Annotated in this window: 197 protein-coding genes, 7 pseudogenes and 1 riboswitch (1 of these 205 cut by a window edge); of the genes and pseudogenes, 111 read left to right on the top strand and 93 right to left on the bottom strand. The window is 68.1% G+C overall.

What is annotated here, in order from left to right; all coding sequences use genetic code 11:
- The first annotated feature begins 202 nt into the window (after positions 1 to 202).
- The gene (locus WT53_RS20630) at positions 203 to 1,138 is read left to right on the top strand and encodes a universal stress protein (RefSeq protein WP_034204849.1); all 936 of its coding nucleotides are present in this window, start codon (positions 203 to 205) and stop codon (positions 1,136 to 1,138) included.
- A gap of 427 nt (positions 1,139 to 1,565) precedes the next feature.
- Here WT53_RS20630 and WT53_RS20625 read toward each other — a convergent pair whose 3' ends face one another.
- Entirely contained in the window at positions 1,566 to 2,003 is a 438-nt protein-coding gene (locus WT53_RS20625) for a hypothetical protein (RefSeq protein ID WP_034204848.1), read from the bottom strand.
- 529 nt (positions 2,004 to 2,532) lie between these two features.
- Here WT53_RS20625 and WT53_RS20620 point away from each other — a divergent pair.
- Both WT53_RS20620 and WT53_RS20615 read left to right on the top strand, forming a co-directional pair.
- Entirely contained in the window at positions 2,533 to 2,787 is a 255-nt protein-coding gene (locus WT53_RS20620; protein WP_034204847.1) for a DUF3562 domain-containing protein, read from the top strand.
- A gap of 202 nt (positions 2,788 to 2,989) precedes the next feature.
- Positions 2,990 to 4,789 (top strand): methyl-accepting chemotaxis protein, encoded by a 1,800-nt coding sequence (locus WT53_RS20615; protein WP_034204846.1) that lies wholly within the window; start codon positions 2,990 to 2,992, stop codon positions 4,787 to 4,789.
- A 36-nt stretch (positions 4,790 to 4,825) separates the two neighbouring features.
- Here WT53_RS20615 and WT53_RS20610 read toward each other — a convergent pair whose 3' ends face one another.
- A complete protein-coding gene (locus tag WT53_RS20610; RefSeq protein ID WP_230624778.1) occupies positions 4,826 to 5,803 on the bottom strand; it encodes a sigma-54-dependent Fis family transcriptional regulator in 978 nt (325 codons plus the stop codon).
- Between the two features lie 461 nt (positions 5,804 to 6,264).
- On the opposite strand from WT53_RS20610, the gene WT53_RS20605 reads away from it, so the two are divergent.
- The 4 genes from WT53_RS20605 to WT53_RS20590 all read left to right on the top strand — a co-directional run bounded on the left by WT53_RS20605 (position 6,265) and on the right by WT53_RS20590 (position 10,012).
- Positions 6,265 to 8,247, top strand: a complete 1,983-nt coding sequence (locus WT53_RS20605; protein WP_034204845.1) for an ATP-binding protein — start codon at positions 6,265 to 6,267, stop codon at positions 8,245 to 8,247.
- A gap of 70 nt (positions 8,248 to 8,317) precedes the next feature.
- Positions 8,318 to 8,728, top strand: a complete 411-nt coding sequence (locus WT53_RS20600) for a BON domain-containing protein (protein WP_034204844.1) — start codon at positions 8,318 to 8,320, stop codon at positions 8,726 to 8,728.
- 79 nt (positions 8,729 to 8,807) lie between these two features.
- Complete coding sequence (locus WT53_RS20595) at positions 8,808 to 9,353, top strand: hypothetical protein (RefSeq protein WP_034204843.1); 546 nt, start codon at positions 8,808 to 8,810, stop codon at positions 9,351 to 9,353.
- A 32-nt stretch (positions 9,354 to 9,385) separates the two neighbouring features.
- Positions 9,386 to 10,012 (top strand): DUF4142 domain-containing protein, encoded by a 627-nt coding sequence (locus WT53_RS20590; RefSeq protein WP_034204842.1) that lies wholly within the window; start codon positions 9,386 to 9,388, stop codon positions 10,010 to 10,012.
- A 22-nt stretch (positions 10,013 to 10,034) separates the two neighbouring features.
- Here WT53_RS20590 and WT53_RS20585 read toward each other — a convergent pair whose 3' ends face one another.
- From WT53_RS20585 to WT53_RS20575, 3 genes are all read right to left on the bottom strand, one after another.
- Positions 10,035 to 10,538, bottom strand: a complete 504-nt coding sequence (locus WT53_RS20585; protein WP_034204841.1) for a PRC-barrel domain-containing protein — start codon at positions 10,536 to 10,538, stop codon at positions 10,035 to 10,037.
- 105 nt (positions 10,539 to 10,643) lie between these two features.
- Entirely contained in the window at positions 10,644 to 11,075 is a 432-nt protein-coding gene (locus WT53_RS20580) for a CBS domain-containing protein (RefSeq protein WP_034204840.1), read from the bottom strand.
- A 369-nt stretch (positions 11,076 to 11,444) separates the two neighbouring features.
- Positions 11,445 to 11,693, bottom strand: coding sequence for a hypothetical protein (locus WT53_RS20575; RefSeq protein WP_034204839.1), 249 nt, complete (start codon positions 11,691 to 11,693; stop codon positions 11,445 to 11,447).
- A gap of 138 nt (positions 11,694 to 11,831) precedes the next feature.
- Between WT53_RS20575 and WT53_RS20570 the strand changes: the two genes are divergently transcribed.
- The 5 genes from WT53_RS20570 (at position 11,832) to WT53_RS20550 (ending at position 17,920) form a co-directional block, all read left to right on the top strand.
- On the top strand, positions 11,832 to 12,131 hold the full coding sequence (locus WT53_RS20570) for a hypothetical protein (protein WP_034204838.1): 300 nt from the start codon (positions 11,832 to 11,834) through the stop codon (positions 12,129 to 12,131).
- Positions 12,132 to 12,438: 307 nt separating this feature from the next.
- On the top strand, positions 12,439 to 12,750 hold the full coding sequence (locus WT53_RS20565; protein ID WP_006479035.1) for a hypothetical protein: 312 nt from the start codon (positions 12,439 to 12,441) through the stop codon (positions 12,748 to 12,750).
- A 203-nt stretch (positions 12,751 to 12,953) separates the two neighbouring features.
- Entirely contained in the window at positions 12,954 to 13,832 is an 879-nt protein-coding gene (locus WT53_RS20560; RefSeq protein WP_034204837.1) for a MipA/OmpV family protein, read from the top strand.
- A gap of 96 nt (positions 13,833 to 13,928) precedes the next feature.
- Positions 13,929 to 15,623, top strand: coding sequence for a VRR-NUC domain-containing protein (locus WT53_RS20555; protein ID WP_034204836.1), 1,695 nt, complete (start codon positions 13,929 to 13,931; stop codon positions 15,621 to 15,623).
- Entirely contained in the window at positions 15,620 to 17,920 is a 2,301-nt protein-coding gene (locus WT53_RS20550) for an ATP-dependent DNA helicase (protein WP_034204835.1), read from the top strand. The genes WT53_RS20555 and WT53_RS20550 overlap by 4 nt, the downstream gene beginning before the upstream one ends.
- Positions 17,921 to 17,938: 18 nt before the next feature.
- On the opposite strand, the gene WT53_RS20545 is transcribed toward WT53_RS20550, so the two are convergent.
- Positions 17,939 to 18,712 (bottom strand): IclR family transcriptional regulator C-terminal domain-containing protein, encoded by a 774-nt coding sequence (locus tag WT53_RS20545; RefSeq protein ID WP_034204834.1) that lies wholly within the window; start codon positions 18,710 to 18,712, stop codon positions 17,939 to 17,941.
- 162 nt (positions 18,713 to 18,874) lie between these two features.
- On the opposite strand from WT53_RS20545, the gene WT53_RS20540 reads away from it, so the two are divergent.
- Together WT53_RS20540 and WT53_RS20535 are read left to right on the top strand one after the other, a co-directional pair.
- Positions 18,875 to 19,108, top strand: coding sequence for an AbrB/MazE/SpoVT family DNA-binding domain-containing protein (locus WT53_RS20540; RefSeq protein WP_027808267.1), 234 nt, complete (start codon positions 18,875 to 18,877; stop codon positions 19,106 to 19,108).
- On the top strand, positions 19,095 to 19,508 hold the full coding sequence (locus tag WT53_RS20535) for a PIN domain-containing protein (protein ID WP_034204833.1): 414 nt from the start codon (positions 19,095 to 19,097) through the stop codon (positions 19,506 to 19,508). The genes WT53_RS20540 and WT53_RS20535 overlap by 14 nt, the downstream gene beginning before the upstream one ends.
- Positions 19,509 to 19,579: 71 nt before the next feature.
- Here the strand turns inward: WT53_RS20535 and WT53_RS20530 are convergent, their stop codons facing one another.
- Positions 19,580 to 20,881 (bottom strand): UDP-N-acetylglucosamine 1-carboxyvinyltransferase, encoded by a 1,302-nt coding sequence (locus WT53_RS20530; protein ID WP_034204832.1) that lies wholly within the window; start codon positions 20,879 to 20,881, stop codon positions 19,580 to 19,582.
- Positions 20,882 to 21,048: 167 nt separating this feature from the next.
- Here WT53_RS20530 and WT53_RS34370 point away from each other — a divergent pair, with 167 nt between their 5' ends.
- On the top strand, positions 21,049 to 21,861 hold the full coding sequence (locus WT53_RS34370; RefSeq protein WP_230624776.1) for an HNH endonuclease: 813 nt from the start codon (positions 21,049 to 21,051) through the stop codon (positions 21,859 to 21,861).
- Between the two features lie 32 nt (positions 21,862 to 21,893).
- On the opposite strand, the gene shiA is transcribed toward WT53_RS34370, so the two are convergent.
- A complete protein-coding gene (gene shiA, locus WT53_RS20520; protein WP_034204830.1) occupies positions 21,894 to 23,201 on the bottom strand; it encodes a shikimate transporter in 1,308 nt (435 codons plus the stop codon).
- Positions 23,202 to 23,559: 358 nt separating this feature from the next.
- On the opposite strand from shiA, the gene WT53_RS20515 reads away from it, so the two are divergent.
- Entirely contained in the window at positions 23,560 to 24,687 is a 1,128-nt protein-coding gene (locus WT53_RS20515) for a 4-hydroxyphenylpyruvate dioxygenase family protein (RefSeq protein ID WP_034204829.1), read from the top strand.
- A 157-nt stretch (positions 24,688 to 24,844) separates the two neighbouring features.
- Here WT53_RS20515 and WT53_RS20510 read toward each other — a convergent pair whose 3' ends face one another.
- From WT53_RS20510 to WT53_RS33595, 4 genes are all read right to left on the bottom strand, one after another.
- Positions 24,845 to 26,185 carry a type II toxin-antitoxin system HipA family toxin gene (locus tag WT53_RS20510; protein WP_034204828.1) on the bottom strand — a complete coding sequence of 447 codons (1,341 nt, stop codon included), beginning with the start codon at positions 26,183 to 26,185 and terminating at the stop codon, positions 24,845 to 24,847.
- A gap of 2 nt (positions 26,186 to 26,187) precedes the next feature.
- On the bottom strand, positions 26,188 to 26,595 hold the full coding sequence (locus tag WT53_RS20505) for a helix-turn-helix transcriptional regulator (protein WP_034204827.1): 408 nt from the start codon (positions 26,593 to 26,595) through the stop codon (positions 26,188 to 26,190).
- Positions 26,596 to 27,069: 474 nt separating this feature from the next.
- Positions 27,070 to 27,735 (bottom strand): cation diffusion facilitator family transporter, encoded by a 666-nt coding sequence (locus tag WT53_RS20500; protein ID WP_034204826.1) that lies wholly within the window; start codon positions 27,733 to 27,735, stop codon positions 27,070 to 27,072.
- 120 nt (positions 27,736 to 27,855) lie between these two features.
- The gene (locus tag WT53_RS33595) at positions 27,856 to 28,068 is read right to left on the bottom strand and encodes a hypothetical protein (RefSeq protein ID WP_156447893.1); all 213 of its coding nucleotides are present in this window, start codon (positions 28,066 to 28,068) and stop codon (positions 27,856 to 27,858) included.
- 69 nt (positions 28,069 to 28,137) lie between these two features.
- On the opposite strand from WT53_RS33595, the gene WT53_RS20495 reads away from it, so the two are divergent.
- From WT53_RS20495 to WT53_RS20450, 10 genes are all read left to right on the top strand, one after another.
- A complete protein-coding gene (locus WT53_RS20495; protein ID WP_034204825.1) occupies positions 28,138 to 28,734 on the top strand; it encodes a membrane protein in 597 nt (198 codons plus the stop codon).
- Between the two features lie 144 nt (positions 28,735 to 28,878).
- Entirely contained in the window at positions 28,879 to 29,661 is a 783-nt protein-coding gene (locus WT53_RS20490) for an alpha/beta fold hydrolase (RefSeq protein WP_230624772.1), read from the top strand.
- 344 nt (positions 29,662 to 30,005) lie between these two features.
- Positions 30,006 to 31,025 carry a DNA-binding protein gene (locus tag WT53_RS20485; protein ID WP_034204823.1) on the top strand — a complete coding sequence of 340 codons (1,020 nt, stop codon included), beginning with the start codon at positions 30,006 to 30,008 and terminating at the stop codon, positions 31,023 to 31,025.
- 169 nt (positions 31,026 to 31,194) lie between these two features.
- Positions 31,195 to 31,812, top strand: a complete 618-nt coding sequence (locus WT53_RS20480; protein WP_034204822.1) for a TetR/AcrR family transcriptional regulator — start codon at positions 31,195 to 31,197, stop codon at positions 31,810 to 31,812.
- Positions 31,813 to 32,051: 239 nt separating this feature from the next.
- Positions 32,052 to 33,110, top strand: a complete 1,059-nt coding sequence (locus WT53_RS20475) for an NADP-dependent oxidoreductase (protein WP_034204821.1) — start codon at positions 32,052 to 32,054, stop codon at positions 33,108 to 33,110.
- A gap of 92 nt (positions 33,111 to 33,202) precedes the next feature.
- A complete protein-coding gene (locus WT53_RS20470; RefSeq protein WP_034204820.1) occupies positions 33,203 to 33,502 on the top strand; it encodes a putative quinol monooxygenase in 300 nt (99 codons plus the stop codon).
- A gap of 148 nt (positions 33,503 to 33,650) precedes the next feature.
- Positions 33,651 to 34,106 carry a (2Fe-2S)-binding protein gene (locus WT53_RS20465; protein WP_059505285.1) on the top strand — a complete coding sequence of 152 codons (456 nt, stop codon included), beginning with the start codon at positions 33,651 to 33,653 and terminating at the stop codon, positions 34,104 to 34,106.
- Between the two features lies 1 nt (position 34,107).
- Positions 34,108 to 36,327: a xanthine dehydrogenase family protein molybdopterin-binding subunit gene (locus tag WT53_RS20460; protein ID WP_060261223.1), complete on the top strand. Its 2,220-nt coding sequence runs from the start codon at positions 34,108 to 34,110 to the stop codon at positions 36,325 to 36,327.
- A gap of 15 nt (positions 36,328 to 36,342) precedes the next feature.
- Positions 36,343 to 37,653 (top strand): cytochrome c, encoded by a 1,311-nt coding sequence (locus WT53_RS20455; protein ID WP_060261219.1) that lies wholly within the window; start codon positions 36,343 to 36,345, stop codon positions 37,651 to 37,653.
- 153 nt (positions 37,654 to 37,806) lie between these two features.
- Positions 37,807 to 39,252 (top strand): NAD-dependent succinate-semialdehyde dehydrogenase, encoded by a 1,446-nt coding sequence (locus WT53_RS20450; RefSeq protein WP_059783503.1) that lies wholly within the window; start codon positions 37,807 to 37,809, stop codon positions 39,250 to 39,252.
- 83 nt (positions 39,253 to 39,335) lie between these two features.
- Here the strand turns inward: WT53_RS20450 and WT53_RS20445 are convergent, their stop codons facing one another.
- Complete coding sequence (locus WT53_RS20445; RefSeq protein ID WP_060261216.1) at positions 39,336 to 40,388, bottom strand: hypothetical protein; 1,053 nt, start codon at positions 40,386 to 40,388, stop codon at positions 39,336 to 39,338.
- Between the two features lie 413 nt (positions 40,389 to 40,801).
- On the opposite strand from WT53_RS20445, the pseudogene WT53_RS32720 reads away from it, so the two are divergent.
- Positions 40,802 to 41,457 (top strand): annotated as a pseudogene (locus WT53_RS32720) (ISNCY family transposase); the annotation flags it as partial.
- A 161-nt stretch (positions 41,458 to 41,618) separates the two neighbouring features.
- On the opposite strand, the gene WT53_RS20440 reads toward WT53_RS32720, so the two are convergent.
- Complete coding sequence (locus WT53_RS20440) at positions 41,619 to 42,461, bottom strand: formate/nitrite transporter family protein (RefSeq protein ID WP_034204814.1); 843 nt, start codon at positions 42,459 to 42,461, stop codon at positions 41,619 to 41,621.
- 326 nt (positions 42,462 to 42,787) lie between these two features.
- Entirely contained in the window at positions 42,788 to 44,143 is a 1,356-nt protein-coding gene (locus tag WT53_RS20435) for a nitrate regulatory protein (RefSeq protein WP_034204813.1), read from the bottom strand.
- Between the two features lie 153 nt (positions 44,144 to 44,296).
- On the opposite strand from WT53_RS20435, the pseudogene WT53_RS34175 reads away from it, so the two are divergent.
- Positions 44,297 to 44,434 (top strand): annotated as a pseudogene (locus tag WT53_RS34175) (ISNCY family transposase); the annotation flags it as partial.
- Positions 44,435 to 44,825: 391 nt separating this feature from the next.
- Positions 44,826 to 46,229, top strand: coding sequence for an MBL fold metallo-hydrolase RNA specificity domain-containing protein (locus tag WT53_RS20430; protein ID WP_034204812.1), 1,404 nt, complete (start codon positions 44,826 to 44,828; stop codon positions 46,227 to 46,229).
- Between the two features lie 79 nt (positions 46,230 to 46,308).
- Here WT53_RS20430 and WT53_RS20425 read toward each other — a convergent pair whose 3' ends face one another.
- Positions 46,309 to 47,349, bottom strand: coding sequence for a zinc-dependent alcohol dehydrogenase family protein (locus tag WT53_RS20425; RefSeq protein WP_034204811.1), 1,041 nt, complete (start codon positions 47,347 to 47,349; stop codon positions 46,309 to 46,311).
- A pseudogene (locus WT53_RS20420) lies at positions 47,346 to 47,531 on the bottom strand (phosphate acetyl/butaryl transferase); the annotation flags it as partial. The pseudogene WT53_RS20420 and the gene WT53_RS20425, both read right to left, overlap by 4 nt.
- A 194-nt stretch (positions 47,532 to 47,725) precedes the next feature.
- Here WT53_RS20420 and WT53_RS20415 point away from each other — a divergent pair.
- From WT53_RS20415 to WT53_RS20400, 4 genes and pseudogenes are all read left to right on the top strand, one after another.
- Positions 47,726 to 48,565, top strand: coding sequence for a universal stress protein (locus WT53_RS20415; RefSeq protein ID WP_034204809.1), 840 nt, complete (start codon positions 47,726 to 47,728; stop codon positions 48,563 to 48,565).
- Positions 48,520 to 48,932 (top strand): annotated as a pseudogene (locus WT53_RS20410) (acetate kinase); the annotation flags it as partial. The gene WT53_RS20415 and the pseudogene WT53_RS20410, both read left to right, overlap by 46 nt.
- A 69-nt stretch (positions 48,933 to 49,001) precedes the next feature.
- The gene (locus tag WT53_RS20405; protein ID WP_034204808.1) at positions 49,002 to 49,505 is read left to right on the top strand and encodes a universal stress protein; all 504 of its coding nucleotides are present in this window, start codon (positions 49,002 to 49,004) and stop codon (positions 49,503 to 49,505) included.
- Entirely contained in the window at positions 49,502 to 50,335 is an 834-nt protein-coding gene (locus tag WT53_RS20400; RefSeq protein ID WP_034204807.1) for a universal stress protein, read from the top strand. The genes WT53_RS20405 and WT53_RS20400 overlap by 4 nt, the downstream gene beginning before the upstream one ends.
- A gap of 176 nt (positions 50,336 to 50,511) precedes the next feature.
- On the opposite strand, the pseudogene WT53_RS34365 reads toward WT53_RS20400, so the two are convergent.
- Positions 50,512 to 50,592, bottom strand: a pseudogene (locus WT53_RS34365) (universal stress protein); the annotation flags it as partial.
- A 235-nt stretch (positions 50,593 to 50,827) separates the two neighbouring features.
- On the opposite strand from WT53_RS34365, the gene WT53_RS20395 reads away from it, so the two are divergent.
- The 3 genes from WT53_RS20395 to fnr all read left to right on the top strand — a co-directional run bounded on the left by WT53_RS20395 (position 50,828) and on the right by fnr (position 52,879).
- Positions 50,828 to 51,142, top strand: coding sequence for a hypothetical protein (locus WT53_RS20395; protein WP_230624770.1), 315 nt, complete (start codon positions 50,828 to 50,830; stop codon positions 51,140 to 51,142).
- The gene (locus tag WT53_RS20390; protein WP_034204805.1) at positions 51,139 to 51,786 is read left to right on the top strand and encodes a response regulator transcription factor; all 648 of its coding nucleotides are present in this window, start codon (positions 51,139 to 51,141) and stop codon (positions 51,784 to 51,786) included. The genes WT53_RS20395 and WT53_RS20390 overlap by 4 nt, the downstream gene beginning before the upstream one ends.
- A 319-nt stretch (positions 51,787 to 52,105) precedes the next feature.
- Positions 52,106 to 52,879: a fumarate/nitrate reduction transcriptional regulator Fnr gene (gene fnr, locus WT53_RS20385; RefSeq protein ID WP_034204804.1), complete on the top strand. Its 774-nt coding sequence runs from the start codon at positions 52,106 to 52,108 to the stop codon at positions 52,877 to 52,879.
- 25 nt (positions 52,880 to 52,904) lie between these two features.
- Here fnr and WT53_RS20380 read toward each other — a convergent pair whose 3' ends face one another.
- Positions 52,905 to 53,894 carry a zinc-dependent alcohol dehydrogenase family protein gene (locus tag WT53_RS20380; protein ID WP_060261213.1) on the bottom strand — a complete coding sequence of 330 codons (990 nt, stop codon included), beginning with the start codon at positions 53,892 to 53,894 and terminating at the stop codon, positions 52,905 to 52,907.
- Positions 53,895 to 54,072: 178 nt separating this feature from the next.
- Here WT53_RS20380 and WT53_RS20375 point away from each other — a divergent pair.
- From WT53_RS20375 to WT53_RS33895, 6 genes and pseudogenes are all read left to right on the top strand, one after another.
- A pseudogene (locus WT53_RS20375) lies at positions 54,073 to 54,546 on the top strand (nitroreductase); the annotation flags it as partial.
- Positions 54,547 to 54,903: 357 nt separating this feature from the next.
- Positions 54,904 to 55,350 (top strand): VOC family protein, encoded by a 447-nt coding sequence (locus tag WT53_RS20370; protein WP_034206188.1) that lies wholly within the window; start codon positions 54,904 to 54,906, stop codon positions 55,348 to 55,350.
- A gap of 43 nt (positions 55,351 to 55,393) precedes the next feature.
- Complete coding sequence (locus WT53_RS20365) at positions 55,394 to 55,972, top strand: hypothetical protein (RefSeq protein ID WP_034204802.1); 579 nt, start codon at positions 55,394 to 55,396, stop codon at positions 55,970 to 55,972.
- A gap of 217 nt (positions 55,973 to 56,189) precedes the next feature.
- Positions 56,190 to 57,401 carry a porin gene (locus tag WT53_RS20360; protein WP_034204801.1) on the top strand — a complete coding sequence of 404 codons (1,212 nt, stop codon included), beginning with the start codon at positions 56,190 to 56,192 and terminating at the stop codon, positions 57,399 to 57,401.
- A 415-nt stretch (positions 57,402 to 57,816) separates the two neighbouring features.
- Positions 57,817 to 58,308: a peptidoglycan-associated lipoprotein Pal gene (gene pal / locus WT53_RS20355; RefSeq protein ID WP_034206187.1), complete on the top strand. Its 492-nt coding sequence runs from the start codon at positions 57,817 to 57,819 to the stop codon at positions 58,306 to 58,308.
- Between the two features lie 133 nt (positions 58,309 to 58,441).
- Positions 58,442 to 58,597 (top strand): hypothetical protein, encoded by a 156-nt coding sequence (locus WT53_RS33895; RefSeq protein ID WP_034204800.1) that lies wholly within the window; start codon positions 58,442 to 58,444, stop codon positions 58,595 to 58,597.
- A 91-nt stretch (positions 58,598 to 58,688) separates the two neighbouring features.
- On the opposite strand, the gene WT53_RS20350 is transcribed toward WT53_RS33895, so the two are convergent.
- From WT53_RS20350 to WT53_RS20340, 3 genes are read right to left on the bottom strand one after another with little or no spacing between them, the layout of a single operon-like run.
- Positions 58,689 to 59,948: a cytochrome c gene (locus WT53_RS20350; protein ID WP_034204799.1), complete on the bottom strand. Its 1,260-nt coding sequence runs from the start codon at positions 59,946 to 59,948 to the stop codon at positions 58,689 to 58,691.
- The gene (locus WT53_RS20345) at positions 59,945 to 60,619 is read right to left on the bottom strand and encodes a (2Fe-2S)-binding protein (protein ID WP_034204798.1); all 675 of its coding nucleotides are present in this window, start codon (positions 60,617 to 60,619) and stop codon (positions 59,945 to 59,947) included. The genes WT53_RS20350 and WT53_RS20345 overlap by 4 nt, the downstream gene beginning before the upstream one ends.
- Complete coding sequence (locus WT53_RS20340; RefSeq protein WP_034204797.1) at positions 60,616 to 63,495, bottom strand: xanthine dehydrogenase family protein molybdopterin-binding subunit; 2,880 nt, start codon at positions 63,493 to 63,495, stop codon at positions 60,616 to 60,618. Before WT53_RS20340 ends, WT53_RS20345 begins: the two co-directional genes overlap by 4 nt.
- Positions 63,496 to 63,955: 460 nt before the next feature.
- On the opposite strand from WT53_RS20340, the gene WT53_RS20335 reads away from it, so the two are divergent.
- The 4 genes from WT53_RS20335 (at position 63,956) to WT53_RS20320 (ending at position 67,483) form a co-directional block, all read left to right on the top strand.
- Entirely contained in the window at positions 63,956 to 65,506 is a 1,551-nt protein-coding gene (locus WT53_RS20335) for a sensor domain-containing diguanylate cyclase (RefSeq protein ID WP_034204796.1), read from the top strand.
- A gap of 256 nt (positions 65,507 to 65,762) precedes the next feature.
- Entirely contained in the window at positions 65,763 to 66,038 is a 276-nt protein-coding gene (locus tag WT53_RS20330) for a hypothetical protein (RefSeq protein ID WP_034204795.1), read from the top strand.
- 161 nt (positions 66,039 to 66,199) lie between these two features.
- A complete protein-coding gene (locus tag WT53_RS20325; RefSeq protein ID WP_034204794.1) occupies positions 66,200 to 66,415 on the top strand; it encodes a hypothetical protein in 216 nt (71 codons plus the stop codon).
- 33 nt (positions 66,416 to 66,448) lie between these two features.
- Entirely contained in the window at positions 66,449 to 67,483 is a 1,035-nt protein-coding gene (locus WT53_RS20320; protein ID WP_034204793.1) for a succinylglutamate desuccinylase/aspartoacylase family protein, read from the top strand.
- Between the two features lie 61 nt (positions 67,484 to 67,544).
- Here WT53_RS20320 and WT53_RS20315 read toward each other — a convergent pair whose 3' ends face one another.
- On the bottom strand, positions 67,545 to 68,615 hold the full coding sequence (locus WT53_RS20315) for a double zinc ribbon family protein (RefSeq protein ID WP_034206186.1): 1,071 nt from the start codon (positions 68,613 to 68,615) through the stop codon (positions 67,545 to 67,547).
- 575 nt (positions 68,616 to 69,190) lie between these two features.
- Here WT53_RS20315 and WT53_RS20310 point away from each other — a divergent pair.
- From WT53_RS20310 to WT53_RS20275, 7 genes are all read left to right on the top strand, one after another.
- On the top strand, positions 69,191 to 70,111 hold the full coding sequence (locus WT53_RS20310) for a recombination-associated protein RdgC (RefSeq protein ID WP_034204792.1): 921 nt from the start codon (positions 69,191 to 69,193) through the stop codon (positions 70,109 to 70,111).
- A 494-nt stretch (positions 70,112 to 70,605) separates the two neighbouring features.
- Entirely contained in the window at positions 70,606 to 71,166 is a 561-nt protein-coding gene (locus WT53_RS20305) for a GNAT family N-acetyltransferase (RefSeq protein WP_034204791.1), read from the top strand.
- 66 nt (positions 71,167 to 71,232) lie between these two features.
- Complete coding sequence (locus WT53_RS20300) at positions 71,233 to 72,186, top strand: ABC transporter substrate-binding protein (RefSeq protein WP_034204790.1); 954 nt, start codon at positions 71,233 to 71,235, stop codon at positions 72,184 to 72,186.
- A gap of 53 nt (positions 72,187 to 72,239) precedes the next feature.
- On the top strand, positions 72,240 to 73,289 hold the full coding sequence (locus WT53_RS20295) for an LLM class flavin-dependent oxidoreductase (protein WP_034204789.1): 1,050 nt from the start codon (positions 72,240 to 72,242) through the stop codon (positions 73,287 to 73,289).
- 10 nt (positions 73,290 to 73,299) lie between these two features.
- On the top strand, positions 73,300 to 74,652 hold the full coding sequence (locus WT53_RS20290) for an LLM class flavin-dependent oxidoreductase (protein ID WP_060261209.1): 1,353 nt from the start codon (positions 73,300 to 73,302) through the stop codon (positions 74,650 to 74,652).
- A 62-nt stretch (positions 74,653 to 74,714) separates the two neighbouring features.
- Complete coding sequence (locus WT53_RS32705; protein WP_082727512.1) at positions 74,715 to 76,514, top strand: amino acid ABC transporter permease/ATP-binding protein; 1,800 nt, start codon at positions 74,715 to 74,717, stop codon at positions 76,512 to 76,514.
- Between the two features lie 34 nt (positions 76,515 to 76,548).
- Complete coding sequence (locus WT53_RS20275) at positions 76,549 to 77,481, top strand: ABC transporter substrate-binding protein (protein WP_034204787.1); 933 nt, start codon at positions 76,549 to 76,551, stop codon at positions 77,479 to 77,481.
- Positions 77,482 to 77,551: 70 nt separating this feature from the next.
- Here WT53_RS20275 and WT53_RS20270 read toward each other — a convergent pair whose 3' ends face one another.
- A complete protein-coding gene (locus WT53_RS20270; protein ID WP_034204786.1) occupies positions 77,552 to 78,646 on the bottom strand; it encodes an LLM class flavin-dependent oxidoreductase in 1,095 nt (364 codons plus the stop codon).
- Between the two features lie 61 nt (positions 78,647 to 78,707).
- Positions 78,708 to 79,676, bottom strand: coding sequence for an ABC transporter substrate-binding protein (locus tag WT53_RS20265; RefSeq protein WP_034204785.1), 969 nt, complete (start codon positions 79,674 to 79,676; stop codon positions 78,708 to 78,710).
- A gap of 296 nt (positions 79,677 to 79,972) precedes the next feature.
- On the opposite strand from WT53_RS20265, the gene WT53_RS20260 reads away from it, so the two are divergent.
- The 3 genes from WT53_RS20260 (at position 79,973) to WT53_RS20250 (ending at position 83,217) form a co-directional block, all read left to right on the top strand.
- Positions 79,973 to 80,890, top strand: a complete 918-nt coding sequence (locus WT53_RS20260; protein WP_034204784.1) for a serine aminopeptidase domain-containing protein — start codon at positions 79,973 to 79,975, stop codon at positions 80,888 to 80,890.
- The gene (locus WT53_RS20255; RefSeq protein WP_034204783.1) at positions 80,887 to 81,318 is read left to right on the top strand and encodes a MarR family winged helix-turn-helix transcriptional regulator; all 432 of its coding nucleotides are present in this window, start codon (positions 80,887 to 80,889) and stop codon (positions 81,316 to 81,318) included. The genes WT53_RS20260 and WT53_RS20255 overlap by 4 nt, the downstream gene beginning before the upstream one ends.
- Before the next feature lie 453 nt (positions 81,319 to 81,771).
- The gene (locus WT53_RS20250; protein WP_060261205.1) at positions 81,772 to 83,217 is read left to right on the top strand and encodes a sialidase family protein; all 1,446 of its coding nucleotides are present in this window, start codon (positions 81,772 to 81,774) and stop codon (positions 83,215 to 83,217) included.
- Between the two features lie 61 nt (positions 83,218 to 83,278).
- On the opposite strand, the pseudogene WT53_RS34170 reads toward WT53_RS20250, so the two are convergent.
- Positions 83,279 to 83,538: pseudogene (locus WT53_RS34170) on the bottom strand (hypothetical protein); the annotation flags it as partial.
- A gap of 331 nt (positions 83,539 to 83,869) precedes the next feature.
- Here WT53_RS34170 and WT53_RS20240 point away from each other — a divergent pair.
- From WT53_RS20240 to otsA, 3 genes are all read left to right on the top strand, one after another.
- On the top strand, positions 83,870 to 85,954 hold the full coding sequence (locus WT53_RS20240; protein ID WP_052100114.1) for a TonB-dependent receptor: 2,085 nt from the start codon (positions 83,870 to 83,872) through the stop codon (positions 85,952 to 85,954).
- A 481-nt stretch (positions 85,955 to 86,435) separates the two neighbouring features.
- Entirely contained in the window at positions 86,436 to 88,055 is a 1,620-nt protein-coding gene (locus tag WT53_RS20235) for a methyl-accepting chemotaxis protein (protein WP_080747655.1), read from the top strand.
- Between the two features lie 360 nt (positions 88,056 to 88,415).
- Complete coding sequence (gene otsA, locus WT53_RS20230) at positions 88,416 to 89,822, top strand: alpha,alpha-trehalose-phosphate synthase (UDP-forming) (protein ID WP_034204779.1); 1,407 nt, start codon at positions 88,416 to 88,418, stop codon at positions 89,820 to 89,822.
- Between the two features lie 141 nt (positions 89,823 to 89,963).
- On the opposite strand, the gene ftsH is transcribed toward otsA, so the two are convergent.
- Positions 89,964 to 91,940 (bottom strand): ATP-dependent zinc metalloprotease FtsH, encoded by a 1,977-nt coding sequence (gene ftsH, locus WT53_RS20225; RefSeq protein ID WP_060261202.1) that lies wholly within the window; start codon positions 91,938 to 91,940, stop codon positions 89,964 to 89,966.
- Positions 91,941 to 92,406: 466 nt separating this feature from the next.
- Here ftsH and WT53_RS20215 point away from each other — a divergent pair, with 466 nt between their 5' ends.
- Positions 92,407 to 94,071, top strand: coding sequence for an acid phosphatase (locus tag WT53_RS20215; RefSeq protein ID WP_034204778.1), 1,665 nt, complete (start codon positions 92,407 to 92,409; stop codon positions 94,069 to 94,071).
- A gap of 140 nt (positions 94,072 to 94,211) precedes the next feature.
- Here WT53_RS20215 and WT53_RS20210 read toward each other — a convergent pair whose 3' ends face one another.
- The gene (locus WT53_RS20210) at positions 94,212 to 96,077 is read right to left on the bottom strand and encodes a phosphoenolpyruvate carboxykinase (GTP) (protein ID WP_034204777.1); all 1,866 of its coding nucleotides are present in this window, start codon (positions 96,075 to 96,077) and stop codon (positions 94,212 to 94,214) included.
- 837 nt (positions 96,078 to 96,914) lie between these two features.
- Entirely contained in the window at positions 96,915 to 98,498 is a 1,584-nt protein-coding gene (locus tag WT53_RS20205; protein WP_034204776.1) for an isocitrate lyase, read from the bottom strand.
- Positions 98,499 to 98,911: 413 nt separating this feature from the next.
- Between WT53_RS20205 and WT53_RS20200 the strand changes: the two genes are divergently transcribed.
- The 5 genes from WT53_RS20200 to WT53_RS20180 all read left to right on the top strand — a co-directional run bounded on the left by WT53_RS20200 (position 98,912) and on the right by WT53_RS20180 (position 104,015).
- The gene (locus WT53_RS20200) at positions 98,912 to 99,433 is read left to right on the top strand and encodes a YbaK/prolyl-tRNA synthetase associated domain-containing protein (RefSeq protein WP_034204775.1); all 522 of its coding nucleotides are present in this window, start codon (positions 98,912 to 98,914) and stop codon (positions 99,431 to 99,433) included.
- Positions 99,430 to 100,068: a transcriptional regulator gene (locus tag WT53_RS20195; RefSeq protein WP_034204774.1), complete on the top strand. Its 639-nt coding sequence runs from the start codon at positions 99,430 to 99,432 to the stop codon at positions 100,066 to 100,068. The genes WT53_RS20200 and WT53_RS20195 overlap by 4 nt, the downstream gene beginning before the upstream one ends.
- Positions 100,069 to 100,134: 66 nt before the next feature.
- Complete coding sequence (locus tag WT53_RS20190; RefSeq protein WP_034204773.1) at positions 100,135 to 101,109, top strand: threo-3-hydroxy-L-aspartate ammonia-lyase; 975 nt, start codon at positions 100,135 to 100,137, stop codon at positions 101,107 to 101,109.
- Between the two features lie 118 nt (positions 101,110 to 101,227).
- Positions 101,228 to 101,476, top strand: coding sequence for a hypothetical protein (locus WT53_RS34165; protein WP_034204772.1), 249 nt, complete (start codon positions 101,228 to 101,230; stop codon positions 101,474 to 101,476).
- Between the two features lie 202 nt (positions 101,477 to 101,678).
- Positions 101,679 to 101,872: riboswitch (cobalamin riboswitch) on the top strand.
- A gap of 214 nt (positions 101,873 to 102,086) precedes the next feature.
- Complete coding sequence (locus WT53_RS20180) at positions 102,087 to 104,015, top strand: TonB-dependent receptor domain-containing protein (RefSeq protein WP_034204771.1); 1,929 nt, start codon at positions 102,087 to 102,089, stop codon at positions 104,013 to 104,015.
- A 144-nt stretch (positions 104,016 to 104,159) separates the two neighbouring features.
- On the opposite strand, the gene WT53_RS20175 is transcribed toward WT53_RS20180, so the two are convergent.
- On the bottom strand, positions 104,160 to 104,792 hold the full coding sequence (locus tag WT53_RS20175; RefSeq protein WP_034204770.1) for a LysE family translocator: 633 nt from the start codon (positions 104,790 to 104,792) through the stop codon (positions 104,160 to 104,162).
- Positions 104,793 to 104,908: 116 nt separating this feature from the next.
- Between WT53_RS20175 and WT53_RS20170 the strand changes: the two genes are divergently transcribed.
- Positions 104,909 to 105,370: an Lrp/AsnC family transcriptional regulator gene (locus WT53_RS20170; RefSeq protein ID WP_034204769.1), complete on the top strand. Its 462-nt coding sequence runs from the start codon at positions 104,909 to 104,911 to the stop codon at positions 105,368 to 105,370.
- Positions 105,371 to 105,491: 121 nt separating this feature from the next.
- On the opposite strand, the gene WT53_RS34440 is transcribed toward WT53_RS20170, so the two are convergent.
- From WT53_RS34440 to WT53_RS34160, 6 genes are all read right to left on the bottom strand, one after another.
- Positions 105,492 to 106,805, bottom strand: coding sequence for a collagen-like triple helix repeat-containing protein (locus WT53_RS34440; protein ID WP_179949038.1), 1,314 nt, complete (start codon positions 106,803 to 106,805; stop codon positions 105,492 to 105,494).
- A 261-nt stretch (positions 106,806 to 107,066) separates the two neighbouring features.
- Positions 107,067 to 107,414 carry a copper-binding protein gene (locus WT53_RS20155; protein WP_034204767.1) on the bottom strand — a complete coding sequence of 116 codons (348 nt, stop codon included), beginning with the start codon at positions 107,412 to 107,414 and terminating at the stop codon, positions 107,067 to 107,069.
- A 60-nt stretch (positions 107,415 to 107,474) separates the two neighbouring features.
- A complete protein-coding gene (locus WT53_RS20150; protein ID WP_060261193.1) occupies positions 107,475 to 108,266 on the bottom strand; it encodes a DUF2182 domain-containing protein in 792 nt (263 codons plus the stop codon).
- On the bottom strand, positions 108,263 to 108,907 hold the full coding sequence (locus WT53_RS20145; RefSeq protein WP_034204765.1) for a DUF1326 domain-containing protein: 645 nt from the start codon (positions 108,905 to 108,907) through the stop codon (positions 108,263 to 108,265). Before WT53_RS20145 ends, WT53_RS20150 begins: the two co-directional genes overlap by 4 nt.
- A gap of 166 nt (positions 108,908 to 109,073) precedes the next feature.
- Positions 109,074 to 109,373: a hypothetical protein gene (locus WT53_RS20140; RefSeq protein WP_034204764.1), complete on the bottom strand. Its 300-nt coding sequence runs from the start codon at positions 109,371 to 109,373 to the stop codon at positions 109,074 to 109,076.
- A gap of 220 nt (positions 109,374 to 109,593) precedes the next feature.
- A complete protein-coding gene (locus tag WT53_RS34160; RefSeq protein ID WP_034204763.1) occupies positions 109,594 to 109,842 on the bottom strand; it encodes a hypothetical protein in 249 nt (82 codons plus the stop codon).
- Between the two features lie 100 nt (positions 109,843 to 109,942).
- Between WT53_RS34160 and WT53_RS20130 the strand changes: the two genes are divergently transcribed.
- Entirely contained in the window at positions 109,943 to 110,386 is a 444-nt protein-coding gene (locus WT53_RS20130; RefSeq protein WP_155294374.1) for a hypothetical protein, read from the top strand.
- 376 nt (positions 110,387 to 110,762) lie between these two features.
- Positions 110,763 to 112,142 (top strand): MFS transporter, encoded by a 1,380-nt coding sequence (locus WT53_RS20125; RefSeq protein ID WP_034204761.1) that lies wholly within the window; start codon positions 110,763 to 110,765, stop codon positions 112,140 to 112,142.
- Positions 112,143 to 112,169: 27 nt separating this feature from the next.
- Here WT53_RS20125 and WT53_RS20120 read toward each other — a convergent pair whose 3' ends face one another.
- From WT53_RS20120 to WT53_RS20110, 3 genes are all read right to left on the bottom strand, one after another.
- Positions 112,170 to 112,418 carry a hypothetical protein gene (locus WT53_RS20120; RefSeq protein ID WP_034206181.1) on the bottom strand — a complete coding sequence of 83 codons (249 nt, stop codon included), beginning with the start codon at positions 112,416 to 112,418 and terminating at the stop codon, positions 112,170 to 112,172.
- Positions 112,415 to 113,680: an alkaline phosphatase family protein gene (locus tag WT53_RS20115; RefSeq protein ID WP_052100112.1), complete on the bottom strand. Its 1,266-nt coding sequence runs from the start codon at positions 113,678 to 113,680 to the stop codon at positions 112,415 to 112,417. Before WT53_RS20115 ends, WT53_RS20120 begins: the two co-directional genes overlap by 4 nt.
- Before the next feature lie 167 nt (positions 113,681 to 113,847).
- Positions 113,848 to 114,747, bottom strand: coding sequence for an AraC family transcriptional regulator (locus WT53_RS20110; RefSeq protein WP_034204760.1), 900 nt, complete (start codon positions 114,745 to 114,747; stop codon positions 113,848 to 113,850).
- Positions 114,748 to 114,913: 166 nt separating this feature from the next.
- On the opposite strand from WT53_RS20110, the gene WT53_RS20105 reads away from it, so the two are divergent.
- Entirely contained in the window at positions 114,914 to 115,693 is a 780-nt protein-coding gene (locus WT53_RS20105; RefSeq protein ID WP_034204759.1) for an SDR family NAD(P)-dependent oxidoreductase, read from the top strand.
- A 505-nt stretch (positions 115,694 to 116,198) separates the two neighbouring features.
- On the opposite strand, the gene infA is transcribed toward WT53_RS20105, so the two are convergent.
- From infA to WT53_RS20085, 4 genes are all read right to left on the bottom strand, one after another.
- Complete coding sequence (infA, locus tag WT53_RS20100; protein WP_027780754.1) at positions 116,199 to 116,462, bottom strand: translation initiation factor IF-1; 264 nt, start codon at positions 116,460 to 116,462, stop codon at positions 116,199 to 116,201.
- 468 nt (positions 116,463 to 116,930) lie between these two features.
- Positions 116,931 to 117,134, bottom strand: a complete 204-nt coding sequence (locus tag WT53_RS20095; protein ID WP_006483056.1) for a cold-shock protein — start codon at positions 117,132 to 117,134, stop codon at positions 116,931 to 116,933.
- Positions 117,135 to 117,577: 443 nt separating this feature from the next.
- A complete protein-coding gene (locus tag WT53_RS20090; protein WP_179949037.1) occupies positions 117,578 to 117,994 on the bottom strand; it encodes a type II toxin-antitoxin system VapC family toxin in 417 nt (138 codons plus the stop codon).
- Positions 117,981 to 118,217, bottom strand: coding sequence for a DNA-binding protein (locus WT53_RS20085; protein ID WP_034204757.1), 237 nt, complete (start codon positions 118,215 to 118,217; stop codon positions 117,981 to 117,983). Before WT53_RS20085 ends, WT53_RS20090 begins: the two co-directional genes overlap by 14 nt.
- Before the next feature lie 485 nt (positions 118,218 to 118,702).
- Between WT53_RS20085 and WT53_RS20080 the strand changes: the two genes are divergently transcribed.
- On the top strand, positions 118,703 to 119,929 hold the full coding sequence (locus WT53_RS20080) for an acyltransferase (RefSeq protein WP_034204756.1): 1,227 nt from the start codon (positions 118,703 to 118,705) through the stop codon (positions 119,927 to 119,929).
- Positions 119,930 to 119,940: 11 nt separating this feature from the next.
- Here the strand turns inward: WT53_RS20080 and WT53_RS20075 are convergent, their stop codons facing one another.
- A complete protein-coding gene (locus tag WT53_RS20075; RefSeq protein WP_082727510.1) occupies positions 119,941 to 120,618 on the bottom strand; it encodes a TonB-dependent receptor in 678 nt (225 codons plus the stop codon).
- Positions 120,619 to 121,449: 831 nt separating this feature from the next.
- Here WT53_RS20075 and WT53_RS20065 point away from each other — a divergent pair.
- Positions 121,450 to 122,835, top strand: a complete 1,386-nt coding sequence (locus WT53_RS20065) for a DHA2 family efflux MFS transporter permease subunit (RefSeq protein ID WP_060261191.1) — start codon at positions 121,450 to 121,452, stop codon at positions 122,833 to 122,835.
- A gap of 17 nt (positions 122,836 to 122,852) precedes the next feature.
- Here WT53_RS20065 and WT53_RS20060 read toward each other — a convergent pair whose 3' ends face one another.
- Positions 122,853 to 123,233, bottom strand: coding sequence for a DUF4377 domain-containing protein (locus WT53_RS20060; RefSeq protein ID WP_059783400.1), 381 nt, complete (start codon positions 123,231 to 123,233; stop codon positions 122,853 to 122,855).
- Between the two features lie 296 nt (positions 123,234 to 123,529).
- Here WT53_RS20060 and WT53_RS20055 point away from each other — a divergent pair, with 296 nt between their 5' ends.
- Positions 123,530 to 124,726 carry a tyrosine-type recombinase/integrase gene (locus tag WT53_RS20055; protein WP_060261188.1) on the top strand — a complete coding sequence of 399 codons (1,197 nt, stop codon included), beginning with the start codon at positions 123,530 to 123,532 and terminating at the stop codon, positions 124,724 to 124,726.
- 135 nt (positions 124,727 to 124,861) lie between these two features.
- Here the strand turns inward: WT53_RS20055 and WT53_RS20050 are convergent, their stop codons facing one another.
- The 7 genes from WT53_RS20050 to WT53_RS20020 form a co-directional block, all read right to left on the bottom strand.
- Positions 124,862 to 125,080 (bottom strand): YXWGXW repeat-containing protein, encoded by a 219-nt coding sequence (locus WT53_RS20050; protein WP_034204751.1) that lies wholly within the window; start codon positions 125,078 to 125,080, stop codon positions 124,862 to 124,864.
- A gap of 58 nt (positions 125,081 to 125,138) precedes the next feature.
- A complete protein-coding gene (locus WT53_RS20045) occupies positions 125,139 to 126,296 on the bottom strand; it encodes a DUF1501 domain-containing protein (protein ID WP_034204750.1) in 1,158 nt (385 codons plus the stop codon).
- A gap of 2 nt (positions 126,297 to 126,298) precedes the next feature.
- On the bottom strand, positions 126,299 to 127,693 hold the full coding sequence (locus WT53_RS20040; protein WP_034204749.1) for a DUF1800 family protein: 1,395 nt from the start codon (positions 127,691 to 127,693) through the stop codon (positions 126,299 to 126,301).
- A 228-nt stretch (positions 127,694 to 127,921) separates the two neighbouring features.
- Positions 127,922 to 128,422: a periplasmic heavy metal sensor gene (locus tag WT53_RS20035; protein WP_034204748.1), complete on the bottom strand. Its 501-nt coding sequence runs from the start codon at positions 128,420 to 128,422 to the stop codon at positions 127,922 to 127,924.
- A complete protein-coding gene (locus WT53_RS20030) occupies positions 128,419 to 128,838 on the bottom strand; it encodes a hypothetical protein (protein ID WP_034204747.1) in 420 nt (139 codons plus the stop codon). Before WT53_RS20030 ends, WT53_RS20035 begins: the two co-directional genes overlap by 4 nt.
- Complete coding sequence (locus WT53_RS20025) at positions 128,835 to 129,620, bottom strand: RNA polymerase sigma factor (protein WP_080747651.1); 786 nt, start codon at positions 129,618 to 129,620, stop codon at positions 128,835 to 128,837. The genes WT53_RS20030 and WT53_RS20025 overlap by 4 nt, the downstream gene beginning before the upstream one ends.
- 226 nt (positions 129,621 to 129,846) lie before the next feature.
- On the bottom strand, positions 129,847 to 130,146 hold the full coding sequence (locus tag WT53_RS20020; RefSeq protein WP_034206178.1) for a YXWGXW repeat-containing protein: 300 nt from the start codon (positions 130,144 to 130,146) through the stop codon (positions 129,847 to 129,849).
- 323 nt (positions 130,147 to 130,469) lie between these two features.
- On the opposite strand from WT53_RS20020, the gene WT53_RS20015 reads away from it, so the two are divergent.
- Positions 130,470 to 132,155 carry a metallophosphoesterase family protein gene (locus WT53_RS20015; RefSeq protein ID WP_034204745.1) on the top strand — a complete coding sequence of 562 codons (1,686 nt, stop codon included), beginning with the start codon at positions 130,470 to 130,472 and terminating at the stop codon, positions 132,153 to 132,155.
- Between the two features lie 579 nt (positions 132,156 to 132,734).
- Entirely contained in the window at positions 132,735 to 133,676 is a 942-nt protein-coding gene (gene yddG / locus WT53_RS20010) for an aromatic amino acid DMT transporter YddG (protein ID WP_155294373.1), read from the top strand.
- A 78-nt stretch (positions 133,677 to 133,754) separates the two neighbouring features.
- Here the strand turns inward: yddG and WT53_RS20005 are convergent, their stop codons facing one another.
- Positions 133,755 to 134,387 carry a LysE family translocator gene (locus WT53_RS20005; protein WP_179949035.1) on the bottom strand — a complete coding sequence of 211 codons (633 nt, stop codon included), beginning with the start codon at positions 134,385 to 134,387 and terminating at the stop codon, positions 133,755 to 133,757.
- A gap of 118 nt (positions 134,388 to 134,505) precedes the next feature.
- Positions 134,506 to 135,402: a LysR family transcriptional regulator gene (locus tag WT53_RS20000; RefSeq protein WP_034204743.1), complete on the bottom strand. Its 897-nt coding sequence runs from the start codon at positions 135,400 to 135,402 to the stop codon at positions 134,506 to 134,508.
- Positions 135,403 to 136,022: 620 nt separating this feature from the next.
- Here WT53_RS20000 and WT53_RS19995 point away from each other — a divergent pair.
- Together WT53_RS19995 and WT53_RS19990 are read left to right on the top strand one after the other, a co-directional pair.
- Positions 136,023 to 136,280, top strand: a complete 258-nt coding sequence (locus WT53_RS19995) for a hypothetical protein (protein WP_006478949.1) — start codon at positions 136,023 to 136,025, stop codon at positions 136,278 to 136,280.
- Positions 136,281 to 136,566: 286 nt separating this feature from the next.
- Positions 136,567 to 136,866, top strand: coding sequence for a DUF4148 domain-containing protein (locus WT53_RS19990; protein WP_034204742.1), 300 nt, complete (start codon positions 136,567 to 136,569; stop codon positions 136,864 to 136,866).
- 87 nt (positions 136,867 to 136,953) lie between these two features.
- Here WT53_RS19990 and WT53_RS19985 read toward each other — a convergent pair whose 3' ends face one another.
- The 3 genes from WT53_RS19985 to WT53_RS19975 all read right to left on the bottom strand — a co-directional run bounded on the left by WT53_RS19985 (position 136,954) and on the right by WT53_RS19975 (position 140,742).
- Positions 136,954 to 138,726 carry a diguanylate cyclase domain-containing protein gene (locus WT53_RS19985; RefSeq protein ID WP_034204741.1) on the bottom strand — a complete coding sequence of 591 codons (1,773 nt, stop codon included), beginning with the start codon at positions 138,724 to 138,726 and terminating at the stop codon, positions 136,954 to 136,956.
- Complete coding sequence (locus WT53_RS19980; protein ID WP_034204740.1) at positions 138,723 to 139,853, bottom strand: PotD/PotF family extracellular solute-binding protein; 1,131 nt, start codon at positions 139,851 to 139,853, stop codon at positions 138,723 to 138,725. Before WT53_RS19980 ends, WT53_RS19985 begins: the two co-directional genes overlap by 4 nt.
- 166 nt (positions 139,854 to 140,019) lie before the next feature.
- On the bottom strand, positions 140,020 to 140,742 hold the full coding sequence (locus WT53_RS19975) for a FadR/GntR family transcriptional regulator (RefSeq protein WP_034206176.1): 723 nt from the start codon (positions 140,740 to 140,742) through the stop codon (positions 140,020 to 140,022).
- Between the two features lie 267 nt (positions 140,743 to 141,009).
- On the opposite strand from WT53_RS19975, the gene uxuA reads away from it, so the two are divergent.
- The 3 genes from uxuA to WT53_RS19960 all read left to right on the top strand — a co-directional run bounded on the left by uxuA (position 141,010) and on the right by WT53_RS19960 (position 144,150).
- Positions 141,010 to 142,071 carry a mannonate dehydratase gene (gene uxuA, locus WT53_RS19970; protein WP_179949034.1) on the top strand — a complete coding sequence of 354 codons (1,062 nt, stop codon included), beginning with the start codon at positions 141,010 to 141,012 and terminating at the stop codon, positions 142,069 to 142,071.
- A gap of 72 nt (positions 142,072 to 142,143) precedes the next feature.
- Positions 142,144 to 143,454 (top strand): MFS transporter, encoded by a 1,311-nt coding sequence (locus WT53_RS19965; protein ID WP_034204739.1) that lies wholly within the window; start codon positions 142,144 to 142,146, stop codon positions 143,452 to 143,454.
- 306 nt (positions 143,455 to 143,760) lie between these two features.
- Entirely contained in the window at positions 143,761 to 144,150 is a 390-nt protein-coding gene (locus tag WT53_RS19960) for a hypothetical protein (protein ID WP_034204738.1), read from the top strand.
- Positions 144,151 to 144,393: 243 nt separating this feature from the next.
- Here the strand turns inward: WT53_RS19960 and WT53_RS19955 are convergent, their stop codons facing one another.
- From WT53_RS19955 to WT53_RS19940, 4 genes are all read right to left on the bottom strand, one after another.
- On the bottom strand, positions 144,394 to 145,674 hold the full coding sequence (locus WT53_RS19955; RefSeq protein ID WP_034204737.1) for a virulence factor family protein: 1,281 nt from the start codon (positions 145,672 to 145,674) through the stop codon (positions 144,394 to 144,396).
- Entirely contained in the window at positions 145,671 to 148,265 is a 2,595-nt protein-coding gene (mprF, locus tag WT53_RS19950) for a bifunctional lysylphosphatidylglycerol flippase/synthetase MprF (protein ID WP_034204736.1), read from the bottom strand. Before mprF ends, WT53_RS19955 begins: the two co-directional genes overlap by 4 nt.
- A 414-nt stretch (positions 148,266 to 148,679) precedes the next feature.
- On the bottom strand, positions 148,680 to 149,114 hold the full coding sequence (locus WT53_RS19945; protein ID WP_034204735.1) for a hypothetical protein: 435 nt from the start codon (positions 149,112 to 149,114) through the stop codon (positions 148,680 to 148,682).
- Between the two features lie 81 nt (positions 149,115 to 149,195).
- Positions 149,196 to 150,110: a LysR family transcriptional regulator gene (locus WT53_RS19940; protein ID WP_034204734.1), complete on the bottom strand. Its 915-nt coding sequence runs from the start codon at positions 150,108 to 150,110 to the stop codon at positions 149,196 to 149,198.
- 107 nt (positions 150,111 to 150,217) lie between these two features.
- Here WT53_RS19940 and WT53_RS19935 point away from each other — a divergent pair, with 107 nt between their 5' ends.
- Both WT53_RS19935 and WT53_RS19930 read left to right on the top strand, forming a co-directional pair.
- Positions 150,218 to 150,658, top strand: coding sequence for a heme-binding protein (locus WT53_RS19935; RefSeq protein ID WP_034204733.1), 441 nt, complete (start codon positions 150,218 to 150,220; stop codon positions 150,656 to 150,658).
- Positions 150,659 to 150,662: 4 nt separating this feature from the next.
- Positions 150,663 to 151,439, top strand: a complete 777-nt coding sequence (locus tag WT53_RS19930; RefSeq protein WP_034204732.1) for an SDR family oxidoreductase — start codon at positions 150,663 to 150,665, stop codon at positions 151,437 to 151,439.
- 183 nt (positions 151,440 to 151,622) lie between these two features.
- On the opposite strand, the gene WT53_RS19925 is transcribed toward WT53_RS19930, so the two are convergent.
- From WT53_RS19925 to WT53_RS19910, 4 genes are read right to left on the bottom strand one after another with little or no spacing between them, the layout of a single operon-like run.
- Positions 151,623 to 155,810, bottom strand: a complete 4,188-nt coding sequence (locus WT53_RS19925; protein ID WP_034204731.1) for a bifunctional nitrate reductase/sulfite reductase flavoprotein subunit alpha — start codon at positions 155,808 to 155,810, stop codon at positions 151,623 to 151,625.
- Positions 155,811 to 155,826: 16 nt separating this feature from the next.
- Positions 155,827 to 156,171 (bottom strand): nitrite reductase small subunit NirD, encoded by a 345-nt coding sequence (nirD, locus tag WT53_RS19920; protein WP_034204730.1) that lies wholly within the window; start codon positions 156,169 to 156,171, stop codon positions 155,827 to 155,829.
- Between the two features lie 38 nt (positions 156,172 to 156,209).
- Positions 156,210 to 158,771 (bottom strand): nitrite reductase large subunit NirB, encoded by a 2,562-nt coding sequence (gene nirB / locus WT53_RS19915; protein WP_060261184.1) that lies wholly within the window; start codon positions 158,769 to 158,771, stop codon positions 156,210 to 156,212.
- A 21-nt stretch (positions 158,772 to 158,792) separates the two neighbouring features.
- Positions 158,793 to 160,118, bottom strand: coding sequence for an MFS transporter (locus WT53_RS19910; protein ID WP_059822302.1), 1,326 nt, complete (start codon positions 160,116 to 160,118; stop codon positions 158,793 to 158,795).
- Positions 160,119 to 160,781: 663 nt separating this feature from the next.
- Between WT53_RS19910 and cobA the strand changes: the two genes are divergently transcribed.
- The 6 genes from cobA (at position 160,782) to WT53_RS19880 (ending at position 165,878) form a co-directional block, all read left to right on the top strand.
- A complete protein-coding gene (gene cobA, locus WT53_RS19905) occupies positions 160,782 to 161,543 on the top strand; it encodes a uroporphyrinogen-III C-methyltransferase (protein WP_059783367.1) in 762 nt (253 codons plus the stop codon).
- Between the two features lie 120 nt (positions 161,544 to 161,663).
- Positions 161,664 to 162,260: an ANTAR domain-containing response regulator gene (locus WT53_RS19900; RefSeq protein WP_034204726.1), complete on the top strand. Its 597-nt coding sequence runs from the start codon at positions 161,664 to 161,666 to the stop codon at positions 162,258 to 162,260.
- 5 nt (positions 162,261 to 162,265) lie between these two features.
- Positions 162,266 to 163,318 carry a CmpA/NrtA family ABC transporter substrate-binding protein gene (locus WT53_RS19895; protein WP_060261182.1) on the top strand — a complete coding sequence of 351 codons (1,053 nt, stop codon included), beginning with the start codon at positions 162,266 to 162,268 and terminating at the stop codon, positions 163,316 to 163,318.
- 121 nt (positions 163,319 to 163,439) lie between these two features.
- Entirely contained in the window at positions 163,440 to 164,039 is a 600-nt protein-coding gene (locus WT53_RS19890) for a uracil-DNA glycosylase family protein (RefSeq protein WP_059783362.1), read from the top strand.
- Between the two features lie 80 nt (positions 164,040 to 164,119).
- Positions 164,120 to 165,061: a helix-turn-helix transcriptional regulator gene (locus WT53_RS19885; protein ID WP_059783360.1), complete on the top strand. Its 942-nt coding sequence runs from the start codon at positions 164,120 to 164,122 to the stop codon at positions 165,059 to 165,061.
- A gap of 118 nt (positions 165,062 to 165,179) precedes the next feature.
- Positions 165,180 to 165,878: a fumarylacetoacetate hydrolase family protein gene (locus WT53_RS19880; RefSeq protein ID WP_034204722.1), complete on the top strand. Its 699-nt coding sequence runs from the start codon at positions 165,180 to 165,182 to the stop codon at positions 165,876 to 165,878.
- Between the two features lie 56 nt (positions 165,879 to 165,934).
- Here WT53_RS19880 and WT53_RS19875 read toward each other — a convergent pair whose 3' ends face one another.
- From WT53_RS19875 to WT53_RS19845, 7 genes are all read right to left on the bottom strand, one after another.
- Complete coding sequence (locus WT53_RS19875; RefSeq protein WP_034206174.1) at positions 165,935 to 166,474, bottom strand: DUF4303 domain-containing protein; 540 nt, start codon at positions 166,472 to 166,474, stop codon at positions 165,935 to 165,937.
- A 126-nt stretch (positions 166,475 to 166,600) separates the two neighbouring features.
- Positions 166,601 to 167,812, bottom strand: coding sequence for an MFS transporter (locus WT53_RS19870; protein ID WP_060261179.1), 1,212 nt, complete (start codon positions 167,810 to 167,812; stop codon positions 166,601 to 166,603).
- A 232-nt stretch (positions 167,813 to 168,044) separates the two neighbouring features.
- Entirely contained in the window at positions 168,045 to 169,619 is a 1,575-nt protein-coding gene (locus WT53_RS19865) for a trypsin-like peptidase domain-containing protein (RefSeq protein WP_060261175.1), read from the bottom strand.
- A gap of 353 nt (positions 169,620 to 169,972) precedes the next feature.
- On the bottom strand, positions 169,973 to 170,884 hold the full coding sequence (locus WT53_RS19860) for a hypothetical protein (RefSeq protein ID WP_060261171.1): 912 nt from the start codon (positions 170,882 to 170,884) through the stop codon (positions 169,973 to 169,975).
- A gap of 50 nt (positions 170,885 to 170,934) precedes the next feature.
- Positions 170,935 to 171,774, bottom strand: a complete 840-nt coding sequence (locus WT53_RS19855; RefSeq protein ID WP_060261167.1) for a CPBP family intramembrane glutamic endopeptidase — start codon at positions 171,772 to 171,774, stop codon at positions 170,935 to 170,937.
- A 425-nt stretch (positions 171,775 to 172,199) separates the two neighbouring features.
- On the bottom strand, positions 172,200 to 172,547 hold the full coding sequence (locus tag WT53_RS34155) for a hypothetical protein (RefSeq protein WP_230624768.1): 348 nt from the start codon (positions 172,545 to 172,547) through the stop codon (positions 172,200 to 172,202).
- A 39-nt stretch (positions 172,548 to 172,586) separates the two neighbouring features.
- Positions 172,587 to 174,065, bottom strand: coding sequence for a PLP-dependent aminotransferase family protein (locus tag WT53_RS19845; protein ID WP_034204717.1), 1,479 nt, complete (start codon positions 174,063 to 174,065; stop codon positions 172,587 to 172,589).
- Between the two features lie 174 nt (positions 174,066 to 174,239).
- Between WT53_RS19845 and WT53_RS19840 the strand changes: the two genes are divergently transcribed.
- Positions 174,240 to 175,442, top strand: coding sequence for a GNAT family N-acetyltransferase (locus WT53_RS19840; protein WP_034204716.1), 1,203 nt, complete (start codon positions 174,240 to 174,242; stop codon positions 175,440 to 175,442).
- A 23-nt stretch (positions 175,443 to 175,465) separates the two neighbouring features.
- Here the strand turns inward: WT53_RS19840 and WT53_RS19835 are convergent, their stop codons facing one another.
- Both WT53_RS19835 and WT53_RS19830 read right to left on the bottom strand, forming a co-directional pair.
- Entirely contained in the window at positions 175,466 to 175,954 is a 489-nt protein-coding gene (locus tag WT53_RS19835) for a DUF3331 domain-containing protein (RefSeq protein WP_034204715.1), read from the bottom strand.
- A 44-nt stretch (positions 175,955 to 175,998) separates the two neighbouring features.
- The gene (locus WT53_RS19830; RefSeq protein ID WP_034206173.1) at positions 175,999 to 177,210 is read right to left on the bottom strand and encodes a CynX/NimT family MFS transporter; all 1,212 of its coding nucleotides are present in this window, start codon (positions 177,208 to 177,210) and stop codon (positions 175,999 to 176,001) included.
- Between the two features lie 207 nt (positions 177,211 to 177,417).
- On the opposite strand from WT53_RS19830, the gene WT53_RS19825 reads away from it, so the two are divergent.
- The 4 genes from WT53_RS19825 to WT53_RS19810 all read left to right on the top strand — a co-directional run bounded on the left by WT53_RS19825 (position 177,418) and on the right by WT53_RS19810 (position 181,484).
- Complete coding sequence (locus tag WT53_RS19825; protein ID WP_034204714.1) at positions 177,418 to 178,158, top strand: GNAT family N-acetyltransferase; 741 nt, start codon at positions 177,418 to 177,420, stop codon at positions 178,156 to 178,158.
- A gap of 357 nt (positions 178,159 to 178,515) precedes the next feature.
- A complete protein-coding gene (locus tag WT53_RS19820; RefSeq protein ID WP_034204713.1) occupies positions 178,516 to 179,580 on the top strand; it encodes a 2,3-butanediol dehydrogenase in 1,065 nt (354 codons plus the stop codon).
- A 295-nt stretch (positions 179,581 to 179,875) separates the two neighbouring features.
- Positions 179,876 to 180,532 (top strand): VC0807 family protein, encoded by a 657-nt coding sequence (locus WT53_RS19815; protein ID WP_034206172.1) that lies wholly within the window; start codon positions 179,876 to 179,878, stop codon positions 180,530 to 180,532.
- Positions 180,533 to 180,617: 85 nt separating this feature from the next.
- Positions 180,618 to 181,484: a CPBP family intramembrane glutamic endopeptidase gene (locus WT53_RS19810; protein ID WP_034206171.1), complete on the top strand. Its 867-nt coding sequence runs from the start codon at positions 180,618 to 180,620 to the stop codon at positions 181,482 to 181,484.
- Between the two features lie 25 nt (positions 181,485 to 181,509).
- Here the strand turns inward: WT53_RS19810 and WT53_RS19805 are convergent, their stop codons facing one another.
- From WT53_RS19805 to WT53_RS19785, 5 genes are all read right to left on the bottom strand, one after another.
- Positions 181,510 to 182,490 (bottom strand): aldo/keto reductase, encoded by a 981-nt coding sequence (locus tag WT53_RS19805; RefSeq protein ID WP_034204712.1) that lies wholly within the window; start codon positions 182,488 to 182,490, stop codon positions 181,510 to 181,512.
- A 164-nt stretch (positions 182,491 to 182,654) separates the two neighbouring features.
- Positions 182,655 to 183,326, bottom strand: a complete 672-nt coding sequence (locus tag WT53_RS19800; RefSeq protein ID WP_034204711.1) for a MarC family protein — start codon at positions 183,324 to 183,326, stop codon at positions 182,655 to 182,657.
- 136 nt (positions 183,327 to 183,462) lie between these two features.
- Positions 183,463 to 184,263, bottom strand: a complete 801-nt coding sequence (locus tag WT53_RS19795; protein ID WP_034204710.1) for an enoyl-CoA hydratase-related protein — start codon at positions 184,261 to 184,263, stop codon at positions 183,463 to 183,465.
- A gap of 40 nt (positions 184,264 to 184,303) precedes the next feature.
- Positions 184,304 to 185,626 (bottom strand): phenylacetate--CoA ligase PaaK, encoded by a 1,323-nt coding sequence (gene paaK, locus WT53_RS19790; protein ID WP_034204709.1) that lies wholly within the window; start codon positions 185,624 to 185,626, stop codon positions 184,304 to 184,306.
- Positions 185,627 to 185,681: 55 nt separating this feature from the next.
- A complete protein-coding gene (locus WT53_RS19785; RefSeq protein WP_060261164.1) occupies positions 185,682 to 187,238 on the bottom strand; it encodes a 3-hydroxyacyl-CoA dehydrogenase in 1,557 nt (518 codons plus the stop codon).
- Between the two features lie 541 nt (positions 187,239 to 187,779).
- Between WT53_RS19785 and WT53_RS19780 the strand changes: the two genes are divergently transcribed.
- Positions 187,780 to 188,868 (top strand): calcium:proton antiporter, encoded by a 1,089-nt coding sequence (locus tag WT53_RS19780; RefSeq protein ID WP_034204707.1) that lies wholly within the window; start codon positions 187,780 to 187,782, stop codon positions 188,866 to 188,868.
- A 161-nt stretch (positions 188,869 to 189,029) separates the two neighbouring features.
- Here WT53_RS19780 and WT53_RS19775 read toward each other — a convergent pair whose 3' ends face one another.
- Positions 189,030 to 189,938: a LysR substrate-binding domain-containing protein gene (locus WT53_RS19775; protein ID WP_060261161.1), complete on the bottom strand. Its 909-nt coding sequence runs from the start codon at positions 189,936 to 189,938 to the stop codon at positions 189,030 to 189,032.
- A gap of 113 nt (positions 189,939 to 190,051) precedes the next feature.
- Between WT53_RS19775 and WT53_RS19770 the strand changes: the two genes are divergently transcribed.
- Complete coding sequence (locus WT53_RS19770) at positions 190,052 to 190,990, top strand: 2-hydroxyacid dehydrogenase (RefSeq protein ID WP_034206170.1); 939 nt, start codon at positions 190,052 to 190,054, stop codon at positions 190,988 to 190,990.
- 64 nt (positions 190,991 to 191,054) lie between these two features.
- Complete coding sequence (locus WT53_RS19765) at positions 191,055 to 192,419, top strand: MFS transporter (RefSeq protein ID WP_034204705.1); 1,365 nt, start codon at positions 191,055 to 191,057, stop codon at positions 192,417 to 192,419.
- Between the two features lie 25 nt (positions 192,420 to 192,444).
- On the opposite strand, the gene WT53_RS19760 is transcribed toward WT53_RS19765, so the two are convergent.
- The gene (locus WT53_RS19760) at positions 192,445 to 193,413 is read right to left on the bottom strand and encodes a LysR family transcriptional regulator (protein WP_060261158.1); all 969 of its coding nucleotides are present in this window, start codon (positions 193,411 to 193,413) and stop codon (positions 192,445 to 192,447) included.
- Positions 193,414 to 193,774: 361 nt separating this feature from the next.
- Between WT53_RS19760 and WT53_RS19755 the strand changes: the two genes are divergently transcribed.
- The 4 genes from WT53_RS19755 to WT53_RS19740 all read left to right on the top strand — a co-directional run bounded on the left by WT53_RS19755 (position 193,775) and on the right by WT53_RS19740 (position 198,106).
- A complete protein-coding gene (locus WT53_RS19755; protein ID WP_034204703.1) occupies positions 193,775 to 194,947 on the top strand; it encodes an HPP family protein in 1,173 nt (390 codons plus the stop codon).
- A 119-nt stretch (positions 194,948 to 195,066) separates the two neighbouring features.
- Positions 195,067 to 195,480: a MarR family winged helix-turn-helix transcriptional regulator gene (locus tag WT53_RS19750; RefSeq protein WP_034204702.1), complete on the top strand. Its 414-nt coding sequence runs from the start codon at positions 195,067 to 195,069 to the stop codon at positions 195,478 to 195,480.
- 20 nt (positions 195,481 to 195,500) lie between these two features.
- Positions 195,501 to 197,288, top strand: a complete 1,788-nt coding sequence (locus WT53_RS19745) for a chloride channel protein (protein ID WP_034204701.1) — start codon at positions 195,501 to 195,503, stop codon at positions 197,286 to 197,288.
- Between the two features lie 485 nt (positions 197,289 to 197,773).
- A complete protein-coding gene (locus tag WT53_RS19740) occupies positions 197,774 to 198,106 on the top strand; it encodes a hypothetical protein (protein ID WP_052100110.1) in 333 nt (110 codons plus the stop codon).
- Positions 198,107 to 198,204: 98 nt separating this feature from the next.
- On the opposite strand, the gene WT53_RS19735 is transcribed toward WT53_RS19740, so the two are convergent.
- Together WT53_RS19735 and WT53_RS19730 are read right to left on the bottom strand one after the other, a co-directional pair.
- Complete coding sequence (locus WT53_RS19735; RefSeq protein WP_006478890.1) at positions 198,205 to 198,525, bottom strand: pyrimidine/purine nucleoside phosphorylase; 321 nt, start codon at positions 198,523 to 198,525, stop codon at positions 198,205 to 198,207.
- 186 nt (positions 198,526 to 198,711) lie between these two features.
- Positions 198,712 to 199,614: a LysR substrate-binding domain-containing protein gene (locus WT53_RS19730; protein ID WP_034204700.1), complete on the bottom strand. Its 903-nt coding sequence runs from the start codon at positions 199,612 to 199,614 to the stop codon at positions 198,712 to 198,714.
- A 182-nt stretch (positions 199,615 to 199,796) separates the two neighbouring features.
- On the opposite strand from WT53_RS19730, the gene WT53_RS19725 reads away from it, so the two are divergent.
- Together WT53_RS19725 and WT53_RS19720 are read left to right on the top strand one after the other, a co-directional pair.
- Complete coding sequence (locus WT53_RS19725) at positions 199,797 to 200,981, top strand: M20 aminoacylase family protein (protein ID WP_060261155.1); 1,185 nt, start codon at positions 199,797 to 199,799, stop codon at positions 200,979 to 200,981.
- 44 nt (positions 200,982 to 201,025) lie between these two features.
- On the top strand, positions 201,026 to 202,345 hold the full coding sequence (locus tag WT53_RS19720) for an MFS transporter (protein ID WP_034204698.1): 1,320 nt from the start codon (positions 201,026 to 201,028) through the stop codon (positions 202,343 to 202,345).
- A 94-nt stretch (positions 202,346 to 202,439) separates the two neighbouring features.
- On the opposite strand, the gene WT53_RS19715 is transcribed toward WT53_RS19720, so the two are convergent.
- The 5 genes from WT53_RS19715 to WT53_RS19695 all read right to left on the bottom strand — a co-directional run bounded on the left by WT53_RS19715 (position 202,440) and on the right by WT53_RS19695 (position 207,609).
- Complete coding sequence (locus WT53_RS19715; protein WP_034204697.1) at positions 202,440 to 203,546, bottom strand: porin; 1,107 nt, start codon at positions 203,544 to 203,546, stop codon at positions 202,440 to 202,442.
- Positions 203,547 to 203,609: 63 nt separating this feature from the next.
- Positions 203,610 to 204,029, bottom strand: a complete 420-nt coding sequence (locus WT53_RS19710; protein ID WP_034204696.1) for a DoxX family protein — start codon at positions 204,027 to 204,029, stop codon at positions 203,610 to 203,612.
- A 174-nt stretch (positions 204,030 to 204,203) separates the two neighbouring features.
- Positions 204,204 to 205,481: a cytochrome c gene (locus WT53_RS19705; RefSeq protein ID WP_034204695.1), complete on the bottom strand. Its 1,278-nt coding sequence runs from the start codon at positions 205,479 to 205,481 to the stop codon at positions 204,204 to 204,206.
- Positions 205,482 to 205,483: 2 nt separating this feature from the next.
- Positions 205,484 to 207,103: a GMC family oxidoreductase gene (locus WT53_RS19700; RefSeq protein WP_034204694.1), complete on the bottom strand. Its 1,620-nt coding sequence runs from the start codon at positions 207,101 to 207,103 to the stop codon at positions 205,484 to 205,486.
- On the bottom strand, positions 207,103 to 207,609 hold the full coding sequence (locus WT53_RS19695; protein WP_034204693.1) for a sugar dehydrogenase complex small subunit: 507 nt from the start codon (positions 207,607 to 207,609) through the stop codon (positions 207,103 to 207,105). The genes WT53_RS19700 and WT53_RS19695 overlap by 1 nt, the downstream gene beginning before the upstream one ends.
- A 303-nt stretch (positions 207,610 to 207,912) precedes the next feature.
- Here WT53_RS19695 and WT53_RS19690 point away from each other — a divergent pair, with 303 nt between their 5' ends.
- The 3 genes from WT53_RS19690 to WT53_RS19680 all read left to right on the top strand — a co-directional run bounded on the left by WT53_RS19690 (position 207,913) and on the right by WT53_RS19680 (position 217,033).
- Positions 207,913 to 213,954, top strand: coding sequence for an alpha-2-macroglobulin (locus WT53_RS19690; protein WP_034204692.1), 6,042 nt, complete (start codon positions 207,913 to 207,915; stop codon positions 213,952 to 213,954).
- 10 nt (positions 213,955 to 213,964) lie between these two features.
- Positions 213,965 to 216,220, top strand: a complete 2,256-nt coding sequence (gene pbpC / locus WT53_RS19685) for a penicillin-binding protein 1C (RefSeq protein ID WP_060261152.1) — start codon at positions 213,965 to 213,967, stop codon at positions 216,218 to 216,220.
- Between the two features lie 123 nt (positions 216,221 to 216,343).
- Complete coding sequence (locus tag WT53_RS19680; RefSeq protein WP_034204690.1) at positions 216,344 to 217,033, top strand: hypothetical protein; 690 nt, start codon at positions 216,344 to 216,346, stop codon at positions 217,031 to 217,033.
- Between the two features lie 44 nt (positions 217,034 to 217,077).
- On the opposite strand, the gene WT53_RS19675 is transcribed toward WT53_RS19680, so the two are convergent.
- The gene (locus tag WT53_RS19675; RefSeq protein ID WP_034204689.1) at positions 217,078 to 217,599 is read right to left on the bottom strand and encodes a GNAT family N-acetyltransferase; all 522 of its coding nucleotides are present in this window, start codon (positions 217,597 to 217,599) and stop codon (positions 217,078 to 217,080) included.
- A gap of 21 nt (positions 217,600 to 217,620) precedes the next feature.
- Entirely contained in the window at positions 217,621 to 218,868 is a 1,248-nt protein-coding gene (locus WT53_RS19670; RefSeq protein WP_034204688.1) for a multidrug effflux MFS transporter, read from the bottom strand.
- Positions 218,869 to 219,164: 296 nt separating this feature from the next.
- Here WT53_RS19670 and WT53_RS19665 point away from each other — a divergent pair, with 296 nt between their 5' ends.
- On the top strand, positions 219,165 to 219,719 hold the full coding sequence (locus WT53_RS19665; RefSeq protein ID WP_034204687.1) for a hypothetical protein: 555 nt from the start codon (positions 219,165 to 219,167) through the stop codon (positions 219,717 to 219,719).
- A 75-nt stretch (positions 219,720 to 219,794) separates the two neighbouring features.
- Here the strand turns inward: WT53_RS19665 and WT53_RS19660 are convergent, their stop codons facing one another.
- Positions 219,795 to 220,691 carry a glutamate/aspartate ABC transporter substrate-binding protein gene (locus tag WT53_RS19660; protein WP_052100108.1) on the bottom strand — a complete coding sequence of 299 codons (897 nt, stop codon included), beginning with the start codon at positions 220,689 to 220,691 and terminating at the stop codon, positions 219,795 to 219,797.
- 421 nt (positions 220,692 to 221,112) lie between these two features.
- On the opposite strand from WT53_RS19660, the gene WT53_RS19655 reads away from it, so the two are divergent.
- The 3 genes from WT53_RS19655 to mgtA all read left to right on the top strand — a co-directional run bounded on the left by WT53_RS19655 (position 221,113) and on the right by mgtA (position 226,273).
- Positions 221,113 to 222,771, top strand: coding sequence for a S8 family peptidase (locus WT53_RS19655; RefSeq protein ID WP_060261149.1), 1,659 nt, complete (start codon positions 221,113 to 221,115; stop codon positions 222,769 to 222,771).
- Positions 222,772 to 223,292: 521 nt separating this feature from the next.
- On the top strand, positions 223,293 to 223,460 hold the full coding sequence (locus WT53_RS33880) for a hypothetical protein (RefSeq protein WP_179949033.1): 168 nt from the start codon (positions 223,293 to 223,295) through the stop codon (positions 223,458 to 223,460).
- A 47-nt stretch (positions 223,461 to 223,507) separates the two neighbouring features.
- Positions 223,508 to 226,273, top strand: a complete 2,766-nt coding sequence (mgtA, locus tag WT53_RS19645) for a magnesium-translocating P-type ATPase (protein WP_060262080.1) — start codon at positions 223,508 to 223,510, stop codon at positions 226,271 to 226,273.
- A gap of 109 nt (positions 226,274 to 226,382) precedes the next feature.
- On the opposite strand, the gene WT53_RS19640 is transcribed toward mgtA, so the two are convergent.
- Both WT53_RS19640 and WT53_RS19635 read right to left on the bottom strand, forming a co-directional pair.
- Positions 226,383 to 226,667, bottom strand: a complete 285-nt coding sequence (locus tag WT53_RS19640; RefSeq protein WP_082727524.1) for a transcriptional regulator — start codon at positions 226,665 to 226,667, stop codon at positions 226,383 to 226,385.
- 72 nt (positions 226,668 to 226,739) lie between these two features.
- Entirely contained in the window at positions 226,740 to 227,615 is an 876-nt protein-coding gene (locus WT53_RS19635) for a LysR family transcriptional regulator (RefSeq protein WP_059822239.1), read from the bottom strand.
- Between the two features lie 51 nt (positions 227,616 to 227,666).
- On the opposite strand from WT53_RS19635, the gene WT53_RS19630 reads away from it, so the two are divergent.
- The 3 genes from WT53_RS19630 to WT53_RS19620 all read left to right on the top strand — a co-directional run.
- Complete coding sequence (locus WT53_RS19630; RefSeq protein WP_060261142.1) at positions 227,667 to 227,945, top strand: hypothetical protein; 279 nt, start codon at positions 227,667 to 227,669, stop codon at positions 227,943 to 227,945.
- A gap of 197 nt (positions 227,946 to 228,142) precedes the next feature.
- Positions 228,143 to 229,225, top strand: a complete 1,083-nt coding sequence (locus WT53_RS19625; protein ID WP_060261137.1) for a serine hydrolase — start codon at positions 228,143 to 228,145, stop codon at positions 229,223 to 229,225.
- Positions 229,226 to 229,269: 44 nt separating this feature from the next.
- Positions 229,270 to 229,499: the 5' portion of a hypothetical protein gene (locus tag WT53_RS19620; protein WP_034204682.1), read on the top strand. Its footprint extends 4 nt past the window's final position; 230 of the gene's 234 nt are visible here — the first part of the coding sequence; the start codon lies at positions 229,270 to 229,272; its stop codon lies off the right edge, out of view.

The raw sequence follows: 229,499 nt of genomic DNA, 5'->3' as shown, positions 1-229,499 counted from the left end.
GCAGGGGCCGCGCGATCGTTGATCGCGATCATGCACGCGCGGGCCGGACGGCCTATGCTGAACGAACGCATTGCTTGTCCGCGCTTCGCGTGACGGCCCGCCGATCCTGCAGCCACGGCAGCGGTTCGACGCGGCAACGCCGCTGCCGCGCGAAGCCCCCGTCGTCGTTCGGCGACGACGTGCACGCACGGAGACCTTCGCCATGCAGCCTGCCCAGTCCATCCCGACGCTCGCGCGGATCGCGCTGGCCGTCGATCCGACGCCCGAATCGCTGACCGCCGCACGTTACGTGCGCACGCTGCTGCGTCCCGGCATGCGATTGCGCATCATGTGCGCGATCGACAATCCGCGCCTCGTGTTGCCCGACATTCCGCGCATCGACGCGCTGCTGACGTCGGCGCGCGAGGACATGATGCGCGAAGCGCACGCCACCTGCGAGCGGATCGCGGCGCTGTTCGCCGACAGCGGCGTCGACGTCGAGCGAACGGTCGTCGATACGTCGGTCACGGGCGGCTCGGTGGCGGACGCACTGGTGAACGATACGTCGACGTGGCGCGCGGACGTGCTGGCGATCGGCGCGAATCCGCACCACGGGCTGTTGCGGCTCATCGAAGGCGCGATGTCGGACACGCTGACGAAACGCGCGCGCTGTGCGCTGCTGATCGTGCCCGGCACGTATGCACGGCCGTCGGACGGCGCGCTGCAGCGGCTGATGTTCGCGGTCGACGGCAGCGAGCCGTCGCTGCACGCGGTAAGCGTCGGGCTCGGCCTCGCGGCGCCGACAACGTTGCTGTATGCGGCATACGTGATCGATCGCGCGGTTCGTCTGACCGACGTCGTGCCGGTGCGCGCGCTCGAGGATGCGTACCGCGCGGAAGGCGAGGATGCGCTCGCGAAGGTCGGCCCGCTGCTCCATGCGACGGGCAATCCGACCAAGCGCGGCATCGTCGAAACGCGTCCGACCAGCGACGACGTGGCCCATGCGCTGATGCGCGATGCCGTGCACTGGCGGGCGGAGCTGCTGGTGGTCGGCACGCATGGCCGTCGCGGCATCGCCGCCTGGCTGATCGGCAGCGTCGCGCGGCGCGTCGCGCATCTCGCACAGGTGCCCGTGCTGCTGGTGCGTAGCGCGGAATGAATTCGGCGCCGTCGCGCTCGAAGCGGGTTTGGATTGACCTGCATCAGAAACGCAGCGCACATCGCGTGAGACAGTGACGAAACGTCCGGCGATGCGGCTGGCCCGTCGTGCACGTGCGATTCCCGACCGCGCCTGCATGCAGGAAGCGAACGCTGCAGCACTCGCCGCCGTCACATCGTTTTCAGGAGCGGCGCCGCGTGTTTGTCCGGCGCGTCATCCGACCCGGAACTCTCTGGCACGAGGGTAGGCAACCGACGGTTGCCTTGGAGGACGGGCGGGGTGCAAGTCACCCCGTCCGCTTTCCGCGTGGCCCCGTCGAATTCACCTCCTCGCAGGAATGATGTCGAAGGCGGCCGCGTCGAGCCGCGCGCCATCGTGCACGCAACCATTGCGCGGCCCCGTGCCGTGCGTCGTTTCCGTGCGCCGGTCAGAGGGTACGAAGAATCGATCGCAGGTCGTGCCGGCGGCCTGTGCCGCGTCGTACCCGCGCATGCGGACGCACGACATGGAGCGGTGCGCATGCGCTGCACGTGCGGTTGCGCAAACGATTCGCATGCGGCCAGCCGGGGCGGGCCTTGCGACGCGGCTCCGAGCCGGCCGGTGCGTCGGCCGCGTGGCGCGCGTGGAGTGCCGCGGCGAACCGCTGCAAAGCGAGGACCGACCCCACGACGCTCTGATACTTTTCGCGGCCGATCTGCCCGTCGAGCGTGACGAGTAATCCGGCCTCGCGTGCGAGCGCGAGCAAGGTGTCGAGGTCGTCGGCCGGCCGGATGCCGGCCGACGCGGTGCGGGCGGAAAGCAGGGCGCGCGCGTTGCCCGACGCGCGCCGCTGGCCGTCCCGGCCCGGTGAGTTGCGATGTGCCATGGTTGGTCTCCTGCGCCGAACCCCGCGCGCCGGCTCGACGGCCGGCTGAGCGATGTCCGGTATGAACGCCTGGTTCATGTGATCAGTATCGTGTGGCGAGGGCGCACTGCCAAGCGGCGCGCGCTGAAGTCGCTGTCAGGAAATTGCGCGACGCGTATCGGAATCCGCTGACACGCGCGGCGTCGGATCGGCCGATCCGACGCGTTCGTCCGACGAATGGCAGCGCGCTTGACGCATGATTTCGGACGGTCTAAGTTTCCCCACTGCATCGGCGTCGTGCGGCGTTCCACCGCTGCCCGTCGCCAGTGCCGCGCCTCGGGGGGCGTGGCAGGGTTTCAGTGACGTTCGCGGGCCACGTGCACCGCGAACACTGCGCGGATGATTCGGAAACGGATCCACACGGCGGCACGCAACGTGCCGTTGATCGTGCGCAAACACGCGCCGGCGCATCGTACGCCGCGCGTCTATCCAGTCTTTAAGCTTCCGGTACCGTCATCTTTTTCGTTCCTCGACCGTCAGGAGTCTGTCGATGTCCAAGGACAATTTGCTCGATTCACTCAAGGAAGCCGCCGAACGGCGCGCGATCGGCGCGGATCAGCTGCGTGCGATGCTCGACGACGAAGTGCGCGCGCTGTCGTCCGATGCGCGCGTGCACGACTACATCCACGTATTCGCGATCCGGCACCTGCGCGAACGGATGCGCCAGAAGGACGATTTCGATCGCGACACCCGGGCCGATGACACGCCCGCGGACGCCGATCCGCGTCCGAGGCATCGGCTGTAGCAGGTAGCGGCCGGGGCGCCGGGACCGGCGCGACGCACGCCGGTCGAACCCGGCCATCCTGACGATCCGCCGACGGTCGCCGGCGCGTTTCGTCATACGTTTCAACGAATTGTCACAACGACCTCAAGTAAGCGGCGCGATTTGCCGTTTACCCGGTGAATTCGTCCACCGGGCGTTCCCGCTCCCTTACCGAGTCGTTGCCATGTTCTCGTCCATTCGCGCCCGCATCCTCGCCGCGTGCGTCGCCATCGTCGTATTCGCGCTCGTCGCCACGACGCTGATCAACTATTTCATCGCGCGCTCGTACAACGACGACGCGATCGACCGCAACCTGACCTCGGTCGCCAGCGGCCACGTGGTCGGAATCGCCGACTGGGTCGCCACCCGCAGCCGGATGATCGCGTCGCTGCAGGATGCCGCGCTAACGCCCGATCCGCTGCCGGTGTTCAAGCAGATGGCCGCGGCCGGCGGCTTCACGAACGTCTATGCCGGCTACGCCGACAAGACGTTCCACTTCTCCGACCCGACCGGCATCCCGCCCGACTACGACCCGACCGGCCGGCCGTGGTACAAGCAGGCCGCGCAGGCCGGCAAGCCGGTCGTCACGCCGCCGTACGTCGATGCCGGCACGGGCAACCTCGTCGTCACGTTCGCGGTGCCGATCCTGCGCGACGGCGCGCTGAAAGGCGTCGTCGCCGCGGACGTGTCGATGGACAGCGTGATCGCCAACGTCAAGTCGATCCGTCCGACGCCGGCCAGCTTCGGGATGCTGATCGACAGCAGCGGCCACGTCGTCGCGCACCCGGACGCGAAGCTCACGCTGAAGCCGGTCGCCGACGTATCGCCCGAACTCGGCGCGCTGGGGGTTGCATCGATCGCGGCGGCGAGCGCGCCGGTCGAGGTCGGCGTCGGCGGCGACGCGAAGCTGGTGCGCGCGAAACCGGTGCCGGGCACCGACTGGTACGCGCTGGTGCTGCTCGACAAGGCCGAAGCGACGGCCGGGATGCGTTCGCTGCTGACCGCGTCGCTGATGACGCTGATCGTGATCGTCGGCGTGGCGTCGCTGATCATCGGCGCGATCACCGCGACTGCGTTCCGCCGCCTGTCGCAGGTGCGTCAGGCGATGGCTGCGATCGGCTCGGGCGCCGGCGACCTCACGCAGCGCCTGCCGGCCGACGGCCGCGACGAAGTCGCCGACATCGCGCGCTCGTTCAACAGTTTCGTCGACAAGCTGAACGACGTGATGCGCCAGATCCGCGATGCGAGCGAATCGGTGCGCACGGCCGCGAACGAGATCGCGGCGGGCAACCAGGACCTGTCGTCGCGTACCGAATCGGCGGCGGCGAGCCTCGAGGAAACCGCGGCGTCGATGGAAGAGATCACCGCGACCGTCGGCCAGTCGGCGGCAGCCGCGAGCCAGGCCGACGAACGTGCGGCGGCCGCGTCGCGGATCGCGTCGCACGGCGGCGTGGTCGTGTCGGACGTCGTCGCGACGATGGGGAAGATCGAGGAAGCGTCGGGTCGGATCGGCGACATCATCGGCGTGATCGACGGGATCGCGTTCCAGACCAACATCCTCGCGCTGAACGCGGCCGTCGAAGCGGCCCGCGCGGGCGAACAGGGCCGCGGCTTCGCGGTCGTCGCACAGGAAGTGCGCAGCCTCGCGCAACGCAGCGCGCAGGCCGCGCGCGAAGTGAAGGTGCTGGTCGAATCGACGGTCGCGAGCGTGTCGGCCGGATCGGGGCAGGTGCGCCAGGCCGGCGACACGATGCGCGAGATCGTGTCGAACGTGTCGAACGTGACGACCATCATCTCCGAGATCACGCACGCGGCGAACGAGCAGACGCGCGGCATCCAGGAAGTGAACCGCGCCGTCAGCCAGCTCGACGAAATGGTGCAGCAGAACGCGGCGCTCGTCGAACAGTCGACCGCGGCGGCCACCGCGCTGCAATCGCAGGCCAACGCGCTGGCCACGACGGTCGGGCAGTTCAAGGTCGCTTGACGCGGCCGGCGGCCCGCGGCATGCGGGCCGCGATGCTCACGAGCCGCCCTGGTCGCGCATCAGCGCGAGCCGGTTGTAGAGCGTCTTCAGGCTGATGCCGAGGGCCTTGGCCGCACGCGGCTTGTTACCGTCGAAGTGACGCAGCGTCGCCACGATGAAGCGCTGCTGCGCATGATGGAGCGTCGCGCCGAGCGGCAGCGCCATCGCGCCTTCCGACGTGCTGTCGACTGCAGGCATCGGCTGCTTCGGCAACGCGATCTCGATGCCTTCGTCGGACAAGAGGTACGCGCGCTCGATCGTGTTGCGCAGTTCGCGCACGTTGCCCGGCCACGAATACGCGCGCAACGCGGCGATCGCGGCATCAGTCAGTCGCTTGTGCGAGCGATGCCGCTCGTTCAGCGTGTCGACGAATTCCTGCGCGATCGTCTCGACGTCGCCGTCGCGCTGACGCAGCGGCGGCACGTAGATCGCGAATGCGGCGAGCCGGTAGAACAGGTCCTCGCGCAGCCGGCCGTCGCGCACGGCGTCGGCCGGATTGTGGCGCGTGGCCGACACGAACCGCACGTCGAGCGGAATCGGTTCGGTGCCGCCCACGCGCACGATCGTATTCGACTCGATCGCCCGCAGCAGCTTCACCTGCAGCGCCGCGGGCATTTCCGCGATTTCATCGAGCAGCAGCGTGCCGCCGCGCGCGGCTTCGAAGAACCCTTCGCGCTGCGTGGTCGCGCCGGTAAAGCTGCCTTTCTCGTGCCCGAACAATTGCGCCTCGGCAAGCTCGGGCGGAATCGCGCCGCAGTTCACGGGCACGAACGGGCCGTCGCGCCGCGCGCTGAGATCGTGCAGCCGCCGCGCGACGATATCCTTGCCGACCCCGCTTTCGCCGGCAATCATCACGCTCGCGCGGGTCGGCGCGATTTTCTCGATACGGCCGAGCAGCGTGCGCATCGCGGCGGACCGGCCGGACAGCCGGCGACTGTCCGCGCGCTGCTTCGTCCGGTTTGCGGATTCACCCATAGGCATTGGCGGCCGTTTTGAAAAACGGCATCGCAGGTTCCGTTGATTGCAATATTTATCATCGACAGCGAAACGACGGCGAAGGTGCCGCGGAATAGAAAATTCCAATGTGCGCGACATGACCGACAGAAACAGGCCATCGGGCCGTTCGCGCGCCGTCGACGCGACGCCGCGTTCGGGTTGCGACCCGCACTTTTTTACAGACATCCGATGAAAAAAAGCGGTCGTCGATACGGTGCGGCGGTGCGCGCGGCGATGCCGCCCCCCGCATCTGTCCGGCCCGTCGCCGATGCAGGCATAGGGCGCGGCCATGCGTTGCCGCGCACGCGCCCCCCGGCCGGCGTCGGGTACGTCGTTTGCTGGCGCGTTCCTGCTCGCCCGGCGCGCTCGACGGGATGCCGGATGGTCGAAACGCGGCATCCCCCCGCACCCCACGGGAGCCGGCGCGATGCAAGGATGCAATGAGGACTATGACCCGTGAGCTGCTCCGGCAGGGTGCATGGATCGTGCTGGCCGTCGGGGTGGCGTCCGCGCTGCAGGCGTGGGCGATTCAGGCTGTCGGCAAGCACGCGCCGTTTGCGCCGCTGCCTTTTTACGCCGGCGTGGCCGCCGCCGCATGGCTGACGTCGCTCGCCGGCGGCCTTGTCGCGACCGCCGCGAGCGTCGGCGTGATCGCCGCATTGTGGTGGCGCGACGCGCCGCTGGCGACGCTGCTCGCGCAAGCCGGCGCGTTCGTCGCGATCGGTTTCGTCGAATGCGTGCTGGTGACGACGGTGAAGCCGCTGCTGGCGAACGATCGTTTGCGCGAGATCGATGACGACGACGGCGGTCCGTACCCGCCGCACCGCGAGCCGTCGTCCGTCGCCGACGGGTCCGACACCGAGCTGCTGCGCCGCGTGGTCGATGCGTCGCCCGATGCGATCGTCGGGACCGACGTGGAGCGCAGGATCACCAGCTGGAACCCGGCCGCGGCAAGAATCTTCGGCATCGATACGGCCCAGGCGAACGGACGCGACCTCGTCACGATGATCGCGCCGCGCTGGCTGCGCCGGCATGCGGTGCCCGCGTCGTTCGCGGACCTGCGCGAGCCGGTCGGGCCGCTCGACGTACTGTGCGTGCGTCGCGACGGCGGCCGTTTTCGCGCCACCTTCGTCGCCTCGCCGATCGTCGACGCGCAGGGCCGCAGCGCGGGCCTGTCGCTGACGCTGCGCGAAGCGGGCGAACGCCGCCGCAACGAACGCCACAACCTTCGCTCGCTGCGCGGCGCACGCGACGCGCGCATGCAGGCCGACACGTCGAACCGGCTGAAGGACGAGCTGCTGGCGACGGTGTCGCACGAACTGCGCACGCCGCTGAACGTGATCTACGGCTGGGTCGAGGTCCTGCGCAACGCCGACGGCCAGGGCTTCGCGCAGCAGGCGGTCGACGCGATCGATCGCAGCGCGCGGTCGCTGTCGCACATGGTCGCCGATCTGCTCGACGCATCGTCCCTCGCGACCGGCCGGCTGCGCCTCGAACGCGTGCCGGTCGATCTCGTGCGGATCGTGCGCGACGCCGCGCGCGAGCTCGACGCGACGGCGCAGGCGAACGGGCTCGTGCTGTCGACGTCGTATGCGATGCCGGCCTGCGTGATCCCGGCGGACGGCGAGCGCCTGCGCCAGGTCCTGTCGAACCTGCTGTCGAATGCGATCAAGTTCACGCCGCCGGGCGGGCGGATCGACGTGTCGCTGACCCGCGCGGGCGAGCGCGTGCGGCTGTCGGTCTCCGACACCGGGCAAGGGATTGCGCCGGAATACCTGCCGCACCTGTTCGATACGTTCAGCCGGCCGGAGGGTGCGTTCACGTCCCCCAGGCGCGGCCTCGGGCTCGGCCTGTCGATCGTGCGCAACATTGTGCAACTGCACGGCGGCGAGGTCGTCGCGACGAGCGCGGGCGCCGGGCGCGGAACGACCGTCACGGTGACGCTGCCCGCGGGCTGGGACACCGACGATCCGGTCGAGCAGCCGTCGCGGGCGAAGGACAAGGCCGATACGGTCGCGCTCGACGGCCAGCGCGTACTGGTGGTCGATGACGACGCGACGTCGCGGACCAGTCTCGCGGCAGCGCTCGAAACCATGGGCGCGCAGGTATCGACCGCCCGGTCGGGGCACGACGCGCTCGACGCGGTGGAGCGGCAGCAGCCGAGCGTCGTGCTGTCGGATCTCGCGATGCCGGACGGCGACGGTTACTGGCTGCTGGACCGGATCCGGCATTTGCCGAACGGCGGCGGACATCTGCCGGTCGTCGCGGTGACCGCGCATGCAGGCAAGGCCGACCGGCGCCGGGTGATGGCCGCCGGGTTCGATGCGTATCTGTGCAAGCCGGTCGACATGCCGACGCTCGCGAGCGTGATCGTCGACGTCGTGCCGGACGACGTGGGCGACGGCAAGCCGCGCGAGCGGTAGCGGCGCATACCCCGACGCATACGCGGCGCGGTCGCGTGGCCGTCCGGCCGCATACGAGAAAGGAGACGCGATGGACCCAACGAAAAGCACGCGGCGCGACGGCACGGGCAACGCGCCGGCACGCACCGGACGCAGGACGCCGGTCGTGCCGATCGCGAGCATACTGATGCTGTCGTGTGCATGGATCGCGACACCCCGCTACGCATCGGCCGAGGAGGGCACCCGTGCGAAGCTTGCGAGCCAGGCGTCGGCCGTCGGCGGGCAGATCCGCGATGCGACGCTCGCGTCCCGCGTCAGGGCCGCGCTCGTCGCCGAACGCGGCCTGGCCTCCGGCGACATCGACGTGCAGGTTCGCGACCGCGTGGTCGAACTGACGGGCAACGTGCCCGACGAGCGACAACGCGCGACCGCGATCCGCGTCGCGCACGACGTCAGCGGCGTGAGCGGCGTGCGCGACAAGCTGCAGATCCGCCGGAAGTAACGTGATGCGCGGGCCAGCGCCGGGCCGATCGGGCGTCGCGCGCCCGCGGTCCTGCGCGTCACCGGGCAGGAGGTTCGACATGGACACCATCATCGCGGGCCGTTTCTCACGGCTCGAGCAAGCGGAACGCTGCGCGGAGCAGTTGCGCGGCCACGCCATGCATCGGGACGACGTGAAGGTCTTCTTTCTCAATCCGCCCGGACAGCACGCGCTGTTCTGGCTCGGCGGCGACGTCTATGCGGACTCCGCCGCGCGGCCGGGCGGCATCGGCGCGCTGGAAGGCGTGGCCATCGGCGCGATCGTCGGGCTCGCCGGGGCCGCGCTGCTCTATCTGGGCGGCCTTCATTCCCCGCTCGCGTGGATCGGCGTGCCGCTCGTCGGCGGGTACGTCGGCGCGTTGTGCGGCGCGCTCGGCCGGATGCGCGGCGATGCGCCGGAGGGGCATGGCGCGCTGAAGCAATGCGAAAACGGCGTCGTGCTGGCCGCGCACGTGACGCGGCGCACGATCGCGTTCGCGGAGCGGACGATGCTCGCCGCCGGCGCGCTATCGGTGGAGCGCACCGAGGGCGCGTGGCACAACGGCGAGTGGACCGATTTCTTCACGTCGGCCCATCGTCCCGCGTGACGGTCCGCCCCGTTGCCCGATACGGAGGCCGGATGACGAAACCGAACCGGATGAAGCAACGCGGGCGCCGCTCGGCGGCAATCGTCCTGACTGCCGCCGTGGGCGCGCTGACGTTCGCGCTCGCGCGTGCGCAGGCGCCGCCTGCTTCGTCCGCGCAGGTCGCGCCGGGCGTCGTGCGCCCCGGTCCGACCGCCGACGAGGCCGGCATGACCCAGCGGCCGATCGGCATCGACGCCGAGTTCGTCGACAAGGCAGGCATGATCGGCAAGGTGGAACGGCAGGCCGGCCAGCTCGCGCTCGATCGCTCGTCGAACGCGCAGGTGAAGGCCTTCGCCCGCCGGATGGTCGACGACCATGCGCGTATCGCGGACGAATTGCGGCACATCGGCGCGCAAAAGGGCGTACCGGTCCAGACGCGAATGCTCGTCGATCCGGCGGTGACGGCATTGCGCGCGAAGAACGGGTCCGCGTTCGATACGGCGTACGTCGCGTTGGCGGGGCCTCGCGCACACGAGGCGGCGGTCCGGCTTTACGAGACCGAAGCGAAAGACGGTCGCGACCCGCAGCTTCGCGCATTCGCGGCCCGCACGCTGCCGACGCTGAACGCGCACCTGGGCGCCGCGCGGCAACTCGCGAAGACGGTAGCCGCCGCGCAGTGAACCGCTTGCCGGCCGGCAGGCTTCAGTGCTGCCGCGTGCCGTCTTCGGGGCCGCCCGGCGACGCCTCGTACGGCGGCGAATCGAGCGCCGTTTCGCCTTCCTCGATCAGCCAGTACGGCGAACGGCCGTAGTACGCATGCAGCGCTTCGGCCCATTCGGGGTCGGCCATCGCCGGCCACCGGCTCTTGTCGAAGCCGGGCGCCTCGCGCACACGCGCCGTGTCGACCGGCAGCACGAAGCATTCGCGCTCGGCATCGAGGACCAGCGCGTTCCACGGCACCGCGAGCAGCTTGTCGCCGATCCCGAGCAGGCCGCCCGACGACACGACCGCGTATGCGATCCGTCCGGCGCGCACGTCGAGCATGATGTGAGCGACCTTGCCGATGTCGGCGCCGTCCAGCGTCAGCACGCGATCGCCTTCGAGCGTGCGGGCGGCCATCACGTCGGGCCCCGGGCCGCCGACGGCCGTATGCGGCTTCGTGCCGACGATGCGCGCGGCGTCGCGCGACGGTTTGTCCGTTGTCATCGAAAACCTCCTGATCGAAGCGGCAACGCGGCCCGCGCGCAAGTTCGTTGCGCAGGCATTGCGCCGGGGCGGCAGGCCGCGCGGGATGATGGATGGGAACGCCGGTCAGCGGCGGCGCGGCAGCGATACGTCCTCGAGCGTGTTGGCCAGCTCGTCGCGCGCCGGGCCGCCCGCGCGCGTCGCGATGTCGCCGAGCGACACCATGCCGACCAGTTTCAGATGGCGGTCGAGCACCGGCAAGCGGTGCAACTGCACGTCGGCCATCCGCTGCTGGACATCGCCGACGCCGTCGTCCTCGACGCACCATTGCACGGGTCTGGACGCAACCGCCTGCACGGGCGTGTCGGGCGAATGACCGCGCGACAGCGCCCGCACCGCCAGGTCGCGATCGGTCACGATCGCGACGAGTTCGGCGCCGTCGCAAACGGGCAGCACGCCGATGTCGAAGCGCTGCATCAATTCGGCGGCATGGCGAATCGTGTCGGTCGGCGCGACGCACACTACGTCGCGCGACATGATCTCGTTGACGCGATACATGGACGTCTCCTTCGTGAGCGGGGACGACGCGGGAGCACCGCGCGTGCCGCGCGACGCGCACACGTGGGGCCCCAAGGCCTCTTCACGCTGATGACGGGCTTGCGCCGGATAGCCGACGACGGAGAAATTTGCCAGCCTGCTTGTACATCTTCCACGGCGACAGCCGCGGCCGTCGGCGCGGGACGTCAGTGGCCGATGCCCGTCATCGTGACGATTGCGAGGACCACCGCGCTTTCGATCGCGGCCAGCGCCGCGACGCCGGCCGCGCCGCTTACTTCATGCCATCTGCGTTCAAGGACTTTCATCGATCGCTCCTGAGTGGGCCGGCGCGCGGGTGCGCTGTCACGCAGCGCGTGCCGGGTGCCGCCGTCAGCCGTGATCGCGGGGCGGGGAAGGGACGTGCGGCGCGCGCCGTTCGCGCTCGCCGGACGGCTTGGCGGGGTCGATACGCGTCGCACCACCGACGGCGGGCGGATCGCTGGCCGGGAACGTCTCCTCGAGCCCTTCGTCGATACGCTCCTCCGTCCTGTCTTCGGACGGCGGACGCGACGTGGCGAGCCGGAGCAGTCCGGCAGCCGGTGACACGGCGTCGCGGCGGCCGGGGTCGTGAACGGTCATGGTCGAACCTCCTTGTCGATGAGAAGGCGCAAGCGCCGTACCCGCGACGGCCGCGGCACGGCGCTTGCAAGCCGCGAGAACCGGCCGGGCATGCGGGTACGACGCGCACGGGGCCGGTATGGACGAGAGGACATCGTGATGAATGCAGCCAAAGAAAGGATACGTTACGACGCGAACGTATGCGGCGGCGATTTCGGCCACGTGCGCGAGCGTTTCGACACGTGGAAGCGCGAATCGCGGGTCTATCGGCCGGAGCGGCGCATGTTCGACGGCAAGGACGAAGTACGCGAGCTGAACGACACCGTCTACGACGGCCCGGAGCGCGCGCAGCAGGCGCTCGTCGCGCAATGCGAACCGTCCGATCCGTTCGCGCTTGCCGTGCAACTGCGTGCCGAGGGGCGCACGATGTGGCTCGTCATGGCCGCCTACGACGACTGAATCCCACGGCCACGGGGCGCGGCGCGACAGCGGGCACGACGCTTGCGGGGGCTCGCTTCGCCATCGACATGCGCGCGCCGTCGCGCAGGAGTGACATGAATACGCCATCCATGCTGCACCGCCCCGAACCGACGACACCCGACGTCGATCCGGATCCGCCGCCGCCCGGGCACGACGACCCGGTCGACCCGCCCGTGCCCGACGGGCTGCCGCAAGGCGATCCGCCGTCGAACCCGCCGCCGATGCGGACGCCGGACGGGGGCAGTGTGCCACCACCGGCCGCGCGAACATTGAAAGGAGGACCGTCATGGACATTCACGTGCAATCGCCGGACAAGCGCGCGATCGCTCAGGTACTGGGCCGCTATTTCGAATCGCGTTCGCTGCACTATCACATCGAGGAATTGCCGGGCGGCGTGCTGCAGATCGGCTTTCGCGCCAGCGGCCGCCCGGTCGCCGTCACCGTTTCGTTCGACGATGCCGCGTACGACACCTATACGCACTGGGACGCGAGCCAGAAACAGCTGGCGCTCGGCCGGCTCGCGGACGGATTCTCGCGAATGATGTCGACGCGCAGCCCGGCCGCGCTCGCCGGCGACTATCACGTCGAGCGTTTCTGATTCCGCAATCATCCGCCGGCGCATGCCGGATCCCGGCAAAGTGCCCGTCCACAACGGGCGCTTTGCGTCCGCACGCGTGTCGCGTAGGATGTCCGTTAATTCAGCGCACACTACGTTCGCGCAGCGGGCTGCCGACTGTTGCAGCCGCTGAAGCGCGACGCGCTTTCCTTCAGGTTCGTTTCGTGCAGCCGACGGAGACCGCCTTGACCACTGTTGCTCGCCTGTTGCTGTCGCCCGGCGCACGCCGGTTCGTATCCGGCCTGTCGGCATGCGCGGCGCTGGCCGCCGGCGCGCGCGACGCGTCGGCCCAGACGCCTTCGCCGCTCGGCGAATGGCAGTACACGGCGGGTGTACCGCTCCAGAAACTCTTCGATCCGAATATTCCCACGTGGCAGGTGAGCGTCGGCGCCGCGATGACGCTGCAGCCGCGCTACGCGGGCTCCGACCGCTACCGCGTGATGGGCGGCCCGAATTTCGACATCCGCTATCGCGACCTGTTCTTCCTGTCGACCGGCGAGGGCCTCGGCGCGAACGTGCTGCGCGGGCCGAACTGGCGCGTGAGCCTGGCGGTCGGCTACGACCTCGGGCGCCGTTCGGCCGACGATCTCGGCCACCTGAACGGCCTCGACAACATCAACGCGGCACCCGTGATGAAGCTCGCCGCCGATTACGTGGTCTCGAAGGATTTCCCGCTCGTGCTGCGCGCGGACGTCCGGCGCAGCATTGGCGGGTCGAACGGCTGGACCGGCGATTTCTCCGCTTACATGCCGATGCCCGGCAGCAACGAACACTTCTTCTGGTTCGCGGGGCCGACCGTGTCGTTCGCCGACTCTCGCTACATGAACAGCTGGTTCGGCGTGAACCAGGGCGCGGCCGCGCGCTCGGGGCTGCCGGCCTACTCGTCGGGGGCCGGGATCAAGTCGGCCGGCCTCGGCGTGACGATGGTGTGGTTCGTGAACAAGCACTGGTTCGTCACGATGGACGGCGCGATCGAGCAGCTCGTCGGCCGCGCGGCGCGCAGCCCGATCACGCAGCAGTCGACCAACGGCGTGTTCGACATGTCGGTGAATTACCAGTTCTGACCGAAGCCGGATAGCGGGAGGGCGGTGCCGGGTGCGGCATCGCCCGTCATATTTGATATGATTGCGACCTGTACAAATGTACAGTGATCGATCCCCGTGACGCCTGCCTCGCCGACGCCTCCGGCGTTTTACTACCTGACCAATTTCGAACGCGCGCTGGCCTGGCTCGGCGAGCGTTACGACGACCTGTTCGACGCGCACGAGCACGCGTTCGTCCGGCAGTTCGCGACGCTGCCGCAGGCGTCGCGGGCGCTGCTCGTGCGGATGCTGATGCGCAACGGGTCCGATTTCCGCGCGAGCAAGCTCGTGTACGACGAGATCGGCTGCACGCTCGACGCCGCCGCGCCGCTCGTCGCCGTCGGCTGGGTCGATCCGGCGCCGCCGCTCACGCTCGACGAGCTGTTCGCGCTGTCGACCAAGGCCGAGCTGATGCGCATCTTTCCGTCGCTCGCCGCGCATGCGGGCGAACGCAAGGCCGACTGGCTCGACCGGCTGCGCCCCGCGCACGACGTCGCGCAACCGCTCGACGCGTGGTGCGCACAGGCCGACGACCGCGTACTGCGCGTGACGGTCGGCGCCCTGTGCGACCGGCTGCGGCTGATGTTCTTCGGCAATCTGCATCAGGACTGGAGCGAATTCGTGCTCGCCGATCTCGGCGTGTTTCAGTACGAAAGCGTGCCGATCGCGCCGTCGTCGCGCGCGTTCCAGCAGCGTGACGACGTCGACGCGTATCTCGCGCTGCAGATGTGCCGCGACGCGCTCGATGCATGGCCCGACGATCTGCCGTTCGACGACCTGATCCGCGCGCTGGACGCCGTCGGCTGTGCGCAGCCGTGGCTCGAGACGCGCCGCGCGAAGCTGCTGTTCGCGCTCGGCCAGGCGTGCGAGCGCCGTGCCGACTGGGGCACCGCCCTCGACGCGTATACCCGCAGCGCGTGGCCCGGCAGCCGCCACCGGCGCATCCGCGTGCTCGAACGCTGCGGACGCGACGACGACGCGCTCGCGCTGGCGCTCGACGCGCGCGGCGGTTTCGAGAGCGACGAGGAACGTCAGCGCGTCGAGCGCATGCTGCCGCGCCTGCAGCGCCGGGCCGGCCAGCGGGTCGAACGCGCGGCCGCCGCCGCCGACGTGCCGCGCGAGACGCTCGTGCTGGCGCGTCCCGACGCATCCGTCAGCGTCGAATTCGCCGTGCGCGATCATCTCGCGCAGCCGGCTTCGCCGGTCCACTACGTCGAAAACACGCTGATCAATTCGCTGTTCGGGCTGCTGTGCTGGGAGCCCGTGTTCGCGGCCGTGCCCGGTGCGTTCTTTCACCCGTTCCAGCGCGGCCCGGCCGATCTGCACGCGCCCGATTTCGCCGTGCGCCGCGCGGCGGCCTTCGATGCATGCTTCGCGCAGCTCGATTCGGGCGCGTACCGCGACACGATCCGCCGGCATTTCGCGACGAAGGCCGGGCTGCAATCGCCGTTCGTGTTCTGGGGCGTGCTGACCGACACGCTGCTCGACGAAGCGCTCGCCTGCCTGCCGCCCGAGCATCTGCGGCTATGGTTCACGCGCCTGCTCGCGGATATCCGCAGCAACCGGTCAGGCCTGCCCGATCTCGTCCGCTTCTGGCCCGACGAACGCCGCTACGAGCTGATCGAGGTGAAGGGCCCCGGCGATCGGCTGCAGGACAACCAGACACGCTGGCTCGCCTACTGCATCGCGCACCGCATGCCGGTGCGCGTCGTCGACGTCGAGTGGGCCGTCGGGGCCGCCGCGCACGCCGAAGCGGCGGGGTTGTCCGCATGAGCTACGTCGTCGCGGTGCGGGCCATGTGCGAATTCACCGCGCGGCGCGGCGATCTCGACCTGCGCTTCACGCCCGCGCCGACCGCGCTCGAAGGCATCGCCGGCCACGGCGCGGTCACGTCGAAGCGCGGCGCGCGCTACGAAACCGAGATCGCGCTGACGGGCACGTGGGGCACGCTCACCGTGCGCGGCCGCGCGGACGGCTACGATCCGGTGGCGAACCGGCTCGAGGAAATCAAGACCTATCGCGGCAGCCTCGACGCGATGCCGGCCAACCATCGTGCGCTGCACTGGGCGCAGGCCAAGGTCTATGCGCACCTGATGTGCGATGCGCGCGATCTGAAGGAAATCGACGTCGCGCTCGTGTATTTCGACATCGTGTCCGAGCGCGAGACCGTGCTGACGGAAACGCTGGATGCCGGCACGCTCGCGACGTTCTTCGCCGAGCAGTGCGCGTGCTTCGTCGGCTGGGCCGAACGCGAGACGGCCCATCGCGCCGCCCGCGACGCGGCGCTGCGCGCGCTCGCGTTTCCGCACGCGCAGTTCCGCAGCGGCCAGCGCGAGCTGGCGGTGGCCGTCTATCGCGCGGCGCGCGACGAACGCTGCCTGATGGCGCAGGCGCCGACCGGCATCGGCAAGACGCTCGGCACCGTGTTCCCGCTGCTGAAGGCCTGCGGCGAGGGCGAGCTCGACCACGTGTTTTTCCTGACCGCGAAAACGCCCGGCCGCGCGCTCGCGCTCGAAGCGGCGACGACGCTCGGCGCCGGCACGCCCGCGCTGCCGCTGCGCGTGCTGGAACTCGTCGCGCGCGACAAGGCGTGCGAGCATCCGGACAACGCGTGTCATGGCGAATCGTGCCCGCTCGCGAAAGGGTTCTACGACCGGCTGCCGGCCGCGCGCGACGCGGCGATCGAGGCCGGGCTGCTCGATCGCGATGCCGTGCGCGCCGCGGCGCTCGCGCACGACGTCTGTCCGTACTACCTGGCGCAGGAGCTCGCGCGCTGGTCGGACATGGTGATCGGCGACTACAACTACTACTACGACGGCAGCGCGATGCTGCACACGCTCGCGCAGCAGAACCAGTGGCGCGTCGGCGTGCTCGTCGACGAAGCGCACAACCTGCTCGACCGCGCCCGCAAGATGTACAGCGCGTCGCTCGATCCGTTCGCGTTCACGGCCGCGCGCGGAGCCGCGCCCGCGGCGCTGCGCAAGGCATTCGACCGGCTCGCCCGTGCGTGGGGTACGCTCAATCGCGCGCAGGCCGAGCGCTATGCGGCCTATCCCGACGTACCGGGCCCGATCGTGTCGGCCGTGCAAAACCTCGTCGCGGCGATCGGCGAACACCTGACCGACGCGCCGCGCGCGAACGGCGACGCGCTGCTGCGCTTTCATTTCGAGGCGATCCAGTTCGGCGTGCTGGCCGAAGCGTTCGACAGCGCATCGATCTTCGACGCGACGCTGCATGGCGAACCGATCCCGCGGCAGCCCGCGCTCGACGGCGTCGCGACGGCCGGCCGCCGGCGCCGCGTCCAGTCGACGCTGTGCGTGCGCAACGTGATCCCGGCCGGTTTCCTGGCGCCGCGCTACGAAGCCGCGCGCGCAACCGTGCTGTTCTCGGGCACGCTGAGCCCGTTCCATTTCTACCGCGACACGCTCGGGCTACCCGGCGATACGGGCTGGCTCGACGTCGATGGGCCGTTCCGCGCCGAGCAACTGACGGTGCGCGTCGCGAGCCACGTATCGACGCGCTGGCGCGACCGCGATCGCTCGCTCGAGCCGATCGCCGACCTGATCGCCGCGCAATACACGGCCCGGCCCGGCAACTATCTCGGCTTCCTGAGCAGCTTCGACTACCTCGGGCGCGTGGTCGCGCTGATGCAGACGCGCCATCCGGACGTCCCCGTGTGGGCGCAAGCGCCCGGTATGGCCGAAAGCGAGCGCGACGCGTTTCTCGCGCGCTTCGACGCGGCCGGCCGCGGCGTCGGTTTCGCGGTGCTGGGCGGGGCTTTCTCGGAAGGCGTCGACCTGGTCGGCGAGCGGCTGATCGGCGCGTTCATCGCGACGCTCGGATTGCCGCAGGTCAACGACGTCAACGAGCAGATGCGGCGCGCGATGGATGCGCGCTTCGGCAACGGTTACGACTACATGTACCTGTACCCGGGGCTGCAGAAGGTCGTGCAGGCAGCCGGGCGCGTGATCCGGACCGAGCATGACGAGGGCGTCGTGCATCTGATCGACGACCGTTACCGGCGGCGCGAAGTGCGCAATCTGTTGCCGCGGTGGTGGCGGATCGGGTGACGGCGGCGACGCCGGTCGCTACAGCACGTTGAGCATCGCGAGCGCCGCTTCCTGCAGATGCGGCAGCACGCGCCTCACGGCCGCGTCGCTCGTCTCCGCGCCGATCGGCATGTTCGTGCTCAGCGCGGCGACGACTTCGCCGTGACGGTTCTTCAGCGGCACCGCGATCCCGCGCACGCCGACCTGCAACTGCTGCTCGATCGCCGCGTAGCCGGCGTCGCGCGCCTGGTCGACCTGTTCGAGCAGCCGCGCCTTGTTGGTGATCGTGTGCGGCGTGAACGGCGGCAACTCGGTCTCGTCGAGCCACGCGCGCACGGCCTCGCGATCGGGATGATGGGCGAGCAGCACGACACCGGGCGACGTCAGCGGCGCCGGCACGCGTGCGCCGAGCACGAAGCCCGTCGTCATCACGCGCGACACGCCGTTGCGGGCGATGAACACGAGTTCCCAGCCGTCGAGCACGCTGACGTACGCCGATTCGTTCAGCGACGCGCTCAGTTGCTGCAGATAAGGCTGGACCGTGCGCGGCAGCCGCGCTGAATCGAAGTACGACCAGCCGACCCGCAGCACGCGCGGCGTGAGGCCGTACAGCTTGCCGTCGGTGTACACGTAGCCGAGCGACTCGAGCGTCAGCAGGTAGCGCCGCGCGGCCGTGCGCGTGAGGCCGGTGCGCGCGGCGGCCTGCGTGGGCGTCATGCGCGCGTGCTGGCTGTCGAACGCCTCCAGGATCATCAGGCCTTTTTCGAGGCCGGCAATCCAGTCGCGTCGGTCGAGATCGGGCTTTTTTGTCATCACGGGCGGGCAGTGGCGCGCGATGTTCGCGCGGGAGTGGGCGATTATCGCGCGAGTGGCGAGGCACTGCGACATGCTTGGTATGCGGACTACATCATTCGGCCAGCTTGCGGACTTGCACCATGGATATACAATCGATCGCGTATATCTATGGGGGCTCATATGCAAGTCGCAAAATGGGGCAATAGCCTGGCAGTTCGCCTTCCGGCCAGTGTGGTTGACGCACTGGAACTCCGCGAAGGCGACGATATCGAGATTGTGGTCGACAGTCCCCGGGTTTTCGCGGTGAGCCGCAAGCCGAGGCCCGACGAGCTTCTGGAGCGGCTGCGGCGCTTCAGGGGCAAATTGCCCGCCGATTTCAAGTTCAGCCGGGACGATGCGAATGAGCAGGATTGAGACGGAGAAGTCGTTCGTCGACAGCAATGTCGTGCTTTATCTGCTGTCCGACGACGAAACCAAGGCAAATCGTGCGGAAGCGCTGTTCCTGCGGCGGCCAACCCTCAGCGTCCAGGTATTGAACGAGGTCGCCAGTGTCTGCAACCGCAAACTGCGGATGCCGTGGCGCGAGGTCGGGGAGTTTCTGGAGCCGATCAGGCGTTTGTGCCATGTCGTGCCGCTCACCGTCGATGCGCACGACCTCGCGCGGCGGCTGGCGGAGTGGCATCGGCTGTCCTTCTACGACGCATGCATCGTGGCCACTGCTTCGATCGAGGGGTGCGAGTATCTGTACACCGAAGACATGCACGACGGCTTGCAAGTGGACGGCGGTCCGGTATTGCGCAATCCGTTTGCTTGAGGACGGACGAACCGGAAAAATGGGGAAGCGGATGCGACACGACCGTTACGCGCGCCGCATCCGTCGTGGCCTTACTCGCTGCTCGTCCACTCGACGTTCGCGCCGACCGAACGCAGGTTCTCGACGAAATGCGGATGCGCGCGGCGGATCGGCAGCGCGTTCATGATTTCCGAGCGGCCTTCGATGCTCGCCGCCACCATCAGCAGCGCGATCGCGACGCGGATGATGTACGGGCTCTCGACGCGCGCCGGCGTCAGTTGCAGTCCGCCGAACGTGATCAGCCGGTGCGGGTCGGACAACAACACGTGCGCGCCGAACTTCGACAGTTCGCCGGACCAGCCGAGCGCGCCGTCGTAGACCTTGTTCCAGAACATCGCGCTGCCTTCCGCGCGCACGCCGAGCGCGATGAAGATCGGCAGCAGGTCGACCGGCAGGTACGGCCACGGCGCGGCCTCGACCTTGGTCAGGATGTTCTGCGTGAACGGCCGGCGCACGCGCAGCGGGCCGTCGCGCTCCGCGCGCGACCAGCCGTCCCGGTGCGTGACGGTGACGCCGAATTTCGCGAAGGTGCGGTCGATCAGCGGGAAATGCTCGGGCGACGAATTGCGCACCGTGATGTCGCCGCCCGTGATCGCGCCGAGCGCAAGGAACGTCGCGATTTCATGGAAGTCCTCGGCGAAGCGGAACTCGCCGCCGCCGAGCTTGCCGCCGCCCGTCACGCAGAGCCGCGACGTGCCGATGCCCTCGATCGCGACGCCGATCATCGCGAGGAACTGGCAGAACTCCTGCACGTGCGGCTCGGAGGCCGCGTTCATCAGCGTCGACGTGCCGTTCGCGGCCGTCGCGCACAGCGCGAAGTTCTCGGTGGTCGTCACCGACGCGTAGTCGAGCCAGTGATCGTTGGCCGTCAGCGGCCCGTCGGTACGGACGATCAGCGAATCGGGCGTGCGCTCGATGTGTGCGCCGAAACGTTCGAACACCTCGACGTGCGGATCGATCTCGCGCACGCCGAGCGTGCAGCCTTTCACGTCGTTCTCGAGGCGTGCGACGCCGAAGCGCGCGAGCAGCGGCGGAATCAGCATGATCGACGAACGCATCGCCTCGGGCAGCCGGTGGATGGCCGGATCGAATTGCGTGTTGCGATGATGAAGCTCGAGCAGGCCCGTCGTGAAATCGACCGACACGTCGCTGCCGAGCGTGCGGAAGATGTCGAGGATCTTGCGCACGTCGGTGATGTCCGGCACGCCGACGAGGCGCAGCGGCTGATCGGTCAACAGGGTGGCGCACAGAATCGGCAGGACGGCGTTCTTGTTCGCGGACGGCTTGATGTCCCCGCGCAGCGGAGTGCCGCCGTGGACGATGAGATTCGACATGATATGGGGGCGTATCGGTGACTGACGTAGGCCCATATGATGCCATTGGTCGGCACGCGGCGTGGAGTGTTCGGAGGGGAAAAGGGGAATCGGGGTGCTCGATTGACCGTGTTTGACGTTGGACGCGGGTGTGATCGGCAATCCAACGGGGCGGTCGGCGCGGGAAAATGAAAACGGCCGGTTTCCATGATGAGGATCGGATCGGCCTCTTATCTCGTAAAATCGAGATCGGACTCCCGAATCCGACCTTCATGTCGACCCCAACACCTAAATCCTCCTTATCTGACGACGTTTCTGCGAATGCAGACGGCCGGCCATGGACGCGCGATGAACTCCGTTCGTCGGTCGACGAATATCTCAAAATGCTCGAGAGCGAGCGCGCGGGTCAGTCGTACGTCAAGAAAGCGGTGTACGAAAAGCTGGCCGCGCGATTCAATCGCACCGCAAAAGCGTTCGAGTATCGAATGCAGAACATTTCGTATGTGCTGGCGCTGATGGGCCGCCAATGGCTTCCCGGTCTCAAGCCAGCAAAGAACGTCGGCTCGAACGGCGCGTTGATCGAACAATTCATCAACGAACTAGAGCAGCGATCAGCCGCGCCGACCGTGAAATTCGAACTCGACGTACGCGACGCGTTGAAAAAGCCGCAGATCGTGCCGCCGCCGGGCAGCGCGAGCCCTGAGGTCACCCATGCAACCGTGACCCAGATTCGCCGCGATCCTTCGGTCAAGGCTTGGGTGTTGGCGCAAGCGAACGGCACCTGCGAATGCTGTCGCGAGCCTGCGCCCTTCAAAGGCGCGGACGGACTGCCGTATTTGGAGGTACATCATGTCCGTAAGCTGGCGGAGCGGGGGCCCGATCTCGTGTCGAACACGGTAGCCGTGTGCCCGAACTGCCACCGCGAACTGCATTACGGCGAGGGCGCCCAACAACTCGTCGAACGCCTCTACGCACGGTTGCCACGCCTCGTTCGCGCGTAACCGGTGCACTTGCCGGCCACGCGCTCATCACGTCATTGCGCCGCCCGCATCCGCGCGGCGACCGCCAGCGAGATCAGGCAGCCGAACGCCAGATAGCCGGCGACGAGGTGCCACGAACCGCCTGCGAGGCTGACGAGGCCGACCGCGATGAACGGCGTGAACCCGCCGCCTACGACGCTCGCGAACTGGTAGCCGACGCCCGCGCCGCTGTAGCGATATTCGGCGCCGAACAGCTCGGTGAACAGCGGCTGCTGGACGCTCACGACCATGTCGTGCGCGGCGTTCGCCAGCAGGATCGAGAAGATCACGATCCATGCGATCGATCGAGCTTCCAGCGCGACGAAGAACGGCACCGCGGATACGAGGCCGATCAGCGCGCCGATCAGGTAGATTCGGCGCAGGCCGTAGCGGTCGGCCAGCCATGCGAAGCAGGGGATCGTCACGCAGCTCACCGCGCCCACCAGCAGGCCGATGTTCAGGAACAGATCGCGCGACATGCCGAGGTTCGTCGTCGAATAGCTGAGCGCGAACGCGGTGACGATATACATCGTGAACAGTTCGGCGAGCCGCAGCGCGACGATCAGCAGGAACGCCTTGGGGTGGCGCGTCAGCGCCTCCAGCACCGGCAGGCGCAGTTTGCGGTTGCCGTGCTCGACCTTCTCGACGAACTCCTGCGATTCGTCCATGTTCTTGCGCACCCAGAGCCCGATCAGCACCAGCACGATGCTGAACACGAACGGCAGGCGCCAGCCCCACGACTTGAACGCGGCCTCGCCGAGCGTATGGCTCAGGATCGACACGATGCCGGTGGCCAGCACGAGACCGACGCCGTAGCCGACCTGCACGCCGCTGCTGTAGAACGCCTTCTTCTGCTTCGGCGCGCTCTCGACGGCCATCAGCGCCGCGCCGCCCCATTCGCCGCCGACCGCGAAACCCTGGATCGCGCGCATCAGCACCAGCAGCACGGGCGCCCACCAGCCGATCGTCGAGAACGTCGGCAGCAGGCCGATCGCGACCGTCGACAGCCCCATCAGCATCACGGTCAGCACGAGCATCCGCTTGCGGCCGAGCCGGTCGCCGTAGTGGCCGAACACGATGCCGCCCAGCGGCCGGAACAGGAAGCCGACGCCGAAGGTGGCGAACGCCGCGAGCGTGCCCATCGTCGGGCTGACTTTCGGGAAAAACTCGGAATTGAACACCAGCGCGGCGACGATCCCGTACAGCAGGAAGTCGTACCAGTCGACGACGGCGCCGACGAAGCTGCCGATCGCGGCCTTGCGGGCCTGGCTGCGCGCACGGGCGCCGGCGGCGGCGTCGAGGGTGTCGAAGGTGGGGGTCATGGCGATGTCTCCTGGCACGGCGCATCGTGGAATCGTGGCGGCGCCGCGTCCGATGCTGCATTGAAGTCGATGAGTGAACGGAGAATAGGGCGCGGGCCGCACGGCGACAATTGGCCAATCGGATAATGTGCGCGATTATCGTTCAATTCCGTGCGATTATCGAACGCTTTTCGGGTTTGCACTAGGCCGCGCGACGATATGCCGTTTGGCCGGGGTGTGCCGCAATGAACGATCTGGTTAAAATCTGCAGCATCGACAACTCGCCCGTTCGGGGCGGAGGCGAGGCCGCCGCATCGGCCGCGCATGCCGCACGCGACGGGCACAATCCCTCATCGACAGCATGCCCCCGGAGACTGGAATGCCCGGCAATTCCCACCCCTTGTCCAGCGATACGCCGCCCGTCGCCGATCCGGCCGCCAATCCGCTCGGGATGGCCGGCCTCGAATTCGTCGAATTCGCGGCGCCCGTGCCGGAAACGCTCGCGCAGCGCTTCGAGCAGTTCGGGTTCAAGGCGATCGCGCGGCACGTCAGCAAGAACGTCACGCTGTACCGGCAGGGGCAGATGCATTTCCTGATCAACGCCGAGCCCGATTCGTTCGCCGCGCGCTATGCGGAGGAATACGGGATGGGTGTCTGCGCGATCGGGTTGCGCGTGGCGAACGCGCGGCGCGCGTTCGAGCGCGCGATCCAGCTCGGGGCGTGGGCGTTCGAAGGCGAAAAGGTGGGCGTCGGCGAGCTGAGGATCCCGGCGATCCAGGGTATCGGCGATTCGCACCTGTATTTCGTCGACCGCTGGCGCGGTCGGGACGGCCAGCGCGGCGGCGTCGGCGACATCTCCATCTTCGACATCGATTTCCGGCCGATCGACATCGCGACCGCGCATACCGATCTCGATTGCGCGGGCGTCGGCCTGCAGCAGGTCGACCACTTCACGCAAACCGTCGGCGCGGGCCGCATGCAGGAGTGGCTGGATTTCTACCACGACCTGCTGCATTTTCGCGAGATCCACCAGATCGACGCGCACTGGCATGTGTCGGAGGAGTCGCGCGTGATGGTGTCGCCGTGCGGCGCGGTGCGGATTCCGGTCTACGAGGAAGGTACGCGGCGCACCGAGCTGATGCATGCGTACCTGCCCGACCATCCGGGCGAAGGCGTGCAGCACGTCGCGCTGGCTACCGACGACATCCTGGCGTGCGTCGATGCGTTGCGTGCGAACGGCGTCGAATTCATCGAGCCGCCCGTACGCTATTACGACGACGTCGACGCGCGGCTGCCTGGGCACGGTGTCGATCTCGACGCGCTGCGCCGTCGCGCGGTGCTGGTCGACGGCGAGATCGGCGACGACGGCGTGCCGAGGCTGTTCTTCCAGACCTTCGTCAAACGCCGCCCGGGCGAGATCTTCTTCGAGATCGTGCAGCGCAAGGGGCACCACGGGTTCGGCGAGGGCAACCTCGCGGCACTCGCCCGCGCGCGCGACGCCGGCTGAACGATCAGCCGCCGGCGGCCGGCAAGCGGTTCGGCGCGGGCGTTCGATGTCCGTATCCGCGGCGGCGTAGCCGCTTCGGTCCTGCCAGGGCCGCCCGTCGACGGAGGGTCGAAGTATTGCGGCGAAGACCGGCAGCCCGTCGCGGCCGGTCGATTTGTCACGCCGCGTCGGCCGCCGCGAATTTACGGCTTTGCCGACGCATGCCCGCGAATATCGCGTCTGCCACGTCCGCCGGAAAATCCGCCGGGATCTGCGCGGCGGCTTCGGCAATCGCGGGCTCCGTCCGTGCTGCGACGGCCGTCATCGCGGTCCGCACGTCGTCTTCGGTCAGGCCGACGCGCCGGCCCTGTGCGATCCAGTGGCGCGGCCGGATTTCCCCGATCACGTAGTGCCGGTTCTTCCCGCAGACGGCCATCGCCAGGCGCGCGCGGCTCGGCGGGATCTGATTGCGGCGCGTACCGATGATCGGATGCGCGGACAGCACGTCGTACAGCGGCGTGCTGCGATACGCATTGCCGGGCAGGTGCGCGATGCTGAAGTTCTTCGCGTGGCCGTCGATCGCCGCCAGCACCCAGAACACGAGCTGTGCGACGAAGAAATTCATCCGGTCGCGGGAAGCGTCGGCCGAATTCGCGAGGATGCCCATGATCGTCTCGATGCCGGGGCCGCCGTCCGTTTCGTATTTCGCTCCCGACGGCGTGCCGGTTGCCTGACACATGTCCTCCTGCGGCAGCCGCAGGATCCACGAGCCGTCGCGCGACGGGCGCCGGTCGAAGCGCTCGACGATCAGCGCCTTCTGATCGTCGAACCGGCCGATCTCGCACGGTGCGACCGGCAAGCCGTACGCGGCGACGATCTTCGAGCACAGCCATTCGTTTTCGACGGACGTGCGCATGTCGGCCTGCATGTTGCCGACGCGCCCGAGCGGCAGCTTGAAGATGTGGGTCGTCGGCGTGCTGCCCGACGGCCGCAGCCAGCGGTTGCGCCGACGCAGCAGCGCGGTCTTTTCCTGCGCGCCGGCAATCGACAGGCGCAGGTCGTCGTGCGGTTCCCCGCGGCCGGGCAGCGGCGCGGCGGTCGCGTGGCGCAGCACATCGGCAACGGCTGCGTCGTCGAGCGGCGTGCCTTCGATTCCGTTGAGATTGACCGGTGTCTCGTCGGGCGGCAGCATCTGGATCGCGCCGACGCAATCGCGGCCGATCGACGCGAGCAAGTCGAACGGCGCTGTCGACCGGAGCCGGTAACGCTGCGCGATGCGGCGGCGGATCGGCTCGCTGTCCGGCAGCAGATTGTCGAAGTAGTCGGCCACGATCGCGCCCTGGTGCGGCTGGTTGCCGGGCGTGAAGGGCAGCGACAACGACAGCGGCCGGCCCTGGGGATCGTCGAGCCAGTCCGGCAGGTAGACGAGACGCTCGACCCCGCGCCGGATTTCCCAGTAGCCGACAGGAATGCCGTTCATCCACAGGTCGAGCCGGTTGCTGCGGGCGCGTGCGACCATCGTCACCAGTCCTCCCGCTCCGACGCGCGTGGCCTGGCCCGAGTCGTCGCTGTCGGGCGCTTCCGCACAGTTCCGACGGCGGCCCCGGTCGGGGTTGTCGCGGCCGTGGTGCCGCGCTTGCTCGCGACCGGCTTGCGGCGCGCCACCGGTTCGGCAGCGGAAGCCGAATCGGCCGCGTCCGCCGGTGCATCCCGCTCGTCGAGGCTGAGCATCATGCGAACGCCAAGCGCGTTCATCACCTTGAAAAGCCGTTCGATGCTGACCGCCGACGGATTGGCTTCGAGCTGAGCATAAGATTGCTGGGTGATGCCGAGGCGGGCGGCCAGTTGCGCCTGCGTGAGCCCCGCGGATTTGCGGAAGCCGACGAGGATCGGGCGCAATTGGGTCAAGGTCTGGACAGGAAAGGCCATCGGGCGCTCCGCGAGATGACAGGCGATCGTTTGTAATCTGAAAATACAGTCTATGGCATGTATCGTCAAAATACAAACCATAGACTGTATTGACAAAAAACAAGCAATAGCCTGTTACGCGGAGCCCGATCGGTCAACCTGCCTGCGGTCGTCGCGCACGACACCCGCGTATCGCCCCATCACGCCGCCCGCGGAGCATACGTGTGCATCGCGGGATGCCGTGCAAGGCATCCCGATACTCCATTACGCGAAACCGTCCCATGCCGTATGCCGCGGCCGTCGCTCGGCGGCGCTCGTGCGGATTTTGCCCGGGAGCGTCGTGCCGCTCGGGTGGGCGGTAGCATCGGTACGCCAAGCACGCCATGCCGATGGCGACATCACGCAAAAGAGGCTCGCGGGGGCGAGCCTCTTCTTCATCCCGAGCACTCGATCGCGCGTATCGAAGGCATCGACGAGCGGCGCGACGACCCGCGTTCACGACCCACGCGTCGAGCGATTCGTCCAATCGGCCAGTGCCGGCCACTGCGCATAGCCGCGCCGGATGAACCCGGCGCCCGTGCGGATCACGAGCGCACCGATCGTGAGCGCCGCCAGATCGTCGAGACGGCCGAAACCGAGCAGCGCCGCACTCATCGCGAGCGCCGCGAGCAACGACGACAGCGCATCGGTCCGCACGTGCCAGCCGCTCGCCTCGAGCAGCGCGGAGCCGGTCTCGCGCGCCTTGCGCAGCATCCAGTACGACAGCACGGCCTTGCCGGCGAGCGTGACGGCAGCCAGCGCGAGCGCGGTCGCGCCCGGCTGCACGACGGGCGGCGTATCGAACCGGGTCAGCGCATGCCAGATCATCTGTGCGCCGGTCGCGGCCAGCAACGCGCCGAGGCCCGCGAGTGCGAGCGGCTCGTAGGTCGGGCGTCGCTCCGGCGGCAGGCGCGCGTCGAACCGGCACGCGACGAGGATCAGCGCATCGGCCGCAAGATCGATCGCGGCGTGCGCGACGTCCGCGAGCAGCCCCGACGAATGCGCGGACCATGCCGCCGCCGTCTCGACGGCGAGCAGCAGCAGGTTGATCGCGAGGCTGACGGCGAGGACGCGGGACGTGGCTGCGTAAACGTGGGGCGTGGCGCGCGACGGGCGCTGCATGTCGGTTCGCTTGTCGGAATCGGGGCGGCTTCGAACGTTACCGGCCGAAGGTGGCACGCGAATGACAGATCAAACGAAGGCCGCGGGCGGCGATCAGGCGCCCGGCGATCCACTTTCCGCTCACCCGTAGCGCTCCACGCTTTCGATCATGCTGAAAAAATTACAGCGCGCGTTCGTTGGGTAGCGAATTCGACGGCATCGCATGAGGCTGCCGCGCCGTCGACGCAGGCCGCTCGAGCGAGCGTCGAAGTGCGACAAGCGACGCTGCCAACGTGCGGACAGGACCGTGATTTGCTCGCGCGACAGCCCGGCATGTTCGCTCGAACGGCGCATGTTTTTTCTCGGGCGCCATCGGGTACCGCCGAGCGACGAAATGCACTGCCCACTCGCTTCAGCATTCAGATGCACGACAGCCCACGCCTTTCCCCGTCCGACACGATCCGCGAATCGAGCACGATCGTCGTCAGCCGCGTCGTTCATCCGGGGCGGGAAAGGCAATTCGATCGATGGGCGCGCGAGATCGACGCGGCAGCGCGGCGCTACCCGGGGCATCTCGGAAACGTTCGCCTGAGCGATTCAAGCGGCATCAACTACCTGGTTTATCGTTTCGACTCGCCGGAGCACCTGCATGCGTGGGAGGACTCCGGGGAGCGGCGAAAGCTGGTTGCGAAGGGCGACGAGATATCGGACGAACATCGCGACGCCGCCGTCGGCATGGATGCGTGGTTCGCGATCGCCGGCAAGCCCGCTACACCGAAGTGGAAGACGTTTCTCGTGACGTGGCTGGCGGTTTATCCGGTCCTGCTGTCGATCACCTACCTTCTGAGCGCGCTCCTTCCCGCCCTGGAGCGTCCTGTCCAACTCGCGCTCAGCTCCGCACTCCTGACTTCGTCGCTGACCTGGATCGTCATGCCGTTCGTCACGAGGCAACTTCGGCCATGGCTGCTCCGGGGCGTGAAGCAGGTCGACAGGCTGAGCGACCGACAAAGTAACGGATGACGACCCATGCAGAATGAACAATCGATGTCAGGGATGCCGACGGCCGGCCTGCCGGCCGGCTTCGATCGACGATTCAGCCGGCGCTACGCGCTGGTCGACGACGTACGCCTCCATTACGTGACCGGCGGGCCGGACGACGGCGAGATGGTGATCCTGCTGCACGGCTGGCCGCAAACCTGGTACACGTGGCGTCACGTGATGCCAGCGCTGGCGGAAGAGGGGTATCGCGTCGTTGCGGTCGATTACCGCGGCGCAGGCGAATCCGACAAGCCGCTCGGTGGCTACGACAAGGCCTCGATGGCCGGCGACATCCGCGCGCTCGTTCGCCAGTTGGGCGCGACGCGCGTTCATCTCGTCGGCCGCGACATCGGCGTGATGGTCGCCTACGCGTACGCCGCGCAATGGCCTGCCGAGATCGCGAAGCTTGCGATGCTCGACGTTCCGATGCCGGGCACGCGAATCTGGGACGAAGCGAAGGCCCGTGCCGATCCTCAGATCTGGCATTTCGGCTTGCATCAGCAGCGCGATATCGCCGAAATGCTGATTGCGGGCAAGGAGCACGCGTACATCCTCGATTTCTACAAGAAGAGAACCCACGTCCCGCTGTCGGACGACGATATCGCCGTCTACGCCGCCGCTTATGCGGCTCCAGGCGCGCTACGCGCCGGATTCGAACTCTATCGCGCGTTTGCGCAGGACGAGATGCAGTTCAAGGCGTTCATGAAGCACAAGCTCCCGATGCCGGTACTGGCGCTCGCCGGCGACAAGAGTAACGGCGCCAAGGAACTCGACATGGCGAAGGAACTGGCGCTGGACGTGCGTGGAGCCGTTGCGCCGAATACCGGCCATTGGCTGCCGGACGAGAATCCGGCCTTCCTGACGCGACAATTGATCGACTTCTTCAGGGAAGTGGCGCCCGGCCGCTGAAGGCCGGCGCGCTTCGTGCCGCCGTCGCACGCATGCGGGTGTTTTGTTGCTGCGCGTGTGGCGTGTGGCGCGATCGTACTTTTCCGGCTGCCGTGCAAAAGGCGGCTGTCCCGATCCAGCGGATGACCCGAGACGCTCGGTGAATTCGTGGCCATGACCCGATAGGGATTCCAGCGTTTCGATGCCGCACCGCGCCACGCCGTAACGAGCGGGGCCGGATTCGTGCGTCTTCCACTGGGTAATGCTCGACATTATAGAAATAATGTCAAAAGCAAACCATTCGATGATTGGATATTTGACGGTTTACGTTATATTATTCATAAAAATTCTCGATAGAACCCGCCATGTCCGATCTCGTCGCCGATGAACCTCGCCTCACCGCCGAAATCGAGCGCCTCAAGGCCGACTTCCCGAAAACGCGCGAGCTGTACCGTGAAGTCTGCGCGCTGCTGTTCTTCCGCTTCGGCGTCACGCCGACGGCGAACCGCCTGTACCAGCTCGTTCGCAAGGGCAGCATGAGCACGCCGACGGCTGTCCTCGGCGAGTTCTGGGCCGAGCTGCGGGAAAAAAGCCGTGTGCGCATCGAGCATCCGGACCTGCCGGCCGATTTGCAGGCAGCAGCGGGCGAACTCGTCGCGGCACTGTGGAACCGCTCGAGCACCGCGGCGGCCGCGGCCCTCGACGCGCTGCGCGCGGAAGTCGAAGCCGAGCGGGCCGCGGCGCACGCGGAAGTCGCGACGTTGCAGGCCGATCTGGCCCGTACCGAAACCGCGCTGGAGCAACGCACGGCGGCGCTGCTGGCCGCGCAGGTCCGCATTCAGGAACTGGAGCAGGCGAGGGCGGCGGACGATGCATCGCGGCAAGCGCTGCAAGCGGATATCGAGCGCCTGAAGGCCGACAACGCGGAGGGCGATCGTGCACTCGCCGAGGCCCGTGCGGATTTCACCACCCAGCTCGACCGGTTGCGCGACGACGCCGGTCGCGCCGAGGAGCGCCTGCGCGCGTCGGAGAAACGGGCGCTTCAGGAGATCGATCGCGAGCGGCTCGCCGCCGCGCGATTGCAAAAGGAGCTCGACGCGGCCGCGTCGCGCGCGGAACAACGCGATGCGCAGCAGCGGAAAGACATGGCCGCGCTGCAGGCGCAACTCGGCGACGCGCTGCATCGCTGCGGCGTGCTTCAGGGGCAGCTCGACGGCGCACTGGCGGCCGAGGCGGCGCGCGGCAACGAGCTCGATGCGGTGAGGCGCGAGATGGCGGCGCTGGTGCGCCGGCCGCCGTTGCGCGGAGTCAAGAGCGCTCCGGCCGCCGAACGCAGCGAGCGTCGGGCGCGCATGAGAAAGCGTGCCGACGAAGCGCCGCGCTGACGGCGCGATCGACTCGCCGTGATGACACGCCGCCCGCGCACGCCCCGGGCAGACGAGAAGCGCGCTGGCAAGGCATTGGGCTCGCGACGGGGATCGGGTAAAGTGCCGCTCAACATGCCGGCTCGACGTTACTAGACGACCGGTCTAATCGTTGCTACCATACGCCATCATGAATGCATCTTCAGGCGCCGAAGTCCGCCAGCACATCCTGAATATCGCGAAGCCGATCATGCTCCACAAGGGGTTTTCGGCGGTCGGTCTGAACGAGATTCTCGCCGCGGCGGGCATCCCGAAGGGCTCGTTCTACCATTACTTCGGCTCGAAAGAGGCATTCGGCGAAGCGCTGCTCGAATCGTATTTCGAAGGCTATCTCGCGCATCTCGACAACCTGCTCGAGCAGCAGGCCGGCACCGGCGCCGAGCGCCTGATGACGTACTGGGGCAACTGGCTGCACACGCAATGCGCGGACGATCCGGAAGGCAAGTGCCTCGCGGTGAAGCTCGGCGCGGAAGTGTCGGATCTGTCGGAAGCGATGCGCACGGTACTGCGGCGCGGCACCAGCCAGATCATCGAGCGGCTCGCGGGCGGCATCGAGGCCGGGCTCGCCGACGGTTCGCTGAGCGGCGTGGACGATCCGTCATACACGGCCGCGATCCTGTACGAGTTGTGGCTGGGCGCGACGCTGCTGGAAAAGATTCACCGCGACCGCAAACCGCTCGAACGGGCGATGGCCGAAACGCGGCGCATGCTGAACCTGCCGCCGGCCGCGCCGCGCGACGGGGCGTAGTCGTAATCCGGGCGTGCATGGGCGCGCCTTTTTTTGCCTTGATTCTAGACGACTGGTCTACTCAATCATTCATGACGAATGCCTCACGCCGCGTTACGCTGTTCCGATCGTTCCAACCGCGTGCCTGCAATCGCACCGGCGCGACCGCCGACGCCGCCGCAGGCGCGCACTTCCCGCTGGTCCATCCCTGATCCGAGCGTGCCCATGAAGCACGTTCATTCCCGTTGACGGAGGCTCACATGCCGCAAAGCAAAACCGCAAACCGCCAGATCGTCCTGAATTCGCGCCCGGTCGGCGCGCCGACGCCGGACAACTTCCGTGCCGAAACCGGCGACGTGCCGGTGCCTGGCGCCGGCCAGGTGCTGCTGCGCACCGTCTGGTTGTCGCTCGACCCGTACATGCGCGGCCGGATGAGCGACGCGCCGTCCTATGCGCCGCCGGCCGAACTGGGCCAGCCGATGGTCGGCGGCACGGTCAGCCGTGTGGTGGCGTCGAACCTGCCCGCGTTTCGCGAAGGCGATCTCGTCGTGGCCGGCGCCGGCTGGCAGGACTATGCGCTGTCCGACGGGCGCGACCTGATCCCGCTCGGCCGCGACTTCGCGCACCCGTCGTACGCGCTCGGCGTGCTGGGCATGCCTGGCTTCACCGCGTACACCGGGCTGCTGACGATCGGCGAACCGAAGGCCGGCGAAACCGTGGTCGTCGCAGCCGCGAGCGGCGCGGTCGGCGCGGTGGTCGGCCAGATCGCGAAGCTGAAGGGTTGCCGCGTGGTCGGCGTCGCGGGCGGCGCCGACAAGTGCGCGTACGTGACCGGCACGCTCGGCTTCGACGCGTGCGTCGACCATCGTGACCCGGCGTTTGCGGCCAAGCTGAAGGACGCGTGCCCGAACGGCATCGACGTGTATTTCGAGAACGTCGGCGGCGCCGTGTTCGACGCGGTGTGGCCGCTGCTGAACGACCATGCGCGCGTGCCCGTCTGCGGAATCATCGCGCATTACAACGACGCGGCATACGACGACAAGGCCGTGTCGACCGGCCGCGACCGCGTGCCGGCGCTGATGGGCGCGATTCTGCGCAAACGCATCCGCGTGCAGGGTTTCATCATTCTCGATCACTATGCAACCGGCTATGCGACGTTCCTGAAGGACATGAGCGAGTGGGTCGCGCAAGGCAAGGTGAAGACGCTCGAGGACGTCGTTCCCGATCTCGCCGACGCGCCGCAAGCGCTGATCGGTTTGCTCGCCGGCAAGAATTTCGGCAAGGTCGTCGTGCGGGTCGGCCCGGACGAACTGGCCTGATCCCCGCTCGGCGACAGACCGCCACTGCACGCTGGCGTCGCGAGACGCCGGCTTGTGGCATGCTCGTTTCCGTTTTCAAAGGAGTGGAAAAAATGGCGCTTCACGTGATTGCTTCGCTGTTCCTGAAACCCGAACACGCGCAGGCCGCCGAGGCCGAACTGCGCAGCATGGTCGCCAAGACGCGCACCGAACCGGGCAACCGGCGCTATGACCTGTTCCGCGAGCAGGACGGTTCGCCGAACCTGCATCTGTACGAAATCTACGACGACCAGGCGGCGTTCGACGCACACCTCGCGAGCCCGTATTTCGGCGAATTCCGTGCGAAGTCGGCCGACTGGTTTACCGCACCGCCGGTCATCAAGGTGCTATCGGGCATCGACGTGGCCGAGTAACGACGCACGCACGCAACACCCCCGCCGCGGCTCGCCCACACCCGGGCCGTGCGGCAGCCGTTGCACACGACGCAACGGCGACGACGACCCCACGGCGCAGCACGCCCCGTTCGCGCCGCTTCCCCAATACAACGGCCCCGGAGGCTGAATGATCACCCTCAACATCAACGGCGAAACCCGCTCGGTCGACGCCCCCGACGACATGCCCTTGCTCTGGGTGCTGCGCGACGTCGTCGGTCTGACCGGCACCAAGTTCGGCTGCGGGATCGCGCAATGCGGCGCGTGCACCGTGCATCTCGACGGCGTTGCCGCGCGCTCGTGCGTGCTGCCGGTCGCGGCCGTCGCGGGCCGCAAGATCACGACGATCGAAGCCGTCGGCGCGACGCCGGCCGGCCACAAGGTCCAGCAGGCGTGGCGCGAGCTCGACGTCGTCCAGTGCGGCTACTGCCAGTCGGGGCAGGTGATGGCCGCCACCGCGCTGATCGCAGCGAATCCGAATCCGAGCGATGCCGACATCGACGCGGCCATGGCCGGCAACATCTGCCGCTGCGGCACGTATCACCGGATTCGCGCGGCCGTCAAACAAGCCGCGAAGGAGGCCTGACATGTCACGTGGACTGATCGAAGCAGGTCGGGCCGGCGCGGGCGTGTCGCGCCGCGGGTTTCTCAAACTCGGCATGTCGCTCGGCGCGGCGGCCGGCGGCGGCTTGCTGCTCGGCTTCAGCCTGCCGGCGGCGGGCGACGATGCGCGCCGCTCGGTGATCGGCGGCGACGCAGCCGAACCCGCGCCCCCCGGCGTGTTCGCCCCGAACGCGTTCGTGCAGATCGACCGCGCCGGCAAGGTCACGCTCGTGATGCCGAAGGTCGAGATGGGGCAGGGTGTCTATACGGCGCTGCCGATGCTGATCGCGGAAGAGCTCGAAGTGCCGCTGTCGAGCGTGACGCTCGATCATGCGCCGCCGAACGAAAAGCTGTTCCTCGACCCGCTGCTCGGCGGCCAGCTCACCGGCGGCTCGACGTCGGTGCGCTACGCGTGGGATCCGCTGCGCCGCGCGGGCGCGACGGCGCGCACGCTGCTGGTCGCGGCCGCCGCGAAGCAATGGAACGTCGATCCGGCCAGTTGCCGCGCGGCGAACGGCGAAGTGCAGCATCCGCCGAGCGGCCGGCGCGCATCGTACGGGCAGTTGGCCGACGCCGCGGCGAAGCTGCCGGTGCCGAAGGACGTCGTGCTGAAACAGCCGGCGGATTTCAAGCTGATCGGCACGCCCGCGAAGCGCCTCGATTCGCCGGAGAAGGTCGACGGCACCGCGCAGTTCGGGCTCGACGTGCGCGTGCCCGGCATGCTGTATGCGGTGATCGTGAACAGCCCGGTGTTCGGCGGCACGGTCGCGAGCGTCGACGACACGGCCGCGAGAAAAATCCCCGGCGTGCGTCAGGTCGTGCGCGTCGACAACGCGGTCGCGGTGGTCGGCGATCACACGTGGGCCGCGAAGCGCGGCGCATCGGCGCTCGTCGTGAAGTGGAACGAAGGCGCGGACGCGAAGGTGTCGACGAAGGATCTTTTCGCGGATCTCGCGCATGCGGCGGCGAACGGCAAGGGCGCGGTCGCGCGCAAGGAAGGCGACGTCGGCAAGGCGTTCGCGAACGCGAAGACGCGCGTCGACGCCGTCTACGAACAGCCGTTGCTCGCCCACGCGACGATGGAGCCCGTGAACTGCACGGTGCACGTGCGCGGCGACGGCTGCGACATCTGGGTCGGCACGCAGGTGCCGACCCGCGTGCGCGACACGGCGCAGCAACTGACCGGGCTGGCGCCGGACAAGATCGTCGTGCACAACCATCTGCTCGGCGGCGGATTCGGCCGGCGGCTCGAAACCGACATGGTCGGCCAGGCCGTGAAGGTCGGCAAACAGGTCGCGGCACCGGTGAAGGTGATCTGGACGCGCGAGGAAGACGTCCAGCACGACATGTACCGGCCGTGCTACTACGACACGATCTCGGCCGGCCTCGACGCGAACGGCAAGCCGATCGCGTGGCAGCACCGGATCGTCGGCTCGTCGATCCTCGCGCGCTTCGCGCCGCCCGCGGTCAAGGACGGCGTCGATCCCGACGCGGTCGAGGTCGCGGCCGAGCTGCCGTACGACCTGCCGAACCAACTCGTCGACTACGTGCGCCAGGAGCCGCGCCACGTGCCGACCGCGTTCTGGCGCGGCGTCGGGCCCACGCGCAGCACCTTCGTCGTCGAGAGCTTCATCGACGAACTGGCCGCGCAGACCAAGACCGATCCGGTGCAGTACCGCCGCGCACTGCTCGACAAAACGCCGCGCGCGCGCAACGTGCTCGACGTCGCGACGAAGGCGGCGGGCTGGGGCGCGCCGCTGCCGAAGGGGCAAGGGCGCGGCGTGTCGGTCATGCACGCGTTCGGCAGCTTTTTCTCGATCGTCATCGACGTGGCGGTGGACGGCGGCGAGGTGCAGGTCAAGCGCGTCGTGTGCGCGGTCGACTGCGGCATGTACGTGAATCCGAACACGATCGAGGCGCAAGTGCAGGGCGGCATCATCTTCGGGATCACGGGCGCGCTGTACGGCGAGATCACGATCGAGGACGGCCGCGTCGTGCAGACCAACTTTACCGACTATCGGGTGATGCGAATCAACGAGACGCCGCCGATCGAAGTCCATCTGGTGAAGAGCGGCGAGGCGCCGGGCGGGATCGGCGAGCCGGGCACGGCCGCGACCGCGGCGGCGCTGTCGAACGCGATCTTCGCGGCCACCGGCACGCGGCTGCGCAAGCTGCCGGTCGGCAACCAGCTGAAAACGGCCTGAGGGGAGGGGACGACCATGCGACATCTCACCCTGAACCCGAGCCTGAATGCGCTCCGTGCCTCGTTGCTCGCGCTGTCCGCACTGGTGGCCGGCACGGTCGCGCATGCCGCGCAGACGGCGCCCGCCGACAGCGCGCTCGTCGCGCGCGGTGCGTATCTAGCGAAAGCCGGCGACTGCGTCGCGTGCCACACCGCGCCGCGCGGCACGCCGTTCGCGGGCGGCCTGAAGATGGTCACGCCGATGGGCGCGATCTACACGACCAACATCACGCCCGATCCGGAGACAGGCATCGGCGGCTATACCGAAGCCGATTTCGCCGCCGCGTTGCGCAAGGGCGTCGCGAAGGACGGTCACCACCTGTATCCGGCGATGCCGTATCCGTCGTACGCGAAGCTGAAGGACGACGACGTGAAGGCGCTGTATGCGTACTTCATGCACGGCGTCGAACCGGTGAAGCAGGCGAACCGGGCGTCCGACATCCCGTGGCCGCTCAACATGCGCTGGCCGCTCGCGTTGTGGAACGTGGTGTTCCTCGACACGACGCCCTACGCGGACAAGCCCGCGAAGGATGCGATGTGGAACCGCGGCGCGTATCTCGTGCAGGGGCTCGGACACTGCGGGTCGTGCCACACGCCGCGCGGCGTAGGCTTCCAGGAGAAGGCGCTCGACGAAAGCGGCGCGGCGTTCCTGTCGGGCGCCTCGATCGACAACTGGTTCGCGTCGAACCTGACCGGCGAGCACAACACCGGGCTCGGCCGCTGGAACGAGGCCGACGTCGCGCAGTTCCTGAAGACCGGCGCGAACCAGCACGCGACCGCGTTCGGCTCGATGGTGAGCGTGATCAACCACAGCACGCAGGAACTGACCGACGACGATCTGGCCGCGATCTCGCGCTACCTGAAATCGCTGCCGGCGGCAGGCGGCACGGGCGCGCCGCCGTACCGCTACGATCCGAAGGCGACGCAGGCCGCGCTGGGCCGGCCGGCAACCGATCCGGGCGCGAAGGTGTATAACGCTTACTGCCTGCATTGCCACGGCGTGGACGGGCGCGGCTATGCGCCGCTGCTTGCGCCGCTCGCCGGCAATCCGAACGTGCTGGAGGCCGATGCGTCGTCGCTGATCAACGTGACGCTGAACGGCAGCGACACGCTCGTGATCGGCGGTGTGCCGTCCGCCTATCCGATGCCGGCATTCTCGAACCAGTTGAACGACCGGCAGATCGCCGACGTGCTGACGTTCATGCGCGCCGGCTGGAACAACGGCGCGCCGGCGGTGCAGGCGGCGGACGTCGCGAAACTCCGCAAGGCGACGGCGGCCGCGCACTGAGCGCGGTATGCTGCGCAACGATGGCGGGCCGCCGTGCCTGCCGCCCATGTCGCCCGGTGCGTGCCTGCCCCGGCAGCGTGGCTTTTTCTGTCAACCGGCGCGTGGCCGTTCGCGGCAGCGCGCGTTTTATCGACGCAATGTAGGGGTGTCTGGATGGCTAACGTGACTTATACGGATACGCAACTGCTGATCGACGGCGAGTGGGTCGACGCCGCGAGCGGCAAGACGATCGACGTCGTGAACCCGGCGACCGGCAAGCCGATCGGCAAGGTGGCCCACGCGGGCATCGCCGATCTCGACCGTGCGCTCGCCGCCGCGCAGCGCGGCTTCGAAGCATGGCGCAAGGTGCCCGCCCACGAGCGCGCGGCGACGATGCGCAAGGCGGCCGCACTGGTGCGCGAACGTGCGGACACGATCGCGCAGTTGATGACGCAGGAGCAGGGCAAGCCGCTCGCCGAAGCGCGCATCGAAGTGCTGTCGGCGGCCGACATCATCGAATGGTTCGCGGACGAGGGCCGCCGCGTGTACGGCCGGATCGTGCCGCCGCGCAACCTCGGTGCGCAGCAGACGGTCGTGAAGGAGCCGGTCGGCCCGGTCGCGGCGTTCACGCCGTGGAATTTCCCGGTCAACCAGGTGGTGCGCAAGCTGAGCGCGGCGCTCGCGACCGGCTGTTCGTTCCTCGTGAAGGCGCCGGAAGAAACCCCGGCATCGCCGGCCGCGCTGCTGCGCGCGTTCGTCGACGCCGGTGTGCCGGCCGGCGTGATCGGCCTCGTATACGGCGATCCGGCCGAAATCTCGTCGTACCTGATCCCGCACCCGGTGATCCGCAAGGTCACGTTCACGGGTTCGACGCCGGTCGGCAAGCAGTTGGCCGCGCTCGCGGGCCAGCACATGAAGCGCGCGACGATGGAACTGGGCGGCCATGCGCCGGTGATCGTCGCCGAGGACGCGGACGTCGCGCTCGCGGTGAAGGCCGCCGGCGGTGCGAAGTTCCGCAACGCGGGGCAGGTCTGCATTTCGCCGACGCGCTTCCTCGTGCACAACAGCATCCGCGACGAATTCACGCGCGCGCTGGTCAAGCATGCGGAAGGGCTGAAGGTCGGCAACGGCCTCGACGAAGGCACGACGCTCGGCGCGCTCGCGAATCCGCGGCGGCTGACCGCGATGGCGTCGGTTGTCGACAACGCGCGCAAGGTCGGCGCGAGCATCGAGACCGGCGGCGAGCGCATCGGCGCGGAAGGCAACTTCTTCGCACCGACCGTGATCGCGAACGTGCCGCTCGAAGCGGACGTGTTCAACAACGAGCCGTTCGGCCCGGTCGCGGCGATTCGCGGCTTCGACAAGCTCGAGGATGCGATCGCGGAGGCGAACCGTCTGCCGTTCGGGCTGGCCGGCTACGCGTTCACGCGCGCGTTCGCGAACGTGCACCTGCTGACGCAGCGCCTCGAAGTCGGGATGCTGTGGATCAACCAGCCGGCGACGCCGTGGCCGGAAATGCCGTTCGGCGGCGTGAAGGATTCGGGCTACGGGTCGGAAGGCGGGCCGGAAGCGCTGGAGCCGTATCTCGTCACGAAGTCGGTGACGGTGATGGCCGTCTGACGACGACTTGAGCGTCGTGACGCCGCCGCTTCCGGGCACGGGGCGGCGGCGTTTTTTTGTGGGCGCGTCGACCACGGCGAACCTCAGCGGATCGGCAGAATATCCTCGAAGACGCGTCTCACCGCACTCTGCTGGTCGGGGTTCAGATCTCGGTAGGCGGGCGGAACCTTGCCGCATTCGGCGACCTTCGCGCTTTTGACCTTTTCTTTCGCGACTGCCCACTCGCCGGACAGATGGCCTTCGAATCTCATGCCGAAGGGGCTATTGGCGCCGGCCGCCTGACCCCAGCCGTTCACCATCATGGTTTCCTGCGCGCCGCCCCACGCGAGCGGGTGCTTGCCGTCCTGCGACTCGCGGCGGTTCTGGCAGGAGTCGGCATTCGGCACGCAGTGGCCCCCGATGATTTGCTCCGGCGTGGCCTTCTTCAGGTCGGCCAGATCCAGCAGCATGTAGTTCTCGAGATTGACGAGATAGTCGCGATTGCTTTCGGCGATCAAGATCGCCGCCATCGCGTTGCCGAGCGCCTGATCGTTCGCGGCGGCTCCGCTCAGGCCGCCCGCGTAAACCGTCTTCATCGCTTTGAGCAGCTCCGCCGGCGTCCTGTCTTTGGCGGCCCTGGCAAACATCGTCGGGTAGTCGCTGGCGAAACACGTGCTCGAGTTCCCGTTCGCTCGTCCCCAGAAGTGAATGTAGTTCGAGTATTGTCCGCCTCCGCACTGGCGATAATAAATGGCCTCGTTCATCGAGAAGAACTGGCTCCGGCCTCCTGCGCCAGCGCATTGATAGGCCGCGAGACGCAGGAACTTCAACGGGCTCACGACGTTGCCGAAGTAGTTGCGGTTGTCGGGACCGGCCGCAGGAAGGCGATCGTTCGCCCCGTCGCAACGTTTCGGGTCGGGCGGGGGCGCTTCCGGCCTCAGCGGCATACGCTCGACGACAGTGTCGACTTTCGCGTCCGCGACCCTGAGCGCGGCTTCGCGCAACACATCCGACGTGACGTAGAGCGGCCCACCGCGCATGTCGACGGCATAGCAGGCGGTCGCTCCTTGCGCCTGCACGGCGAAAGAAAGTGCGGCGGCAAACGAACATGCGGCGATCCCCAAGGTGCCGCCGATACGGTGACGATCGATATCCATGAACGGGCTCCGGTGATTTCGTGGATGGGAAAGGGCCCGCGAGTGGGCATGCGTTAACAGCAAGCCGGCGCGCGCAGATGGTCTACGGGCCGACAGCGCTGCCCGACATCGCGGGATGAAGGACACAGGAGGAAGGGACGCTCGGGACGAGCCGTTGTGAGCTGCCCGGGAATCGAGGGATGCGGTGCGTTAGTCGCGCATCGGACTGGCCGGATGGATCAGGCCGTTCTTGGGAATGGGACAAGCAGTGACATACCGATTAGCCACGGCATTTTAATTTTACATAACGTGAATTATCGACAGTTTTGGTTGTAGCAGCCATATCCTAATGTCGTGTTCTGGCTATTTACAGATGTCGTGTTTTTGACTGCTGGCATGCTGGACGGCTCGTTGAGTAAGCCCGGGAGCCGACCATGCAGCCAGCCGGATTGGTGACACTGACGATGCGAGAGCTTGATCGACTCAAGGTAATCCAGGCCGTGGTGGACACGGGCTTGAAGCCTGGCGTGCGGCTGAACGGCTGGGCCTGAGCGTGCGCCAGGTGGAACGGCTGATCATCCGATATCGAGAGCAAGGAGCCAGCGGCGTAGCTTCGGGCCGTCGCGGCCGGCCGGGCAACCGCAAGCTCGACGACGGGCTGGCGTTACGTGCCCTGACCGTTATTCGCGAGCGCTACGCTGATTTCGGGCCGACGCTGGCGTGCGAGAAGCTCTGGGAGTGCCACGGCATTCGGCTGGCCAAGGAGACGGTCAGGAAGCTGATGACGGACGCTGGGCTTTGGATTCCGCGTCGACAGCGGCCGCCGAAGGTGTATCAGCCACGAGCCCGACGCGCGTGCCTGGGCGAACTGATCCAGATCGACGGCAGCGACCATCGGTGGTTCGAGGAACGGGCGCCGGCCTGCACGCTGCTGGTGTATGTGGATGACGCGACGAGCCGATTGATGATGCTGCACTTCACGCAGACAGAGTCGACGTTCAGCTACTTCGAGGCAACACGGGCATACATCGAACGGCACGGCAAACCTGGGGTGTTCAAGAAGAAGCAACGCGAGATCACGCAGGCCGACGTCGAGCATGTGATCGTGGATCTGGCGCAACGTCGGCAAACCGCAGCGCCGCCAAACAAACCTGGCCGTCGGTCTGCAAAAGCTGATGAACCAAACGTGGGCGCCCTGCCCGTTCAGGCGCCGTGCCTCGCCGGCATTCGGTTGCGGCTTGCGCAGCGCGATCAGGCCTTGCGCGCAACAACACCCACCGGCGAAGCGGGCGCGCGTTTCGGTGCGGTCTTGTAGTGCGTGCTGTACAGCGCCGCGCCGACGAACACCAGCCCGCCGACCAAGTTGCCGAGTACCGTCGGGATCTCGTTCCACAGCAGATAGTCGACGATCGTGAAGTGGGCGCCGAGCATCAGGCCGGACGGGAACAGGAACATGTTCACGACCGAGTGCTCGAAGCCCATGTAGAAGAACACGAGGATCGGCATCCACATCGCGATCACCTTGCCGGGTACGGACGTCGACATCATCGCCGCGACCACGCCGGTCGACACCATCCAGTTGCACATCACGCCGCGCACGAACAGCGTGAGCATGCCGGCGGCGCCGTGCGCCGCATAACCGAGCGTGCGTGCTTCGCCGATACCGCCGATCTTCTGTCCGATTGCGTTCGGCGCTTCCGAAAAGCCGAATGTGAAGATGATCGCCATGAACAGCGCGACCGTCAGCGCACCCGCGAAATTGCCGAAGAACACCAGCGTCCAGTTGCGGAACACGCCTCCCCAGGTCGCGCCGGGCCGGCGATCGATCACCGCGAGCGGCGCGAGCGTGAAGACGCCCGTGAGCAGATCGAAGCCGAGCAGGTACAGCATGCAGAATCCGACTGGAAACAGCAGCGAACCGGCCAGTGCGTTGCCGGTGTTGATCGTGATGCTGACCGCGAAGGCGGCTGCGAGCGCGAGGATCGCGCCAGCCATGTACGCGCGAATCAGCGTATCGCGGGTCGACATCGACAGCTTCGATTCACCGGCGTCGACCATCCTGGTGACGAATTCGTTGGGCGTGAGGTAGGCCATGGTGTGCGCTCGTAAAGTTGGACGAAAAAAAACGCGCCAGGCACTCGCTCGACATGCGAGTGCCTGGCGCGGACGCTGTTATCCACGTAATCGGCCGCCACGGTTGGACATGGCGCGATCGTCAGGCCGCCATTAGCCCGACGACCGAAATGTTCGCAATTTCCATACCAGTGACGGAGATGTCTCGATGCAGGCTGGCCGAACGCGAAATGCCCGCGGGAGCATGCCGCAGCCGAACGCAGCGAATCGCACTCGCGCGGTGCAAACTGCACTTCGTGCATGCGCTTCGGGCGCCGCCGCGGTGCGTGAAGCGCGGTGCATTCCTGTCAGGTCGTGCCGTCGTTGTGCGGTGTCCGCGACGCGCTTCGCTGCGTACGGCGTCGCGCGGAAGGCTGCGCGTGCTCGTCGATGAATCGCTCGGGCGACATCAGCGCGTCTTCCGCGATATCGGCAAGCGGCCGATTGCCGTCCATCGACGCTTTCTGCAGCATCCGATACGCTTCGTCCTCCCGCAGGCTGAAGCGCGTCATCAGCGTATTTTTCGCGCGCTGCACCAGCTTTCGTTCGTAGAGCGCACGACGTGCCGCGTCGAGTTCGACCTCCGCGCCGGCCAATCGCGCCGATTGCGACTCCAGCAGGGATTTCAGGCTGGCGAGCGTCCACTGGTCGGAGCCGGAGAGGCGTCCCGGCAGTTCGTGAACCGCCGCGCGCGCCGACAACGGATCGCCGGCGAAGAACTGGGCGAGCGCCTGGATATGCGGGGGCGGATTGTTTCGCAAATGCGCCATCAGGCGCTCGGAGTCGCGCAGCGTTCGGTGCGCGTCGTCGATTCGCGCGTTGCACGTTTCCTGCACCTGCAGCGTCAGCGCAATCTGAAGGTGCCAGAGATCGTCGATGCGGGCGCTCGCGGCGTCGAACCATGCTTCACTCAGGGCGGTATCGAGCGCATCGCCGGCGTGCGCCGTGCACAGTACGCGGCGCAGCTTCTCGAGCGCCGCCATGTGCGGCTCCGTCATGCGGTTTTCCCACCATGCGTTTTGCGCCGCGCTTGCGAAGCTCGCGAAGACTTCGAGACTGCGCTCCTGAGCGGCGATCAGATACAGCAGGCGCTGCTGCTGGTCCGCCGAAAACGTGCCCGCCGCGAACATGTGCGCGCCGACGGCGCGTTCCTGTCCCGCCTCCTCCTTGCCCTCGACGACATGGACGAGAGCAATCAGCGTGCGCGACACCGACGGATCCGCCGCGCTGTCGGCAAACTGGAAAATCAGCTCCACCAGGCCGCCGATCACGGTACTGAACGCCTGGACGGAATCCGGCGCCGACAGCGCAAGATGGTCGACCTGTTCGCGCAGCACATCCAGCGATTCCAGGTCGAGCAGCACCCAGGCGATCAGCGACAGCAGGCGCGACGTCGAGCCGCGTGCGGGCGTCAGCTCCAGATCCAGGCGCGCGCGCAACTGCGCGACGAGCGGCGCCGATTCGCCGCGCGAAGCCGCGCGTTCGGCGACAAAGCGCTTGCCGCTCGACGCCAAATAGATGCTGGTGGCGCCGCGCTCGCGCTGCAGCGCATGGATCAGGCGGCCAAGCAGGTCGACCAATTCGATTTGCTCGGCCAAGTGGCGCAGGGACGCGATTTCCTGATGCTTGGCGAGCAGTGCGAATTGCAAGGCGGTGGCGGGCATGGTGGATACTGACCGTCGACAAGGACTCGGTGCAGTGTAGTGCAGACAATAATCGTTGTTTTGTGACGCCTTGCACGTCAAGATTCGTGACGAAGGCGCGGTCCGCAACAAGGCGGTCTATCTGGCGCCGCTCAAAAACGAGCTTTACTCGCTCGCGGATGGCAATGCACGCTGCTGGTGGACGTGGATGACGCCACGAGCCGCTTGAGGATGCTGCACTTCACGCAGACAGAGTCGACGTTCAGCTACTTCGAGGCAACGCAAGCGTACATCGAGCGTCGCGGCAAGCCGGCGGTACGACCGTCTGGCTGAAATCGATCAAGGTGCAGTTGTTGAGCACAAGCGCTTGAGCCATGTGCCGCCGGTCTGCAAAAGCTGGTGAGCCAAACGCAAGCGCCCTGCCCGTTCAGGTGCCGACCTTCGACACCGCGTAACGTGCGTACGGCATATACGCGGCCTGCGCGGAGGGCGAAATCACACATCGCCGCAACGTATACGATCACTATCGGGTCGCCGTCCGGCCGGGGGCGTTGATCGACGTCAAACCGGAGCCGCAACCGCTGACGGACGAACCTCGCCCGCCCGGGACACGGATACTGCAATCCCTGATTTCCATCAATCGCTTCGTACGCATCCGCGCTGTAATCGATTCACTGCTCCGTCCACTCCCGCGAGGCGATCCATGAAACTGACTTTTCTTGGTGCGACCGAAACCGTGACCGGCTCGAAATACCTGATCGAGCACGGCAATACCCGCGTGCTGGTCGATTGCGGCCTGTTCCAGGGCACGAAGAACCTGCGGCTGCGCAACTGGAGCCCGTTGCCGGTTGCGCCCGACACGCTCGACGCGGTCGTGCTCACGCACGCGCATATCGACCATAGCGGCTATCTTCCGGTGCTGGCGCGCGAAGGCTTTCGCGGCCCGGCGTACTGCACGGCAGCCACGGCCGAACTCTGCGACATCATGCTGCGCGACAGCGCGCGGCTGCAGGAAGAGGAAGCCGACTTCGCGAATCGCCACGGCTACTCGAAGCATCATCCGGCGCAACCGCTCTACACGCTGGACGACGCGCAACGCGCACTGCACCTGCTGAAGCCCGTCGCGTTCGACGAGTGCACGGCGCTCGGCGGCGGGCTGGCGTTCCGCCTGCTGCCGGCCGGCCACATTCTCGGCGCCGCGAGCGTCGTGATGCACTGGGATCACAAGGTGCTCGCATTCTCGGGCGACCTCGGACGCTATCACGACCCGATCATGCAGCCGCCGCTGCCCCCGGCGCATGCCGATTATCTCGTCGTCGAATCGACCTACGGCGACCGGCTGCATCCCGCATCGGACCCCGAGAACGAGCTGGCCACGCTGCTCGACAAGACGTTCGCGCGAGGCGGGGTCGTCGTGATGCCTTGCTTCACCGTCGGCCGCGCGCAGGAAATCCTGCATTACATCGCACGACTGAAGGCGTCCGGCCGCATGGCGCGCGTGCCGGTGTTCGTCGACAGCCCGATGGCGACCGACGTGACCGAAATCTATCGCCACCATATCCTCGAGCACCGGCTGACGCTTTCGGAAGCGAACGCGCTCGGCCACGCGGCGACGATGATCCGGTCGGTCGAGCAATCGAAGGCGATTGCAGAACACCACGGCCCGATGGTCATCATCGCCGGAAGCGGCATGGCGACGGGCGGGCGCGTACTCCATCACCTGAGCCGCTACGCGCCCGATGCGCGCAACACGATCGCCCTCGTCGGCTATCAGGCTGCCGGCACGCGCGGAGCGGCACTGGCCGCGCACGAGCCGACCGTCAAGATTCACGGCGAATACGTGCGCGTGCGCGCCCAGGTCGAGTCGATCGCCGCGTTGTCCGCCCATGCCGACTACGAGGAGATTCTCCAGTGGCTCGGCACGATGCGGCCCGCGCCCGTACGAACCTTCGTCACGCATGGCGAGCCGGCAGCGGCCGACGCATTGCGGCGGCGCATTTCGGAGCGTTTGCACTGGCCGTGCGAAGTACCGACTTACGCGCAGAGCGTCGATCTCGATGCGGTCGAATCGGGCGATGCGTGCGAGCCGGCTGCCCTTTCCTCCTGACCACGGTACCGACGAGACACCGATCGGGCGCGGCGGGAATCGGAGGTTGCGCACCGGTCCCCGTCGCGCCACCGGCCCGTCAACGGACTTCGATGATGACCTTCAATGCGTGGGTCTGCGCGGCGCGCCCGAACGTGTCGTACGCGCGCTCGACGTCATCGAGCGAGAACCGGTGCGTGATCAGGCGCGTCGGGTCGATACGCCCGGCGCGCACGGTCTTCAGCAGCATCGGCGTGCTGACCGTGTCGACGAGCCGCGTCGTGATCGAGATGTTGCGGTCCCACAGCTTCTCCAGGTGCAGGTCCGCCTTGACGCCATGTACGCCCACGTTCGCGACGACCCCGCCGGGCGCGACCAGCGACGTGCACATTTCGAACGTTGCCGGAATGCCGACCGCCTCGATCGCACAGTCCACGCCGACGCCGTCGGTCAACTTCATCACTTGCGCCACCGGGTCGCCGGCACGGCCGTCGAAGCAGTCGGTCGCGCCGAAGTGCCGCGCGATCTCGAGCCGGTTGTCGTCCGGATCGATCATGATGACCTGCGCAGGTGAGTAGAACTGCGCGGTCAGCAATGCGGCCAGCCCGATCGGACCCGCGCCGACGATCGCGACCGAGCAGCCCGGCTGCACCTTGCCGTTCAACACCCCGCATTCGAATCCGGTCGGCAGGATATCGGACAGCATCACGAGCGCGTCCTCGTCCGCGCCCGCCGGAATCCGGTACAGGCTCGTCTGCGCGTGCGGGATGCGCACATACTCGGCCTGTGTGCCGTCGATCCGGTTGCCGAGGATCCAGCCGCCGGTCGTGCAGTGTGAATACAGTCCGCGACGGCAGTATTCGCAGCGGCCGCACGACGAGATGCATGAAATGAGCACGTGATCGCCCGGTTTCAGCGATTCGACCGCGGCGCCCACTTGCTCGACGATGCCGACGCCCTCATGGCCGAGAATGCGGCCGGGTTCGCACGTCGGTACGTCGCCCTTGAGGATATGCAGATCGGTGCCGCAGATCGTCGTGCGCGTGACGCGGACGATCGCATCGGTGGGCGACTGCAGTTCCGGCTCGGGGCGTTCCTCGAGCGCCTTGCGCCCCGGCCCGTGGTACACGAGTGCTTTCATTGCCGTTCCTCCATCGAAAAAATTGCGGGTTCGTCGATCGACGCGGGGGCGTGCCGTTGCCGCGCCAGCAACGCGGCCAGCGCGCAGGATGCGACCCGGACGGCGACACCGTCGGCGCGGCGCGTCAGCACGATCGGCACGCGTGCGCCGACGACGATGCCCGCGCTGGCGGCGCCACCCAGGCTCATCGGCCTTCCCCTTTCGATCGGGTCAATGGATCGACATCCGCCTCGTCACTTTGCGCGGCCTCGGCGTCGCGACCGCGTCACTGTGCGGGTATCGCGCATCGTTGCCGTTGATCTGAGTCAAGCGCGTGGAAACCCTGCTTCGTAGACTGGACTGCACTGGCGGATCACCCGTCGATGGAGCGATTCCGATGAGCTACAAAAGCATGGTCGTGCACCTCGATACGAGCGCTCGCGCACATTCGCGTCTCGAGTTCGCGTTGCATCTCGCCCGGCGCTTCGGCGCGCATCTCACCGGGCTGTTCGCGGTCTACACACCCGAGCCGCATTCGTTCTACGTGATGGCCGGTTCCGCCGACTATTTCCGCGCGCATCGCGAAGCGCGCGACGAGCGGCGCGCGGCGCTGGAGCGTCTGTTTCATGCGGAAACCGCTCGTGCAAAAGTGCCGGCAACCTGGGTTCGCGCCGACGAGCGCGCGAATGTGGCCGTGCCGCGCGCCGCGCGACTCGCCGATCTGGTGATCGCGGGCCAAAGCGACCCGAACGATCCCGAAACCTATATCGACGATCAGTTTCCCGAGAACCTCGTGTTGTCCGCCGGCCGCCCGGTGCTGTTCTGGCCGTACACGGGAGAATTTCCGTCAGTCGGCGAGCGGGTTTTCGTCGCTTGGGACGGCAGTCGAGAAGCCGCTCGCGCCGCGCACGACGCACTTCCGTTCCTCGAGCATGCGAAGCGCACGACGGTGGTCGCCGTGGTCGACGGCGATTCGGAGTCCGCACCCACACGGATTCCGGCCGCCGATGCCGCGCTGATGCTGGCGCGCCACGCGCGCGACGTGAAGGTGCTCGACATCGCGACCGGCAGCGGCGCGTCGGTCGGCGACACGCTCATGTCGCGCGCTTATGAAACGGGCTCCGACCTGCTCGTGATGGGCGCCTACGGCCATCCGCGCTGGCGCGAACTGATGATCGGCGGCGCCACGCGCACGGTGCTGGCGTCGATGACGCTGCCGGTGCTGATGTCGCACTGATGCGGTCGATGCGTACGCGTGCGCCGCTCGCGTGCGAGGCGGCCGGCGACCCCGCTCGCGTGTGATGCACTGGCGCTGTATGTCCACCGGATCGTGCGAGACCGGCGCGTTGACCGCCCTGCCCGGCGGCCTCGACATGCGCGTCTTCATGGCCGACATCGGCGAGCAATCGGCGCCGTTGCGCGAGCGGATCTGCACATCGCTCGGCTGGCTCGGCATCGAGCTCGACGCGCGCGCGAATGCGGACAATGCACACGGCGTGTCGCGTGCGTCGAGCGCGGTCACGGTGGTCGTCGAGCCAAGCAACGACGCGTGGATCGCAGCGCGTGCCGCGATGCGCGTGCTACGCGGCAACCGGGACGCTTGATCCAGATCAGCGCGCGCGACCCCCACGCGCCGATGATGGTTTCGTCCACATCCGTTCAAGGGAAATGCCATGTACTCGAACATTCTGGTTGCGCTCGACGGCAGCGACACGTCGTCCCGTGCACTCGACGTCGCGCTGGATATCGCGGCGGAAACGGGCGCGCGGCTGACCCCCGTCTACGTCGTCGATTTTCTGGTGCCGGCCTACGACATGTACGGATACGACCCGTCGATCCTGGTCGACTCGTTCCGTGAAGAAGGATTACGCGTGACCGAAGACGCCGCACGGCGCATGAGGGCGCGCGACATCGCCGGCACGCCGCGGATTTCCAACGTCGCGCCGGCAGGCGAGGACATCCCGCACCGGATCGTCGGTCTCGCGGGCGAGATCGACGCCGATCTGATCGTGATGGGCACGCACGGCCGGCGCGGCTTTCAGCGCCTGTTCCTCGGCAGCGTGGCCGAACGCGTGCTGCGTCAGGCCAGGTGCCCGGTCTTGATGATTCCGGCGAGCGCCGCAGCGAAAGCGTCCGCCGAAGCCACGGCCGCATCCACCGAAAAGGAGCCGTCATGAGCTACAAGACTCTGCTCGTCCATCTCGACGACAGCGCGCGCTGCGCCACGCGCGTCGATCTCGCGCTCGAACTCGCGGGACGCTGGAATGCCCATCTGGTCGGACTCTACGTCGTGTGCCAGGATCTCTTCGAGCCGCTGCGGCGGCCCGACGAACCGCTGAAGCTGGCCGTCTACGAACGTCTGTGCGACCAGCGCCGCAAGGAAGCCGAAGAGCGATTCCTGACGGCTGCGGAACGTGCCGGCCGCAGCGTCGAATGGCAAGCGCCGGCCGGCAATGCGACCGAGGCCGCGATCCTGCATGCGCGCCACGCCGACCTGCTGATACTCGGCCAGGAAGATCCCGACGACCGCACGACCTACGTGGCGCGCCATTTCGTCGAGGACGTCGTGATGGGCGGCGGACGCCCGGCGATCGTCGTGCCTTACGCGGGTGACGTGCGAACGATCGGCGAGAACGTGCTGATCGGCTGGGACGGCGGACGGGAGGCCGCGCGCGCGATGGCCGATGCGCTGCCGTTGCTCGCCCGCGCGCGCTTCGTCAACGTCGAGACGGTCTCGCGCGGGCATCCCGATCCGGACAAGACGCCACCGGGCGTCGATGTCGCCGCCTATCTCGAACGGCACGGCATTCGCGCGTCGTTCTCGACCACACCGCGCACGCGGTCGGTCGGCGTGGGGGCGACGCTGCTGAACCGCGTGACCGACCTGCACGCGGATCTACTGGTGATGGGCCTGTACAGTCATGCCCGCATGCACGAACGCGTGCTCGGCGGCGCGACCCGCGCGATCCTCGAGACGATGACGGTGCCGGTGCTGCTGTCTCACTGAGCGCATGACAACGGGCAGCCGCGTGCGGGCTGCCCGCTTCCGGCGACGACCGCCGTCATTGCAATCGCGTCGTCACGGCATCTCTGCGCACGCGCCCGGCCCCCTTCCGTACGACCAGCACCGGTCGCTCCGAGATGTGCGCCGGCGATTCGGCGACGCTGCGAGCAACGCACGGCGCGGGCAAGCGAAATCGCCTCGTCGAGCGCAAGCCGCGCGCTGCGGCTGCCGTCGAATGCAGCAAAGATGCTTCGGTACATGGCACGTGCGCCATGTCGTCCCGGTTCGAACCACTCTGATCCTGCCGCCCGCCTTTCCGTTGACGCGGGCCAAGCACGCGCGGCGCCGCCCATACGCATCGGTTCCGATTGGCGAACGTCGGTAAAACGCGCACAATTCACGGCGATATCGCAATTCCCGCCTGCCCCGCCGCTTTTCGTGCCCCGCGTCCGGCCCGCCGCCCGCCGTCGACGAAATCCGTCAGGATGAACGGCCATGACAGTGAATGCGTCTCCCTTCCAGGCCAGGCCGGCTCCGCACCGGATCCGGCCGGTTGCCCGATATGCCGCGCCGGCCGCGCTGCCGACGCTGGACGGTTATTGCATGCCGCGCATCGCGGACAACGGCCACGGCGCGCCGGAACATCCACGCGCCAGCCAGGATCGCCCGCCGTTCGGGCGGACCGGCATTCGCGAGCGAGCGCGCATGCTCGACGGTCCGGCGACGATCGACGACCGGCCGGGAACGCGGTTCACGCTCCCCATGGCGCTGCCGCTTCACGCCATCCAGCAAGGAGACGTGCTGTCATGATCAGGGTACTCATCGCCGACGACCACGCGCTCGTCCGGGACGGTCTACGGCACATCCTGCAGAACGCAAGCGGTTTCGACGTCGTCGGCGAAGCGCAGGACGGTGCTTCGACGATCTCGCTCATACGCGGCACGGCCGCGAACGTGCTCGTCCTCGACCTGTCGATGCCCGGCCGCAACGGCATCGAACTCATCAAGCAGATCAAGGACGAGAAACCGGGATTGCATATCCTCGTGCTGACGATGCACGCCGAGCAGCAATACGCGGTGCGCGCATTCCGCGCGGGCGCCTCGGGCTACATGACCAAGGAAAGCGCGAGCGCGGAACTGGTCGCTGCGCTGACCAAGATCGCGGCCGGCGGCGTCTACGTGAGCCTGACCATGGCCGAGCAATTCGCGCAGAGCCTGAACGAACCGACCGATCTCCTGCCGCACCAGCGCCTGTCCGACCGCGAGTTCGACGTGTTCCGGCGCGTCACCACCGGCGAATCGATTTCCGAAATCGCGCAGGCGCTGTGCGTCAGCGTCAAGACCGTCAGCACGTACAAGACGCGGATCCTCGAAAAGATGCAGATGCCGAACGACACGGCCCTCGTGCGCTACGCGATGCGCCACAAGCTGTTCGAGGATCCCGACGAACTCTGACGGCGGCATCCGAGGCTCGCGACAAGACGCCGCACCCCTGTAGGAAACCTCCTACAAGACTTCCCTCTCTCCTACCGCAACTTCAATTGCGGCTGATTTTCCTGACGGCGCGCAACATCCATACTGGACGTCAAGAAAAACAACCCTGCGTGCCAGCCGGAGCCAACGCAGCGTCGTCGTCGAGGCCGGCGTAACGGTCTCGCGGCGCGTCCGGCAGGCACTCCCGACACGAAGGCGGCGGTAACCGAGGCCGCCGGTACAACGGCCGGCGCGATCCCGCCCGACGGCGAACCGCCGCTGCCCCGAACTGGAGCCGATCATGCAGAGCAGTGCCGAAGTCTCGACGACCATGCCGTTACGCCCGTTCATCCCGATGCGCCCTGTCGAACCGTGGGACCAGCCCAAGCGCGCCGCGTCCCGCTGTTCGACGTGTGCGTTGCGTACCGTGTGCATGCCGCCCGATCTTTCGCCCGACGATTTCGCCCGCGTCGACGCGATGATCTGCACGACGCGCCACGTCAAGCGCGGCGAAACGCTGTTTCGTTCGGGCGATGCGTTCAACAGCATCTACGCGGTGAGAACCGGCTCGTTCAAGACGATCGTCATGCATCGCGACGGCGACGAGCAGATCACCGGCTTCCAGATCGTCGGCGAGTCGCTCGGGCTCGATGGCGTGCACACCGGGCGCCACAACGGCGACGCGATCGCGCTCGAAGACAGCACGGTCTGCATCATTCCGTTCGGCCAGCTCGAGCAGATGTGCCGCGAAGTGCGGCCGATGCAGCATCACGTCTATCAGATGATGAGCGGCGAGATCGTGCGCGAATCCTCGCAGATGCTGCTGCTCGGCACGATGAGCGCCGAACAGCGCGTGGCCGCGTTCCTGCTGAATCTTTCCGCGCGCTTCAAGGCGCGCGGCTACTCGGCCGCGGAATTCGTGCTGCGGATGACGCGCGACGAGATCGGCGAATATCTCGGGATGAAGCTCGAAACGGTCAGCCGCATGCTGTCGAAGTTCCAGCGCAAAGGGCTCGTCGCGGCCCAAGGCAAGCAGATCCGGATCGTCGATTCGGACGGCCTGCGGCAAATCTGACCGCGCCGCGGCGGCGTCGAGCGGATCAGTCGTGCATACCGAGCACGGCAGCGCCTGACACGCGTCCGCCGCGCAGGTCGTCGAGTGCGCGGTTCGCGTCCGTCAGCGCGTAGCGCACGGCCTCGACCCGCAGCGGCATCGCGGCGGCGATCCGCATGAATGCGGCCGAATCCGCACGCGTCAGGTTGGCCACCGACGCGATGCGGCGCTCGCCCCATAGCCACGCGTACGGAAAGCCGGGGATGTCGCTCATGTGAATGCCGCCGCACACGACGATCCCGCCTTTGTCGAGTGCCCGCAGCGCGGCCGGCACCAGCGCCCCCGCCGGCGCGAAAATCAGCGCGGCATCGAGCCGCTCCGGCGGCGCTTCGTCGCTGCCGCCGGCCCATGCCGCGCCCAGCGACAGCGCCAGTTGCTGCGCCACGGTGTCGCCGGGCTTCGTCAGTGCGAACACCTTGCGTCCTTCACCCCGCGCGACCTGCGCGACCAGATGCGCCGCCGCACCGAAGCCGTAGAGGCCGATACGGCGCGCATCGCCCGCCATGCGCAAGGTTCGATGACCGATCAGGCCGGCGCACAGCAGCGGCACGGCCTCCAGATCGGAATAGCGCCGCGGCAGATGCACGCAGTACCGGTGGTCGGCGACCGCGCACTCGGCATAGCCGCCGTCGATCGTATAGCCCGTGAAACCCGGGCTGTCGCACAGGTTCTCGCGGCCGGATGTGCAATACGCGCAATGCCCGCATGTCGAGCCCAGCCACGGGACGCCCACCCGGTCGCCGACGGCGAAGCCCGTCACGCCTTCGCCCAGCCCGCGCACGGTGCCGACGATCTCGTGCCCCGGAATCAGCGGCAGCTTCGGGTGCGGGAGTTCGCCGTCGACCACGTGGAGATCGGTGCGGCATACGCCGCACGCGTGCACGTCGATCAGCAGCTGACCCGCCGCGGGCGACGGGTCCGGCACGTGCGTTTCGCGCAAATGCGGCGTCGTGCCGTCAAACGTCATCGCAAGCATGTTCCCCCTCCCCGCGCGATCGTCTTCGCGCGCTTCGCTTTCACAGGCTAGTTGCCGCCCGTCGCGCGTGCACCGTCCGGTGACGGACGCTTGACATGGGTCAACGGCCGCCGGACGGTTGCTGACACGATGAAGTGGCGAGAGTGACGCCGCCGGCGCGGCGACCTGGAGATGATCGATGATATCCGTTCCCCCGCTTGCCGCCAGCACGCGTCCCGACCGCGATCCGAGGTCGCTGGTGGGTTACGCGGTGCTGGCGCCGTCCAGCCACAATTCCCAGCCGTGGCGCTTCCTGGTCGACGGCAACACGATCTCGATGTGCGCGGACCGCGTGCGCGCGTTGCCCGTGGTCGATCCGTTCGATCGCGAGTTGATCATCAGTTGCGGGGCGGCGTTGCTCAATCTGCGCGTCGCGCTCGATCACGCCGGGCTCGCCCATACGATCGGCACGTTTCCGTCCGAAGTCGACCCCGATCTGCTGGCGCAGGTCCGGATCTGCGACGACGGCTATTCCGACGCCGCCCTCGGCACACTGTTCGATGCGATTCCGGCGCGCGTCACGACACGCGCGCCGTTCGAATCCGGCCCGGTTTCGGAAGCGATCCAGCACGCGTTGATCGAGGCCGGTATCGCGGAAGGCGCCGACCAAGCCGTGAGTACCCCACACGGTCGCGCGCCGCTTCGCGCACCCGCCGGAATCGACTGTATTGCCACGCCGGCGATTGCGGTTGAGCTGTGTCAAGCGTCCGTTCGCGGTTTAGGGTCACGGCGTCCAGCCGGTATCCGTGCCGATCGGCTGGAACAGGGGTTCGCGAGCCGAAAATTCCCCGTGCGACCGGAACGAATTCTGCTCAGGGTCGGAGCGACTCCAGCGGATTCGGCCGGAAGATGGTTTGACGCGTGCATCGTGGCGTTCGCCGCCATCTGGCGGCGGTCCATTTCGTTCAAGACCGGGAGCAAAATGCGCGATAGGATCGAGCCACACCCACACCATCCACCGGAGGGCACCATGGCGATTCGCGAAGTCTTTCCGTATCTGCGCGCCAAACGCGCGGAGGACGCCATCGCGTTCTATGCGAAGGCATTCGGCGCGCAGGAGAAATTCCGGCTCGTCGAGCCGTCGGGGCGCATCGGCCACGCGGAATTGCAGCTCGGGCCGTGCACGTTGATGATCTCGGACGAGTTCCCGGAATACGATCTCTTCGCCCTCGACCCGGACGGCAACGCGCCGATGGCGCTCCATCTTCATGTCGACGATGCCGATGCGACGATCGCCGCCGCCGTCGCGGCCGGCGCGCGCGTGACGCGCGCACCCCAGGACCAGTTCTACGGCGAGCGTTCGGGCAGGATCCGCGATCCGTTCGGTTACGATTGGCTGATCGGGCATACGATCGAAGCGGTCGAACCCGACGAAATGCAGCGGCGTTACACGGCGCTGATGTCCGGCGATCAGTGAGCGATCCGGACGGCATACCCGAGCGATCACCCCGACTTCCGCGATGCACTACCACCCCGACGACATCGGCCGGCTTTTCCTCGGCGTGCCGACGCTGCAGTTGAACCGGCCGGCGCCTGCCGAACGGTTTCTCGCCGCCGCCGTCGATACCGGCGTCGAACTCCGACAGGTGCTGCGCGACTACCCGCATGTCCGCTATCGGCCGCTCGACTTCCACTATCTGTGCCAGCAAAGCCTGTCCGCGCTGGACGACGCGCTGCTGGCCGACCTGACACGCGACATGCGGCATGGCTGGCGCGGCGCGCACTGGGCCGCGCTGCTGATCGCGTTGTCGGGCGACGCGCGTTATCTGCCGCATCTCGACGAGGTCAGGCGCCACCGCGGCGTCGAATGGACCGCCGAGCTTGCCGAAGCGGCATCGGCCGCAAATGCGCAATCGGCGCCCTGCCGTTGCTGCCGGTCGATCGTGCAATTGCGCAATCAACTGGCCGAGTTGCCGCGCGTCGTCGTGCGGCTGAGACCCGGGATTTCGCCGGAAGCGCTCGAAGCGAGGACGAACGCCGTTCGTGCTGCCTATCGAAGCGGCGGCGCCAACGCGGCGCTGCCGATCGCCCGCCGCTAGGCGCTCGGCACGCCGTCGCGCGATGGCGTGCCGAACCGCACGCCCCTCCACGCACGCCCCCTTCCCGACCGCTTCCCCGCAGTCGACGCATCGCGATTCCGAGCGATTCCGCAGAGGACCTTTCCTGTGCAACGCCTTAATCGGCCGCCGAAAGATCTCCAATAATGGCCGCCCGATTCAATCGGCCGCCAGGCCGGTCCAACAACAACAAACACCCATGCATTCCTTCCACACGAACCAGTACGCCGGCGCACGCGTCGCGGGGACCGTCATTGCCGCCTGCCTGACCGGCTTCGTGCCGGATCTCGCGCTTGCCCAGAGCAGCGTGACGCTGTACGGCCTGATCGACACGTCGATCACGTTCTCGACCAACCAGCGCACGCGCGGTGCCGGCTCGCCCGGCGGCGACAGCGTCGCGATGACGAGCGGCGCACTGAACGCGTCGCGCTGGGGGCTGCGCGGCCGCGAGGATCTCGGCGGCGGAATGGCCGCGGTCTTCGCGCTCGAAAACGGCTTCTCGGGCACCACCGGCAAGCTGTCGCAGAAAGGCGTCGCCCTGTTCGGCCGCCAGGCATGGATCGGCGTGAGTTCGCGGACGGCCGGCACGCTGTCGTTCGGCCGCCAGTATGACCTGATCCTCGATTTCGTGACGCCGCTCGGTGCGTCCGGCCCCGGCTGGGGCGGCAACCTCGCGGTCCACCCGTACGACAACGACGATTCGAACCGCAACCTGCGCATCAACCACGCGGTGAAGTACACGAGCCCGACGGTTCGCGGGCTGAGGTTCGGCGCGATGGTCGGGTTCTCGAACACGGCCGGCCAGTTCTCCAACAACGCGGTGTGGAGCACGGGGGTGTCGTATGAGAACGGGCCGCTGAAGCTCGGCGCCGGCTACCTGAAGATCAGCCGGGACCGCAATGCGCTGAACCCGGACGGCGCGCTCAGCACGGTCGACGGCTCGGCGACGATCACGGGCGGCAACCAGCAGATCTGGGCGATGGCCGGGCGTTATGCGTTCGGGCCGCACTCGGTCGGCGCCGCGTGGTCGCATTCGACCACCGACGGCGTGACGGGCGTGCTCCAGGGCGGCAACATCGTGCCGCTGAAGGGCGAATCGCTGGTGTTCGACAACGTCACGATCGACGGACGCTACTTCGTCACGCGTGCGCTGAGCGTCGCCGCCGCGTACACGTACACGATGGGCCGCTTCGACACCCGCACGGGCCAGACGCGCCCGAAATGGAACCAGGTCGTCGCGCAGGCCGACTATGCGCTGTCCAAGCGCACGGATGCGTATCTCGAAGGCACATACCAGAGCGTGAGCGGCGGCAACGGCCATCCGGCGTTCAACGCGACCGTCTGGACCTTGACGCCTTCCGCGAACGGCAACCAGGCCGTCGTCGCGCTGGGGCTGCGGCACAAGTTCTGACGAGGCCGCGTGCGCTGCGGCGTCACGCGGACGACCGACGGCGTCCGGCGAGTGCTTCCCGCATCACCCGCTTCCCGTTGCCGTACCGACAAGGCCGCGCCTCGTGCGCGGCCTTGTCGCTGTGGCATGCAACGCATGCCGCACACCGTTCGCGGAAGCAAGAATGTCTCCCGACTGTCGCGTTTGCGCAAAAAATGCGAAGAAACTGGTCACGTTGTGACATTTTTCCTAATCTGTTTGCAGCGACGCCGCGATTCGGCGTTCCGGTCGCAACATTCTTTCATCTGGCGCACCATCGGCTTACGAGCCTGCATCACGGCAACGGGGCCGGACCTTTCGCGCCATGGCGGCCGGACAGCTGCGTGCGAACGGCACGCGCCACGCTTTCAATGCAGTCAACCGCTGGAGACGAACGATGAGCAAAATGAACCGAATTGCGGTCCTGGCAACTTTCGTACTGCTGGCCGGTTGTCACAACGCGGCGAAAACGCCCGAGAACGCCGGCGCGGCGCCGACGCCCTCGAGCGAAGCCGTCGCGACGGTGACGGCCGACGATCTGAACAATCCGAACAGCCCGCTCGCCAAGCGCAGCATCTACTTCGATTTCGACCAGTACTCGGTGAAGCCCGAATTCCAGTCGCTGCTGCAGGCGCACGCCGACTACCTGCGCAGCCACCCGGCGCGGCGCGTACTGATCCAGGGCAACACCGACGAGCGCGGCACGTCCGAATACAACCTCGCGCTCGGCCAGCGCCGCTCGCAAGCCGTGATGAGCGCGCTCGAAACGCTCGGCGTGCCGGCCACGCAACTCGAGGCCGTCAGCCTCGGCAAGGAAAAGCCGGTCGCGCTCGGCCACGACGAGGAAGCGTGGGCGCAGAACCGCCGCGCGGATCTCGTCTATCGTTGATCCACGCGTCGCCGCCGCGGCGATACGCAAAAAGCATGGAATAACGGCGCCGCCGAAACGTCTTCTCATCGCGCAGACGCGCGGTTCACGCGAACCGCCTTTCCTGTGGCCTGCGCGCTGCAAGGAGATTGCAATGAAATCGGCAACGTTGGCTGCGGCACTGATCGCGGCGCTGGTGCTCGTGCTGTCGGCGGGCTGTACGTCGTCGGGCAGCGGCGTGTCGCAAGGACCGGGCATGAGCCGGTATGGCGGCTCGGGCGGCAGCGGAGGCGGTGGCGGCGGCTACTGACGCGCCACCGTCAGGAAAACGGGGCGGCGCATCGCGCACGCGCGCCGGAAACCGGCTGCCTCGTGCGCGACGCCCCGCCCTCGGGCACGACTCAACGCATCGCCTTCACGTCGGCCGGCGTAACGCTCGCGGGCTGGCCGCCCCATGTCGCGCGCAGGTAGTTCGCGAGCTGCGCGAGCTCGTCGTCGCTCAGCGTGTGCGCGAAGCCCGGCATCGGCTGCAGGTTTTCGAAGCCGGCGAACTTCTGCTCGTCGATGCCGTCGAGCATCGCGACCAGCAGGTTGCGCGGATCGCCCTGCCGCACCGTCGAGTTGCCGTTCATCGGCACCGCCACGTGCGGCTTGCCCTCGCCGTTGAGACCGTGACAGCCGGCACAGACCGCGAGATACACCGAGCGCCCGGCGGCCAGTTGCGCGGCATCGGCCGATACCGGCTTCACCGGTTGCGGTGCGGGCGGCGTATCGCCGAGCAGGTACGTCGACAGCGCGCGCAGGTCGTCCTTCGTCAGGTACTGCGTGCTCAGGTGCACGACCGGATACATCTCGCCGAACGCCGAGCCTTGCGGCGCGATGCCCACGCCGAAGAACGCCTGCAGGTCGGTGCTCGTCCAGCCGCGCGCGGCGAGGCCGGCCGGCGTGATGTCGGGTGCGGCCACGCGGCCGAGCGCGGCCCCCGCGAACGGCTTCGCGCCGTCGAGCTGCCCCGTGAACGCGCGCGGCGTGTGACATTCCGCGCAGTGGCCGAGCGCGCCCGCGAGATAGCGGCCGCGCTGCCAGTCGGCGGATTGCCCGGCCGACGCATCCGGCAGGCTGTCCTTCAGGAACGCCATGTCCCAGAACACCATGCCGAAGCGCAGGTTGTACGGGAACTTGAGTTCGTGCGCGCGGTTTTCCTGCGCGACCGGCTTGACCGTCTTCAGGTACGCGTACATCGCGTCGGCGTCGGCGCGCGTGAGCTGCCGGTAGGACGTGTACGGCATCGACGGATACAGGCGCTTGCCCGGGGCCTTGCCGTCGTGCAGCGCGGCGTAGAAGTCGTCCGCGCTCCAGTTGCCGATCCCGTGATCCTTGTCGGGCGTGATGTTCGAGCCGTAGAACGTGCCGAACGGCGATTCGAGCGCCGCGCCGCCGGCGAACGGCGCGCCGTCCTTCGCGGTATGGCACGCCGCGCAGTCGGCGGCCTTGACGAGATAGCGGCCGCGCGCGATCTGGTCGGCGCCGGGGGCGCCGGACGCCGCGCTCGACGCCGGCGCGTCGCGACCGCCGCAGGCGGCGAGCAGCAGCGCGCAGGCCGCCGCGAGCGCGGGCAGGCCCGCGGCCCGCGCGACACGATGAGCGAATGTGCGTTTCATGCGCTGTCCTTCACGAGTCCCGGTGTCGTCAAAATCACGTCCTTGACGGCTTCGTAGTAGCGGACATAGCCCGTGCAGCGGCAAAGATGTGCGTCGAGCGCGTCGGTGATCGTGCGCTCCACGTCGGCCTTCGCGATCGGCTCGCGCTTCAGGCGCTCGATCAGCACGGTTGCCGCGTTGACGAAGCCCGGCGTGCAGTAGCCGCACTGGAAGCTGAAGTGCTCGAGGAACTTCTGCTGGATCGGCGACAGCTCGACCACTTCGCCGGCTTCGTTGCGCTTCGCGTGGCCTTCGATCGTGCGGATCGAACGGCCGTGGAAGAAGTGCGCGCCGGTAATGCAGGTACGCATCTCCTCGCTCGTGCCGTCCGGCTTGTCGACGATGACGACGCACGCGTGGCAGATCCCCTGCCCGCAGCCGAGCCGCGAACCGGTGAGACCCACGTACTCGTGCAGGAACTCGATCATCATCAGCCCTTCCGGCACCTGCATCGGGCCGACGGACTTGCCGTTGATGTTCACCGACAGCGGTTTCTGCTGAAACCGGACGAGCGGACGCTCGACGGCGGCCGGTGCCGATGCCGGCGCGACGGAAGCCGCGGTCGGTGCGGCAGCGCCGGTCGCAGCCGCGCCGGCGCTCGCGGCCGAAGCCGCGGTTTGGGCGGTCGTCATGCGAGCACCTCCTGAATCTTTTGCGGGGTCACCGGCAGGTCGGTGAAACGATGGCCGATCGCGTGCGCGATGCCGTTCACGATCGCGCCGACGACGGGGATCATCACCACTTCGGCGACACCCTTGGGCGGATCGGTTTCGGACAGCGGCGGCAGCACGTCGCCCGTCTGCGTCCAGACGGCGACGTCGGACGCGCGCGGCAACCGATAACGGTTGAAGTTCCACGTGCCGTTGCCGGGGCCGTCCTCGTAGAGCGGCAGGTACTCGTGCAGCGCATGGCCGATGCCCATCGCGAGACCGCCCTGCAACTGCCCCGACACGAGCTGCGGCGAAATCTGGTTGCCGCATTCCATGATCGAGTGGTGCGTGAGCAGTTCGACCTTGCCGGTCGCTTCGTGCACGGCCAGCTCGACGAGCGTGCCGACCGCCGTGTAGTACGTGACGGCCGCGTTGTTGCGGCTCGTCGGCGGGATGAACACGCGCTTGCGATCGAGCACGCGATAGCCGTTCGCGGTCGGCGGCAGCGTGCCGCGCAGCGCGGTCGCGCCGGCCGGTGCGGCGGTGCCGGGCAACGGGCCGTCGTCGGCGCCTGTCTTCGGCGCGCCGATACGCAGCGACAGCCCGTCGATCGGCAGACGCTCGAGCGCGCCGCCGATCTCGAATTCGGCATCGGTCCACTGCCAGCGGTTGAACACGTGCACGACGGCGCCGGTCGGCAGGCCGAGCGCATGCGCCTGCTTCGCGAGCTGCTCGAACGTCAACGGCTCGAGGCCGTCGGCGGTCAGCTTGCCGTCGACCCAGCGCGCATCTTCGATACGAATCGTGTACGGCGCGGCCTGGCCGCCGCCCAAGCCGCGCGTCCAGATCGACATCGCGGCCGGCCACAGCCCGTAGCGGAATACGGCGCGCGCGGCCTCGCGCGTGCTGTGCGTGAAGTAGTAAGCCGAATTCGTCGCGCTCGACGGCGACGCATAGCCGGGCGACCAGCGCGGGTTCGCGCTCAGGCGGTCCTGTTCGGCCTGCGACATCAGATACGGATCGCCGCTCGTCTCGACCGGTAGGTCCGGCCATTCGGTCACGGCCACGCGGACGTCGGTCGCCGGGCGGCCGAGCCATTTCGCGACCGCGACGGCCTGCGACGTCGACATCCCGGTGCCGATCTCCGCGGCCGTGTGTTGCAGCGACACCTTGCCGTGCGCGTCGAATTCGACCTTCGCGAACGACGCTTCCGCGCCCGTGCCGAAATCCTTCTGCACGCACGCGAAACCGACGCCGTAGCGCTTGCCCGGATGCGCGGCCTCGAATTCGGCCTTGCGCGCCGCGCGGCGCGTCCAGAGCGGATGCTGCTTCGCACGCTCCAGCACTTCGTCGACGCGCAGCGCGCCGGCGGGAATCGCGCCCTGCGTGTTCTTCATCCCCGAACGCAGCGCGTTGCGCAGACGGAAGTCGATCGGGTCGATGTTCAGTTGCGCGGCGATCTCGTCGACCGCCATCTCGGTCGCGGCCATGCTCTGCAGCGTGCCGTAGCCGCGTGCGGAGCCGGCGTCGATCGCGCGCGACGCGATCGCGACCGCCGCGAGGTCGCTCTTCGGGAAGTAGTAGATCGATTGCGCGGCGGTGGCGCCGACCATCGCGACCGACGGCGAGAAGTTCGAGCGGCCGCCGCCGTTCGCCTCGAAGTCGCCCTTGAACGACTGCAGCAGGCCCGTGTTGCGATCGACCGCGATCCGGTAACGCATCTTGAACGCGTGACGCTTGAGCGACGTCTGGAACTGCTCGTAGCGGTCGTTCGCGAAACGCACCGGGCGGCCGTCCGCGTACAGCGCGCAGACGAGGCCGTAGAACGGCACGTTGAAGTGATCCTTCGAGCCGTAGCCGACCGTGTAGCACGGATGCACGAACAGCTGCTTCACCGGGAAGCGGCATTTCGCGACCATCGCGGCCGCGTTCTCCGATACTTCCAGTGGCGACTGGGTCGGCACGACGAGATGCAGCGACTGCGTCGCGGCGTCGTACCAGCAGTTCGCGTTGTCGGGTTCGAGCGCGGCCGTATCGACCGACTGCGTGTTGTATTCGCGGTCGAACACGAGCCAGTCGGCCGGCGGACGGTCGAGCTCGCCGGCGATCTGCCCGGCGAGGAACATGCCCTGCTCGTCGAGCTTGCCGTGTTCCTTGCCGTCCGGCCAGACCGGCAGGTGTTTGCGCATCATGCTCGGGAAGATCGGCGCGTCCTTCAGGCTCGAATAGACGTCGTCGTCATAGGCGGTCTTGCCGCCCACGCGCACGTAACGGAAGGTGCCCCACGGATCGCGCTCGAGCGGGCCCGTGACCGCGCCGTAGCGGATCACGTCGTCGCGGAACTTCAGCGCGTTCTTCGCGAAGCGAAAGCGCGCGAAGTCGTGATAGATCAGGATCGCGACCGCATGGCCGAGATACGCGGGCGTCTTGCCGGCCGGCAACAGCATGTCGTCGCCGTAGAACGCGGGGAATGCGACGCCGTCGCGCGCGAGATCGTCGGCCGTGACCACGCGGTCCGGCTTCAGCTCGTCGCCGAGCAGCGACAGGTCGAAGCCTTCGTACGTACGGTCGGCCTGCGTGACGCGCAGGATCAGCGCGTGCGACTGCTGCTGCGGCCAGTGCGGCATGTCCGCGGCGCGCACGTCGCGGGCGAACACTTTCGAGCCCGTGACCTTCGCGATGCCGTCGATGCGGAATTGGGGGATGCCGGTGACGCTATCCCATTTGACGGGCGTGAGGAGTTTTTCTTCGAAGAGCGCCGCGAACGCGCGGCTGCCGATGGGCGCGACATACACCGCGACGCCCGCCAGCACGCTGGCTTTCAGAAAACCCCGCCGTGACAGGCCGTGGTTTTTCATTGGGGGGAACCTCCTGAGGCGGCTCGGACGGCGATCGGGTGTCGCGGCGTTCGGAGCGGCGCGCATTCTGGCATTGTTTTTGATATATCGCCTATAGTATTTCCCGCATGAAATACTTATTGAATTTCTTATAACGAAGCTCGGCCGGGCTGCGCGGGCGGTCCCGTTGGCCGCTTGCGTGCGGCTGGATGTCGTCGCACCGGCTTCGCGGTCGCCGGTCGGCCGCCGACCATCCGCACATCGTTCCGTTCGCAACGATGCTGCCTTCGCGCCGACGCATCCGCAAGCCGCCCCCAACCATGGTCGACGACCGTCGCGCGAGGCAGCGCGTGGCGTCGCCGACCGGCCCGCGCCGCCGGTTTTTCATGGTAATGTCGTGCGCATCCGGCTCGGCCGGGCTTCCGCCACGTGCCGTGCGGGCGCCGCCAGCCATCGCGACATCGTGTCGAGGTCGACAACCATGGCAGTCAGGGCATCTCTCCTGAACTCCGTTCTCGCCACTCCCCCCTCCGGCAACCACCGCGTGACGGCCGCGCTGCGTCCGTCGATGCTCGTGACGCTGTTCGAGGACGTGCGTCCGATGGCGCTGTCCGGGCTCGCGAGCGGTTTCGTCGCGGCCGTCGCGCTGCTCCGGCTGCAGCAACTGTGGTGCGTCGCGTGGCTCGTCGCCGACGTCGGCCTGCTCGTGGCGCGCCTGTCGATCGCACGGGCGTACGCGGTGCGGCGCAACGCCGGCGACGATCGCGCCGAATACTGGGCGATGCGTTATGCGCCGGTGTCGCTGGTCGCGTGCTTCGTGCTCGGCCTCGGCGCGATGGGCTGCGTGCAGGCCGCCGACGTCGAGCTCGGCACGCTGTCCGTGATGGTCGCGGGCGGCGTGTTCGGCGGGATCGCGTCGCGCAATTCGGCGCTGCCGCGGCTCGCGATGACGCAGGTCGCGCTCGGCGTGCTGCCGATCGGCGTCGGTGCGCTGCTGGCCCCCCGGCCGGGCGCGTGGCTGCTCGTGCCGCCGCTCGCGATCTATCTCGCGGCGATGCGCACGGTCGTGCAACGCCACTATCGCGTGCTCGTCGCGCTGATCGCCGCGCGCCAGCGCAACGCCGAACTCGTCGCCCGCTTCGACGCCGCGCTCACCTACATGCCGCACGGACTGTGCATGATCGACGGCGACAGCCGCGTGATCGTCGCGAACCGGCGCACCGCGCAACTGTTCGGCTCGCCGCGCGAAATCATGCTCGATACGCCGCTTCCGGCCGTCGTCGCCGCGCTCGGCGCCCATGCGGCGATCGATCCCGGCGGTGCTAGCCTCGCCGCGCAGTGCGACGACTGGCTGAGCCGCCACGCGCCCGGGCCGCTCGACATCGCGCTTGCCGACGGCCGCCAGCTCGAACTGACGCGCCACCGCGTGCCGGACGGCAACGCGGTGATCATCGTCGAGGACGTCACCGCGCGCCGACAGACCGAACAGCATATCCGGCACCTCGCGCGACACGACGCGCTGACGGGTTTGCCGAATCGCCACGAACTGCATGCGGAGCTCGAGCGGATGCTCGCGCGCCGGCCGCGGCTGCCGAGCCCGGCGTTCGCGGTCATGTATCTCGACCTCGACGGGTTCAAATCGATCAATGATCGCTTCGGCCACCAGGCCGGCGACGAAGTGCTCACGCAGGTCGCCGAGCGGTTGGGCAAGACGCTGCCGCCGGGCGAGCTTGCGGCACGCATCGGCGGCGACGAATTCGTCGTCGCGATCGACGACACGACGATGCACGCCTGCTCGATCCTCGCCGCGCGGATCATCCGGCAGATTTCGGCGCCGTATGCGCTGTCGATCGGCGAGACAGTCTGCATCGGCATCAGCATCGGCATCGCGCTCGACGACGGGCACGGCTCGCCCGACGAGTTGATTCGGCAGGCCGACAGCGCGCTGTACGACGCGAAGTCGGCCGGCAAGGGCATCTACTGCTTCTATTCGAGCGGCAGCCGCCGCATGGCGCCGGCCACCGCAAGCTGAGCCGGCGACGCGCGCGCCGCAGCGCGCATTCCTTTTGCGCAGCCGCCGCGGCCTCCCGACGATTCGATGCCGAAACGCTTTGCCGGTTCGCACGCGGCGCCGCGCGTGTGCGTGTCACGTGACGTGTTCCGTAACATCGCCGTCCGGCACGCCGAAGAAGACTGCAGAAGCCTGCACGATCGAGGCCGAGCGCGGCATTTCGCGGCTGGCACCCTTATTGCTCCTTGATGGGAAAAGCACGTTTCAGGGAGCCTATATGAATACCGTCGACGTCCTCGCACGCACCGAAATCATCGACGAACAGGCCGTGATCGACGGCGCGTCGCTGATTCGCCGGCTCGTATCCGACCGCCGGATGCCGGCCGCATACGAAGCCGCATGCGTCGACAATCCTCCGCTCACGCTGTACGGCGCGTTTCGCCAGGGCGTCGCCGATCACGCTGCGGGGCGCGCGAATCCGTATCGCGCCGGCAGCCGTTTCTGGGCCCTGTGGGAAGAAGGACGTCTCGAAGCTGAAACATCCGGCCGGTAACCCGGTTGCACGCGCCGCCCCTGTCGCGACAAGGGCGGCGCGAGATCCGACGTATGCATGCGGCCGGCCGGCGCGCCGGCATGCGTTCATCGCTACAACATCCGCGTCGGTCCGGCGGGCATCGTCGTCGATCAAGACGAACGCGGGCCGTCCCGATCCGGATGGAGCACGAGATCGATCGCCGGCGGATCGCGATGCGCTCGCCAACGCGCGCACGGTATGGCGATGCCCGACGCCGCAGCCGCATCGGGCGGCCGCACGCCCGGGCATTCATCGATCGGATCAAACGGGAATGGGAGCCGTATTTCGATCGACGCGCGCAGGCGTTCGGCACCGAACGCGCCCGGTGCGGCGCGCAGCGCTCGTTTCCTCTATAAGATGGCAGATTCCATGCATCGAACGACGCTGCCATGACCGCTTCCTCCTCACACCGAAATCCCATTCACTGCGAAATCGATCTCGACGCGCCGGGCAAGCACGCGGGGTACCTGCGGCTGCCGCACTCCGTGCACCGCTCCGCCTACGGCTGGCTGCCGATCCCGATCGCGTCGATCCGCAACGGCGACGGCCCGGTCGCGCTCGTGATGGCCGGCAACCACGGCGACGAGTACGAAGGCCAGATCATCGTCTCGCAACTGATGCGCGAGATCGAACCCGACATGGTCAGCGGGCAGTTGATCCTGCTGCCGATGGCGAATTTTCCGGCGGCGGATGCGGGCCTGCGCGTGTCGCCGCTCGACGAAGGCAACCTGAACCGCAGCTTTCCCGGCGACCCGACCGGCACGCCGACGCAGATGATCGCCCACTACATCGAGCACGCGCTGCTGTCGCGCGCGCAGTACCTGGTCGATCTGCACTCGGGCGGCAGTTCGCTGCTGTACCAGGGCGGCAACATGCTCGCGATCGATCCGCTCGACGCGGACGAAGCCGCGAAGCTCAACGGGCTGCTGAACGCGTTCGGGCTGCACAATGCGCTGCTGCACGCGCCGAATCCCGTGCATTCGGCGTCGGCCGCGCGCCGGCAAGGCGCGATCTCGATCGTCACCGAGCTCGGCGGCGCCGGGATGGCCGATCCGTCGCTGATCCGGCTCGGCCGGCACGGGTTGCTGCATTACCTCGGCTATATCGGGCTGCTGCACGGCGCGCTCGTGCCCGACGCGCCGCCGACCGTCACGCGCTTCATGCGCGTCGACGGCGATCGCCATTTCGTCTATGCGTACGAGCGGGGGCTGTACGAGCCACTCGTCGAACTTGGCGACCAGGTGAAGGCCGGGCAGCCGGCCGCGTGGGTGCATTTTCCCGATACGCCGTTGCGCGAACCGGTGCTGCACCGGTTCAACGGCGACGGCGAGGTGGTGTGCAAGCGCGTGCCCGCGCAGGTGCGGCGAGGAGATTGCCTGTTTCAGTTGGCGGAGTTGTCCACGCCGCCGCGTGTCATCGAGTGACGCAACCGACTGGCGCGTTCGCGACCGTCGCAAGCCGACGCCGGTGCATACGCGCCGGTTGTCAGTCGGACGACACCGGCGACTCAGTTCCCTGTGCAACGCCGCATCGATGGCAATGCGGGAAGAAGAAGAAATTCCGGCCCCCGCATTCGCCGCATGCATTGAAAAGTCTCAAGCCGCAATGTACGCAGAACGTGGAATCGTCGCCGCCGAGATTCCACTGTTTGTCGCACGACGGGCAGCGCTTTTTCTCGAGTGACCGGACGGCTTTTTCATATCCGATCGTGCGTGCGCGTTCGCCCCGATCCTGCTGCAATTCGAGCCGTTTGCGTTCGGCATAGCGCTGAAACGCCTTCATCATGTATAGACCGGCGAATACCGTGAGCACGATGCCGACGAGGACCCGGACATAGCCGCCGAAATTCGGCAAGTACGGCACCAGCTCAATGAAAAACGCACTCAGCGCAAACAGGCCGAAACCGTACACGAACGGCCAGTAGCGCGCCTTGCGGTAGCGGATGAACAGCCAGATCGCAACCAGCAGGATCGGTAACGTCAGCGCTAGCCGCAGCCCGAACACCTGCATCTCGTAGCGCCGCGTTGCTTCGTCGAAGCGCCGTTCGGCCGCTGCGTCCGCTTCGGCGATTTGCGTGTCGACTTGATTTTGCTGCGACGTCAGCGCCCGTTGCTGGTCGCCGATCGCATCGATCTGATGCTGCCAGTCGACCACCACGGCCTGCAGCGTATCGAGCTTGCGCGTTCTCGCCAGAAGGTCCGGATCGCTCGCACCGTCTCCCGTCACCGCGCGGGTTGCCAGCCAGTTGCGGAAACTTTCCTTCTCGGCCGCGTATTCCTTCGCGGCTCGGCCGCGCGCCACTTCCAGCGTGTCGACCTTCTCGGCAAGCGCGTCGCGCTGCGCCAGCAGATGGCGCCGCGCCGCGTCGAGCCGCGCCTTTGCCGGCGCATCGGCGAATTGCTCAACGGCCGGCGGCCCCCCGCTCGGAGCGAACGCCATGTCCCGGATCACGAGGCTGCCGAGCATGTTCAGAAAGACCGCGAAGACGATCGCGATTGCCCATGACGCGATTCGCAGGAGCCGTGCAGGGCTGGTCAGGCCGTCACCGGGAGTCATCATCGTTTTTTTCCTGTTGTTGGAATGGTTTCCATTGTTATTAATCTCGAAGCAACCGTCGATGCTCTCTTTCTCGCCGGCTACCCGTCCGACTTCGCCGCGATGCCGAATGCCGATCCCGAGCGTTCGGCCCCCCATTCGTGCCAGCGAACCATCACCTCGAGATTGGCGGAGGAACGTGTGGGTTCAGCTCGATGAGTTCTCGGGCCAACCTGGCAGGCATCGCAATGCCGCAGCCGGAACAAACGCTATTGTCGGTCCGTTCGCCACAACACGGACAAAACCATCGCCCCGTGTAGGAGCGGGAAGGTTGAACGGACGTTTCGCCGGTTCTCAATGCTTCGAACTGCATTCGAACGGAGTGGCTAAAAAGTGCGCCCGTCGATGCACATCGAAGTTCTCCTCCCGCGACGATGACGAGTTCAGCGGAGCAATAGGGGCAATGCATGAGCGACAAGGTCGTGGAAATGACTGGAGCGGACTGGAATGCCGCCATCTTGGACGAGGCATCGACTGTCCGCAACCGACCGGCAGTCGCGCCGTCAGATAGAATGATGGGCTTTGCCCGTACGCCTATGTGGTTCAAGAACCTTCAGCTTCATCGTCTTCCGGCACCTTGGGCCGTTACCCCCGACCAGATGGAAAAATGGCTGGCGCCTCACGCGTTCCAGCCGGGCAGCAGCGTCGAAATGCAGCGCGTCGGCTGGGCATCGCCGCGTGACGACGGCGCGCTCGTGTATTCGATCAACCGGCAGATGCTGCTGCTGTTCCGTTCCGAAAAGAAGCTGCTCCCGGCGTCGGTCGTCAATCAGGTCACCAAGGCGCGTGCGCTCGAAGTCGAAGAGCAGCAGGGCTTCAAGGTTGGCCGCAAACAACTGCGCGAGCTCAAGGAACAGGTTACCGACGAACTGCTGCCGCGCGCGTTCAGCATTCGCCGCGATACCCGGGTGTGGATCGACACGGCGAACGGCTGGCTCGTCATCGACGCGGCTGCCCAGGCGCTCGCCGACGACGTGCGCAGCCTGCTCGTCAAATCGATCGACGGGCTGCCGCTCGCGGGCGTGCAGGTGGCGCGTTCGCCGGTCGCCGCGATGACGGACTGGCTGTTGTCCGGCGACGCGCCGGGCGGATTCACCGTGGACCAGGACGCCGAGTTGCGCTCGAGCGGCGAAGGCGGCGCCACGGTGCGATACGTCGGCCACGCGCTGGAAGCGAACGACATGCGCCGGCACATCGAAGCCGGCAAGCAATGCATGCGGCTCGCGATGACCTGGGATGACCGGATCTCGTTCGTGCTGACCCCGTCGCTGACGATCAAGCGTGTCACGCCGCTCGACGTGATCAAGGAAGCGGCGGATCCGACCGCGCAGAACGACGATGAACGCTTCGACTCGGACGTCGCGCTGATGACGGGGGAGCTGGCGCGGATGCTGGCGAGTCTCGTCGATAGCCTGGGCGGCGAACGGCAGGACGCGACTCGTCAGGAAGCAGCCTGAACGCCGTCGTCGAGGATCATCGCCCCCGCGACGGCGGGGCGTCGTGCCGACACGACGATTGGAGGAGAACCGCCGCCACCCTGGCGGCGGCGAATCACGATCGGGCGCTCGCGATCCTGAACAGCCCGCCCCGCATCGGCGTGACCGGCAGGCCATCGAAACGACGACACGCAGCCGATCCGCGACGCTCGTCTGCGTTGCCCACACGTCGAACGGGCACGGCGCCCTGCCACGGGCGTTCGCCCCACCCCACCCCACTCCGCCTGCAAGCCTTCTTCCGCGTCCCGCGAAATCCTTATCGAAATTGCTTCGTTCGCCTTTGCCGGCCGCGCCGCTAACGTGTTCGAAACATGGCGGCGCGCCGGGTTGCCTCGCACGAAGCACGACAGCGGCCGCCATCACGACAACCGCGTCGCGATAACGGAACAGACCGGACGGGCCGTGTGCCCGCACCCCGCCAGGAACGTCCGCATCGCGCGCCATTCGCGATGCCCATGGCCACGAACGACCGCATCATCGACACGACGCCGCTCGACGTCCGCGCGCAACCGCTGATCGACGCGCTGATCGACGAGTATTCGACCCGTTACGACGCGTATCGCCCCGACAGCCGCGCGTCGGCCCGCGACGAGCTCGCGCGCTACCCGGCCGAACTGTTCGCGCCGCCCGACGGCGCGTTCGTGCTGCTGCTGCGCGACGGCGAAACGATCGGCGGCGGCGCGTTCAAGCGTTACGACTCGCAGACCGCCGAACTGAAACGCATCTGGACGCGCACCGACCTGCGCCGCCAGGGCCTCGCGCGGCGCGTCGTCGAAGCGCTCGAACTGCGCGCCGTGCAGCAGGGCTACCGCCGCCTCTACCTGACGACCGGCTTTCGCCAGCCCGAAGCGTGGGCGCTGTACGACCGCACCGGCTATACGCGGCTGTTCGACTCGTCGATCGATCCCGAAGCGTATTTCCACCTGCGTTTCGGCAAGGACCTCGTCGATCCGTCGCGCACGTCGACGCTGGCCGACCTCTGGGCGCCCGTGCCCGAGCCGGTGCTGCCGCGCTGAGCGCACGGCGTCCCACCTTTCACGTTGCCCATTCCGCTTTCCACGCCTCCACGACAGGACGTTTTCATGCATCGAGCCGTACCGCTTTCATTCCGTGCCGTGCGCACGCTGACCACCGCGCTGATCGGCCTGAGCGCCTTCGCCGCCGTCGCGGCCGCGTCCGCCGCGACGTTCGACCTGAGCCCCGAGCAGCGCGGTCGCCCGCGCGGCGCAGCCGATGCGGCGGTCGAGCGCGCGGTGCCTGCGTCGTTCAGGTTCGCCGAACCGGGCACGCTGACGATCGGCATCGCGCCGAGCCTGCCGCCGATCAGCTCGTATGCGACCGACGCACGCACGGTGATCGGCTTCGACGCCGACGTCGGCCAGCTCGTCGCCGACAGTCTCGGCCGCAAGCTGAAGATCGTCGCGCTCGCGTGGGCCGACTGGCCGCTGGCGCTCGAATCGGGGAAAGTCGACGCGGTGATCTCGAACGTGACCGTCACCGAGGAGCGCAAGCAGAAGTTCGATTTCTCGACCTATCGCAAGGATCAGGTCGGCTTCTACGTGCGCAACGACAGCAAGATCCAGGCGATCCACGAGCCGAAGGACGTCGCGGGGTTGCGCATCGTGACCGATGCCGGCACCAACCAGGAAAAGATCCTGCTCGCGTGGGACCGCGAGAACGTCGCGCACGGGCTCAAACCCGTGCAGATCCAGTACTACGACGATCAGGCGATGCGCATCGTCGCCGTGCAGTCGGGTCGGGCGGACGCGGTGTTCAGCGTGAACTCGGTGCTCGCGTATCAAAGCGCGCAGCAAGGCAAGACGCGGCTCGTCGGCACGATCAGCGGCGGCTGGCCGCGCACGGCCGACATCGCGATCGCCACGCGCCGCGGCAGCGGTCTCGCCGAGCCGCTGACCGTCGCGCTGAACGGGTTGATCAAGAGCGGCCGCTACCGGCAGGTGCTCGACCGCTGGAACCTCGCGTCCGAAGCGATCGACCAGTCGCGCACGAATCCGCCCGGGCTGCCGAAGAGCTGAGCGCCGCGCGCCCGCAACCGTCCACCCACGCTCACGCAGGAACGCCGCTCACCATGTCTTATTCGCTTTCGTTGCTGGACAAGAGTCCGATCGCCGACGGCGCGAACGCCGCCGACGCGCTGCGCTTCACCACGACGCTCGCGCAACGCGCCGAACAGCTCGGCTATGCGCGCTTCTGGGTCGCCGAACATCATGGCACGCCGGGCTTCGCGAGCTCGGCGCCGGAGATCGTCGTCGCGCATCTGCTCGCGCGCACGTCGCGCATCCGCGTCGGCTCGGGTGGCGTGATGCTGCAGCACTACAGCCCGTTCAAGGTAGCCGAGACGTTCAAGCTGCTGGCCGCGCTCGCGCCGGGCCGCGTCGACCTCGGCATCGGCAAGGCGCCCGGCGGGCTGCCGCTGACCACGCGCGCGCTGCAGTGGTTCCACGACAAGGCGCGCAAGCCCGACTTCGCGGGGCAACTCGCGGAGCTCGATGCGTTTCTCGGCTGGGGTGTGGCCGAGGATCATCCGCTCGCCGGCGCGGTCGCGCTGCCGGTGCCGCCGCAGTTGCCCGAACGGATCCTGCTCGGCGGCTCGCCGGACAGCGGCGCGCTCGCCGCGCGCAACGGCTGGCGCTTCTGCTACGCGGGCCATTTCAACGGCGACGACGCGAATCTCGAACGCTCGCTCGACGCATACCGCAGCGCGGGCGGCCAGAAGCCGCTCGTGGCGCTGTACGCCGTCGCCGCGCCGACGCGCGACGAGGCCGAGCGACTGATCGGACCACTGAAGATCTTCAAGCTGCAGTTCGCGGGCGGCCAGAGCTTCAACCTCGCCAGCGCGCAGGCGGCCGCCGAATTCGCACGGCAAAGCGGCGCGTCCGACTACCGGATCGACGAGCTGCGCCCGACGGTGCTGGCCGATACGCCCGAACGCGTGCACCGCGCGCTCGACGCGCTGAGCCGGCGCCTCGACGTCGATGCGTTCGTGATCGATTCGCCGGTGTCCGACTACGCGGCACGGCTCGCGTCGGCCGAGTGGCTCGGCGGCGCGCTGTCGACCACGCCGTTGCAGGCGGCCCTCGCGGCCGACCGTTCCCTTTCCCCCGACCAGAACGCGTGACGCTCCCATCATGACGACCCGACGATCGATCCCCTTCGGCCTGATGCTGCAAGGCGCAGGCAGCCACATGAACGCGTGGCGGCATCCGAGCAACCCGCCCGACGCGAGCATCAACCTCGACTTCGCGATCGGCGTCGCGCGCAAGGCGGAAGCCGCCGGCATCGCGTTCGCGTTCGTCGCGGACGGCCTCTACATCAACGAGAAGTCGATTCCGCACTTCCTGAACCGCTTCGAGCCGCTGACCGTGCTGTCGGCGCTCGCGGTCGCGACGAAGAAGATCGGGCTCGCGGGCACGATCTCGACGTCGTACAGCGAGCCGTTCACGGTCGCGCGCCAACTCGCGTCGCTCGACGCGATCAGCGGCGGGCGCGCGGGCTGGAACGTCGTGACGACGCCGCTCGAAGGCACCGCGAAGAATTTCGGCAAGGCGCACCCGGATCACGAGCTGCGCTACGAAATCGCCGACGAATACCTCGAGGTCGTGCAGGGCCTGTGGGACAGTTGGGACGACGATGCATTCGTGCGCGACCGCGCGACCGGACGCTTCTTCGATCGCGACAAGCTCCATACGCTCGATCACCGCGGCCGCTTCTTCCAGGTCGCGGGCCCGCTGAACATCCAGCGCTCGCCGCAGGGGCAACCGGTGATCTTCCAGGCCGGCTCGTCCGACACCGGGATCGGCCTCGCGGGCAAATACGCGGATGCCGTGTTCACGCATTCGCCGTCGATCGAGGAAACGGCCGCGTTCACGCAGCGCGTGAAACGCAGCGCGATCGAGCACGGGCGGCAAGCCGGCGACGTGAAGATCTTCCCCGGCGTCGGGCCGATCGTCGGCCGTACGGCCGCCGAAGCGGAGGACAAATACCAGGCGATCCGCGACCTGCTGACGATCGACGAGGCGCTCGCGTACCTCGGCCGCTATTTCGATCACCACGATTTCACGCAGTACGCGCTCGACGCGCCGTTCCCGGAACTGGGCGAGCTCGGCCGCAACAGCTTCCGCTCGACCACCGACCGGATCAAGGCCGATGCGAAACAAAAAGGCCTGACGCTGCGCGAGACCGCGCTTGCGGTCGCGACGCCGCGCCCGAACTTCATCGGCACGGCCGAGCACGTCGCCGACGAGTTGATCCGCTGGCACGACGCCGGCGCTGGCGACGGCTTCATCCTCGGTTTTCCGGTACAGGCGCAGGGCATCGACGATTTCGTCGAACTCGTGATTCCGGTGCTCGAGGCGCGCGGCCGCTACAGCCGCGACCTGCCCGGGCTCACGCTGCGCGATCACCTCGGTCTGCCGCGCAAGGCGAGCCGCTACGCGACGCCCGGCGCCGCACGGGAAACGGCCGCCGAAGCGCACGCCTGACGCCGCCGCGCCGCCCGCGCGCGGCGCGCCCGCCGATCGATCCATTCGAGGACTCCAACGACATGAGCGACACGACCCATCTCGGCGGCGTGCTGCCGCCGCTCTCTTCCCCCGGCGCACGCGCGCCCGGCACGCGCGTGCGGATCGTCCCCGCGCGCCACCGGTCGCGCACGGCCGGCACCGTGCTCGCGCTCGTGCTGATCGCGCTCACGCTGCATTCGATCCTCGGCAACCCGCAATGGGGCTGGCCGGTGTTCGCCGAATGGTTCCTGTCGCCGCCGGTGCTGTCGGGGCTCGCGCGCACGCTGGTGCTGACGCTGCTCGGCGCGGTGTTCGGCTTCGTGCTCGGTGCGTTCGTCGCGCTGGCCCGGCTGTCGCGTTCGCGCCTGCTGTCCGCCAGCGCGTGGATCTTCGTGTGGCTGTTCCGCTCGATTCCGCTGATCGTGCTGCTGCTGATCCTGAACAACCTCGGCTACCTGTACGAGCACGTGCGGCTCGGCGTGCCGTTCACCGACATCGTATGGTTCGACACGCCGACGACCGACCTCATCAGCCCGTTCCTCGCGGCCGTGCTCGGCCTCACGCTGAACCATGCGGCGTTTTCCGCGGAAGTGATCCGCGGCGGCATTCTCGCGGTCGACCAGGGGCAGCTCGAAGCCGCCGCCGCGCTCGGGCTGCCGCGCGGCCGGCAGACCTCGCGAATCGTGCTGCCGCAGGCGATGCGCGCGATCCTGCCGACCGCGTTCAACGACCTGATCACGCTCGCGAAAGGCACGTCGATGGTGTACGTGCTCGCGATGCCGGAGTTGTTCTATACGGTGCAGGTGATCTATCGCCGCAACCTCGAAGTGATTCCGCTGCTGATGGTCGCGACCGTCTGGTACCTGATCATCCTGACCGTGCTGTCCGCGATCCAGGTGCAGGTCGAGCGGCACTATGCGCGCGGCGCGTTGCGCAATCCACCGCCGTCGGTGGTCACGTTCGCGCTTGCGCGCATCGGCGGGCTGTGGCGACGTGTCGCGTCGCGCCGCGCGGCATCGAGCGTCCGTGCACGAAGCGATGGCGGCACGCCTGTTGATACCGCGGCCGCCGTGTCGCACACCGGCGGCGAAGTGGCCGTGCATGGCGTGTCGAAACAGTTCGGCATGCAGCGCGTGCTCGACAACGTGTCGTTCGTCGCGCCGCGCGGCAGCGTGACCGTGATCGTCGGGCCGTCCGGCTCCGGCAAGTCGACGCTGCTGCGTACGATCAACCATCTCGAACGCGTCGACGACGGCTTCATCGACATCGACGGCGAATTGATCGGCTATCGCCGCGAAGGCGACGTGCTGCACGAGCTGAACGAACGCGACGTGCTGAAGCGGCGCACCGCCGTCGGCATGGTGTTCCAGAACTTCAACCTGTTCCCGCACCTGACGGTGCTCGAGAACCTGGTCGAAGCGCCGGTCGCCGTCGCCGGCATGACGCGCGACGCGGCCGAGCACGCCGCGCGCACGCTGCTCGCGCGGGTCGGCCTCGCCGATAAAGCCGATGCGTATCCGCGCCAGTTGTCCGGCGGCCAGCAGCAACGCGTCGCGATCGCGCGAGCGCTCGCATTGCGGCCGAAGGTGCTGCTGTTCGACGAGCCGACGTCGGCGCTCGATCCCGAACTCGTCAACGAAGTGCTCGATGTGATCAAGGAGCTCGCACGCTCGGGCACGACGCTCGTGATCGTCACGCACGAGATCGGCTTCGCACGCGAAGTCGCGGACAACGTGCTGTTCATGGAACGCGGGCGCATCGTCGAGGCCGGCCCGCCCGCCGTCGTGCTCGATGCGCCGGCCCATGCGCGTACTCGCGCGTTCCTGTCGCGGGTGCTGTGATGCGCGCCGCTTCCGACTCGCGAGGTGCCGGACGATGACCGATCGACGCCAGTTCGTCACGGCCGCGCTGGTCGCGGCATCGGGCCTGCCGTGGCGTGCGGCTCGCGCGGCCGCCGCGACGGCCGACCTCGACCCGCGCCAGGCCGGCCGCGTGCGCGCCGGCCCCGACGACGCGGCCATTCGCGCGGCAAGCGGCTACCGCTGGGTGCGCGACGGCGCGTTCACGGTCGCGATCTCGCCGCACGCGCCGCCCGTATCGACCTATGCGACCGACGCGCGCACCGTGGTCGGCGCCGATCCCGACTATGCGCAGCTCGTTGCCGACGCGCTCGGCCGTACGCTCGTGCTGGTGCCGATCGCATGGGCCGACTGGCCGCTCGGGCTGACGTCCGGCAAGTACGACGCGGTGATCTCGAACGTCGGCGTGACCGAGAAGCGCAAGGAGAAATACGATTTCACGACCTACAGGCTCGGGCTGCACGGCTTCTACGTGCGCATCGGCAGCCCGATCGCGAAGATCGCGGAGCCGAAGGACATCGCGGGGTTGCGGATCATCACCGGCGCCGGCACGAGCCAGGAGCGCATTCTGCTCGAATGGAGCAAGCGCAACGTCGCGCAGGGGCTCAAGCCGGCCGAGCTGCTCTATTTCGACGACGACGCGACGGCGCGCGTCGCGCTGCTGTCGGGCCGCGCGGACGCGGAGCTGAACCCGAACGCGTCGCTCGCGTACGAGGCCGCGCGCAGCGGCAAGATCCGCCGCGTCGGCGTCGTCAATGCCGGCTGGCCGGCGAATGCCGATGTCGCGATCGCGACGCGTCGCGGCAGCGGGCTCGCGCCAGCGCTGACGATCGCGACCAATGCGCTGATCGGCAACGGCCGCTACGGGCAGGCGCTCGCGCGCTGGGGTTTGCAGAGCGAAGCGATCGCGCGAGCGGAGACCAATCCGCCGGGGTTGCCGTCGTTCTGAACGCGCCATGCAATCGCCCCGGCATGCCGTGACGGCGATGCCGGGGCACGCGACTGGCGCGCAGGCTCGTCTACGCCGGCACCGCCGCCCGATATCGGTCGAGTTCCGCGACATGCGCATGAATCGCCGGGATCAGGTCGCGCCCGTAGGCCAGCGCATCGTCGAGCGGATCGAAACCGCGAATCAGGAACGTCGATACGCCGAGCCGGTAATACGCGCCCAGCGCCCGCGCGACCTGCTCGGGCGTGCCCACCAGCGCGGTCGAATTCCAGCGCGCGCCGGTCAGGTTCGCGACGCCCATCCACAGGCGCTCGTCGAGCACGTCGCCCTGCGCGGCGGCCGCCATCAGCCGCTGCGAGCCGGCATTCTGCGGCGCATGGCCGGCGATCGGCTGGCCGTTCGCGAGCCGCGCCGCGCGCACGCGCGCGCGAATCGCCTCGGCCTTCTCCCACGCGGCCGCCTCGGTATCGGCGACGATCGGCCGGAACGACACGCTGATGCGCGGCGCCCGCCCGAACGGCGCGGCCGCGGCCCGCACGCGGGCGATCTGCTCGCGCACCGCGTCGAGCGGTTCGCCCCACGTCATGTAGACATCCGCGTGTTCGCCCGCGACCGCGAGCGCGGCCGGCGACGAGCCGCCGAAATAGATCGGCACATGCGGCCGCTGCGCGCCCTTCACGACCGGCGACGCGCCGCGCAGCCGATAAAACGCGCCGTCGTGGTCTACCGGCGCATCGGCCAGCCAGATCCGTTTCAGCACGTCGAGATATTCGCGGGTGCGGCGATAGCGCGCATCGTGCGGCACGAAATCGCCGTCGCGCTGCAGGTCCGCATCGTCGCCGCCGGACACCACGTTCAGCGCCAGCCTTCCGCCGCTGAACACGTCGAGCGTCGATATCTGCCGCGCGGCGGCCGACGGCACGATCACGCCCGGCCGGTGCGCGAGCAGCAGGCGGATGCGTTCGGTCGCGGCGGCCGCGAACGACGCGACGATGAAACCGTCCGCCGCGTTGCTGAAATGGCCGACCAGAATCTGGTCGAAGCCGGCGGCCTCGTGCGCCTGCGCGAAGCGGCGCACGTAGTCGGGCTGCACAGCGGCGCCGCCCGGTACGTCGACCTCCGCGCCGGGTGTCGCGGTGATCATGCCGATGATGTCGACTGGCATGTCGGAATGTCCTCGGGTATGTCGATCGGGAATCGCGTGAATCGTGAAGCGTGCCGCACGATCACTGCGCGGCGGCCGTCTTCTGCGCGGGCACGGCGAACGCGCCCGCATACGAGCGGTCGAGCAGCTTCGACGTGTCGTACGCGGCGGGAATCACGCCGGCCTTGTGCAGGAAGTCGGCCGTGTTCTGCGCATCTTTGGCGGCCGTCTCGTCGACGGGGCCGACGCGCTGCTTCGCGTTGTTGAGCCAGCGATACGCGACGTCGGGCTCGAGCTTCGCGCGCTTCGCCCACAGGTCCGCATACTCGCGCGGATGGCTGTCGACCCACTGGCGCGCGGCCACCACGCGCCGCAGGAAATCGGTGATCTCGGCGCGCTTGCCCGAGGCGGCCTGCTCGTTCGCGGCGACGAAGCTCAGCGCCGGCATCAGCCCCTGTGCGGTCGTCACGGGCCGCGCGCCCTGCCGCAATGCGAGCGTGCTGACGAACGGCTCCCACAGCGACACCGCATCGACCGAACCGTTCGCGAGCGCATTGGTCGCATCGATCGGCATCAGGTATGCGTACTTCACCGAATCGGCGCGCAGGCCCGCGTGTTCGAGCGCGCGCAGCACGAGCTGCTGGCTCCAGGCGCCGCGCCATACCGCGATGGTCTTGCCCTGCAGGTCGGCCACGGTGCGCACCGGCGAATGCTTCGGCACGAGGATCGCGACGCCGTCGAGACTCTGCCGCGACACCGCGACGACCTTGACCGGCGCGCCGCGCGCGGCCAGCGTGAGCAGCGCGGAATCGCCGAGGAAGCCGATGTCGATCGCGTTGCCGTTCAGGCTTTCGGCGACCGGCGCGGCGGCCTGGAAGTGCTTCCATTCGATCGCGTAAGGCAGGTCCTTCAGCACGCCGGACGCCTCCATCGATGCCTGGATGTTGAAGTAGTTCTGTTCACCGACGCGCAGCGTGACGGTGTCCTTGGCGATGCCCGGCTGCGCGGCAAGCGCCAGCAATAGCGCCGTGACGATTCGGCTCAGCAACATGATCTCCCGGAAGGTTGGCGGACGGCCGCGCGACGGCGGCGCCCTTTGTCCGCCGCGCGCGACCGCCGGCGGAACGGATGGAACCGGTGAAGATACGTCGATTCACTTCATGACACAAACGCAATATTCTTCTATGTAAAGATGCAAATATTTTATGAAGTACGCGCACTTGCGCGGCACTCGCCACCGGCCGCAAGCCCACGGAGTTCGAACGATTCCTCGATAAATATTTCGCACACGAAATAAATCACGGACTATATTTCGCATACGAAATAACTGCCCGAGCGAGGACGGCCATGACCTCCCAACCCATCGAATTTTCCGCTGCCGACGGCTATGTCCTGCACGGCACGCTGTGGTCGCCGGCCGCGACGCCGCGCGCGCTGGTCCTGATCCATCCCGCCACGGCCGTGCCCGAGCGGCTGTATGCGGGCTTCGCGCGCTTTCTGACCGAACGCGGTTTCGCGGCGCTGACCTACGACTATCGCGGCATCGGCGCCTCGCGGCCCGCGCGTCTGCGCACGCTGCGGGCCCGCATGCGCGACTGGATGGAGCTCGACGTGGGCGCCGCGACCGCGTGGGCCCGGCACACATACGAAGGGCTGCCGCTGCTCGCGGTCGGCCATAGCGTCGGCGGCCACGCGATCGGGCTGTCCGGCGCGACGACGCATCTGCGCGCCGCCGTGCTGGTCGCCGCGCATGCGGGCAGCACGCGGCTGATCGCGCAGGCGGCCGAACGCCTGAAGGTGCGGCTGATCCTGCGCGTGCTCGGCCCGCTGATGTCCGCGCTGCTCGGCTACGTGCCCGGCAAGCGGCTCGGGCTCGGCGAGGATCTGCCGGCCGGTGTGTTCCGCGAATGGAGCCGCTGGACGACGCTGCCGCACTACTTCTTCGACGACCCGACGCTCGGCGCGGCCGAGCGCTTCTCGAAGCAGCAGTTGCCGATCCTCGCGCTCGGCTTCGACGACGATCCGTGGGCGAACCCGGCCGCGATCGGCCTGCTGGTAAGCTATCTGACCCGCGCGAAGGTCGAACGCCGCCAGATCGATCCGCGCGCGGCAGGCATCGGCCCGGTCGGGCACATGGGCTTCTTTCGCAGCCGGCCCGGCGCCGTGCTGTGGCCCGACGTCGCCGATTGGCTCGCGCAGGCGCTCGACACGCGTCGCGCCGCGGGCCGCCCCACCCTTACCATCGCAGCCGGGAACCCAGCTTGAGCGAAGACCGACGACTGTTTTTCATGTTGAACATCGGCCAGCGGCGCGTGCAGCGCTGGATCGATCGCAAGGCCGACACCGAGACGCGCGCGAGCGCCGCGCAGGCCGGCGTGCTGTTCTGCCTCGCGAAGCAGGACGGCGCGCTGATCGGCGAAGTCGGCGCCGCGTTGCAGCTTGCGCCGTCCGCGATGACGGGGCTCGCCGACCGGATGGCGAAAGCCGGCCTCGTTACGCGTCATGCCGATTCGGACGACGGCCGCGCCACGCGGCTGTACCTGACCGACGAAGGCCACGCGGCGCTCAAGCGCGCGCGCGTGCTGCTGCGCGAACTCAACGGCAAGCTGTGCGACGGGTTTTCCGACGACGAACTCGATGTCGTCGCGCGCTGGCTGCACGCGTTGCAGGAGCGGTTTCCGGCCGAGCGCTGAGCAGCGCATCGCGCGCTCGCAACCGGCTCTCACAGGCCTCAATCGCAAGCGATTGCGATTCGCGTTTTCGATTCGATTTTCATGCCGGCGCAGCGGCAAATCTTGCGTGCCCGCGCCGGCTTCCGGCAACGCTTTCCGGCTACGCTCTGTTACAAAAAACCGCCTGTCGCGCGTCATTCGAATCGCCTACATTGCAATCCACTTCGACGCATTCGTCGCATGCCCTGACCGGTTTTCCCGTCGGGTCGACATCGCAGGCACACCGACAAGCAATGAAAATGAAAAGGAGTCTTAACCGAAGCGCTGGCGGCATCCAGCGCACGCGGATGGCGATGACCGAAGCGGCATGCTGAACGACGCGTAACGACGTGCGCGGCATGATCGGCCGCGCCCCGGCTCGCGTCGTCTCGTCGTGCCCCGCCATCGCATCCGCACGTCACCGAGGAGTCGTCCATGCGACGCATGATCGTGTCCCATCCGCTTGTCACCCGCCTGTCCGCCGCGATGGCGCTGGCCGCCGCTGCCGCGGCGCACGCCGAGCCGACCGTCGTGTCCGGCCCGAGCCCGTTCGCCGCGTGCACCATCGGCGGCCCGGGCGTCAACTACGTGAACGCTGAAGTCGAACCGTGGCTCGCGGTCAACCCCGCGAACCCGAACAACATGATCGGCGTGTGGCAGCAGGACCGCTGGTCGAACGGCGGCGCCCACGGGCTCGTCGCCGGCTACTCGTTCGATGCCGGCGCAACCTGGGCGCGCACGCCGCAGCCGTTCAGCGCATGCGCGCCGGGCGGACTCAAGTACGAACGCGCATCCGATCCATGGGTATCGTTCGGGCCGGACGGCACCGCATATTCGGTGTCGATCTCGTTCAATCAGTCGAACAACGGCAACGCGGTCGCCGCGTCGGTCTCGACCGACGGCGGACAGACGTGGAGCAGCCCGGCCGTGCTGATCGCAAACGACGAACCGACGACGCAATTCTTCAACGACAAGGAATCGGTGACCGCCAACCCGGTGAAGGCCGGCACCGCGTACACGGTATGGGACCGCCTCGAACTGCCGAACGGCAACCCGTACGCGAACCTGCACACGCAGGCGTTCCGCGGGCCGACGCTGTTCTCGAAGACGACCGACGGCGGCAAGACGTGGAGCGCCGCGAAGGTCATCGTCGACGTTCCTTCGCGTCAGCAGACGATCGGCAACCAGATCGTCGTCGATCCGAAGAGCGGCACGCTCTACGATTTCTTCGACCTGATCCAGCCGCCGTTCAGCAAGGCGGCCGGCAAGGTCGCGTTCATCAAGTCGACCGACGACGGCGCGACATGGACCAAACCGCAGGTGATCGCGGGACTGCAGACGGTCGGCGTCACGGATCCGAACACCGGCGAACCCGTGCGCACCGGCGACATCATTCCGGAGCCGGCGATCGACCCGGCCTCGGGCCAACTCTACGTCGTGTGGCAGGACAGCCGCTTCAACGGCGGCACGTACGACGAGATCGCGATATCGACGTCGAAGAATGGCGGCGCGACATGGAGCGCGCCGCTACAGGTGAACACGCCGACCGGGCGCCCCGCGTTCAATCCGTCGGTGCGCGTCGACAACACGGGCGCGGTGATGGTCACGTACTACGACTTCCGCGACCTGCAGGCCGGCAACACGTCGACGCTGCCGACCGGCTTCTGGCGCAAGATCTCGCACGACGGCGGCGCCACGTTCGCCGACGAGCGGCGCGTCGGCGGCCCGTTCGACATGAAGCTCGCGCCCAACGCCGAAGGGTTCTTCATCGGCGACTACCAGGGGCTCGACGTCCTCCCGTCGTCGTCGTTCCATCCGTTCTTCGTCCAGACCAACGCGGGCAACCTGACGAACCGCACCGACGTGTTCTTCGCGCCGTGATGCGAGGATGACCGCTCCGGCGCCGCACGACGCCATGCGTCGCGCGGCGCCGTGCGCATGTTCAGGGCATCGATGCAGGCGGTCGGCACGATGCGTTCGTCGACCGCCCTTCCCTCGGCTTCACCAATACGTCGTCGCTGTTGGTGAGCTGGTCGCGCCGGATACGGGCGCGCACCGGGCCGTCCGCCGCGAAATCGGGCGACGCCCGCAAATCGCGCCGCGTGCCGACGGTCGACCCGCGCACGGCGTTGCCGTTCGGCACGGGCGAGAAGATCGGCAACGGGACATCGACGGCGGCAGGCCGTCGAGCGCCACCGCACCGCGCATCGATCGACGCGGTTTCGCGGCGTCGCAGCGCTCGCCGGCGTTCGATGCGAACGCTCGAGCCCGCGGTCGCACGCCGCCCTGCTGCTGTCGCCGCCCCTCGCCGATCCGACAGAAACCCGACGGGATGCTGCCGTTCGGCTTGGAATTTGACATGATATAACATATCATCTCGCGTGCTCGTCCGCCTGACGCCGTTCCAACCCAGGTGGCCGCGCATCGCCGAGCCATGTTCCAACGGGTCATTGCGCGCCGTTGACGCAACAATATATCGTATCCAGCGATCGCCCGCATGGCTCGTTATCCGATCCCAACCGATTCACCGACCATGCGCGACCTCCCTCGCTTACCGCTTCGCCCGCTCTCGTCCTTGTCGCTGATCCTGTTCGCCGTCGTCGCCCATGCGCAGACCGACGCGCCCGCCGCGTCCGGCACGCCGTCCATCGAACCCGCGCCGCTCGCGCCGATCTTCGTGACTGCGAACCCGCTCGGCGACACCGAACTGATCGCCCCGACCGTCCAGCTTTCCGGCGATGCGCTCACGCGCCGCCAGGCCGATTCGCTCGGCGAAACGCTCAACGGGCTGCCCGGCGTGTCGACCACCACCTACGGGCCGATGGTCGGCCGTCCGATCATCCGCGGGATGGATGGCGACCGGATCCGGCTGCTGCAGAACGGCGTCGCGGCGTATGACGCGTCGTCGCTGTCGTACGACCATGCGGTGCCGCAGGATCCGCTGTCGATCGAGCGCGTCGAAATCGTGCGCGGGCCGGCCGCGCTGCTGTACGGCGGCAACGCGGTGGGCGGCGTGGTCAACACGATCGACAACCGGATTCCGCGTGAAGCGATCGAGGGCGTGACCGGCGCGCTCGACGCGCGCTACGGCGGCGCGAATTCCGTGCGCGCCGGCGCCGCGCAGGTCGAAGGCGGCAACGGGCGCTTCGCGTTCCACGTCGATGCATTCGATCGCGAAACGAGCAAGCTGCGGATTCCCGGCTACGCGCGCAGCAGCCAGCAACGCGCGATCGACGGCCCCGACACGCCGCAACCGGAAGGCAACGTGCCGAACAGCGACGGCCGCGTGCACGGCGGTGCGGTCGGCGCGTCGTACACGTGGGTGGACGGTTTCGCGGGCCTGTCGTACAGCGGCTACGAATCGAACTACGGCTCCGTCGCGGAAAGCGACGTACGGCTGCGGATGCGCCAGGAACGCCTTGCGCTCGCGTCCGAGGTACGCAACCTGAGCGGACCGTTCACGACGCTGAAATTCGACTTCGCGTACACCGACTACCGCCACAAGGAAGTCAACAACGGTGAGACGGCGACCACCTTCCGCAACCGCGGCTACGAGGCGCGCATCGAGGCGCGCCATCGCAAGATCGGCCCGTTCGAAGGCGCGATCGGCGTGCAGTTCGGCCAGAACACTTTTTCCGCGCTCGGCGACGAATTGCTCGTGCCGTCCACGCGCACCAACAGCGTCGCGCTGTTCGGTCTGGAGGAATGGCAGGTCGTCCCGGCGCTGAAGCTGAGCCTCGGCGGCCGCATCGAGCACGTGAAGGTCGATCCCGATCCGGCCGGCGTCGAGAAATTCGCGCTCGCGCAGCCGCGCGACTTCAATGCCGGCAGCCTGTCGGCCGGCGCGCTGTTCTCGCTGACGCCGGTATGGTCGGTCGCCGCGAACGTCGCCTACACCGAACGCGCGCCGACCTTCTACGAGCTGTATTCGAACGGCCCGCACGATGCGACCGGCCAGTTCCTGATCGGCAACCCGAACGCGTCGAAGGAAAAAGCCGTGTCGACCGACCTGTCGCTGCGCTATGCGAGCGGGCCGAACCGCGGCAGCGTCGGCGTGTTCTACAACCGCTTCTCGAACTACCTGACCGAGTACAACACCGGCCGCGTGGTGGACGGCGACGACCAGCCCGTCGCGCCCGGCACCGACGGCGCGCTCAACGAGGCGATCTATCGCGGCGTGCGCGCCGAGTTCTACGGCATCGAGCTGGACGGCAAGTGGCGTGCATTCGCGCGGCGCGGCCATACGGTCGATCTCGAACTGACGGCCGACTACACGCACGCGCGCAACGTCGACACGGGCCAGCCGCTGCCGCGTATCGCGCCGCTGCGTGCGACGCTGGCGGCTGACTACGGTTACGGCCCGTTCGGGGCGCGTGCGCAGGTCACGCACGCGTGGTCGCAGCATCGTGTGCCCGACAACGACTTCTCGACGGACGGCTACACGTCGCTCGGCGTGATGCTGACCTACAAGTTCCGCGTCGGCGCGACGAACTGGCTCGCGTACCTGCGCGGCGACAACCTGACGAACCAGGAGATCCGCTACGCGACGTCGGTCGTACGCGGCTTCGCACCGGAAGGCGGCCGCAGCGTGATGGCCGGATTGCGCACCACGTTCTGACCCTCGTACGGCTCGCGGCGCCCGCCGCGGGCCTCGCGGGCCTCGCGGGCCTTTTACCGGCGCGAACCCGAACCGCCCGCACCGCTCCGCTTATTCGTCATTCCCTCGCGTCGATTACGCCGATTACGCCGCTCGCATCGAACCCGCGCATCGCAACGAAATTCCCTCATTCATCGGCAAATCAGAAAGAAATAATCAGACAAATATTATAAAAAAGATGTTTTTTGTTTCGCCAGTAAAACCGCATTCAAATCCTGTACATAACGAATCGAATAAGTCGCAATCCCGCGAACCATTTGATCAAGACCAAGAACGCCCGCTTGACAAGGCCGGCGGTGTTTGAAAAACGAATGTAAGGGTTTTCGAAGGGTAAAGAATCATTCCAAATTCCCGTTAAAGCCGGCACCAACCTGTATCTGGTCGAACGATAAATTCCATTTACCACCACACGCACAGGGGCCGAAACGTGAAAATCGTCAGAATGAGCATCAAAACGAAACTCCTCGGCGGCTTCGGCCTGCTGGCCGCGGTCGTCGTGACCGTATCGGGCATGGCGCTCAAGGCACTGTCCGATACGAACACCGAGTTTTCACGCTACATGAACGGCATCAACGCGCGGGCCAGCCTGGCCGCACACATCCGCACCGCGGTCGACCGGCGCGCGATCGCCGCGCGCAATCTCGTGCTCGCCACCCGGCCGGCCGACATCGAGGCCGAACTCGCCGAGGTGAACCACGCGCACAAGGACGTGCAGGACCATCTCGCGAAGCTCGACGACCTCATGGCGAAGGCGACCGACACGTCCGATCGTGCACGCGAACTGGTGGCCGAGATCGTGCGCATCGAAACCCGCTACGGGCCCGTTGCACTGCGCATCGTCGGACTCGCGCAGGCCGGCAGGAAGGACGACGCGATCGCCGACATCGACGACAATTGCCGCCCGCTGCTCGCGCAGCTGGTGCGTGCGACCGACGCCTACGCGACCTATACGCATGAACGCGAAATCGGGATCGCGCAGGCATTCGCGGATCGCTACACGGTGGAGCGCAACCTGCTGGCCGGCATCTGCCTGATCGCCATCGCGATCGCGGCCGGCGGCGGCCTGTGGCTCACGCGCAAGATCACGGCGCCGATCGGCTCGGCCGTGGACGTCGCGCGCACGGTGGCGAACGGCGATCTCGGCAGCCGCATCGAGGTGCGCGGCAACGACGAAACGCGCGACTTGCTCGACGCGCTGCGGACGATGAACGAGCGGCTGATCGGCATCGTCGGCCGCGTGCGCGACTCGTCGAACAGCATCGCGCACGCGGTGAGCGAGATCGCATCGGGCAACCTCGACCTGAGCCAGCGCACCGAGGAACAGGCCGCGTCGCTGCAGGAAACCGCGGCGACGATGGAGGAATTCACGTCCACGGTGCGCCTGAACGCGGAAAACGCGCAGCAGGCGAGCACGCTCGCCGCGAATGCATCGGACGTCGCGCAACGCGGCAGCTCGGTGGTCGGCCGCGTGGTCGACACGATGACGGAGATCGGCCACAGCTCGTCGAAGATCGCCGACATCACCGGCATCATCGAAGGCATCGCGTTCCAGACCAACATCCTCGCGCTCAACGCGGCGGTCGAAGCGGCCCGCGCGGGCGAACAGGGTCGCGGCTTCGCGGTTGTCGCGAGCGAAGTGCGCAGTCTCGCGCAGCGTTCGTCGACGGCGGCGAAGGAAATCAAGGAACTGATCTCCGCGTCGGTGCAGACGATCCGCGACGGCTCCGCGCTCGCGGGCGAAGCCGGCAAGACGATGTCCGACGTCACGCAGGCCGTGGCGCGCGTGACGGACATCATGGGCGAGATCGCGGCCGCGTCGGCCGAGCAGAGCCGCGGCATCGACCAGGTGAACCTGACGATCACGCAGATGGACCAGACGACGCAACAGAACGCGGCGCTCGTCGAGCAGGCGGCGGCCGCATCGAAGTCGCTCGAGGCGCAGGGCCGCGAGTTGTCCGAAACGGTCGCCGCGTTCCGGATGCCGGCTGGCGCGCATGCGGTATCACCCGGCACGCATGCGCAGGAAGCCGACACGCGCCGCTGGCAACCGGCCGCCGCGTAACGGCATGCGCATCGTCATCGGCACCATGACGCCCCACTCGTCGCATGGCCTTGCACACACTGCGTCGCGTCGCGGCCCGGCGCAAGTTTCGGTCCCGCTCGGGCAGCGTCGGTTGCAGGACAGGCGCCATCGCGACCGCGCGACCTGTTCGCCCGAGCCGTTCGTCGACACGGACTTTTAAAACGCACGAATGACGAGTATCCTAAAAAAGCACTTTTCGACCGGACGGCGAATCGCGTGCCCTGACTCCCGTCCGATCGCCATGCGGCCCCGTCGTATCGCGCACCGCGCGCCGACGGCGGCGTCTGTCTCTCGCGCCCTGGCCGCACGAACCTTCCCCAACAATCGTCAGGAGAGCTGGTGAGCCGACTCGTCGTCGTATCCAATCGCATCGCAGATCCCCGTAAAGCCGCGGCCGGCGGCCTCGCCGTAGCCGTGAAGGACAGCCTGCAGGAAACCGGCGGCGTCTGGTTCGGCTGGAGCGGCAGGCTACGCGGCGGCGACGAGCAGAGCGCGCATGGCGACGACGTGCAGGTCCAGAACGTCGGCGGCATCCAGCTCGCGACGGTCGATCTCGATCCGCAGGATTACGACGCTTACTATCTCGGTTACTCGAACAACGTGCTGTGGCCGGTGTTTCACTACCGGCTCGATCTCGCGCAGTTCGACCGGCGCTTCGCCGACGGCTACCGACGCGTGAACCAGCTGTTCGCGCGCAAGCTGCGCACGCTGCTGCGACCCGACGACACCATCTGGGTCCACGATTATCAGCTGATTCCGCTCGCGGCCGAGCTGCGCGCGATGGGCTGCACGAATCCGATCGGCTTTTTCCTGCACATCCCGATGCCGCCGCCGCCGATCATGGCCGCGATTCCCGAACACGAATGGCTGATGCGCGCGCTGTTCGCGTACGACCTCGTCGGCTTCCAGACCGAATCGGATCTGCTCCACTTCGAGCACTACGTCGAAGCGGAAGCCGGTGCGGCGCGGCTGCCGGACGGCCGACTGCGCGCGTTCGGCCGCACGCTGTCGGCCGGCGCGTTTCCGATCGGCATCAACGTCGACGAATTCGAGTCGCTCGCGCGCGATCGCGACGGCCTCGCCATGTTCGAACGAATGCGCGACGAATATTCGCGCCGCCAGTTGCTGGTCGGGGTCGACCGGCTCGATTACACGAAAGGGCTGCCGCAGCGCGTGCATGCGTTCCGCGAGTTGCTCGAACAGTATCCGGAGAACCGCGACCGTGCGACGCTGATCCAGATCGCCGCGCCGAGCCGCGAGGATCTCGGCGCCTACGACGACTTGCGGCGCGAGATGGACAGCCTGTGCGGCGCGATCAACGGCGACTACGGCGAGCTCGAATGGATGCCGATGCGCTACATTCACCGCACCGTCGCGCGCAAGCGCCTGCCGGGCCTCTATCGCGCGAGCCGGGTCGCGCTCGTCACGCCGCTGCGCGACGGGATGAACCTCGTCGCGAAAGAGTTCCTCGCCGCGCAGGACGCGGCCGACCCGGGCGTGCTCGTGCTGTCGCGTTTCGCAGGCGCGGCCGAGCAACTGAAATCGGCGCTGCTCGTCAATCCGTACGACACGCAAGGCACCGCGCAGGCGATCCAGCGCGCGCTCACGATGCCGCTCGAAGAGCGCCGCCAGCGTCACGCGGCGCTGATGGCGATCGTGCGCAAGACCGACGTGCACTGGTGGCGCACGCGCTTTCTCGACGCGCTCGCCGAAGCGGCCGAAGTCGCGGCCGCGACCGAGTCCTGACGCGCCGACGCGCGCTCACGCTCTGCCCGCTTCGTCGTGCATGCGAGCACGACGCCGTTCGATCGATACGGGCGCGCCGCTCGTGGCGATTCCGTGGCGAAAAAACAGGAATGTCTACGCGCGCCGGCCCGCGCAACGGCTTCAGCGATCGGATTCGTGCGGCCGTCCGTACGCGACGAAATCGCGCTCGACGGTGGAGGCGTGCTCCGTGTCGATCGCGCCGCCGCGCGCATTCGTTTCGTCGCCGGGTAACGCCGAAGTCGCCGACGACGGTTCGATGCGTCCGTCGATCAGCGCCTGCAGCCCGTCGCGTTCGAGCACCTCGCATTGCAGCAGCCGTCGCGCGATGCGTTCGAGCGCGTCGCGTCGTTCGCCGAGCGTCGTCGCGACGCGCGCATGCGCATCGGTCAGCAGCGTGCGCACTTCTTCGTCGATCATGCGCGCGGTGTGCTCGCTGCAGCGGCCGCCGTCCGCATGCCAGATGCCGGGCAAGCCCGAGCGCGTGTCGCCGTCGTCGAACGTCGCGAGCCCGATCTTCTCGCTCATCCCGTACTGCATGACCATGTGGCGCGCCATCGCGGTCGCGCGTTCGAGGTCGTTCTGCGCACCGGTCGAGACATCGCCGAACACGAGCTCTTCCGCCACGCGCCCGCCGAGCAGCGCATCGATCCGGTCGAGCAGCTCGCTGCGGCGCAGGACGTAGCGATCCTCGGTCGGCACCTGCTGCGTGTAGCCGAGGGCGGCGACGCCGCGCGGAATGATCGACACCTTCTTCACCGGGTCGCAATGCGCGCGGCTTTCCGCGACGAGCGCATGGCCGGCTTCGTGATACGCGATCGTCAGTTTCTCCTGCTCGTTCATCACGCGGCTCTTGCGCTCGAGGCCCGTCAGCGCGCGGTCGATCGCCTCGTCGAAGTCGGCCATGCCGATCGCCGGCTTGCCGAGTTCGGCCGCATGCAGCGCGGCCTCGTTGACGACGTTCGCGAGATCGGCGCCGACGAAGCCCGGCGTGCGCGACGCAAGCTCGCCGAGATCGACCTCGGCCGCGAGCTTCACGCGCTTCACGTGCACGCCGAGGATCTGGCGGCGGCCGTTCACGTCGGGCCGGTCGATCGCGATGTGCCGGTCGAAACGGCCCGGCCGCAGCAGCGCGGGATCGAGAATCTCGGGCCGGTTCGTCGCGGCCATGATGATCACGCCGGAGCCGGCCTGGAAGCCGTCCATCTCGACCAGCAACTGGTTGAGCGTCTGTTCGCGCTCGTCGTTGCCCGACATCGGACCGACGCCGCGCACCTTGCCGAGCGCATCGAGCTCGTCGACGAACACGATGCACGGCGCCTTCTGCTGCGCCTGCTCGAACAGGTCGCGCACGCGCGCGGCGCCCACGCCGACGAACATCTCGACGAACGCCGAGCCGCTGATCGAGAAGAACGGCACGGCCGCCTCGCCGGCCACCGCGCGTGCGAGCAGCGTCTTGCCCGTGCCCGGCGCGCCGACGACGAGCACGCCTTTCGGGATCTTGCCGCCGAGCCGCTGGTAGCGATCGGGATTGCGCAGAAACGCGACGAGCTGTTGCAGTTCGGCCTTCGCTTCGTCGATGCCCGCGATGTCGTCGAACGTGATGCCGGTTTCCTGCTGCACGTACACGCGTGCGCGGCTCTTGCCCATCCCGGTGAAGTCCTGCAGTCCGCCGCGCTTGTGCAGCATCATGTTCCACACGAACACGAGCAGCATGAGCGGCAGCAACCACGACGCGAGCGACGCGATCCAGCCGGTGTCGGGCGTGCCGCGATAGCGGATGCCGGCCGCGGTCAGCGTGTCGATCAGGTGTTCGTCGGTCACGCGGCTGGTCGTGAAGCGCCACGGCGCGCCGGCCTGCTGCACGACCGTCGCGTCGGACGCCGGCAGCATCGCGCCGGCCTGCGGCATCTTCAACGCGCCCGAGATCGACGCAGGGCCGACCTCGAGATCGTCGACCAGCCGCGCGGCGACGAGCCGGTGGAAATCGCTGTACGCGATCGGCGTCGACGTCGGGTGCAGCATCAGCAACTGCGCGGCGAACAGCACGAAGAAGCCCGCCGCGATCAGCAATCCCGGGTAGTCGAATTTCTTGTCCATGGCATCGGGCCGGCCGTATCGGCTGCGCGGCGTGCGCTCACGCCGGCACGCGCGCGGAACCGGTACGCGGCCGCCATGCGAAAACGGCAAGCATCCGCGCCATCGTCGCCTCGCTGTCTCGCATCGTTCGCTGCATCGATGCCGCCTCGGCAACACCGTCGGCCGGCGTCGCGGGGCGATCCTCGCCCGGGCGGCACGCCGCGACGCGCCGCCCCTGATTCCAGTCTAGTTCGCGCGCGGGCGTCGCGCACCGCTCGCCGTGCGCGCGCGTCGAATCGTCCGACGAACGGCTTTCATCTGCCCCCTTGGCGCGCTATAGTCGCGTTCATGACATTTATGTGACAGTCGCGTCGCACCACCGCGTGCGATGCCGGCCATGGCATTCCGCCCTGCGTCGCGGCAGCCCGCGCGACGCAGGCGCGCATCGAACGACACCCGCCCACCGCCCATCCGAGGAGCCCACGACGTGAACGACACCCCCGATCGCCCCGACGACCTGCCCGTCGATCCCGACCGCCGCCGTGTGCTCGGCGGCCTCGCCGCGCTCGGTGCCGGTGTCGCCGTCGCCGGCTGCGAAACCACCGCGGACAACGCACCGCGTTCGGCCGCCGACCTGCGCATCGACGAAGCGTTGCGCCAGCGCGTGCGCCACATCGTCGTGATCTATGCGGAAAACCGCAGCTTCGCGAACCTGTACGGCGACTTCCCGGGCGTACGCTATCCGCTCGGCGACGTGCGGCCCGAACAGGCACGACAGCTCGATCGCGACGGCAAGACGCCGCTGCCGGTGCTGCCGAAGATCTGGGGCGGCCTCGTGCCGCAGGCGCAGGAAGTGGACGGCAAGCGCTACGCGATCGCCGAACGCGACATCGACAAGCTGCCGAACGCGCCGTTCCGGATTACCGACGCGCAGGGCAAGCCGCTGCCGAACGGCGTGATCACGCGCGACCTGTGGCATCGCTTCTACCAGAACCAGATGCAGATCGCGGGCGGCCGCAACGACCAGTTCGCCGCATGGGCCGATTCGGGCGGCCTCGTGATGGGCCACTACCGCAATTCGGCCGACACGCTGCGCCTGTGGAATCTCGCCCGGCAATACACGCTGTGCGACAACTTCTTCATGGCGGCCTTCGGCGGTTCGTGGATGAACCACATGTTCCTGATCTCCGCGCAGCCGCCGCTGTATCCGGACGCGCACAAGCATCCGCATGCGGCGAAACTGCTGTCGCAGGTCGAAGGCGACGACCCGACCGGCACGCGCCTGAAGCTCGCCGACGATTCGCCCGCGTCCGCGCTCGACGGCCCGCCGAAGTTCGCGGCCGACGGCCCGCTGACGCCGGACGGCTACGGCGTGAACACGATGGCACCGCCGTACCAGCCGAGCTACGTGCCGCCGCCCGATCCGGGCAATGCCGCGTATGCGGATCCGTCCGACCATCGCGTGATGCCGCCGCAGGGCTACGCGACGATCGGCGACCGCCTGTCGGAAAAGAATATCGACTGGGCGTGGTACAGCGGCGCATGGCAGTACGCGCTCGAACATCGCGACACCGGCACCGTGCCCGACTTTCAGTACCACCACCAGCCGTTCAACTACTTCGCGAACTACGCGCCGGGCACCGAAGCCCGCCGCAAGCACCTGCGCGACGCGGGGCTCGGCGACGAGCCTTCGACCAACCACTTCATCGCCGACATCGACGCGGGCCGCCTGCCGGCCGTCGCGTTCTACAAGCCGCAGGGCAACCTGAACATGCATGCGGGCTATGCGGACATCGAATCGGGCGACCGTCACATCGCGACCGTGATCGACCATATCCGGCGCGGGCCGCAATGGGAAAACACCGTGATCGTGATGACGCACGACGAGAACGGCGGCTGGTGGGATCACGTCGCGCCGCCGGTCGGCGATCGCTGGGGTCCCGGCTCGCGGATCCCGGCGCTCGTGATCTCGCCGTTCGCGAAAAAGGGCTTCGTCGATCACACGCTGTACGACACGAACTCGATCCTGCGCTTCATCAGCCGCGTGCACGGCCTCGCGCCGCTCGACGGCGTGGTCCGGCGCAACAACGCGTTCGCCGCACGCGGCGCGACGCCGCCGGGCGATTTGACGAACGCGCTCGATCTCGGCTGATCGCCAGTCGATCATCGGAAACGCCGACGCCCCGGGCCACGCGATGAATGGCCCGGGGCGTCGTTCGTTTCCGGCCCGGCGACGCCATGCGGCGCCGGGCAATGCGTCGCGCGCAACGTGCGCGACGCCGATCCCGCGCGTCAGCCGCCGAGACGCTGCTCGATCTTCTTCATCGTGTCGGTCATTTCAGCCGGCAAGCGCAGCTTCAACGTATCGAACAGCGCTGCGTGCAGCTTCAGCTCCTCACGCCATTCGTCCGCGTTCATCGACGTCACCGCCTCGAACTGATCGCGCGTGAAATCGAGGCCGTCCCAGTGCAGGTCTTCATACGCGGGCGACACGCCGAACGCATGCTCGCCGCCACCGCCGGTGCCTTCCAGACGATCGAGCATCCACTTCAGCACGCGCATGTTCTCGCCGAAGCCGGGCCACACGAACTTGCCGTTCGCATCCTTGCGGAACCAGTTCACGCAATAGATCTTCGGCGGCTTCGCGCCGGCGGCTTCGAGCCGCTTGCCGAGTTCGAGCCAGTGCGCGAAATAATCGCTGACGTTGTAGCCGCAGAACGGCAGCATCGCGAACGGATCGCGGCGCACGATGCCCTGCTTGCCGACGGCTGCCGCGGTCGTCTCGGAACCCATCGTCGCGGCCATGTACACGCCCTCCACCCAGTCGCGCGCCTCGGTCACGAGCGGCACCGTCGTCGAGCGGCGGCCGCCGAAGATGAACGCGTCGATCGGCACGCCGGCCGGGTTTTCCCAGTCGTCGTCGATCGACGGGCACTGCGCGGCCGGCGCGGTGAAGCGCGAGTTCGGATGCGCGGCCTTGCGGCCGGTTTCCTTGGCCGTTTCGGGCGTCCACGGATTGCCCTGCCAGTCGGTCAGCTTCGCGGGCGGCGTGTCGGTCAGCCCTTCCCACCACACGTCGCAGTCTTCCGTCAGCGCGACGTTCGTGAAGATCACGTTTTCCTTCAACGTGGCGATCGCATTCGGATTGGTCTTCACGCCCGTGCCCGGCGCCACGCCGAAGAACCCGGCTTCCGGATTGATCGCGTACAGGCGGCCGTCGCGGCCGGGCTTCAACCAAGCGATGTCGTCGCCGATCGTCGTGACCTTCCAGCCGTCGAAGCCCTGCGGCGGGATCAGCATCGCGAAGTTGGTCTTGCCGCACGCGGACGGGAACGCGGCCGCGACGTGATACTTCTTGCCGGCCGGCGACGTGACGCCGAGGATCAGCATGTGTTCGGCGAGCCAGCCCTGATCGCGACCCATCGTCGACGCGATGCGCAGTGCGAAGCACTTCTTGCCGAGCAGCGCATTGCCGCCGTAGCCCGAGCCGAAGCTCCAGATCTCGCGCGTTTCCGGGAAGTGCACGATGTACTTGACCGGATTGCACGGCCACGGCACGTCCTGCTGGCCGGCCTCGAGCGGATGGCCGACGCTGTGCACGCAGGGCACGAAATCGCCGTCCTCGCCGAGGACGTCGTACACGTCGCGCCCCATGCGCGTCATGATCCGCATGTTCACCGCGACGTACGGGCTGTCGGACAGCTCGACGCCGACGTGCGCGATCGGCGAGCCGAGCGGCCCCATCGAAAACGGCACGACGTACAGCGTGCGACCGCGCATCGAACCGCGGAACAGCCCGTTGAGCGTCTCGCGCATTTCGGCCGGATCGATCCAGTTGTTGGTCGGGCCGACGTCGTCGCGCGACGCCGCGCAGATGAACGTGCGATCCTCGACGCGCGCGACGTCCGACGGATCGGATTGCGCGAGATACGAGTTCGGACGCTTCGCCGGGTTCAGGCGCTTGAGCGTGCCCTGGTCGACCATCGCCTGGCACAGCGCGTCGTATTCTTCCTGCGAACCGTCACACCATACGATGCGCTCGGGCTCCGTGAGCGCCGCAATGCGCGCTACCCAGTCGATCAGCTTGCGATGTTTGACGAAAGCCGGCGGAGCGATCGACGGGCCGTGCGTCGCTTCGGCCAAAGTGTTTTGCGACATGGGGATGTCTCCAGATTATCGGGCGGGGATGGGGGATGCGGGCGAGCCCGCGAGATGGGGAATGCGTGCGGAGCGCAGGAAGATGCGGCACGTGGAACGGGACGCGCGAGCGGAGCGCGCGCCGAGGCCGCGATGCGTGCGAGAGAAGGTGAAGTCTCGTTAGAGGGTGCGAACGCGCGTTTCGCCATGCAAGCAACCTGCCGTACAACTCCATGCCGGCCAGCATACCATCGCCGTTATTGGGCGGGCGTTGCGTTGCAACAAGAAACAACTGTGACGGCGCACCGGCACGCGCGTTGCAGGCGGGTGATTTTTTACGGCGTCGTCGCAGGCGACTGGGGGACGAAACGGCCGCGACAGCCGCCCCGCAAGGGTTTCGCGCGAGCGGTAATTTCAACCTGCGGATCGTCCATGCCGGCAATGCGAACACGCATCGCGCCCATTCGCGTTTTCGCTACTCAGGCAAACCCTGAATTAGGTTGCGCACACAAACATCCCGATCGAATGCCCCGATGCAGCCACTGCTCATAACGGTACGCGTGGCAATCCGTGTTAATACGCGCCCCGGCTACGACGCGAATCGTCGAGGAGTACTTCCGGTTGCCGCGATGACGGTCCGCGTGAATTCTTCGCTGCGGTTGGCGACGATGAAAAATTCCAGCACGACGTTTGCCGAAACGATGGACAAGTTGAGGTCGCGTCGTCGATCTCGATGCGATCGACGGGGTGCCGACGAACCGGTACGTCGCGAAGACGTGCGCGGGTCACGCACTGGCGTGGGCAGACAAAAAAACGCCAGCCCCAAGGGCTGGCGTCGTGCTTCGAGTCGGACGACGATCAGAACTGGTTCATCGTGTTGTCCTTGCCCGCCGCCTTCAGCGCCGCTTCGCCGCTGAAGTATTCCTTGTGATCGTCACCGATGTCCGAACCGGACATGTTCTGGTGCTTCACGCAGGCGATGCCCTGACGGATTTCCTTGCGCTGCACACCCGCCACGTAGCCGAGCATGCCCTGGTCGCCGAAGTATTCCTTCGCGAGGTTGTCGGTCGACAGCGCAGCCGTGTGGTACGTCGGCAGCGTGATCAGGTGGTGGAAGATGCCTGCTTCACGCGATGCATCGGCCTGGAACGTCCGGATCTTCTCGTCGGCCAGCTTGGCCAGTTCGGTGTCGTCGTATTCGACGCTCATCAGCTGCGCACGGTCGTAAGCCGACACGTCCTTGCCTTCGGCCTTCATCGCGTCGTAGGCCTGCTGACGGAAATTCAGCGTCCAGTTGAACGACGGGCTGTTGTTGTACACCAGCTTCGCGTTCGGGATCACCTTGCGGATCTCGCTGACCATGCCGCCGATCTGCGCGATATGCGGCTTTTCGGTTTCGATCCACAGCAGGTCGGCGCCGTTCTGCAGCGACGTGATGCAGTCGAGCACGCAACGCGCTTCGCCCGTGCCGGCGCGGAACTGGAACAGGTTGCTCGGCAGGCGCTTCGGACGCAGCAGCTTGCCGTCGCGCTTGATGACGACGTCGCCGTTGCCCAGTTGGTCGGCCGACAGTTCTTCGCAATCGAGGAACGAGTTGTACTGGTCGCCCAGGTCGCCCGGCGCGTTGGTCACGGCGATCTGCTTGGTCAGGCCGGCGCCCAGCGAATCGGTACGCGCGACGATGATGCCGTCGTCCACGCCCAGTTCCAGGAACGCGTAGCGGATCGCGCGGATCTTCGCGAGGAAGTCCTCGTGCGGCACCGTGACCTTGCCGTCCTGGTGGCCGCACTGCTTCTCGTCCGACACCTGGTTTTCGATCTGGATGCAGCAGGCGCCCGCTTCGATGAACTGCTTGGCCAGCAGGTAGGTCGCTTCCGCATTGCCGAAGCCGGCGTCGATGTCGGCGATGATCGGCACGACGTGCGTGACGTGGTTGTCGATCTTTTGCTGGATCGCGGCCTTGGCGGCCGGGTCCTTCGCCGCATCCAGCTCGCGGAACAGGCCGCCCAGCTCACGGGCGTCGGCCTGGCGCAGGAAAGTGTACAGCTCGCGGATCAGCGCGCTGACCGAGGTCTTTTCGTGCATCGACTGGTCCGGCAGCGGGCCGAACTCCGAGCGCAGCGCGGCGACCATCCAGCCCGACAGGTACAGGTAGCGGCGCTCGGTGCTGTTGAAGTGCTTCTTGATGGAGATCATCTTCTGCTGGCCGATGAAGCCGTGCCAGCAGCCCAGCGACTGCGTGTACTTGGACGGATCGGCATCGTACGCGGCCATGTCGGCGCGCATGATCTTCGCGGTGTACTTCGCGATGTCCAGGCCGGTCTTGAACTTGTTCTGGGCACGCATGCGGGCGGCATATTCGGGGTTGATGGCATTCCACGCGCTGCCGTGGTTTTCCTTCAAACCTGCCACTGCCTTGATGTCGTCTTGATATTGGGACATGTCTATCTCCTGGGAACGAAGCGCATTTGAGTAAAGGATTCAGCGTGCCCGCCGCGTGTGACGAAGCGAGCTGCATGGACTCAATAGTAATCCTGCTTGGCGCGATTTCGACCAAGTCTTATATAAGACATAAGATATAAATTTCTGTTGTTTTTCAATGAGATAGCCAACCGTTTTTGCGATGCAAAACACGGTTTCAAGCGGCGGTAAAACGCGGCGGCAGGAATCCGGCGCACTTCCCGCGATATGAAATGCCCTTTCGGTTGCTGAAGGACCGGCACGCTCCGACCAAGCCGGAACAGCAACGACCGTCAGGCTTTGTCACAGCCATGACAAAACGTCTATACTTGGACGATTATTTGATGCGCGCGTGCGTCAGCGCGTCAGCGCGTCGGCCTGCGCCCCGGAGCGACATGAACGACTCTCCCGTTTTCGATACCCTTTGCGAACTGCTGAATACGTGCGGCGCGCGGTTCCGCGTGCTCGAGCATCCGGCGGAAGGCAAATCCGATGCGATCGCCGCGCTGCGCGGCACACGCCCCGAACAAGGCGCGAAGGCGATGCTCTGCACGTTCAAGGATGGCGGCGACACCGCCGCGCTCGCGGTGATTCCCGGCCACCTGAAGATCGACTTCCGCAAGGTCGCCGATGCGTTGGGCCGGCGCAAGGCGACGCTCGCGTCGCCCGACGTCGCGGCCGCCATCACGCGCTGCGTGATGGGCGCCGTGCCGCCATTCGCGTTCGATCCGAGCGTGACGCTCGTCGTCGATCCGGCGCTGGTCGAGCGCAACGCCGAGATCGCGTTCAACGCGGGCCGCCTCGACCGCTCGGTGGTGCTCGACGCGGCCGACTACGTCCGGATCGCGCGCCCGCTGCTGGCCGACATCACGCGGCCGGAAACGACGGACGCGCCCGCCTCCGAGGACCACGCATGAGCACGAACCGCAAGCCGCTGTCGTCGGAGCAGGCATCGCTGATCGAGCAGGTGCAGCGCATCGCCGAAGGGCTCGGCGAGATGTTCGCGCCGTTCACCGAAGTCGTCGTGCACGACCTGCGCACGCCGGAGCATGCGATCCTCGCGATCCACAACAACCTGTCCGGACGCGCGGTAGGCGATCCCGCGACCGAACTCGGCCTCGCCCGCATCGCCGACGACGATTTCCCGCAGGTGCTCGCGAATTACCCGAACCGCTTCGCCGACGGCCGCACCGCGAAAAGCACGTCGATCGGCATCAAGGATTCGACCGGGCGCTACGTGGCCGCGCTGTGCCTGAATGCCGACGTCACGCTGTTCCGCGGCTTCCAGGGCATGCTCAACCAGTTCTGCCGCACGGACGGCGAAGCCGTCGTCGAAACGCTCGACCCGGCCAGCGCCGACGCGATCCGGCAGCGCATCGACGCATTCGCGACGCGCCTCGCGACCACGCCGCGCGAGCTGAAGACCGACCAGCGCCGCGCGCTGATACAGACGCTGAAGGCCGACGGCTTCCTCGAGGTGCGCCGCGCGATGGAGATCGTGTCGCAGCATCTCGGCGTGTCGCGCGCCACCGTCTACAACGACGCGAAGTGACGCGCCGCGTCCGGCTTTCCCATTTCGAGTTTCCCGTTGACTGATCTTTTCGACCCTCGAGCGACCATGAACTCTCCGATTCTTCCCACGTACGACGACGTCGCCGCCGCCACGGCCCGGCTCGAAGGCCACGCACACCGCACGCCGGTGATGACGTCGCGCACGGTCGACGACGCACTCGGCGCGCAAGTGTTCTTCAAGTGCGAGAACCTGCAGCGCATGGGCGCGTTCAAGTTCCGCGGCGCGTTCAACGCGCTGTCGCGCTTCAACGCGGAGCAGCGGCGCCACGGCGTCGTCGCGTTCTCGTCGGGCAACCATGCGCAGGCGATCGCGCTGTCCGCGCGCATCCTCGGCATTCCCGCGACGATCGTGATGCCGCAGGACGCACCGGCCGCGAAAATGGCCGCGACGCGCGGCTACGGCGGCAACGTCGTGACCTACGATCGCTACACCGAGGATCGCGAGCAGATCGGGCGCGCGCTCGCGGAGAAGCACGGGCTCACGCTGGTGCCGCCCTACGATCACCCGGACGTGATCGCCGGCCAGGGCACCGCGGCCAAGGAACTGTTCGACGAAGTCGGCCCGCTCGACGCGGTGTTCACGCCGCTCGGCGGCGGCGGACTGCTGTCGGGCACCGCGCTCGCCACGCGTGCGCTGTCGCCGCATGCGAAGCTGTACGGCGTCGAGCCCGAAGCCGGCAACGACGCCCAGCAATCGTTCCGGTCCGGCACGATCGTGCACATCGACACGCCGCGTACGATCGCCGACGGCGCGCAGACGCAGCATCTCGGCAACCTGACGTTTCCGATCCTGCGCCGCGACGTCGACGACATCCTGACCGCGACGGACGCGGAACTCGTCGACTGCATGCGCTTCTTCGCCACCCGTATGAAGATCGTCGTCGAGCCGACCGGCTGCCTGTCGTTCGCCGCCGTGCGGCGGATTAAGGACGCGCTGCAGGGCAAGCGCGTCGGCGTGGTGATCAGCGGCGGCAACGTCGATCTCGAGAACTTCTGCGCGCTGGTGTCGGCACCGGCCTGACCGTCTCCGCGCGCATGAAGATGCCGGTCATGCGCGCGCCGCCCAGCCTTCACGTCGCGTTAAGTTTCGCTCCCTAGACTGATTACGTCGTCCCGAAGTCAGTCATGCAGGAGTGGTCATGAATACGCACGCGTTCGTCGCCGCCGCCCTGGCGGCCGTTTCCCTGTCGGCGTTCGCTCAACCGGGCGTGACGACATCCGTTTTTTCCGCCGCGTCGCCTCACCCCGCGGTCGGGCACGCGATGCACCGTTCGTCCGCCGCATTGCCGCCCGCCGGCTTCGTCCTCGCGAAGATCGATCAGAACAATACGCCGCCCGACCGCGGCGGCGACCCGGGTGGACGCGCGCACGCCGGCACGCATATGTAACGACACGCGCCCGACCGTCGACATTCGGCGCGACGGCAGCCGGCTCCGGCGCGACGGCATGCGGTCGAACCCGGCCGTTTCTTCAGACCTGAAACGCGCTCCGGGCACGTCGAACGAAAGGATCCGGAAAGCCGACGCCGATCGATGACGTTTTTTCGCATCCGCGCGCAGACGAACGATTGACGTGCCTGCATGCACGCCATTACCCTTGCGCGCTGATGGTTCCCGGAGACGGGATCAAAAGGGAACGCAGGCGAGGCAACGCCTCGAATCTGCGGCTGCCCCCGCAACTGTGAGCGGCGAATCCGTGCCACCGCGTGCCACTGGGAAACCGGGAAGGCCTGCACGGATGGCGACCCGCGAGCCAGGAGACCTGCCATCGACCCGAGGTCCAGCAGCCGCACCGGGCGGGGTGTCCCGATGCGCAAGCACCGCCGTTGGCGGTCGCCCGTTGCATGGACGACCCGACCTCAGGATCCGTCAGATGTCCATCGTTCCCGAATCCGCTTCCCGGCCGGAAGCGTCGCACCGACACGCCGTCGGCATGCGCCCCCTGTCCGCGCTCTGCTCGCGATCGCCGTACCCGCTTCACGCTTTGCCCCGCCGCCTCATGAACATTCGTCACCTGCTCGCGACGTCCGTCGCCACCGCGCTGTTTTCCCCGCTCGCCCACGCGGCCGGCGACACGGTGCCTGCACGGCCCGCCGTGCCCGCCGACGGCACGGACCTGCCGACGATCAGCGTGACCGACACGCGGCACCTGCCCGAATCGTTCGACCGTCGCTATGCGTCGACGCAGGTGCTCACGCGCGAGGATCTCGACCGGCTGTCGCCGACCGACCCGAGCATCACGCAGGCGTTCGCGACGCTGCCGGGCGTGACCGTCGCGCAGAACGGCGGGCCCGGCTCGTCCGCGTCGGTCAGCATTCGCGGCGCGTCGGCGAGCCAGGTCGCCGTGTTCATCGACGGCATCCGGATCGGCTCGCCGACCACCGGCATCGCGCCGTGGGCCGACCTGCCGACCGAAGCATTCGAGCGCGTCGAAGTGATCTCCGGCCCGGCCGCCGCATCGTTCGGCAACAACGCGATGGGCGGCGTCGTGCAGTTGTTCACGCGCCGCGCCGCCAACCAGCCGAATCAGACGACCGTGTCGTTCGGCGGCGGCTCGAACAAGACGTTCGACACGCAGTTCCGCACGTCGGGCACGGTGCCGTCGACGGGGCCGCTCGCCGCGCTCGGCGGGCTCACCTATTCGCTCGGGCTGCACGACTACAACACGGCCGGCATCGACGCGACGCGGCCGTTCTTCTACGGCCACGAAGACGGCCGCAATCCGTATCACGCGCAGGATCTCGATGCGCGGCTCGGCTATGCGCGCGACAACTGGTCGATCTCCACGTTCGCGCTGTATCACCGCTCCGATCTGTCCTACGACAACAGCGGCTACGCGAATCGCGAGCTGGACCATCAGTTGACGACCGGCGTTGCGTTCCATCTCGACATCACGCCCGATACGCAGTTCGACCAGTCGTTCGGTTATGCGAACGATCGCCAGTTCATCCATGCGGACAACCCGGCCCTCGCGACGGACCAGATCAACTCGCAGCGGATCAGCACGTCGACGTCGCTGACCCATCAGGAGCACGGGTTTCACCTGTTCGGCCTGCCGCTGTCGGGCGAATCGAAGCTCGCCTACGACTTCACGCGCGAACAGGCGTTCCTGCCGGTCGACATTCCCGGCGGCGTGCCGACGCGCAACGACTCCGCGTTTTCGCTGCACCAGTCGGCGACGCTCGGCAGCGTGACGATGTTCGTCGCCGGCCGTCACGAGATCATCGCCGGGCAAGCCGTGAACACCGGCAACGCCGCGCTGTCGTGGGCGATCACGCCGGTCTATACGGCGCGCGTATCGTACGGCAATGCGTTCCGTCTGCCGACGTTCAACGACCTGTACTACCCCGGCTACGGCAACCCGGCCCTCAGCCCGGAGCGCAGCACGTCGGTCGAAGCCGCGCTCGACGCGAACACCGCGTACGGCACCTTCACCGCGGCGATCTACGACACGCGCGTCAACAACCTGATCGCGTACAACCCGGCGACGTTCTCGCCGATGAACATCGGCCGCTCGCACATTCGCGGCATCGACCTGTCGTACAAGGGGACGATCGGCCGCTCGACGCCGGTGAGCGTGGCCGTCGGCATCCTGAATCCGCAGGACGAGACCAACCGGACCTGGCTCAGCCGCCGGCCGCGCCAGACGGTCAGCCTGAACGTCGATCACACGTGGGACGAACTGAAGCTGCACGCGTTGAGCACCGGTGCGTCGCTGCTGTACGGCGGCTCGACGTTCGACGATCCGGCCAACCGGCAGTATCTGGCGTCGTACCTGACGGTGAGCCTGCGCGCGTCGTACCGGATCGATTCGCACCTGACGGTGTCGGCGTCGCTGTCGAACCTGTTCGACCGGCAATACATGACCGCGTACGGCTACAACACGCTCGGGCGCACCGCGTTCGGCAAGGTCAGCTACACGTTCTGACGCCCGGCGCATCGGCGCAACGCGCCGCACCGGCACGCGCGGAAAATCGACATCGCGGCAAAAGCGCATGAGGACGACATCGGCATCGGCCCGGATCGCGGGATCGGATCCGGAGATCCGGTCGGCCCGCGCGGCCCCGTACGCCTAGATCAGCTCGCGCACGCCGGCGACCAGCTGGATCGCGCCGAATACCGCGACGACGGCCGCCGACACGCACGACAGCCCGTGCATGAATGCGAACGACAGCTTCGCGCGCAGCGCGGCGGTCGCGCTGCTCAGGCACAGCCACCACATGGCCGAGCCGACGAACACGCCGGCGACCATCCGCGCGACGGTCGCCCACATCGCGCCTTCCCGCGCACCCGGCAGCGGGCCGAGCGCCGCGAAGATCCCGACGAACGACACGATCGTCATCGGGTTCGACAGCGTGAGACCGAACGTCGTCAGGAAATCGCGCAGGACGGTCGTACGCGGCAACGCGCGCTGCCCCGCCGGCGCGGCCGGCGCCTGGCGCGCGATGGTCCACGCGAGCCACACGAGAAACGCGCCGCCGCCGATTTTCAGGCCGACGGTCAACATCGGGAACGCTGTGACGACGCCCGCGACGCCCAGCGCGCCGAGCAGGCCGTAAATCGCGTCGGCGCACGCGGCGCCGATGCCCGTCGCGAAGCCCGCCCGGAAGCCGCGGCTCAGACTGCGCTGAATGCACAGCATGCCGATCGGGCCGACCGGCACCGCGATCGACAGCCCCATCACGACGGATTGGATGAACAGCATCGCCTGCCCCTTGCGACATCGCGTGGATCGAACAGGCATCGTAGGGAAAGTCCGCGCCCCGCTGAATGCATTTTTTAAGGAAAAATGGCGGCTCTACCTTAAAAATTCCCGCTGCGATGGACGATCTCGACTGGAAGATACTGGCGCTGTTGCAGGACAACGGACGCATCAGCTATACGGAGCTCGCGCGTCAGGTTCACCTGTCGGTGCCGGCGGCGACGGAGCGTGTGAAGCGTCTTGAAGCGGCCGGTGTGGTCGAGGGCTACACCGCGCGGATCAATTCGTCCGCGGCCGGCTATCCGGTGAGCGCGCTGATCGGCATCACGGTGCCGCAACCGGCGAAAGCGAAGTTCCTCAAGCTGCTGGAGACGATCCCCGAAGTCGTCGAATGCCATCACGTCACGGGCGCCGATTCGTATGTGATGCGGTTCGTCGCCGTCAGCATGGCCCATCTCGAACGACTGATCGAACGCATCAACCTGTACGGCGAAACGCGCACGTCGATCGTGATGTCGACGCCGCTGCCCGCGCGCGGGATGGCGCGTCCGGCGGCGAAGCCCGGCGACGAGCGCAGGTAGCGAGTCGCGGTTTCGCGATCGTCGGACGGTTCCGGACGGTTCCGGCCGGGACCGGCGACGATCGATGGCGGCCGTCCCCGCTCACGCGGCCGGTTGCCGCATGACGATCGGTACGCGCCGGTTATTTGCCGACCGCGCCGCCGAGCAGGCCGCCCACCAGCGACGTCACCGGCGCGAGCGGATTGGCGAGGCCGCCCAGCGGCGAGCTGCCCCCCGTACCGGTCGCGGCGCCGTCGTGCACGGTGGCCGGGATGCCGCCGACCACGCTCGTCACCAGCCCGGAGATCGGCACCGCGCCATTCGCGCCAGCCGGGTTCACGAGGCCGCCCACATTGGTTACCGTGTTGCCGACCGCACGGACGAGATCGCCGACGCCACCGACGATCGGCTGCGGCGACGCGGCGGTCACCTTCCATCCGGTCGACGTGATCGCCCCGCCGACCTGACCGAGCAGGCCCGCGACCGGCTGCCCGAGGCCGGTTGCGGTGCCGACCTGCTGCGTGAGGTGGCCCGCCGTCGTCACGAGCGGCGTGATCGCGGTGCTGATCGCCTGCGTCGCCTGCTGGACCGGGGCCGACGACAGCGACGCGCCGAGCGCCGCGCCGCCTGTGCGCAGGCCGCTCGCCACCGTGTCGAGCAGACCGCTGACCGGCGTCGTGATCGGTGCCAGCGGCGACAGCGGGCCGGAGCCGAGCGCCTTGACGGTTTCGCTGATGCCGCCGACCGGGTTGCCGGTCGCGGCGACGACCGTACCGAGGCCGCCGACCGTCGTGCCGACGGGGTTCGGTACGATGCCGATCTGGCCGAGACCGCCGCTCACGGCGTTCGACGTATCGCGGATGATCGTGCCGACGCCGGTTACCGTATCGGCCGGCCCGACGGTGACGCCCTTGCTGACGCCGGGCACGCTCGCGCTACCGAGCGTGGCGCCCGCGTCCATCACGATCCCGCCGATGGAGCTGACGATGCCGTTCGTACCCGGCGCGCCGCTCGTGCCCCAGCCGCTGGTGTTGCCGCTGCTTGTGCCACTGCTGCTCGTGCCGCTGCTGCTTGTACCGCTGCTGCTCGTACCGCTGCTGCTCGTACCGCTGCTGCTCGTACCGCTGCTGCTCGTACCGCTGCTGCTTGTGCCACTGCTGCTCGTGCCACTGCTGCTCGTGCCACTGCTGCTCGTGCCACTGCTACTCGTGCCGCTGCTGCTTGTGCCGCTGCTGCTTGTGCCGCTGCTGCTTGTGCCGCTGCTGCTTGTGCCACTGCTGCTTGTGCCACTGCTGCCGCTCGAGCCACTACTACCGCTCGTCCCGCTCGTGCTCGTCCCAATGTTGTTGCCGGCAAGCGTCGGCGCCGTAATGTCACTTCCGCCGCACGCCGCGAGCGTACACGCCGCGGCCATAGCGGCGAGCGCAACGTTCGCCGTGATGAAATGATTTCGCATGGAAGCCCCCGTCCACTATTCAGCGCAAACATTTCATCAAGCATCTACCGTGCCATTTCCATCGGCCTCCTTCACAATTTCACAATCGCCTTGCACCGGCCGTCCAGGCCGCGCTGCTAGGCAGCGCGCATCGGATGCGGATCGTGCCGCCCGGCTCGGCCCGTGCAGTCGGTCCGATAATGCCGACGTAACACCGCCCCTGCGTTACGTAGCACGAGAAGAGAAAATCCGACGGCGCCCCGTACGCGCGCCGCAACGTCGTCACGGCCGCTTCACCAGCTTCACGATCGTCAGTGTGCCGTTGACGTTTTCCACCCGAACCCGGACCTTGTCGCCCACATGCAGCGACGGGATCATCGCCGCGTCGCCGGCCTTGAACGCCATCGTCATCGGCGGCATTCCGATGTTGTCGAGTGCGCCGTGCTTCAGCGTCACGAGTCTGCGCCCGGCATCGATGTCCTTGACTTCGGCATCGGCCAGCGTCGCATCCTGCGCCGGCACACTCGTATCGCCCGACTTCATGCCGGACATGTCGCCATCCGCGAGCACCGGCATTGCGACGACCGCCGTCGCGCACAACATGGCGACAGCGTGAAAGCAGGTTTTCATCGAGCGTCTCCCGTCGAGCCTCGGCGCGTTTCCGTTTCTGCTCCCAGCCGGCGCCACACATCACACGATCAACGTCACACCGGCCCAGACGATCAGCACGACGCCGAGCACGCGGCCGATACGATCGCCGCCGGGCAGGACCTTTTCCACGAACACGAACAGCGACAACGCGACGATCCACACGACGTTCATCACGCCGCCGACGAACAGCAGCGCCATCAACAACCAGCAGCAGCCCACGCAAACCATGCCGTGCCGCGCGCCCAGAAGAAAGCTGCCGGCGACGCCGGGACGCCAGTGCGCAATCAAGAACGCCGTCGGCGCACGGCATTGCCGCAGACACGTGCGTTTCAGCGGCGAGAATTGATAAAGCCCGGCCAACGCCAGCACGATGGCGGAAAGGCGCGCGCTTTTCGACCACAGCATCATCGCGGAGATCAGCCCGGCCGGCTGCAGCAGCGCCTGAAGCAACGCCGCACCGATCGAGAACGCGAGCCATGTCGTCAGATAGCCGGCCAGCAGCGCCACCGACGTGAACGCCGATCCCGCCGCCCCGTTGCCGTGCTGCAGCAGCACGCGCCGGTACAGCAGCACGAGCGGCGCGGCACCGGGCGTCATCATCGCGATCATCATCACCCACCACATCGCGATCACGATCGGCAGAGACGGATCCATGCTGCCCATGCCGTCCGCCAGCCGATGCGGAAACAGCGCGACGGTCGTCATCTCCCACGCCGACATGCCGGTTCCCGCGCCCGTCCACAGGGAGAACCAGCACAGGCCGACGAGCGCCGCCATGCCGATCAGCATGACGGCGCGCTCGCGCGCGAGCCAGGTGTCGAACGGAGTCATGCCGCGGCGCGATGCCGGATCAGCCCGTGGTTGTTCAGATGCAGTCGCGCGAATTGCGCATACGTTCCGTCCAGATTCAGCGCGATGTTGCCCTGCGAGCGCCCCGTGCCCGAACCGACCTCGGCCAGCTCGTATTCGAAACCGTGCGGCAGGTCGATCCGCACACGGTGCTCGTCTCCCGTCACCGGATTGCGGATGGGTTCGCCGGCGACGTCGAACACACCGTCCACGTGAATCCGGCCGCGCCGCGCGTCGACATCGACGTCGAAATCGATCTTCGTGAAGGTCGGATCGAACGCGTGCTCGAGCGTCGACGCATACACCGAGAACATCGTCGCGAATGGATCGGTATCCTGACCGGTCATGATCTTCAGCACGGCGTCGCGCTGCGCCGGACTCGCACGTTCGTCGACGATCGGCTGGCACTTGCCCTTGCCTTCGTGAACGGCGCCCGGCCACTGGAATACCACCGCGATCCTGACGCCGTCGAGCACCACGTCGCCGTAGTGGCCGCTGTCGATCGAAATCGCCCCCATCGCTTCGCAGTTGCCGTTGGTCGGCAGCGCATTGAACTGGCAAGGGCAACCGTATGAGCAATTGCAACTGATCATTTCGGTGCCCTGAATCTCCCACGGCGTCATGGCTCCACCTCGCGCTCTGAAACGGACGAACGCTTCGAATCTAGTGCACGCCATCGGGGAAAGCAAAGCGGTAACGGCAGCGTGAAAAACGTGGGTTCCGGCCTCACGTAAGACATTTCCGAATGCGTTCGCCGCGCGGCTCCGGAAACCGTCTCGTCATCCGTTCTCACACGAACAGCGACACGACGATCGCACACCACACCGCGCCTGCACCGCACAGAAACACGCGGCGCGCGACGAACATTCGCGACTCGTCGTCGGGCGTTTTCATCGGCGACGTCGCGAGAAACGGCACGCTGGCGAGGCATGCGAAACCGGCTAGCGCGAGCACGATCACGACGTAGTCGCCGAACCGCCAGGGCGATGCTTCGTGCAATCCCCAGTAGCCGAGAAACAGCATGCCGATCGAGAACATCGTCGACGCGGCCGAGCTGAGCGCGACCACCGATCCTGTTGGAAATTGCACGGGAACCTCCTCTCGCGCGGCGCGCGATGCAACGCCTGTCTACGGGGATGGGCATGATCTCGTGCGCCGGCAGCGGAATCAGGCGTTCGTTTCGGACTCGCATGCATCGAGCGCGCCCTCTCCACCCTTCGGCGAATACGCGTTGTCACCGATTGACGGGTTCGACCCGGGCGAGTTGTATTTCGTGCCCGTTCAATCGGGCAGCACGACCATGACGTTGCTAGCCCGGTTTCTTCGTGCCCTGCGCAACGGAAATCCACCCGACCACCGCCGCGGCGACCCAGCAACAGGTGATCATCAGGTCCAGATCCATCAGGCCCTGGAAATTCGTACTGTTTTCGAAACTGCAGCGCTGATGGCCCCTGACCCACATGCATCCGCTGATCAACTGCTGGATATGCATGTAGATGCTGTACACGGCAACGGCCGACGCGATGACGGCGACCCGCAGGCGTATGCTCTTTTTCATTGGCGCTGAAGGCTTGGGATGATCTCCCGACCGATCTTAAGTCAATGGCGATGCGCGACGCAATCGCCCTGGTATCGACCCGATTGACCGGCATGCAGAAATGCCCATCGAACGCGCGCCAGCAATGCGAACCACCATGACCACACAGAACACGATTGCACTGATCGTCGATCCCGACAGCGGCGAGCGAATTCACGACATCGCCGCGCACGCGCGGCATACGTGGGTCGTGACGAGCGACGCGAACGACCCCGTGATCAGGCAGGTCTGGAATACACGCCGGGCGGAGTCGGACCGGGCCGCCGAAGGCGGCGTGACCCTGTTCCTGCGTCATGGCGACGACCGCGACAGCTGGTGCGCCGGAATACTGGATGCGGTGGACGACCATCACGGCGACGCGATGCATCTCGACGGACATGCGATTCTGGTCGTTTACGGCACGCCGCTTTCCGCGCGCCTGCGACACGCGTTGTCCGCGTTCGGATTTTCTGGCTTCGTGTCGACGGCGGAAGGATTTCGAGCGATCAAGCGCGGCACCGCATGAATCGCGGGCAGCTCAAAGCGCCCTCGCCCAACCGGCGATCGACCGGATGGTCTTCAGGTAACCCGCCGGTTGCCAATGAATCCGCGTGCCGTTCGCCTTCGCGTCGCTCAGTTGTCTCACGACCGTGCCGACATGCTCGCAAGCAGCATGTCGTATCCGGCCTTCGCGAATCCCCCGGGGCGCGACGATCGTCGTTGCGCCCGATCGTCGCGCCGTCCATCACCCTGCCGATGCCGACGGAAACCGCGCGCACACCACTTCGTCATGCGACACGCGGGCATGCCGCTTGCGCGCCAAATGTTTCTCGGCTGCTGACACCACGCTGTCAGTGGGGAACGTCCAAGCTCGATCGACCGACACCCGAGGAGCACCGCCCTTGGCCCCTACCGAAGGACCGGCCGCACTGGCCGAACGCACCGTCAAACGTCGCGGCGTGACCCTGCTCACGCTGTGCATCGCCGTACTCGTCGCCCAGGTCGACACGGCCGTCGTCAACCTCGCCACGCGCGCGATCGGCGCCTATTTCCATGCCGGTGTCGGTGCCTTGCAATGGGTCGTCGACAGCTACAACCTCGCGTACGCGGTACTGCTGCTGACCGGCGGGCTGCTCGCCGACCTCTACGGTCGCCGCCGCGTCTTCATGGCCGGCACGGCCGTCTTCACCATCGCGTCGCTGCTGTGCGCGCTTGCGCCGTCGGTGTCGGTGCTGATCGCCGCCCGCGCGCTGGCCGGCGTCGGCGCGGCGTTGTTGCTGCCGGCGTCGCTGGCGATCGTGCGGGTCGTGTGGCGCGACCCGGTCGAACGCGGCCGCGCGCTCGGTATCTGGGCCGCGTGCAACGGCGTGGCGATGGCGATCGGGCCGACGCTCGGCGGCGTGCTGATCCGGCACTTCGGCTGGCGCAGCATCTTTTTCGTCGTCGTGCCGCTGAGCATCGCCGCGATGCTGCTCGCGATCCCGGCCGTGCCCGAGTCGTCCGATCCGCACGGCCGGCATTTCGACGGCGCGGCGCAGGTCATGGGCGCACTCGCACTCGGCGCGCTCGCGTATGCGGCGATCGTGTTCCGCGAGGCGCCGGTCGCATGCGCGATCGCCGGCTGCATCGCGGTGGCGTCGTTCGTCGCGTTCGTGGCGATCGAGCGCCGCCACGGCGAATCCGCGCTGGTGCCGCTCGACATTTTCCGGATCCCTGCGTTTCGCGGCGCGATCGCCGCCACCACCGGCATGACGTTCGGGATGTACGGCGTGCTGTTCCTGCTGCCGCTGACGTGGCAGAGCACCGGCCGCCTCGATTCGACCGGCGCGGGCCTCGCATTGCTGCCGATGGCACTGGTGTTCGTCGCCGTATCGCCGTGCTCGGGGAGATTGTCGGAGCACATCGGCACGCGGGCGACGACAGCCGGCGGCGTCGCGGTGATCGCGAGCGGACTCGCTGCGATCGGCGCGTCGGCCGGTTCGCCGAGCCTGCTCGGCGCCGAGATCGGGCTCGCATTGACGGGACTCGGGATGGGCGTCGCGACGGGTCCGCTGATGACCGTTGCGGTGGGCGCGGTCGACGCCGCGCGCTCGGGTACCGCGAGTGCGCTCGTCAACGTCGCACGGATGACCGGCGCGACGCTCGGGATCGCGGTGCTCGGCACGGCGTTCGCCGCCGTGCACGGCGGCGCGGCCGGCCTGCGCGTGGCGATGTTCGCCGGCGCGGTGGTTCAACTGACGGGCGCGGCGGTATCGGCCGTCAGCGTGCAGCGGGCGGCATGACGCGCCACCGGCGTGCTCGCCCGTCGCTCAACGATGCTTCCCGCCACGCTTGCGCGCCCGATGCTCGGCGCGCTTCTGCAGCAGCGCCGGCATCAGTTCCTCGATGTATTGCCGCGCCTGCCCGCGCGTGACGATCTCGCTGAAACGCCGGTGAGCCTTGTCTTCACCGACCAGTGCCGCATGCGCTTTCCTCAGGATATGCAGATAGGCGATCAGGCTCGTGCCGTCGCGCACGGGCAGCGCGTCGCGCGGGTCCGGCGTCGGGGCGGGACTCATGTTCCGATCCTTTGCGGACAATCCGTCCGGCATGTCGTCGTCACGAGCCCGAGCAGGTCGTTGGCGAGACGATCGCGATCGGTCAGCGGCGCGAGGCCGAACAGCCGCTCGAGCGTCGCGGCCACCGACGCGTGGTCGTACGGCGTGTGATCGACGTGCCCGGCCGCGACCCACGGCGAAATCACGATCGCCGGCACGCGCACGCCGTACACGTCGAAGCCGAAGCCGCTCGCGTTCAGCGTCGCGGGCGCGCCATCGTTCGGCGGCGGCGCAGCGCCTGGCTTGACCGAATCGTAGAAGCCGCCGTGCTCGTCGTAGACGATCACGAACAGGCTGCTGTTCCACACTGGCGCGTTGCGAATCGCGTTGTACACGCGCGCGGCGAGCTGGTCGCCGCCGGCCAGCCCGTCCATCGGGTGCTGCGAGCTGCCGTTCCGGTAGGTGCCGTGCACGATGTCCCCGTAGCCGGGTTCGATGAACGTGTAGCGCGCGGTGTAGCCGGCCGCGAGATCGGCTTCGAAATGCGCGAGATCGTCGACGTCGAAGAAGCTGATGCCCTTCAGCGACGCGACCTGCGGCACGTGGCCGAGCGGATCGCCCGTCTGGTCCTGGTAGATGCGCCAGTTGTCGTCGCCGAGCGCGCTGAAGATCGAACCGTTCGGATAGTGGAAGCCGTCGAACGTATTCCATCCGGCCATTTCTTCCTTGGTCGGCGAATGGTCGAGCCCGGCCGACGATGCGCCATGCAGGAAGAAGCGGTTCGGCCAGGTCGGCCCCGGCATCGATGCATGCCACGCGTCGCACAATACGAACGCATTCGCGAGTGCATACAACGACGGCGCCTGCGTCGCGGCATCGACGCCCAGCATGATCTTGCCCGCATCGGCCAGTTGCGGCGGCGCGCCCTCGGCATGCGACGTCGCATAGTTCGACACGAACCCCGAATTGCCGACCGGCGGATACGGCTGCCCTTTCACGAACGGCACGCCCGCGCCGCAGAGCTGTTCGAGCACGTCGGTGAATTCGTGGCACGGATCGGTCGGCATCCGGTCGGGCGCGCCGCCGCCGAACGGATAGACGGTGCCGCCGTACGCATTGCTGTCGCCCGGCGACGCGGCGACGATGTCGGCAATGCCCGACAGCGCGAACAGATGATCGAAGGAACGGTTCTCGAGCATCAACACGAACACGTGCCGGACGCGATCCTGAACCGACGGGACGGCGGGAGCGGAGGAAGATTCGGGGGCTGCGTCTGCACTCATGGCGCCTCCTGGCGTCGCGCGACGAAGGTCCGGCCGGCACGGCCGTTGGCCCGCCGAAAGCACTGAAGGGATTGAAAGCCACGCGCGGGCCGCGCATTGCCGACGAGTGTACGACCGCGCCGGCCCGCGCGTAAAGCCGCATGCGAACGGCGTCGCCGCGCGTGCGTTCAGTCGTCGGCCGGGGCGGTTTTCAACGTCACGACGTCGCGCCGCGGCGGCGCGCCGAACATCCGTGCGTATTCGCGGCTGAATTGCGACGCGCTTTCGTAGCCGACGCGATACGCGGCCGTTTCCGCGTTCGCCGCGCCCGTCACCATCAGGTGTCGCGCTTCGAGCAGACGCAACTGCTTCTGGTACTGCAGCGGCGTCATCGACGTCAGCGCCTTGAATTGCCGGTGAAACGCGGACGGGCTCATTTGCGCGACGGCGGCGAGTTCGTCGACGCGGATCGTCTCGGCGAACTGGCCGCGCAGCGCATGGATCGCCGCGACGACGCGCTGCGCGTGACCATTCGCGAACACGACGCGCGACACTTCACCACCGTGCGGCCCGGCGAGCAGCCAGTAGCAGATCTCGCGCTTCACCAGCGGCGCGACGATCGGAATCGCGTCCGGCGTTTCGAGCAACCGCACCAGCCGCAGCACGCAATCGGCGAGCTGACCGCCGAAATCGGTCACGCAGACGCCTTGCCCGACCGGGCCGGCCGCCTGCAGCGGCGGTGTATCGAGCCGTTCGAGCACGTCGCGCATCATCGCCAGATCGAATTCGAGCACGAGGCCGAGAAACGGTTCGGCGTCGCTGGCCTTCACGATGCGGCTCGTCGCCGGCATCTCGACGCTGACGACCAGCGCGCGGCCGGGCCCGTAGTCGTAGCGCCGCCCGCCGAACGTCGTCCACTTCGCACCCTGCACGACGACGCACAGCGCCGGTTTCATGATCCGCGGCGCGGACAGCCGCTCGCGGTTCGAACGCAGCAGGACCAGCCCGTCGATCGCCGTCGCGACCGGGCTTTCGTCGCGTTGCCCGCCGGTCAGGTGTGCGACGCGCTCGAGCAGTTCATCCGACATGGTGCAATCCTCCGTACCCCGATCTCCGGATGGTACCCGCGACACAGCGCACGCCGGCACGCGCGGGCAGGATCGGGCAAGAACGCGGCCGGTTCCGGCATTCAGCGGATGCGCCGGCCGCCGTACGCTTGCCGCTGTTCGTCACCTACTTGGCCAGGAGCACAGCATGACAACAGCACACCCTGCAGCGTCCGCCCCGAAGATCGCCGTCGTCACCGGCGGCAGCCGCGGGCTCGGCCGCAACACCGTGCTTCATCTCGCGCAGCGCGGCGTGCGTTCGATCTTCACGTATCGCTCGAATCGCGCGGAAGCCGATCGCGTCGCCGCGCTGACCGCAGAAGCCGGACAACCGGCGCTGGCGCTGCCGCTCGATACGGGCGACATCGCCACGTTCGACCGCTTCGCCGAACAGCTTCGCGACGCCCTGTCAGGCTGGGGCGCCGAGCGCTTCGATTTCCTCGTCAACAATGCGGGCACATCGCATCACGCGCCGATCGCCGAGACGACCGAGGCCGACCTCGACGCGCTCTATCGTGTGCACTTCAAGGGCGTGTTCTTTCTCACGCAGACGCTGCTGCCGCTGATCCGCGACGGCGGCCGCATCGTGAACGTGTCGTCCGGCCTCACGCGCGTCTCGGTGCCCGGCAGCGCAGCGTACGGATCGATGAAGGGCGCGGTCGAGGTGCTGACGCGCTATCTGGCCAAGGAGCTGGGCCCGCGCCGCATCGCGGTGAACGTCGTCGCGCCGGGCGCGGTGGCGACCGATTTCAGCGGCGGGATGGTACGCGACAATCCCGGCGTGAATCGACAGATCGCGGAATGGACGGCGCTCGGCCGCGTGGGCGAGCCGGACGACATCGGGCCGATGATCGCGTCGCTGCTGTCGGACGACAACCGCTGGGTCAATGCGCAGCGCATCGAGGTGTCGGGCGGGATAGCGCTCTGAGCAGCGACTTTCGTCGATCGGCCCGATACGATCGGCGCACTTTCAATCAAAACGCCCTGCCGGTCCGCCGGGAGGGTGTTTCGTTTTGGTTCCAGGACCAAAACGACACGACTTCATCGATGACGTGCGCGGGCTCGACACGCTAACTGGTGATCGTCGGCGACAAGGACCCAAGGTTCGACGCAGCGGCGATGCAGGCGGCGTTTTTTGCATGACATGCGGACGCGCGGCTCGGGACGATGCCGAATTGCGGGCATTACCCGATGCACGAATGTCCGCCGTATTTCGCGATGGTGATCGAGGATTTCCTGCGGGACGCGCCGCCTGAGCGTGGAACACGCGCGGTGCCGGTAAAAGGCGAGAGACGTAGAAGAAGCCAACGCGGCGCGACGGCGCCGCCGGCAATCGGCGAACGGCACGCCGTGCGCCGTTCATCCGGTTCGTCCGGCCATGCGGCCGAACAGGTGTCGGCCGGTGCGCGCGGATACGCACCGGTCGTGGCCGCTCAGCGGCGCGGCTGGCCGCTTCGCGGCGGACGCGGCGAGTTCGCGTCCTTGTGCCGGAAGTTGATGCGGCCCTTGGTGAGGTCGTACATCGACAGTTCCAGCGTCACGCGATCGCCCGCGAGAATGCGGATGTGGTTCTTGCGCATGCGGCCCGACGCGTACGCGCCGACCACGACGCCGTTTTCCAGCGTGACACGGTATTTGCTGTCCGGCAGCACTTCGTCGACGATTCCGTCCAGTTCCAGCAGTTCTTCTTTTGCCAAACCAATTCCTCCAGACAAGGTGATTGACCGCGGCCGCGGCGATTGCCCGGCGCCGGCTCCCGCAAACGGGACGGCGGCCGGCAGGCGGCCGGGATCGGTTCGTTCAGACGGGCCACTAGCCTGTCTTGCGATCGGAGCCCGGCGCGTTGCGGCGTTCGGGCGGTCGGTGGCGGCGGCGCAATGCGCGCCGCGCAAGTCGGGACCGCGCCGGCTACGGGGCATGGCGGCGGCCTGCTCGGGTTGATGCGTTGAAGCGGTGATGCGCTGGCGAAGCGCCAGGCGCTTCGCGAGGGCGTTGCGTCGCACGCGGGTCACGCATGCGATGAGGGAGGCGTCACGACCGATGCATCGTGAATGTCGCGATGCATCGGTCGTGCGCATCGGAACGCACAGGCCGCCGTCATGCGGCGCCCCGCGCGATACTCCATCCGGCATCGGCCGCCTCTCGGCGACCGCTGCCGATGCGGCTTACTGCGGCGTGATGTTCGACGCTTGCAGACCCTTCGGGCCGCGCTTCACTTCGAAGCTGACCTTCTGGCCTTCGGCCAGGGTCTTGAAGCCCGTGCCGCGAATTTCCGAGAAATGGGCGAACAGATCGTCGCCGCCGTTGTCCGGGGAAATGAAACCAAAGCCCTTGGTTTCGTTGAACCACTTGACGGTACCGGTATCCACAAATACTTCCTTAATACAAATAATTGAACATGCGCCCGCGACGGGCACAGAAAGAATCAAAGAGGGAGAGACCAACGACTGCCGCACGGTGTGCGGCCAATGATGAGCAATCGGACTTCTTGACGACTTCGGTCTCGGACACTACGCGGTAACGGCCGCCTCGTCAAGTTATTTTGATGCGGCGCACAAGCGCGGACCTTCAGGCGCCGTCAACGAGGTCGGCCGGTCGAGCGTGTGACATCGCGCAACATCGTCTGTCGGGACGGGAGCATGGACGCCAAGAGGCCGAGTTGCGCCGCGAAAGCGCGCCGGCGAAAGATTCGGTGCCCGGCGTGCGATATGTGGCGGCGGTGTCGAGCCGGCCACGGGAGCGAGGCGTCCTGCGCTAGCCTGGTAGCCGGCAGTCGCCCGACTTCGCACGACGGCGGGCGGCAGCCGCGACGCTAGTAGAACGGATTCAGCAACCGGACGCCGGTGCGGGCGAAATCGTCGACGTTGCGCGTGACGACCGTCAGATCGTTGATCAGCGCGGTGGCTGCGATCAGCTTGTCGAGTTCGTGCGTCGGATCGGGCACGCGCAAATGTCCCCACATCTGGCTGATCTCGATATCGACCGGCAGGATGTTCGGCGCATAGCCGGACAGGATCATCGCGATCCAGGCCTCGAGCGCCGACGCCTGGCTGTGATCGCCGCGATGACGGGTCAGATCGACGCCGCGCCGCAACTCGGCCACCGTCACGACCGACAGGTAAAGCGGACTCGCGTCGGCTTCGGCCTGCCTGAAGAACGCCCGCACGCCGCGGTTGGTGCGCTTGCCTTTCCTGATTTCGCTGATGACGTTCGTATCAATCAAAAACACGCCGGACCTCGCCTGAATCCTGAACACGTTGAAAATCCGCGTCTTCGCCGACCTCCGGCATGCTCATCAGCACTTGCGCGAAAGTCCGCCGCTTCGGCCGGCCGAGCGCGTCGGCCAGAATGGCTCGATGTTCGGCCTCGGCGCTCCTGCCATTGGCCGCGGCCTGCTCGCGCAGACTTTGAACGATAGTGTCATCCACGTTACGCACCAGAAGATTTGCCATGAGTCCCTCCGTCCAGAATTGCTATCAATGATAGCGCCATGACGGTGAATTGCAAGCATTGCTATCACCCTCATGGCCGGACGGCCCCGAGTCGGCGCGGACCCGCGGCAGCCGACGACAAGCATTTCGTCCATCTCCACCGCCGGTCCGACGCATCGAACTGCTGTCGCTCAAGGTAAGCCCGCGCGGGACGATGCGGAAGCCGGCCGGATGGCCAGTCGCGCGCCATCGATCACGACGCCTGGCCGGCGAGGAACGGGATTTGCGATGCCGGCACCGTCGGCGACATGCGTCACGAATCCGGGCGTCGCCTCGATTCGCGCTGAAACATCGTGTTGCACAACCGGCCGCGACCGTCGCCATCGTTTGGTACCATCGGATCACAAGACCGGCGATCGAACGCCGTGCGAAGCGCGCAGAAGACCTTGCATCGACGCGGACCATCCGTGCCTGAAATCCCGATCCAAGACACGAGACGCTCTTCAGTGGACTTCGTTACGCCCTCTCTGGAAATCCTGTTCTCCCCGACACCCGACAAACTCTACTTCCCGGCATGCGTGGCGGCCGTGGCGATCATCGCGTGGCTGGTTGCCCGACACGTGCCGTTCTACCGATCGGCCGTCGACAAGTCGCTGTCGATGCGCTATCGCAATCTCGACGGGTTTCGCGGCCTGCTGGCCACGTCCGTGGTCTTCCATCATTTCGCGTGCAACCAGGCGTTGCTGTCGACCGGCGTCTGGGGCGCCGGCACCGACTTCCTGCGTAATCTCGGGACGATTCCCGTCGCGATGTTCTTCATGGTCACCGGGCTGCTGTTCTGGGAACGCGCATGCAGAGGCACACTCGACGTGCGGGCCTTCTTCGTCGGACGCGTGCGACGCCTCGCGCCGCTCTATCTGTTTTACGCGGCCGTCATCGTCGTCTGCACGCTTTACTGGTTTCCCCGCCATGCCGTCGGCGCACCTGTGCAGCTGCTGGCCGACCTGCTCAAGACCGTTTCGCTCGGCTGGTTCGGCGCGTTCCCGATCAACGGGGCGCAGCGCACCCCGTATCTGAGCGGCGTCTGGTGGACCCTCGCCTACGAATGGCGGTTCTACGTCGCCGTTCCGTTTCTGGCGTGGTTCGTCGCCACGCGTGCGTGGCGCAAGCTGCTTGCGCTCGCGATCGTCACGGCCTGCGCGGCGCTATTCGGGCCGCCCGGCGGCATGGCGCTGCTGTTCGCGTTCGGCGCGGTGGCCTACGAGGTGTCGCGGCACCCCGCGGTTCGTGCGCGGCTCGCCACGAAACCGGCGGCGACGGTCGCGCTGCTGATTCTCGCGATGTCTCCGTCTCCCGCCGAACGGTATTCGATCGAGGGTGCACTGCCGCTGCTTCCGGTGTTTCTCTGCATCGCCAGCGGAAACACGTTCTACGGCGTGCTCAAGACCCGGCCGCTCGCGCTGCTCGGCACCGCCAGTTTCAGCATCTACATGATCCACATGGTGATCGTGTACATGATCGTTCACGCGTTCAACAACTTCGTTTTCCCGATCAATTCTGTCGACGATTCGGGCATCTGGGCGCTCGCGCTGGCGTGCGCGCTGGCTGCCGTCTTCTGTGCGCTGCTGACTTACCGCTACGTCGAGCATCCGTTCATCGCCAAGCGCCCCGACGCCCGCCCGGCACGCCGCGCGGCGGAGCCCGCTCGCGAGCGTCAAACGGTCACGCCGTGACCCGTGCGCGCTCAGAAACGGTACGAGATGCCGATCTGCAGGACCGGATACCACCGATAGCGCGACATCATCTGCCGCAGCGAGTCGAGCCCGCTCGCGATCAGCACCTGGCTCTTCGCCGGTCCGGCCGCCGCGGCCAGTGCCGGCGACAGCGTGTACGAACATTTCGGTATCCCGTACGCGACGCCGACATCGGCAACGAATCCGAGCCCTTTCGACGCCGGCCGATGCCCGTAGCCGATTCCGACATACGGCATCACGGTCGGATAACGCGCTTGCGCGACCGCGTACATGCCCGGAAGCGCCGGATAACGCTTGCCGCCGAATACGTAGGTTCCGTTGGTCGGTACGGACACGCCGTGAAGCTCGTCGTCGTCGAAGCGCAACCCGAGCGTCGCGCGAAAGCCGCTGCCTCGCCACGGAAAGATATCGGCATACAGGCCGCCCTGGCGCAGCTTCAGGTCGTCCTGATAGCGGTTGCCGGCCACCGTGAAGTCATGCGTCAGATTGATCGCGTTGAAATCCGCGTGCGCGCCCAGCATCGAATTGAAGCTCACGGCCGCCCCGATGCCGACGCCCTGCGTGCCGCCCTGCAGGTAGATTTCCTGCGCATGCGCGCTCGCGACGAACATCGCCGCGACCGCTGCCCATTGATTCACCGTCGTTTTCACGGGCGCCTCCCCCGACATGTGCCGGGCGCGACGCGACCCACACGCGACCTTCGTCGCGATGCGCGATGCGACCCCCGGCACGACACCTTGCAAGCACGCTTGCTGTTCGACGGATCGGGGACGCGTTGCGCGGTGCGCGTGACCGATACGACACGCGCCGCGCAGGCGCCGTGGCACACGACGCGCGCGACCCGATCCGGTTCCCCGTTTGTTTCGATGTCGTTACATGCCGTCGATGCGCGGATCGTTCTGGCGAAGTTCGTCTGCGTCGGCGGCATCGGGTGAACCGCAAAGGGCGTGCCATGCGGCGCCGAGCAAAGCGGAAAAAGCGCCCTCCGTCGGAACGGGTAGTGGCGCGAGTCGCAATCGAGAGGAAATGTTTCATGAACGTATCCGTATTCGGCGAGCGACGCCGAAACACGCGATGCGCGGCCTTGCGCGTCGACCGCGCATCGGCGACGCGATGCTCGCGGAGCGAAGCCGGACGGCCGTCAGCGCACGCGCGTCGTCGTTGCGAGCGATCGCGTACGGAACGACGCATTGAAAATGCGTTGCAAAAATGCAGCTCCGTGCCGGGCGCAAGCGTCGCCGGTACACGATCCTGCGTGACGAGGCAGGGTGAATACCGATGCGTGCGCACGCATCTTGTCCGGCCATGCGCGACGTGACGCGCGCGCCGCTCGGCTCATGTCGTTCGACGTCGTCGAACGGATGCCGAAGCGGAACGCCGGATCGTGTCCCTGATGCGGTTGGCGAGATCGCTTCCCGACGACCGGCGGAATCGGTACCATCGAGCGGGCGCCGCACGACCATGCACCGGCGCCCGCCCCTCGTACCACCGATTTCGCCATGTCCCGGGAACCCACACATTCCGTGTTGCTCTGGATCGTCGCCGCTGCCTTCTTCATGCAGTCGCTCGATACGACGATCGTCAACACCGCGTTGCCCTCGATCGCACAAAGCCTGCATGCGTCGCCGCTCGCGATGCAGCCCGTCGTGGTCGTCTACACGCTGACGATGGCGATGCTCACGCCAGCCTCAGGCTGGCTCGCCGACCGGTTCGGCACGCGCCGCGTGTTCTCGGTCGCGATCCTCGTGTTCGTGCTTGCGTCGATCGGCTGCGCGGCGTCGCACACACTCGGCCAGCTCGTCGTCGCGCGCGCCGTGCAGGGCATCGGCGGCTCGATGCTGCTGCCGATCGGGCGGCTCGCCGTGCTGCGCCGCGTGCCGGGCGAACAGTACGTCGCGGCGATCGCGTTCGTGTCGATCGCCGGCCAGCTCGGCCCGATCGTCGGGCCGACGCTCGGCGGCTGGCTCACGCAGGCGATTTCGTGGCACTGGGTGTTCATCGTCAACGTGCCGGTCGGCGCGATCGGCTTCATCGCGGTTCAGCGCTACCTGCCGCACGACCAGGCGACGCAGCCGCCGCCGTTCGACTTCGTCGGCTGTGCGCTGCTGTCGGCCGCGATGATCGCGCTGTCGCTCGCGATCGACCCGCCGATGTCCTCGCACCGCACCGCGTGGTCGGCCGCGCTCGCCGGGCTCGGCCTGGCGAGCGCGCTGGCGTACCTGCCCCACGCGCGGCGACGCACGCAGCCGCTGTTCCGGCTCGGGTTGTTCCGCGAGCCGAACTTCGGGTCGGGGCTGCTCGGCAACCTGCTGTGCCGGATCGGCACGAGCTCGGTACCGTTCATGCTGCCGCTGCTGATGCAGGTTCAGCTCGGCTATACGCCGCTGCAATCGGGGCTGATGATGCTGCCGGCCGCGATCGCGGGCGTCATCGCAAAGCGGTGGATCGCGCCGCTCGTGAAGCGCTTCGGCTATGCGGCGTTTCTGGTCGTGAATACGGGGATCGTCGGCTGCGCGATCGCGGGGTTCGCGCTGGTGTCGGCACGGCCCGCGCCGGTCCTGGAAGGCGTACTGCTGATCGTGCTCGGCGCGGCGAATTCGATGCAGTTCGCGGCGATGAACGGCGTGACGCTCAAGGGGCTGTCGCACGCCGACGCGGGCAGCGGCAACAGCCTGTTCACGATGATGCAGATGCTCGCGATGGGGCTGGGCGTGTCGATCGGCGGCGGCCTCGTCAATCTGTTCGCCGCCTACCGCGGCTCGATGGCGCACGGGTTCATGCTGTCGTTCGCGTGCATGGGCGCGGTGACCCTGCTGTCATCCGTCGTGTTCCGGCGGATCGATACGGCCGCGCCGGCCGGTGCGGCGGCGCGCCCTTCCGCTTGATCGCGGCCGTCAGGCCGTCAGTTCACCTGGCGGCGCTCGAGGACGCGCTTGAGCACCCAGCGGATCGACGAGCCGTCGGCCGGCGGCCGCGCGACGCGGTATTCGTCGACTTCGAGCGTGTACAGGTAGCCGGGCTGGTACGCAAAGCCTTCGATCCCCGCGTACCACAGGCTCCACGGCTCGCTCGGGCTGCTGCGCACCTGCAGGCACTCCATCGGCGCGACGCCCGTGCAGCGCGCGGACTGCGGCGCGACGTAGACGGTCTTGGCCACGGGCTCGCCGTCGGCCGGGCGGGCGACGTTCGACGCGGTGGCCGCCGCATCGGTCTGGCATCCTGCGAGGAGCGTGCTGCCGGCAAGGACGGCCGCGCCAAGCAGCGTGGGGATCTTGCGAATCATCGGATATGCCTCCGGGAGCGTTGAAGGGCCAATTAGACGAGCCGCCCGGCGAGAAGGTTCACGAACACCTTACGGAACGCGTTCGAGCACGCTCATTCATCGGACGTCGCGCGCGAGCCGATACGTTACGCTGTTCCGGCTCCGCCGCGCGCTTCATCGCCGGCCACGTGATCGCCGTCGACGGCGGCTTCACCGTGCGGCGATCGTGTACCATCGACGCTTTCCGATACGCCTTGGCGCGCCGCGTTCGTCCACCAGGCCAAGCCCGCGCGGTTCGCACGGCGCGTTCCCTTCGCATGACCTCATCCGTTCCGTCCGACACCGTGCTGCGCCCGCTGCCGATCGATACGCTGGCCGTGCCGGCCGCGCTCGACGGACGCACAGGCACCAACCGCTCGGGCAGCGCGCATCCGCAGATCGCCGCGACCAACGACCTCGACGCCGTGCGCGCGTGGCTCGCCCGCTTCGTCGATACGCCGACCACGTTCCAGAACTACCGCAAGGAGGCCGAACGCCTGCTGCTGTGGGCCGTGATCGCGTGCGGCAAGCCGCTGTCGTCGCTCACGCACGAGGATCTCGCGGTCTACCGGCAATTCCTGCTCGCGCCCGCGCCGGCCGATCTGTGGTGCGCGAACGGCGGCCGCAAGCATCCGCGCGACGATCCGCGCTGGCGGCCGTTTTACGGGCCGCTGTCGGCCGCCAGCCAGCGGCAGGCGCTGGTGATCCTGAACGTGATGTTCTCGTGGCTCGTGCAGGCCGGCTATCTGGCCGGCAATCCGCTCGCGTTGTCGCGACAGCGGCAGCGCCGGCCGTCGCCGCGCGTCACGCGCCATCTCGGGCAGCCGCTGTGGCAATCGGTGAAGGACGCGATCGCCGCGATGCCGCGCGACGATGCCCGCGCATGCTTCCATGCGGATCGCGCACGCTGGCTGTTCACGCTGCTGTATCTCGGCGGACTGCGCATCACCGAAGCGGCCGATACGACGATGGGGCAATTCTTCTGCCGGCGCGATGCGGACGGGCACGCGCGCTGGTGGCTCGACGTGACGGGCAAAGGCGGCCGGCGGCGGCTCGTGCCGGCCACCGACGAGATGATGGCCGAGCTGGCGCGCTACCGGCGCGCGCACGGCCTGCCCGCGCTGCCGCTCGACGGCGAACCGACGCCGCTCGTGTTGCCGATCGGCCGGACGCGCAAGCCGCTCACGCGCGCGGCGCTGCATCGGATCGTGAAGCAGGTGTTCCGGCACGCGGCCGACCGGCTGCGTGCTCAGGGGGATGCCGGCGAACAACCGGCGCGCGTGCTCGAACAGGCGTCCGCGCACTGGCTGCGTCACAGCGCGGGCTCGCACATGGCCGACGGCCGCGTCGACCTGCGGCTCGTGCGCGACAACCTCGGCCATGTGTCGCTCACGACGACGAGCCAGTATCTTCACGCGGACGACGACTGGCGCCATCGAGAGACGGAAGAGAAGCACCGGATCGGGTGGGACTAGACTGCGTGCCGCCGCTCGACGGACGAGGTCGATCCCGCCGGATCCGCCGTTGCTGCGGCACTTCGGACGGTCGCTCGTCGCCGGCCCGTCGATCTCGCCGCACGACACGTCGACACGCTTGCCGTGTCTGCCGTGTCAGTACACCGCCACCCAGTGCCCGGGCACCCACGCCCAGTGATTGCCGGCCCACCGGTAATGCCCCTTCGCCCAGCGATAGCCGGGCGCGGGCGGCGGCGGCGCTACTTCGACGACGGGCGCCGGCTGCGGCGGCCGCACCGGTTCGACCACGCACGCGGTCATCAGCACGGCACTCGCGCTCGCCAGCACGGCAAGCGAAACGGATCGGATCTTCATTGTCGATGCTCCCTGTCGTGTAATCGGTCGACGGCGCCGATCGCGGATACGTGCCGCGTTACGCGGCCCCGCGAATCAGGCCGCTCATCGGCCGCGTCGCGCCGCTTTCCGCAAACAGCGCTGCCGCGGTGCGGCGCGGGTCGAGCCGCAGGCTGTCGGCGGCGGCGCCCGCGATCAGCGCGTCGAGCGATGCAGTCGGCTTCAGGTCGCGCCCCTCGTATAGATCGCCGGGCCGCAGCCCCGGCCAGTCGGCGATCACGCGGCCGCCTGCCACTGCGCCGCCCGCGAGCATCGCGACCGACGCCTGCCCGTGATCGGTGCCGCCGGTGCCGTTCGCTGCGGCCGTGCGGCCGAACTCGGTCGCGACCAGCACCGTGGTCTGCCGCCACGCAGGCCCGAGGCCGTCGCGCAGCGCGGCGAGCATCGTGTCGAGCGCCTTCAATTGATTCGCGAGCCGCGCGTTCTGCGCGCTGTGCGTGTCCCAGCCGCCCGTCTCGATCATCGCGATCCGCGGGCCGTCGTCGCGCGCGAGAAACGTCGCGGCGAGCTTGCCGACGCCGGCCGGGTCCTGCCGTGCATGCGCATCGCCGGCGAGACCGCGCGCCTCCATCGCCGCTTGCCACAACGGACCGAGCTGCGCGTCGGCTTCGTAGAGCGCCGACACGCGCGTGAGCAGATCGTCCGGCGCGGCCGGCAAGCCGGACGGCGCATACGACGCGGCCTGCACCGCGCCGCGCAGCGCGAGCGGCACCGTCGGCGCGAATGCGATCGCGTTGTCGCGCGTCGCCGGCAGCAGCGCGGCGAGCCGGTTCAGCCAGCCGTCCTTCACCTGGTACGGCGCACGGCCGCCCGTTTCGAGCACGTTCTGGCCGTCGAAATGCGAGCGGTCGCGATACGGCGATGCGATCGCATGGACGAACAGCGCCTGACCGTCGCGATACAACTGCGCGGTCTGCGCGAGCGACGGATGCAGCGCGAACGTACCGTCGAGCTTCGTCGCGGCCGCCGTGTCGATCGCGAGCGGGCCGCGCAGCGACGCATACGCGGGCTCCGCGTACGGGACGACGATGTTCAGGCCGTCGGCCGCGCCGCGCTGGATCACGAACACGAAGCGCCGGTCGGTGTCGACATTCGCGAACGCGATCCGCGGCGCGACGAGGATCGCGCCCGCGCCGGCGGCGGCAACGCTGAGGAATTGTCGGCGGGACAGTGCCATGGTCATCTCCGTTGGAAATCGGGCGACACGAGCAGCAGCGCGAGCGACGTCGTCGCGCTTTCGGCGCGCGCGAGCGCGGTCGCGGTCGGCCCGCTCATCGAACCGGCGAGCAGCGTGTTGCCGAGCGTGCGCGGGTCGAGGCGGTCGCCCGTCCGCGCGGCCAGGCGCTGCGCGATCTCGACGCGGCGCACGAGCGCGTCGGGCGCGGCCCAGCTCGCGGCCACGTCGTCGTAGCCGGCCGGCGAGCCCGGCCGCCACACCGGCTGGCCGAGTTGAGCCAGCAGCGGCGCGGCCTTCAGATCGCCGGTGTCGTGCCAGCCGAGCCCGCGCAGCGACGATACGGCCCACTCCCACGGCGTCTTGAACTTGCGGTCGACCGGCGACCACGCGTCGGGGGCGTCGACGAGCGCGCGATAGACGGTCGGCAGGTCGCCGCCGCTCGCATCGAACGCACGCGCGAGCCGTTCGGTCAGCGCGGGCGGCGGCGTATCGGCGACGAAATGACGGGCGAGCTTGAATGCGATGTGCCGGCCGGTCGCCTCCGATCGCGCGAGATCGTGCAGGATCGCGCGCGCCTGCGCTTCGCCCGGCTGATCGTAGGTGCGCCCCATCACCGTGCGCGTGCCCGGTTCGTGCAGATTCGGGCGGAACACGAATGCGCCGGGCGCCGCATCGCCCGGTTGCGGCCCGCGGCCGCCGGCGATGCTCCAGCCGGTCAACGCGCGGGCGAATTCCGTCACGTCGGCCTGCGTGTAACCGGTGCGCACGCCGAGCGTATGCAGCTCCATGATTTCGCGTGCGAGGTTCTCGTTGAGCCCGCGCTTCGCCGACGGATTGCGTGCGTGCGCACGCAGCGCGGCCGGGCTGTCGGGGCCGACCGAGCGCGCCTGGTCGAGGAACGTCTGCATCGCCGGATGCTGTTCGACGGCGACGAGCATGTCCTCGAAACGGCCGAGCACGTGCGGGCGGATCGCGTCGCGTTCGAATGCGCCCGCGTAGGCGGCCACCTGCCCCTTGTCGACCGATACCGCGAAATGGTTCGCCCAGAAATGCACGAGACGCTCGACGAACGGCGCGGGCGTGCTCAGCGCGCTGTTCATGCGCGCGACGACTGCGCTGCGATACGCGTCGTAGCCGTCGCGGCGGATCGACTGCGCGGTTGCGCGCCTGGCGGCCGCGTCGTCGCTCGTCATCGCGTTGCGGGTGTTCGCGAAGCGCGTCGCGAGCGTGACCGCGTCCGGCTCGCCGGCCCATGCGGCGGGCCGTGCGTCGTAGCGGTCGAACTGGGCGAGCAACGCGGCCTTCGGGTCGGCGGGCGGTGCTTCGTCGGCCCGCGCGCCGAGACCGAAACGGTTCAGCGCGATCGCGGCCGGCGTGGAGTCGTTCGGGTGGTCCATGACGGGCTCTCGTGCGGTGCGTACTCACGTTCAACGCAAGGGCACCGGGAAATCCGTCGCGGGAGGGGAAATATTTTTTGCGATCAGGGAAACGGCACGCGGAAGTTTCGCAGCACGGCGGCATGCATCGTCAACGGACGACGACCGCGCGACTCGCCGGAACGGCACACGTATGACGCGCGAATCACACCCGGATCGGATCGCGGGCCGCCCGCGCACGGCTTCCTTTTACTCGCTCGCCGATGCGTCCGGCTTCTTCTGCAGCCTTGGCGGCAAACGCCAGTTGCCGCTGCGCTGCAACCCGTCGACGAACTTCGCGCGCTCGTCGGGCGTCAGCGTCGCCGCGAAATCGACGACGCTGCGCTCGACCTGCGCCCGCAGCGCGGTGTCGGCTGCGCGCGTGCGTTCGAGCGCGGCGTCGATCGCCGCGCGATCGAGCTGCGGCGCGGCAAGCAGGTCCAGCACGGTGATCCGGCCGTCGCGCCCTTCCCGCGCCAAATCGCGGCCGTCCTTGCGCGCTGCCTTCAGCGCGGCGGCGAACTCGCGCCGGCGCGCATCGGGCAATTCATCCGCCGCGAAACGCAACGCGGTGCGCGAGGCGGGCGTGCCGGGGTGTTGGTCGCGATGGGTCGAGAACCATTGATATGCGCCGCCGCCGATCGCGCCGAGCATGAACACGTTCAGCACGACCGAGCCGACGAGGGCGAATTTCCAGCCGCGCTCGGTCATTCGTCGCCCCCGTCCACGCTCGGACCGCCGAACGTCGTCGTCAGATAGCCCGGCTCGTGCTGTGCCGGCGGCGCGCTGCCGAGCATCAGCATCGACACGACCACCGCTCCCGCGAGCGCGCCGGCCAGGCCGACGCCGGCGAACGCCGCGCCCGACCACCATACGGCGCCGCGCCGGCGTGCGCGCTGCGGCGCGGGCGCCGTTGCGACGATGCGCTCGACGAGTGCCGGCGCAGGCGGCGCGACCGTGTCGCAGGCGAGCCACGCATCGAGGTCGGCCGCCTCGTCGAGCGCCAGCAGCGCTTCCCGTGGGTTCGCATGCGCCCAGGCCTCGGCGGCCGCGCGCTCGCCGGTCGGCCAGCGCCGCGCGTCGGCGCCGTACGCGGCGACGATGGTACGAAATCGTTCGGGTGTCATCGCTTGTCCTCGCTAGGTGGGTCGCCGGCCAGTTGCGCGCGCAGGTTGCGCCGCGCACGGGCGAGCAGGCTTTCCAGCGCATCGACGGTGATGCCCATCAGGTTGGCCGCTTCCACGTTCGACATTTCCTGATAGTACTGGAGCACCAGCGCTTCCCGCTGCCTCGGCGGCAACGCGGCCAGCGCCTGCCGCACGCGCGCGTCGCGCGAACGCAGCTCCGCATGCGCGGCCGGCTCCGGTTGCGGGTCGGGCACGTCGGGCAGCGTGTCGACGGGCTCCTCGCGCCGGCCTCGCAACCGGTCGTAGCACAGGTTCAGCACGACGCGATGCAGCCACGTGTCGAAGCGGGCTTCGCCTTCTCGCCAGCGCGGTGCCTGCTTCCAGATTCGCAGGAACGTCTCCTGCGCGACATCCTCGGCTTCGTTCCGGTCGCCGAGCATGCGCGTCGCCAGGGCGAGCAACCGTGGCAGCTTGCGCGCGACGAGCACGCGTACCGCCGACGCATCGCGCGCGCCGACGCGCGCGACGAGTTCCGCGTCCGGATCGCGGTCGCCGCGATCGTTCAACGTCGCCTGCTCCGTCGCGCGCCGCGCGGGCGCCGCGCTGTCGCGGCAGGAATACCCGCCGTCCGGCTGAAGCTCATCGTCGTGCTCTCCTTGCATGCGTCGGGCCATCGCCGGACGGCGCCATGCCGACGCTTCGTCGACGCCGCGCGCGTCGCGCCCGGCATCGCACACGGCGTCGGCCGTGCCGGTTTCATCGACATCCGGTTCGCGCCGCATGTCGATCCTGTCGGCCGGCCGCGCGACCGTCGGCCGGCGCGTTCAATATACGACGACCGGCGCGGGCCGGTAATACACCGGACGGGCCGGCACCACGACGCAGCCGGTCAGCACGATGGCTGCGAGCGCCAGTATCACGATGGTTCGAAAAGGCATCGCCACGACTCATGATGTTGCGTGAAAAATCCGCCGTGCCGGCACCGCGCGCCGCGCGCCGGCGTGCACGTCAGGCCCAGTGGCCCGGCACCCAGCGCCAGGTCGGGCCGCGCGCGACCCAGTGTCCGGGCACCCAGTGGTAACCGACGCGTACGACCTGCCAGTGGCCCGGAATCCATACGTAGCGGCCCTGCCGCCAGTGCCAGTGCCCCTGGTCCCAGACGTAACCCGCACGGGGCGCCGGCATCACTTCGACGCGCGGCGGCGGCGGCGCGTAAGGCGCGACGATGACGGCCTGCGCGAATACGGCCGACGTCGCGAGTGCAGCCATGCACCCGGCAGCCAATCGCAATGGAACGGAAAGTTTCATGAAAGACTCCGAAATAACGGGCATCGACCGGAAGCGGTCGTTCATGCGTTAAACGGAGCAAGCGGGAGAAATCCGTCGCGGTATCGGCAAACAAATTTGCGGTGGCCCCACCCCGCTTCGGAGCAGGCCGATGGCGCGCGACGCGCGATGGCGCGGATCGGCCGCCGCACACACGGGGTTGCGGTACTGTCACAACGCGGCAAAACTGCCCTTCGACAATGCATGCGACCGGGATCCCGCTCGTTTCCGGCCCACGCCCCGGCCGTGCTCGCGCATGGCCGCGCGGTTCCACGTCTCGCGTCCCCTCAACGAAAACACCGACCATGTCGAACCAGGACACTTTCCCTGATCAGCCGAACGAGCCGGCCGCCTCCGTGTCGCGTCGCGGCTTCCTGAAACTCGCCGGCGTCTCCGGCCTCGCCACCGCCGCCGGCGGGCTCGCGGCGGCCCGCGCCGCCGCGTCGAATCCGGACGGCACGCCCGAGCAGGTTCACCTGACGTGGGGCAACGACCCGACGTCCGAAGTCGTGATCTCGTGGGCGTCGCTCGCCCCGGCCGTCAATCCGCGCGCGCGCATCGTCGCCGACGGCGAGCCGGCGCGCACCGTGCACGGCGTCCAGCGCCTGTACACCGACGGCCTGAACGGCGAGACGGTGTTCGCCTACCACGCGCGCGTGCACGGGCTGAAGCCGGATACGCGCTACCGCTACGAGATCACCGCCGACAACGACGGCAATGCCGCGCAGCCGTTCTCCGCGAATTTCTCGACCGCACCGCGCGGCCGGGCGCCGTTTCGTTTCACGAGCTACGGCGATCTCGCGACGCCGAACGGCGCGTGGGTACTGTCGTCGCCGCAGAGCCGCTTCGCGGTGCAGGCCGTCGAGCAGTTCCAGCCGCTGTTCCACCTGCTGAACGGCGACCTCTGCTACGCGAACCTGAACCCGGCGCACCAGCCCGACGTGTGGCGCGATTTCGGCAACAACAACCAGACGTCGGCCGCGAATCGTCCGTGGATGCCATGCCCCGGCAATCACGAGATCGAATTCAACAACGGTCCGCAGGGGCTCGACTCGTACCTCGCACGCTATACGCTGCCGGAGAACGGCACGCATTTCCCGGGCCGCTGGTACAGCTTCCGCGTGAGCTCCGTGCTGTTCGTGTCGCTCGACGCCGACGACGTCGTGTACCAGGACGCCGCCGCGTTCGTCGGCGGCCCTGCGCCGCTCGTCCCGGCCGCGAGCACCGGCCGCCCGCCGATCGAGCCGGGCACGTCGTTCTACGTGCGCGGCTACAGCAACGGCGAGCAGACGCGCTGGCTCGAACGCACGCTGCGTCATGCCGCGCATGACGACGACATCGACTGGATCGTCGTGCAGATGCATCAGGACGCGCTCAGTTCGTCGAAGACGGGCAACGGCTCCGACAAGGGCATTCGCGAAGCGTGGCTGCCGCTGTTCGATCGTTACGGCGTCGATCTCGTGCTGTGCGGCCACGATCACGACTACGAGCGCAGCTATCCGGTGCGCGGCTGCAATCATCGCGCGGGCGTCGATGCGAAAACCGGCGAAGTGGTCGAGACGCTGCAGCCGCGCCCGGTCGGCTCGAACGATCCGAACCGCACGACGTTCGACACGAGCCACGGCACGATCCACCTGATCCTCGGCGGCGGCGGCACCAGCGCACCGCTCGACGTGTACGGCGAAAACCCGTCGACCGGCTTCGCGCAGGCGAAGGTGTTCACGAAGCCGAACCGGCCGGTGCCCGGCACCGCGCCGAACACGTTCGTGCGCCAGCCGGCCGATGCGCTCGAGGATGCGATCTGGTCCGCGCGCCGCGATACGGGCACCGGCTACGGGATCGCGGTATTCGACCACGATCCGGGCAAGCCGGGCGGCCACACGACGATCACGATGCGCTACTACCATGCGCCGGGCGCCGATCAGCATCCGACCGCGCAGTACGAACTGTTCGAGACGATCGAGCTGAGCAAGAAGCGGCGCGAACGGTGATCGACGCATCGGGCGCTCGCCGCGGCGGGCGCCCGATGCATTACCGTCGGCGGACGGCAGGCGCGGCGCGAGTTGCACTGCCGCCTCGCACACAGGTCCATGCGGATGCGTTTCGAATACCGCATTCACACGCCTGCACCTCCTCCTTCGGCCGGCGTATTCCATGCCGTCGCAAATGTGCTGCGGCAAGCACATCGCGACATCGGCGTCGGTCCATACGAACGACGGCTCGAAATTCGCGATGCGACCGGCGGCCGACCGCCGATCGATCCGTCGGCCGAGGAACCCGGCTTCCTCCGTGTCATCACGCTCGGCCCGACGCGGAATGCGATGCTCGACGCGATCGGACCCGCGCTGTCGGGATCGGCGCCGCGTGGCGTATCGACGACGCGTGATCGGCTCGCGCGACCGAATCGATCGTACGCGCCGATCCACCTGCGTCGCTGCAACCGCCGCCCCACCGTAAAATGCGCGTTTCCCGCGAAATCTTCCCGTTGTCTCGCCGTTCGTGATGACGGCATGCGCAGGCGGACTCACATCATCCGAAATCGAATGGGCATGTTGAAACAGGCAGCAAGCATGAAACGCAAGAACAAGGCAACGCTCATCGGGCTCGGCGCGGTGCTGTTATGGGCGTCGGTGGTCGCGCTCGTCCGCGGGGTCAGCGAAAGCCTCGGCGCGACCGGCGGCGCGGCGATGATCTACACGGTGGCATCCGTGCTTCTGCTGTTTTCGATCGGCTTCCCCGACCTGAGCCGATTCCCGAAAAACTATCTGGTGTGGGGCGGGCTGCTGTTCGTGTCGTACGAGCTGTGCCTGGCGTTGTCGATCGGCTACGCGAGCAACGGTCGGCAAGCGATCGAAGTCGCGATGGTCAACTATCTGTGGCCGAGCCTCACGCTCGTCGCCGCCATCGTGCTCAACAAGCAGCGCGCGAACCTGCTGGTCGTGCCCGGCGTCCTGCTGTCGATGCTCGGCATCTGCCGGGTGCTCGGCGGCGAGCAGGGGCTCGATCCGGCGGGCATGCTGCGCAACGTCGCGGACAATCCGCTCAGCTACGGCCTGGCGTTCTTCGGTGCGCTGATCTGGGCCGGCTATTGCACGGTGACCGCACGCATCGCCGACGGCAAGAACGGCGTCACGCCGTTCTTCATGCTGGTCGCCGCGGTGCTCTGGATCAAGTTCGCGATCGAAGGCGGCGGCGGCATGACGTTCAGTTTTCATGCGATCGTGTACCTCGTGCTCGCGGCGTCGGCGCTCGGCTTCGGCTATGCGGCCTGGAACACCGGCATCATGCACGGCAACGTGACGATCATCGTCGGCGCATCGTACTTCACGCCGGTGCTCGCCGCCGCCTTCGCCGCCGCGCTGCTGGATGCGCCGCTGTCGGCCGAATTCTGGCAAGGCGCGGCGATGGTGTGCGGCGGCTCGATTCTGTGCTGGCTCGCGACGCGCAGGCGGCGTGACGAAGCCGAGCCCGTGCGGATCGCCAAGGAAGCCGAGGGCAATTGCCACGGGTGACGATGGCCGGCGCCGTCGACGGAAGGCCGGATCGCGGCCGGCCATGCGCCGACGCGTCGACGCGTCGACCGCCGCGCGCTAACGCTGCGATTCCAGCGCAATCCGCACGGCCAGCCCAGCCAGCACCGTCCCCATCAACCAGCGCTGAACCGCCGCCCACAGCGGCCGCCCTGCAAGAAAACCCGCGATCGACCCGGCCGCGCAGGCAATCAGCGCGTTGACGCTGACGCTCACCGCGATCTGCACGCAGCCGAGCGCCAGCGATTGCGCGAGCACGCTGCCGTGCCCCGGCACGATGAACTGCGGCAGCAGCGACAGATACATCACCGCGATCTTCGGGTTCGCGAGGTTCGTGACGAAGCCCATCGCGAACAGCCTCGCGCGGCTGTCGTGCGGCAACTGCCGGACCTGGAACGCGGAGCGTCCGCCCGGCTTCAGCGCCTGCCACGCCAGGTACGCGAGATACAGCGCGCCGGCCAGGCGCAGCGCATCGTACGCATACGGCACGGTCATCACCAGCGCGGTGATACCCACTGCCGCGCACACCATGTAGAACACGAATCCCAGCGCGACGCCGCCGAGCGACACCAGCCCGGCACGGCGGCCTTGGCAGATCGAGCGCGACACCAGATAGATCATGTTCGGTCCGGGCGTCAGCACCATGCCGAGCGACACGAGTCCGAACGCAACGAGGGTGGGCAAGGCCGGCACGGCACACTCCTTCATGGCAACGACAACGAGGTTCGAGCAATATATTGCATCCCGACCTTCATCGGCATGAATAAACTGCAAGCAGCCCATGAGCGCCGTTCATCGTGCGCGCCGGTCGCTATCTGCCCTTTTTCGCGCGGGTCCGAATCGCCTTTTCCGCCTTCGCACGTTGCGCGTCGACGAGCCGCACGAACGCGTCGGTAACCGCGTTGCCGACGGTATTCCACGCCAATCGCACGGAGCGATGCAGCCGCGGAGACAGTGCCAGCACGCGGCCGCCGAACGGCGTGTACGTCAGCGTGATGCGCGGCACGATCGATACGCCCATGCCGGCCTCCGCCATCGACAGGATCGTGCGCATCTCGACCACGTTGAATGCGGCCCGAAGCGGTACGCCGCCGCGCGCGAAGTAATCCGCGATCACCGGCCCGCATCCCGCCTTCGAGAAAATGAACGGCACCGCGGCCAACTGCCTGGCCGACACGCTCTTGCGGCCAACGAACCTGTCGTCGGCCGCCACCGCGACGAAATCCTCGTCGAGCAACGGCAGGTTGTGCGCGAACGTCTTCGTGCCGGCGACCACGCCCACGTCGGCCGTCCCGTCGTCGATCCACCCTTCGACTTCGCTGTCCGTCCCTTCGAGCAGCACCGCCGATACGCCGGGGTGCATCTCCTTCAACGCCTCGAGCGCGGGAACGACGAACGCCAGCGATACGCTCGGCAGCGACGCGACCACCAGCTTCCCTTCGAGTTTGCCGCGCGACAGGCTGAACTGCTGGCGCAGCATCTGTGCTTCCCGCACCACGCTCTGGACATACGGCCACAGGCGTTCGCCGGCCGCCGTCAGGACGACCGGCTGCCGGTCGCGCCACAGCAGCTTGACCTGCGTGATGTCCTCCAGCTCCGTCAGCGCGTGGCTGATCGCGGATTGACTGCGGCTGAGCCGGTCTGCCGCGGCCGTCAGCGAACCGAGTTCGACCACGGCGGCCAGCGCCTGCAACTGGGCGAGCGTCATCGGGTTTCCTTGTTCGGGGGTTGCATATCGCGCATGAAGCGAGCGATCGACTTGAATTATATTGAATCGATGCGACGCTCACGCAGCCGACACGCGTACCTCGCCACGCGCGGGGCGGATGCCCCGTGCGCCGCCGCGGTACGACGGACGATCGAACCGCCGGCATGCTGCGTGCGACCGAGCGCGCATGCGTTCTGAAAGCTGCAACGCGTAGTATTCGCAGACCCGGCGTATCGCCCCCCACCGACGGCACGGACGATACGGGACCGGTTTTGCTGCGCGTACGCCGATGTCGACGCCGGCGTTGCCATGTCTACAAAGGCACGAAATGGAAACCTATGTGTTGCTGGGCTGCGGATTGGGCGTGGGCCTGTTGATGGCGATCTGGGGTATCTGGTCGCTCCGATGACGCGCGCCGGCCCCGCCCGCGCGCAAGGAATCCGTATGGAGACGGACGGAAAGCCGTAGTTGTCCGCGAACCATTCCGGCCCACTTGATTCGCAGTCCGATTCAGTCTGCCGGCGCCTGTGCTCCGCGCCGCCGGCGCCTCTGCCGCCCGGCGGACGATACGTTCGGCGCCAAGCCCTGCTCCATTCCCGAAGACGGGTTAGACTAGCCGGATGGAACAATGCCGTTATTGTCAGAGAATCCGGGACGAATGGGATTGCCATGGCGACGAATGCCGTCGGGCGATCGCCAAGGCGCTGCGCCGGCAGCGCGCGGGCCTGCCGATGGTCCCCGATCGCATCCGCAACGAGCTGCCGTCCGGCGCGCCGACCCAGCAGGTGATCGCCGTCCTGTCGCGCCAGCGCCTGCGTGCGCGCCGCGGCAACGAGGAACGCCGCGAGCGCAAGGAAATCGACGACGACGGGGTCTGAGCACCCCTGACGCGATCCCGCCGCGAGACATTCGCCGGCCCTGCGCAGCCGGGTGCGTGCCCGTGCGCCCGTGCACGACATCCCGCCCTTCACTTTCCCGTTATTGCCTCCCATCCCCGCAATACAGCATGGGGACGGTACATGTTTGCCTCGAAATTATTACTCCCAGCGCAACGATCTTTCACTCAAACTCACGTTTACCCTAGGTGAGCCGGCGCCTACGATGTAATCAACCGCTGACGACATGGTGTCGAACGCGGAAAGCCAATAAACATCGGAGGTCATCATGAAATCGCTCGTTTCCGCAGTCGCCGCCGCCGTCGCGCTGTCCGCCTCATTCGGCGCATTCGCGCAAAGCACCGTGACCCGCGCCCAAGTGCGCAACGAACTGGTCCAGCTCGAAAACGCCGGTTACAAGCCCAGCCAGTCGAGCCCGTACTACCCGGCCGACATCCAGGCCGCGCAGGCCCGCGTGCACGGCACCGACAACAGCGGCTTCGGTTCGCAACCGGCCGCGGCCGCCGAGAGCGGCGCACCGGCCGTCCGGGCACAGAACCCGCGCGACTCGGTCTACTTCGGCCACTAAGCGTGCCGCTGCGCGCCCCGCGCGTGCATCCCGCATCGAAGACGAGCCCGTCAAGCGACGGGCTCGTCTTGCGTTCCGACGCGCCGTTCAGCGGCTGCCCCCCGACGCGACGCGGCCAGTCTCGTCGGGCACGCCGCCGCGGACCAGATCCTGATAGCGCACGCACACGCACTGCGCGGACGCCTTCGCCGCGTACATCGCCGCGTCGGCCTTGACGAGCAACTCCTCGGCCGACGCGCCATCTGCGGGAAACTCGCTGACGCCGATGCTCGCGCCGACGGCCATGCGCCCTTCGTCGAACTCCAGCTCCTCGGCCATCACGATCTGGATGCGCGTCGCGACATCGCCGATCACTGCCGGCGAACGCACGTCCGAAATCAGCACGATGAATTCGTCACCGCCGAGCCGGGCCACCATGTCGCCGCCGCGCAGCACCTGGCTCAACCGCTTCGCGACCGTGACGAGCGTGCGGTCGCCGGCCGAGTGCCCGTGCTGGTCGTTGATCTGCTTGAAGCGATCGAGATCGACGAACATCACCGCCAGCCCCTCGCCCACCGCGGCCGCATGCCGGATCGCGGCATCGAGATGCTCCATGAACAGCAGGCGATTCGGCAGGCCGGTCAGCGGGTCGTGACCGGCGAGGTGCGTCAGCTCCAGTTGCTTCGCGCGCAACATCGCCATCTGCGTGCGAATCTCGACGCGCATGCTGTCGAAACAGCGCGCGAGCACGCCGATCTCGTCGGCCCGCGCAACGGGCAGCCGTTCGGCTGCCGCATCGTCGAACACGTGCGTCGCGGCGCGCGCGAGCGTCTGCAGCGGCCGCGTGATCGCACGCGCGAACAGGATCGCGAGGATCACCGCCAGCACGCTCGATACGAGCACCATCCGGACGATCCGTCCGCCCAGCATGCCGGCCGGCGCGAGCACGTCCGCCAGCGGGCGGGCCATCCCGAGCACGACGAAGCGGTTGCCCTCGTCGTGCCCGAACGGCGTGCGCACGAACGCGAACATCTGTCCCGGCGCCTCGTCGGGCTGAGCGAGCCCATTGAGCGTCACGCTCGTGCGCTCGCTGTCGAACAGCGCACGCGTGCCGGCGAAGCGGTCCTGCATCAGCACACGCCGGCCGCGATCGAAGCCGAACGTCTGCTGCGGATCGGGATGCACGAGAAAATCTCCCCATTCGTTCGCGAGATAGACCCCATAGTCGTCCGGCAGATCGCGTTCGAGGCGGTCGAACACCCGAGAAAGCTCGACGTCGACGACGAGTGCCCCGACCGTCCGACCCGATGCGTCGGTCACCGGCGTCCCCACGCGCAGGATCGGCAGGCCTTCGGCCGCATGCGATCCCGTCTCGTGATTGATCGCGATCGGCGACAGGTAGATATGGCCCGGCGCCGTCGCGAGCGTATCGAATACGTAGGAGAACTGCCCTTTCTCCTGAAACACGCTTTCGGGCAGCACGACGATGCCGCGCGCATCGCGATCGAGGCGAATGCGTTCGATCCCGAAATGCCCGCTCGCGATCAGGCGGATCTGCAGGTATTCCGCGTGATTTCTCATGAAGCTGTAATACACCTGCTCGAGCCGCGTGCGCCGCGCGGCGTCCGGATGGTCGTCGCCCGCGACGAACGCGGACGACGGCAACTGCGCGAGCACGAGCGCATCGTCGGCAACGTCGGCGAGCGCGGTCGCGAAGCGCTGCCCGAGCAGTTGCGTCGACATCAGCAGGCTGTGCTGCGCCTCCTGCACGAGCATCGCGCGGTTGGCGCGATACGCGTAGTAGCCGGTCGTACCGGACGCAATCACGCCGATGCACGCGAACAGCACCGACAGCTTCGACGTGAGCCCGAGCCGGATCATTTTCCGAACCGCTCCGGCCGATCGCCCGACACGATGCGGCTCCACAGCGACTCGCGGCGCGCGATGTCCTCCACGGGCTGAAGCCACACGAGATGCTGATGCCCGGTATCCAGGCCGTGCGGCGGCTCGAGCGTGTTCGCGAGCCCCTGACGCTCGGTCAGCAGCGCGCCGATCGCCGGTTCGAGCATGTAGTTGATCCACGCGAATGCAAGCTCGGGACGGAGCGCGCCGCGCGTGACGGCCCAGCAATCGAGCCACGCGAGTGCGCCTTCGTCCGGGATCACGTAGCCGACGTCCGCGCCGGCGCGACGCAACTGCTCGACCTGCTGCGTGCCGTAGTTGCCGAACATCAGCGCCGCGCGATGCTGGACGAACAGCGCGGTCGCTTCTTCGGGAAGCGTGTAGTACGTCAGCAGGTTGCGGCGCAGGTCGATCAACTTGCGGGCCACGACGAGCGTCTGGGCGGGCGACAGGTGGAACGGATCGGGATAGCCGAGCGCCAGCGCCGTGAACGAAAAATTGTGCTGCGCGCTGTTGAAGTCGAGCACCTTGCCGCGATAGCGCGGATTCCACAGCTCGCGCATCGAGTGCGGCGCGGCCGGCACCTGCTTGCGGTCGTAGATCAGCCCCATCGACGAATACGTGAACGGGATCGCGTAGGATGCGCCGTCCTGCACGAGCCCGCCAATCGTCGCGAGCTGCTGGAAATTCGGCAATTGCCGCCGCCGGTTCGGGATCCGCGACAGGTCGATCGGCGCGAGCAGATGTTCGTGCGCATAGCGCTGGATCTCGGCCGTGTTCGCGGCGAGCACGTCGTACGGCGGCGGCGAAGCGCCGTGCATCCGCGTCCACAGCGCTTCGTCGGAGTCGACCTGCGTCACCTCGACACGCACGTGAAACTGCGCCTCGAATGCGCTGACGATATCGCTGTCCGCGTAACCGGGCCACGCCAGCACGCGCAGCACGTTGTCGTTGACGGTTTCGGGAGAGGCGGCGAAGGCTGGCAGAGCGCGTGCGAGCAAGCCCAGCGTGAATACGACGAGCAGCGTGCGCACGGCGCCGCGGGCGCGTGTGCGTACGCCGATTCCCCTGATCAATCGCCCCCCGCGTGGATCGCCCGGCTGCATTCGACTGTCCTTTTTCGAGTCGATGCGATATCCCGCAACGAGACCATAAAACGCATGGTCACGCAATCGGAACAAGCCGCACATCGCGCATTTTCATCGGGTCTCGCGGTGGAATGCGACCCAATTACGTCGGCCGGGTCGGGCCGCGAATACGCGACGACGACCGTCAGCGCCAGGCCTGCGTGAATTCGGCGATCACGCGCGACAGGTGGGCGCGCATCGCGTCGCGCGCCCCGTCCGCGTCGCGCGCCATGATCGCCGCGAAGATTCGCTGGTGATCTTCCTGCGACGCCTCGCGCAGCGCGGTCGAGTGAAAGTGCTCCTCGATCTTGTCCCACAGCGGATCGCTGCGTGCGCAGTCCCACATCGCCGTGACCATGTGCAGCAGCACCGTATTGCCGGTGGATTCCGCGATTCGCAGGTGAAACTGACGATCGGCCGCGTCGTAGGCGGCCTTGTCGCTCATCTGCTCGCGCATCGTCGTCAACGAGAAAAACAGGCGGTCGAGATCGGCATCCTTGCGTTCGGTCGCCGCGAGCGCCGCGACTTCCGCCTCGATCAGCCCGCGCGCGCGCAGCGTCTCGATCGGCCCCGGCCCGCGCGGCACGTCGAACGTCACCGGCCGCGCGGCATCGGCCGCCGACACGTAGATGCCCGAGCCGATCCGCACCTCGACGATCCCCTGCACTTCGAGCGCGATGATCGCCTCGCGCACCTGCGTGCGGCTCACGCCGAACTGGTCGGCCAGGCTGCGCTCCGACGGCAGTCGTGCGCCGGCCTCGAACGCGCCGGCGGCCACCATCGCGTGAATCTGCCGCGCAAGGCCGATATAGGAGCGGTCCGTGGCATCGGTGTCGCGGCTGGCGGACAGGGTGGAAAGATCGGTCATCGAAAGGCTCGCAACGGGCTGGCCGGCGCCGTTGCGGCGCCGGATCGCCAAAATGGTACACCAATTTGGTTCGAAGCCGGTTCGGCCTGTCGGCCAGCTTTACCAGGCGGGTCCGTGAACGATGCGGCGACCGTCATCCGGCCGGACAACTGGTAAACCACTATCCCACACAACTGGCATACCAATCATAATCCGCACACCGACGCCGGGCCGGCACGCCGCCGCCCCGTCGTCCACCGCATGAACCGCCAGCCAGGAGCCGCTCCAGTGAAGATGTCTTTCCGTTGGTACGGCGAGTCCGATCCGGTCTCGCTGCAATACATCCGCCAGATCCCCGGCGTCACGCACATCGTGTCCGCGATCTACGACGAACCGGTGGGCGAGGTCTGGCCCGTGCACAAGATCGACGCGCTGAAGGCGACGATCGAACGCGCCGGCCTGCAGTTCGACGTCGTCGAATCGGTGCCCGTGCACGAGGACATCAAGCTCGGCAAGCCGACCCGCGACCGCCTGATCGACCAGTACCGGCAGACCATCCGCCATCTCGGCGCGGCCGGCATCCGCGTCGTCTGCTACAACTTCATGCCCGTGTTCGACTGGACGCGCACCGAGCTGTCGAAGACGCTCGACGACGGATCGACCTGCCTCGCGTTCAGCACCGACGCGGTCGACCGGATCGATCCGAACGACGGCATCGCGCTGCCCGGCTGGGATTCGAGCTACCGGCCCGAACAGTTGCAGGCGCTGCTCGCCGACTACCGCGACGTCGACGAGAACGCGCTGTGGGCCAATCTCGAGTACTTCCTGAAGGCGATCGTTCCGGTCGCCGAGGAAGCCGGCGTGAAGATGGCGATCCATCCCGACGATCCGCCTCGCCCGATCTTCGGGCTGCCGCGCATCGTGAAGAACCGCGACGATCTCGCGCGGATCGTGCGCATCGTCGACTCGCCCGCGAACGGGCTGACGCTGTGCTCGGGCTCGCTCGGCGCGGGCCCCGAGAACGATGTCGAAGCGCTCGTGCGCGAATTCGGCGCGATGGGCCGGATCCACTTCGCGCACATCCGCAACGTGAAGGTCGACGCGAACGGCGATTTCGAGGAAACCGCGCACCTGTCGAGCTGCGGCTCGCTCGACATCGCCGCGATCGTGAAGGCGTATCACGACACCGGCTTCACCGGCTACGTGCGCCCCGACCACGGCCGCATGATCTGGGGCGAGACCGGCAAGCCCGGCTATGGCCTCTACGATCGCGCGCTCGGCGCGGTCTACCTGAACGGCCTGTGGGAAGCGTTGGCGAAGTTCGACCGCGCGCCGCAAGCGTCGCGGTAATTCGCCCTTCGAGGCGGCCGGCGCAGCGGATCGCCGGTCGCCCGCCACGATATTCCGCACGGAGACACCTGCATGCCACGCATCCGATGGGCCATGATCCTGATGTGCTTCCTGGCCAACGTCATCAACTTCATCGACCGCGCGAACCTCGCGATCGCCGCGCCCAGCATCCGCGCCGACCTCGGCCTCGACGCGGTCGGCATGGGGCTCGTGCTGAGCGCGTTCTTCTGGACCTATGCGTTCCTGCAATTGCCGGCCGGCTGGTTCATCGACAAGGTCGGCGTGCGCGTGAGCCTCGCGCTGGCCGTCGGCTGGTGGTCGGTGTTCACGGTCGCGACGGGCGCCGCGCGCGGCCTCGCGCAACTCGTGGGCGTGCGGCTGATGCTCGGCGTCGGCGAAGCGGCCGCGATCCCATCGTTCGCGAAGGTCGCGTTCAACTGGTTTCCGCGCAGCGAGCGCGGTCTGGCCAGCAGCATCTTCGACAGCGGCTCGCGCGTCGGCTCCGCGCTGTCGCTGCCGCTCGTCGCGTGGCTGATCTCGATCGTCGGCTGGCGCGGGTCGTTCGTGATCACGGGCGGGATCGGCATCGTGTGGGCGCTGGCATGGTGGTTCGTCTATCGCGACCCGGAACGCTATCGCGCGATCGCGCCGGACGCCGTCGATGCGCTGCTCGCGCAACGCGGCGCCCCGACGGTTGCGGCCGCAACCGTCGGCCCGAAGGTGTCGTGGCTCGACCTGTTCCGCTACCGCACCGTGTGGGGCATGATGATCGGCCTGTTCTGCCTGAACTTCGCGATCTACTTCTTCATCACGTGGTTCCCGAGCTACCTGTTGCAGTCGCGCGGCTTCTCGCTCGCGTCGCTCGGCACGTGGGGCATGCTGCCCGCGCTGCTCGCGATTCCCGGCGGCTGGCTCGGCGGCTACGTGTCGGACAGCCTGTTCCGCCGCGGCTGGAGCGCTACCGCCGCACGCAAGACCTGCCTCGTGCTCGGCATGCTGCTGTCGTCGTCGATCGCGCTGTCCGCGTTCGTCGAAAACGTGTGGGCCTGCCTCGCCCTGTTCGCGCTCGCGTATGCCAGCCTGTCGTTCGCCGGCGCCAACGTGTGGACGCTCGTCGGCGAAGTCGCGCCGACGCCTGCGCACGTCGCATCGCTCGGCGGCATCCAGAACTTCGCGGGCAATCTCGCGGGGATCTTCATCACGACCTTCACCGGCGTGATGCTGTCGATCACGAAAGGCTCGTTCGTCGTGCCGCTCGCGGTGGCCGGTGCGCTGTGCGTGGTCGGCGCGCTGTCGTACCTGTTCGTCGTCGGCAAGGTCGAACCGTTGCCGCCGCTGCGGCGCGGCGGCAGCGAGAGAAATGTCGAGCCGAACGCGGCCTGACGCAGCGGGACAGCGCGGCCGAAACACCCACGCTGTCCCTTTCGGTCGCGCGTCGGACAATGAGCCGCGCTCGCCGTTTTCGGCCTCGCACGGCTTCGAGCACGGCGTGCGCGTGAACCTCGGCCAGCCGTGGAGTCGCGACATCGAACGCGCGATCCGCGTGCTCGGCGGACCGGTCGCGCCACCGTCGGTCCGCCGGGCCGGCCGAGTCGCACGACGCGCGCGCTGCGCTGGCTGCGTCACGGCCATGCAGCCGATCGGCGCACGGGTTACATTGCAACTCCTGCCGCCCTTTCGCGATTGCCCATGAGCCCACTGCCTTACCTCGATCACGACGCGCTGCTGACACTGGCGGCCGAAGCGGCGCACGTCACGCAGCCGTGCACGTGCACGAAGACCTCGCTCGCCGGCTGGACGACCCTGCCGCTGTCGCTGCCGGACACGCAACTGATCGAAGTGGCCACGCTCGCGCCGCCGGACGACGCGGAGCCGACCTACGCGGAACATCATCCGGCCGGCACGCGCTATGCGTCGGACGACGCGCCGATCGCGCCGCGTCATTTCCCGTACAACCGCTGCACCGTCAGCCGCTGCCGCGCGTGTGGCCGCCTGTTCCTGCGCTACCAGGAAGGCGGCGGCTACTTCGTCGACCAGCGCATCCGCGCGCTCGATCCGGCGCTCGTCGTCGACGCGTGACCGCGGGACGTACGGGGTTTTCGAGCGCGCGGCCCGTGCGCGGCGAGGCCACCGATCTCGCGACCGCACGCCGGCAACTCGACCTATTTCCGGGCTTGCGTTAGCACGATACGAGAACGGTCATGCCGCCGCAGGACCCGGCAGCGCAGGCCGCAAAATGAAACGGGCGGCTCGCTGGCCGCCCGTACGATGAACCGGAAGCAAACCGGCCGACGCCCGCCGTCACGCAGGCGCCGCCGGCGTTCAGTGCGCCGCCGCCGGCTTGCCGAACGCGCCGAGGATCTTCTTCTCGAGCGCGATGTAATCGCGGCCGAAGTGGTGATCGCCCTCCGTCTTGATCACGTCGGCGCCCGTGTTCGCGAGTGCGGGGCACATCGTGTCCGACTCTTGCGCGCCATAGAAGCACTGCACGCGTTGCGGCGGCACCTTCGCGATTTCCGGCGCGACCTTCAGCGCCTTGTCGCTCGCAGGCATGCCGAGCCAGCCCGTCACGCGGATCTGGAAATCGGCCGACGGCGCGAAGCCGAGCAGCGACATCACCGCGACCTTGTCGCGCAGGTCCGCCGGCAGCCGGTTGTACGCGAACGGCATCACGTCGGCGCCGAACGAATAGCCGACCAGCGCCACGCGGCTCGCATGCCAGCGCGCCATGTAGGTGCGCATCACGCGGGCAAGATCGCGACTCACCTGTGCGGGCGGCTTCTCGCTCCAGAAATAACGCAGGCTGTCGATGCCGACCACCGACACGCCGTCGCGCTGCAGCGCCTCGGCGATCGTCTTGTCGAGATCGCGCCAGCCGCCGTCGCCCGAGATCACGATCGCGAGCCGGTCGCTGCCGCCCTTGGCCGGCAGTTCGACGAGCGGCAGATCCGACACGTCGAGCTCGTCGCTGCTGCTGGTGTCGCGCAAGTGCGACGTGACGAGCGACACGAGCTTGGCCGAATCGCCCGCGGCGGCCGTTTCGACGAAACCCGGCATCGCGCGGCGCACGATCGTCGGATCGGGCGGACACGGCTTGAAGCGCGGATCGAGCTTCGCGGCCGGCTCCACCGCGACGACGCCGGCGATCGTATTCTCCGGCGCCATCGACAGGATCTGCTTGGCGATCGCGCCGCCCTGGCCCACGCCCGCGACGATCGGCGTGAAATAGCGCGACGATTGCGCGAGACGTTCGAGCTGATGGCTGACCGCCTCGGCGTCGCCGTCGAGGTGATGGCAGGCCTCCTGCTTCGCGGCGAGATTCGCCGCGTAACGCCCCGAATCGACGCCGACCGTCATCGCACCGGCTTGCGCGAGCGCGTCGGCCGCCTGCTGATCGGCGGCCTGCCAGCCGGCCCCACGCGAGAACAGCACGACGAACCCGCGCAGCGGCCCGCTCGGCCTGGTCACGGTCACGGGCCCGTAGCGGCCGCCGGACACGGTTTCGGCTTTCGCGGCGGCCGGCTGCGCGGCGCACGCGGCGCCGGCCAGCATCATTCCCGCGCAGGCGGCTGCCGCCCGCGCGATTACCTTCTTCAACATCATGAACGCCGACCTCCAGCCAGCAATGACAGATCCGCAAGCGTGACGAACACGCCGACCGAGCCCGAGGCCGCGAGATAACGCGGCTCCCAGTGCGGTTCGAACTTGCTCTTGAAAGCGCGCAAGCCGCGGAAGTTGTAGAAGCGGCCGCCGAAGCGCCAGACCATCAGGCCGAGCCGGTGGAACGGCGACGGCATCTTCGCCGCCCCCATCCCCGAGAACGGCGCGATGCCCAGGCTGAGCTTGCGGAACCCCGCTTCCTTCAGATGCAGCGCGAGCTGCGTAAACAGGTACTCCATCGCGTACGGCGATGCGTCCGGCAGATGGCGCATCACGCCGACCGTCGCCTCGGTGTTGAGATCGGTCGTCATGAACGTGACGAACGCGATCGGCTTGTCGGCCTGCCGCACCAGCATCACCGACTGCGTCGCGAGATAGCCGTCGTGGAACGCAGCCACCGAGAAACTCTTCTCGCGCGCATCGCGACTGTCGAGCCAGCCGTCGGAGATGTCGCGCAGCGCCGGCAGCGCGGCCGGCACGTCGCCCGGCGCGATCACCTCGACCGTCAGCGCATCCTTGTCGCCACGGCGCAGCGCGTAGCGCAGGTGCGATCGGTTCGATCCTTTCAGATCGAACTGATCGAGCGCGATGTGCGCTTCCTCGCCCAGCTTCATCAGCGTGAGCCCTGCGTCGAGATACAGCGGCAACGCGTTCGCGCGCACCTGGTAGAACGCCGCGCGGCCGCTGTGCGCGTGCGCGAGCGCGATGAACTTGCTGATCAGCGCCGGCCACTCTTCACGCGGCCCGACCGGGTCGTGCAGCGCGGCCCACGTGCGGCCGTTCTTCGCGTACATCAGGAACGCGCGGCGCGACTCGGAGAACAGGAACGACTTGTCGCCCATCAGCGCGAGACCCGCATCGCTGCACTCCTGCGCGCGGATGATCTGCTCCGCGTCGACCAGGTCCTGCTCCGCGGGCTTCACGAAACGTCCGGGCGCCGGGCGCAGCAATTGCCACAGCGCGAACAGCGCGACGAACACGCCGGCCGCGAGCGTCGCGCGCAGCGCCCGCGGCGCGCGCGCATCGAACGAGAAATGCGACCACAACTCGCGCGTGTAAGGCACGTCGCGGAACGCGAAGAACAGCACCCACACGGCCAGCATCAGCACCATCGCCACCGACACGAACCAGCTGACGGTGAAGCGCTCGGCGAGCAGCGAAGAATGACGGTTGAACCGGCGCCGGCTGACGAGCAGCAGCACGAGCAGCGTGCCGAGCACGCCGGCCTCGACGAACGCAAGGCCCTTGGCCAGCGACAGCGCGAGGCTCGCGAGCGTCAATGCGAAGGTCATCCACCAGGCGCCGTCGAGCCGGCGCAGCAGCCCGCGCGCGACGAACAACAGCGCGACGCCGAGCACGCTGCAGATCACCTGCGAGCCTTCGAGCACCCACAGCGGCACGATGTGGCGCAGGATCGCGATCCGATGCCAGAACGCGGGCGTCGCGCTCGAGATCACCAGCATTCCGCCGACCGCGAACGTCACGAGGCTCAGGAACACCGGCGCCAGTTGCGACACGCGCACGGCCTGCCGCGTCACGAGCCGGCGCCGCAGCGCGCGGCCCTCGAAACCGGCGAGCAGGCCCGCCGACAGCACGAGCGGCACGCCGAAATAGATCGCGCGATACGCGATCAGCGCGGCGACCATCGCGTGCGCGGGCACTTCGCGACCGAGCGTGAAGACCATCGCCGCTTCGAACACGCCGATCCCGCCCGGCGTATGGCCGATCATCCCGAGCAGCAACGCGGCCGCGTAAACGGTGATGAAGGTCGGGAAGCCGACTGGGGCAGCCGGCAGCAACACCCACAGCGTCAGGCCCGCGGCAACGACGTCGAGCACCGCATAGACGACCTGCGCGACGAGATCGCGTCGCGCAGGCACGTCGAACGACAGCCATTTGAAGCGCGTGACGACCGGGCGCGCGGTGTTGCCGCACAGCACGACCAGCGCGGCGAGCACGACCAGCAGGGCAGCGCCCGTCCACGTGAGCACGCCGGGCGCGACGTGCAGCATCGCGGCGAGCGCCTCCGGCACGCAGACCATGCCGACCGCCGTCATCAGCACCATCGCGAGCGCCAGCGTGCCGCTCGTGAATACCGTCATCCGGCCGATCTGGGCAGGCGTGACGCCCGACACGCCGTACACGCGCGCGCGCACCGCGCCGCCCGTCAGCGCGCCGAAGCCGGTCGCGTTGCCGAGCGCGGAACCGGCGATCGCGCCGATCCACAGCGCGACGCGCGGCACCCTGGCCGCGACATAGCGCAGGCCGACCGCATCGCGGGCGACGAGCGCGAGATAGCTGAGGGCCGTCGCGGCCAGCGACGCGCCCCACTCGCGGACGGACATGTGACGCAACTGGCGGATCACCGACCGGTAGTCGACGGATTCCGACAGGTGCTGGAAAACCACGATCAGCAGCAGGCCGATGCCGAGCGCGAGCAGCGGCGACAGCACGCGCTCGTTGCGGATCAGCGCCCGGGCACGGGCGATCACCGCCGCGGCGCGACCGGGCGAACCAGAGTGGCGGGAAGACATAACGTGTTCAGTGGTGGTGCATAGCGTGTCGCGGCGCGGGTTGGCCGGGCGGCGACGTATCTGTTGTTCTGCGTGGGCGGCCGGCCGAATACGGCCTCGTGGCGCCTGGATCAGAACTTACGAGTATACGGAATTAATATTACAGAATCTTTCACGTCGACTTTGTGCGGATTTGTGGTGTCTCGCACATCAAGACGCACCGAGAAACAGGGCGTCCGACGAACGCAAGGTGCGCATCATACCGGGAACCGGGGCGGTTTTTTCATCGGACGAATGACTTCTCGTCCATTTGGGAGGAATCTGCCCGACGGACTCCGGCCGGCGAGGACGAAAGCGTCGCGCCGCGACGCTTCAGCGGAATGGGGGCAGATTGATTCGGACGTGCGCATCCGCGCGGAAACGTCCTGGCTTCCGTTACTTCGCCCGCTCATGCTCTCCCAAGCCGATCGCCTTGTAGTCGTAAGTCGGATAGAACTCCGTCCGGTACACGCCCCAGGCCGTATCCTCGAGCACGCGATTGACCTCGCGCAGCCGCGACGCCGGCAGCCGCAGCACGACGATCTGCCCGATCCCCATCGTCACGGTCCAGCTCACCACCTCGACGCCCGGCGGCGGAAACGCCTTGTAGAACCCCTGCTTCGCGAGCTGCGCATTCAGCTCCGCGAGCGGGCGCGATTCGTCGTGCTTCAGAAAGACGGTCAGCAGGACCGCGTTGTCGGGCGTCGCGACCGCCGAACCGGCCGGCACCGTCGACGTCTGGCCGATGGCCGGTGCGCCGGAAAGCGCGACGGCCGCCAACGCGGCGGCAATCACGAGCGTCCGAATCGGAACATGCGGGAATACGGTCATTGCGCGACTCCATGGCTTCGTGGCTGGAGCCGCCATCATGCACCGCCGGATCGATCGCTGCAGCGAGCCGCGCCGATGCGATTACGCCGCATCGCCGGCCGCGCGCTCGCGCAGAACGTCGATGAACGCGCGCAGCTTGGCCGGCACGTGCTTGCGATTCACGTAATACAACCACATCGGCGGCAACGTGCGGCATGCACCGGGCAGCACCTCGACGAGCGTGCCGTCGCGCAGGTCCTGCTCGATCCGCTCGCGCATGAACGCGAACGCAATGCCGACGCCCGCGCGCGCCGCATCGATCACCGCATCGTCGTCGTTCGTCACGAACACGCCGTCCGGATCGAGATCGACGTCGCGTTGCCCGTCGCGCAGCAGCCATTTATGCAAACGGCCGCTTTCCGAGAAACGGAAACGAACGCACGCATGATGCTCGAGCTGCGCGATCGACGCCGGCACACCGTAGCGCGCCAGATAAGCGGGCGACGCGACCAGCGCACACGTCAACGCAGGCGCGATCCGCACGCCGATCATGCCCGGCTGCAGCCGGTCGGCCAGGCGGATCCCCGCGTCGAAGCCGTCCTTTGCGATGTCGACGAGTTCGTTCTCGTAGCGAATTTCGAGCCGGACTTTCGGATAGCGTTCGCGGAACGTGGCGAGCACCGGCGCGATCACGCGCAAGCGTGCGAGCGGCAGCGCGGTCACGCGCAACAGCCCGTTCGGCTCGCTGCGCGCGTCCTTCAGTTCGTCGCGAGCGTGCACGACCTGACGGTACGCAGGCTCGGTCTGCTGCCGGTAGCGCTGACCGGCTTCCGTGAGGCTCACGCCGCGCGTGCTCCGGTTGAACAGCTTCACGTTCAGCTCGCCCTCGAGCTGCCCGATCGCGAGGCTGACGGCAGCCGGCGTCAGGCCCAGCGCGGCGGCGGCGCGCGTGAAGTTGCCGGCCGTCGCGACGGTCATGAACACGTGCAGCCCAGCCATTGGATCGCGTCGGCTCATCGTCTGTCCATCATTAGAAAAACTTGAAACTGCTTCGATCGGAATACGGATTCTGCCATATACCGTCGCTGCCTACACTGGCGCTGTCGTCCCCATCGGAGCCTCGCATGAACCCGCTCATCGCCGCCCTGCCCCTCGCCGCCGCCCGCCGCACGATCGACGCGGCGCTCGCCCATGCCGCGTCGCTGCAGGTGGCCGGCGTCGCGATCGCCGTCGTCGACGCCGGCGCCAACCTGCTCGCATTCGCGCGCACCGACGACTGTTTTCTCGGCGCGATCGACCTCGCGCAGCGCAAGGCGCTGACGGCGATCCGCTTTCGCGCGTCGACCGCGTCGCTGGGCGCGATGTCCGGCGTGGATGGGCCGTTGCGCGGCATCGAGCACAGTCACGGCGGGCTCGTCACGTTCGGCGGCGGCGAGCCGCTCATCGACGGCGACTGGCGCTGCGTCGGCGCAGTCGGCGTGTCGGGCGGCAGCGTCGAACAAGACGAAGCGATCGCGCGAGCCTGCAGCGATCATTTCCTGGCATCACTCAACCTCAAGGAGTAAGCACATGGCACGCAAACGCATCCTCATCACCGGCGCGGGGTCGGGATTCGGCCTCGAAGTCGCGCTACGGCTCGCCGAGCGCGGCCACGACGTGACGGCCGGCGTCCGCGCCGCCGCCGAGATCGACGTCGTGACGAGCGCCGCTGCGCAACGCGGCGCCGCGCTGCGCGTCGTCAAGCTCGACGTCACGTCCGCATACGACCGCGCCCGCGCGGCCGATCTCGACATCGACGTGCTCGTCAACAACGCGGGCGTCGGCGAAGCCGGCGCGCTCGTCGACCTGCCGATCGAGATCGTGCGCGAACTGTTCGACGTGAACGTGCTCGGGCCGCTCGAGCTCACGCAACAGGTCGCGCGAGGGATGCTCGCGCGCCGGCACGGCAAGATCGTGTTCGTGTCGTCGATTGCCGGGTTGATCACCGGTCCGTTCACGGGTGCGTACTGTGCGTCGAAACACGCGGTCGAATCGATCGCCGAGGCGATGCATGCCGAACTGGCGCCGCACGGCATCCGCGTCGCGGTCGTGAACCCGGGCCCGTACCGCACGGGTTTCAACGACCGGATGATGGAAACGACGAAGCGCTGGCACGATCCGGCCGTGCATACGGTGACGCCGGACAAGCTCACCTTTCCGCTCGAACAGCACGACCCGGAGGAAATGATCGCGAAGATGGTCGACGTGATCGACAGTGACGGCGGCGCGTTCCGCAACCTGCTGCCGCAGTCGGCGGAGGAGTTCGTCCGCGCCGAGCAGGCGCATGCGTGGGATCGCCAGCAGTAATGCAAACCGGCTGCGGCAGGCGGGTCACGCAGAGGCGCCCCGCCAGCCGCCAGCCACGCGACGCGCGGCGTTCGGCATCGACGGCCCGCCTCGACGGTTCGGACCGCCGGCGGCCGGCGACCGGCCGGCCGCCGCGTGGAACCCGCGTGCAGGCGCGGCGGCATCAAGCCGCCCTGCCCGTGTTCAATACACGTCCCGCATATAGCGCCGCGCCTTCGAAAGCCGCGCGACGTAGTCGTTCGCGGCTTCGTCCGACATGCCGCCGTGCTCGGCGACGACCGCCTTGAGCGCCGTATCGACGTCCTTGGCCATCCGCGCGGCGTCGCCGCACACGTAGAAGTGCGCGCCTTCCTCCAGCCACGCGAACAGCTCGGCGCCGTGCTCGCGCATCCGGTCCTGCACGTAGATCTTGTCGGCCTGGTCGCGCGAGAACGCGAGATCGAGCCGCGTGAGGAACCCGCTGTCGTGCATCGCGCCCAGCTCGTCGCCGTAGTAGAAGTCGGTCTGCGCGTGCTGCTCGCCGAAGAACAGCCAGTTGCGCCCGCGCGCGCCGCGCGCCCGCCGCTCGTGCAGGAAGCCGCGGAACGGCGCGACGCCGGTGCCCGGGCCGACCATCACGATCGGCACGTCGCCGTTCACCGGCGGCCGGAAATGTGCGGACTTCTGCACGAACACGGGCACGCGGCCGTCGTCCGCGCGATCGGCGAGGAACGTCGACGCGACGCCTTTGCGCGCGCGCCGGCCGTTGTGATAGCGCACGGCCGACACGGTCAGGTGAATCTCGCCCTCGTGCGCGCTCGGACTCGACGCGATCGAATAGAGGCGCGGCTGCATGCGCTTGAGCATGCCGACCAGCTCCGCCGCCGACAGCTCGACCGGGTATTCGTGCAGCACGTCCGCCAGTTGCTGCCCCCACAGCCATTGCTTGAGGTCGGCCTTGCGATCGTCGCCGAGCAGCGACTTCAGCGCGCCGTTCGCGCTGCGCGACGCGATGAAGGCCAGCGTGTCCGGATGCGGGCGCGTGATGTCGAAGTGGCGCGCGAGCGCATCGCCGAGCCGGATATCGCCGATGCCCGCCACCGACACGGGCGCATCGGCCTTCAGCGCGGTGACGGACAGCAATTCCTCGACCAGTTCCGGACAGTTGGTGGGCCATACGCCGAGCGCGTCGCCGGTTTCGTATTCGAGGTTCGCGCCCTGGGTCGACAGCGACACGTAGCGCGTGTCCTTCGCGGCGCCCGGCCGGTTCAGCCGCAGGTTCGCAACGAGCTTCGACGGCGCCGGATGCGCCTTCGTCGGCAGCAGCCCCGACGGGCTCATCGCGCCGGACGGCACCGCGTGCAACGCGGCATCGGCCTCCTTGATCCGCGCGACGACGCGTTCGAGCCACCGGTCGGCATCGTGCTGGAATTCGACGTCGCAATCGACGCGCGCGCACAGGCGCACCGCACCGAGCTCCGCGAGCCGCGCGTCGAGCCGGCGGCCGTGGCCGCAGAACCGGTCGTAGTTGCGGTCGCCGAACGCGAGCACCGCGAAATGCACGCCGTCGAGGCGCGCGGCGCTGCCGGCCTGCAGCGCGTCCCAGAACTCGCTGCCGTTGTCGGGCGCATCGCCGTCGCCGAACGTGCTGGTCATCAGCAGTACGTATTGCGCACCGGCCAGCGACGTGACCGGGTAGTCGGACATGCACGCGGTGCGGATCTCGAAGCCCGCGTTCATCAGCTTCGTCGCGTAATCCTCGGTCAACGATTCGATGTTGCCGGTCTGCGATGCCCACAGCAGCGTGACCTTCGGGCGCGGGCGCACGATGCGCACGCCGCCGGACGCGGCGGCGTCCGCCGGCAGCGCGGGCGCCGCGGCGCTCTGCGCACCGGCGGGCAGCGAGCGGCTGAACAGGCCCGCGAGCATCCCGTCGAGCCACAGCCGCACCGGCGGCGCGAGCGGCGCGCCGGCCGGCAGCACCGGCACGCCGCCTTCGCGCCGGCCGGCGCTCGCCTTCAGCCCGCTGACGAGGCCGGCCACGTACAGGCGCTCCGCGTCGGTCAGCGGCGGCGGCGCGAGATCGGCGACGCCGAGCGCGGCCGCGAAAGTGTCGATGTCTGCCATGTCGGATTCCTGTGAAGCCGCGGCCTGCGCCATCGCCGGCGCGGGCCGCGCGTCGTCGGCGCATGTATCGGGTTGCGCGGTGTCGTCGGCGGCGGACGCGAACGCGTCGGCCTCGACGCGCCGCAGCGCGACCGCGCAGTATTTCAGTTCGGGCTGCTGCGATTCCGGGTCGATCGCGTCGTTCGTCACCGCGTTGATGCACAGGTCGTCGCCGTATACGTCGTTCCAGTGCATCGGCGCGAAGCAGTTGCCGCGCCGCACGCGCTCGGTCACGACGGCCGGCAGCACCGCGCGGCCCCGCGCCGAACGGATCTCGACGCTGTCCTTCGCGGCGATGCCGAGCGCGCCGGCATCGTCCGGGTGCAGTTCGACGAACGGGCGCGGGTTGAGCTTGTTCAGCATCGCGACCTTGCCCGTCTTCGTCATCGTGTGCCACTGATGCTGCAGCCGCCCGGTGTTCAGCACGATCGGGAACGTGTCGTCGGGCAGCTCGGCCGGATCGACGTGCGGCCGCGCGAAGAAGCGCGCCTTGCCCGACGGCGTCGGGAACGCGATGCGCGGCGCTTCGCTGCCGTCGGCCGCCGTGCGTAGCGGCTGGCTCACGCCGTCGTTCAGGTAGCGGATCGGATGCCGCTCGCGCGCGGCGCCCGGTGCGACGGGCCACTGCACGGGCCCATCGCGCAGCGCCGCGTGGCTCGCGCCGCGCAGGTCGTAGCCGGTCGCCGGATTCGAGAAACGGACGATCTCGTCGAACACGTCGGCCGCCGACGCATAGTCGAACGCATCGCCGAAACCCATCGCGCGGGCGACTTCCGCGACGATGCGCCAGTCGGGCAGCGCGTCGCCGGGCGGCGCGACCGCCGCGCGCATCAGCGTCATGTTGCGCTCGGAGTTGATCATCACGCCGTCGCCTTCGGCCCACAGCGCGCCGGGCAGCAGGATGTCCGCGTAGCGGTTGGTCTCGGTGTCGAGGAACGCGTCCTGCGCGATCACGAGCTCCGCCGCCTGCAGCCCGGCGATCACGTTGCGCCGGTTCGGCACGGTCGCGACCGGGTTCGTGCAGACGATCCAGCATGCCTTGACGTCGCCGGCCGCCATCCGCGCGAACAGGTCGACCGTGCCCTTGCCCGTGTCCTTGCGCAGCGTGCCGGCCGGCACGCGCCACAGGTTCTCGACGAAGCGGCGATCGTCGTCGGATGCCACCGAGCGCTGGCCGGGCAACCCCGGCCCCATGTAGCCCATCTCGCGCCCGCCCATCGCGTTCGGCTGGCCGGTCAGCGAGAACGGCCCGCTGCCCGGGCGGCAGATCTTGCCGGTCGCGAGATGCAGGTTGCAGATCGCGTTGGTGTTCCACACGCCGTGCGTGCTCTGGTTGAGCCCCATCGTCCAGCAGCTCGTCCATTCCTGCGCGTCGCCGATCCATTGCGCGGCCGTGCGAATGTCGGCTTCGGCCAGCCCCGTGATCTCGGCGACGCGCTCGGGCGGGTAGTCGGCGAGGAACGCGGGCATCGCGTCCCAGCCTTCGGTGCAGGCAGCGATGAACGCGGCGTCGGTGCGGCCGTTCGCATGCAGCAGATGCAGCAGCCCGTTGGTCAGCGCGAGATCGGTGCCCGGCCGGATCTGCAGGAACAGGTCGGCCTTGTCGGCGGTCGCGGTGCGCCGCGGGTCGACCACGATCAGCTTCGCGCCGGCCTTCACGCGATCCATCATCCGCAGGAACAGGATCGGATGACAGTCGGCCATGTTCGCGCCGATCACGAAGAACAGGTTCGCGCGGTCGAAATCCTGGTACGACCCGGGCGGGCCGTCCGCGCCGAGCGACTGCTTGTAGCCGGTGCTCGCGCTCGCCATGCACAGGCGCGAGTTCGACTCGATGTTGTTGGTGCCGACGAAGCCCTTCGCGAGCTTGTTCACGAGGTATTGCGCCTCGATCGACATCTGCCCCGACACGTAGAACGACAGCGCGTCGGGCCCGTGCGTATCGAGCACCGCGCGCAGCCGCCGTGCAGTCTCGGCGATCGCGTCGCGCACCGGCAGCGGCACGAGGTCGTCCTCGCGCGCGCGCCGCACGAACGCGCGGTCGAGCCGCCCCGAGCGACGCAGCGCGACGTGCGCCGACGAACCCTTCGTGCACAGCCGCCCGAAGTTGGTCGGATGGTCGGCGTCGCCGGACACCTTGACGACTTCGCCCTCCTCGACGTGCAGCACCATCCCGCAGCCGACGCCGCAGTACGGGCACACGCTCTTGACGGGGGTGGCGGTCATGCGTGCTCCGGGGCGCTCAGGCCGCGATCCACACGTAGCCGTCCTCGACCCGCGACGGATACGCGTTCACCGACTGCTCGGGCGCTTCCAGGCATTCGCCGGTACGCAGGTCGAAGTGCTGCTTGTACAGCGGCGACGCGACCACGATGCGCTCGCCGAGGCTGCCGATCAGCCCGCGCGACATCACGGCGGCCTGCGACACCGGATCGACGTTGTCGATCGCGAACACGCCGCCGTCGGGATGCGAGACGTGAAACACCGCGACCTGCTCGCCGTTGACGAGCGCGCACACGCCCGTGTTCGGCACGATGTCGTCGAGCGGGCACACGCGGGTCCAGGACAGCGGAAGACGATCGTTCATGATGGGCTCCTTGAGAAAGACGCTGATGTCGGTCAGGATCAGACGGTCGCCGGTTCGGCGACGACCGGAATCGCCACGGGTTTGCCGCGCACGCGCTCGTCGGGCGTCGCGGGCCGGATCTGGCCGCGCGTCTCGACGAATTCGATGGTCGCGTCCGGCGCGTCGCTGTTCACGAAGTGGCGGAAGCGCTTGCGCGTTTCCGGATCGGTGACGGCCCGCTTCCATTCGCACCCGTAGGTGTCGATCACGTGCTGCATGTCGGCTTCGAGTTCGGCCGCGATCGAGAGCGTGTCGTGCACGACGACGTCGATCAGGTAGTCGAGGCCGCCTTCGAGGTTGTCGCGCCACACGCTGGTGCGTTGCAGGCGGTCGGCCGTGCGCACGTAGAACATCAGGAAGCGGTCGATGTAGCGGATCAGCGTCGCGCGATCGAGATCGGACGCGAGCAGTTCCGCGTGGCGCGGCTTCATCCCGCCGTTGCCGCACACGTACAGGTTCCAGCCCTTCTCGGTCGCGATGACGCCGACGTCCTTGCCCTGCGCTTCCGCGCACTCGCGCGTGCAGCCGGACACGCCGAACTTGATCTTGTGCGGCGCGCGCAGCCCCTTGTAGCGATTCTCCAGATCGATCGCGAGGCCGACCGAATCGTCGACGCCGTAGCGGCACCACGTCGACCCGACGCACGATTTCACGGTGCGCAGCGCCTTGCCGTACGCGTGTCCCGACTCGAAGCCGGCCGCGATCAGTTCCTCCCAGATCGACGGCAGTTGCTCGACGCGCGCGCCGAACAGGTCGACGCGCTGACCGCCCGTGATCTTCGTGTACAGGCCGTATTTTTTCGCGACCTGACCGACCGCGATCAGCCCTTCCGGCGTGACTTCGCCGCCCGGCATGCGCGGCACCACCGAATACGTGCCGTCGCGCTGGATGTTCGCGAGGTAGTAGTCGTTCGAATCCTGCAGCCCCGCGTGCTCCTTCTTCAGCACGAACTCGTTGAAGCACGATGCGAGGATGCCCGCGACGGCCGGCTTGCATACGTCGCAACCGAGCCCGCGGCCGTGCTTGCGCAGCAGTTCGTCGAACGTCGTGATGCGCTCGACGCGGATCAGGTGGAACAGCTCCTGCCGCGAATGCGCGAAGTGCTCGCACAGATGATTGTTGACCGCGAGGCCCTGCTTCTTCATCTCGGCCTTCATGATCTGCGTGACGAGCGGCACGCAGCCGCCGCACGACGTGCCGGCGCCCGTGCACGTCTTCAGCGCGCCGAGGCTCGTCGCGCCGTCGGCCACGGCCGCGCAGATCTGCGACTTCGACACGTTGTTGCACGAGCAGATCTGCGCACCTTCCGGCAGCGCGTCGACGCCGATCGCCGGCTTCGCCGCGCCGTCCGACGACGGCAGGATCAGGAATTCGGGCTGCTCGGGCAGCTCGATGCGGTTCAACATCATCTGCAGCAGCGTGCCGTACTCGGCTGCATCGCCGACCATCACCGCGCCGTGCAGGAACTTGCCGCAGTCGGACACCACGAGCTTCTTGTAGACCTGACGGCGCTCGTCCGCGTACTGGTAGGTGCGGCTGCCGGCCGTCGTGCCGTGCGCGTCGCCAATGCTCGCGACGTCGACGCCCATCAGCTTCAGCTTGGTGCTCATGTCGGCGCCCGCGAACGCGGCGTCGGCCTCGCCGCCGAGCCGTTTCGCGACCACGCGCGCCATGTCGTAGCCGGGCGCGACGAGGCCGTACACCATGCCGTTCCAGGCCGCGCATTCGCCGATCGCGTAGATGTCGGCGTCGCTCGTGCGGCACGCGTCGTCGATCGCGACGCCGCCGCGCGGGCCGATCTCGAGCCCGCACGCGCGGGCCAGTTCGTCGCGCGCGCGGATGCCGGCCGAGAACACGATCATGTCCGTGTCGAGATGCGTGCCGTCGGCGAACGCCATCCGGTGCGCGCCTTCGTCGCCGTCGACGATTTCGAGCGTGTTCTTGCCGGTATGCACGGTCACGCCGAGCGCCTCGATCTTCGCGCGCAGCATCCGACCGCCGCCGTCGTCGACCTGCACGGCCATCAGGCGCGGCGCGAATTCGACCACGTGCGTGTCGAGCCCCATGTCGCGCAGCGCCTTCGCGCATTCGAGGCCGAGCAGCCCGCCGCCGATCACGACGCCGCGCTTCGCGTGCGCGCCGCACGCCTGCATCGCTTCGAGATCCTCGATCGTCCGGTACACGAAGCAGCCCGCGCGATCGCGGCCCGGCACCGGCGGCACGAACGGACGCGAGCCCGTGGCGAGCACCAGTTTGTCGTACGCGAGCGTTTCGCCCGATACGAGCGTGACCGTATGCGCGGCGCGGTCGATCGACGCGACTTGCGCGTTCACGCGCAGGTCGAACTGCGGATGGCGCTCGAAGAAGCCGGGTTCGACGAGCGACAGGTCGTCCGCCGACTTGCCCGCGAAGAATTCCGACAGGTGCACGCGATCGTAGGCCGGGCGCGGTTCCTCGCCGAGCACGGTGACCTGCAGCGTGCCTGCCGTGCCGGCTTGCGCCGCGATGCATTCGAGGAGCTTGTGGCCGACCATGCCGTGGCCGATGACGATGAGTTTCATGATGACGGTTCCTTCGGTCGATCAGTTCGCGGCGCTCGCGGCGGCCAGCGCGCGATCGCGCAGCTCGGCTTCGCGCGCCTTGTGTTCGTCGCTGAAGCGCACGGCCATCGCGCACAATGCGGTCGCGGTGACCGCGAGGCCGAGCAGGCTCAGCGTGTGCTGCACGTCGCCGACGCCCTTCAGCAGGAAAGCCGCGGCGACCGCGCCGACGTTGCCGCCCGCGCCGACGATCCCCGCGACGCCGCCGAGCGCCTTGCGGTCGATGAACGGCACGAGCGCGTAGGTCGCGCCGCACGCCATGTGCGTGAAGAGGCCGAAGGTCAGCATCGCGACGAGGGCGATGCCGACGCCTTGCGCATGCGAGAACCAGATCAGTCCGAGCCCTTCGCCGACTATGAGCGCGCACAGCAGCATCGCGCGCACGTCGAGGCTGCGGCGCGCGGCGATCTTGTCGGACAGCCAGCCGCCGAGCGCGCGGGCGAACAGCGCGAGCAGACCGAACAGGCCGACCGCGAAGCCGGCATCCTTCAGCGACAGCTTGAAGTGATCGACGTAGTACAGCGCGGCGATGTTGTGAATGAACACCTCGACGCCGAAGCAGGCGCCGTACGTGACGAACAGCATCCACACGCGGTAGTTGCCGCAGGCGGCGAAGAAGCTCGCCCAGCCGCCCTTCTTGCCGCTGTCGACCGTTACGCCCTGCTTGCGCAGCGCGACGAAATCGCCCTGCGGGCAGTCCTGCGTGAAGCGCCAGTACGCCCACGCCATCGCGAGCATCGCCACGCCCGGCACGATCAGCGCGATGCGCCACGACGCGCCTTCGCCGAAGCCGAGCATCAGGCCGGCGGCGACGAGCAGCGGCATCAGCGCCTGCGTCGCGCCGGCGCCGGCATTGCCCCAGCCGGCCGTCGTCGCGTTCGCGGTGCCGACCACGTTCGGCGCGAACATCACCGACGTGTGGTACTGCGTGATCACGAAGCCCGCGCCGATCGCGCCGATGCCGAGCCGACAGATCAGGAACCACAGGTAATCGTGCGTGAACGACACGGCGAACACGGGGATCGCGCCGAGCAGCAGGAGCCCGGCATACACGCGGCGCGGGCCGAAGCGGTCGCACATCGGGCCGACCAGCAACCGCACCGCGATCGTCGCGGCCACCGCGGCGATGTTGATGTTCGCGACTTGCGCCGCCGTGAGATGGAATTCGCGCGCGATCAGCGGCATCAGCGGCGCGCACGCGAACCATGCGAAGAAGCATACGAAGAACGCCATCCACGTCAGATGGAACGCGCGCATCGGCGCGGTGCGGAGGCTGAAGAGATCGATACGGGTAGCTTTGTCGGTCATGTCATCCGCCAAACGAAAAACGGCGTCCTGCGCACCCGGTCTCGTCGAGAGACCCGATGCGTAGGACGCCGTTGCCCATGAAGCCCGTTGCCGGGCGCTTCTGTTGATCGGTACTGCGGGCGAATCGTCGTTGATCCGCTCGAACCAGCTTATGCAAACGCCGTGCCATATCGGCCCGAATCGCGCGGGCAGCCCCGCCGCACAAGGCGCGCCGGCCAACATGCGCGACGCTCCGGCACGCGGCGCGCGATGCGTCGCGATGCAGAGAGGCACAGATGTGGTGCGCTGCAGCACTGTCGCCGTGCGACATTGCGGTGCGCGCCGATGGGGCGCGATGCACGCCGATACGGCATCGCGACGGCCGCGCGCACGGCAAGCGGCCTGCAAGCGCGCGGGCATCGCGCGGTGCGTCGCGGCACACGATGCCCGCGCAACGGACGGGTTGGCCCGGATATTGCTGAACCCCATGCATCACACCGGCAACGGCGCCGGTGGGCAGTCCCCGCAACACCCTGCTCGCGCTTCACGGCGAGCCTCCAGGACAACGGCGTCCCCCGTGCTCGGCCACGGCCGGATGCCGGTGCGTTTCGACCGCCCGCCGCCGCCGCGCAGCAACGCACTATCAGACCGCCGCATGGATGCGATGCGGCACAGGAACACGACATGACGACAGGCAAAGTCACGCTGCTGGGCGCCGGCCCCGGCGATCCCGATCTCCTCACGCTGAAGGCGGTGAAAGCGCTGGCCGCCGCCGACGTGCTGCTGCTCGACGATCTCGTCGCGCCCGGCATCGTCGAACTCGCGCCGCAGGCGCGCGTGATCCGCGTCGGCAAGCGCGGCGGCTGCCGCTCCACGCCGCAGGCATTCATCGAGAAGCTGATGCGCCGCCACGCACTGCGCGGCGCGCACGTGGTGCGCGTGAAAGGCGGCGACGCGCTGCTGTTCGGGCGTGCCGGCGAAGAACTCGCGACGCTGCGCGCGGCCGCGATTCCCGTGGAGATCGTCAACGGCATCTCGTCGGGATTCGCCGCCGCCGCGAGCCTCGGCATCTCGCTCACGCACCGCGAGCACTGCCAGGGCGTCACGTTCGTCACCGCGCACCGCCAGGACCACGGCGAACCCGACTGGGCACGGCTCGCGGCGACCGGCACCACGCTCGCGATCTACATGGGGATGAGCCGCGTCGACCGCATCGCGGCGGGCCTGCTCGCCGCGCTCCCGGCGTCGACGCCGGCGGCGGCCGTGCAATGGGCCGGCACGCCGGACGAGCGCCGCTGGACCGGCACGCTCGGCACGCTCGCGGGCGGCGTCGAAGCCGCGCGGCTCGGCAGCCCGGCCGTGATCCTCGTCGGCGGCGCGATCGGCGCAGCGGCCGCCCAGGGCGCGGACGCGGCAACCGGCGCGGCGCTTGCGCGGGCCGCCTGACGTGCGCGGCATCGCGCGGCTTCGGCCGCTCCCCGTTTCCTTCGCCATCGGCCGCGCGTGCGGCCCGAATCCCTCGTTCGCCCCTTGCACCGACGCGTCACTGCCCCTGTTGCCCGCCTCATGAGTTCGTCTGCCCTGCCCGCCCGCCTGCGCGTGCTGCTCGTCACCGATACCGACAAGCCGATCGGCGAACTCGGCGACGCGCTCGCGCGCCTCGGCTACGAGATGCTGAACGACGTCGCGACGCCCGCGCGCCTGCCGGCGGCCGTCGAGGAGCAACGCCCCGACGTCGTGATCATCGATACCGATTCGCCGTCGCGCGACACGCTCGAGCAGCTCGCGGTCATGCATGCGACCGCGCCGCGCCCCGTGCTGATGTTCAGTCACGACGCCGATCAGGAACTGATCCGCACGGCGGTCGGCGCGGGCGTCAGTGCGTATCTCGTCGAAGGACTGTCGGCCGAGCGCCTCGCGCCGATTCTCGAAGTCGCGCTCGCGCGCTTCTCGCACGACGATGCGCTGCGCCGCCGGCTGGCCGACGTCGAGCGCGAACTCGCGGAGCGCAAGCTGATCGATCGCGCCAAACGCGTGCTGATGGACCGGCGCAAGCTGTCCGAACACGACGCGTATGCGGCGCTGCGCAAGCGTGCGATGGATCAGGGCCTGCGCATCGTCGACGTCGCGCGACAACTGCTCGACGCGTCACCCCAGTCATGAGTGCAATGAATACATCTCCTCCCGCCGCGCCGGAACGCGCGCATCTTCGCCTCGGCTTCGTCGCGCTCAGCGACGCGGCCCCGCTGATCGTCGCGCAGCGCCTGAACCTCGGCGCGCGCCACGGCCTCACGCTCGAACCGAGCCGCCAGCCGTCGTGGGCGGCCGTGCGCGACAAGCTGCTCAGCGGCGAGCTCGACGCCGCGCATGCGCTGTACGGGCTCGTCTGCGGGCTGCAGCTCGGCATCGGCGGCCCGCAGGCCGACATGGCCGCGCTGATGGTGCTGAACCGCAACGGCCAGGCGATCACGTTGTCGCGCGGCCTCGCCGACGCGTACCGCCAAACCGGCAGCGTGCGCGCCGCCTTCGCGACGCTCGGCCGCAAGCCGCTGCTCGCGCAGACCTTCCCGACCGGCACGCACGCGATGTGGCTGAACGCGTGGCTCGCGTCGCACGGCGTCGATCCGCTGCGCGACGTGCGCAGCGTCGTGATTCCGCCGCCCGAGATGGTCGCCGCGCTCGCGGGCGGCGAGCTCGACGGGTTCTGCGCGGGCGAACCGTGGCATGCGGTCGCCGAAGCATGCGGCGCGGGCCGGACCGTCGCCGTCACGAGCGAGATCTGGCCCGATCATCCGGAGAAGGTGCTCGCGACCCGGCGCGATTTCGTCGCGCTGTATCCGGCCAGCGCCCGCGCGCTGATCCGCACGCTCGTCGATGCATGCGCATGGCTCGACAGCGCCGCGCACCGCCGCGAGGCGGCCGACTGGCTCGCGTCGCCCGACGCGCTCGGCGTGCCGGCCCGGCTGATCGCGCCGCGCCTGCTCGGCGACTACGGCGCGGGGCCGTTCGCCACGCCGCCGCTGCCGATCCGCTTCCACGACGGCGGCGCGGTGAACCGGCCCGATCCGCGCGAGGGCCGGTGGTTCCTGTCGCAATACCGGCGCTGGGGCATGCTCGACGGCACGCACGACGACGCCGGCATCGCCGCGGCGATCGCGCAGACCGCGTTGTATGATGCTGCGGTCGCCGAAGGCGGCGCGGCGGGCCTGTCGCAGGCGTGACGCGCGCCGCGCGGTGCAGCCGGCGTGCGCTGCCGGGCCAGGGCGCCCGGCCGCTGCCCGCGCGTGCTGCTCGTGTCGCTCGTACGACAGCGCCTCGCCACTCCGTCCCCGCTCCGAACCGATGCCGAAACGAACGCGCGCGCCGCTCGACGTGCTGCTCACCGAAATCCGCGCGTGCCGTGCATGCGAAAACGACCTGCCGCTCGGCCCGCGCCCGGTCGTGCGCGCCCATCGCGACGCGCGCATCCTGATCGTCGGGCAGGCGCCGGGCGCACGCGTGCATGCGAGCGGCATCCCGTGGGACGACGCGAGCGGCAAGCGGCTGCGCGACTGGCTCGGCGTCGAGCCCGACGCGTTCTACGACGAGACGCGCTTCGCGATCGTGCCGATGGGCTTCTGCTACCCGGGCCGCGGCGCGAGCGGCGACAACCCGCCGCGCCCCGAATGCGCGCAATTGTGGATCGATCGGCTGGTGGCCGAACTGCCGTCGATCCGGCTCACGCTGCTGATCGGCCAGTACGCGCAGCGGCATTTCCTGCGCGGCACGCGCAAGGCGACGCTGACCGACACCGTCCACGCGTGGCGCGACTACGGCCCCGCGATCCTGCCGCTGCCGCATCCGTCGCCGCGCAACCAGGCATGGTTCAAGCACCATCCGTGGTTCGACGCCGAGGTCGTGCCCGAGCTGCGGCGCCGGATCGCGCCGCTCGTGGCGGGCTGACCGCGCAAACGCCCGTCCCCGTCGCGCCCGGTTCGCTGTACCATCGCGGCTCATCCGCGTCACGAACAGCAGAATCCTTCATGCCCTCCACCGCCCCGCCGCGCCTGTACGGGATGCCCGAACGCAGCGACCGGCTCGATTTCTACATCCGCGACCAGGCGTCGCGTCAGGCGATCACCGAGCCGCACCGGCACGCGTATTTCCAAATCCAGTTCAACCTCGGCGGCGACACCGAGCAGCGCATCGGCGGCGTCACGCGGCCGTTTCCGCGCGGCGCGCTCGCGTTCGTGCTGCCGCACCGCGAGCACCTGATTCCGCATCCGGAAGGCGCGCACTTCATCGTGATCAACTTCAGCCAGGCGTTCCTGCGCGCCGATCTCGACGTCGATCCGCTCGACCTCGAGGACGTGCCCGCGCACCGCTTCCCCGAGCTGACGCCGTTCCGCTTCCAGGAGCACCTCGATTTCATCCTGACCGGCGACACGTACGACGAAGCGCGCCGCCTCGCGCTGTGCATGCTCGACGCCGATCGCGTGCGCACCTTCGGCTCGACCACGTTGCTGCGCGGCTACCTGCTGCAACTGATCGGGCTCGTCTGCACGCAGTACGCGGGCGCGCTCGACAAACTCGCGCAGCGCGGCGCCCAGCGCGCCGGCCGGCGCGACGCGCTGGCCCGCGTGCTGCGCCACGTGCGTGCGAACCTGACCCGCGAGGACCTGACGCTCGCCGCGACCGCCGAAGCCGCGTTCCTCTCGCCGAACTACCTCGCGCACCTGGTCCGCAAGGAAACCGGCAGCACCTTCACCGATCTCGTGACCGAGCGCCGCATCGCGCTGGCGCAGTCGCTGTTGGCCCATACCAGCCGGCGCATCGCGGACATCGCGCGCTCGGTCGGCTTCCGCGACGAAGGGTATTTCGCGCGGCGCTTCCGCGCGCGGGTCGGCGTCTCGCCGAAGGCCTATCGCGACGCGAACGCCGCGTTGCCCGACGGCGACGATCCGCCGGCCGCCGCCGACGCGTAGTTTTGTCCCGGTAAAACGCAGTTGCGTCGCATCCGGGCGCACGCGCGTCGGGTATCGTTGCACGCATGCCGGCGCGGTGCGCCGGCCATCCGTCTTCCTACCGAACGAGGGCCATCCGATGTCCGCCTATGTCATCGACGCCGCCGAGCGTCCTTCAGTCGAAGTCGACCAGTCGTCCGCGCGCTTTCCGGTACGCCGCGTATTCTGCGTCGGCCGCAATTACGCCGACCACGCCCGTGAAATGGGCGCCGACCCCGACCGCGAGCCGCCGTTCTTCTTCACGAAGCCGGCCGACGCGATCGTCCCGGCCAGCGGCACGGTCGCCTATCCGCCGCTGACGAACGATCTCCATCACGAAATCGAGCTGGTCGTCGCGATCGGCAAGGACGGCCGCTCGATCGACCCGGCCGACGCACTGTCGCACGTGTGGGGCTACGGCGTCGGCGTCGATCTCACGCGCCGCGACCTGCAGGCCGAAGCGAAGAAGCTGAGCCGCCCGTGGGACTGGGCAAAGGGATTCGATGCATCGGGCCCCGTGACCGCACTGCGCGCGGCGACGGCCACCGGCCATCCGGCCGCCGGCCGCATCTGGCTCGCGGTCAACGGCGACACGCGCCAGCAAGGCGACCTCGCCGACATGATCTGGGCCGTGCCCGACGTCATCGCGTACGTGTCGCGCTCGGTCGAGCTGAAGGCCGGCGACCTGATCTTCACCGGCACGCCGGCCGGCGTCGGCGCGCTGCAGCCGGGCGACCGCGTGACGGGCGGCGTCGACGGCATCGCGACGTTCGAATTCGTGGTCGGCGCGAAGCCTTGACGGCGTTTGCGGGGGCGGCTGCCTGCCCGGGCCGCCCCGCGATACCTCGATGCCGGTCAGTCGTAGCGACGCAGGAACGCGTCGGCGACGGCCGGCGGATTCAGCGCTTTCGCCGAAGCGTTTTCCAGCGCCTCGGCTGCGTCGTCGTCGCCGATCGACACGAACAGCGTGACGGCCGCCCGGTCGTCGCCCGTGCCGAATACGCCGTCGCGATCAAGCAAACGTAACGCCTCGATCATGTCGGCGTGCAGTTGCCGCGAAAATTCGGCGAATCGCGACCGGACGAACTGCGGGCTCAGCACTTCGTCGGCCAGCCTGCCGCAGATCGCGTTGAACGGCGACGCCTCGGCCGCCGCGTACGCCCATTCGGAAACGCCCCACACGAACCGCGGATCGTCGTCCGCCACCGCCTGCCGCGCGCAGATCCGGCGCAGCCCTTCGAGCGAATTGGCTGCCGGCGCGACCGTCATCGCGCCGCTGTCGGTGTACAACGCAAACGCGTAGAAATGCTCGTCCGGGTGCAACGCCCGCAGCGCCCTGAAGGTCGCCCTCGCGGCATCGGCAATGTCTCGCTGGAAATCAGAAAAGTCGCTCATCGCATCCTCGTCCAGTCGCCCTTCGTGCTCGTCGGGAGACGCGGCGCGCGGATCGTGCATCGTCTCCCGGCATGCGGCGGATTGTCCGTCATTCGGCCGCGCGCCGGTACCGGGGCGCACCCGCGCTCACCGCCCGGCGTCCTGCGCGTCGAACGCCCGCACGCACACGGCGGCCGCCAGCGCGACCGTCGCCGACAGCAGCATCGTCGCGAGCGGCAGGTAGCCCGCATTGGCGGAGGTCAACAGCGCGCCCGTCAGCGACGACAGCGCGGCGCCGCCGCCGATCGTCATCGCGCCGGCCAGCCCCGACGCGCTGCCCGCCAGTTCCGGCCGCACCGACACCGCGCCCGCATGGGCGGCGGGATTGCTCAGTCCATTGCCGATGCCGACCAGCACGCACGGCCCGAACCACGCAAGCGCGTGCGTCGCGCCGCCGAACACGAACACGAGGCCGATCAGCGGGCCCGCACACGCCACGATCCGCCCGCACAGGATCGTCGTGGCCGGCGCATGGCGGCGCGCGACCCGCGCGGCCACGAAGCTGCCGCACACGAACCCGGCCGTGATCGTCCCCATGTAGAAGCCGATCTCCGTCGGCGCGATGCCGAACAGCGTTTTCGCGGCGAGCGGCGCGCCGGCCAGAAACGCATGGAACGCGCCCGTCGAAAACGCCATGCACAGCGCATAGGCCCAGAAACGGCGCGCACGCAGCAGCGCCGGATACGCGCGAAACTGCTGCCCGAAGCTCGACGACCGATTCGTATGGGTTTCGACGAGATCGAGCGCGCACCAGCCGAACAGCGCGATGCCGACTGCGGCCAGCAGCCAGAAGCTTGCACGCCAGCCGACCGTCTGGTCGAGCGCGCCGCCGAGTGTCGGGCCGAGCATCGGCGCGAACGCGGCGGCCATCGCCGCATAGCCGATCCGGCTCGCCGCGCGCGCGCCGCCGCCGGCGTCGCGGATCACCGCCATCGACACCGGATAAACCGACGTGATCGCCGCCTGCATCAGCCGGCAGCCGAGAAACACGCGGATATCGGTCGCCATCGCGCAGCCGAGCGAACCGAGCGTGAATATCGCAACGCTCGTCAGCACGACCGGACGCCGCCCGAACCGGTCGGACAGCGGCCCCGTCACGCATTCGAGCGACGCGGCCACCGCCGCATACCCGCCGAGCGACAGCGCGACGACCGCATAGTCGGTATGCAGGTCGCGCACGATCGTCGGCAGCGACGGCAGGAACAGGCTCAGCGGCAGCACCGACAACGCGCACAGCAGGATCAACGTCGCATGCCGCGGCGACGCCGGGTCGGAAGCGGTCGACAGGTTCGATGGCAAGCGGATGCCCTCCCGCGCACGGGCCGCATGGCCGCGCGCAACACAAAAAAAAGCCCCCGAACGAGTCGGGGGCGCATGGATGCCGGCGCGGTGCCGCTACCGGACCTTGCGCCTGTGGATTACTACGATGAAGTACGCCGTTTTCATGCCGAATGGCTCCTGAATGCGTGGCGGACCGCCAGCGATAGCGGACGATGTTAGGTGGACGACGGCGCCCGCGTCAACGCCCTCACTAACGCGTGCGCACCGAGACGAACTTCCGCGCGTTGTTGCGCTGGATCAGCACGGCGATCACGCTGCCGCCGTTCGCTTCGAGCGTCTGCACGTCGTCCGGCGTCTCGAGCAGCGTGTCGTTGAGCTCCAGCACGACGTCGCCCGGCTGGATGCCTGCGCGCGCGGCCGGGCCGTGCACCGCGTCCACCATCATCCCGACCGCGAGCCCCGTCGAACGGCGCTCGTCGTCGCTCAACGCGTGCATCGTCAGCCCGAGACGATCGCCGTGGTCGCCGCTTTCGTCTGCGCCGCCGGTACCCGGCCCCGGCCGCGCGGCGGCCTTCGGCGCGACCATGCCGACCGTCGCCGCCGTGCCGCCGCCCACGTCGTCGGCGCCGGCGATCGTCAGCGTCATCGGCGCACGGTTGCGGATCACGCGCAGCGGCGCCTTCCCGCCGGGCGGCAGCGCGGCGGCCAGGTCGTTCAGTTCGGCCGAGCGACCGATGGCCGTATCGCCCATCTTCACGATCACGTCGCCGGGCTTCAGGCCGGCCGCGGCGGCCGGCGAGCCGGGCTCGACGCCGTTGACGAGCGCGCCCGCCGGACGCGGCAGCCCGAACGCCGCGGCCAGACCGACGCCGACGTCCTGCACGTCGATGCCCAACGCATTGGCGGACGGTGCGCCCGGCGCCGGCGCCTGAGGCTGCTGCGCCTGCCGTTGCGCGCGCAACTGGGCGCGCACCTTCGCCGCGAATGCGATCGGGATCGCGAAGGTCGTGCTCGCGTAGCGGTCGGCGCCCGTATAGACCTGCACCGCGATACCGATCACGTCGCCCGCGCGATTGAACACGGGGCCGCCCGAGTTGTCCGGGTTCGGCGCGATGTCGGTCTCGAAGAACGGGAATGCGCTGCCGTCCGGCAGCCGGCGCGACGTCGCGCTGACGATGCCGGCCGTAACCGTGTTGCCCGACCCGTCCGGCGCGCCGATCGTCATCACCGGTTCGCCCGCGCGGACTTTCGACGAATCGCCGAGGCGCACGAACGGCAGCTTCCGCGCGTCGACGCGCAGCATGGCCACATCGCTTTGCGGATCGACGGCCAGCACCGCCGCCTTGAATTCGCGGCGGTCGACGAGCCGCACGGTCACGTCGGTCGCCTCGTCGACCACATGGGCGGACGTGACGATCAGGCCGTCGGCGCTGACGATGAAGCCCGAGCCGCTGCCGGACACCGTACGCGGCGCGGTATCGGGCGCCGGCGCCTGCGGCCCCTGCGCGGGCGTTGGTGCGCCATGGCGGAAGAACGCGGCGAGCGGATCGTCGGGATCGAGGATGGCGAAGGCCGGGCCGCCGGTCTGCGGATCGGGAGTGGCGGCCATGACGGTCACGACCGCCGGGCCGTAGCGCTCGACGATCGCCGGGAAGTCGACCGGCATCGCATAGGACGCGGCGGGCGGCCGTGCCTTCATCGCCGGCGGTGCGGCGGGCGGCGCGAGGGTGCCGGCGATGGCGGCGGGCGGCGGCAGGACTCCGGCAAACACGCCCCCGATCAACGCGGTGCGAAGCACGGCGCGAGCAAGCGTCTGGCAAACCACGGTGCACCTCCCCCGGGCAGTCGCGGTCCCCCTGCGCGAGACGCGCAGGCGCCCGACAAACACCGGCACACCCAACTATTTATAGCCTACGCGCCGGGTGGAACATACGAATCGAAACCCGTATGCCGGGAGGTACCCGAGCGGCGGAACCGCGACGGCGTTCGTTTCGAACAAAGCGCGCGGTTCGTCAATCCGAACATCCACCACGCATCGGTGCGGGCGTCAGTGCCAGTGTCATCGTCGCGGTCTGCGGCCGGACATGCCACCTGTCGCGCATCACGGACAGGTGGCCCGCACACCGCAAACGGTTCGTCATCGGCCCCCGTCCATCGACGAGCCGGCACCGGTTCCGGTCAGTGGCACGACAACACCGCCACGCCGCCGACGCCTTGCGTGTTCGGCAACGCAACCGTGTAACCGACGGCCACCAGCGGCTGCGCCGCATCGTGTCCGACCACGATCGATTGAATCGTCGCGGGGCCGGTGGTCTTCAGCACGCCGTTCAACGGCACCTGCGTATACGTCAGCCCGTATTGCGCGCTGTCCAGCTTGATCGACAGGTTCAGTGTGGTCAGCATGCGCGTGACCGGATCCAGCGTGGCCGAACTCGACACGAGCGCACCGCTCGTGTCGCCGTTGTTGCTCGCCACCGTATCGGCCATCACCTGGGTACACGAAAGCGGGCCGCCCGTGGCGGGCAACGACAGCGGCGTGCCGACCGCGTAGTGCACGCCTTGCGTATCGGTATACGTATTGCCGTCGGTGTCCATCGCGCGATTCCACCGGCCGATCGCCACATCGGTGCCGACGCCCTGGATGTCGGTCACGGCCCCATGGTCGAGCCCGAGGCAGTCGGTTGCCGCCGCCGACGACGCAAGCGTCGTAAATGCGCCGCTACCCTGCTGAACCAGGCTCGTCGCCGGCACATTGGCCGCCGTCATGTTGCGGTTCTTCGCGTAATCGCTCGGCAAATTCGGCACGACGAGCACCGCCAGTTGGCCGTTGCTCGCCGCGACCGGCGACGCAGCCCCCGAATAGCTGAAGTTGCCGTTCGGTCGGCAAGCCGTCTGGACCGCAGGCTGGGTCGACGCGCCCGGCACTGGCGCCGGCGCGGCGGGCGACGTGGCCGTCGGCGTGCCCGTCGTATCGTCGTTCGACGCGCTGCTTCCGGTCTTGGCGCCGCCGCCGTCATCGCCGCCGCCACATGCCGTCAACATCAGTACCGTACTCGCCAGACCCACCAGACAGACTTGCTTGCCCCGCATGCTTCACCTCGTTTTCTCGTTGTAGAAACCCGTCGCCGCGTGCTCTCGTTTCACGCGTTGTCGTTTGCCGTATTCGCCGGCACCATTCGCTGCTCATCCACCGCCTTGACCAGCCACCATGCGCCGACGCCGCCCAGCACGAGCGCGCCGAACCACCAGGACGTCGGCCAGATTTCCAGCAGGCTCTCCCCAGTGAGGACGAACGGCGATTTCAGCGCGACGATCACCACGGCCGTGTTGTAGCAGGCATGAATCAATATCCCCGGCAGCAGCGATCGGGTAGCCGCATACAGCTTGCCGATCAGCAAACCGAGTCCGAATGCGAGCGCGAACTGATACACGTTCAAATGCGCAAGACCGAATACCGCGGCCGAATGGGCGATCGCCGTTCCCTCCGGATACTGTCGCAAGAAGCTGCGCAGCATCACGCCGCGAAACAGCATCTCTTCGAGTAGCGGCGCAATCGCGCAGGTCAATACGATCAGGCCGAGCCCGCCATTCACATAAACCTCGCGGGCGTCGTCCCGGGTTCCGGTCCACGGGAAGAACTGCCCGACGCCGACTTCGAGCACGCTCATCGTCACGAGCAAAGCCGGTGTCATCAGCACGATGGGCACGAAAAATCGCCCGATCGTCGTTCGCCAGGAATCGACGCTGTCGTGCAGCAAGCTGCGGTAGGTCAATTTGCCGTGATGAAGCAGCACCGTAAATACGAGGCCGTTCGCGAGCACCCGCCCGATGCTGGCGATTGCCATCGTCTGCAGCCCGGCGCTGCGGCCAGCCGACCAGATGATCGAGTTCATCAGATACTCGACCATGTTCAGCACGACGACGGTAAAAAACGCTTCGAGCAGATTCGGGAAGCAATAAGAGCTTGAATCAGATTTCATCTGGATTGATACGATTTCGCAGGCGGCATACGCGGTAATCGCGCCCGGATGCCTGCAGCCGATCTCGTCCGATCGGCATTGTTATTTATCGGAGCACACGACGAACGTGACTCATTGCGGCCTGCCCGGTCTTTGTCCGCCACATCGAGTCATCGCCGGAAAGTAACCGTTTGTTACGGAGAGGGATCGTCGCTCATGGCACGAATCGTGGCAAGCGCCGTTGACCATTCTTTACGATCGAAAAGACAAAACGCGCGAATCGGACTGCGCAATCAGCCGTCGTTAATATCGAGATATCGGCCGATCTTTTAAAATATTTAGCGATTTTCGGCCTGCCCGGCGTTTCAATATTTTGAAAGCACCGATTACCTGACGCACCAGTAACGCGCGGCGAATTCCTTGTCGATCGTCACGGAGACCATCCCCTAAGCGCCGCGCGGCGGCTTGCCGTCCGTGCAGGCGGCGCTGTCCGATACCGAGTACTCGATATTGCCGCGCTTGAACGACCAGTCGGTGCTCACGCACGGATCCGTTCCGCCCGTGGTTTCCGTGCCGCCGAGCACTTCGACGTCCGGCTTCCCATCGACCGGATGCGGTTTGTTCCACGCGCGGTAGCGCAATGCGCCGCGATCCGCCACGCGGTCGATCACGATGTGATGCTTGTCGGTATCGCAAACGAAGCCGTCGCGTGTCGGTCGAGCGTGGGCAGCGGCCGCCGCCAGCGACGCGCAGGCAACGGCAACGAACAGGAACGACGGACGGCATGCAATCATGATCGGGTGGGGGGAAGTCGGAATCGCGCAACTATACCGTCACGCACCATCCGCGGCCACCTGCTCCGCGATCGCCGACACCATCCGCAACATCGGCTCGAACGCATCGGCCGACGTATTGCCGAAACCGAGCACGAGCCCGTTGCGTGCCCGCGCCGCATCGATCGCGAAACCCGACAGCGGAAACGGGCCGATGCCATGCGCGCGCGCCGCCTCGACGATCGCGCGATCGCGATAACGCGCCGGCAGCCGCAGCGCGAGATGCAGCCCGCACGGGCCGCCCTCGACCTGGTGCGGCACGCTCAGGCTGCCGTCGAGCGCGGCGAGCAGCAAACGCCGCCGGTCGCGATACAACCTGCGCATCCGCCCGAGATGCCGGCCGTACTCGCCCGTCTCGATGAAATCGGCCAGCGCGAGCTGCACATGACGCGTCCCGCCGCGCAGCATCTCCGGCAACGCCGGCCGCACGGCGGCCAGCAACGCGTCGGGCAGCACGAGAAAACCGATCCGCAGCGCCGGAAACATCGTCTTGCTGAACGAGCCGAGATAGACGACCGGCGAATCGGGCGCGAGCCCATGCATCGCGCCGATCGGCTCGCCGGTGTGACGGAATTCGCTGTCGTAGTCGTCCTCGATGATCCACGCGCGATGGCGGCGCGCCGCATCGATCAGCGCGAGCCGGCGCGAGATCGACAGCACGGCGCCGGTCGGGAACTGGTTCGACGGCGTCGTGTAGACGAGGCGCGGCGGTCGCTCGCGCCAGTCGTCCGGTTCCGCGCGCAGCCCTTCCGCGTCGACCGGCATCGGCACGACGTCGAGGTCGGCCGCCTGCATCGCGGTGCGCGCGCCGCGATAGCCGGGCTCCTCGACCCACACCGTATCGCCCGGATTCGTCAGCAACTGCGCGCACAGCGCGATCGCCCCCTGCGCGCCCTCCGTGATCACGATCTGCTCGGGATCGCAGCGTACGCCGCGCGTGACGGCCAGATGGCGCGCGATCGATTCGCGCAACGCGGGCTCGCCGAGCGGATCGCCGTACGCCAGCAGGTCGCGGCCGGCGCGGCGTAACGCGCGATCGATCGCGTGCCGCCACGCGTCCACCGGGAAATGCGACAGCGCCGGCACGCCCGGCCGGAAGCCCTCCGATTCGCCGGCGCTGACGAGGCTCGCGCGAATCCGGCCGAGCCGCTGCGCGACGGTCGGCGGCGCGGCACGCCGGCGCGGCGGCGCCGGCCGCGACAGCCCGACGACCCGCGTGCCGCGACGGTCCGACTGCAGGAAGCCTTCCGCGACGAGCTGCTCGTACACGGCGGCCGTCGTATTGCGCGACACGCCGAGCGTTTCGGCCAGCGCGCGCGTGCCGGGCAGCCGCGTGCCGGCCGGCATCGCGCCGCCGAGAATCGCGTCGCGCACGCGACGCAGCAACTGGCGCTGCAGCGAAGGTGCGCCGGGCGTGCGCGCCAGCGGCGCATCGAGCGGCAGCAACGGCGCGCCGCCGGAAGGAAAGGCAGTCGTCATCGGAACATCGCAGCGTGAAAAGGTCGAACGTACGGTGAGCGGCGTACGGCTGACGGCCACCGATCGTGGCACCATAAATTTGCCGTTCGCTGGCGCTTCTCATGGTACCTCGCCGGGACTACGATCGTCTGCATGCCGGCATGTCGCCGGCCGCCAACCGAAGCGAGATCGACCTTGCCCACGCTCACCAACGCTTTCCAGCAGCCCATCGGCCAACCCGTTCCCGACTGGTCCGCGCGTCCGCGCCCCGAGCGCATCGCGCTCGAAGGCCGCTACTGCCGGCTCGAACCGCTCGACGCCGAGCGCCACGCGGCGGACCTGTACGCCGCCTACGCCCAGGCGCCCGACGGCAGCGACTGGACCTATCTGGCGCACGGCCCGTACGCCGACGAGTCCAGCTACCGCGATTACGCGCGCGGCGCGCAGGCGAGCACCGATCCGCTGCACTACACGGTGATCGACCGCGCCACGGGCCGCGCGGTCGGCACGCTCGCGCTGATGCGCATCGATCCGGCCAACGGCGTGATCGAGGTCGGTTCCGTCACGTTCTCGCCGCTGCTCAAGCGCACGCCGGTGTCGACCGAAGCGCAGTTCCTGCTGATGAAGTATGCGTTCGACACGCTCGGCTACCGGCGCTACGAATGGAAGTGCGACGACCTGAACGCCCCGTCGCGCAAGGCGGCCGCGCGGCTCGGGTTCCGCTACGAAGGCACGTTCCGGCAGGCGATCGTCTACCGCGGCCGCAATCGCGACACCGCGTGGTTCTCGATCATCGACGGCGAATGGCCGGATGTCCGCGCCGCGTTCGACGCGTGGCTCGCGCCGGAGAACTTCGACGCGCAAGGCGAACAGCGCCAGTCGCTCGCCGCGATCCGCCACGCGCAGGCCCGCGCGCGCGACGCCGCCGGCCGCGCGAACGATGCCACGCGCGTCGCGGTGCGCCCGCTCGTCGCCGCCGACGAAGCCGCGTGGCGTCCGCTGTGGCAGGGTTACCAGAAGTTCTACGACACCGCGCTGAGCGATGCGGTGTTCGCGACGACGTGGGCACGCCTGATGGATCCGGCCGAGCCGATGTTCGTGCTCGGTGCGTTCGACGCGTCGGGGGCGCTGGTCGGGATCGTGCACGCGATCTACCACCGCTCGTGCTGGACCGAAGGGCCGTACTGCTACCTGCAGGACCTGTACACGGCGCCCGACGCGCGCGGGCAAGGCGCGGGCGGCGCACTGATCGAGGCCGTGTACGAACGCGCCCGCGAAGCCGGCGCGAGCCGCGTGTACTGGCTCACGCACGAAACCAACACGACCGCACGCGCGCTGTACGACAAGCTCGCGAACAACGCCGGTTTCATTCAGTACCGGCACGATCTGAAGAAGTAACGTCGCCCCCGGACGGCCGATGTTCAGCCATGAACATCGGCCGGATCGCGGGCGTCGCCGTCCTCGGGCACGTCGTCGTGCGCCGCACCGGCCATGCCCGGCACCGCAGCCGGGCAGATCATCTCGTCGCCATTGGCCGGCACGGGCCGCCGTACCGGCCGGAACACCGGTTCGCCGGGCGCGATCGGCTGCCCCGAGAGCGCGCAGCGACCGGGCTGCAACGCGACGCGCAAGCGCCAGCGTTGTTCGCCGTAATGACACCGGCCGCTCTCGACCCATCGCACCAGCAGCCCGTCGCGACCGGCCTCGAGCACCGTGACGAACAGTTGCGGGCGCAACGGCGACACCGCGGCCGTCGCGTGCTCCGGAATCGGCGCACGCCCGATCGTCACGAGCGAATGCGCGAGCACGCCGCCGCGCGACGGCATCGGATCGTCTTCGCCGAGCGCGGACGCGGACACGTCGCACGACAGGTCTTCTTCGCAGGTCGGGCTTTCCATGATGTCGAGCATGCTTGACGGATTTCCGTGCAGGTTGAAAGACGCCGGCGCCGCACTCAGCGCCGGCCCATCGGTTCGCGCAGCAGGCACAGGCCGATCGCCGCGCCGACGGCGGCGGCCGCGAGCATCAGCCCGACGCCGCCCGACCAGCCGAATGCACCGACGATCGCGCCGATCGTCAGCGGCCCGATCACCTGGCCGAGATAGTTGCCCTGCACGACCCAGCCGATGCTGAGCGGTGCCAGCGACGGCGACGGCGCGGAACCCGGCGCGCACGCGAGAATCGTCGCGGGCAGCATCCCGGCCATCGCCGAGAACGCGAACCCGAGCGCGACCGCGAGCGGTGCGGGCGTCGCCGCGCTGAAGAGGCCCGCCCCCGCCGCGCCGATCGCGACCGACGTCGCGGCCATCACGAGCCCCGGTCGCGCCCCGCGCGACAGCAACCAGCCGGCCGTCAGGTTGCCGACCACGCATGCAGCGACGATCGCCGCACTGATCAGCCCGGCCGCGCCGACGGCAACGCCGAGACGCTGCATCAGGAACACCGGCAGGAACGTCATCGCCGCGAAGAACTGCACGTTGTAGGTCGCGAAACCGAGTGCGAGGAGCGTGGTCGAGCGCGCCGCGAGCACGGTGCGCAGCGCGGGCCCGATGCGCGTCGCCGCGGCCTGCCGCGCCGGTGCGTCGGCCGACGTCGTGACCGGCACCGCGGCGGCGGCGACGAGCGTCAGCGCCGCGGCCGCGAGCCAGCCGTTGCGCCAGCCGCCGAGCAGCGGCCCGACCAGCATCGACAGCGCCATGCCGGCCGGCATGAAGGTGCTCCACAGGCCGAACGCGAAATTGCGCCGCTCGGGCGGCGTCACGCGGTTCAGCACGGCCGGCGCGGCGACCACCACGATCACGAACCCGAGCCCTTCCGCGAAGCGCGTGGCCAGCAGCAGCGCGAAGCTGCCCGCCCATGCGCCGACGATGCTCGACAGGCCGAGGATGACGAGGCCCGTCACCAGCAGTCGCCGGTCGCCCCAGCGCCGCACCAGCACCCCGGCGGCGATCCCGCCGAACACGCCGACGAACGGAAACACCGACATGATCCCGCTCAGCGACGCGAGCGAGCCGCCGAACTCGTGCTGCAGCGACGGCAATGCGATCGTCGCCTTGCCGACGTGCAGCGCCGACACGATGCTCGCCAGCACGACGTTCGCGACGGCGGCCCGGTAGCTGCGCGACGGCAGCGTGGCGGCCTCGGCCGCGACAGGCGATTCGGTCATCGTCACCTCCGTTGAGGCGGCCGCGTGCGACGGGATGTCTCGCACGGCCGCAATCGGACCGGCGCCCATGATACAAATTGAAGTTAACTTCAAGTAAAGGGGTAACGTGTGCAACGATTCGTTTCGGTGAGGGCGACAATGGCTGGCACGGCAAGCGACGGCATCCTCGGCTAAGCTGTCGGCTTCGCTCCGACAATGCCCGTCCGAATGCCGACCGCCTCCCCTGCACCGGCCACGCTGTTCCCGCTCGACGAAGCCTGGTCCGCCTTCCCCCGCCGCAAGGCCGCCGTGCGCACGTTCATCGCCGGGTACTGCGCCGCGCGCGACCGGCGCGATGCGCCGCTGCACGACGGCCCGGACGGCCACGTCGTGCAGTTCGACGACGCGATGGGCCGGCCTTTCGAGCATTTCATGATCGAGGGGGCGCCCGGGTCCGGCGCCGGCCCGTTCGTCGTCGGTGCGTGGATCACGCGCTATGGCGCCGCGCCGCTGCCGTCCGCGCTGCACGGCAGGACGCGCCGGCTGACCGACGAGCACTTCATGGCCGCCGATATCGCCGGGCTGGCGGGCGACGACGCGCTCGCGCAAGCGCTCGCCTGCGACACGCCGGACGCGATCGACGCGTTCAACGCCAGCGGCGCCTTCCCGCCGTTCCAGCCGAATCCGGCCGCGTTCCTGTTCGCGCACCGGCTCGACGGGCAGATCGCGGCCACCGCGCGCTACGGCTTCGCGTCGCCGCGCGATATCGTCGTCGATCGCGTCGCGACGGCGGACCCATACCGCCGCCGTGGCCTCGCGACGCAACTGCTCGCCGCGATCGCCGCCCACGCACGGCGCCGGGGCGCGCACCGCGTGTGGCTCATATCGACCGAAGCCGGCCAGCCGCTGTACCGCGCCGCCGGATTCACGCCGCTCGCGACCGTCGCCGTGGACGAAGTCGTCGCCTGACCGCGAATCGCACCGCATCGTCCATCGCCGTTCGCCACCGTTCGTCTCGCGCTTCGTCTCATCGCGCTGAGACGAACGTCCCGGCGTCTCAGCGGATCCGATGTTGCGCTATCGCAGCAAATCCGACGCGCCCTTCCTTCCGAATCCCGGCCGGTCGGCACCGAGCGACATGGTGCAACGCATCCAGCGTCCCCTTTCGACCGCCCCGTGCCGCCCCGATTCACGCTGGCCCCGTTCCTGCATACCGGTCGATCGCGCAATCGCGCGACGGGCACACCGGCAGCGTTGCCGCGCGCCCGACGACAACCCGACGGAGACAGCAACGTGAATACACCGGCACCGATCACTTCCCCCAGCATGAAGGCCGCCGTCTGGCATGGCCGCCACGACATCCGCGTCGAAGCGGTTCCCGTTCCGGAGCGCCCGCCCGCAGGCTGGGTCACGATCCGCGTGCACTGGTGCGGCATCTGCGGCTCCGATCTGCACGAATACGTCGCCGGGCCGGTGTTCATCCCGGTCGACGCGCCGCATCCGCTGACCGGCCTGAAGGGCCAATGCATCCTCGGTCACGAGTTCAGCGGCGAGATCGCCGAACTCGGCGCGGACGTGTCGGGCTTCGCGGTCGGCGACCGCGTAACGGCCGACGCATGCCAGCATTGCGGCACCTGCTGGTATTGCCGGCACGGGCTGTACAACATCTGCGAGAACCTCGCGTTCACCGGGCTGATGAACAACGGCGCGTTCGCCGAATACGTGAACGTGCCGGCCGAACTGCTGTACAAGCTGCCCGACGATTTCCCGACCGAGGCCGGCGCGCTGATCGAACCGCTCGCGGTCGGGCTGCATGCGGTGAAGAAGGCCGGCAACATCGTCGGGCAGACCGTCGTCGTGGTCGGCGCGGGCACGATCGGCCTGTGCACGATCATGTGCGCGAAGGCCGCGGGCGCCGGGCGCGTGATCGCGCTGGAGATGTCGGCCGCGCGCAAGCAGAAGGCGCTGGAGGTCGGCGCGAGCGTCGTCGTCGATCCGAAGACGTCCGACGCGGTCGCCGAAGTCAGGGCGCTGACGGGCGGCTATGGCGCCGACGTGTCGTTCGAGTGCATCGGGCACACGGCCACCGCGAAGCTCGCGATCGACGTGATCCGCAAGGCCGGCAAGTCGGTGATGGTCGGCATCTTCGAGGAACCGGCGCCGTTCAACTTCTTCGACATCGTGTCGACCGAGAAGGAGGTGATCGGCTCGCTCGCGTACAACGGCGAATTCGCGGACGTGATCCGCTTCATCGCGGACGGCCGCATCGACGTGCAGCCGCTCATCACCGGGCGCATCGCGCTCGGCGACATCGTCGCGCACGGCTTCGAGGAACTGGTCAACCACAAGGACCGCAACGTGAAGATCATCGTCCGTCCGGCCGTCTCCTGACCGCTCGCGCGGCCGCGGCATCGAGGGCGGCCGCGCAGCGCAGGCCCCCCGCCCGCCCCGCCGCCGGGCGTCGCACGTGCGGGGGCGGCGTGCCTGCACGGCGCCGCCCTTCCCGCTATCGCCATCGTCCGAAGCGGCCGCCATGTACCGTTCCATCCGGATGCGGGATGCCGAAACATTCGCCATCCCTAACCCGGCGCGATTCTTCGATATACTGGGCCGAACCCTTTTCGGGGCAACCGGGGGCAACCACGCGTTTCGCGCGTTCGCCCCGACCTGCGTGGAATGGCGCACCGTGAAACCGCGAGCCGGCCTGATTCTCGAACTCTTCGTCAACCTCGTGCTGCCCTGGGTGGCCTATCGGGTCGCGCATCCGTATTTCGGCGAAACCGGCGCGCTGTACGCGTCGGCGGTGCCGCCGATCGTCTGGTCGATCGTCGAATTCATCCGTTCGCGCCGCGTCGACGCGGTGGCGGCCATCGTGCTGCTCGGCATCACGCTGTCGATCGTCGGGATGGCGTTCGGCGGCAGTCCGCGCACGTTGCTGATGCGCGAATCGATCGGTTCGGGCACGATCGGCGTCGTGTTCCTGCTGTCGCTGTTCCGCGAACGCCCGCTGATCTTCTATCTGGCCCGCGCGACCGTGGCCCGCGAGATGGACGGCGGCGCCGCGCACTTCGAAGCCGTCTGGGACGCGCAGCCGGGCCTGCGGCAGATGTTGCGGCTGATGACGTTCGTGTGGGGCGCCGTCATGACGCTCGAGATGCTGCTGCGCTGGTGGATGGTCGTCAGTTGGCCGGTCGAGCGCGTGTTGGTCGTGTCGCCGGTCATGGGCTACACGGTGTTCGGCTGCCTGCTGCTGTGGACGTTCTGGTACCGGCGGCGGATGCGCGTGCGCAACAGCGTCGACATCCCGGGCCGCGGCGGCATCACCGAAACCGCCGGCCGCTGACGCGCGGCTGTCCGGCCGTGCGGCGGCGTGTCACCGCACCTGCTGTATGATGCGCGGCGTCTCGTCCGCCCATCCGTTTCCCGTCATGTCCCTTTCGCTCCTTCCGTGTGCCACGATCTGGCTCGCCCTGTTCGCGGCCGCCGCTTTCGCGTGGCATCGCCCGCTGCACGGCCTGAGCATCGGCCTCGCCGCGCTGGGCTATGCGGGCGCCCTGGCGTTCGGCCAGCTCGCGCCGATCGCGCTGGCGCCGTTCGCGCTGCTGATCGCGGCCGGCTGGGGCGTGTCGCCCGAGCGCCCGCTCGCGGTGCGCATCGCCGCGCACCTCGTCTTTGCCGCGCTCGCGATCGCGCTGAGCCTGCACCTGCTGCCCGGCTTCCACAATCCGCGCGCGATCGGCCCGACCCGCTTCACGCCGGACGCCGTGCCGTTCACGATGTACCTGAATTTCGACAAGCCGCTCGTCGGCTTGTGGCTGTTGTGGGCGCTGCCGTGGGTGGCTCCCGACGTCGCGCCGTTGCGCGCGCTGCGCACCGGCGTGGTGGCGGCCGTCGCCACGGCCGCCGCGTGCCTGGCCGGCGCGCTCGCGTTCGGGATGGTCGGCTGGGCGCCCAAGTGGCCACCGTCCGGCTGGCTGTGGCTCGTGAACAACCTGTTGCTGGTGACGCTCGCCGAGGAAGCGCTGTTCCGCGGCTACGTGCAAGGCGGACTGACCCGCGTGTTCCGCGCCTACCCGTGGGGCCCGTGGGTCGCGCTCGCGGCCGGCGCGGTGCTGTTCGGCGCCGCGCACGCGGCCGCCGGCTGGCAGTGGATCGTGCTCGGCACGGTGGCCGGCGTCGGCTACGGGCTCGCGTGGCGGCGCGGCGGCCTGCTCGCCGCCGCGCTCGCGCATGCGGGGCTGAACGTCGTCCACTTCGGCCTGTTCACCTACCCGATGCTGGCCGCCGCGCGCTGATCGCGGCGCCCGCGAGCGACGCCGCTCAGTTGAACCCGGCCACCGCGTGCGGCACGTACGGGCGTTCGAGCGCGGCGATCTCGTCCGCGCTCAGCTTCAGCGCGAGCGCGCCGAGCGCATCGTCCAGCTGCTGCGGCTTCGAGATGCCGACGATCGGCGCGGTCACGCCGCGCTTGTGCGCCACCCACGCCAGCGCGACCTGCGCCCGCGGCACGTTGCGGGCGGCGGCGATCGCCGCGACGGCCTCGACGACCGCCTTGTCGGCGTCGATCGTCGCGTCGTACAGCCGCTGACCGACGTCGTCCTTCTGCTGCCGTTCCGACGTTTCGTCCCAGTTGCGCGTCAGGCGCCCGCGTGCGAGCGGGCTCCACGGAATCACCGCGATGCCTTCGTCCTCGCACAGCGGCAGCATTTCGCGCTCTTCTTCCCGATACAGCAGGTTCAGGTGGTTCTGCATGCTGACGAAGCGGGTCCAGCCGTTCTGCTTCGACGTGTGCAGCGCCTTCGCGAACTGCCACGCGAACATCGACGACGCGCCGATATAGCGCGCCTTGCCGGCCTTCACGACATCGTGCAGCGCCTCGAGCGTCTCCTCGATCGGCGTGCCGTAGTCCCAGCGGTGAATCTGGTAGAGATCGACGTAGTCGGTGCCGAGCCGCTTCAGGCTCTGGTCGATGTCGGTCATGATCGCCTTGCGCGACAGGCCGGCGCCGTTCGGCCCCGGCCGCATCCGGTAGAACACCTTCGTCGCGATCACGACCTCGTCGCGCTTCGTGAAATCGCGCAGCGCGCGACCGACGATCTCCTCGGACGTCCCGTCCGAATACATGTTCGCGGTGTCGAAGAAGTTGATGCCGGCCTCGACCGCCCGCTGGATGATCGGGCGGCTTTCCGCTTCCGGCAGCGTCCACGGATGCGTGCCGCGCAACGGCTCGCCGAACGTCATGCAGCCCAGCACCAGCTTCGACACGTCCAGCCCGGTCGATCCGAATTTCACGTATTCCATTGCACGCCTCTCCATTCGAGTCGGGGTTGCGGCCGGATGCGCGCCGCGCACCCGCCAGACGTCGCATGGTATCCCGCATGCCGCGAACGCGTACGACCGCGCGCCGCATGCAGGCTGCGTGAAAGGACGAAAAAGGGCGAACGAGGACGAACCGGAAGGCCCGGTTACTTGACCTGGTCGGCGATCGGCTGCAGGAACGCGGAGAAGCCGGTCAGCATGATCTGCACGCCGATGCACAGCAGCAGGAACGCCGACACACGTTTCGCGACCTTGGTCCCTTCGCTGCCGAGGTAGCGCGCGAGCAGCGCGGAGCGGCTGTAGACCTGCCAGATCACGAGCGCGACGAGCACGGACACCGCGATCGACACGATGCTCGACAGCATGAATTCCGACAGCTTGTGCGTGCGGTTCGCGTTCAGCGCGATCGCGGTCGCGATCGAGCCGGGGCCGACCGTCAGCGGCACCGTCAACGGGAAGAACGCGCGCGTCATGATCGCGTTCGCGTCGATCGGCTTGATCGGCGTGTCGCCGCCGCCCGGCCCGTCCGGTTCGTTCAGCATCTGCCAGCCGGCCACCGCAACCGCGAAGCCGCCGCCGATCCGCAGCGCTTCCATCGAGATCCCGAAGAAATGCAGCACCGGCGTGCCGGCGAAGAACGCGACCATCAGCACGACGAACGCGTTGAACGCGACCTTCCTCGCGAGCAGATCCCGTTCGTGCGCGGTGAGCGCCTCGGTTCGTTCGAGAAACAGGAACGCGATACCGATCGGATTGATGATGCCGATCAGGCCGGTAAAGCCGAACAGGATCTCGGAGACGAGGCGATTGACGATCATCGTGCGAAGCAGCGGTCGGAACGGGCCGGCAACGCGCCGGGGGTCACGCATTGTAGTGCAAGCGCTCGCGCCCGAGACGCAAAATGCGGCCGGCCCGGGTTCGCCGTCCATCGCCGTGAACGTGCGTCGCGCAGCCTTATTCGGCGGCCGCCTCCCAGGCCGGCGGCCGCTTCGCGAAAAAAGCCGCGAAGCCTTCCTTCGCTTCCGGCGTCGCCCGCACCCGGGAGATCGTCTGCGCGGTGAACGCCGCGCGTTCGTCCGACGGCGGATACTCGCCGATCGCATCGAAAAAGCGCTTGATCTCCGTCAGTGCGTGCGGGCCGTTGCGGCCGAGCTCCGCGAGCGTCCGCTCGAGCGTGTCGTCGAGCACATCGAGCGGCACGGCCTGATGAATCAGGCCGATCGCGACGGCGTCGGCAGCCGCGAGCTGCGTCGCGGTCAACGCGAGACGGCGCGCCTGGCGCTGGCCGACCGCCTCGACCAGATACGGGCCGATCACGGCCGGCAGGATCCCGAAGCGCGCCTCGCTGACCGAGAATCGCGCGTGATCGCTCGCAATCACGATGTCGCAGGCGGCGCACAGGCCCACGCCGCCGCCGAACGCGTGCCCCTGCACGCGGGCGACCGTCGGTTTCGGGCACTGCCGGATCGCACGCATCATCGCGGCGAACCGCTCGGCGTCGCGCAGGTTCGCGGCCGCATCGTTCGCGCTCGCGCGCTGCATCCACTGCAGGTCGGCGCCCGCGCAAAATGCGCGACCGTCCGAACGCAGCACGATCGCACGCACGTCGTCGCGCCGGCCGAGCGTCGTGAACGCGTCGGTGAGCTCCGCGATCATCGTCTCGTCGAACGCGTTCAGCACGTCGCCGCGCCGCAGCGCAACGGTCGCGATGCCGCGCGCATCGACCGTGACGGCCAGGGTCTTCAATTCATCCATCGAACAGGTTTCCTCGGGTAAAACGACGCACACGTCGAAATCAGGCGGCCTGGCGGCGATCGATCACGCGGCGCGCCTTGCCGGTCGCGGTCGCGGGGATGCCGCCGGCCGCCAGCACCGTCACGCCGGACGACACGCCGACCATCGTCTTGATCCGGTGCTGCAGTTCGCGCGCGAGCGCCGCGCGCTCGCCGTCGGTGACGGACGCCGCCGCTTCGGAACGCAACTCGACCGCGAGGTCGAGCCGGTCCATGTGACCGTCGCGCGACAGCGTGATCTGGAACTGGCCCGACAACTGCGGCAGCGCGACGACGATCTCCTCGATCTGGCTCGGGAACACGTTCACGCCGCGCACGATCAGCATGTCGTCGGAGCGGCCCGTGATCTTCGCCAGGCGCCGCATCGCGCGCGCGGTCGGCGGCAGCAGCGCGGTGAGGTCGCGCGTGCGGTAGCGGATCACCGGCATCGCCTCCTTCGTCAGCGACGTGAACACGAGCTCGCCCTGGCTGCCGTCGGGCAGCACTTCGCCGGTGACGGGATCGATGATCTCCGGGTAGAAATGATCTTCCCAGATCACCGGGCCGTCCTTCGTCTCCACGCATTCGCACGCGACGCCCGGGCCCATCACTTCCGACAGCCCGTAGATGTCGAGCGCGTCGATGCCCACGCGCGTTTCCACTTCGTCGCGCAGCGCCTGCGTCCACGGCTCGGCGCCGAAGATGCCGATCTTCAGCGACGATTCGGCCGGGTCCATCCCCTGCCGCACCATCTCGTCGATCAGGTTCAGCATGTACGACGGCGTGACGAGGATGATCTTCGGCGCGAAATCGCGAATCAATTGCACCTGCTTCTCGGTCTGCCCGCCGGACATCGGCACGACCATGCAGCCGAGCCGCTCCGCGCCGTAGTGAATCCCGAGACCGCCCGTGAAGAGGCCATAGCCGAACGCGTTGTGCAGCGTATCGCCCGGGCGGCCGCCGGCCGCGCGGATCGAGCGTGCGGTCACGTTCGCCCACGTGTCGATGTCCCGCGCCGTGTAGCCGACCACCGTCGGCTTGCCGGTCGTGCCGCTCGACGCATGCACGCGCACGACCTGCTCGCGCGGCACCGCGAAGAGGCCGAACGGATAGTTGTCGCGCAGGTCGCTCTTGGTCGAGAACGGAAATTTCGCGAGATCGGCGAGCGACTTCAGGTCGTCCGGATGCACGCCCGCCGCATCGAACGTGCGCCGATAGTGCGGGACGTTGTCGTACGCGTGGCGCAGCGACCATTTGAGGCGTTCGAGCTGCAGCGCCTGCAGTTCGTCGCGGCTGGCGGTCTCGATCGGCTCGAGGGCGGCGGCGGGATGCGTCGGGTGAGTCATCGGGGTGCTCCTCCAATGGAGTGATGTCGTTGGCGTGTTCGAGGTGACGAGGCGGTCACGACCGGAACGTGCGACCGGCCGCGTGCAGCGCGGCGAGGCGCGGCGACACGCGATAGCGGTCCTCGCCGTAGCTCGCCGCGAGGTTCGACAGCACGCGATGCACGCGGCCGATGCCGATCGCATCGGCCCACGCGAGCGGGCCGCACGGATAGTTCACGCCCTTCTCCATCGCGAGATCGAGATCGGCCGGCGAGCACACGCCCTGGTTCACCGTATCGGCCGCTTCGTTCGCGAGCATCGCGACGGTGCGCATCGCGACCATCCCCGGCACGTCCGCGACGCCGACGACGCGAAAACCCGCCTGCTGGAACAGGCCGACCGCGTCCGCATACGCCGCGTCGCTGCACTGGAGCGCGCGCGTCAGCGCGACGAGGCCGGCCTGCGCGTAATCGCGCGCGAGATCGACGAGCACGAGATCCGGCACGCCCGTTTGCGCGGCGCGCGCGGCGGCCGTCCGGCCGTCGGTCAGTGCGATCGATGCGCGGCCGGCCACGGCGAGCAGATCGTCGGCATGCGCGTCGTTACGCCGCGCGTTCGCGATGCGGTCGACGAAGCGCGCATGCAGCGCGGCGGCCGGGCCGTCCTGTGCAAACAGCGCGACCTCGGCCGGCGCGGTGCGCGCGGGCTCGAAATCGGGCGCGGGCGGCGTCGCGCCGTCCGCATACGAATAGAAACCGCGCCCGGACTTGCGCCCGAGGAAGCCCGCATTCACGAGTTCCTGCTGGATCAGCGACGGCGTGTAGCGTGGGTCGTTGAAGTACGCGCGGAACACCGACTCGGTCACCGCGAAATTCACGTCGTGGCCGATCAGGTCCATCAGTTCGAACGGCCCCATCCGGAAGCCGCCGGCTTCGCGCATCACCGCGTCGATCGAAGCCGGCGTGCCGCCCTGCTCGTTCAGCACGCGCAGCGCCTCCGCGTAATACGGCCGGGCGACGCGGTTCACGATGAAGCCCGGCGTCGATTTCGCCATCACCGGTTGCTTGCCCCACGCGGCGGCGGTCGCATGAAGCATCCGGGCGACGTCGGGCGCGGTCGCGAGCCCGCTGACCACCTCGACGAGCGCCATCAGCGGCGCCGGGTTGAAGAAATGCAGGCCGGCGACGCGCTGCGGCACGCGCAGCCCGGCCGCGATCGACGTGATCGAGATCGACGACGTGTTGGTCGCCAGCACGCATGCGTCGTCGACATGGCGTTCGAGGGTCGCGAAGATCTCGCGCTTCACGTCGAGCCGTTCGGCCGCCGCCTCGACGATCAGCGCGGCGCCCGCGAAATCGGCCAGCGCGCGCACCGCGCGGACCCGCTTGCCGGCCGCCTCGGCCTGCGCCGGTTCGAGCCGGCCCTTCTCCGCCAGCCGCGCGAACTGCGCGCGGATGCCGGCCAGCGCCTTGTCGCAGGCCGCCTCGCTCAGGTCGTACAGCAGCACTGCATGGCCAGCCGCCGCCGCGACCTGCGCAATGCCTGCGCCCATCGCGCCGGCGCCGATCACGCCGACGACGGCCGACGGCGCGAGTGCGCCCGAGTTCACCGAATGTGCAGAGGAAACAGCCATCGCTTGCGATCCGTCATGAAGTGGAAGTGCGAGCGATTATAAACCGACCGGTCGGTAGATTTATGTCAGGGCGAGCCCGAATGTGTCTTGCAAAAAACCGTTACGAAACCTGCAACGACAAAAAATCGAAAGGTCGGGGCAACTTTTTGTTTACCGAAAGGTCAACGTAGGGATTCGAATATGAGATAGTGACCCCCGAACGCCTGATAAAATTCGACAAATTGCCGGATTTCAGGGGGAATGCGTGTCGCGCCGTCATCGCCGTCCATCGCCCTTTTCGGGGTCGAATCGAGCTTCCGGCCCGCGTGTCGCCTCAGGCGCTCGTCTTGCCGTCCGCGGACAACCGCTTCGAACCGTTTCATCCCGCGACGGGCTTCGGCCCGCCCGCGCCCCTCGCCGCCTCGCGGCAGCGAACCCAGGGCTGCGCCGTTGCGTGCCGCCCCTCTTCGGTTTCATCGTCTTCGTTCGGCGGATAGTACGGCCGGGCTTCGTCAACCCGTGACGGCGCGTCGCGCGCCGCCACTCGCATAAGGAAACCCTCATGCCGCTCTCGTCCAACCAGCTCCCGCGCTGGACCCTCTGGGCCCCGCTTGCCGCCTGGCTGGTACTCGCGCTGTCGCGCGTCGTGCCGGTCGAAGGTCTCGTCATCGCGGTGTTCGCCGCCGCGCTCGCCGGCGCCGTGTTCGCCGCCGTCCACCATGCGGAAGTCGTCGCGCACCGCGTCGGCGAACCGTTCGGCACGCTCGTGCTCGCGGTCGCCGTGACCGTCATCGAGGTCGCGCTCATCGTGTCGGTGATGCTCGGCGCGGGCCCCGAAAAATCGGGCCTCGCGCGCGACACCGTGTTCGCCGCCGTGATGATCATCTGTAACGGCATCGTCGGCATCTGCCTGCTGGTCGGCGCATGGAAGCACGGCGAACAGGACTTCCAGGGGCGCGGCGCGAGCAAGGCGCTCGCGGTGCTCGCGTCGCTGTCGGTGCTGTCGCTCGTGATGCCGAACTACCTGAACGCCGCGCCCGGCCCGTTTTTCTCGAAATCGCAGCTCGCGTTCGCCGGCGTCGCGTCGCTGGTGCTGTACGGCGCATTCGTGTTCGTGCAGACCGTGCGCCACCGCGACTACTTTCTCGCCGCGCACGACAGCGCGGACGAAGCGGTGCACGCGGCGGCGCCGAGCAACCGCACCGCGATCATCAGCATGGTGCTGCTGTTCGCGAGCCTCGTCGCGGTCGTGCTGCTCGCGAAGCTGCTGTCGCCGGCCGTCGAGCATGCGGTGCTGAAACTCGGCGCGCCCGAAGCCGCGGTCGGTATCGTGATCGCCGCGCTCGTGCTGCTGCCGGAAGGGCTCGCGGCCGTCACCGCCGCGCGGGCGAACCGCCTGCAGACCAGCATGAATCTCGCACTGGGTTCGGCGCTCGCGAGCATCGGGCTCACGATCCCGACCGTCGCGGCCGTGTTCATCTGGGTCGGCCAGCCGCTCACGCTCGGGATCGGCGCGATGGAAACGGTCCTGCTGGCGCTCACGCTGCTGGTCAGCACGCTCACGCTGAGCCAGGGACGCACGACGGTGCTGCACGGCGTCGTGCACGTCGCGCTGTTCGCCGCGTACCTGTTCCTGTCGATCACCCACTGACGTCCCGATGCGCGCGCGCCGGCGGATGCTCGCCGCACGGCCGCGCGATTCCTTTCCCTTCCTTCGCTCCACGCCGCCGTTGCCGGGCTGCAATCGCACGAAGCTTCCGGCTCGACGGCGCGTTACCTGCGGCCGGCACCCGCTCGCGCGAGCAAGCGCAGCTAAACGCCCGTGTCGTCCGTACTCTGGGTCAGAAACCGCTCGACCATCGCGTTGAACACCGGCAGCGCCGGATTGTCGTTGTCCGCGCGCCATGCGAGATACAACTCTGCCGCCACGTTGACGCCCGCCAGCGGCCGGAACACCACGCCGTCCACATGAAGCTCGCGCGCCGACGCGGGCACCAGCGCCGCGCCGAGCCCCGCGCGCACGAGGCCGAGGATCGTATGCGTCTGGCCGACGTAATGCAGGTAGTTCGGCAGCCGCCCGACGCCCGCGAACATCCCCGAAATCATGTCGTGGAAATACTTGCCCTCGTTCGGCGAATACGCGATGAACGGCTGCCGGTCGAGCTCGTCCGGACCGATCTGCTCGTAGGCCGCGAGCGGCGCGCCTTCCGCGACCGCGACGAGCATCGGTTCGCGCTGCACGAGCCGGTATTCGAGCGGCTGGCGCGCGGCGCGCTGGCGCACGAAGCCCGCGTCGAGCATCCGCGACGCGAGCGCGTCGATCTGCACGGTCGACACCATCTCGCGCAGTTCGACGTCGACGTCCGGCAACGCATGCGCCGCGTGCGCGAGCAGCACCGGGATCATCCGGTACGCGCTCACGGCCGTGAAACCGAGCGTGATGCGCCCGGCCCCGCCATGCGCGACGCGCTGCGCGGCCTGCTCGGCCCGTGCGGAAAATTCGAGGATGTGCCGCGCGTCGCGCAGGAAGCGTTCGCCGGCCGCGGTCAGGCTGACCTGCCGGCTACTGCGCTCGAGCAGCGCGATGCCGAGCGCGTGCTCGAGCAACTGGATTTGCCGGCTGAGCGGCGGCTGAGTCATGAAGAGCCGCCGGGCCGCACGGCCGAAATGCAACTCTTCGGCCACCGCGACGAAACAGCGAAGCTGATGGAGTTCAATCATTCAAATCTTGAATCAATCGATAGTCTTTTGATGTTAGACCGATATCGATTCGATTTCTATACTCGGTTCCACCTGATGCGCAGCCCGTGCCGCGCACGACGACCGAGACCTTCATGCCCATCGACATCCTGCTGACCCAGCCGCTGCCCGACACCATCGACGCCGAACTGTCCGCGCGTTACATCGTGCACCGGCTGTATGCGACCGAGCGGCCGGACGCGCTGCTCGATCGCGTGGCGCCGCGCATTCGCGGCGTCGTGACCGGCGGCGCGAACGGCCTGTCCGCCGCGCTGATGGACCGGCTCGGCGCGCTCGAGATCGTCGCGATCAACGGCATCGGCACCGACGCGGTCGATCTCGAGCGCGCCCGGGCACGCGGCATCCACGTGACGACGACCCCCGACGTGCTCACCGACGACGTCGCCGACATGGCGCTGGGGCTGATCCTGACGACCCTGCGCGACCTCGGCGCGGGCGAGCGCATCGTGCGCGCCGGCCGCTGGGGCAAAACGGCCCAGCCGCTCGCGACGCAGGTCACCGGCAAGCGTCTCGGCATCGTCGGGCTCGGCCGCGTCGGACGCGCGATCGCGCTGCGCGCGCAGGCGTTCCGGATGCCCGTCGCTTACTTCGGCCCACGCGAACATCGCGACAGCGGCTATCGCTTCGTGCCCGACCTCGCCGCGCTCGCGCGCGACAGCGACGTGCTCGTGATCGCAGCCTCGGCCGATCACGGCAACGTGCTGGTGACGGCCGACGTGCTCGCCGCGCTCGGTCCAAAAGGATTCCTGATCAATGTCGCGCGCGGCAAGCTGGTCGACGAAGCCGCGCTCGTGCGCGCACTGGCCGACGGCACGATCGCCGGCGCCGGTCTCGACGTGTTCGCGAACGAACCGCACGTGCCGGCCGCGCTGCTCGAACTCGACCGCGTCGTCGTGCAGCCGCACCGCGCGAGCGCCACGCACGAAACGCGCGAGGCAATGGGCCGCATCGTGCTCGCCAACCTCGCCGCGTGCTTCGCGGGCCAGCGCCCGCCGACCAGCGTCACGCGCTGAGCGCGGCACCGCCCTCTCGTTACAACACCGGATGCCTCCGCGCGACGGAGGCCAGGAGACACGCATGTCCAATCGATTCAGCGGCGCTGCCGTCGCCGCCTCGCCCGCCGCCGCGCGCACGATCGGCCGGGTCCGTTATGCGGTCCTCGCGCTGATTTTCGCGGTCACCGTCGTCAACTATGCGGATCGCGCGACGATGTCGATCGCCGGCACCGGCGTCGCGCACGACCTCGGGCTCACGCCCGTGCAGCTCGGCGTCGTCTTTTCGGCGTTCGCGTGGGCCTATGCGATCGGTCAGATCCCGGGCGGCTGGCTGCTCGACCGCTTCGGCGCGCGACGCGTGTACGGCCTGAGCCTGTTGCTGTGGTCGGTATTCACGATGCTGCAGGGCACGGTCGGCGCGTTCGCCGTGCAAGGCGCGGCCGCGACGCTCGCGCTGTTCGCGATGCGCTTCATGCTCGGCCTCGTCGAATCGCCGGCGTTTCCGGCCAATTCGCGGATCGTCGCATGCTGGTTCCCGACCGCCGAACGCGGCACCGCATCGGCGCTGTTCAATTCCGCGCAATACATGGCCGTCGTGCTGTTCACGCCGGCGATGGCGTGGCTCACGCATGCGCTCGGCTGGGAGCACGTATTCCTGTGGATGGGGCTGCTCGGCATCGCGTTCGCCGTGCTGTGGTTCGCGTGGTATCGCGAGCCGCACGGCCACCCACGCATGACCGACGCGGAGCGCGACCACCTGCGCGCCCACGGCGCGCTCGTCGATCTCGAGGCGAATCGCGTGCGCGAGCGGTCGCGCACGTCCTGGCGCGACGTGTCGCAGCTGTTCCGCCACCGGAACCTGTGGGCGATCTACATCGGTCAGTACTGCATCACGGCCCTCACCTACTTCTTCATCACGTGGTTCCCGATCTACCTGATCAAGGGGCGCGGGATGACGATCATGGAAGCCGGCTGGGTCGCCGCGCTGCCGGCGATCTGCGGCTTCACGGGCGGCGTGCTCGGCGGCGTGCTGTCGGACTGGCTGATCCGGCGCGGCATGCATCCGTCGAGGGCGCGCAAGACGCCGTTCGTCGCGGGGATGGCGATGGCGACGCTGCTCGTGCTCGCGAACGGCGCATCGTCGAACGCGGTCGTGATCGCGCTGATGACGATCGCGTTCTTCGGCAAGGGGCTCGCGGCGGTCGGCTGGGCGGTGCTCGCCGACACGGCGCCGGAAGGCATGATCGGCTTGAGCGGCGGCGTCTTCAACGGTCTCGGCAACATCGCCGGCATCGTCACGCCGCTCGTGATCGGCTACTTCGTCGCCAGCACCGGCTCGTTCGCCGGCGCGTTATGGTTCGTCGCCGCGCACGGGCTGATCGGCATTGCGGCGTATGTCTGGCTCGCGGGCCGCTTCGAGCGGATCCGCATCGCGCCGGCCGCATGAGCGGCGCGGCGGCACGCACGCGCCGTCACGCAGGCTGGCGGCCGCCCGGCATATGCTCCGTCGTGAGCCGGTCGAGCTCGCGCAGATCGTTCTCCAGCGCCGGCGTGAGCGTCGTGCGCAAGTGATCGAGGAAGGTGCGGATCTTCGCATCGAGATAGCGGCGCGTCGCGTAGACGGCATAGACGCTCACCGTCTGCAGCCGGTACTCGGGCAGCACGCGGATCAGGCGCCCTTCGCGGATATCGTCGAGCACCGTATACAGCGCCACGCACGCGATCCCGCGCCCGGCGCGCACCGCGACGCACAGCGCGTCCGGCACGTTGACCTGGAACGGCGCCGGCTGCAGCGCGTAGACGGTTTCCTCGCCGTCGCTGCGCTCGAGCCGCCATTCGCCGGCCGGCGACGCGGGCGTGTCGAGACGCAGGCACACGTGGTTCGGCAGATCGTCGGGCGTGTGCGGCGTGCCGTGCCGCGCCAGATATTCGCGCGATGCGACGAGCACGCTGCAGCTCGTGCCGCAGGTCTGCGCGACATAGCCCGAATCGGGCAACTGCGACGCCGTCACGATCGACACGTCGTAGCCCTCTTCGACCAGATTCGGCATCCGCTGCGCCAGCGTCAGCTCGACCGACACGTCGGGGTTGTCCGCCTGGTAGCGCACGATCGACGACACGACATGGCTCTGCCCGAGCCCCGTCATCGCATGAATGCGCATCTTGCCGCTCGGCCGCAACAACGCGTTGCGAGCCTCCGCGTTCGCGTAGTCGAGTTCCGCGAGGATCGATTTCGCGCGCTCGAAATAGCGCTCGCCGCTTTCGGTCAGGCCGAGGTGGCGGGTCGTGCGATGCAGCAGGCGCGTCTGTACGTGGGCCTCGAGGTTCGAGACGGCGCGCGACACCTGTGCGGTGGTCGCGTCGATTTCCTTCGCGACCGCGGTAAAGCTGCCGGCTTCGACAACGCGCACGAACAGGCGCATGTTTTCGAGCATGTCCATTGAATTGGCTTGGGGAAAGTCAGTGGGGAGGCGTCGGCGGCGCTCGCGTCAGAGGGGTAACGGAACGCGGCCGCGAACCGCGCCGAATCGATCGCCGTGCCGGGAAAAAGGCGGGAGAGCGGGCATCGCGGACGGGGTTCTGGCATGACGGGGGGAATTGATTGCGCCGAATTGTACGCCGCTGCAGACAAATTTGCGCGGTTACGCGTGCGGAAGCTTCCACCCGATGAAAGGTATTTGCAAGACTCGTGCATCGCGCGCGTGCAACGGCTTGATGCGGCGCGACAACATGTATCACAACGCGATATAATTTCGCGCTCGTCGCCCCGCCCCGCGTCGTCATCTCTACCGCTTACCGTCCATGTCGTCAGGTTCCTCCCCGTCGCGCCGCACGTTGCGGCAATGGCTGCACAGCTTCATTCCCCATCCGATGACGCTCGGCTGGCGCGAGCGCCTGCGCTCGTGCACCGGCGCGCTCGTGGGCATTGCGACGGTCGGCGTCACGATGCGGCTGCTGCCCGGCGTGCCGGGCCTCGTGCCGCTGCTCGTCGCGCCGATGGGAGCGTCGGCCGTGCTGCTGTTCGCAGTGCCGGCGAGCCCGCTCGCGCAGCCGTGGTCGATCATCGGCGGCAATCTCGTCGCGGCGACGGTCGGCGTCGCGTGCGCGCAATGGATCGCCGATCCGATCACGGCCGCCGCAGTCGCGATCGCTTGCGCGATCGGCGGCATGTTCGCGCTGCGCTGCGTGCATCCGCCGTCGGGCGCCGTCGCGCTCACGGCCGTGGTCGGCGGCCCGGCGATCCATTCGCTCGGCTTCGGCTTCGTCCTGCAGCCGATCGCGCTGCAATCGGCGATCCTGCTGTCGGCCGCGCTCGTCTATCACGCGCTGACCGGGCACCGCTATCCGCACGGCGGCGTGCGCCCCGAAGCGAAACAGCAGGCCGGCGCCGCACCGGCGCGCGGCGGCTTCACGCGCGGCGACCTCGACGCGGTGCTGAAACGTCGCAGCGAATGGCTCGACGTCGATCCGGACGATCTCGAAGCGCTGCTGCGCGAAACCGAAATGCAGGCCTATACGCGCACGTTCGGCCAGTTGAAGTGCGCGGACCTGATGACGAAGAATGCGATCGAGGTCGCGCCGTCGACGTCGATCGCGGCCGCACTGACGCTGCTCGACCGACACCGCGTGAAGGCGCTGCCCGTGGTCGACGGCGAAGGCCGCCTGACCGGCATCGTCACGCGCGCCGACCTCACGCGCCAGTTGCGCCGTCCGACCCCACTGTGGCAGCGCCTGTCCGCGCGGCTGCCGCACTCGTTCGGCGGCCAGCCCGCGAGCGTCGCGTCCGTGATGACGCGCGACGTCGCGTCGGTGCCGGAAACGATGCCGATCACGGCGCTCGTGCCGCTGTTCACGCATTCGGGCCACCACCATATTCCGGTCGTCGATGCGTCGCGCCGGCTCGTCGGCATCATCACGCAGACCGATCTCGTCACGGGCCTTTATCGGCAGACCCGGATGCTCGAGGCCGCGTAGCGCGCATCCCGCGCCGTCACCGCCTGCGAAACACAGAATGCAACCATTCAGCGGTATTTCGGCCATTTATATCATGTTGTGATATATTTACCGCCACCGTAACCGACTGCCCGACCTCGATGAACGATACCCGACGCGCGCTCGCGAAAAGCGATTTCCAGCAACTGTCCGAGTTCCGCTACCAGATGCGCCGCTTCGAGCGCTTCTCCGAGCGCGCCGCGCAAAGCGAAGGCGTGACGCCGCTGCAATACCTGCTGCTGCTGCACATCAAGGGCTATCCGCATCGCGAATGGGCGACCATCGGCGAGCTCGCGGAACGCCTGCAGGCGCAGCACCACGGCGTCGTGGCGCTGGTGACGCGCTGCGAAGCGCTCGGGCTCGTGAAGCGCAAGCCGAGCGAGGCCGACCGTCGCCAGGTCGAAGTCCACCTCGAACAGGCCGGCGAAACGCTGCTCGCCCGTCTCGCGGCCATGCACCGCGCCGAGCTGAAGTCGCTCAAGGACACGTTCCAGGTTCCCCAGATCGATTACTGACCCTTGCCCTCGCCACGCCGATGAACGCACCACACAAACGCGATTTCTCGATCAACGAACGCCTGCCCAGGATCGCGTTGCTTGCCGCCGGGATCGGCCTGCTCGGCACGCTTGCCGCGTTCGTGCTGTTGAGCCTGATCCACCTGTTCACGAACCTGTTCTTCTTCCAGCAGTTCTCGTTCGCCGACCATTCGCCCGCGAACAACACGCTCGGCGCATGGGTGATCGCCGTGCCGGTGATCGGCGGGCTGATCGTCGGCCTGATGGCGCGTTTCGGTTCGGAAAAGATCCGCGGCCACGGCATTCCCGAAGCGATCGAGGCGATCCTGTTCGGCAAGAGCCGCATGTCGCCGAAGGTCGCGATTCTCAAGCCGCTGTCGTCCGGCATCGTGATCGGCAGCGGCGGCCCGTTCGGCGCCGAAGGCCCGATCATCATGACGGGCGGCGCGCTCGGCTCGCTGATCGCGCAATGCGTGCACGTGACCGCCGCCGAGCGCAAGACGCTGCTCGTCGCCGGTGCGGCCGCCGGCATGACGGCCGTGTTCGGCACGCCGGTGGCCGCCGTGCTGCTCGCGGTCGAACTGCTGCTGTTCGAATGGCGTCCGCGCAGTTTCCTGCCGGTCGCACTCGCGTGCGCGGTCGCAGGGTTCGCACGCGCGGTGTTCTTCGGCGTCGATCCGCTGTTTCCGGTGACGACCGCCGCGCCGACACCCGTCGCGCTGCTGTCGTGCATCGTCGCGGGCCTGCTGTCGGGCATGCTCGCGTGCGGCCTGTCGGCGGCGCTCTACCGCGTCGAGGACACCTTCGCGAAGCTGCCCGTGCATTGGATGTGGTGGCCTGCACTCGGCGCGATCGTGATCGGCATCGGCGGCTGGCTCGAGCCGCGCGCGCTCGGCGTCGGCTACGACGTGATCGGCGACCTGCTGCACCAGCACATCGCGTTGAAGGTCGCGCTCGCGCTACTGATCGTGAAAGCCGTGATGTGGGTGATCGCGCTCGGCTCGGGCACCTCGGGCGGTGTGCTCGCCCCGTTGCTGATGCTCGGCGCCGGCCTCGGCACCGTGCTGTCGCCGGTGCTGCCGGGCGGCGATCCGGTGCTGTGGCCGCTCGTGTGCATGGCCGCGACGCTCGGCGCGACGCTGGGCGCCCCGCTCACCGCGATCGTGTTCGCCTTCGGCCTCACGCACGACGCCAACGCGCTGCTGCCGCTGCTCGCCGCAACGCTCGTCGCGCACGGCTTCGCGACCATCGCGATGAAGCGCTCGATCATGACGGAAAAGATCGCACGCCGCGGCTACCACATCTATCGCGAATACGGCGTCGATCCGCTCGAGCGGCACGACGTCGGCGAAGTGATGACGTCGGCCGATCGGCTCGTCGCGATCGACGGTTCCGCGACGCTCGCTACCGTCGACACGCAATACTTCGGCGCGAAGCAGACGCACCGCGCGTATCCGGTCGTGCAGAACGGCCGCCTGCTCGGCCTCGTCGATCGCGCGACGCTCGACGCACAGCGTGCACGGGCCGGCGCCGACGCGCCGATCTCGGCCGCGTTCACCGACCGCGCACCGGCCGTCGCGCTGGCGCACGAAACGTGCCGCGTCGTCGCGTCGCGCCTCGCGATGCTCGGCCTCGAGCGCCTGCCGGTGGTCGCCGACGAGCAATCGCTGCGCATCGCGGGCATCGTGTCGCGCAGCGACCTGATCAAGCCGGCACGCCAGCACTTCGACGACGAACACAAGCGCGAGCGCTTCCGCCCGGTCGTCCCGCCCAACCTGCGCGACGCCCGCTCGCGCAAGCCTGGTTGACACGCCTCGCGTGCGCGGCGCCCGGCCGCGCACCGCTTGCCCGCCTCACGTCGCTGCACGATGCCGCGCGCCCGTCGCGCGCCGCATCGCGGCGCGGCCCTCTTCTCCGTTTAAAGTTGGTTAACAATTCGGCAAGCGAAAGTTTGTCATCATGGTGCTCATGCGACGGGGCCATTCATCAGCCATTCCACTTCGTCATCAGATAAAGAGTCGCGGCACGGCATGCACGCACATGCCGTCCGCCGCGGCCGTCACCTCACCACACCACGACCGGGCAGCGCACCGACCGCGCCACGCATGACGTCGAGCCGTACGCGACGCATGCCGCGCCGCAGCAACATGCTGCAGCATCCGAGCCGCCGTTTGGCAAGCACGTTAACAACTTGTTTCGGAATGACCGGAACCGAGCCTGCCAGATGCGATCTCACTAGCACGCAGCACTGCTGCGCATCCCACTCAATCAATCACGACTCGAGGGAGATAACGTGAACGCGAAATACTTACCGCTCATCGCATTGACCGTGGCAATTTCTGCTCATGCCGCCGAACCTGCCGTGCAGAACGTGGGACAAAGCCAGAAGGCGGCACCCGACGTCTCGGCGTGCATCGCCAAGACCTGGGCCGACAAGTCGCAACAACAGGTGATCTCGCAGAACGTGCTGGCCAACGGCCTGGCGACCGACGTGTACGCACCGGGCCAGCAGCCGCCGAACGGCGCCGCCGCGATGGTTCGTCCGTCGTGGCAGCCGGGTGCGAAGACGTGGGTCGGCGTGCGCGGCGACGCAGCATCCGCCGGCGACATCAACGCCTGCCTGTAACGATGTAACGAGAACAGGCGCTCCGGATGGCCTCGCGCCATCCGTTTGCGACGAGCCCCGCTTCGGCGGGGCTTTTTCTTTGCTGCGCGAAAAGCGTCTTACAGGTAGCTGCAGACGTAATCGAGCGTCTCGAGCACTTCGATGTCGAAGCGGCTCTTGCCCGGCACGGAGAACGATTCGCCGGCGCCGTAGGTCTGCCATTCGCTGCTGCCGTCGAGTTTCACGCGGCACTTGCCGGCCTGCACTTCCATCAATTCGGGCGCATCCGTGCCGAAGTTGAGCGCGCACGGCAGGATCACGCCGAGCGTCTTGCGCGTGCCGTCCGGGAAGAGCACGGTATGCGACACGCACTTGCCGTCGAAATAGACGTTCGCGCGCTTGACGACCGATACGTTGTCGAATTGGGTTGCACTGGTCATGTGATGCCTCTGATTGCTGGATGCCGGATGGCGATGGAGTGGGAGGCCGGCCGTAGCGGCGGACCGTAGCGGCTGGCCGGCCGCTATGATACCGGCTCGCGCGACGTGCGCCGGAATGGCATGCGGCCGGCACATGCCGGTCCCATGATCGTCAGGATCACTACGTTATTTGCGCGAGGCGCCGGCTCACCGCAGCCCCTTGCGTCGCGCGGAATCGCGCAGGCAATCGAGCAGCATCGCCGCGGCCGGTGTCAGCGGGCTGTCGCGGCGCGTGACGACCTGCACCGATACGCCCGGCAAGCGCTCGCGAATCGGCAGCACCGCGAGCTGGTCGCGCGCCCAGTCGCCTTGCAACAATTGCTCCGGCATCGACGCGATCAGGTCGCAACCGGTCATCAGGCTGTGCGCGAGACCGAAGCTTGGGCATTCGACGACGCGCGTCGGCACCGGCAACCCGTACGCGACGAACGAGTTGAACAGCACCTGCGTCGAGCTTTCCGGCGACGGATTCATCAGCCAGTCGGCTTCGACGAGATCGGCGAGCGAGGTGGCCGACGCAAGCGGATGCCCTTTGCGCGCGACGATCAGCGAACGGCTCGCATAGAGTTCCGCGTGATCGAACTCGGCCGCCAGCAGTTCGGGGACGACGACGGCCACCGCGAAATCGAGCGAACCGTCGTGCAGGCGCGGCAGTGCGACGCCGGGAAATCCTTCGACCAGATTGACGCGCGCCACCGGAAAGCGGCGCCGGAACGCCCGAAACGCGTCGGGCAGGATCGTCACCGCCGCCGCCGGCGTGATCGCCGCCGCAACGGAACCCGTCATCGCGCCCTGTGCCTGCTCGATGTCGTCGCGGGCGCGCTGCATTTCGGCGACGATCAGCCGCGCGCGCACCTGCAGCTGCTGGCCGAACGCGGTGAGCTGCACGCCGCGCGCGGTGCGCACGACGAGCGATACGCCGAGCGCGATCTCCAGCTCCTTGACAGCCTTCGTGAGCGCAGCCGGCGACACGTTCAGGCGCCGCGCGGCCGCGCGAATGCTGCCTTCTTCCGCGGCGGTGACGAACGCTTTCAGCTGATGGTATTTCATGGCGGCAATGCGTGATCCGTGGAAACCCCGTGCGGCCGGCCGCGCCATGGCTCAGGGTATTCCCGAGCGGCAACCGACGGTGTGCACCAAAGCAATTTAGCAGCTTCTGGTACCCAAAAGAAATTTATATGCTTGGTCGTCATATGCGCGTCAAACGCCCCACCGGCCCCACAGGAGACTCCATGCTGCAAGCCGTGAACCCCGTCATTCCAGGCATCGCCGCGATCGCCCCCGAGCTCGTCGAGGTGCGCCGTCGCATCCATGCCCACCCCGAACTCGCCTTCGAAGAGACGCTCACGAGCGATCTCGTCGCCGAGTTGCTGACCGGCTGGGGCTACGAAGTGCATCGCGGAATCGGCAAGACGGGCGTGGTCGGCGTGCTGCGCGAAGGGCAAGGCACGCGCACGGTCGGGCTGCGCGCCGACATGGACGCGCTGCCGCTCTCGGAAACCACGGGCCTGCCCTACGCAAGCCGTCATGCGAACAAGATGCATGCATGCGGGCACGACGGCCACACCGCGATGCTGCTGTGTGCGGCGCGCCACCTCGCGGCAACGCGCCAATTCTCCGGCACGCTGAATCTGATCTTCCAGCCCGCCGAGGAAAACTTCGGCGGCGCGAAGGCGATGATGGACGACGGCCTGTTCGACCGCTTCCCGTGCGACGCGATCTTCGCGATCCACAACATGCCGGGCCGCGCGGCCGGCGACATGGCGTTCCGCACCGGCGCCGCGATGGCGTCCGCCGACCGCGTGACGATCACGCTGCGCGGCGTCGGCGGCCACGGCGCGATGCCGCATTTCGCGCGCGACCCGATGTCGGCCGCGGGCAGCATCATGGTCGCGCTGCAGACGATCGTCGCACGCGAGGTCGACGCGCAGCATGCGGCCGTGATCACCGTCGGCAGCGTGCAAGCCGGCGAGACGTTCAACATCATTCCCGAAACCGTCGTGATGAAGCTGTCGGTGCGCGCGCTGAGCGCCGACGTGCGCGCCCTGCTCGCGCGCCGCATCGAAGCGCTCGTGAAGGGCCAGGCGGAAAGCTTCGGCGTCACCGCGGAAGTCGACTACGACTATGGCTACCCGGTGCTCGTCAATCACGCGGAACCGACCGCGTTCGCGGCCGACATCGCATGCCGGATGCTCGGCGCGGAGCGCGTCGAAACCGACACGACGCCGCTGATGGGCAGCGAGGATTTCGCGTTCATGCTCGAAGCGCGCCCCGGCTGCTACGCGTTCATCGGCAACGGAATCGGCAGCAAGGGCGGCTGCATGGTGCACAACCCCGGCTACGACTTCAACGACGACATCCTCGCGATCGGCGCGAGCTACTGGGTTCGCGTCGCCGAAGCCTGGCTCGCGGCCTGACGACCCTTCATCACGCAGTTCCGCGCTCCAAGCAAGGGAACCCCATGGAAACGTCCGCCATTTCATTCGCCGGCACGCCGGCCGATGCTCGCGCCACCGCGAAGAAACGCCGGCTGATCGCCGCCGCCGCCGTCGGCAACGCGCTCGAGTTCTACGACTTCACGGTCTACAGCTTCTTCGCGATCCTGATCGGCAAGCTGTTCTTCCCCGTGCATTCATCGTTCGGACAACTGATGCTCGCGGTCGCGAGCTTCGGCGTCGGCTTCGTCACGCGTCCGCTCGGCGGGCTCGTGATCGGCATGTATGCGGACCGCGCCGGCCGCAAGAAGGCGATGATCCTCACGCTGTTGCTGATGGCGCTCGGTACCGCGACGATCGCGGTCGCGCCGACCTTCGCGCAGATCGGCATCGCCGCGCCGCTGCTGCTCGTGCTCGCCCGGCTGCTGCAGGGGTTCGCGTCGGGCGGCGAAGTCGGCGCATCGACGACGCTGCTGCTCGAACAGGCGCCACAGCATCGTCGCGGTTTCTATGCGTCGTTCCAGTTCTCGAGCCAGGGGCTCGCCGCGCTCGCGGGCGCACTCACCGGCGTCGCGCTGACGTCGACGCTGAGCGCCGCGCAACTCGAAAGCTGGGGCTGGCGCGTGCCGTTCATCATCGGCACGCTGTTCGTACCGCTCGGCTACTGGCTGCGCCGCACCGTCGAGGAAGTGCCTGCCGCCGCGCCAGCCGCCGCACACGACGAGCCGGTCGCATCGCTGCCGCTCGCCGACGTGCTGCGCCATCACGCCAAGGCCGTATTCGCGGGCCTCGGCGTGACGATCGGCGGCACGTCGATCCACTACATCATCGTGTTCTACATGGCGATCTATGGCGTGCAGGTGCTGCACTTGCCGACCTGGCTGTCGATGACGGCCGGCTGCGTCGCCGGTGCGATCCTGATGCTCGTGACGCCGATCGGCGGCCTTCTGTCGGACGTGTATGGGCGCAACCGGATCGTCTGGTGGACACGCATCGTGCTGATGGCCGCGATTTACCCGGCGTTCATCGCACTGAATCGCTGGCCGGGCGCCGCGTCGCTGCTGTCGATCATCGCCGCGCTGTCGATCGTGCATGCGATCAACATCGGTGCGACCGGCGCGATGCTCGGCGAGTTGTTTCCGCGGGCCGTGCGTGCGACGGGCGGTGCGCTGGTGTATAGCGTCGGCGTCGCGATCTTCGGCGGCTTCGCGCAGTTCTTCGTCACGTGGTTGATCGCGTCGACCGGAAATCCGAATGCGCCGGCTTGGTATGCGATTGGGTGTGGCGCGATGACGTTGCTTGCGATTCGCTGCATGGACGAGAAGGCGGGGAAGGCGCTGGATTGAGCGGCGGACGGTGCGGCCGAAGCCGCCGCATGCCGCAAATGAAAAAGGCACGGGTCAATCACCCGTGCCTTTTGCGTCTCCGGCGCTGCACCACTCAGAACGTATGCATCATCCCCACATACGCACCCGTCTGCGACTCGCCCGTCATCGGGCTCGTCCCCGACGTTGCGTCACGCGGCGTCGCGAGCAGCGAGAAATTCGAATTCCCGCCGTTGCGCACATACGCGACCGTGCCGTACAGGAACGTGCGTTTCGACAGGTTGTACGTGGTGCCGAGCACGTACATCATCGCGTGCCCCGACGGGTCGTGCGACGCATCGCCGCCGCCGTCACCCACCTTCACGTAATACCCGCCGCCCGTCACGGCCCACTGCGGCGTCGCCGAATAGGTCGCGCCGAGCCAGTAGTGATCGGCACGATCGGCAACACCGGCCGGGCTGTCCGGCGCCTGGTAGTGCGTATACGCCCCCTGGATCTTGAACTTCGACACCTTCACGTTCGCGCCGACGAAGTACTCGCGCGACGCGGTGAAGATATTGCTGAACTTGCCGTTGTTGTCGCGCAGCTCGTCGTAGATGCCGCGCACGTCGAGCACCGGCGAGTGGTACGAGATCATGATCCCGTCCGAGCGGCCGAAATCGTCGGCCGCGCCGTAGTTGAAGCCGCGTGACTGGTTGCCGAACGCGTATTGCGCCTGCACGTCGAAGCCGCCGATCACCGGGCTGTGATATTCGATGTTGTTGCTGGTCTGCTGCCAGTTGCGGCCACGCACGAGCGACGCCGACGAAAACGCCTGCTGGACGAACGGATCGAATTCCCACACGCCGTCGCTGTCGATGAACAGGTTGCGGCCGGCCTGCAACTGGCCCCACGTGTTGCTCTTCAACCCGACGTACGCGCGCCGCGACCACATGCGTCCGCCGCCCGTCTGGCCGTTCATCACCTGGAACGCGGTTTCCAGATTGAACACCGTCGACAGCCCGCCGCCGAGGTCCTCGACGCCCTTCAACCCGAACATGCTGGTGCCCCAGTCGCCGCTTTCCGCGCTCCAGCGCGTCCCGCTGCCGCCGTTCGGCTTCGCGATGTGATTCAGGTATTCGACGCCGCCGTCGATCCGGCCGTACAGCGTGACGCTCGTCTGTGCAAACGCGGCCGCCGGCGTGGCGGCCGCAATCAGCCATGCGAAGTATTTGAGTCGCAAAATGATGCCCCCTCGAAGTCTCGACCGTCCGACGCGCGCCCCATGCACGCGCCTCGGGTCTGCTTATCCGCGATCGAGCGAAAAACGTCCGGGGCCGGCCGCGCAGAGCGCGAGCAAGCCGCCCGAGATCGCGACGTTCTTGTAGAAATGAATCATGTTGTTGATCTGCTCGCCGCCCGTCATCGTCCAGTAGTGGTGACCGATAACGGCGGTGCCGATCGTATACAGCGCAAGCAACAGGGCGAGCGGCCGCGTCTGGAAGCCGACGAGGATCGCAATCCCGACGAACAGCTCCATCACGACGGAGATCGCCGCCGAGATGATCGGCGCCGGCGCGCCCTCGCTACCCATGAACGCGATCGTACCGGAGAAGTCGATAATCTTCTTCCAGCCGAACATCACGAACAGGATCACGATCAGGATTCGGGCAAGCAGCAGCAGCACATCGCGCTGGGACGCGAGAAACGGTTGATTCGGTGTCATGGTGTGATCAACGAAAACGATGCGCGCTATCGCACGCACCGGATTGCCTGTGAACCGGGTCGGACGGCCATCCGCGCCGCCCGCCCCGCTCTGCAACAACCGGCATCGGGGCCCGCCCGATGTGCTGTGCTCCTCCTCTGTTACGTTGTCGCCCTGCTTCGTCGCCGTGCCGCGTCAGCGCAGCTTCGCGACGTCCTGCTCGGTCACCTTCGCGGCCGGATTGCCGAACTGCCCGGTCAGGTAGTTCGTCAGCGCGGCGATCTGCGCATCCGACAACTCGTGGCGGAACGCCGGCATCCCGACGTCCTCGCTGCCGGCCTTGCGCTGCACGCCGTTCAGGATCACCTGCACGAGATTGGTCGGATTCGACGCACCGACCGTCGAGTTGTGGAACAGCGGCGGGTAGTAACCGTCCGGCGAGCCCTTGCCCTGCATCTGGTGACAGGTCGCGCAGTTGCCGAGATACAGCCGGGCCGGATCGATGCCCGACGACGCGAGTGCGACGCCGCGCAGCTTCAGGCCGTCCTCGGCCGGCTTGCCCCACGACGAGCGCGACTGCTTCGCGTCGCCGCTGGCCACGGCCGGCACCGTGCGGATGTACGTCGAGATCGCGCCGATGTCGGCTTCGGTCATCTTCGAGAAGCTGTGCTCGATCGCCTCGGCCATCGGGCCGGCCGCCTGCGCGAGGCCCGGCACGCTGCCGGTGCGCAGGTACTGGACGAGTTGCTGCTGCGTCCAGCCGCCGATCCCCGCGTTCGGGTCGGACGTGATGTTGTAGCCGTCCCAACCGGCGAGCACCGAGCCCGACAGGAAGCTGCCGCCCGTTTCGTCGAGCGACTTCTCCTGCATCGCGATGCCGCGCGGCGTGTGGCACGTACTGCAGTGCGCGAGGCCCTGCACGAGATACGCGCCGCGGTTCCACTCGGCGCTCTGCGCCGGCTTCGGCTGGTAGACGCCGTCCTTCAGGAACAGCCAGTTCCAGATCTTCAGCGGCCAGCGCATGCTCAGCAGCGCGGGAATCTCGTTCTTCGGCGGCGCCTGCCTGACCGGTTCGACGCCGTGCATGAAGTACGCGTACAGCGCCTGCACGTCGTCGTCGTTGATCTTCGCGTACGACACGTACGGCATCGCCGGGTACAGGTTGTCGCCGTTCTTCGACACGCCGTGACGCACCGCACGCTCGAAGTCGTCGAACGTCCAGGTGCCGATGCCCGTATCGGGATCGGGCGTGATGTTGCTCGTATAGATCTTGCCGAGCATCGGCACCGGCATGCCGAGGCCGCCCGCGAACGGCTTGCCGCCCTTCGCCGTGTGGCACGCCATGCAGTCGCCCGCGACCGCGAGGTATTCGCCGCGCTTGACCTGCGCCGGATCGGCCGAATCGGCCGCGCGTGCGAGGCCGGGCAGCGCGAGGCAGCCGGCGAGGAGGAAGGTGAGAGTAGATTTCCGCACGGTCAGACTTCCTTCTTCAGCGTGTCCGACATCCGCAGCGCGAGCGCCGCGATCGTCAGCGTCACGTTCACCGTACCGACGGTCGGCATCGTCGAGCTGCTCGAGATGAACAGGTTCGGATGGTCGAACGTGCGGCAGTCCTTGTCGACGACCGAGTCGCGTGCATCCGCGCCCATGATCGTCGCGCCCGTGATGTGGTTGTTCGGCGCGAACTCGTCGTTGAACACGACGTCGGTGCCGCCGAGCACCTTCGCGGCCGTCGCGTAGACCTCGCGCGTGTGCACGGCGCCGCGCTTCACGTAATCGTCGATCGCATACGTGATCTCGGGGCGTGGGATGCCGATCGCGTCGGTGGCCGTCTTGCTCGGCACGATGCGGTTCTCGGGTTGCGGCAGGATTTCGTGGAAGCAGTCGAACTGCACGTAGCGTGCGGAACGGTCGCGGATCTGCGCGTCGAGCTCCTCGTGCTTCATCAGCTTGCCGGCCTTGAAGATCTTCTGCGTCTCCTGGTTGATGCGCGACATGTTCGACAGGTGGATCTTCTTCGCGGCTTCGGTCGCGCGGAACGGGCCGTCGCGGAAACCGATCAGCGACGTCATCTCCTGCGGGCCGCGGCCCGGCCACAGCTTCTCGCTCGCGTAGAACGACACGCCGGTGCCCGGGTGGTCCATCAGGTTGCGCCCGACCATGTCCGAGCTGTTCGCGACGCCGTTCGGGAAATCGCGGTTCGCGGACATCAGCAGGATCTTCGGCGTCTCGATGCCGTTCGCGGCGAGCACGAAGTACTTGCCCTCGACGCGATGGTCGGCGCCCGTCTTGTCCTTGTAGATCGCGGCGACGATGCGCTTGTCCGGCCCGGTCTCGAGCTTGTAGACGACCGCGCTGTCGATCAGCTTCGCGCCGGCCTGCTCGGCCTTCTCGACGTGGACGATGCCGTTGTACATCGCACCGATCGGACAGATCGGCATGCAATTGTTGTTCCCGCAACAGGTCGGCCGGCCGTCGTACGGGCGGCTGTTGCGCGCGACGGGCTCGGTCACCACGTGGAACTTCGGGTCATAGCCGTTCAGCGCGCTCTTGATGGTCTGCTCGTTGAACGACAGCGGCAGCGGCGGCATCGGATACGCCTGCTTGCGCGGCGAGTACAGATCTTCCTCGGGGCCCGGGCCCCACACGCCGAGCTCTTCCTCGGCACGCTGGTAGTAATGCTCGAGGTCGTCGTACTGGATCGGCCAGTCGCGGCCGACGCCGTACACGGTCTTCATCTTGAAGTCGTTCGGGATGAAGCGCCACGCCGACGCGGCCCAGTGCCACGTCGTGCCGCCCACCGCGCGGATGTACTGCGAGTTGAACTTGTGCTCGCCCTTCAGGATCAGGTAGTCGTTCGGCGGGCCGTATTCCGGATGCGGGGCCCACGGGCTCGACGGGTACGGCGCCATGAAATCGGTCTTGTCGGGCTGGTTGCGAAAGCGCTCGACGATTTCCCAGCGCGGCATGCGCGGGCCGGCTTCCAGCAGGATCACCGACTTGCCCGCCATCGCGAGCTGGTGTGCAACGATCGCGCCGGCGACACCCGATCCGACGACGACGACGTCGGCTTTTTGCGTATCGGTATCGGCCATCAGGCTTGCCTCTCGATCGGTTTTTCGGCCCAGAAGCCGGGTTTGTTGGGGCAATACGAAGGGATCACGAGCGTATCGGACACCACGCTGAACATTAATGCTTCTTCGTAGGTAATCACGACGTTGTCGACGATGCCGAGATACCACGCGCCGAGAATCGTCAGTGCGAGCGATTCCTGGTCGGGATTCAGCGAGCCGGATGCGAGCGCGCCGGCGAGCTGCGGCAGGCTGTCGGCCGTCTTGAACGAGCCCTTCTGCAAGGCCTGCAGATAGCGCTGGCCGGTGACGCGGCTCAGCCCTTTCTTGCCGGTCAATGCTTCGGAAAGCGTCATGAACGTATCGAGCGGCGCGGTGCCGGGATCGTCGGCCAGGGCCCGCAACGCCAGCGAGCCCGTGAGGCCCGCCGCCGTCAGCGCCAGTGCGCCCTGCAGCCATTGACGCCGCGTAATGCCGGTTGCGGCTGCGTCGTTGTCACGACGCGATTGGGGGGTGTTGTCGTTGTGCATGTTTCCTTCTCTCGAACACCGGATTCGGGAAAACCACGCTTGATATTTCTCAAACATTGGCGCGGACCTGCAATGTACGCGCACACGCCGGATCAAACAATCTTTTTATAGTCCATTTAATGTTCCGCAATCCGTGACAATCGACATTTCGCTGCATTTTTGTGTCGTCGACGCGACAAATCTGCGGCACGCACCGCCGTGTCGCACGCCGACGACACACTGCACGCCGCGCTGCGCACGCATGACGGTCGGTTAGAATCCCGTGCAATCAAACAGAAAGCTTCCCCCGAGGGCAATCGAGCGATGAAGCAGCGCGACAAGCACAACAAACAAAAGCATCGAACCAACCACCCGACCCGGCTGCTCTGGCGCATCGGCGCCGTCGCGGCGCTCGGCGGCGCCGCGGCCCTGTCGCTGCATGCGGGCGCGGCGCGCACGGTGAGCGTGTCGCCGCAAGGCACCGTCACCGAAGTCCGGCAGAGCGTCGTCAAGTTCGACGAACCGATGGTCGCCTTCGGCTCGGCGTCCGCGCCGAATCCGGCGCGCGTGAGCTGCAACGATTCGGCGGCCGCACGCGGCCAGGGCCACTGGCTCGACGACAAGACCTGGGTTTACGATTTCGAAAGCGACCTGCCGCCCGGCGTACGCTGCTCGGTCGCGCTCAACGACACGCTGCGCTCGGTCGCGGGCAATGCGGTCAGCGGCCCGCGTCGCTTCACGTTCCAGACGGGCGGCCCGTTTCCGGTGTCGGTGCGCCCCGGCTCCCGCGAGATCGAGGAGCGGCAGGTCTTCGTGATGACGCTGAACGGCCCAGCCGAGCCGCGCTCGGCGCTCGCGAACATCTGGTGCGAAGCGGCCGGCATCGGCAACCGCATTCCCGTCACGGCGGCCGCCGACGATACGCGCAACGCCCTGCTCGATCATTTCGGGTTGAAGAAGGAGGCGGCGCGCGTGCTGACGCTGTCGTGCTCGCAGGCGCTGCCGGCGAGCGCGAAGGTGCAGCTGGTGTACGGCAAGGGCGTCGCGAGCCCGAGCGGCATCGCGAACGAAACCGAACGGCGTTTCGATTTCACCGTGCGCGCACCGTTCGCCGCGAGCTTCTCGTGCGAACGCGAGAACGCGAAGGCGCCCTGCACACCGCTGCGCCCGCTCACGCTGTCGTTCAACGCGCCGATCTCGCGCAAGCAGGCCGACGCGATCAAGCTGCGCGGCCCCGACGGCTCGCTGTCGCCGACCTTCGCGGCCGACGACCACAGCGAGGAAGTGACGACCGTCACGTTCAACCCGCCGCTGCCCGCGCAGGCCGCGCTGACCGTCGAGCTGCCGTCGGGCCTGCGCGACGTGACCGACCGGCCGCTGTCCAACGCCGACCTGTTCCCGCTCGCGACGCGCACCGCGCCGATGCCGCCGCTCGCGAAATTCTCGTCGGGCACGTTCGGGATCGTCGAGCGCTTTGCCGAACCCGGCACGCCCGCGCTGGTGCCCGTCACGCTGCGCAACGTCGAGGCCGACCTGCATATCGCCGGCCTCAATGCGGGCGGCGCGCAATTCGCGAACCTGAAGGTCGAGAACGACACCGCGATTCGCCAATGGATGCGCACCGTCGATCGCTTCGACAACTGGTCGATGACGGCCGGCTCGATCGACGATCAGCTGCCCGGCCTGCTGGCACGCAAGGGCCAACACCCCGTCTACGTGCCGCTCGCGGCCGGCGAGAAACAGCCCGCGCCGCGAGACCGCCGCATCGACGTGCGCTCGCTGTCGCTGCTGACGGGCGAGTCCGGCGCGCAGGTGCTGACGCTGCCGAAGGCCGACCCGAAGACGCTGCGCCCGTTCGAAGTGGTCGGCGTGCCGATCGAGAAGCCCGGCTTCTACGTGCTCGAACTCGCGTCGCCCGCGCTCGGCCGCTCGCTGCTCGCGAAGCCGTCGAGCATGTACGTGCGCACCACCGTGCTCGTCACGAACCTCGGCGTGCACCTGAAACAGGGCCGCGAGAACAACCTCGTGTGGGTCACGACGCTCGACAAGGGCAAGCCGGTGCCGAATGCGCAGATCCGCGTGTCGGACTGCAACGGCGACGAAATCGCGGCCGGCAAGACCGACGCGCAGGGCCTGCTGAAGATCGACGGGCCGTTCGAGCCGAAGCGCGCGTGCAGCTCGTCGGAGCAGCGCTTCGACGACTATTTCGTGTCGGCGCGCGTCGACGATCCGAAGACGGGCCCCGACATGGCGTTCGTCAGCTCGGGCTGGAACCGCGGGATCGAATCGTGGCGCTTCAACGTGCCGACCGACACCGACAGCGCACCGACCGTGCGCGCGCATACGGTGTTCGACCGCACGCTGCTGCGCGCCGGCGAAACCGTGTCGATGAAGCATTTCATCCGCACCGAGACGCTGCAGAGCCTCGCGTTCCCGTCGCAATACCCGACGCGCATGACGATCCGCCATCTCGGCACGGGCCAGACGTACAAGCTGCCGCTCACGTGGGCGGCCGACCACAGCGCGGACTCGCAGTTCACGCTGCCGGCCGCCGCGAAGCTCGGCGAGTACAGCGTCGAACTCGAAGGCGGCCCGGAAGACGCGCCGACCGCCACCTATTACAGCGGCAGCTTCCGCGTCGAGGCGTTCCGCCTGCCGGTGCTGAAAGGCTCGATCGGCGCGCGCGACGCGCAGAAGAGCCCGCTCGTCGCCGTGAAGGAAGCGCCGCTCGCGGTGCAGATCGACTACGTGTCGGGCGGCGGCGCATCGAACCTGCCCGTGCAGGTGTCGGCGCTGATGAAATGGGCGTCGCCGCCGTTCGCGGACCGTTTCGAGGATTTCAGCTTCACGCCGTATCGCCCCGACACGAGCGACGGCAATGCCGACGACGATTCGCAGGACGACGACCACGCGTCGTCGAACAACGATCCCGACGCGACGAAGCTGATCGCCGACAAGTTGCCGCTCACGCTCGACCGCAACGGCGCGGGCGCGGTCACGCTCAAGGGCCTGCCCGACGTCGACGCGCCGAAGCGCATCGCGCTGGAGGCGACCTTCGCGGATCCGAACGGCGAAGTGCAGACGATTCGCGGCGACACGATCCTGTGGCCGGCCGCGGTGGCGGCCGGCATCAAGGCCGGCCGCTGGGTATCGGTCGGCCAGCGCGTGCCGGTGCAGGCACTGGCGGTCGACCTGCAGGGCAAGCCGCGTGCGTCGGTGCCGATCGAGATCAAGGGCGTCGCGCGCATCACGACGTCGTCGCGCAAGCGGATGGTCGGCGGGTTCTATGCGTACGACAACAAGAGCGACACGCGCGACCTCGGCGTGCTGTGCTCGGGCAAGACCGACGACAAGGGCCGCATGGCCTGCGACGCGACGCTCGAGCAGGCCGGCAACGTGCAGCTGATCGCGGTCGCGAAGGACGGCGACGGCCGCACGTCGAATGCATCGACGTCGGTATGGGTCACGCGCGAGGACGAGCTCTGGTTCGGCGGCGACAACACCGACCGGATCGACGTGATCCCCGAGAAGACCGCGTACGAACCGGGCGAAACGGCCCGCTTCCAGGTGCGCATGCCGTTCCGCTACGCGACCGCGCTCGTCGCGGTCGAGCGCGGCGGCGTGATGGAAACGCACATCGTCGAGCTGAACGGCAAGAATCCGACCGTCGACCTGAAGGTCGGCGAATCGTGGGGGCCGAACGTCTACGTGTCGGTGCTCGCGCTGCGCGGCCGGATTCGCGAGGTGCCGTGGTACTCGTTCTTCACGTGGGGCTGGAAGGCGCCCGTCGAATGGGCGCGCGCGTTCTGGCGCGAAGGCCGCCACTACGAGGCGCCGACCGCGTTCGTCGACCTGTCGAAGCCCGCGTTCCGCTACGGCCTCGGCGAGATCAAGGTCGGCACCGGCGTTCACCGCCTCGGCGTGACCGTGACGACCGACGCGACGCGCTACACGGTCCGCAGCAAGGCGCAGGCGCACGTGAAGGTCACGCTGCCGAACGGCCAGCCGGCACCGGCCGGCACGCAGATCGCGATCGCGGCCGTCGACGAAGCGCTGCTCGAACTCATGCCGAACGACAGCTGGAACCTGCTCGACGCGATGCTGCGCCGGCGTGCGTACGGCGTCGAGACGGCCACCGCGCAGATGGAAATCGTCGGCCGCCGCCACTTCGGCCGCAAGGCCGTGCCGGCCGGCGGCGGCGGCGGCAGCGCGCCGACCCGCGAGCTGTTCGATACCCTGCTGCTGTGGAACCCGCGCGTGACGCTCGACGCGAACGGCAGCGCGACCGTCGAGGTGCCGCTGAACGATGCGCTCACGCGCTTCCGGATCGTCGCGATCGCGGCGGTCGGCCCCGACCGGTTCGGCACGGGCAGCACGTCGATCCGCAGCACGCAGGATCTGCAACTGATCTCCGGCCTGCCGCCGCTCGTGCGCGAAGGCGACGCGTTCCGCGCGCAGGTCACGCTGCGCAACACGACCGACCGCGCGATGCAGGTCGTCGTGACGCCGCGCGTGACGGGCCTCGACGTCGCCCCGCAAACCGTGTCACTGGCGGCGAATGCGGCGACCGACGTCGCGTGGACGATCACCGTGCCCGAGCAGGCGCTCGATGCGGCCGGTGCGCTGAACTGGCGCATCGAGGCGGCCGAACAAGGCGGCAAGCGCGCGTCCGACGCGCTGGCCGTCGCGCAGAAGGTCGTGCCCGCGCTGCCGGTAACGGTGCAGCAGGCGACGCTCGCGCAGGTCGACGGCACGCTGACGGTGCCCGTGTCGGCCCCGGCCGGCGCGGTGAGCAACGCACAGGGCGCACCGCGCGGCGGCATCGCCGTGTCGCTGCAGTCGAAGCTCGCCGACGGCCTGCCCGGCGTGCGGCGCTGGTTCGAGCGCTATCCGTACCGCTGCCTCGAGCAGCAGACGTCGCGTGCGATCGGGCTGCGCGACCCTGCGCAATGGCAGGCGCTGATCGCGCGCCTGCCCGTCTACCTCGACGGCGACGGCCTGGCCAGCTACTTCCCGCCGTCGTCGGACGATTCGCATCACGGCAGCCCGACGCTGTCGTCGTACCTGCTCGTGGTGTCCGACGAAGCCAGCCGTCTCGATCCGCGCTTCGCGCTGCCGGAAGACCTGCGCACGCAGCTCGAAGCCGGGCTCGCGCGCTTCGTCGACGGCCGCCTCGAGCGCAACGCGTGGGCGCCGCGCCAGGATCGCGACCTGCGCAAGCTCGCCGCGATCGAGGCGCTGTCGCGCTACGGCGCCGCGCAGGGCCGCATGCTCGGTTCGATCGAGATCGCGCCGAACCAGTGGCCGACGTCTGCGGTGATCGACTATCACGCGATCCTGACGCGCGTGAAGGACATCCCGCAACGCGACGAGAAACGCGCGCAGGTCGAGCAGATCCTGCGGGCGCGCCTCACGTATCAAGGCACGCAGCTCGTGTTCTCGACCGCGCGCGACGACGACCTGTGGTGGCTGATGACCAGCAACGAGACCAACGCCGCGCGTCTCGCGCTGGAATTCGCGGGCGACCCGGCGTGGAAGGACGAGATGCCGCGCGTGACGGCCGGGCTGCTCGCGCTGCAACGCCAGGGCGCATGGCAGACGACGACGTCGAACGCGCTCGGCCTGCTCGCGGTCGAGCGCTTCTCGCGAACCTACGAGAGCACGCCGGTCGCCGGCGCGACGAAGATTGCGCTCGGCGGCGACGCGCGCTCGATCTCGTGGTCGCAGGCGGCATCGGCCGCGCCCGCCGACACGCCCGCATCGGCCACGCCCGCGACCCGCGCGGCCGCCGCACGCAGCGTGCTGCTGCCGTGGCCGCGTGCGTCGCAGGGGCCGGCCACGCTGTCGGTCACGCAGGACGGCACCGGCCGCCCGTGGGCGACCGTCGAAAGCCTCGCGGCCGTGCCGCTGCGCTCGCCGTTCGCCGCCGGCTACCGGATCGCGAAGACCGTCACGCCCGTGTCGCCCGCCGTCAACGGCGTGCTGACGCGCGGCGACGTCGTGCGCGTGCATCTCGACATCGATGCGCAGAGCGACATGACGTGGGTCGTCGTCAACGATCCGATCCCGGCCGGTGCGACGATCCTCGGGTCGGGCCTCGGCCGCGATTCCGAAGCCGCGACGCAGGGCGAGAAAACGCCGGACGGCGCGTGGCCGACGTTCGTCGAGCGCGACTTCGACGGCTACCGCGCGTACTACGACTATTTGCCGAAGGGCAAATTCTCGGTCGAATACACGGTGCGGCTGAACAACGTCGGCACGTTCGGACTGCCGCCGACGCGCGTCGAGGCCCTGTATGCACCGTCCGTGTACGGCCTGTGGCCGAACCCGCCGATGACCGTGAAGCCGGCCGACGCGGGCAAGTGACGAGATCGCGATGATGGATCCGGCTTTGCGGCGGCCGGCGCGCTTCGCCGGCCGCATATTCGTCGCCGTCGTGCTGGCCGCGCCGCTCGTCGCGCATGCGCTGCCCGGCTACGACGACGTGCGCCGCAACTGGCGCAGTTCCGACTGGGTGCTGCTCGCCCGCGACGGCACGCCGCTGCAGCGCACGCGCGTCGACCTCGCCGAACGGCGCGGCGAATGGGTGTCGCTCGCCGACGTGTCGCCCGCGTTCCGCGAGGCGATCGTCGTGTCCGAGGACAAGCGCTTCTACGAACACAGCGGCGTCGACTGGCGCGGCATTGCCGGGGCCGCGTGGGGCAACCTGTGGAACGAGCGCACGCGCGGCGCATCGACCGTCACGATGCAGCTCGCGGGCTTGCTCGGCGATTCGCCGCGCCGCTCGGGCCAGCGCTCGCTGCCGCAGAAAGCCACGCAGGCCGTGAACGCACTGTGGCTCGAGCGCAGCTGGCGCAAGGACCAGATCCTCGAGGCCTATCTGAACCTGGTGCCGTTCCGCGGCGAGACGATCGGGCTCGGCGCGCTGTCGCAGGTGCTGTTCGGCAAGGCGCCTTCCGGCCTCGACGCGCGCGAAGCCGCGATCGCCGCGGCACTGGTGCGCGCGCCCAACGCGGCGCCCGCGAAAGTCGCCGAGCGCGCGTGCCGGATCCTGCGCGACATGCATGCCGGGCAGGCGTGCGCGTCGCTCGACGGTTACGTGCAGCTCGTCACCGCGCGCCCGGCCAACGCCGTGCGCAACGACGTCGCGGCGGACGGCGCCGCCCTCGCCCCGCACTTCGCGCGACGCATCGCGGCGGAGGTCAAACCCGCAGCCGGCGCGCAGGTCCGCACGACACTCGACGCGCCGCTGCAGCGCTTCGCGCGCGACACGCTGATGCGCGCGCTGACCGAACTCAATGCGCCCGCGCACCGGCGCAACGTGCAGGACGGCGCGGTGGTCGTGATCGACAACGCGACCGGCGAGATCCGCGCGTGGGTCGGCTCATCCGGGGCGCTGTCGAGCGCGCGCGATGTCGATGCCGTGCTCGCGCCGCGCCAGGCCGGCTCGACGCTCAAGCCGTTCCTCTATGCGCAGGCGATCGACGAGAAACGGCTGACGGCCGCGTCGCTGCTCGACGATGCGCCGATCAACCTCGCCGCCGGCGGCGGCCTGTACATTCCGCAGAACTACGACAAGGATTTCAAGGGCTGGGTGAGCGTGCGCAGCGCACTCGGCGGCTCGTTGAACGTACCGGCCGTGCGCACGCTGGTGCTCGTCACGCCGCACCGCTTCGCGCGCACGCTGACCGCGCTCGGCCTGCCGCTCGCGCAGGAAGGCGATTACTACGGCTTCAGCCTCGCGCTCGGCAGCGCGGACGTCACGCTGCTGTCGCTGACCAATGCATACCGCGCGCTCGCGAACGGCGGTGTCGCGCGCAAGGTCGTCGACCTGCCGGCCACGGCGCCGACGTCGACCTCCGGTACATCGGCGCCCGCGCGGGCGGACGCCGGCACGCGCGTGTTCAGCGAAGCCGCCAGCTTCGTCGTCACCGACATCCTGTCCGACAACAACGCGCGCGTGCGCACCTTCGGCTTCGACAACCCGCTCGCGACGCGCTTTTTCTCGGCGGTCAAGACCGGCACGAGCAAGGACATGCGCGACAACTGGACCGTCGGTTTCACGTCGCGCTATACGGTCGGCGTGTGGGTCGGCAATGCGGACGGCTCGCCGATGTGGGACGTGTCGGGCGTCACGGGCGCGTCGCCCGTGTGGTCGGCCGTCGTCGGCTATCTGCACCGCGACCTGCCGAGCCGTGCGCCGCGCGCGCCGGCCGGCGTCGAGACGCGCCGCATCGCGTTCGAGCGCGACATCGAGCCGGCTCGCAACGAGTGGTTCGTCGCGGGCACGGCGGTGGACACGATCCGGCTCGCGGCGCCCGTCGCGCCGGGCAAGGACGGCGCGCGTGCGCCGCTGACGATCGGCGCGCCGACCGACGGCACGATCTTCGCGATCGACCCGGACATTCCGCCGAAGAACCAGCGGATCTGGTTCGAACGCTCGGCCGGGCGCGCGACGAAATTCGCGTGGCGGCTCGACGACAAGGTGATCGGGCATGCCGACCGCGTCGCATGGCTGCCGTGGCCGGGCCGGCACCGGCTGGAACTCGTCGATGCGCGCGGCAACGTCGCGGATGCGATCGGCTTCGAGGTGCGCGGCGCGTTCGCGAAGCCGGCCGCGCGCAAGCCCTGAGCCGGCGAGCCGGCGTTACCGGCCGGCCGTGTTCGCTTTCCCCGGATCAGGACATAGAATGACAACAGCGCCGCCATTCCCCACGCGCACCGGTTGCCTCATTCTCTCGGATTGCCCGCGACCATGAACATTCGCCCTATGCGCTTCACCCGCCCCGTGCTGGGCGCGTTGTGCGTTGCAACGCTCGCCGCGCTCCAGGCCTGCAACGGCGATGCCTGCTTCGGCGTCGACGTGTGCTTCAACGACAACACGCAAACCGTCTCGCTGTCGGGCACGGCCGCGACGGGCGACGCGCTCGCGAGCGCGCAAGTAACGGTCGATTGCGCGGCGGGCTCGGCCACGACGCTGACGGACGGCGGCGGCAACTACCGTGTGACGCTCAACGCGGCGCTGCCATGCGTGATCGCCGTGGCGTCGGGCGGCGCGAGCCTGCATTCGCTCGCCTACGCGGGCGGCACCTTCAATACGACGCCCGAGACCGAGCTGATGCTCGTTTATCTCGCGGCGCAACTCGGGACGAACACGGCCGGGCTGATCGGCAATTTCCAGGGCACCCTGCGCTACCAGCGGGCGATGAACAGCCCGGACACCGTCCAGGCCGCGCAATCGGCCGTGGTGACGAACCTGCAGCAGCGCTATGCGGTGACGTTCGCCGCGCCGGCGTTCCTGACTACTTCGTTCGTGGTCGGGCAACCGGGCGTCGACAGCGATCTCGTCGCGCTGGCCAAGGCGGGGGCGATCGACCCGAACGGGCTGCCGGATCCGGTTGCCGTGTCGCTGTTGCAGCAGGCCGGGGCCGCGCATCCGCTGTAAGCGACGCGGGATGCGACGCGACGTGATGTGACGGAAATCGGCCGTCAGGCGCCGGCTTCGCGCGCGTCGTCCGCCAGCAGTGCCCAGCGCTCGTGGTCGCGCCATTCGCCGCCGATGCGCAGATAGCGCGGCGAAAACCCCTCTTGCCTGAACCTGAGCCGTCGCACCAGCGCGATCGATGCATGATTGCCGGGCTGGATGTTCGCTTCGAGACGGTGCAGTCCGAGTTCGCCGAACGCGACGCCGATCGTCGCGCGCAACGCTTCCGTCATCAGCCCCTTGCGGCTGGCCTCCGCCATGCCGTAGTACCCAAGATAAGCGCTCTGAAACACACCGCCGACGATCTCGTTGAGGTTCACCACGCCGACCACCGTGGCCGACGCCCGTTCGCGCGCGACGAATCCGACGTTCGGCCCGGTCAGGCAGCGGGCGAACCATTGATCGAACCCGGCCTGGTCGACGAACGAATCGACCCACGGCAGATGATGACGCCGGCTCGCACGGTTGGCGGCGATCAGATCGGCGGCGTCGGAACGGGCGACGCGATTCAGCAGGATCCGGTTCATGAGTCGTTCGCCGGCCGGCGCTTACGCCGCCCCCTCGCTTGCGCACACCACCGGCGCCGCCTGCTGCTGCGACAGATACCTCAGCAGCTTCGTCACCATCCACACCACGACGAACGACAGCGCGACGAAGAACACCGCCAGCGGCGTCAGCACGTGAATCGACACGAAGCCGGCCAGGCCCATCATCGCGGACGACACGAGCAGCAGCGCACAGCCGAGAATCGCGCTCGTCAGGCCGGCGATATGCGGAAACAACGAATTGCCCTTGGCCATCAGCGTCGGATACATCGCGCCCGCGCAGAAGCCCATCACGAGCACCGGCGTCGCGAGCGTCCACACGCGCAGGCCGACGGTCAGCGCCAGCACGAGCATCGCGACCGACGCGCCCGCCATCACGCGCGCACCGATACGCAGCCGTTGCTCGGCGCTCGGCAGCCCGCGCCCGTGAATCCGGTTCGACAGGCCGCCAAGGAAATACATGAGGCCGATGCCGAGCGCGAGATAACCGAAGAAGGTCGGCGGCTTGTGCAGCGTGGTCTGCACCATGAACGGCCCGACGATGTTGAACACCAGCAGGATGCTGTAGCACAGCCCCTGTGCGAGGAAACAGCTCTGGAACACCGGGCTCGCCAGCACCTTGCCCGTGTTCGCCATCAGCGTGCGCGGCTCGAGATGCACCGGCTTCGGCAAGGTCTCGCGGTAACGCCACAGCAGCGCCCACATCGCCAGCGAGTAGACCAGCAGGAACACGAGGCACGCGCGCCAGCCGAACCATTCCTGCAGGTGCGCGCCGATCACCGGCGCGATGATCGGCGCGAGCCCCCACGCGATCGACATGTACGTGAACGCGTGCATCAACGCCTGGCCGGAGAACGAATCGGTGATGATCGCCTTCGCCAGCAGGTTGGTGGTCGCGATCCCGAAGCCCTGCAGGCAGCGCGCCAGCACGAACGTCTCGAGGTTCGGCGCGCCGAGCGACAGCAGGCAGCCGATCGTGTAGATCACGAGCCCGAACGCGAGCACGCGCTTGCGGCCGTAGGCGTCGGCGATCGGCCCGAAGATCAGCTGGCCCAGCGCGTAGGCCGCCATGTAGCCGGACACGCTGGACTGGATCGCTTGCGGGGTCGTTGCGAACGAACGGGCCATGTCCGGCAACGCGGGCACGTAGATGTCGATGGCGAGCTGCCCCGCGGACGCGAACAGACAGATCAGAAACAGCAGGAAGCGCGGCGAATTCGACTCGCGCGCGGGAGTGGACGTGGCGTTCATGACGACTGGGAAGGAGGACAGGCAGCCGTGCCGCATCGTCGATGTTCGAGTGACGAACACGCGTGCGGTCGCGACGAATTCCGTATTGTGCCTGTTGTTGCACCGCACGACAGGATTCCCCTGGCGCGGGCGCGGTTGAATGCCGGCTGCGGCTCGTCCCGCAGTGCGCCGATCGGTCCGGCCGGCCGCGATTTTAATGTTGATTTAAGCCGCCGGCCGCATTGTCTCGGATGGCTCACTCCGTGAGCCGCACGTCATTGTTGATTCGATCAGTCTCGTTTGATGGAGATACGAAGATGCGATTCCGTTCGTATATGGCGGCGGGCGCGCTGGCGCTGGCGCCCATGTTCGCCCTGGCCGGGCAGGCCGGCGCGGCGGCCGCCGCCCAACCGATGTTCGTCAACGTCGACGGGCAGGCCGTGCCCGTAAAAGCCGAAACGCGCGTCGTCCAGACGGCCGTCGGCCCGATGAAGGTCAGTACGTGGAGCTGGCGCAGCCCGCAAGGCGGCGCGAGCTTCGAGATGCAGACGTCGTCGTCGGGCGGCATGCCGCCGGCGGCCGCGCTGCGGCAGATGCAGGTCGCGCAGTACCGGATGCAGGCGGCCCAGGCGCAGATGGTCGCGATGCAGCAGCAAATGATGGCGCTCCAGCACATCGCGCTCGCCAACGCGTTCGCGATGCCGATGCCGATGCCGATGCCGCAAACGGTCGGCTTCGCGATGCCGCTTTGGACGATGCCGGAACCGGTCGTCGTCCTCGTGCCGGCACAGCCGCCGGCGCGTTCGGCAGCCCCGGCAACGCCGGCCGCACCTGTCGCACCCGCCGCACGCGGCCCGGAAATCAAGGCCTGACACGCTTCGCGCCACCCGGCGCGGCACGCTCGAACCGCCGGCATGCGCCGGCGGTTTTTCATTGCGACGGCCGAATCAGTACTGCGCCTGGTCCGTCGGATTCTTGAACAGCTGCTTCATCTCCGCCGACAGCGGATAGTTGAGGCTCACGCCCTTCGGCGGAATCGGTTGCGTGAACCACTGGTCGTACAGCTTCTCGGCCGCGCCCGAGGTCTGCATCTTCGCGATCACGCCGTCGACGACGCGCTTGAATGCCGGATCGTCCCTGCGCATCATGCACGCGTAGTTTTCGTGAACGAGCGGCGTGCCGGTGACCGTGTACGCACCCGGGTTGCGGTCCTTCGCGATCTCGCCGTACAGCAGCGGCTCGTCCATCACGAACGCCACCGCGCGCCCGGTCGTGACGTTCATGAACGCTTCGGCGTGATCCTTCGCGCTGATGATCGTCATGTTCATCGCCTTCTCTTCGTTGAGCTTGCGCAACAGGCGCTCGTCCGACGTGCCGGCCGTCGTCGCGACCGTCTTGCCGGCCAGGTCCGCAAAATCCTTCACGCCCGAATCCTTGCGCGTGCTGAAACGGATGCCGTACAAAAAGATGCTGTTCGAGAACGCGGCCTGCTTTTGGCGTTCGAGCGTGTTCGTCGTCGAGCCGCATTCGAAGTCGATCGTCCCGTTCTGCAGCAGCGGAATCCGGTTTTGCGACGTGATCGGGATTTCCTTCACCGCGAGGTTCGGCAGGTTCAGGTCCGTCTTCAACTGATCGATGATGCGCGACGCGATGTCGCGCGAGTAGCCGATGTTCTTCTGCTGGTTGTCCGAATACGAAAACGGCACCGACGACTCGCGAATGCCCAGCGACACGACACCCGTGTCCTTGATCTTCTTCAGCGTACCGGTAAGGGCCTGCGCGTGCGCGGTGCCGGCCAGCGCACAGGCCAGCGCGACGGCGAGCCAACGGAAACGGCGATCCATGCGTGTCTCCTGACGAAACGTTGAGCGAATCGCGATCCTACGCCCGACAATATTCGCGTCACATCAGGGGAACCGTAAAACACCCTTCCGCCGCGGCCCGATCCTCAACGAGGTTTTCCGTGCCGCGCAAACCGCCCGGCGCCGCTCGTCTCGCCCGACCGACCCGGGCGCGCGCGGCCGCGCCATCCCCGCCGGCCGTTCCAAACGTGTGTTCGCGCTGCAACGCAGCAACGTAATCGTTTGCGGCGCCCGTCGTTTTTCTCGCGAAACGCACTCAAGAAGCCGCCGCGCACGCCGTTACCCAGTGCATGGCGCGTCGCAGCAACCCGCTGCAACCGTCAGACAAAAACGACAAGGTCCGGCTCGCCCGGACCGGCGCCACCGCCGGCACGACGGTTATCTACGAGGATCGAGTTTCAACATGAGAGCCAAACGTTTCCATTTCGCGCTGGCGCGCCCCGCACATGCGCGCATGCTCGCCGGCATGCTGTCTGCCGCCGCCCTGCTGCCCCTCGCCGGCTGCGGCGGTGGCGGCGGCGACGGCAGCAACCCGTCTTCTTCCAACGCGGCGCCTGCACCGGCCCCGGCACCGACGCCCGCTCCCGCGCCCGCCCCGACCACCCCGCCCGCGTCGTCCGGCAGCAATGCGTGCACGTCGCAGCAGGCCGCCGTGCAGATGGCCGCGCAGGCCACACCGGTCGAGCCGCCGGTCGATCACCTGATCGTCAAGCTGAAGACGCTGACGGCCACGCGTGCGATGGCGGCCGTCGACAACGGCTCGCGACTCGACGCGGTGATCCAGCGCGCGATGACGCGCTGGACGGCACCGGTGACCGGCAGCGCACGCGCGTACGCGAGCACGGTCCCGCAAACGCCGGTGAACGTGCAGGTCGAGCGGACGATCTCGAACGGCGCGGCCGTGCTGTCGCTCGGCCAGCGCATGGCCGCCGCCGATGCCGCCGCGCTCGCGCAAGCGTTCGCGGCCGACAGCGACGTCGACTACGCGGAACCGGATCACCCGATGCAGATCCGCGACACGCCGAGCGATCCGCTCTACAACCAGCAGTGGTACCTGTCCGACCCGACCGCCGGCATCGACATGCCGCCCGCGTGGAACGTGACCAAGGGTTCGCCGACCGTCGTCACGGCCGTGCTCGACACCGGCTACCGGCCGCACGGCGACCTCGTCGGCAACCTGATACAGCAAGGCTACAGTTTCATCAGCAACGTCAACACCAGCAACAACGGCTTGACGCGCGGCCCGGACGCAACCGATCCGGGCGACTGGGTCACGCAGCAGGAACTGGACGACGCCAACGGCCCCTACTATCACTGCGCGAGCCAGCCGAGCAACAGCAGTTGGCACGGCACGCGCGTGATGGGCGTGATCGGCGCGACCGCCAACAACGCCACCGGCATCGCCGGCGTATCGTGGCTCAGCCGGATCCTGCCGGTGCGCGTGCTCGGCAAGTGCGGCGGCGTGACGAGCGACATCGCCGACGGCATGCGCTGGGCAGCCGGCATTCCCGTCAACGGCGTGCCGAACAATCCGAATCCCGCGAAGATCATCAACCTGAGCCTCGGCGGGGTCGGCGCATGCAGCACGACGTTCCAGCAGGCGATCGACGACGTGACCGCGAAGGGCGTGACCGTGGTCGTCGCGGCCGGCAACGACGGCCTGTCGACCGGGCTCGACCAGCCCGCGAACTGCCGCGGCGTGATCACCGTCGGCGCGACCGATGCGACGGGCCGCCGCGCATCGTTCAGCAACTTCGGCGCCGATGTCGCGCTGAGCGCACCGGGCGTCAACATCCTGTCGACGTCGAACACCGGCACGACGACGCCGGGCGCCGACACCTATGGCCTCGCGAACGGCACCAGCCTCGCGACACCGCAGGTGACGGGGGCCGCCGCGCTGATGCTGTCGGTGAACGGCAATCTCACGCCCGCGCAGATCCTGCAGAAGCTGCAAGGCGGCACGCGCGCGGCGAAGCTGGCGGCCGGCACGTCGTGCACGGCGCTGCCGGCAGGCTCGGGCATCCTCGATGCAGGGGCCGCCGTCGCGACCGCGAACCGGTAACCCGCACCTCGTTCGAAGCGGCCGCGCGCATGCCGACATGGCACGCGCGCGGCCGTTTCGTGACGGGCTGTCGCGCACGCCCGCGAACGTGCATCGGCACGATCGAGTATCCCGAAAAAACGCCTGAAAAAAGGGCCGACAAAAGGGTTGACGCTTCGCACGACGAGCCATTACCATCGCTCCCGTCTAATTACATGGAGTGTTCTGTGAACACCGATGCGAGTTGTAGTTGGTGTCCGACCAACTTGACTGCTGCCTGAGGAAAACGCGCAGAGCCTCGTCTTCTGCCGCATCCCGGGAAGCAGGATGCGGCGCCCTTCCGGCCTGATTACCGGCCAGATCCCCCGCCGAATTTTCGATGTTGTCGAATGCACGCGACGCGCCGTCGCGCGCGTGCGTTCGTGTTGCGCGCGGCATCGGCCGCGTGCGCTCTCCGTTCGCGTGCCGTCCGGCCGCGCGCCTCGTTGCGCGCGCCGCTGCCGATCGCCCGTGCCGACTATCCGCAACCGACAGGAGTGCAGATGAACTCAGACGACAGTAGTCGATTACCGCTCGCCGGTGCGACGCTGCGCATCGACACGCCGTCCGCATCGTGCGCGCCGGCGAGCGTTCCCGCCTTTACCGATCTTACCGATCCACAGCCGATCGCGCCTGACGCGACGCGGCGGGGAGCGCTCGTGCGTCGATAACGTCACGGTCGCTCCCCGCCCGCCGCCTCGTGCGCAAGGAGCGATTCATGACGAAACGATACGACACCTCGCACAAGAAACAGCGCGGCTTCATCAAGGCCGGCGCCGGCCAGCAGAACGACCCGCGCATCATGCGCGCCGCGCAGGAAGCGGCCCGCCCGCTCGAAGCCACGCTGAAGTCGCTGCACACCAGCACGCGCGGCCTCACCTACGACCAGGCCGCCGACCGCCTGCAGCATTACGGGCCGAACGAAATCGCGCACGACAAGCCGCCGCACTGGAGCCGCCAGCTGCTGCTCTCGTTCCACAACCCGTTCGTCTACGTGCTGCTGGTGCTGGCCGCCATCAGCTTCTGCACCGACGTCTACTTCGCGGCCCCCGACGATCGCGATTACGTCGGCATGACGATCCTGCTGACGATGGTCACGATCAGCGCGCTGCTGCGCTTCGTGCAGGAGTTCCGCTCGCTGCGCGCGGCCGAGAAGCTCAAGGCGATGGTCCGCACGACGGCGACCGTGCAGCGCGCGGTGACCGACACGGCGGAGCCGGCGCGCCGCGAGGTGCCGATGCGCGAGGTCGTCGTCGGCGACATCGTGCATCTCTCGGCCGGCGACATGATCCCCGCCGACGTGCGCCTGCTCGCGTCGCGCGATCTGTTCATCAGCCAGGCCGTGCTGACCGGCGAGGCGCTGCCCGTCGAGAAGTACGACACGCTCGGCGCGGTGGCCGGCAAATCCGCGAGCACGCATGCGCCCGCCGCGGCCAACGACGCACCGGCGTCGCTGCTCGACATCGAGAACGTCTGCTTCATGGGCACCAACGTCGTCAGCGGCACGGCGACGGCCGTCGTCGTCGCGACCGGCGAAGACACGTACTTCGGCTCGCTCGCGCGCAACGTCGTGAGCCACAAGCGCGTCGAGACGAGCTTCGACCGCGGCGTCGCGAGCGTCAGCTGGCTGCTGATCAAGTTCATGTTCGTGATGGTGCCGATCGTGTTCATGATCAACGGCCTGACCAAGGGCGACTGGCTGAGCGCACTCACGTTCGCCCTCGCGGTGGCCGTCGGCCTGACGCCGGAGATGCTGCCGATGATCGTCAGCGCGAACCTCGCGCGCGGCGCGGTCGCGATGGCGCGCCGCAAGGTCGTCGTCAAGCGGCTGAACTCGGTGCAGAACTTCGGCGCGATGGATGTGCTGTGCACCGACAAGACCGGCACGCTCACGCAGGACAAGATCATCCTCGAACACCACCTCGATCTGTCCGGCCACAAGAACGAGGACATCCTGCGGCTCGGCTGGCTGAACAGCTTCCACCAGAGCGGCCAGAAGAACCTGATCGACATCGCGGTCGTCGCGCGCGCCGACGAGATCGGCGAACGCGTGAAGCCGCAGGGCTACAAGAAGATCGACGAACTGCCGTTCGACTTCGTGCGGCGCCGCCTGTCGGTCGTCGTCGAGGACACGCACGGCACGCACCTGCTGATCTGCAAGGGTGCGGTCGAGGAAATGCTGGCGGTTTCCACGCACGTGCAGGACGAAGACGGCGTGCGCCCGCTCGACTTCGTGGCCCGCAAGCGGTTGCTCGAACAAGCCACCGCGTACAACGAGGACGGTTTCCGCGTGCTCGTGCTCGCCACGCGCACGATCCCGCGCGGCGACGAACGCGCGCAATACCGCACCGCCGACGAACGCGATCTCGTCGTGCGCGGCTTCCTGACCTTCCTCGATCCGCCGAAGGAATCGGCCGCGCCGGCGCTCGCCGCGCTGCGCGAGAACGGCGTCGCGGTGAAGGTGCTGACGGGCGACAACCCGACCGTCACGATGAAGGTGTGCCGCCAGGTCGGCCTCGAACCCGGCAAGCCGATGCTCGGCACGGAGATCGAAGCGCTCGACGATGCCACGCTCGCGCAGGTCGTCGAACGCACGACCGTGTTCGCGAAGCTCACGCCGCTGCAGAAGGCGCGCATCGTCAAGGCGCTGCAGGCGAACGGCCACACGGTCGGCTTCCTCGGCGACGGCATCAACGACGCGCCCGCGCTGCGCGACGCCGACGTCGGCATCTCGGTCGACAGCGGCGCCGACATCGCGAAGGAAACCGCCGACATCATCCTGCTCGAAAAGAGCCTGATGGTGCTCGAGGAAGGCGTGATCAAGGGCCGCGAGACGTTCGGCAACATCCTGAAGTACCTGAACATGACCGCCAGCTCGAACTTCGGCAACGTGTTTTCGGTGCTCGTCGCCAGCGCGTTTCTGCCGTGGGAGCCGATGCTCGCGACGCAGCTGCTCGTGCTGAACCTGATCTACGACACGTCGCAAATGCTGCTGCCGTGGGACAAGATGGACCCCGAGTTCCTGAAGAAGCCGCGCAAGTGGGAAGCCGGCAACATCGGCCGCTTCATGCTGTGGGTCGGGCCCACGTCGTCGGTATTCGACATCACGACGTACATCCTGATGTGGACCGTGTTCGGTGCGGGCGCGCTGTATCACCTGAACGGCGGGTCGAGCGGCCAGATCGTGATGAATTCGGGCTGGTTCATCGAGAGCCTCGTGTCGCAGACGCTCGTCGTGCACCTGCTGCGCACGCAGAAGATCCCGTTCCTGCAGAGCACGGCGTCGCTGCCGGTGCTGCTGTCGACCTTCACCGCGATCGCGATCGGCTGCTGGCTGCCGTTCTCGCCGTTCGCGCAAGCGCTCGGCTTCATGCACCTGCCGGGCACCTACTGGCTGTGGCTCGCCGCGACGATGGTCGGCTACATCGTGCTCGCGCAGATCGTCAAGACGATCTACGTGCGCCGCTACAAGCAGTGGTTCTGATGTCGCGCGGATGACGACGTTCCGGCCCGCGCGCCACCCGCGCGGCCCGAACGCCCCGACCTGCCGTCGTTCGGTGACGAACCGGCCGCATCCGCGGCCCGTTTTTCGTTCATCCGGCGTCGTTCGCGCCGAACAGCTGCGCGCACACCGCGCGCCCTTCGTCGGTCAGTGCGGCGCTGCCGGTACCGTCCTCGTTCAGCGTCGTCGCGCTCAGGCCCGCGGCGTCGAGCTGCGTGAGCACGCGTCGCAGCGTACTCATCGGCAGCTGCGCACGCTTCGCGATCTTCGGCAGCGACCACGTCTTGCCGGCCGGATCGTTCGCGGCTTCGTGCAGCGTCGCGAGCGTGGCAACGAGTGCGGGATCGAGCGGGGAGGCGTCGGTTTCTGAAGTCATCGGTTCGGGTTCGTCGGCCGGCGTCGGCGCCGGCATGCATGGAGAAAACGATCGTGGACACTCTACGCCGCGTCACGCCCCCTTGAGCGCCGCGCGCATGAACGACACGAAATGCGCGGTGACGGGATCGTCGCGATCGGACCGCCACGCGAGCCCCACGCGCCACTTCGCGTCCCGGCCGTCGAGCGGCAGCACCGTCGCGTCGCGCAGCAGGTACCGCGCGCTCGACGGGATGAACGCGACGCCGACGCCGGCCGCGACCGACGTCAGCACCGACTGTACGTCCTCCGCCTGCTGCATCACCTGCGGCACGAAGCGGCGCGCGACGCACCACCGGTCGATCTGTGCGGCCAGCCCCGGGCCGCGCGCACGCTGCAGCGCGATGAAGCCGATCTCGTTGAGCACGTCGAGATTGGCCGGCACGCGCTTGAAGCCGAGATGCGGCGGCGCCGCGAGCGCGAGCGCCTCGTCGATCACCTTGAACGACGACAAGCCTTCGTCGGCGGGCACACGCAGGAAACCCGCGTCGAGCTTGCCGGCGCGCAGCCGGCGTGTCTGTTCGGACGACGACAGATCGCTCAGCGTCACCGCGATACCCGGATTGCAACGACGGAATTCGGCGATCAGCTTCGGCACGAGCGTGAGCACGGACAAGCAGATGCCGAGCCGCAAGTGCCCGCGCTGCCCGCTCGTCGCTTCCCGCGCACGCGCCAGGATTTCGTCGGCATCGCGCACGAGCGCCTGCGCGTCGGGCAGAAAGCGTTCGCCGAACGGCGTCAGTTCCGCGCCATGCCGGCCGCGCTCGAACAGCTTGCCGCCGAGGCTCGCCTCGAGCGCGCCGATCTGCTTGCTGAGCGCCGGCTGGCTCATGTGCAGCGCATCGGCCGCGCGGCTGAAATGGCACAGCTCGGTAACCGTCAGGAACGTGCGCAACAGTTTGAGTTCCATTCTTCAACGGAATCATAACGATCGAAATATTCATTTTACCGATCGAATGCAATGGCGTTCAATACGGACATGCCCTTCCCGGAATTCACGTTCATGTCCCTCGATCCAGCGGCCGCCTGCGTGGCCGAGCCCTCATCCGATGTCGCGGATACGACCGCATGCTCCGACGCCGCCGATGCGCGCGCACCGAAGCGTCGTGCCAAATGCACGGCCGGGCGCAGCCGCCGCTTCCGCTTCGGCGACGCGCTGGACGACGCGCCGCCACGCGCGGCGACGGGTTCGATCGCGATCGGTTTTGCGGTCGTGTCGCGGCGGAACTGGCCGCGCTGAGCCGCGCACCCGCCCGCCTTTCATCCCATGCGCACCGCTGTCCGGCAGCGCGAAAACGCCGGAAACCCTCCCGTATCACGCGTCATTGCGCGTCATCCGATCGTCATCGCCCCGCGATCGACCGTATAATTTCCCGCACCCGCTGACCGCCCACGCATTCCGCGCAGCCGCATCGCGCGTGAAAAGGAGACTTTCGCTTGACCGGCCTCATCGCGCGCCTGCCTCGCGCCCGGACCACCCTGATCCTCGCCCTGTCGTTCCTGCTGCTCGCATTCGCCACGAATGCGTCCGCGCAACGCGTGCAGCCGCATCGCACCGTACACGCCCAACCGCATGCCCACACGAAGGCCGTCAAGAAGAAGCCCCATCGCAAGAAAAAGGCCGTCAAGCATCGCCGCCCGCGCGTGACGCATCAGGCGGTCAAACGCCACGCGGCACCCGCGCCGCAGCAGCGACGCGCGAAACGCACGACGGCCGTGCGGCCGCGCCCGCCCGCGAAACCGAAGCTGCTCGCCAGTTGCGGCTACACGCCGCGCGCGGTCCGGTCGCTGCATTCGCGCGCGGCCTACGTGCTCGACGTCGATTCCGGTACCCCGCTGCTGGCTCGCAATGCACGCACCGTACGGCCGATCGCATCGATCTCGAAACTGATGACGGCCGTCGTCGCGCGCAACGCCGATCGTCCGCTGAACGGCGTGCTGCGCGTGACCGCGCGCGATCGCGACACGATCAAGTTCACCGGTTCGCGCCTGCAGGTCGGCTCGGAACTGTCGCGCCGCGAGATGTTCCATATCGCGCTGATGTCGTCGGAGAACCGCGCGGCCGCCGCGCTGAGCCGCGACTATCCGGGCGGGCGCACCGCGTTCGTCAACGCGATGAACCGCGAAGCGCGCCGGCTCGGCATGCGGCACACGCACTTCCGCGAGCCGACCGGCCTGTCGCCGCACAACGTGTCGACGGCGGAAGATCTCGCACGGCTCGTCGGCGCGGCCGCGCAGGATCCGCTGATCCGCTATTTCTCGACCGATCTGTCGACCACCGTGCGTCCCGGCAACGGCGAACTCGTGTACGTCAACTCCGACCCGCTCGTGCGCTACCGCCGCCTGCCGATCCGGCTGCAGAAAACCGGCTTCATCAACGAATCGGGGCACGGCGTCGTGATGCGCATGCGCGTGAAAGGCCGCCGCGAAACGGTCGTGCTGCTCGGCGCACCGACGCGTGCCGGCGTATCGAGCGACGCCATCCGGATCCATCGCTGGCTGTCCTGCTCGATCCGGTAAGCGCATCCGGGCAGCCGGCGCGTTCACGCTACGGGAGCGACGTCATGCAGCACGAATACCGCTTCAACGCGTTCGGTCGGCTGCTCGCCGTCGTGCGCACGAACGGCCGCTGGGCCGTGTTCGATCTCGGCGCCGATGGCAAGCGGCGCCCGGCCGATCTGCAGATCCCGTCGACGCTCGCCGCCCACGAACTCGCCCAGTACCTCGGCGATCTGCTGCACGAAAACGCGACCCCGCGATACAGCGACGTCGTACCGATCGCGCATCGACGCAC

Origin of the sequence: Burkholderia sp. MSMB2157WGS, assembly GCF_001532755.1 — a bacterium.
Lineage (GTDB): Bacteria > Pseudomonadota > Gammaproteobacteria > Burkholderiales > Burkholderiaceae > Burkholderia.
Note: the sequence above shows the minus strand (reverse complement) of the source record. Positions and strands in the feature narration are given on the sequence as shown.

What these genes read in the sequence shown, in the direction of transcription:
- WT53_RS20630 (WP_034204849.1), top strand. Translation starts at nt 203, where the DNA reads ATGCAGCCTGCCCAGTCCATCCCGACGCTCGCGCGGATCGCGCTGGCC.
- WT53_RS20625 (WP_034204848.1), bottom strand. Translation starts at nt 2,003, where the DNA reads ATGGCACATCGCAACTCACCGGGCCGGGACGGCCAGCGGCGCGCGTCG.
- WT53_RS20620 (WP_034204847.1), top strand. Translation starts at nt 2,533, where the DNA reads ATGTCCAAGGACAATTTGCTCGATTCACTCAAGGAAGCCGCCGAACGG.
- WT53_RS20615 (WP_034204846.1), top strand. Translation starts at nt 2,990, where the DNA reads ATGTTCTCGTCCATTCGCGCCCGCATCCTCGCCGCGTGCGTCGCCATC.
- WT53_RS20610 (WP_230624778.1), bottom strand. Translation starts at nt 5,803, where the DNA reads ATGGGTGAATCCGCAAACCGGACGAAGCAGCGCGCGGACAGTCGCCGG.
- WT53_RS20605 (WP_034204845.1), top strand. Translation starts at nt 6,265, where the DNA reads ATGAGGACTATGACCCGTGAGCTGCTCCGGCAGGGTGCATGGATCGTG.
- WT53_RS20600 (WP_034204844.1), top strand. Translation starts at nt 8,318, where the DNA reads ATGGACCCAACGAAAAGCACGCGGCGCGACGGCACGGGCAACGCGCCG.
- WT53_RS20595 (WP_034204843.1), top strand. Translation starts at nt 8,808, where the DNA reads ATGGACACCATCATCGCGGGCCGTTTCTCACGGCTCGAGCAAGCGGAA.
- WT53_RS20590 (WP_034204842.1), top strand. Translation starts at nt 9,386, where the DNA reads ATGACGAAACCGAACCGGATGAAGCAACGCGGGCGCCGCTCGGCGGCA.
- WT53_RS20585 (WP_034204841.1), bottom strand. Translation starts at nt 10,538, where the DNA reads ATGACAACGGACAAACCGTCGCGCGACGCCGCGCGCATCGTCGGCACG.
- WT53_RS20580 (WP_034204840.1), bottom strand. Translation starts at nt 11,075, where the DNA reads ATGTATCGCGTCAACGAGATCATGTCGCGCGACGTAGTGTGCGTCGCG.
- WT53_RS20575 (WP_034204839.1), bottom strand. Translation starts at nt 11,693, where the DNA reads ATGACCGTTCACGACCCCGGCCGCCGCGACGCCGTGTCACCGGCTGCC.
- WT53_RS20570 (WP_034204838.1), top strand. Translation starts at nt 11,832, where the DNA reads ATGAATGCAGCCAAAGAAAGGATACGTTACGACGCGAACGTATGCGGC.
- WT53_RS20565 (WP_006479035.1), top strand. Translation starts at nt 12,439, where the DNA reads ATGGACATTCACGTGCAATCGCCGGACAAGCGCGCGATCGCTCAGGTA.
- WT53_RS20550 (WP_034204835.1), top strand. Translation starts at nt 15,620, where the DNA reads ATGAGCTACGTCGTCGCGGTGCGGGCCATGTGCGAATTCACCGCGCGG.
- WT53_RS20545 (WP_034204834.1), bottom strand. Translation starts at nt 18,712, where the DNA reads ATGACAAAAAAGCCCGATCTCGACCGACGCGACTGGATTGCCGGCCTC.
- WT53_RS20540 (WP_027808267.1), top strand. Translation starts at nt 18,875, where the DNA reads ATGCAAGTCGCAAAATGGGGCAATAGCCTGGCAGTTCGCCTTCCGGCC.
- WT53_RS20535 (WP_034204833.1), top strand. Translation starts at nt 19,095, where the DNA reads ATGAGCAGGATTGAGACGGAGAAGTCGTTCGTCGACAGCAATGTCGTG.
- WT53_RS20530 (WP_034204832.1), bottom strand. Translation starts at nt 20,881, where the DNA reads ATGTCGAATCTCATCGTCCACGGCGGCACTCCGCTGCGCGGGGACATC.
- WT53_RS34370 (WP_230624776.1), top strand. Translation starts at nt 21,049, where the DNA reads ATGAAAACGGCCGGTTTCCATGATGAGGATCGGATCGGCCTCTTATCT.
- shiA (WP_034204830.1), bottom strand. Translation starts at nt 23,201, where the DNA reads ATGACCCCCACCTTCGACACCCTCGACGCCGCCGCCGGCGCCCGTGCG.
- WT53_RS20515 (WP_034204829.1), top strand. Translation starts at nt 23,560, where the DNA reads ATGCCCGGCAATTCCCACCCCTTGTCCAGCGATACGCCGCCCGTCGCC.
- WT53_RS20510 (WP_034204828.1), bottom strand. Translation starts at nt 26,185, where the DNA reads ATGGTCGCACGCGCCCGCAGCAACCGGCTCGACCTGTGGATGAACGGC.
- WT53_RS20505 (WP_034204827.1), bottom strand. Translation starts at nt 26,595, where the DNA reads ATGGCCTTTCCTGTCCAGACCTTGACCCAATTGCGCCCGATCCTCGTC.
- WT53_RS20500 (WP_034204826.1), bottom strand. Translation starts at nt 27,735, where the DNA reads ATGCAGCGCCCGTCGCGCGCCACGCCCCACGTTTACGCAGCCACGTCC.
- WT53_RS33595 (WP_156447893.1), bottom strand. Translation starts at nt 28,068, where the DNA reads ATGCGCCGTTCGAGCGAACATGCCGGGCTGTCGCGCGAGCAAATCACG.
- WT53_RS20495 (WP_034204825.1), top strand. Translation starts at nt 28,138, where the DNA reads ATGCACGACAGCCCACGCCTTTCCCCGTCCGACACGATCCGCGAATCG.
- WT53_RS20490 (WP_230624772.1), top strand. Translation starts at nt 28,879, where the DNA reads ATGGTGATCCTGCTGCACGGCTGGCCGCAAACCTGGTACACGTGGCGT.
- WT53_RS20485 (WP_034204823.1), top strand. Translation starts at nt 30,006, where the DNA reads ATGTCCGATCTCGTCGCCGATGAACCTCGCCTCACCGCCGAAATCGAG.
- WT53_RS20480 (WP_034204822.1), top strand. Translation starts at nt 31,195, where the DNA reads ATGAATGCATCTTCAGGCGCCGAAGTCCGCCAGCACATCCTGAATATC.
- WT53_RS20475 (WP_034204821.1), top strand. Translation starts at nt 32,052, where the DNA reads ATGCCGCAAAGCAAAACCGCAAACCGCCAGATCGTCCTGAATTCGCGC.
- WT53_RS20470 (WP_034204820.1), top strand. Translation starts at nt 33,203, where the DNA reads ATGGCGCTTCACGTGATTGCTTCGCTGTTCCTGAAACCCGAACACGCG.
- WT53_RS20465 (WP_059505285.1), top strand. Translation starts at nt 33,651, where the DNA reads ATGATCACCCTCAACATCAACGGCGAAACCCGCTCGGTCGACGCCCCC.
- WT53_RS20460 (WP_060261223.1), top strand. Translation starts at nt 34,108, where the DNA reads ATGTCACGTGGACTGATCGAAGCAGGTCGGGCCGGCGCGGGCGTGTCG.
- WT53_RS20455 (WP_060261219.1), top strand. Translation starts at nt 36,343, where the DNA reads ATGCGACATCTCACCCTGAACCCGAGCCTGAATGCGCTCCGTGCCTCG.
- WT53_RS20450 (WP_059783503.1), top strand. Translation starts at nt 37,807, where the DNA reads ATGGCTAACGTGACTTATACGGATACGCAACTGCTGATCGACGGCGAG.
- WT53_RS20445 (WP_060261216.1), bottom strand. Translation starts at nt 40,388, where the DNA reads ATGGATATCGATCGTCACCGTATCGGCGGCACCTTGGGGATCGCCGCA.
- WT53_RS20440 (WP_034204814.1), bottom strand. Translation starts at nt 42,461, where the DNA reads ATGGCCTACCTCACGCCCAACGAATTCGTCACCAGGATGGTCGACGCC.
- WT53_RS20435 (WP_034204813.1), bottom strand. Translation starts at nt 44,143, where the DNA reads ATGCCCGCCACCGCCTTGCAATTCGCACTGCTCGCCAAGCATCAGGAA.
- WT53_RS20430 (WP_034204812.1), top strand. Translation starts at nt 44,826, where the DNA reads ATGAAACTGACTTTTCTTGGTGCGACCGAAACCGTGACCGGCTCGAAA.
- WT53_RS20425 (WP_034204811.1), bottom strand. Translation starts at nt 47,349, where the DNA reads ATGAAAGCACTCGTGTACCACGGGCCGGGGCGCAAGGCGCTCGAGGAA.
- WT53_RS20415 (WP_034204809.1), top strand. Translation starts at nt 47,726, where the DNA reads ATGAGCTACAAAAGCATGGTCGTGCACCTCGATACGAGCGCTCGCGCA.
- WT53_RS20405 (WP_034204808.1), top strand. Translation starts at nt 49,002, where the DNA reads ATGTACTCGAACATTCTGGTTGCGCTCGACGGCAGCGACACGTCGTCC.
- WT53_RS20400 (WP_034204807.1), top strand. Translation starts at nt 49,502, where the DNA reads ATGAGCTACAAGACTCTGCTCGTCCATCTCGACGACAGCGCGCGCTGC.
- WT53_RS20395 (WP_230624770.1), top strand. Translation starts at nt 50,828, where the DNA reads ATGACAGTGAATGCGTCTCCCTTCCAGGCCAGGCCGGCTCCGCACCGG.
- WT53_RS20390 (WP_034204805.1), top strand. Translation starts at nt 51,139, where the DNA reads ATGATCAGGGTACTCATCGCCGACGACCACGCGCTCGTCCGGGACGGT.
- fnr (WP_034204804.1), top strand. Translation starts at nt 52,106, where the DNA reads ATGCAGAGCAGTGCCGAAGTCTCGACGACCATGCCGTTACGCCCGTTC.
- WT53_RS20380 (WP_060261213.1), bottom strand. Translation starts at nt 53,894, where the DNA reads ATGCTTGCGATGACGTTTGACGGCACGACGCCGCATTTGCGCGAAACG.
- WT53_RS20370 (WP_034206188.1), top strand. Translation starts at nt 54,904, where the DNA reads ATGGCGATTCGCGAAGTCTTTCCGTATCTGCGCGCCAAACGCGCGGAG.
- WT53_RS20365 (WP_034204802.1), top strand. Translation starts at nt 55,394, where the DNA reads ATGCACTACCACCCCGACGACATCGGCCGGCTTTTCCTCGGCGTGCCG.
- WT53_RS20360 (WP_034204801.1), top strand. Translation starts at nt 56,190, where the DNA reads ATGCATTCCTTCCACACGAACCAGTACGCCGGCGCACGCGTCGCGGGG.
- pal (WP_034206187.1), top strand. Translation starts at nt 57,817, where the DNA reads ATGAGCAAAATGAACCGAATTGCGGTCCTGGCAACTTTCGTACTGCTG.
- WT53_RS33895 (WP_034204800.1), top strand. Translation starts at nt 58,442, where the DNA reads ATGAAATCGGCAACGTTGGCTGCGGCACTGATCGCGGCGCTGGTGCTC.
- WT53_RS20350 (WP_034204799.1), bottom strand. Translation starts at nt 59,948, where the DNA reads ATGAAACGCACATTCGCTCATCGTGTCGCGCGGGCCGCGGGCCTGCCC.
- WT53_RS20345 (WP_034204798.1), bottom strand. Translation starts at nt 60,619, where the DNA reads ATGACGACCGCCCAAACCGCGGCTTCGGCCGCGAGCGCCGGCGCGGCT.
- WT53_RS20340 (WP_034204797.1), bottom strand. Translation starts at nt 63,495, where the DNA reads ATGAAAAACCACGGCCTGTCACGGCGGGGTTTTCTGAAAGCCAGCGTG.
- WT53_RS20335 (WP_034204796.1), top strand. Translation starts at nt 63,956, where the DNA reads ATGGCAGTCAGGGCATCTCTCCTGAACTCCGTTCTCGCCACTCCCCCC.
- WT53_RS20330 (WP_034204795.1), top strand. Translation starts at nt 65,763, where the DNA reads ATGAATACCGTCGACGTCCTCGCACGCACCGAAATCATCGACGAACAG.
- WT53_RS20325 (WP_034204794.1), top strand. Translation starts at nt 66,200, where the DNA reads ATGGAGCACGAGATCGATCGCCGGCGGATCGCGATGCGCTCGCCAACG.
- WT53_RS20320 (WP_034204793.1), top strand. Translation starts at nt 66,449, where the DNA reads ATGACCGCTTCCTCCTCACACCGAAATCCCATTCACTGCGAAATCGAT.
- WT53_RS20315 (WP_034206186.1), bottom strand. Translation starts at nt 68,615, where the DNA reads ATGACTCCCGGTGACGGCCTGACCAGCCCTGCACGGCTCCTGCGAATC.
- WT53_RS20310 (WP_034204792.1), top strand. Translation starts at nt 69,191, where the DNA reads ATGTGGTTCAAGAACCTTCAGCTTCATCGTCTTCCGGCACCTTGGGCC.
- WT53_RS20305 (WP_034204791.1), top strand. Translation starts at nt 70,606, where the DNA reads ATGGCCACGAACGACCGCATCATCGACACGACGCCGCTCGACGTCCGC.
- WT53_RS20300 (WP_034204790.1), top strand. Translation starts at nt 71,233, where the DNA reads ATGCATCGAGCCGTACCGCTTTCATTCCGTGCCGTGCGCACGCTGACC.
- WT53_RS20295 (WP_034204789.1), top strand. Translation starts at nt 72,240, where the DNA reads ATGTCTTATTCGCTTTCGTTGCTGGACAAGAGTCCGATCGCCGACGGC.
- WT53_RS20290 (WP_060261209.1), top strand. Translation starts at nt 73,300, where the DNA reads ATGACGACCCGACGATCGATCCCCTTCGGCCTGATGCTGCAAGGCGCA.
- WT53_RS32705 (WP_082727512.1), top strand. Translation starts at nt 74,715, where the DNA reads ATGAGCGACACGACCCATCTCGGCGGCGTGCTGCCGCCGCTCTCTTCC.
- WT53_RS20275 (WP_034204787.1), top strand. Translation starts at nt 76,549, where the DNA reads ATGACCGATCGACGCCAGTTCGTCACGGCCGCGCTGGTCGCGGCATCG.
- WT53_RS20270 (WP_034204786.1), bottom strand. Translation starts at nt 78,646, where the DNA reads ATGCCAGTCGACATCATCGGCATGATCACCGCGACACCCGGCGCGGAG.
- WT53_RS20265 (WP_034204785.1), bottom strand. Translation starts at nt 79,676, where the DNA reads ATGTTGCTGAGCCGAATCGTCACGGCGCTATTGCTGGCGCTTGCCGCG.
- WT53_RS20260 (WP_034204784.1), top strand. Translation starts at nt 79,973, where the DNA reads ATGACCTCCCAACCCATCGAATTTTCCGCTGCCGACGGCTATGTCCTG.
- WT53_RS20250 (WP_060261205.1), top strand. Translation starts at nt 81,772, where the DNA reads ATGCGACGCATGATCGTGTCCCATCCGCTTGTCACCCGCCTGTCCGCC.
- WT53_RS20240 (WP_052100114.1), top strand. Translation starts at nt 83,870, where the DNA reads ATGCGCGACCTCCCTCGCTTACCGCTTCGCCCGCTCTCGTCCTTGTCG.
- WT53_RS20235 (WP_080747655.1), top strand. Translation starts at nt 86,436, where the DNA reads ATGAGCATCAAAACGAAACTCCTCGGCGGCTTCGGCCTGCTGGCCGCG.
- ftsH (WP_060261202.1), bottom strand. Translation starts at nt 91,940, where the DNA reads ATGGACAAGAAATTCGACTACCCGGGATTGCTGATCGCGGCGGGCTTC.
- WT53_RS20210 (WP_034204777.1), bottom strand. Translation starts at nt 96,077, where the DNA reads ATGTCGCAAAACACTTTGGCCGAAGCGACGCACGGCCCGTCGATCGCT.
- WT53_RS20205 (WP_034204776.1), bottom strand. Translation starts at nt 98,498, where the DNA reads ATGTCCCAATATCAAGACGACATCAAGGCAGTGGCAGGTTTGAAGGAA.
- WT53_RS20200 (WP_034204775.1), top strand. Translation starts at nt 98,912, where the DNA reads ATGAACGACTCTCCCGTTTTCGATACCCTTTGCGAACTGCTGAATACG.
- WT53_RS20195 (WP_034204774.1), top strand. Translation starts at nt 99,430, where the DNA reads ATGAGCACGAACCGCAAGCCGCTGTCGTCGGAGCAGGCATCGCTGATC.
- WT53_RS20190 (WP_034204773.1), top strand. Translation starts at nt 100,135, where the DNA reads ATGAACTCTCCGATTCTTCCCACGTACGACGACGTCGCCGCCGCCACG.
- WT53_RS34165 (WP_034204772.1), top strand. Translation starts at nt 101,228, where the DNA reads ATGAATACGCACGCGTTCGTCGCCGCCGCCCTGGCGGCCGTTTCCCTG.
- WT53_RS20180 (WP_034204771.1), top strand. Translation starts at nt 102,087, where the DNA reads ATGAACATTCGTCACCTGCTCGCGACGTCCGTCGCCACCGCGCTGTTT.
- WT53_RS20175 (WP_034204770.1), bottom strand. Translation starts at nt 104,792, where the DNA reads ATGCTGTTCATCCAATCCGTCGTGATGGGGCTGTCGATCGCGGTGCCG.
- WT53_RS20170 (WP_034204769.1), top strand. Translation starts at nt 104,909, where the DNA reads ATGGACGATCTCGACTGGAAGATACTGGCGCTGTTGCAGGACAACGGA.
- WT53_RS34440 (WP_179949038.1), bottom strand. Translation starts at nt 106,805, where the DNA reads ATGCGAAATCATTTCATCACGGCGAACGTTGCGCTCGCCGCTATGGCC.
- WT53_RS20155 (WP_034204767.1), bottom strand. Translation starts at nt 107,414, where the DNA reads ATGAAAACCTGCTTTCACGCTGTCGCCATGTTGTGCGCGACGGCGGTC.
- WT53_RS20150 (WP_060261193.1), bottom strand. Translation starts at nt 108,266, where the DNA reads ATGACTCCGTTCGACACCTGGCTCGCGCGCGAGCGCGCCGTCATGCTG.
- WT53_RS20145 (WP_034204765.1), bottom strand. Translation starts at nt 108,907, where the DNA reads ATGACGCCGTGGGAGATTCAGGGCACCGAAATGATCAGTTGCAATTGC.
- WT53_RS34160 (WP_034204763.1), bottom strand. Translation starts at nt 109,842, where the DNA reads ATGAAAAAGAGCATACGCCTGCGGGTCGCCGTCATCGCGTCGGCCGTT.
- WT53_RS20130 (WP_155294374.1), top strand. Translation starts at nt 109,943, where the DNA reads ATGCCCATCGAACGCGCGCCAGCAATGCGAACCACCATGACCACACAG.
- WT53_RS20120 (WP_034206181.1), bottom strand. Translation starts at nt 112,418, where the DNA reads ATGAGTCCCGCCCCGACGCCGGACCCGCGCGACGCGCTGCCCGTGCGC.
- WT53_RS20115 (WP_052100112.1), bottom strand. Translation starts at nt 113,680, where the DNA reads ATGAGTGCAGACGCAGCCCCCGAATCTTCCTCCGCTCCCGCCGTCCCG.
- WT53_RS20110 (WP_034204760.1), bottom strand. Translation starts at nt 114,747, where the DNA reads ATGTCGGATGAACTGCTCGAGCGCGTCGCACACCTGACCGGCGGGCAA.
- WT53_RS20105 (WP_034204759.1), top strand. Translation starts at nt 114,914, where the DNA reads ATGACAACAGCACACCCTGCAGCGTCCGCCCCGAAGATCGCCGTCGTC.
- WT53_RS20085 (WP_034204757.1), bottom strand. Translation starts at nt 118,217, where the DNA reads ATGGCAAATCTTCTGGTGCGTAACGTGGATGACACTATCGTTCAAAGT.
- WT53_RS20075 (WP_082727510.1), bottom strand. Translation starts at nt 120,618, where the DNA reads ATGTCGGGGGAGGCGCCCGTGAAAACGACGGTGAATCAATGGGCAGCG.
- WT53_RS20065 (WP_060261191.1), top strand. Translation starts at nt 121,450, where the DNA reads ATGTCCCGGGAACCCACACATTCCGTGTTGCTCTGGATCGTCGCCGCT.
- WT53_RS20060 (WP_059783400.1), bottom strand. Translation starts at nt 123,233, where the DNA reads ATGATTCGCAAGATCCCCACGCTGCTTGGCGCGGCCGTCCTTGCCGGC.
- WT53_RS20055 (WP_060261188.1), top strand. Translation starts at nt 123,530, where the DNA reads ATGACCTCATCCGTTCCGTCCGACACCGTGCTGCGCCCGCTGCCGATC.
- WT53_RS20050 (WP_034204751.1), bottom strand. Translation starts at nt 125,080, where the DNA reads ATGAAGATCCGATCCGTTTCGCTTGCCGTGCTGGCGAGCGCGAGTGCC.
- WT53_RS20045 (WP_034204750.1), bottom strand. Translation starts at nt 126,296, where the DNA reads ATGGCACTGTCCCGCCGACAATTCCTCAGCGTTGCCGCCGCCGGCGCG.
- WT53_RS20040 (WP_034204749.1), bottom strand. Translation starts at nt 127,693, where the DNA reads ATGGACCACCCGAACGACTCCACGCCGGCCGCGATCGCGCTGAACCGT.
- WT53_RS20035 (WP_034204748.1), bottom strand. Translation starts at nt 128,422, where the DNA reads ATGACCGAGCGCGGCTGGAAATTCGCCCTCGTCGGCTCGGTCGTGCTG.
- WT53_RS20030 (WP_034204747.1), bottom strand. Translation starts at nt 128,838, where the DNA reads ATGACACCCGAACGATTTCGTACCATCGTCGCCGCGTACGGCGCCGAC.
- WT53_RS20025 (WP_080747651.1), bottom strand. Translation starts at nt 129,620, where the DNA reads ATGCGGCGCGAACCGGATGTCGATGAAACCGGCACGGCCGACGCCGTG.
- WT53_RS20020 (WP_034206178.1), bottom strand. Translation starts at nt 130,146, where the DNA reads ATGAAACTTTCCGTTCCATTGCGATTGGCTGCCGGGTGCATGGCTGCA.
- WT53_RS20015 (WP_034204745.1), top strand. Translation starts at nt 130,470, where the DNA reads ATGTCGAACCAGGACACTTTCCCTGATCAGCCGAACGAGCCGGCCGCC.
- yddG (WP_155294373.1), top strand. Translation starts at nt 132,735, where the DNA reads ATGAAACGCAAGAACAAGGCAACGCTCATCGGGCTCGGCGCGGTGCTG.
- WT53_RS20000 (WP_034204743.1), bottom strand. Translation starts at nt 135,402, where the DNA reads ATGACGCTCGCCCAGTTGCAGGCGCTGGCCGCCGTGGTCGAACTCGGT.
- WT53_RS19995 (WP_006478949.1), top strand. Translation starts at nt 136,023, where the DNA reads ATGGAACAATGCCGTTATTGTCAGAGAATCCGGGACGAATGGGATTGC.
- WT53_RS19990 (WP_034204742.1), top strand. Translation starts at nt 136,567, where the DNA reads ATGAAATCGCTCGTTTCCGCAGTCGCCGCCGCCGTCGCGCTGTCCGCC.
- WT53_RS19985 (WP_034204741.1), bottom strand. Translation starts at nt 138,726, where the DNA reads ATGATCCGGCTCGGGCTCACGTCGAAGCTGTCGGTGCTGTTCGCGTGC.
- WT53_RS19980 (WP_034204740.1), bottom strand. Translation starts at nt 139,853, where the DNA reads ATGCAGCCGGGCGATCCACGCGGGGGGCGATTGATCAGGGGAATCGGC.
- WT53_RS19975 (WP_034206176.1), bottom strand. Translation starts at nt 140,742, where the DNA reads ATGACCGATCTTTCCACCCTGTCCGCCAGCCGCGACACCGATGCCACG.
- WT53_RS19965 (WP_034204739.1), top strand. Translation starts at nt 142,144, where the DNA reads ATGCCACGCATCCGATGGGCCATGATCCTGATGTGCTTCCTGGCCAAC.
- WT53_RS19960 (WP_034204738.1), top strand. Translation starts at nt 143,761, where the DNA reads ATGAGCCCACTGCCTTACCTCGATCACGACGCGCTGCTGACACTGGCG.
- WT53_RS19955 (WP_034204737.1), bottom strand. Translation starts at nt 145,674, where the DNA reads ATGATGTTGAAGAAGGTAATCGCGCGGGCGGCAGCCGCCTGCGCGGGA.
- mprF (WP_034204736.1), bottom strand. Translation starts at nt 148,265, where the DNA reads ATGTCTTCCCGCCACTCTGGTTCGCCCGGTCGCGCCGCGGCGGTGATC.
- WT53_RS19945 (WP_034204735.1), bottom strand. Translation starts at nt 149,114, where the DNA reads ATGACCGTATTCCCGCATGTTCCGATTCGGACGCTCGTGATTGCCGCC.
- WT53_RS19940 (WP_034204734.1), bottom strand. Translation starts at nt 150,110, where the DNA reads ATGAGCCGACGCGATCCAATGGCTGGGCTGCACGTGTTCATGACCGTC.
- WT53_RS19935 (WP_034204733.1), top strand. Translation starts at nt 150,218, where the DNA reads ATGAACCCGCTCATCGCCGCCCTGCCCCTCGCCGCCGCCCGCCGCACG.
- WT53_RS19930 (WP_034204732.1), top strand. Translation starts at nt 150,663, where the DNA reads ATGGCACGCAAACGCATCCTCATCACCGGCGCGGGGTCGGGATTCGGC.
- WT53_RS19925 (WP_034204731.1), bottom strand. Translation starts at nt 155,810, where the DNA reads ATGACCGCCACCCCCGTCAAGAGCGTGTGCCCGTACTGCGGCGTCGGC.
- nirD (WP_034204730.1), bottom strand. Translation starts at nt 156,171, where the DNA reads ATGAACGATCGTCTTCCGCTGTCCTGGACCCGCGTGTGCCCGCTCGAC.
- nirB (WP_060261184.1), bottom strand. Translation starts at nt 158,771, where the DNA reads ATGAAACTCATCGTCATCGGCCACGGCATGGTCGGCCACAAGCTCCTC.
- WT53_RS19910 (WP_059822302.1), bottom strand. Translation starts at nt 160,118, where the DNA reads ATGACCGACAAAGCTACCCGTATCGATCTCTTCAGCCTCCGCACCGCG.
- cobA (WP_059783367.1), top strand. Translation starts at nt 160,782, where the DNA reads ATGACGACAGGCAAAGTCACGCTGCTGGGCGCCGGCCCCGGCGATCCC.
- WT53_RS19900 (WP_034204726.1), top strand. Translation starts at nt 161,664, where the DNA reads ATGAGTTCGTCTGCCCTGCCCGCCCGCCTGCGCGTGCTGCTCGTCACC.
- WT53_RS19895 (WP_060261182.1), top strand. Translation starts at nt 162,266, where the DNA reads ATGAATACATCTCCTCCCGCCGCGCCGGAACGCGCGCATCTTCGCCTC.
- WT53_RS19890 (WP_059783362.1), top strand. Translation starts at nt 163,440, where the DNA reads ATGCCGAAACGAACGCGCGCGCCGCTCGACGTGCTGCTCACCGAAATC.
- WT53_RS19885 (WP_059783360.1), top strand. Translation starts at nt 164,120, where the DNA reads ATGCCCTCCACCGCCCCGCCGCGCCTGTACGGGATGCCCGAACGCAGC.
- WT53_RS19880 (WP_034204722.1), top strand. Translation starts at nt 165,180, where the DNA reads ATGTCCGCCTATGTCATCGACGCCGCCGAGCGTCCTTCAGTCGAAGTC.
- WT53_RS19875 (WP_034206174.1), bottom strand. Translation starts at nt 166,474, where the DNA reads ATGAGCGACTTTTCTGATTTCCAGCGAGACATTGCCGATGCCGCGAGG.
- WT53_RS19860 (WP_060261171.1), bottom strand. Translation starts at nt 170,884, where the DNA reads ATGCGGGGCAAGCAAGTCTGTCTGGTGGGTCTGGCGAGTACGGTACTG.
- WT53_RS19855 (WP_060261167.1), bottom strand. Translation starts at nt 171,774, where the DNA reads ATGAAATCTGATTCAAGCTCTTATTGCTTCCCGAATCTGCTCGAAGCG.
- WT53_RS34155 (WP_230624768.1), bottom strand. Translation starts at nt 172,547, where the DNA reads ATGATTGCATGCCGTCCGTCGTTCCTGTTCGTTGCCGTTGCCTGCGCG.
- WT53_RS19845 (WP_034204717.1), bottom strand. Translation starts at nt 174,065, where the DNA reads ATGACGACTGCCTTTCCTTCCGGCGGCGCGCCGTTGCTGCCGCTCGAT.
- WT53_RS19835 (WP_034204715.1), bottom strand. Translation starts at nt 175,954, where the DNA reads ATGCTCGACATCATGGAAAGCCCGACCTGCGAAGAAGACCTGTCGTGC.
- WT53_RS19830 (WP_034206173.1), bottom strand. Translation starts at nt 177,210, where the DNA reads ATGACCGAATCGCCTGTCGCGGCCGAGGCCGCCACGCTGCCGTCGCGC.
- WT53_RS19825 (WP_034204714.1), top strand. Translation starts at nt 177,418, where the DNA reads ATGCCGACCGCCTCCCCTGCACCGGCCACGCTGTTCCCGCTCGACGAA.
- WT53_RS19820 (WP_034204713.1), top strand. Translation starts at nt 178,516, where the DNA reads ATGAAGGCCGCCGTCTGGCATGGCCGCCACGACATCCGCGTCGAAGCG.
- WT53_RS19810 (WP_034206171.1), top strand. Translation starts at nt 180,618, where the DNA reads ATGTCCCTTTCGCTCCTTCCGTGTGCCACGATCTGGCTCGCCCTGTTC.
- WT53_RS19805 (WP_034204712.1), bottom strand. Translation starts at nt 182,490, where the DNA reads ATGGAATACGTGAAATTCGGATCGACCGGGCTGGACGTGTCGAAGCTG.
- WT53_RS19800 (WP_034204711.1), bottom strand. Translation starts at nt 183,326, where the DNA reads ATGATCGTCAATCGCCTCGTCTCCGAGATCCTGTTCGGCTTTACCGGC.
- WT53_RS19795 (WP_034204710.1), bottom strand. Translation starts at nt 184,263, where the DNA reads ATGGATGAATTGAAGACCCTGGCCGTCACGGTCGATGCGCGCGGCATC.
- paaK (WP_034204709.1), bottom strand. Translation starts at nt 185,626, where the DNA reads ATGACTCACCCGACGCATCCCGCCGCCGCCCTCGAGCCGATCGAGACC.
- WT53_RS19785 (WP_060261164.1), bottom strand. Translation starts at nt 187,238, where the DNA reads ATGGCTGTTTCCTCTGCACATTCGGTGAACTCGGGCGCACTCGCGCCG.
- WT53_RS19780 (WP_034204707.1), top strand. Translation starts at nt 187,780, where the DNA reads ATGCCGCTCTCGTCCAACCAGCTCCCGCGCTGGACCCTCTGGGCCCCG.
- WT53_RS19775 (WP_060261161.1), bottom strand. Translation starts at nt 189,938, where the DNA reads ATGATTGAACTCCATCAGCTTCGCTGTTTCGTCGCGGTGGCCGAAGAG.
- WT53_RS19770 (WP_034206170.1), top strand. Translation starts at nt 190,052, where the DNA reads ATGCCCATCGACATCCTGCTGACCCAGCCGCTGCCCGACACCATCGAC.
- WT53_RS19765 (WP_034204705.1), top strand. Translation starts at nt 191,055, where the DNA reads ATGTCCAATCGATTCAGCGGCGCTGCCGTCGCCGCCTCGCCCGCCGCC.
- WT53_RS19760 (WP_060261158.1), bottom strand. Translation starts at nt 193,413, where the DNA reads ATGGACATGCTCGAAAACATGCGCCTGTTCGTGCGCGTTGTCGAAGCC.
- WT53_RS19755 (WP_034204703.1), top strand. Translation starts at nt 193,775, where the DNA reads ATGTCGTCAGGTTCCTCCCCGTCGCGCCGCACGTTGCGGCAATGGCTG.
- WT53_RS19750 (WP_034204702.1), top strand. Translation starts at nt 195,067, where the DNA reads ATGAACGATACCCGACGCGCGCTCGCGAAAAGCGATTTCCAGCAACTG.
- WT53_RS19745 (WP_034204701.1), top strand. Translation starts at nt 195,501, where the DNA reads ATGAACGCACCACACAAACGCGATTTCTCGATCAACGAACGCCTGCCC.
- WT53_RS19735 (WP_006478890.1), bottom strand. Translation starts at nt 198,525, where the DNA reads ATGACCAGTGCAACCCAATTCGACAACGTATCGGTCGTCAAGCGCGCG.
- WT53_RS19730 (WP_034204700.1), bottom strand. Translation starts at nt 199,614, where the DNA reads ATGAAATACCATCAGCTGAAAGCGTTCGTCACCGCCGCGGAAGAAGGC.
- WT53_RS19725 (WP_060261155.1), top strand. Translation starts at nt 199,797, where the DNA reads ATGCTGCAAGCCGTGAACCCCGTCATTCCAGGCATCGCCGCGATCGCC.
- WT53_RS19720 (WP_034204698.1), top strand. Translation starts at nt 201,026, where the DNA reads ATGGAAACGTCCGCCATTTCATTCGCCGGCACGCCGGCCGATGCTCGC.
- WT53_RS19710 (WP_034204696.1), bottom strand. Translation starts at nt 204,029, where the DNA reads ATGACACCGAATCAACCGTTTCTCGCGTCCCAGCGCGATGTGCTGCTG.
- WT53_RS19700 (WP_034204694.1), bottom strand. Translation starts at nt 207,103, where the DNA reads ATGGCCGATACCGATACGCAAAAAGCCGACGTCGTCGTCGTCGGATCG.
- WT53_RS19695 (WP_034204693.1), bottom strand. Translation starts at nt 207,609, where the DNA reads ATGCACAACGACAACACCCCCCAATCGCGTCGTGACAACGACGCAGCC.
- WT53_RS19690 (WP_034204692.1), top strand. Translation starts at nt 207,913, where the DNA reads ATGAAGCAGCGCGACAAGCACAACAAACAAAAGCATCGAACCAACCAC.
- pbpC (WP_060261152.1), top strand. Translation starts at nt 213,965, where the DNA reads ATGATGGATCCGGCTTTGCGGCGGCCGGCGCGCTTCGCCGGCCGCATA.
- WT53_RS19680 (WP_034204690.1), top strand. Translation starts at nt 216,344, where the DNA reads ATGAACATTCGCCCTATGCGCTTCACCCGCCCCGTGCTGGGCGCGTTG.
- WT53_RS19675 (WP_034204689.1), bottom strand. Translation starts at nt 217,599, where the DNA reads ATGAACCGGATCCTGCTGAATCGCGTCGCCCGTTCCGACGCCGCCGAT.
- WT53_RS19670 (WP_034204688.1), bottom strand. Translation starts at nt 218,868, where the DNA reads ATGAACGCCACGTCCACTCCCGCGCGCGAGTCGAATTCGCCGCGCTTC.
- WT53_RS19665 (WP_034204687.1), top strand. Translation starts at nt 219,165, where the DNA reads ATGCGATTCCGTTCGTATATGGCGGCGGGCGCGCTGGCGCTGGCGCCC.
- WT53_RS19660 (WP_052100108.1), bottom strand. Translation starts at nt 220,691, where the DNA reads ATGGATCGCCGTTTCCGTTGGCTCGCCGTCGCGCTGGCCTGTGCGCTG.
- WT53_RS19655 (WP_060261149.1), top strand. Translation starts at nt 221,113, where the DNA reads ATGAGAGCCAAACGTTTCCATTTCGCGCTGGCGCGCCCCGCACATGCG.
- WT53_RS33880 (WP_179949033.1), top strand. Translation starts at nt 223,293, where the DNA reads ATGAACTCAGACGACAGTAGTCGATTACCGCTCGCCGGTGCGACGCTG.
- mgtA (WP_060262080.1), top strand. Translation starts at nt 223,508, where the DNA reads ATGACGAAACGATACGACACCTCGCACAAGAAACAGCGCGGCTTCATC.
- WT53_RS19640 (WP_082727524.1), bottom strand. Translation starts at nt 226,667, where the DNA reads ATGACTTCAGAAACCGACGCCTCCCCGCTCGATCCCGCACTCGTTGCC.
- WT53_RS19635 (WP_059822239.1), bottom strand. Translation starts at nt 227,615, where the DNA reads ATGGAACTCAAACTGTTGCGCACGTTCCTGACGGTTACCGAGCTGTGC.
- WT53_RS19630 (WP_060261142.1), top strand. Translation starts at nt 227,667, where the DNA reads ATGGCGTTCAATACGGACATGCCCTTCCCGGAATTCACGTTCATGTCC.